General features: G+C 65.3%; 211 protein-coding genes and 1 riboswitch (2 of these 212 cut by a window edge). Of the genes, 114 read left to right on the plus strand and 97 right to left on the minus strand.

Features of this window, described 5'->3' with window-relative positions; translation table 11 throughout:
• The 5 genes from N5C91_RS05135 to N5C91_RS05155 all read left to right on the plus strand — a co-directional run.
• A protein-coding gene (locus N5C91_RS05135; protein WP_279828295.1) for an MBL fold metallo-hydrolase crosses the window boundary here: on the plus strand, positions 1–651 show its 3' portion. The gene continues 135 nt to the left of window position 1, outside the view; 651 of the gene's 786 nt are visible here — the last part of the coding sequence; the start codon falls outside the window, past its left edge; the stop codon is at positions 649–651.
• 101 nt (positions 652–752) lie between these two features.
• Complete coding sequence (locus N5C91_RS05140) at positions 753–1,880, plus strand: serine hydrolase (protein WP_279828296.1); 1,128 nt, start codon at positions 753–755, stop codon at positions 1,878–1,880.
• On the plus strand, positions 1,877–2,224 hold the full coding sequence (locus N5C91_RS05145) for an amidase (protein WP_236172942.1): 348 nt from the start codon (positions 1,877–1,879) through the stop codon (positions 2,222–2,224). Before N5C91_RS05140 ends, N5C91_RS05145 begins: the two co-directional genes overlap by 4 nt.
• Positions 2,225–2,267: 43 nt before the next feature.
• A complete protein-coding gene (locus tag N5C91_RS05150) occupies positions 2,268–2,867 on the plus strand; it encodes a YceI family protein (protein ID WP_236199330.1) in 600 nt (199 codons plus the stop codon).
• A 166-nt stretch (positions 2,868–3,033) separates the two neighbouring features.
• Positions 3,034–3,678 carry a hypothetical protein gene (locus N5C91_RS05155; protein WP_279828297.1) on the plus strand — a complete coding sequence of 215 codons (645 nt, stop codon included), beginning with the start codon at positions 3,034–3,036 and terminating at the stop codon, positions 3,676–3,678.
• Between the two features lie 78 nt (positions 3,679–3,756).
• On the opposite strand, the gene N5C91_RS05160 is transcribed toward N5C91_RS05155, so the two are convergent.
• Positions 3,757–5,256, minus strand: a complete 1,500-nt coding sequence (locus tag N5C91_RS05160) for an MFS transporter (protein ID WP_279828298.1) — start codon at positions 5,254–5,256, stop codon at positions 3,757–3,759.
• A 109-nt stretch (positions 5,257–5,365) separates the two neighbouring features.
• On the opposite strand from N5C91_RS05160, the gene N5C91_RS05165 reads away from it, so the two are divergent.
• The 10 genes from N5C91_RS05165 (at position 5,366) to N5C91_RS05210 (ending at position 15,747) form a co-directional block, all read left to right on the plus strand.
• Positions 5,366–6,271 carry a LysR family transcriptional regulator gene (locus tag N5C91_RS05165; protein WP_236172938.1) on the plus strand — a complete coding sequence of 302 codons (906 nt, stop codon included), beginning with the start codon at positions 5,366–5,368 and terminating at the stop codon, positions 6,269–6,271.
• A gap of 110 nt (positions 6,272–6,381) precedes the next feature.
• Positions 6,382–6,957, plus strand: a complete 576-nt coding sequence (locus tag N5C91_RS05170) for a YceI family protein (RefSeq protein ID WP_236172937.1) — start codon at positions 6,382–6,384, stop codon at positions 6,955–6,957.
• Positions 6,954–8,111 (plus strand): phospholipase D-like domain-containing protein, encoded by a 1,158-nt coding sequence (locus N5C91_RS05175; protein WP_279828299.1) that lies wholly within the window; start codon positions 6,954–6,956, stop codon positions 8,109–8,111. The genes N5C91_RS05170 and N5C91_RS05175 overlap by 4 nt, the downstream gene beginning before the upstream one ends.
• Before the next feature lie 50 nt (positions 8,112–8,161).
• Entirely contained in the window at positions 8,162–9,457 is a 1,296-nt protein-coding gene (locus N5C91_RS05180; protein WP_275094697.1) for an acyltransferase, read from the plus strand.
• Positions 9,458–9,648: 191 nt separating this feature from the next.
• Positions 9,649–10,242 (plus strand): GNAT family acetyltransferase, encoded by a 594-nt coding sequence (locus tag N5C91_RS05185; protein ID WP_279828300.1) that lies wholly within the window; start codon positions 9,649–9,651, stop codon positions 10,240–10,242.
• A gap of 148 nt (positions 10,243–10,390) precedes the next feature.
• Positions 10,391–10,969: a DUF2846 domain-containing protein gene (locus N5C91_RS05190; RefSeq protein ID WP_236172934.1), complete on the plus strand. Its 579-nt coding sequence runs from the start codon at positions 10,391–10,393 to the stop codon at positions 10,967–10,969.
• Positions 10,970–11,295: 326 nt separating this feature from the next.
• A complete protein-coding gene (gene fae / locus N5C91_RS05195; protein WP_279828301.1) occupies positions 11,296–11,808 on the plus strand; it encodes a formaldehyde-activating enzyme in 513 nt (170 codons plus the stop codon).
• Positions 11,809–11,818: 10 nt separating this feature from the next.
• Positions 11,819–12,853: an aldo/keto reductase gene (locus N5C91_RS05200; RefSeq protein WP_279828302.1), complete on the plus strand. Its 1,035-nt coding sequence runs from the start codon at positions 11,819–11,821 to the stop codon at positions 12,851–12,853.
• Positions 12,850–14,289, plus strand: a complete 1,440-nt coding sequence (locus tag N5C91_RS05205) for an NAD-dependent succinate-semialdehyde dehydrogenase (protein ID WP_279828303.1) — start codon at positions 12,850–12,852, stop codon at positions 14,287–14,289. The genes N5C91_RS05200 and N5C91_RS05205 overlap by 4 nt, the downstream gene beginning before the upstream one ends.
• A gap of 96 nt (positions 14,290–14,385) precedes the next feature.
• Positions 14,386–15,747: an MFS transporter gene (locus N5C91_RS05210; RefSeq protein ID WP_279828304.1), complete on the plus strand. Its 1,362-nt coding sequence runs from the start codon at positions 14,386–14,388 to the stop codon at positions 15,745–15,747.
• 34 nt (positions 15,748–15,781) lie between these two features.
• On the opposite strand, the gene N5C91_RS05215 is transcribed toward N5C91_RS05210, so the two are convergent.
• Positions 15,782–16,657, minus strand: coding sequence for a LysR substrate-binding domain-containing protein (locus tag N5C91_RS05215; protein ID WP_236172929.1), 876 nt, complete (start codon positions 16,655–16,657; stop codon positions 15,782–15,784).
• A 335-nt stretch (positions 16,658–16,992) separates the two neighbouring features.
• On the opposite strand from N5C91_RS05215, the gene N5C91_RS05220 reads away from it, so the two are divergent.
• Together N5C91_RS05220 and N5C91_RS05225 are read left to right on the plus strand one after the other, a co-directional pair.
• Positions 16,993–17,574: a DJ-1/PfpI family protein gene (locus N5C91_RS05220; protein WP_236172928.1), complete on the plus strand. Its 582-nt coding sequence runs from the start codon at positions 16,993–16,995 to the stop codon at positions 17,572–17,574.
• A 33-nt stretch (positions 17,575–17,607) separates the two neighbouring features.
• Positions 17,608–17,910, plus strand: a complete 303-nt coding sequence (locus N5C91_RS05225) for a ribbon-helix-helix domain-containing protein (RefSeq protein ID WP_017519692.1) — start codon at positions 17,608–17,610, stop codon at positions 17,908–17,910.
• A 240-nt stretch (positions 17,911–18,150) separates the two neighbouring features.
• On the opposite strand, the gene N5C91_RS05230 is transcribed toward N5C91_RS05225, so the two are convergent.
• The gene (locus N5C91_RS05230; protein ID WP_054908611.1) at positions 18,151–19,674 is read right to left on the minus strand and encodes a fumarate hydratase; all 1,524 of its coding nucleotides are present in this window, start codon (positions 19,672–19,674) and stop codon (positions 18,151–18,153) included.
• Positions 19,675–19,936: 262 nt separating this feature from the next.
• Between N5C91_RS05230 and N5C91_RS05235 the strand changes: the two genes are divergently transcribed.
• From N5C91_RS05235 to N5C91_RS05245, 3 genes are all read left to right on the plus strand, one after another.
• On the plus strand, positions 19,937–21,064 hold the full coding sequence (locus N5C91_RS05235; RefSeq protein WP_236172927.1) for a GGDEF domain-containing protein: 1,128 nt from the start codon (positions 19,937–19,939) through the stop codon (positions 21,062–21,064).
• On the plus strand, positions 21,057–21,995 hold the full coding sequence (locus N5C91_RS05240; RefSeq protein ID WP_279828305.1) for an iron-sulfur-binding ferredoxin reductase: 939 nt from the start codon (positions 21,057–21,059) through the stop codon (positions 21,993–21,995). The genes N5C91_RS05235 and N5C91_RS05240 overlap by 8 nt, the downstream gene beginning before the upstream one ends.
• A gap of 182 nt (positions 21,996–22,177) precedes the next feature.
• The gene (locus N5C91_RS05245; RefSeq protein ID WP_236172925.1) at positions 22,178–22,951 is read left to right on the plus strand and encodes an enoyl-CoA hydratase-related protein; all 774 of its coding nucleotides are present in this window, start codon (positions 22,178–22,180) and stop codon (positions 22,949–22,951) included.
• 662 nt (positions 22,952–23,613) lie between these two features.
• On the opposite strand, the gene pyk is transcribed toward N5C91_RS05245, so the two are convergent.
• The 3 genes from pyk to N5C91_RS05260 form a co-directional block, all read right to left on the minus strand.
• Complete coding sequence (gene pyk / locus N5C91_RS05250; protein WP_279828306.1) at positions 23,614–25,065, minus strand: pyruvate kinase; 1,452 nt, start codon at positions 25,063–25,065, stop codon at positions 23,614–23,616.
• Between the two features lie 106 nt (positions 25,066–25,171).
• Entirely contained in the window at positions 25,172–26,080 is a 909-nt protein-coding gene (locus tag N5C91_RS05255; protein ID WP_279828307.1) for a universal stress protein, read from the minus strand.
• Positions 26,081–26,182: 102 nt separating this feature from the next.
• Positions 26,183–26,995, minus strand: coding sequence for an outer membrane assembly lipoprotein YfiO (locus N5C91_RS05260; RefSeq protein ID WP_236172923.1), 813 nt, complete (start codon positions 26,993–26,995; stop codon positions 26,183–26,185).
• Between the two features lie 99 nt (positions 26,996–27,094).
• Between N5C91_RS05260 and N5C91_RS05265 the strand changes: the two genes are divergently transcribed.
• The 3 genes from N5C91_RS05265 to N5C91_RS05275 all read left to right on the plus strand — a co-directional run bounded on the left by N5C91_RS05265 (position 27,095) and on the right by N5C91_RS05275 (position 28,381).
• A complete protein-coding gene (locus tag N5C91_RS05265) occupies positions 27,095–27,463 on the plus strand; it encodes a hypothetical protein (RefSeq protein ID WP_236199343.1) in 369 nt (122 codons plus the stop codon).
• Positions 27,464–27,538: 75 nt separating this feature from the next.
• A complete protein-coding gene (locus N5C91_RS05270; protein ID WP_236172921.1) occupies positions 27,539–27,961 on the plus strand; it encodes a DUF4124 domain-containing protein in 423 nt (140 codons plus the stop codon).
• 60 nt (positions 27,962–28,021) lie between these two features.
• On the plus strand, positions 28,022–28,381 hold the full coding sequence (locus N5C91_RS05275) for a PilZ domain-containing protein (RefSeq protein ID WP_024762632.1): 360 nt from the start codon (positions 28,022–28,024) through the stop codon (positions 28,379–28,381).
• Between the two features lie 124 nt (positions 28,382–28,505).
• Here N5C91_RS05275 and N5C91_RS05280 read toward each other — a convergent pair whose 3' ends face one another.
• The 8 genes from N5C91_RS05280 to N5C91_RS05315 form a co-directional block, all read right to left on the minus strand.
• Positions 28,506–29,834, minus strand: coding sequence for a DUF58 domain-containing protein (locus N5C91_RS05280; protein WP_236172919.1), 1,329 nt, complete (start codon positions 29,832–29,834; stop codon positions 28,506–28,508).
• Complete coding sequence (locus tag N5C91_RS05285) at positions 29,831–30,841, minus strand: MoxR family ATPase (RefSeq protein WP_236199344.1); 1,011 nt, start codon at positions 30,839–30,841, stop codon at positions 29,831–29,833. Before N5C91_RS05285 ends, N5C91_RS05280 begins: the two co-directional genes overlap by 4 nt.
• Entirely contained in the window at positions 30,838–32,127 is a 1,290-nt protein-coding gene (locus tag N5C91_RS05290) for a DUF4350 domain-containing protein (RefSeq protein WP_236199345.1), read from the minus strand. The genes N5C91_RS05285 and N5C91_RS05290 overlap by 4 nt, the downstream gene beginning before the upstream one ends.
• Positions 32,124–33,719, minus strand: coding sequence for a DUF4129 domain-containing protein (locus N5C91_RS05295; protein WP_279828308.1), 1,596 nt, complete (start codon positions 33,717–33,719; stop codon positions 32,124–32,126). Before N5C91_RS05295 ends, N5C91_RS05290 begins: the two co-directional genes overlap by 4 nt.
• The gene (locus N5C91_RS05300; RefSeq protein ID WP_236172915.1) at positions 33,706–34,692 is read right to left on the minus strand and encodes a stage II sporulation protein M; all 987 of its coding nucleotides are present in this window, start codon (positions 34,690–34,692) and stop codon (positions 33,706–33,708) included. Before N5C91_RS05300 ends, N5C91_RS05295 begins: the two co-directional genes overlap by 14 nt.
• On the minus strand, positions 34,689–35,414 hold the full coding sequence (locus N5C91_RS05305; protein ID WP_279828309.1) for an RDD family protein: 726 nt from the start codon (positions 35,412–35,414) through the stop codon (positions 34,689–34,691). Before N5C91_RS05305 ends, N5C91_RS05300 begins: the two co-directional genes overlap by 4 nt.
• Before the next feature lie 87 nt (positions 35,415–35,501).
• Positions 35,502–36,269 (minus strand): hypothetical protein, encoded by a 768-nt coding sequence (locus N5C91_RS05310; protein WP_236199348.1) that lies wholly within the window; start codon positions 36,267–36,269, stop codon positions 35,502–35,504.
• A gap of 149 nt (positions 36,270–36,418) precedes the next feature.
• Positions 36,419–37,234 (minus strand): hypothetical protein, encoded by an 816-nt coding sequence (locus N5C91_RS05315; protein ID WP_279828310.1) that lies wholly within the window; start codon positions 37,232–37,234, stop codon positions 36,419–36,421.
• Between the two features lie 142 nt (positions 37,235–37,376).
• Between N5C91_RS05315 and sbcB the strand changes: the two genes are divergently transcribed.
• The gene (sbcB, locus tag N5C91_RS05320; protein WP_236199350.1) at positions 37,377–38,807 is read left to right on the plus strand and encodes an exodeoxyribonuclease I; all 1,431 of its coding nucleotides are present in this window, start codon (positions 37,377–37,379) and stop codon (positions 38,805–38,807) included.
• Between the two features lie 69 nt (positions 38,808–38,876).
• On the opposite strand, the gene mvaT is transcribed toward sbcB, so the two are convergent.
• The gene (mvaT, locus tag N5C91_RS05325) at positions 38,877–39,251 is read right to left on the minus strand and encodes a histone-like nucleoid-structuring protein MvaT (protein WP_236172910.1); all 375 of its coding nucleotides are present in this window, start codon (positions 39,249–39,251) and stop codon (positions 38,877–38,879) included.
• Positions 39,252–39,510: 259 nt separating this feature from the next.
• Here mvaT and purU point away from each other — a divergent pair, with 259 nt between their 5' ends.
• The gene (gene purU, locus N5C91_RS05330; RefSeq protein WP_017519713.1) at positions 39,511–40,362 is read left to right on the plus strand and encodes a formyltetrahydrofolate deformylase; all 852 of its coding nucleotides are present in this window, start codon (positions 39,511–39,513) and stop codon (positions 40,360–40,362) included.
• Between the two features lie 88 nt (positions 40,363–40,450).
• A complete protein-coding gene (locus tag N5C91_RS05335; RefSeq protein ID WP_236172909.1) occupies positions 40,451–40,630 on the plus strand; it encodes a hypothetical protein in 180 nt (59 codons plus the stop codon).
• Between the two features lie 3 nt (positions 40,631–40,633).
• Here N5C91_RS05335 and N5C91_RS05340 read toward each other — a convergent pair whose 3' ends face one another.
• The 3 genes from N5C91_RS05340 to upp form a co-directional block, all read right to left on the minus strand.
• Positions 40,634–41,632, minus strand: a complete 999-nt coding sequence (locus N5C91_RS05340) for a lysylphosphatidylglycerol synthase transmembrane domain-containing protein (protein WP_279828312.1) — start codon at positions 41,630–41,632, stop codon at positions 40,634–40,636.
• Positions 41,633–41,794: 162 nt separating this feature from the next.
• A complete protein-coding gene (locus tag N5C91_RS05345) occupies positions 41,795–43,087 on the minus strand; it encodes a uracil-xanthine permease family protein (RefSeq protein WP_236199353.1) in 1,293 nt (430 codons plus the stop codon).
• Between the two features lie 3 nt (positions 43,088–43,090).
• Positions 43,091–43,729 (minus strand): uracil phosphoribosyltransferase, encoded by a 639-nt coding sequence (gene upp, locus N5C91_RS05350; RefSeq protein ID WP_236172906.1) that lies wholly within the window; start codon positions 43,727–43,729, stop codon positions 43,091–43,093.
• Between the two features lie 155 nt (positions 43,730–43,884).
• Between upp and N5C91_RS05355 the strand changes: the two genes are divergently transcribed.
• The 3 genes from N5C91_RS05355 to N5C91_RS05365 all read left to right on the plus strand — a co-directional run bounded on the left by N5C91_RS05355 (position 43,885) and on the right by N5C91_RS05365 (position 46,561).
• Positions 43,885–44,442: a hypoxanthine-guanine phosphoribosyltransferase gene (locus N5C91_RS05355; RefSeq protein ID WP_279828315.1), complete on the plus strand. Its 558-nt coding sequence runs from the start codon at positions 43,885–43,887 to the stop codon at positions 44,440–44,442.
• A gap of 2 nt (positions 44,443–44,444) precedes the next feature.
• Complete coding sequence (locus N5C91_RS05360) at positions 44,445–44,921, plus strand: WbuC family cupin fold metalloprotein (RefSeq protein ID WP_279828316.1); 477 nt, start codon at positions 44,445–44,447, stop codon at positions 44,919–44,921.
• A gap of 215 nt (positions 44,922–45,136) precedes the next feature.
• Complete coding sequence (locus N5C91_RS05365) at positions 45,137–46,561, plus strand: aldehyde dehydrogenase family protein (protein ID WP_279828318.1); 1,425 nt, start codon at positions 45,137–45,139, stop codon at positions 46,559–46,561.
• Here N5C91_RS05365 and N5C91_RS05370 read toward each other — a convergent pair.
• Positions 46,545–47,462, minus strand: a complete 918-nt coding sequence (locus N5C91_RS05370) for a LysR family transcriptional regulator (protein ID WP_236199356.1) — start codon at positions 47,460–47,462, stop codon at positions 46,545–46,547. The two genes, N5C91_RS05365 and N5C91_RS05370, sit on opposite strands and share 17 nt — an antisense overlap.
• A 153-nt stretch (positions 47,463–47,615) precedes the next feature.
• Between N5C91_RS05370 and N5C91_RS05375 the strand changes: the two genes are divergently transcribed.
• From N5C91_RS05375 to N5C91_RS05385, 3 genes are all read left to right on the plus strand, one after another.
• Positions 47,616–48,086 (plus strand): hypothetical protein, encoded by a 471-nt coding sequence (locus tag N5C91_RS05375; RefSeq protein ID WP_236173006.1) that lies wholly within the window; start codon positions 47,616–47,618, stop codon positions 48,084–48,086.
• Positions 48,087–48,184: 98 nt separating this feature from the next.
• Positions 48,185–48,472 carry a PA4642 family protein gene (locus N5C91_RS05380; protein ID WP_236199357.1) on the plus strand — a complete coding sequence of 96 codons (288 nt, stop codon included), beginning with the start codon at positions 48,185–48,187 and terminating at the stop codon, positions 48,470–48,472.
• 233 nt (positions 48,473–48,705) lie between these two features.
• Positions 48,706–49,110: a glyoxalase/bleomycin resistance/extradiol dioxygenase family protein gene (locus N5C91_RS05385; RefSeq protein WP_236172900.1), complete on the plus strand. Its 405-nt coding sequence runs from the start codon at positions 48,706–48,708 to the stop codon at positions 49,108–49,110.
• Between the two features lie 54 nt (positions 49,111–49,164).
• Here N5C91_RS05385 and mqo read toward each other — a convergent pair whose 3' ends face one another.
• The gene (gene mqo, locus N5C91_RS05390; protein ID WP_279828321.1) at positions 49,165–50,658 is read right to left on the minus strand and encodes a malate dehydrogenase (quinone); all 1,494 of its coding nucleotides are present in this window, start codon (positions 50,656–50,658) and stop codon (positions 49,165–49,167) included.
• An 802-nt stretch (positions 50,659–51,460) separates the two neighbouring features.
• Between mqo and N5C91_RS05395 the strand changes: the two genes are divergently transcribed.
• Positions 51,461–52,048 (plus strand): YajG family lipoprotein, encoded by a 588-nt coding sequence (locus N5C91_RS05395; protein WP_054908637.1) that lies wholly within the window; start codon positions 51,461–51,463, stop codon positions 52,046–52,048.
• Positions 52,049–52,111: 63 nt separating this feature from the next.
• Here the strand turns inward: N5C91_RS05395 and N5C91_RS05400 are convergent, their stop codons facing one another.
• A complete protein-coding gene (locus N5C91_RS05400; RefSeq protein WP_279828325.1) occupies positions 52,112–52,318 on the minus strand; it encodes a hypothetical protein in 207 nt (68 codons plus the stop codon).
• 263 nt (positions 52,319–52,581) lie between these two features.
• On the opposite strand from N5C91_RS05400, the gene N5C91_RS05405 reads away from it, so the two are divergent.
• Positions 52,582–52,866 carry a hypothetical protein gene (locus N5C91_RS05405; protein ID WP_236172897.1) on the plus strand — a complete coding sequence of 95 codons (285 nt, stop codon included), beginning with the start codon at positions 52,582–52,584 and terminating at the stop codon, positions 52,864–52,866.
• A 37-nt stretch (positions 52,867–52,903) separates the two neighbouring features.
• Here the strand turns inward: N5C91_RS05405 and N5C91_RS05410 are convergent, their stop codons facing one another.
• On the minus strand, positions 52,904–54,064 hold the full coding sequence (locus tag N5C91_RS05410; RefSeq protein WP_236172896.1) for a 1-acyl-sn-glycerol-3-phosphate acyltransferase: 1,161 nt from the start codon (positions 54,062–54,064) through the stop codon (positions 52,904–52,906).
• A gap of 138 nt (positions 54,065–54,202) precedes the next feature.
• Here N5C91_RS05410 and N5C91_RS05415 point away from each other — a divergent pair, with 138 nt between their 5' ends.
• The 3 genes from N5C91_RS05415 to N5C91_RS05425 are packed head-to-tail and all read left to right on the plus strand — an operon-like array spanning position 54,203 to position 55,282.
• Entirely contained in the window at positions 54,203–54,385 is a 183-nt protein-coding gene (locus N5C91_RS05415) for a CPXCG motif-containing cysteine-rich protein (RefSeq protein WP_192292137.1), read from the plus strand.
• Complete coding sequence (locus tag N5C91_RS05420) at positions 54,385–54,651, plus strand: DUF2007 domain-containing protein (RefSeq protein WP_279828331.1); 267 nt, start codon at positions 54,385–54,387, stop codon at positions 54,649–54,651. Before N5C91_RS05415 ends, N5C91_RS05420 begins: the two co-directional genes overlap by 1 nt.
• Before the next feature lie 19 nt (positions 54,652–54,670).
• Positions 54,671–55,282 (plus strand): SOS response-associated peptidase, encoded by a 612-nt coding sequence (locus N5C91_RS05425; RefSeq protein ID WP_279828333.1) that lies wholly within the window; start codon positions 54,671–54,673, stop codon positions 55,280–55,282.
• A 314-nt stretch (positions 55,283–55,596) separates the two neighbouring features.
• Here N5C91_RS05425 and N5C91_RS05430 read toward each other — a convergent pair whose 3' ends face one another.
• Entirely contained in the window at positions 55,597–57,729 is a 2,133-nt protein-coding gene (locus tag N5C91_RS05430; protein WP_279828335.1) for a methyl-accepting chemotaxis protein, read from the minus strand.
• A gap of 428 nt (positions 57,730–58,157) precedes the next feature.
• Here N5C91_RS05430 and N5C91_RS05435 point away from each other — a divergent pair, with 428 nt between their 5' ends.
• Together N5C91_RS05435 and N5C91_RS05440 are read left to right on the plus strand one after the other, a co-directional pair.
• Positions 58,158–58,976 carry a M48 family metallopeptidase gene (locus tag N5C91_RS05435; protein WP_236172892.1) on the plus strand — a complete coding sequence of 273 codons (819 nt, stop codon included), beginning with the start codon at positions 58,158–58,160 and terminating at the stop codon, positions 58,974–58,976.
• 91 nt (positions 58,977–59,067) lie between these two features.
• Positions 59,068–60,051 carry an NAD-dependent epimerase/dehydratase family protein gene (locus tag N5C91_RS05440; protein ID WP_236199362.1) on the plus strand — a complete coding sequence of 328 codons (984 nt, stop codon included), beginning with the start codon at positions 59,068–59,070 and terminating at the stop codon, positions 60,049–60,051.
• Between the two features lie 166 nt (positions 60,052–60,217).
• On the opposite strand, the gene N5C91_RS05445 is transcribed toward N5C91_RS05440, so the two are convergent.
• From N5C91_RS05445 to N5C91_RS05470, 6 genes are all read right to left on the minus strand, one after another.
• The gene (locus tag N5C91_RS05445) at positions 60,218–60,661 is read right to left on the minus strand and encodes a ketosteroid isomerase-related protein (protein WP_138522167.1); all 444 of its coding nucleotides are present in this window, start codon (positions 60,659–60,661) and stop codon (positions 60,218–60,220) included.
• A 100-nt stretch (positions 60,662–60,761) separates the two neighbouring features.
• Positions 60,762–61,343 carry a TMEM165/GDT1 family protein gene (locus tag N5C91_RS05450; protein ID WP_236172890.1) on the minus strand — a complete coding sequence of 194 codons (582 nt, stop codon included), beginning with the start codon at positions 61,341–61,343 and terminating at the stop codon, positions 60,762–60,764.
• A 6-nt stretch (positions 61,344–61,349) separates the two neighbouring features.
• Positions 61,350–61,552: riboswitch (yybP-ykoY riboswitch) on the minus strand.
• 44 nt (positions 61,553–61,596) lie between these two features.
• A complete protein-coding gene (locus N5C91_RS05455; protein ID WP_279828679.1) occupies positions 61,597–63,054 on the minus strand; it encodes an amino acid permease in 1,458 nt (485 codons plus the stop codon).
• Between the two features lie 120 nt (positions 63,055–63,174).
• The gene (locus N5C91_RS05460; protein ID WP_236172889.1) at positions 63,175–64,176 is read right to left on the minus strand and encodes a class I SAM-dependent methyltransferase; all 1,002 of its coding nucleotides are present in this window, start codon (positions 64,174–64,176) and stop codon (positions 63,175–63,177) included.
• Positions 64,177–64,228: 52 nt separating this feature from the next.
• Complete coding sequence (locus N5C91_RS05465; RefSeq protein ID WP_279828341.1) at positions 64,229–64,993, minus strand: DUF1835 domain-containing protein; 765 nt, start codon at positions 64,991–64,993, stop codon at positions 64,229–64,231.
• On the minus strand, positions 64,990–65,955 hold the full coding sequence (locus N5C91_RS05470) for a 2-hydroxyacid dehydrogenase (RefSeq protein ID WP_279828343.1): 966 nt from the start codon (positions 65,953–65,955) through the stop codon (positions 64,990–64,992). The genes N5C91_RS05465 and N5C91_RS05470 overlap by 4 nt, the downstream gene beginning before the upstream one ends.
• Before the next feature lie 219 nt (positions 65,956–66,174).
• Here N5C91_RS05470 and N5C91_RS05475 point away from each other — a divergent pair, with 219 nt between their 5' ends.
• Complete coding sequence (locus N5C91_RS05475; protein ID WP_279828344.1) at positions 66,175–67,623, plus strand: DUF1266 domain-containing protein; 1,449 nt, start codon at positions 66,175–66,177, stop codon at positions 67,621–67,623.
• A gap of 28 nt (positions 67,624–67,651) precedes the next feature.
• A complete protein-coding gene (locus N5C91_RS05480; protein WP_279828346.1) occupies positions 67,652–68,281 on the plus strand; it encodes a LysE family transporter in 630 nt (209 codons plus the stop codon).
• Positions 68,282–68,434: 153 nt separating this feature from the next.
• On the opposite strand, the gene N5C91_RS05485 is transcribed toward N5C91_RS05480, so the two are convergent.
• Positions 68,435–69,610: an acetyl-CoA C-acyltransferase gene (locus N5C91_RS05485; protein ID WP_236172884.1), complete on the minus strand. Its 1,176-nt coding sequence runs from the start codon at positions 69,608–69,610 to the stop codon at positions 68,435–68,437.
• Positions 69,611–69,946: 336 nt separating this feature from the next.
• Here N5C91_RS05485 and N5C91_RS05490 point away from each other — a divergent pair, with 336 nt between their 5' ends.
• The 4 genes from N5C91_RS05490 (at position 69,947) to N5C91_RS05505 (ending at position 78,240) form a co-directional block, all read left to right on the plus strand.
• Complete coding sequence (locus N5C91_RS05490) at positions 69,947–71,629, plus strand: fatty acid--CoA ligase (protein ID WP_236199369.1); 1,683 nt, start codon at positions 69,947–69,949, stop codon at positions 71,627–71,629.
• A gap of 208 nt (positions 71,630–71,837) precedes the next feature.
• Positions 71,838–73,760, plus strand: a complete 1,923-nt coding sequence (locus tag N5C91_RS05495; RefSeq protein ID WP_279828349.1) for a DUF1302 domain-containing protein — start codon at positions 71,838–71,840, stop codon at positions 73,758–73,760.
• A gap of 153 nt (positions 73,761–73,913) precedes the next feature.
• Positions 73,914–75,281 (plus strand): DUF1329 domain-containing protein, encoded by a 1,368-nt coding sequence (locus N5C91_RS05500; RefSeq protein ID WP_236172881.1) that lies wholly within the window; start codon positions 73,914–73,916, stop codon positions 75,279–75,281.
• 232 nt (positions 75,282–75,513) lie between these two features.
• On the plus strand, positions 75,514–78,240 hold the full coding sequence (locus N5C91_RS05505) for a LuxR C-terminal-related transcriptional regulator (RefSeq protein WP_279828352.1): 2,727 nt from the start codon (positions 75,514–75,516) through the stop codon (positions 78,238–78,240).
• A gap of 322 nt (positions 78,241–78,562) precedes the next feature.
• Here N5C91_RS05505 and N5C91_RS05510 read toward each other — a convergent pair whose 3' ends face one another.
• Positions 78,563–79,435, minus strand: a complete 873-nt coding sequence (locus N5C91_RS05510; RefSeq protein ID WP_279828353.1) for a hypothetical protein — start codon at positions 79,433–79,435, stop codon at positions 78,563–78,565.
• Between the two features lie 162 nt (positions 79,436–79,597).
• Here N5C91_RS05510 and N5C91_RS05515 point away from each other — a divergent pair, with 162 nt between their 5' ends.
• Positions 79,598–80,536 (plus strand): alpha/beta hydrolase, encoded by a 939-nt coding sequence (locus tag N5C91_RS05515; protein WP_279828355.1) that lies wholly within the window; start codon positions 79,598–79,600, stop codon positions 80,534–80,536.
• Between the two features lie 319 nt (positions 80,537–80,855).
• Here the strand turns inward: N5C91_RS05515 and N5C91_RS05520 are convergent, their stop codons facing one another.
• A complete protein-coding gene (locus N5C91_RS05520) occupies positions 80,856–81,695 on the minus strand; it encodes a metal-dependent hydrolase (protein WP_236173004.1) in 840 nt (279 codons plus the stop codon).
• Positions 81,696–81,816: 121 nt separating this feature from the next.
• Here N5C91_RS05520 and N5C91_RS05525 point away from each other — a divergent pair, with 121 nt between their 5' ends.
• Positions 81,817–82,833: an AraC family transcriptional regulator gene (locus N5C91_RS05525; protein ID WP_236172877.1), complete on the plus strand. Its 1,017-nt coding sequence runs from the start codon at positions 81,817–81,819 to the stop codon at positions 82,831–82,833.
• A 61-nt stretch (positions 82,834–82,894) separates the two neighbouring features.
• Here the strand turns inward: N5C91_RS05525 and N5C91_RS05530 are convergent, their stop codons facing one another.
• The 4 genes from N5C91_RS05530 to N5C91_RS05545 all read right to left on the minus strand — a co-directional run bounded on the left by N5C91_RS05530 (position 82,895) and on the right by N5C91_RS05545 (position 87,626).
• Positions 82,895–84,217 (minus strand): alginate export family protein, encoded by a 1,323-nt coding sequence (locus tag N5C91_RS05530; protein WP_279828358.1) that lies wholly within the window; start codon positions 84,215–84,217, stop codon positions 82,895–82,897.
• A 109-nt stretch (positions 84,218–84,326) separates the two neighbouring features.
• The gene (locus tag N5C91_RS05535) at positions 84,327–85,505 is read right to left on the minus strand and encodes an MFS transporter (RefSeq protein WP_279828359.1); all 1,179 of its coding nucleotides are present in this window, start codon (positions 85,503–85,505) and stop codon (positions 84,327–84,329) included.
• Complete coding sequence (locus N5C91_RS05540; protein ID WP_279828361.1) at positions 85,502–86,632, minus strand: class II histone deacetylase; 1,131 nt, start codon at positions 86,630–86,632, stop codon at positions 85,502–85,504. The genes N5C91_RS05535 and N5C91_RS05540 overlap by 4 nt, the downstream gene beginning before the upstream one ends.
• Positions 86,633–86,813: 181 nt before the next feature.
• The gene (locus N5C91_RS05545; RefSeq protein WP_236172873.1) at positions 86,814–87,626 is read right to left on the minus strand and encodes a LuxR C-terminal-related transcriptional regulator; all 813 of its coding nucleotides are present in this window, start codon (positions 87,624–87,626) and stop codon (positions 86,814–86,816) included.
• 119 nt (positions 87,627–87,745) lie between these two features.
• Here N5C91_RS05545 and N5C91_RS05550 point away from each other — a divergent pair, with 119 nt between their 5' ends.
• Both N5C91_RS05550 and N5C91_RS05555 read left to right on the plus strand, forming a co-directional pair.
• Complete coding sequence (locus N5C91_RS05550; RefSeq protein ID WP_279828364.1) at positions 87,746–88,387, plus strand: MBL fold metallo-hydrolase; 642 nt, start codon at positions 87,746–87,748, stop codon at positions 88,385–88,387.
• An 85-nt stretch (positions 88,388–88,472) separates the two neighbouring features.
• Positions 88,473–89,183, plus strand: coding sequence for an OmpA family protein (locus N5C91_RS05555; protein WP_236172871.1), 711 nt, complete (start codon positions 88,473–88,475; stop codon positions 89,181–89,183).
• 142 nt (positions 89,184–89,325) lie between these two features.
• Here the strand turns inward: N5C91_RS05555 and N5C91_RS05560 are convergent, their stop codons facing one another.
• From N5C91_RS05560 to N5C91_RS05575, 4 genes are all read right to left on the minus strand, one after another.
• Complete coding sequence (locus N5C91_RS05560; RefSeq protein ID WP_236172870.1) at positions 89,326–90,234, minus strand: acyltransferase; 909 nt, start codon at positions 90,232–90,234, stop codon at positions 89,326–89,328.
• An 82-nt stretch (positions 90,235–90,316) separates the two neighbouring features.
• Entirely contained in the window at positions 90,317–92,443 is a 2,127-nt protein-coding gene (gene pta, locus N5C91_RS05565) for a phosphate acetyltransferase (RefSeq protein WP_236172869.1), read from the minus strand.
• Between the two features lie 61 nt (positions 92,444–92,504).
• Positions 92,505–93,695 carry an acetate kinase gene (locus tag N5C91_RS05570; RefSeq protein WP_236172868.1) on the minus strand — a complete coding sequence of 397 codons (1,191 nt, stop codon included), beginning with the start codon at positions 93,693–93,695 and terminating at the stop codon, positions 92,505–92,507.
• 2 nt (positions 93,696–93,697) lie between these two features.
• The gene (locus tag N5C91_RS05575; RefSeq protein ID WP_236199381.1) at positions 93,698–94,030 is read right to left on the minus strand and encodes a DUF3565 domain-containing protein; all 333 of its coding nucleotides are present in this window, start codon (positions 94,028–94,030) and stop codon (positions 93,698–93,700) included.
• Between N5C91_RS05575 and N5C91_RS05580 the strand changes: the two genes are divergently transcribed.
• From N5C91_RS05580 to N5C91_RS05590, 3 genes are all read left to right on the plus strand, one after another.
• Complete coding sequence (locus tag N5C91_RS05580) at positions 93,999–94,484, plus strand: peptidylprolyl isomerase (protein WP_236172866.1); 486 nt, start codon at positions 93,999–94,001, stop codon at positions 94,482–94,484. The two genes, N5C91_RS05575 and N5C91_RS05580, sit on opposite strands and share 32 nt — an antisense overlap.
• 218 nt (positions 94,485–94,702) lie before the next feature.
• Entirely contained in the window at positions 94,703–95,188 is a 486-nt protein-coding gene (locus N5C91_RS05585) for a glutathione peroxidase (RefSeq protein ID WP_236172865.1), read from the plus strand.
• 112 nt (positions 95,189–95,300) lie between these two features.
• Positions 95,301–96,041, plus strand: a complete 741-nt coding sequence (locus N5C91_RS05590; protein WP_279828369.1) for a nitroreductase family protein — start codon at positions 95,301–95,303, stop codon at positions 96,039–96,041.
• On the opposite strand, the gene N5C91_RS05595 is transcribed toward N5C91_RS05590, so the two are convergent.
• Positions 96,028–96,435 (minus strand): tautomerase family protein, encoded by a 408-nt coding sequence (locus N5C91_RS05595; RefSeq protein ID WP_279828371.1) that lies wholly within the window; start codon positions 96,433–96,435, stop codon positions 96,028–96,030. The two genes, N5C91_RS05590 and N5C91_RS05595, sit on opposite strands and share 14 nt — an antisense overlap.
• A 107-nt stretch (positions 96,436–96,542) precedes the next feature.
• Between N5C91_RS05595 and N5C91_RS05600 the strand changes: the two genes are divergently transcribed.
• From N5C91_RS05600 to N5C91_RS05615, 4 genes are all read left to right on the plus strand, one after another.
• Entirely contained in the window at positions 96,543–97,433 is an 891-nt protein-coding gene (locus N5C91_RS05600) for a LysR substrate-binding domain-containing protein (RefSeq protein ID WP_236199385.1), read from the plus strand.
• Positions 97,434–97,507: 74 nt separating this feature from the next.
• On the plus strand, positions 97,508–98,098 hold the full coding sequence (locus N5C91_RS05605) for a TetR/AcrR family transcriptional regulator (RefSeq protein WP_236199386.1): 591 nt from the start codon (positions 97,508–97,510) through the stop codon (positions 98,096–98,098).
• A gap of 79 nt (positions 98,099–98,177) precedes the next feature.
• Positions 98,178–99,290 (plus strand): NADH:flavin oxidoreductase, encoded by a 1,113-nt coding sequence (locus tag N5C91_RS05610; protein ID WP_279828373.1) that lies wholly within the window; start codon positions 98,178–98,180, stop codon positions 99,288–99,290.
• A gap of 311 nt (positions 99,291–99,601) precedes the next feature.
• A complete protein-coding gene (locus tag N5C91_RS05615; RefSeq protein WP_045210882.1) occupies positions 99,602–100,561 on the plus strand; it encodes a DegV family protein in 960 nt (319 codons plus the stop codon).
• A gap of 3 nt (positions 100,562–100,564) precedes the next feature.
• Here the strand turns inward: N5C91_RS05615 and N5C91_RS05620 are convergent, their stop codons facing one another.
• The 3 genes from N5C91_RS05620 to N5C91_RS05630 form a co-directional block, all read right to left on the minus strand.
• Positions 100,565–101,761: a glycosyltransferase family 1 protein gene (locus N5C91_RS05620; protein ID WP_279828377.1), complete on the minus strand. Its 1,197-nt coding sequence runs from the start codon at positions 101,759–101,761 to the stop codon at positions 100,565–100,567.
• A gap of 72 nt (positions 101,762–101,833) precedes the next feature.
• The gene (cysZ, locus tag N5C91_RS05625; protein ID WP_279828379.1) at positions 101,834–102,574 is read right to left on the minus strand and encodes a sulfate transporter CysZ; all 741 of its coding nucleotides are present in this window, start codon (positions 102,572–102,574) and stop codon (positions 101,834–101,836) included.
• Between the two features lie 98 nt (positions 102,575–102,672).
• A complete protein-coding gene (locus N5C91_RS05630; RefSeq protein WP_279828381.1) occupies positions 102,673–104,604 on the minus strand; it encodes a diguanylate cyclase in 1,932 nt (643 codons plus the stop codon).
• 422 nt (positions 104,605–105,026) lie between these two features.
• Here N5C91_RS05630 and trxB point away from each other — a divergent pair, with 422 nt between their 5' ends.
• Positions 105,027–105,971 (plus strand): thioredoxin-disulfide reductase, encoded by a 945-nt coding sequence (gene trxB / locus N5C91_RS05635; RefSeq protein WP_233298987.1) that lies wholly within the window; start codon positions 105,027–105,029, stop codon positions 105,969–105,971.
• A gap of 840 nt (positions 105,972–106,811) precedes the next feature.
• Positions 106,812–107,264 (plus strand): Bro-N domain-containing protein, encoded by a 453-nt coding sequence (locus N5C91_RS05640; protein ID WP_279828385.1) that lies wholly within the window; start codon positions 106,812–106,814, stop codon positions 107,262–107,264.
• Positions 107,265–107,548: 284 nt separating this feature from the next.
• On the opposite strand, the gene N5C91_RS05645 is transcribed toward N5C91_RS05640, so the two are convergent.
• From N5C91_RS05645 to folM, 5 genes are all read right to left on the minus strand, one after another.
• Entirely contained in the window at positions 107,549–107,887 is a 339-nt protein-coding gene (locus N5C91_RS05645; protein WP_236172854.1) for a HopJ type III effector protein, read from the minus strand.
• Between the two features lie 12 nt (positions 107,888–107,899).
• Positions 107,900–108,211: a DUF1244 domain-containing protein gene (locus N5C91_RS05650; protein WP_236172853.1), complete on the minus strand. Its 312-nt coding sequence runs from the start codon at positions 108,209–108,211 to the stop codon at positions 107,900–107,902.
• 135 nt (positions 108,212–108,346) lie between these two features.
• Positions 108,347–108,718 (minus strand): dihydroneopterin triphosphate 2'-epimerase, encoded by a 372-nt coding sequence (gene folX / locus N5C91_RS05655; protein WP_236172852.1) that lies wholly within the window; start codon positions 108,716–108,718, stop codon positions 108,347–108,349.
• A gap of 1 nt (position 108,719) precedes the next feature.
• Positions 108,720–109,280 (minus strand): GTP cyclohydrolase I FolE, encoded by a 561-nt coding sequence (gene folE / locus N5C91_RS05660; protein ID WP_236172851.1) that lies wholly within the window; start codon positions 109,278–109,280, stop codon positions 108,720–108,722.
• Between the two features lie 32 nt (positions 109,281–109,312).
• Entirely contained in the window at positions 109,313–110,038 is a 726-nt protein-coding gene (folM, locus tag N5C91_RS05665; protein ID WP_279828387.1) for a dihydromonapterin reductase, read from the minus strand.
• Between the two features lie 144 nt (positions 110,039–110,182).
• On the opposite strand from folM, the gene N5C91_RS05670 reads away from it, so the two are divergent.
• Positions 110,183–110,638, plus strand: a complete 456-nt coding sequence (locus N5C91_RS05670) for a flavodoxin (protein WP_279828389.1) — start codon at positions 110,183–110,185, stop codon at positions 110,636–110,638.
• Positions 110,638–111,108, plus strand: a complete 471-nt coding sequence (locus tag N5C91_RS05675; RefSeq protein ID WP_279828390.1) for a cupin domain-containing protein — start codon at positions 110,638–110,640, stop codon at positions 111,106–111,108. Before N5C91_RS05670 ends, N5C91_RS05675 begins: the two co-directional genes overlap by 1 nt.
• A 78-nt stretch (positions 111,109–111,186) precedes the next feature.
• Here N5C91_RS05675 and N5C91_RS05680 read toward each other — a convergent pair whose 3' ends face one another.
• Entirely contained in the window at positions 111,187–112,074 is an 888-nt protein-coding gene (locus N5C91_RS05680) for a LysR family transcriptional regulator (protein ID WP_279828392.1), read from the minus strand.
• Between the two features lie 113 nt (positions 112,075–112,187).
• Here N5C91_RS05680 and N5C91_RS05685 point away from each other — a divergent pair, with 113 nt between their 5' ends.
• Positions 112,188–112,565: a CidA/LrgA family protein gene (locus N5C91_RS05685; protein WP_236199395.1), complete on the plus strand. Its 378-nt coding sequence runs from the start codon at positions 112,188–112,190 to the stop codon at positions 112,563–112,565.
• Entirely contained in the window at positions 112,552–113,238 is a 687-nt protein-coding gene (locus N5C91_RS05690) for an LrgB family protein (RefSeq protein ID WP_279828394.1), read from the plus strand. The genes N5C91_RS05685 and N5C91_RS05690 overlap by 14 nt, the downstream gene beginning before the upstream one ends.
• Positions 113,239–113,244: 6 nt before the next feature.
• On the opposite strand, the gene N5C91_RS05695 is transcribed toward N5C91_RS05690, so the two are convergent.
• Positions 113,245–113,958, minus strand: a complete 714-nt coding sequence (locus N5C91_RS05695; RefSeq protein WP_236172845.1) for a WbqC family protein — start codon at positions 113,956–113,958, stop codon at positions 113,245–113,247.
• Between the two features lie 418 nt (positions 113,959–114,376).
• On the opposite strand from N5C91_RS05695, the gene N5C91_RS05700 reads away from it, so the two are divergent.
• The 5 genes from N5C91_RS05700 to N5C91_RS05720 all read left to right on the plus strand — a co-directional run bounded on the left by N5C91_RS05700 (position 114,377) and on the right by N5C91_RS05720 (position 118,346).
• The gene (locus N5C91_RS05700; protein ID WP_024762699.1) at positions 114,377–115,159 is read left to right on the plus strand and encodes a class II aldolase/adducin family protein; all 783 of its coding nucleotides are present in this window, start codon (positions 114,377–114,379) and stop codon (positions 115,157–115,159) included.
• On the plus strand, positions 115,159–116,037 hold the full coding sequence (locus N5C91_RS05705) for an alpha/beta hydrolase (RefSeq protein ID WP_279828397.1): 879 nt from the start codon (positions 115,159–115,161) through the stop codon (positions 116,035–116,037). The genes N5C91_RS05700 and N5C91_RS05705 overlap by 1 nt, the downstream gene beginning before the upstream one ends.
• Before the next feature lie 99 nt (positions 116,038–116,136).
• Complete coding sequence (locus N5C91_RS05710) at positions 116,137–116,430, plus strand: hypothetical protein (protein WP_236172843.1); 294 nt, start codon at positions 116,137–116,139, stop codon at positions 116,428–116,430.
• 112 nt (positions 116,431–116,542) lie between these two features.
• On the plus strand, positions 116,543–117,454 hold the full coding sequence (locus tag N5C91_RS05715; RefSeq protein WP_236172842.1) for an SDR family oxidoreductase: 912 nt from the start codon (positions 116,543–116,545) through the stop codon (positions 117,452–117,454).
• A gap of 124 nt (positions 117,455–117,578) precedes the next feature.
• On the plus strand, positions 117,579–118,346 hold the full coding sequence (locus N5C91_RS05720; RefSeq protein ID WP_236172841.1) for a crotonase/enoyl-CoA hydratase family protein: 768 nt from the start codon (positions 117,579–117,581) through the stop codon (positions 118,344–118,346).
• A gap of 135 nt (positions 118,347–118,481) precedes the next feature.
• On the opposite strand, the gene N5C91_RS05725 is transcribed toward N5C91_RS05720, so the two are convergent.
• The 3 genes from N5C91_RS05725 to N5C91_RS05735 form a co-directional block, all read right to left on the minus strand.
• A complete protein-coding gene (locus N5C91_RS05725) occupies positions 118,482–118,829 on the minus strand; it encodes a cupin domain-containing protein (protein WP_236172840.1) in 348 nt (115 codons plus the stop codon).
• Positions 118,830–118,874: 45 nt separating this feature from the next.
• On the minus strand, positions 118,875–120,296 hold the full coding sequence (locus N5C91_RS05730) for an FAD-binding oxidoreductase (RefSeq protein ID WP_236172839.1): 1,422 nt from the start codon (positions 120,294–120,296) through the stop codon (positions 118,875–118,877).
• A gap of 113 nt (positions 120,297–120,409) precedes the next feature.
• Positions 120,410–121,225, minus strand: a complete 816-nt coding sequence (locus N5C91_RS05735; protein WP_236172838.1) for a nuclear transport factor 2 family protein — start codon at positions 121,223–121,225, stop codon at positions 120,410–120,412.
• 241 nt (positions 121,226–121,466) lie between these two features.
• Here N5C91_RS05735 and N5C91_RS05740 point away from each other — a divergent pair, with 241 nt between their 5' ends.
• The 3 genes from N5C91_RS05740 (at position 121,467) to N5C91_RS05750 (ending at position 127,379) form a co-directional block, all read left to right on the plus strand.
• Positions 121,467–123,260, plus strand: coding sequence for a DUF1302 domain-containing protein (locus tag N5C91_RS05740; protein WP_236172837.1), 1,794 nt, complete (start codon positions 121,467–121,469; stop codon positions 123,258–123,260).
• Positions 123,261–123,282: 22 nt separating this feature from the next.
• Positions 123,283–124,653: a DUF1329 domain-containing protein gene (locus tag N5C91_RS05745; protein WP_279828401.1), complete on the plus strand. Its 1,371-nt coding sequence runs from the start codon at positions 123,283–123,285 to the stop codon at positions 124,651–124,653.
• Between the two features lie 182 nt (positions 124,654–124,835).
• Entirely contained in the window at positions 124,836–127,379 is a 2,544-nt protein-coding gene (locus N5C91_RS05750) for a LuxR C-terminal-related transcriptional regulator (RefSeq protein ID WP_279828403.1), read from the plus strand.
• Between the two features lie 9 nt (positions 127,380–127,388).
• Here N5C91_RS05750 and N5C91_RS05755 read toward each other — a convergent pair whose 3' ends face one another.
• The gene (locus N5C91_RS05755) at positions 127,389–128,198 is read right to left on the minus strand and encodes a transglutaminase family protein (protein ID WP_236172834.1); all 810 of its coding nucleotides are present in this window, start codon (positions 128,196–128,198) and stop codon (positions 127,389–127,391) included.
• A 155-nt stretch (positions 128,199–128,353) separates the two neighbouring features.
• Between N5C91_RS05755 and N5C91_RS05760 the strand changes: the two genes are divergently transcribed.
• Positions 128,354–129,388 (plus strand): Glu/Leu/Phe/Val dehydrogenase dimerization domain-containing protein, encoded by a 1,035-nt coding sequence (locus N5C91_RS05760; RefSeq protein WP_236199401.1) that lies wholly within the window; start codon positions 128,354–128,356, stop codon positions 129,386–129,388.
• A gap of 115 nt (positions 129,389–129,503) precedes the next feature.
• Here N5C91_RS05760 and N5C91_RS05765 read toward each other — a convergent pair whose 3' ends face one another.
• Positions 129,504–129,770: a YebG family protein gene (locus N5C91_RS05765; RefSeq protein ID WP_236172832.1), complete on the minus strand. Its 267-nt coding sequence runs from the start codon at positions 129,768–129,770 to the stop codon at positions 129,504–129,506.
• A 269-nt stretch (positions 129,771–130,039) separates the two neighbouring features.
• On the minus strand, positions 130,040–130,321 hold the full coding sequence (locus N5C91_RS05770; RefSeq protein ID WP_138216095.1) for a DUF3509 domain-containing protein: 282 nt from the start codon (positions 130,319–130,321) through the stop codon (positions 130,040–130,042).
• A 169-nt stretch (positions 130,322–130,490) separates the two neighbouring features.
• On the opposite strand from N5C91_RS05770, the gene N5C91_RS05775 reads away from it, so the two are divergent.
• From N5C91_RS05775 to N5C91_RS05800, 6 genes are all read left to right on the plus strand, one after another.
• Positions 130,491–130,973, plus strand: a complete 483-nt coding sequence (locus tag N5C91_RS05775) for a phosphate-starvation-inducible protein PsiE (protein ID WP_084358703.1) — start codon at positions 130,491–130,493, stop codon at positions 130,971–130,973.
• 85 nt (positions 130,974–131,058) lie between these two features.
• Positions 131,059–132,030 carry an efflux RND transporter periplasmic adaptor subunit gene (locus N5C91_RS05780; protein ID WP_279828413.1) on the plus strand — a complete coding sequence of 324 codons (972 nt, stop codon included), beginning with the start codon at positions 131,059–131,061 and terminating at the stop codon, positions 132,028–132,030.
• Positions 132,012–133,184, plus strand: a complete 1,173-nt coding sequence (locus tag N5C91_RS05785) for an ABC transporter permease (RefSeq protein ID WP_279828414.1) — start codon at positions 132,012–132,014, stop codon at positions 133,182–133,184. Before N5C91_RS05780 ends, N5C91_RS05785 begins: the two co-directional genes overlap by 19 nt.
• A gap of 9 nt (positions 133,185–133,193) precedes the next feature.
• Positions 133,194–134,327, plus strand: a complete 1,134-nt coding sequence (locus N5C91_RS05790) for an ABC transporter permease (RefSeq protein WP_236172828.1) — start codon at positions 133,194–133,196, stop codon at positions 134,325–134,327.
• A 34-nt stretch (positions 134,328–134,361) separates the two neighbouring features.
• A complete protein-coding gene (locus N5C91_RS05795) occupies positions 134,362–134,721 on the plus strand; it encodes a YceK/YidQ family lipoprotein (RefSeq protein WP_279828416.1) in 360 nt (119 codons plus the stop codon).
• A 43-nt stretch (positions 134,722–134,764) separates the two neighbouring features.
• Positions 134,765–135,550, plus strand: a complete 786-nt coding sequence (locus N5C91_RS05800) for a 3-hydroxybutyrate dehydrogenase (RefSeq protein WP_236172826.1) — start codon at positions 134,765–134,767, stop codon at positions 135,548–135,550.
• 311 nt (positions 135,551–135,861) lie between these two features.
• Here the strand turns inward: N5C91_RS05800 and N5C91_RS05805 are convergent, their stop codons facing one another.
• The gene (locus tag N5C91_RS05805; protein ID WP_279828680.1) at positions 135,862–137,892 is read right to left on the minus strand and encodes a DEAD/DEAH box helicase; all 2,031 of its coding nucleotides are present in this window, start codon (positions 137,890–137,892) and stop codon (positions 135,862–135,864) included.
• 585 nt (positions 137,893–138,477) lie between these two features.
• Complete coding sequence (locus tag N5C91_RS05810; RefSeq protein ID WP_279828419.1) at positions 138,478–139,365, minus strand: DMT family transporter; 888 nt, start codon at positions 139,363–139,365, stop codon at positions 138,478–138,480.
• Between the two features lie 150 nt (positions 139,366–139,515).
• Here N5C91_RS05810 and N5C91_RS05815 point away from each other — a divergent pair, with 150 nt between their 5' ends.
• The 5 genes from N5C91_RS05815 to N5C91_RS05835 all read left to right on the plus strand — a co-directional run bounded on the left by N5C91_RS05815 (position 139,516) and on the right by N5C91_RS05835 (position 144,020).
• Complete coding sequence (locus N5C91_RS05815) at positions 139,516–140,913, plus strand: PLP-dependent aminotransferase family protein (RefSeq protein ID WP_279828421.1); 1,398 nt, start codon at positions 139,516–139,518, stop codon at positions 140,911–140,913.
• A 257-nt stretch (positions 140,914–141,170) separates the two neighbouring features.
• The gene (locus N5C91_RS05820; RefSeq protein WP_279828423.1) at positions 141,171–141,758 is read left to right on the plus strand and encodes a hypothetical protein; all 588 of its coding nucleotides are present in this window, start codon (positions 141,171–141,173) and stop codon (positions 141,756–141,758) included.
• A gap of 131 nt (positions 141,759–141,889) precedes the next feature.
• Positions 141,890–142,177, plus strand: coding sequence for a DUF3649 domain-containing protein (locus tag N5C91_RS05825; protein WP_236199408.1), 288 nt, complete (start codon positions 141,890–141,892; stop codon positions 142,175–142,177).
• Positions 142,174–143,697: a PepSY-associated TM helix domain-containing protein gene (locus N5C91_RS05830; protein ID WP_279828426.1), complete on the plus strand. Its 1,524-nt coding sequence runs from the start codon at positions 142,174–142,176 to the stop codon at positions 143,695–143,697. The genes N5C91_RS05825 and N5C91_RS05830 overlap by 4 nt, the downstream gene beginning before the upstream one ends.
• Complete coding sequence (locus N5C91_RS05835; RefSeq protein WP_279828428.1) at positions 143,697–144,020, plus strand: DUF3325 domain-containing protein; 324 nt, start codon at positions 143,697–143,699, stop codon at positions 144,018–144,020. The genes N5C91_RS05830 and N5C91_RS05835 overlap by 1 nt, the downstream gene beginning before the upstream one ends.
• Positions 144,021–144,144: 124 nt before the next feature.
• On the opposite strand, the gene N5C91_RS05840 is transcribed toward N5C91_RS05835, so the two are convergent.
• A complete protein-coding gene (locus N5C91_RS05840) occupies positions 144,145–145,020 on the minus strand; it encodes an AraC family transcriptional regulator (RefSeq protein WP_279828430.1) in 876 nt (291 codons plus the stop codon).
• A gap of 136 nt (positions 145,021–145,156) precedes the next feature.
• On the opposite strand from N5C91_RS05840, the gene N5C91_RS05845 reads away from it, so the two are divergent.
• The gene (locus N5C91_RS05845; protein WP_279828432.1) at positions 145,157–146,050 is read left to right on the plus strand and encodes a DMT family transporter; all 894 of its coding nucleotides are present in this window, start codon (positions 145,157–145,159) and stop codon (positions 146,048–146,050) included.
• A gap of 131 nt (positions 146,051–146,181) precedes the next feature.
• On the opposite strand, the gene N5C91_RS05850 is transcribed toward N5C91_RS05845, so the two are convergent.
• Complete coding sequence (locus N5C91_RS05850) at positions 146,182–147,156, minus strand: D-glycerate dehydrogenase (protein WP_279828434.1); 975 nt, start codon at positions 147,154–147,156, stop codon at positions 146,182–146,184.
• A 526-nt stretch (positions 147,157–147,682) separates the two neighbouring features.
• Complete coding sequence (locus N5C91_RS05855) at positions 147,683–148,618, minus strand: LysR family transcriptional regulator (RefSeq protein ID WP_236172816.1); 936 nt, start codon at positions 148,616–148,618, stop codon at positions 147,683–147,685.
• A 309-nt stretch (positions 148,619–148,927) separates the two neighbouring features.
• Here N5C91_RS05855 and N5C91_RS05860 point away from each other — a divergent pair, with 309 nt between their 5' ends.
• From N5C91_RS05860 to N5C91_RS05875, 4 genes are read left to right on the plus strand one after another with little or no spacing between them, the layout of a single operon-like run.
• A complete protein-coding gene (locus N5C91_RS05860; RefSeq protein ID WP_236173002.1) occupies positions 148,928–150,427 on the plus strand; it encodes an efflux transporter outer membrane subunit in 1,500 nt (499 codons plus the stop codon).
• A 1-nt stretch (position 150,428) separates the two neighbouring features.
• Positions 150,429–152,615, plus strand: coding sequence for an FUSC family protein (locus N5C91_RS05865; RefSeq protein WP_279828436.1), 2,187 nt, complete (start codon positions 150,429–150,431; stop codon positions 152,613–152,615).
• Between the two features lies 1 nt (position 152,616).
• Positions 152,617–152,817, plus strand: coding sequence for a DUF1656 domain-containing protein (locus N5C91_RS05870; protein ID WP_045211321.1), 201 nt, complete (start codon positions 152,617–152,619; stop codon positions 152,815–152,817).
• 13 nt (positions 152,818–152,830) lie between these two features.
• Positions 152,831–153,736, plus strand: a complete 906-nt coding sequence (locus N5C91_RS05875; RefSeq protein WP_279828438.1) for an HlyD family secretion protein — start codon at positions 152,831–152,833, stop codon at positions 153,734–153,736.
• Between the two features lie 184 nt (positions 153,737–153,920).
• Here the strand turns inward: N5C91_RS05875 and N5C91_RS05880 are convergent, their stop codons facing one another.
• From N5C91_RS05880 to yaaA, 19 genes are all read right to left on the minus strand, one after another.
• Positions 153,921–154,163 carry a hypothetical protein gene (locus N5C91_RS05880; RefSeq protein ID WP_279828440.1) on the minus strand — a complete coding sequence of 81 codons (243 nt, stop codon included), beginning with the start codon at positions 154,161–154,163 and terminating at the stop codon, positions 153,921–153,923.
• A 31-nt stretch (positions 154,164–154,194) separates the two neighbouring features.
• Positions 154,195–155,082: a TIGR01459 family HAD-type hydrolase gene (locus N5C91_RS05885; RefSeq protein ID WP_236199417.1), complete on the minus strand. Its 888-nt coding sequence runs from the start codon at positions 155,080–155,082 to the stop codon at positions 154,195–154,197.
• 73 nt (positions 155,083–155,155) lie between these two features.
• Positions 155,156–155,827, minus strand: coding sequence for a dual specificity protein phosphatase family protein (locus N5C91_RS05890; RefSeq protein ID WP_279828442.1), 672 nt, complete (start codon positions 155,825–155,827; stop codon positions 155,156–155,158).
• Positions 155,828–155,912: 85 nt separating this feature from the next.
• Positions 155,913–156,299, minus strand: a complete 387-nt coding sequence (locus N5C91_RS05895) for a hypothetical protein (RefSeq protein WP_236199419.1) — start codon at positions 156,297–156,299, stop codon at positions 155,913–155,915.
• Entirely contained in the window at positions 156,299–157,129 is an 831-nt protein-coding gene (locus N5C91_RS05900; protein ID WP_279828444.1) for an SDR family oxidoreductase, read from the minus strand. The genes N5C91_RS05895 and N5C91_RS05900 overlap by 1 nt, the downstream gene beginning before the upstream one ends.
• A 61-nt stretch (positions 157,130–157,190) precedes the next feature.
• Complete coding sequence (locus tag N5C91_RS05905) at positions 157,191–157,655, minus strand: multidrug transporter (protein WP_236172808.1); 465 nt, start codon at positions 157,653–157,655, stop codon at positions 157,191–157,193.
• A gap of 581 nt (positions 157,656–158,236) precedes the next feature.
• Positions 158,237–159,679, minus strand: coding sequence for a mannose-1-phosphate guanylyltransferase/mannose-6-phosphate isomerase (locus tag N5C91_RS05910; protein ID WP_279828446.1), 1,443 nt, complete (start codon positions 159,677–159,679; stop codon positions 158,237–158,239).
• A 280-nt stretch (positions 159,680–159,959) separates the two neighbouring features.
• A complete protein-coding gene (locus tag N5C91_RS05915; protein WP_024765849.1) occupies positions 159,960–160,607 on the minus strand; it encodes an alginate O-acetyltransferase AlgF in 648 nt (215 codons plus the stop codon).
• 80 nt (positions 160,608–160,687) lie between these two features.
• A complete protein-coding gene (locus N5C91_RS05920; RefSeq protein ID WP_279828452.1) occupies positions 160,688–161,872 on the minus strand; it encodes an alginate O-acetyltransferase in 1,185 nt (394 codons plus the stop codon).
• Positions 161,873–161,885: 13 nt separating this feature from the next.
• On the minus strand, positions 161,886–163,448 hold the full coding sequence (locus N5C91_RS05925) for an MBOAT family protein (RefSeq protein ID WP_236172803.1): 1,563 nt from the start codon (positions 163,446–163,448) through the stop codon (positions 161,886–161,888).
• A gap of 387 nt (positions 163,449–163,835) precedes the next feature.
• Positions 163,836–164,948, minus strand: coding sequence for a mannuronate-specific alginate lyase (locus tag N5C91_RS05930; protein WP_236199642.1), 1,113 nt, complete (start codon positions 164,946–164,948; stop codon positions 163,836–163,838).
• Positions 164,949–164,983: 35 nt separating this feature from the next.
• The gene (locus N5C91_RS05935; RefSeq protein WP_236172802.1) at positions 164,984–166,396 is read right to left on the minus strand and encodes an alginate O-acetyltransferase; all 1,413 of its coding nucleotides are present in this window, start codon (positions 166,394–166,396) and stop codon (positions 164,984–164,986) included.
• A 9-nt stretch (positions 166,397–166,405) separates the two neighbouring features.
• Positions 166,406–168,067, minus strand: coding sequence for a mannuronan 5-epimerase AlgG (algG, locus tag N5C91_RS05940; protein WP_279828454.1), 1,662 nt, complete (start codon positions 168,065–168,067; stop codon positions 166,406–166,408).
• 155 nt (positions 168,068–168,222) lie between these two features.
• Positions 168,223–169,656, minus strand: coding sequence for an alginate export family protein (locus N5C91_RS05945; protein ID WP_279828681.1), 1,434 nt, complete (start codon positions 169,654–169,656; stop codon positions 168,223–168,225).
• Positions 169,657–169,757: 101 nt separating this feature from the next.
• Positions 169,758–171,167, minus strand: coding sequence for an alginate biosynthesis TPR repeat lipoprotein AlgK (gene algK / locus N5C91_RS05950; protein WP_279828455.1), 1,410 nt, complete (start codon positions 171,165–171,167; stop codon positions 169,758–169,760).
• Positions 171,168–171,180: 13 nt separating this feature from the next.
• Positions 171,181–172,353: an HlyD family efflux transporter periplasmic adaptor subunit gene (locus N5C91_RS05955; RefSeq protein WP_236172799.1), complete on the minus strand. Its 1,173-nt coding sequence runs from the start codon at positions 172,351–172,353 to the stop codon at positions 171,181–171,183.
• A gap of 36 nt (positions 172,354–172,389) precedes the next feature.
• The gene (gene alg8, locus N5C91_RS05960; RefSeq protein ID WP_236172798.1) at positions 172,390–173,871 is read right to left on the minus strand and encodes a mannuronan synthase; all 1,482 of its coding nucleotides are present in this window, start codon (positions 173,869–173,871) and stop codon (positions 172,390–172,392) included.
• Between the two features lie 212 nt (positions 173,872–174,083).
• Positions 174,084–175,394, minus strand: coding sequence for a GDP-mannose 6-dehydrogenase (gene algD, locus N5C91_RS05965; protein ID WP_236172797.1), 1,311 nt, complete (start codon positions 175,392–175,394; stop codon positions 174,084–174,086).
• 1,086 nt (positions 175,395–176,480) lie between these two features.
• Positions 176,481–177,260: a peroxide stress protein YaaA gene (gene yaaA, locus N5C91_RS05970; protein ID WP_279828458.1), complete on the minus strand. Its 780-nt coding sequence runs from the start codon at positions 177,258–177,260 to the stop codon at positions 176,481–176,483.
• A gap of 482 nt (positions 177,261–177,742) precedes the next feature.
• Here yaaA and N5C91_RS05975 point away from each other — a divergent pair, with 482 nt between their 5' ends.
• From N5C91_RS05975 to N5C91_RS06015, 9 genes are all read left to right on the plus strand, one after another.
• Positions 177,743–179,134, plus strand: a complete 1,392-nt coding sequence (locus tag N5C91_RS05975) for a PhoH family protein (protein ID WP_017519020.1) — start codon at positions 177,743–177,745, stop codon at positions 179,132–179,134.
• Positions 179,135–179,417: 283 nt separating this feature from the next.
• Complete coding sequence (moaC, locus tag N5C91_RS05980; protein ID WP_236174259.1) at positions 179,418–179,924, plus strand: cyclic pyranopterin monophosphate synthase MoaC; 507 nt, start codon at positions 179,418–179,420, stop codon at positions 179,922–179,924.
• Positions 179,921–180,169, plus strand: coding sequence for a MoaD/ThiS family protein (locus N5C91_RS05985; RefSeq protein ID WP_279828459.1), 249 nt, complete (start codon positions 179,921–179,923; stop codon positions 180,167–180,169). Before moaC ends, N5C91_RS05985 begins: the two co-directional genes overlap by 4 nt.
• Positions 180,170–180,173: 4 nt before the next feature.
• Positions 180,174–180,626 (plus strand): molybdopterin synthase catalytic subunit MoaE, encoded by a 453-nt coding sequence (gene moaE / locus N5C91_RS05990; RefSeq protein WP_236174257.1) that lies wholly within the window; start codon positions 180,174–180,176, stop codon positions 180,624–180,626.
• Positions 180,627–181,043: 417 nt separating this feature from the next.
• The gene (gene moaB / locus N5C91_RS05995; RefSeq protein ID WP_236174256.1) at positions 181,044–181,598 is read left to right on the plus strand and encodes a molybdenum cofactor biosynthesis protein B; all 555 of its coding nucleotides are present in this window, start codon (positions 181,044–181,046) and stop codon (positions 181,596–181,598) included.
• A complete protein-coding gene (glp, locus tag N5C91_RS06000; RefSeq protein ID WP_279828461.1) occupies positions 181,595–182,830 on the plus strand; it encodes a gephyrin-like molybdotransferase Glp in 1,236 nt (411 codons plus the stop codon). Before moaB ends, glp begins: the two co-directional genes overlap by 4 nt.
• 55 nt (positions 182,831–182,885) lie before the next feature.
• The gene (locus N5C91_RS06005) at positions 182,886–183,881 is read left to right on the plus strand and encodes a peptidase U32 family protein (RefSeq protein ID WP_236174254.1); all 996 of its coding nucleotides are present in this window, start codon (positions 182,886–182,888) and stop codon (positions 183,879–183,881) included.
• A gap of 10 nt (positions 183,882–183,891) precedes the next feature.
• Positions 183,892–184,782, plus strand: a complete 891-nt coding sequence (locus N5C91_RS06010; protein WP_236174253.1) for a U32 family peptidase — start codon at positions 183,892–183,894, stop codon at positions 184,780–184,782.
• 77 nt (positions 184,783–184,859) lie between these two features.
• A complete protein-coding gene (locus N5C91_RS06015; protein ID WP_236225476.1) occupies positions 184,860–185,249 on the plus strand; it encodes an SCP2 sterol-binding domain-containing protein in 390 nt (129 codons plus the stop codon).
• Between the two features lie 126 nt (positions 185,250–185,375).
• Here N5C91_RS06015 and N5C91_RS06020 read toward each other — a convergent pair whose 3' ends face one another.
• The 3 genes from N5C91_RS06020 to N5C91_RS06030 all read right to left on the minus strand — a co-directional run bounded on the left by N5C91_RS06020 (position 185,376) and on the right by N5C91_RS06030 (position 188,465).
• The gene (locus N5C91_RS06020) at positions 185,376–185,744 is read right to left on the minus strand and encodes a putative zinc-binding protein (RefSeq protein ID WP_236174252.1); all 369 of its coding nucleotides are present in this window, start codon (positions 185,742–185,744) and stop codon (positions 185,376–185,378) included.
• 208 nt (positions 185,745–185,952) lie between these two features.
• Positions 185,953–186,606 (minus strand): two-component system response regulator NarL, encoded by a 654-nt coding sequence (gene narL, locus N5C91_RS06025; RefSeq protein ID WP_236199432.1) that lies wholly within the window; start codon positions 186,604–186,606, stop codon positions 185,953–185,955.
• Positions 186,603–188,465 carry a histidine kinase gene (locus N5C91_RS06030; protein WP_279828465.1) on the minus strand — a complete coding sequence of 621 codons (1,863 nt, stop codon included), beginning with the start codon at positions 188,463–188,465 and terminating at the stop codon, positions 186,603–186,605. Before N5C91_RS06030 ends, narL begins: the two co-directional genes overlap by 4 nt.
• A 172-nt stretch (positions 188,466–188,637) precedes the next feature.
• On the opposite strand from N5C91_RS06030, the gene N5C91_RS06035 reads away from it, so the two are divergent.
• The 9 genes from N5C91_RS06035 (at position 188,638) to N5C91_RS06075 (ending at position 201,592) form a co-directional block, all read left to right on the plus strand.
• The gene (locus N5C91_RS06035) at positions 188,638–189,939 is read left to right on the plus strand and encodes a nitrate/nitrite transporter (RefSeq protein WP_236199434.1); all 1,302 of its coding nucleotides are present in this window, start codon (positions 188,638–188,640) and stop codon (positions 189,937–189,939) included.
• Positions 189,940–189,951: 12 nt separating this feature from the next.
• The gene (locus tag N5C91_RS06040; RefSeq protein WP_236174248.1) at positions 189,952–191,358 is read left to right on the plus strand and encodes a NarK family nitrate/nitrite MFS transporter; all 1,407 of its coding nucleotides are present in this window, start codon (positions 189,952–189,954) and stop codon (positions 191,356–191,358) included.
• 102 nt (positions 191,359–191,460) lie between these two features.
• Positions 191,461–195,240 (plus strand): nitrate reductase subunit alpha, encoded by a 3,780-nt coding sequence (locus tag N5C91_RS06045; RefSeq protein WP_279828467.1) that lies wholly within the window; start codon positions 191,461–191,463, stop codon positions 195,238–195,240.
• A gap of 11 nt (positions 195,241–195,251) precedes the next feature.
• Complete coding sequence (gene narH / locus N5C91_RS06050) at positions 195,252–196,787, plus strand: nitrate reductase subunit beta (protein WP_279828469.1); 1,536 nt, start codon at positions 195,252–195,254, stop codon at positions 196,785–196,787.
• Positions 196,788–196,804: 17 nt separating this feature from the next.
• On the plus strand, positions 196,805–197,536 hold the full coding sequence (gene narJ / locus N5C91_RS06055; RefSeq protein ID WP_279828682.1) for a nitrate reductase molybdenum cofactor assembly chaperone: 732 nt from the start codon (positions 196,805–196,807) through the stop codon (positions 197,534–197,536).
• An 11-nt stretch (positions 197,537–197,547) separates the two neighbouring features.
• On the plus strand, positions 197,548–198,234 hold the full coding sequence (gene narI, locus N5C91_RS06060) for a respiratory nitrate reductase subunit gamma (RefSeq protein WP_279828471.1): 687 nt from the start codon (positions 197,548–197,550) through the stop codon (positions 198,232–198,234).
• Between the two features lie 103 nt (positions 198,235–198,337).
• Positions 198,338–199,156 (plus strand): peptidylprolyl isomerase, encoded by an 819-nt coding sequence (locus N5C91_RS06065; RefSeq protein ID WP_279828473.1) that lies wholly within the window; start codon positions 198,338–198,340, stop codon positions 199,154–199,156.
• A gap of 115 nt (positions 199,157–199,271) precedes the next feature.
• On the plus strand, positions 199,272–200,258 hold the full coding sequence (gene moaA, locus N5C91_RS06070) for a GTP 3',8-cyclase MoaA (protein ID WP_279828475.1): 987 nt from the start codon (positions 199,272–199,274) through the stop codon (positions 200,256–200,258).
• A gap of 539 nt (positions 200,259–200,797) precedes the next feature.
• Positions 200,798–201,592, plus strand: coding sequence for an ABC transporter substrate-binding protein (locus N5C91_RS06075; RefSeq protein WP_236174264.1), 795 nt, complete (start codon positions 200,798–200,800; stop codon positions 201,590–201,592).
• Positions 201,593–202,177: 585 nt separating this feature from the next.
• Here N5C91_RS06075 and N5C91_RS06080 read toward each other — a convergent pair.
• From N5C91_RS06080 to N5C91_RS06120, 9 genes are all read right to left on the minus strand, one after another.
• A complete protein-coding gene (locus tag N5C91_RS06080; protein WP_236199437.1) occupies positions 202,178–202,801 on the minus strand; it encodes a transcriptional regulator in 624 nt (207 codons plus the stop codon).
• An 89-nt stretch (positions 202,802–202,890) separates the two neighbouring features.
• A complete protein-coding gene (locus N5C91_RS06085; protein WP_279828478.1) occupies positions 202,891–204,021 on the minus strand; it encodes an FAD-binding oxidoreductase in 1,131 nt (376 codons plus the stop codon).
• Between the two features lie 13 nt (positions 204,022–204,034).
• Entirely contained in the window at positions 204,035–204,982 is a 948-nt protein-coding gene (locus tag N5C91_RS06090) for an ornithine cyclodeaminase family protein (RefSeq protein WP_279828479.1), read from the minus strand.
• 173 nt (positions 204,983–205,155) lie between these two features.
• The gene (locus N5C91_RS06095) at positions 205,156–207,114 is read right to left on the minus strand and encodes a methyl-accepting chemotaxis protein (protein ID WP_279828480.1); all 1,959 of its coding nucleotides are present in this window, start codon (positions 207,112–207,114) and stop codon (positions 205,156–205,158) included.
• A 333-nt stretch (positions 207,115–207,447) separates the two neighbouring features.
• Positions 207,448–209,007 carry an ATP-dependent RNA helicase RhlB gene (rhlB, locus tag N5C91_RS06100; protein ID WP_236199441.1) on the minus strand — a complete coding sequence of 520 codons (1,560 nt, stop codon included), beginning with the start codon at positions 209,005–209,007 and terminating at the stop codon, positions 207,448–207,450.
• 96 nt (positions 209,008–209,103) lie between these two features.
• A complete protein-coding gene (locus tag N5C91_RS06105) occupies positions 209,104–210,261 on the minus strand; it encodes a dipeptidase (protein WP_279828482.1) in 1,158 nt (385 codons plus the stop codon).
• A gap of 74 nt (positions 210,262–210,335) precedes the next feature.
• A complete protein-coding gene (locus tag N5C91_RS06110; protein WP_236174236.1) occupies positions 210,336–211,274 on the minus strand; it encodes a GGDEF domain-containing protein in 939 nt (312 codons plus the stop codon).
• A 151-nt stretch (positions 211,275–211,425) separates the two neighbouring features.
• Positions 211,426–213,318 (minus strand): acyl-CoA synthetase, encoded by a 1,893-nt coding sequence (locus N5C91_RS06115; RefSeq protein WP_279828485.1) that lies wholly within the window; start codon positions 213,316–213,318, stop codon positions 211,426–211,428.
• A 31-nt stretch (positions 213,319–213,349) separates the two neighbouring features.
• Positions 213,350–214,003: an alpha/beta fold hydrolase gene (locus tag N5C91_RS06120; RefSeq protein WP_236199443.1), complete on the minus strand. Its 654-nt coding sequence runs from the start codon at positions 214,001–214,003 to the stop codon at positions 213,350–213,352.
• 513 nt (positions 214,004–214,516) lie between these two features.
• On the opposite strand from N5C91_RS06120, the gene N5C91_RS06125 reads away from it, so the two are divergent.
• The 5 genes from N5C91_RS06125 (at position 214,517) to pcsA (ending at position 219,784) form a co-directional block, all read left to right on the plus strand.
• A complete protein-coding gene (locus N5C91_RS06125) occupies positions 214,517–215,545 on the plus strand; it encodes an amino acid ABC transporter substrate-binding protein (protein ID WP_236174233.1) in 1,029 nt (342 codons plus the stop codon).
• A 117-nt stretch (positions 215,546–215,662) separates the two neighbouring features.
• Entirely contained in the window at positions 215,663–216,847 is a 1,185-nt protein-coding gene (locus tag N5C91_RS06130) for an amino acid ABC transporter permease (protein WP_279828514.1), read from the plus strand.
• A gap of 12 nt (positions 216,848–216,859) precedes the next feature.
• On the plus strand, positions 216,860–217,957 hold the full coding sequence (locus N5C91_RS06135) for an amino acid ABC transporter permease (protein WP_236174231.1): 1,098 nt from the start codon (positions 216,860–216,862) through the stop codon (positions 217,955–217,957).
• 12 nt (positions 217,958–217,969) lie between these two features.
• The gene (locus N5C91_RS06140) at positions 217,970–218,746 is read left to right on the plus strand and encodes an amino acid ABC transporter ATP-binding protein (protein ID WP_205337154.1); all 777 of its coding nucleotides are present in this window, start codon (positions 217,970–217,972) and stop codon (positions 218,744–218,746) included.
• Positions 218,747–219,088: 342 nt separating this feature from the next.
• Positions 219,089–219,784, plus strand: a complete 696-nt coding sequence (pcsA, locus tag N5C91_RS06145) for a phosphatidylcholine synthase (RefSeq protein ID WP_236174263.1) — start codon at positions 219,089–219,091, stop codon at positions 219,782–219,784.
• A 203-nt stretch (positions 219,785–219,987) separates the two neighbouring features.
• On the opposite strand, the gene N5C91_RS06150 is transcribed toward pcsA, so the two are convergent.
• Positions 219,988–220,944 carry a helix-turn-helix domain-containing protein gene (locus N5C91_RS06150; protein ID WP_236199444.1) on the minus strand — a complete coding sequence of 319 codons (957 nt, stop codon included), beginning with the start codon at positions 220,942–220,944 and terminating at the stop codon, positions 219,988–219,990.
• A 123-nt stretch (positions 220,945–221,067) separates the two neighbouring features.
• On the opposite strand from N5C91_RS06150, the gene N5C91_RS06155 reads away from it, so the two are divergent.
• The 4 genes from N5C91_RS06155 (at position 221,068) to N5C91_RS06170 (ending at position 223,626) form a co-directional block, all read left to right on the plus strand.
• Positions 221,068–221,550 (plus strand): nuclear transport factor 2 family protein, encoded by a 483-nt coding sequence (locus tag N5C91_RS06155; RefSeq protein ID WP_279828526.1) that lies wholly within the window; start codon positions 221,068–221,070, stop codon positions 221,548–221,550.
• A gap of 73 nt (positions 221,551–221,623) precedes the next feature.
• Positions 221,624–222,325: a glutathione S-transferase C-terminal domain-containing protein gene (locus tag N5C91_RS06160; protein WP_236199446.1), complete on the plus strand. Its 702-nt coding sequence runs from the start codon at positions 221,624–221,626 to the stop codon at positions 222,323–222,325.
• Positions 222,322–222,627, plus strand: a complete 306-nt coding sequence (locus N5C91_RS06165) for a GIY-YIG nuclease family protein (RefSeq protein ID WP_279828528.1) — start codon at positions 222,322–222,324, stop codon at positions 222,625–222,627. The genes N5C91_RS06160 and N5C91_RS06165 overlap by 4 nt, the downstream gene beginning before the upstream one ends.
• A gap of 63 nt (positions 222,628–222,690) precedes the next feature.
• Complete coding sequence (locus tag N5C91_RS06170; RefSeq protein ID WP_279828530.1) at positions 222,691–223,626, plus strand: glutathione S-transferase family protein; 936 nt, start codon at positions 222,691–222,693, stop codon at positions 223,624–223,626.
• Here the strand turns inward: N5C91_RS06170 and N5C91_RS06175 are convergent.
• The 3 genes from N5C91_RS06175 to N5C91_RS06185 form a co-directional block, all read right to left on the minus strand.
• Positions 223,607–224,527, minus strand: coding sequence for a DUF4344 domain-containing metallopeptidase (locus N5C91_RS06175; protein ID WP_279828532.1), 921 nt, complete (start codon positions 224,525–224,527; stop codon positions 223,607–223,609). The genes N5C91_RS06170 and N5C91_RS06175 overlap by 20 nt on opposite strands.
• Positions 224,528–224,801: 274 nt before the next feature.
• Entirely contained in the window at positions 224,802–225,809 is a 1,008-nt protein-coding gene (gene yejK / locus N5C91_RS06180; protein ID WP_236174223.1) for a nucleoid-associated protein YejK, read from the minus strand.
• A 115-nt stretch (positions 225,810–225,924) separates the two neighbouring features.
• On the minus strand, positions 225,925–225,999 hold the 3' end of the coding sequence (locus N5C91_RS06185) for a TAXI family TRAP transporter solute-binding subunit (RefSeq protein ID WP_279828535.1). It continues 1,290 nt past the right edge of the window; 75 of the gene's 1,365 nt are visible here — the last part of the coding sequence; its start codon lies off the right edge, out of view; the stop codon is at positions 225,925–225,927.

Raw genomic sequence — 225,999 nt, forward strand, 5'->3', positions numbered from 1 at the left:
CCGGGCGGCGACCTGACCTATACGCCGTTGTCCCTGGAACTCTCGAAACTGTTCTCGCTGCAGGACCTGGACTACATCTTCGCCTCGCACCAGGACCCGGACATCATCGCCGCGCTGGACAAATGGCTGCTGCACACTCGCGCCAAGGTCATCTGCTCCAAGCTCTGGGCGCGCTTCCTGCCGCACCTGACGGCCAACTACCTGGCGGTCAGCCATGGCATCTCCACCTATGACCGTGTCATTCCGCTGCCGGACCGTGGCGAATCGGTGCAACTGGGTCGCTGCCAGCTGAAGATGATCCCTGCGCACTTCCTGCACTCGGTGGGCAACTTCCAGATCTACGATCCGGTCAGCAAGATCCTCTTCTCCGGCGACATGGGCGCCTCCCTGGTGGACGATGCCAGCCCGGTGCAGGACTTCGCAGCGCACGTACCGCACATGGAAGGCTTCCACCGTCGCTACATGGCGTCGAACAAGGTCGCGCGCCTCTGGGCATCGATGGTGCGCGGCATGGACATCGAGATGATCGTCCCGCAGCACGGCCGGCCCTTCGTCGGCAAGGCCATGATCGCTGCCTTCCTCGACTGGATCAGCGAGCTGCAGTGCGGCATGGACCTCATGGGGCCGGAGGACTACCAGGTACCTCGTTGACCGATTGCGCCAATCGTCCTTGATTACGGCACGATCGGCGCTTAATTCGTCATCTTCACCGTGCTAGGGTGCGGGCCGACCTGATAACAAGAGGCCCGCCGATGCCCTTCACTTCCTACAGGCCAGCGCTGCGCGCACTGGCCCTGGCCACCTGCCTGCTCAGCAGCCATGCCCACGGTGCCGACACCTGGCCCGAGGCCGACTGGCCCCACGGCGCCACGCCCAGTGGCGCTGCTGTCGAAGCCTTCGAAAGCTACGCCTTCCCCAGCCGCGACGACGCGACCCGCAAGGGCGTGCGCACCGATGCGGTGGTGGTAATTCGCGACGGCCAACTGATCTACGAACGCTACGCCGGCCCGACCAGCGCGCAGACGCCGCACCTGGCCTGGTCGATGAGCAAGAGCGTGATGGCCAGCGTCCTCGGTGTGGCCTTCGGCGAGGGCAAGTTCCAGCTCGACGACCCGGTCGCCCGGCATTACCCGGCTTTCGCCGACCATCCCGATATCAAGATGCGCGACCTGCTGCACTGGGCCTCCGGCCTGGCCTGGCAGGAGGAGTACGAATACGCGCCGGTGCGCTCCTCGGTGGTGGCGATGCTCTACACCCGTGGCCGCGACGACATGGCGAAGTTCACCGCCGGCTTCGCTGCCGATGCCGAGCCGGGCAAGCGCTTCCGTTACTCCAGCGGCGACAGCAACGTGCTCTCGGCCACGCTCAAGCAGATGGTCGGCAAGGACTACGCGAACTATCCCTGGACCGCGCTGTTCGAGCCGCTGGGTATCCAGTCGGCCGTCTGGGAGCGTGATGCCAGTGGTACCTTCGTCGGTTCTTCCTACGCCTACATGACTGCTCGCGACATGGCGCGCATCGGCCTGCTGATGGAGCGCGACGGGCGCTGGAAGGATCGCCAGTTGTTGCCGCAGGACTGGATGAAATTCGTCCTCGCGCCGTTCCCCGAGTACCAGCCCGATCCGAAGAAGCCCAACGAGGCGGTACCCGGCGGCCAGTGGTGGCTCAACCGTCCGGTGGCCGGCGCGCCCGCGCCCTGGCCGGATGCCCCCGAGGACACCTTCGCGGCGCTCGGCCACTGGGGCCAGGCGCTCTACGTGATTCCCGAACAGAAGCTGGTGATCGTCCGCTATGCCGACGACCGTGACGGCAGCTACCAGCACGATACCTTCCTCAAGCTTGCCCAGGCGGCCTTCGCCCATGGGGAGGTGCAGCCATGATCCGCCGCCATCCGATCCTCACTGCTCTGGTCCTGCTGCTGCTCGCACTGGTGACCACGGCCTGGCAGAACCGCGTCCACCTCGCCGCCTTCCCCGGCATCATCGGCGCCTACACCGCCAAGGAGTACTGCTCCTGCCGCTACGTTATGGGGAACTCGGCGGACTATTGCCGGGCCTATACCAAGCAGTACGTGCCGACCAGCGGCTTCCTCGACGACGAAGCGCGCAAGCGGGTGACCGCCCGCGGCCTTGGCAGTACGCAGACAGCCGCCTGGCTCGGTGCGCGCGAAGGATGCCAACTGATGCCCCAGGCGGATGAATTGCCCGAATCGGGCAACCACTGACGGGCGCGTTCCACGGAGCGGGGCGACCCGCTTCGGAGGATCGATGCATTCTTTTGTAACAGGCGCTGTGTGCGCGTTGCTGGTACTGGCCAGCCCGCTGGCCCTGGCCGAATGGCAACTGGACGGTGACACCTCGCGGATCAGCTTTGTCTCGGTCAAGCGCGGCAAGATGGCGGAAGTGCAGCGCTTCGACCGCCTCTCCGGGCAGATCGACGATCAGGGCGCGGTGCGCGTCGTGGTGCCGCTGGAGTCCATCGACAGTGGCCTGGCGCTGCGCGACGAGCGCATGCGCAATTCCTTCTTCGAGATCGAGCGCTTCCCCGAGGCGATCGTCAGCAGCCAGCTGGACCTGAGCCGTTATGATGACCTGCAGGTCGGCCAGTCGCGCCAGGAAACCGTGGACTTCAACCTCGACCTGCACGGCCAGCAGCGCCGGCTCAAGTCCGAGGTACTGGTCAGCCGCCCCAGCGAGACGCGCATCGAAGTGACGACCCTGGAGCCGCTGGTACTCAAACTGATCGACTTCGACCTGGAGGAAAAGCTCGAGCCGCTCAAGGAAGTCGCCAACGTGCCTTCGATCACTCCCGAAGTGCCGGTGTTCGCGGTGCTGGGGTTCAGCCAGGTGATCAAGCAGAGCCCCTGATAGTACGGGAATGGGAACGGGCTGGCGCAGGGCTGCGGCGGGTATGACGTTGCGAGGCCAGTCGGCGCCAGCCAACAGCGGCTAGACTTCGGCGCTGACAGCTTGCCGATGCCCGACTTGGCGTGCCCGGCAACTCCGCAGCTCAATAACAAGGACAGTTGAGAATATGTGCAAGGCGACTGAACTCCAGACTTTCCGAGAATATGCGATCAAAAATGCCTTCAGGCTGGCATGGGAAATGAATTTCACCGGCGATAGTTCAATTGAGGAGGCTGGGCAGGTGGCCGCGCAGGAAATGAACTTCACGGTTCTATTGTCGATCATCGAGTCCTTGGGCCTGGCACATCTAACGCCGGAGGACGCGCTTGCTACGCTGAACGATGCAGTCAAGTCCCATGGCCAGTCATTCACTCTCTCGAAACCGGCTCATTTCGATCAGGCGGTACTGGATATAAAAGACCTCAGGGGTAGTGCGTCCCATGTAAGTCTCATGGAAGGCAACGTAACCGTTTACCTGGATAACGATCAGCTTAAGCATCAGCACAAGAGCCATCCGATTGGCACCCGGGTAACTCACGGCGGTAACAAGTTCAACAGCACCTGCGACGTGGCGTGGCACCGTGCGAACACGTTGCCGGAGATGCTGGAGTGGGCCAAGGGCCTCCCTTATGTTGAAGGGAGCAAGCAACCAACCGGTCAGGCGGAACCACGCAACGGTATTCACTACGAGGGGCATTGTCTGATGGCCAACAGCGGGAAGTATGTCCTTTTCCACTGTTACCCGAGTGATGGCTCCAAGTTGCTAGGTTGACGGAGAGTGCTTCCGATGCGGGTTCCCAGTCGGCGCGGATCACGATGAGCCCGGCCTGCCGGTTGGATTTCGGGCAGTTCAGGAGCGTGTAGTTTCCATTTCAGGCAGAGTCGTCCGGCCTGCTCCGAATGCCGTGAAGCTGCCCGCCGCGAACAGCCAGGCGCTGATGCCACCGTAGCCCAGCACCCAGCCGAAGCCCTGCACCAGTGCCGCGCGGGCGCCCTCCGGATCGTCCGCGCCCAGCCGGCCGCTGGCGATGCTCGCCGCCTGTTGCAGCTTCTCGCTGCCATCCACGCCGTGGAGTGCGGCGGCGACACCGGAAAGCAGGATCAGCCCCATCACCGCGATGTTGATTGCCAGGGAGATCATCCGCGCGCTCATGTCGATGCCCGAGGCCATGCCAGCGCGGGCAGCAGGCACGGCAGCGGTGGAGGTATTGGTCACCGTGGTGTTGGTCATGCCCAGGCCGATGCCGGCCAGCACGCAGCCGGGCAGCAGGGTCAGCCAGCTGGCGTGGTCCACGGCGCTGCCCCAGAGCATCAGAAAGAAGCCGGCGCCGATCACGAACATCCCGCCGGGGATCACCCAGCCGGGGTGGAAGCGGTGCGCCAGGCGCTCGGCGATCGGCGGGACCAGTAGTGTTGGCAGGGTGTAGGCGAGCAGCGACCAGCCGGCCTTCACGTCGTCGTAGCCGAGCACGCCGTGGTAGTAGACCGGCAGGTAGATCATCAGCGGCCAGAAGCTCGCGTTCATCCCCGCCGAGGCGAACATCGCTCCGGAGAATGCGCGGATGCGCAAGACCGAGAAGTCGAACAGCGGGTGGGCGACGTGGCGCTCGATCAGGATGAACGCCGCCAGGCAGGCGACGCTGAGCAGCAGGATCGCCAGCGCGGCCGGGCTGGCAAAGCCCAGGTCGGCACCCTGGGTGATGTAGAACACCGTGCCGAGGACGGCCAGCGACAGCGTCAGCATGCCGCCGATATCCAGCCGCTCGGCATCCGGATCGCGCGACTCCACCGCGCCGTACTGCGCCAGTGCCAGGGTGAGCAGGGCGAGCGGCCCGTGCACCAGGAACACCCATTGCCAACTGGCCAGGGCGACGATGGCACTGCCGATGATCGGCCCGAACCCCAGGCCGATGCCGAACACCACGCCCCAGGCGGCGAAGGCGCGTACGCGCTGCGCCGGGTCGCTGAACTGGCTGGTGAGGACCGCCACCTGGCAGATCAGCATGACCCCGCCGGCCGCGCCTTGCAGGAAGCGCCCGGCGATCATTGCCGGCATGCTGGTCGCCAGCCCGCAGAGCAGCGAAGTGACGCCGAACAGCGCGAGACTGATGACGAACAGGCGCTTGCGGCCGAAGCGGTCGGCCAGGGTGCCGGCGGCCATCAGTACGCTGGTGACGGCGATGGTGTAGGCGTTCATCACCCATTGCAGGTCCTGGAAGTCGCCGTGCAGTACCCGCTCCAGGGCTGGAAGGCTGGCCGGAATGCTGGAGATTTCCAGGCCGAACATCATCGAGGACAGGCACACCGCGGCCAGGGCGATGAGGTTTCTGGGGTTATGGAGGGCGGTCATGGGGATGGCTCCGGGGGACGAACCACTATTCTGAAAAAGAACAGAGTTCCCCATTGGCTCCATTTTGTCCCATCATTGGGTCTCTTGAGGATTCAAAAGAGGCTGCCTGATGGATGACCGACTCGATGGCATCGCCACCTTCGTTCAGGTGGTGGATGCCGGCAGCTTTGCCGTGGCCGCCGAGCGTCTGAACCTCACGCGCTCGGCGGTGGGCAAGGCCATCGCCCGGCTGGAGGCGCGCTTGGGTGTGCGCCTGCTGCAACGCACCACGCGCAGCCAGAACCTCACCGACGACGGCCAGGTGTTCTACGACAGCTGCGTGCGTGCCCTGGCCGAACTGGACGCCGCGCACACCGCGCTGGAAGGCGGGCGGATGGAGCCGCGCGGGCGCCTGCGGGTCAGCGTGCCGATCTCCTTTGGCCACCTCTGCGTGGTGCCGCTGATGCTGGCGCTGGCGCGGCAGTACCCGTCGCTGAAGATCGACCTGTCGTTCACCGACCGCCGCGTCGACCTGGTGGAAGAGGGCTTCGACCTCGCCGTGCGCATTGGCCCGCTGGGCGACAGTGCCACGCTCGCCGCGCGCAAGCTGGGTGTGCAGTACACCAGTATCGGCGCGGCACCCGCCTATATCGCCGAGCGCGGCATGCCCGAGGGCCTGGACGATCTCGCCGGTCACGCCGCCATCAGCTACTCGGTCGCCGGCGTCACCTCGCCCTGGGACCTGCGCGACGACGACGGCCACGCGCAACGCATCGACATCGATCCACAGCTGAGCATGGACGACCTGCAGGCCATCACCGCTGCCGCCGTGGCCGGTTTCGGCCTGGCGCGCCTGCCGTCCTGGCTGCTGGCGCGGCATGTGAAGCTGGGCGAGCTGGTGGTGGTGAAGGGCCGCTGCAACCTGCCGCCGCTGGAGATCCACGCGGTGTGGCCGAAGACCCGCTACATGCCATCGAAGATCCGTTGCGCGATCGATGCGCTGGTGGCCGGGATTCCCGCCCTGCTGGCGGACTGAACCAATGACCGCGATGCCTGCCCAATGGCTCGCCGGTCGGGCGGTTTGCAAGCCGACGGCGGGCCGCTATCGTTGGCCTTTGATCCATCCGTTTCCATGTAAGGGATTCCATGCGCTCGCTGTTCGCCTTCCTCTTCGCGGCCTGCTTCGCCGCATCCGCCCAGGCTGCCTGGTACCTCGACTACGAGTCCTCGCGGCTGACCTTCGTTACTACCAAGAATGCCGACATCGCCGAGGTGAATCGCTTCCTGGTGATGCATGGCAAGGTGGAGGAGCAGGGTCAGGTTGAGTTGCGCATCGAGATGGATTCGCTCAGTACGGGCATTCCGCTGCGCGACGAGCGCCTGCGCGAGCAACTCTTCGATACCGAAAAGCATCCGGATGCGCGCGTCACCGCGAAGCTCGACCTGCGCCCCATCACCGAACTGGCCAGTGGCGTGCAACTGGAGATGCGCCTGCCGCTGCGCCTGGAACTCAACGGCCAGGCGAAGGACTACCGTACCGACGTGCTGATCACCCGCCTGGACGAGCACCGCTTCCAGGTCGTGACCCTGCAGCCGCTGGTGATCAACGCCGCTGACTTCGGCCTCGCGCCGGGCGTGGCACAGCTGCGCAAACTGGCCGGGCTGAAGAGCATTGGCCTGTCGGTGCCGGTGGGCGCCGTGCTGATCTTCGCCTCGCGGTGAGCGGCCCGATCTTCCCCTGGCGGACGGGCAACCGTTTCGCCCTGCTCTGCGATGGCGAGCGCTTCTTCCCGCGCATGTTCGCCGCCATCGACAGCGCCGAGCGGCAGATCGAACTGGAACTCTACCTGGTGGAAAGCGGCAGCTGCGCCGAGGCGCTGCTCGACCGCCTGCTGGCCGCGCTCGGGCGTGGCGTGAAGGTGCGCTGCCTGTTCGATGCCTTCGGCAGCCTGAAGCTTTCCAGCGCCTGGTCACGGCAGTTGCTGGAAGCGGGTGGCGAGCTGCGCCAGTACAACCCGCTGAACTGGAAGGCCGGCCTGCGCAACCTGTACCGCGATCACCGCAAACTGCTGCTGGTGGACGAGCGCATCGCCTACGTCGGTGGCACCGGCGCCACCGATGAGTTCTGGTCCGCGCGAGAGAACCGCAGCGACTGGCACGAGGTCATGGTGGAGATGACCGGCCACATCGTCGCCGACTGGCAGCGCCTGTTCGAGCGGCAGTGGAATGCCTGCCTCGGCGTGCGCGCCTGGAAACCCCGCGAGGAAGTCCTGCTGACCCGCCTGCCGCCAATCCCCAACTATGGCGAGGGCCTGGCGCGGGTGGCCTACGCCGACGCCGGCCAGCACCGCGATATCCTCCAGGCGCTGGTGCGTTCGCTGCGTGGCGCGCACCAGCGCGTGTGGCTGGCGACGCCATACTTCCTGCCGACCTGGAAGGTCCGCCGCGCCCTGCGCAAGGCTGCGCAGCGCGGGGTCGACGTGCGCCTGCTGCTCACCGGCCGCCTCACCGACCATGCGCCCGTGCGCTACGCCGGCCAGCGCTACTATCCGAGCCTGTTGCGCGCCGGCGTGAAGATCTTCGAATACCAACCGCGTTTCCTTCATCTGAAGATGGTACTGGTCGATGACTGGGTCAGCGTCGGTTCATGCAACTTCGATCATTGGAACCTTCGGTTCAATCTGGAGGCCAATGTAGAAGCGTTCGATCCGTCATTTACCGCGACGGTGGCCGAGTGCCTGGGCGCCGACTTCGCCCAGAGCCGCGAGATCGACCTGAGTTTCTGGCGTGCGCGCCCCTGGTGGAAGCGCATGCGCGAGCGGCTGTGGGGTTCGCTGGACCGGCTGGTGGTGAACTTCCTTGACCGTCGCCGCTGACGTTGTTGCCATGCGTTCAGCTGTCGTTCGTCGAGTAGGAGGAGAGAGGCGTGGAAACAGTACAAAAAAAGGAACGCTTCATCGGTCTGGAATGGCTGCGCTTCCTGATGGGGCTTTACGTGGTGATCTACCACACCCTGCACAGCTACCCGGCGGAGCAGAAATTCGCCGGCCTGGATGACCTCACTGCCCTGGGCTTCTTCGCCACCAGTACCTTCTTCGTGCTCTCCGGCTTCCTTCTCTGCCACGTCTACGTCACCGACGGACAACTGCGCGAGAGCCCGCGCAGCTTCTTCACCAAGCGCCTGTCCAACCTCTACCCGCTGCACATCTTCTCGATCCTGCTGACCATCAGCGTGCTGCTGGTGGTGAGCGGGCTGGGCATCGGCCCGGACCTGGACCAGGCCACGCCGCGCTTCGTCATCTACGACACCAACGAGGCCATCGGCCGCTTGCAGCCGGAACTCTTCCACCACTGGATGAGCGACCGCGAGTTGCTGTTCAACAGCATCCTCCAGCTCACCATGCTGCAGGCCTGGAACCCTTACTACCTGACCTTCAACGCGCCGCTCTGGTCGCTCTCGACGCTGTTCTTCTTCTACCTCTGCTTCCCCTTTGTCGCGCCGCGCCTGGCGCGTCTGCAGAACAAGTGGAGATGGCTGCTGGCGCTGTGGCTGCTCTACCTGATTCCGCCGCTACTGGTGGTCGCCAGTGAGCAGTACGGCATGCCCTGGACCGGCCTGCTGCACCGCAATCCGCTGCTGCGTTTGCCGGAGTTTCTCAGTGGCATCCTCGCCTATGGGCTGTTCCGCGAATACAAGGACGCCGGACGCCTGCCGGGGCGCGGAGTGCTGGTGGCGATGGGGGCTTTCGTGCTGGGCAATTTCCTCGTCGCCGATTACCTCTACACCCACGGCGCCAAGTTCTGGTACTTCCTGCTGCACAACGGCCTGCTGTTGCCGGCGCAGTTGATGCTGGTCTACATGAGTGCGCTGCCGCGCGATCCGCAGAACAGCCTGATCCGCCACTGGTCACCACGCCTGGGCGCGGCCTCACTGTCGCTGTTCGCCCTGCATGTGCCGTTGTTCACGCTGTTCTCGCGCACCGAGAAACTGATCCGCGCGCCGGGCGATTGCCTGGCCGACTGGGCCTTCTGCGTCGAGTCGGCGACTCATCAGCAGCTATCGATCTGGCTGTATCCGCTGTTCCTGCTGTTCATGGTCACCAGTTGCGTGCTGGTGCAGGAGCGCTGTGTGGTGCCGGTGCGCAAATGGCTGGTGCGGCACCTGTTGCCGGCCCCGCCTGCACCACCGGGCGCGCGGCGGCGAGTGGTTACCGAGTCGTAATCCATCGTTGGTCTGTTCGCGAGCAAGGACTCGGCGTCCCCCTCGGTCCTACAGGTTGCGCTCTTCGTAGGAGCGAGCTTGCTCGCGAACCCGATACTGCGCCGTCCCTCCCCCGCTTCTGCCGACCTGCGCTGCCCGTGCTAGGTTTTCTGCAGCGCCGCCGCTGCGGCCCTTAGCGGAAGAAAACCACCATGCCCGTCGAGTTCCGCCTGCTCAGCGGCGAAGCCATCCGCCCGTTCATCGATGATCTGGCGCGTCTGCGGATCACGGTGTTCAAGGAGTACCCGTACCTCTACGACGGTAGTCCGGAGTACGAAGCCGGTTACCTCGACAGCCACGTGCGCTCGGCGTGGAGCCTGTGCGTCCTGTTGCTCGACGAAGGCCGGGTGGTGGGCGCTTCGACCGGGCTGCCGCTGCAGGACGAAGCCGAGGCACTTCAGCGACCGTTTCTGCAGCAGGGCTGGAACCCTGAGCGGATCTTCTATTTTGGCGAGTCGGTGGTGCTGCCCGAATATCGCAGCGCCGTTCTCGACCTGCGCTTTTTCGAGGAGCGCGAGCGCTTCACCCGTGACCTGAAGCGTTTTGACTGGTGTGCCTTCTGCGCACTGCAACGGTCGCCGGGGCATCCGGCCAAACCTGCCGGCTACCGAACCCACGATGCCTTCTGGCTGCAGCGTGGCTTCACGCCGCAACCGGGGCTGCGAGCCGAGTATCGTTGGCGTGACCTGGGAGAATCGTCGGAAACCGCCAAGTCGATGGTGTTCTGGCTCAAGCAACTGACCTGACGGACATCGCTGTGCGGGGGCTCGCTCAAGCGGCGGCTTGCTCCGCTGGCCTGGGCGTGGCCGAGAAGTACTCGCCCCGGACTTTCGACGGGTGGCAAGCCCGGGTACGGTGGTTATGCTCCGGGCATAACCATAAGAGGGACTGTCCATGCTCCGAGTGGCCCTGTGCGCCTTTCTCCTGATGCTTGCTGGTTGCAGTTCGCCCGGTGCGTTCTTCGGTGCGCTGGACGGGCCGCCGTTCGGCGCGTTGCCGGCGAATTCGCAGCAGGCCACGGTTTACCTCTACCGACCGCAGAACCAGTGGTCTGACGAGGAGCTGGAAGCGCCCGGTCTGTTCATCAACAACGAACTGATCGGCAGCCTGCCGAGCAACGGCTACTTAGCCCTGAGTTTTGCCCCCGGCAGTTATCCACTGCAGATGCGTCGTCCGCTGCTGGGCAGTTTCTGGACCTTCTTCGCCGGCGGCAGCCTGGACTTCACCCTGATTGCCGGGTTTACCCTGGAAGCTCGTGCCGGCGAGGTGTACTACCTGCGCTACGACGAGACCCACACGCCACCCAAGTACGAGCACACCGCCGGCCAGGGCGCCGGCCCGCTGCAACTGGTGGGCAAGGAGCTGGGCTCGCGGGAAATCCCCGCCACGCGCCAGGTGCAGGAGCCGGTGAGCATCGCCGCCAGCGGCAAGGAAGTCGAAGGGCCGGGCTTCTTCGAGCGTATCGGTCTGTGAGATTCACGCCCCTCTGGAGTTATGAGGGCAACTCATAGCTCCTTGAGTTTTTGTGGTTACCGGGCCGCGCGGGCCCGGTGCTAAAAATCGTCGCACCAGCTCATCGACAACAACAAAGAGCGACGCGACATGACTTCCTTCCTGCTTTCCCCGCCCTCGATCCGTCCGCTGCACTCCGGCCTGTCCGGTGCTTTCGCGCACCCGTCCGACACGCCCATCGATAGCTGATTCCACTCTTTTCCCCCCGGCGTCCTCCGCCGGTTTTGCCACGGGCCGCGAGAGCGCGCCCGGGCTTTCCTGCACCCCACGTTTGCATGAGGTACCCCATGAAAAAGCTCGACCTGTATATCGGTGAAGGTTTCGAAGGCCCCGGCGTCAACGCCGCGCACATCAATATCCTGCTCGGCCCGCGCAACGGCCCTGCCGGCCAGGCCTTCGCCAGCAGCCTGGCCTCGCCCAGCCAGGGGCATTGCCCGTTCATGGTGATCGCCCAGCCGAATATCCCGGTCAAGCCGATGACCCTCTACGTGAACAAGGCCGAGATCAACGGCGACCTGCATGCCAACGCCACCTGGGGCGCGTCCCAGGCCGGCATCGCCAAGGCCGTCACCGAGGCGCTGCTGGATGGCACCCTGCCGCCCGAAGCCGAGGACGAGTGGGCCATCGTCACTGCCAACTGGGTCAACCCGGGCTGCAACGACCTCGATGCCGTCTACCTGAACAACTACAACGCCTGCCGCACCGCGATCAGCGCGGCGCTGGCCTGCAAGCCCGAGCGGGCGCAGCTGGCCGACGTGGTCAATGCCATCGCCAACCCCTTCTACACCCCCAAGGCCTGAGGTAAGCGCCATGCAATACATCCGTCTCGGCAACTCCGGCCTGCAGGTTTCCAAGCTGTGCCTGGGCACCATGAACATGGGTACCCCGGACTGGAAGCCGTGGATCTTCGATGAACAGAAAAGCGAGCCGATCGTGAAGCACGCGCTGGATGCCGGCGTGAACTTCATCGACCTCGCCGACTTCTACTCCGCCGGCGTCGGCGAGGAAGTGGTCTGCCGCATCCTCAAGCGCCTGGTGCGCCGCGAGGACGTGGTGATCACCACCAAGGTCGGCTACGGCACCCGCCCCGGTATCAATGCCAGCGGCCATTCGCGCAAGCACATCATGGATGGCATCGACGCCTCCCTGAAGCGCATGGGCATGGATTACGTCGATATCTACATGCTGCACTTCTACGACGTGAACACCCCGGTGGAAGAGGTCATGGGCGCGCTGAACGATATCGTTCGCGCCGGCAAGGCGCGCTACATTGGCGTGTCCACCATGCTCACCGGGCAGTTGGCAAAAATCCTCATGGCCTGTGAGCGCAACGGTTGGGTCAAGCCGATCAACATGCAGCTGCAGCTCAACTGCGCCTACCGCGAGGAAGAGCGCGAGATGATCCCGTTCTGCCGTGACCAGGGCCTCGGCGTCTCGGTGTTCAGCCCGCTGGCGCGTGGCCTGCTGACCGGCGACGCGAGCTCGACGCGCAACCAGACCGACTTCTTCACCCAGCAGATGTACGCCGACGAGGCGTCCTTCGAGATCGCCCGCTCCGTGCAGCGCGTGGCGCAACGCCGTGGCGTGTCCAACGCGCAGATCGCCCAGGCCTGGGTCCTGCAGCATTCGGGGGTGGACTGCATGCTGGTGGGTGCCGACACCACCGCGCAGTTCGACAGCGCCCTGGCTGCGCTGGAAACCCGTCTGGATGACGAGGAAATCCACGAGCTGGAGCGCAACTACACGCCGTGTGACGTGATCAACGACTACACCGCCGGCAAGCGCATCCTGCGTGTCGCCCGGCCCATGCGTGAAGCCTTCGCGCTGACGGAGGCGGTGGCATGAGCGCGCTGCTGAAGACCGGTCACTACATCGATGGCCAGTGGGTGACAGGCGCTGTGACCTACCCGGTGCGCAACCCGGCCAGCGGCGCGCTGATCGTCGACGTGGCGCGTGGCGGCGCCGAGGAAACCGATGCCGCCATCGCCGCCGCCGAACGTGCGCTGCCAGCCTGGCGCGCGCTGACCGCCAAGGAGCGCAGTGCGCGCATCCGCCGCTGGGGCGAGCTGATGCTGCAGCGCCAGGACGACCTGGCGCGCCTGCTCAGCACCGAGCAGGGCAAACCGCTGGCGGAGGCCAAAGGTGAGGTCGCCTATGCGGCGAGCTTCCTCGAATGGTTCGCCGAGGAGGCCAAGCGGGTGTACGGCGACGTGATCCCCTCGCCCAGGGGCGATGCGCGCATCGTGGTGATCAAGCAGGCGATCGGCGTGGTCGCCGCGATCACGCCGTGGAACTTCCCGCTGGCGATGGTCACCCGCAAGGTCGGCCCGGCCCTGGCCGCCGGCTGCACCATGATCCTCAAGCCTTCGGAAGAAACCCCGCTGTCGGCCTTCGCTCTTGCGGTGCTGGCGGAAGAGGCGGGCATTCCGGCGGGCGTGTTCAACATCGTTTCCGGCGACGCTCCTGCCATTGGTGCTGCTATCCAGGCGTCCGCCGCGGTGCGCAAGCTGTCCTTCACCGGCTCGACCCGCACCGGCAAACTGCTGATGCGCCAGGCGGCGGAGACGCTGAAGAAGGTCTCGCTGGAACTGGGCGGCAACGCTCCCTTCATCGTCTTCGATGACGCCGACATCGACGCCGCCGTACGCGGTGCCATGGCCTCGAAGTTCCGCAACACCGGGCAGACTTGTGTGTGCGTCAACCGCTTCTATATCCAGGACGGCGTCTACGACACCTTCGTCTCGCGGCTGGCCGACGCCGTGCGCGCCATGCGCGTGGGCAACGCGCTGGAGGGCGAAACCGAGCAGGGGCCGCTGATCAACGCGGCGGCGCTGGCCAAGGTCGAGCAGCATGTCGGCGACGCCCTGGAGAACGGCGCGAAGCTGCTGTGCGGCGGCCGTCGTCATGCGCTGGGCGGCACCTTCTATGAGCCCACCGTGCTGGCCGAAGCGAACCCGCGGATGCTGATCGCCAGTGAAGAGACCTTCGGCCCGGTGGCCGCGTGCTTCCGCTTCCGCGATGAGGCTGAAGTCCTGAATCTGGCGAACGACACGCCCTACGGGCTCTCCGCCTATTTCTACAGCCGCGATATCGGCCGCGTCTGGCGCATGGCCGAAGGCCTGGAAGCGGGCATGGTCGGCATCAACGAAGGAATCATCTCCACCGAGGTCGCGCCCTTTGGCGGTATCAAGGAGTCGGGCCTGGGTCGCGAAGGCTCGAAGTACGGCATCGAGGATTACGTGGAGATCAAGTACCTGCTCATGGGCGGCCTGTCCGCCTGACGCCCCGCCAGGGAGTTCTGCCTCGGCCACCGCGCCTTCCCGGGCGCGGTGGCCCAACCTCGCTGTGTTTCCTATAACAACAAGTCGGAGACGATCATGTCGGGTCAAACAGTCAAAATCGATGACCTGCCCATCGGCAGGTTCCACATCAAGATCGCCGGACTCACTTTCGGCGCCCACTTCACCGATGGCTACATCCTCGGCCTCATCGGCATCGCCTTCACCCTGATCAACCCGCAGATGGCGCTGACGCCCTTCTGGCAAGGGCTGATCGGCAGCTCGGCACTGCTCGGCCTGTTCCTCGGCAGCCTGTTCTTCGGCTGGATTTCCGATCACCTCGGCCGGCAGAAGATCTTCCTCATCAGCTTCGTGCTGATCACCATAGCCTCGGTGATGCAGTTCTATGTCGAATCCGCGATGCAGCTGTTTCTCTGCCGGGTGCTGATCGGCATCGGGCTGGGCGGCGACTTCAGCGTCGGCCACGCGATGCTCGCGGAATTCGCACCGCGCAAGCATCGCGGTGTGCTGCTGGGCTCGTTCAGCGTGATCTGGACCTTCGGCTATGTCGCCGCCACCTTTGTCGGCACGGCCATGCTGCCGCTGGGTGACGATGCCTGGCGCTGGATGCTGGCGTCCTCGGCAATCCCGGCCGCGATGATCCTGATCGCCCGCATCGGCACGCCCGAGTCACCCCGCTGGCTGGTCTACAAGGGCCGCATCGAGGAAGCCCGCGCCATCGTGCACAAGCACCTGGGCGCCAACGTGGAGATCGACGAAGAGGTCATCAACCGCAAGCACAGCGGCTACAAGGCGCTGTTCAGCCGCGAGTACCGCAAGCGCACCGCGTTCAACTGCCTGTTCTTCATTTGCATTGTCATGCCGTATTTCGCCATCTACACCTTCCTGCCGTCGATCCTGCAGAAGATGGGGCTGGCCGAAGGCTTCGGCACCGAGATGATGCTCAACGCGCTGCTGATCGTCGGCGCAGTGCTGGGCATCTGGTGCACCGTCAAGTTCAGCCGCCGCGGCTTCCTGATCAACTCGTTCCTAATCCTCGCCGCCTCGCTGTTCCTGCTGGTGCTGCTGCCCGGCAGCCTGGCCTGGCTGATGGTGGCGTGCTTCGGCCTGTTCACCCTGGTGCTGTCGGCGGTGAGCAATCTGGTTGGTGTCTACCCGGCGGAAAGCTTCCCCACCGAAGTGCGCGCTGGCGGTATCGGCCTGGCCACGGCGGCCAGCCGCCTGGGCTCGGCGCTGAGCACCTTCCTGCTGCCGGTGAGCGTGGCGGGCATCGGGCTCAATCCGACCATGGCGATCCTCGCCGGGGTCCTGCTGTTCGGCGCGATCATCTCCATCGCCTGGGCACCGGAAACCAAGCACCTGACCCTCGCCGATTGCGGGCGCGGAGAGCCCGGTGGCGAACCATCGTCCGCACCGGTCAAGGTGGCCAGCGTCGCCTGAGATTGCCGACCCGGTCCCTGGGCGCGGGCTGCGCTCAGGGATTGCTGACCAGCCCCAGCCAGTCCTGGAAGCGCTGCACCTTCGACAGTCCCTTCTTCTCCGTTGCGATGTCCAGCCAGTAGCCATAGGGGCCGATCACCTCGACCGGGGTGATCGGCAGCAGGCTGCCGGCGGCCAGTTCGCGCTCGATCATCTGCCGGTCGATCACCGCCAGGCCGCCACCGGCCAGGGCGGTGTGGATCACCTGGTCGAGTGTGCTGAACTCGATCCCGCTGCTGGCGTCGACGTCCGTCCGATCCATCGCCGCCAGCCAGTTTTCCCAGACCCGCAGGCGCTTGCCTTCGTGGAGGATATGCAGCAACGGGAAGGCGTTGAGCTCCGGCGGCTGGCCGTCGTCGAACAACTCAGGGCTGGCGACGGCGATATGACGCTCCATGACCAGCAGTTCGCTGTGGCATTGCGTGGCCTGTTGCAGGCCGAAGCGAATGCGGCAGTCCAGTTCACCGGCATTCTCGGTTTCCAGGTGGTTGGTAACGCTGAGGCTGATATCCGGGTAGCGCCGCAGGAAGTCGCGCAACCGCGGCGACAGCCAGCGGGTACCCCAGGTGGGTGGCGCAAGGATGCGCAGGCGCTGGCGCAGGTTGGGCACGCGTACCGCTTGCAGCGCGCGTTCCATCTGGTCGAAGGCTTCGCCCAGGTGCGGGGCGAGGGCGCTGCCGGCTTCGGTCAGGGTCAGGCCTCGGGGCGTGCGCAGGAAAAGGCTGATTCCGAGGTATTCCTCCAGCTGCTTGATCTGCCGGCTGACAGCTCCCTGGGTGACGTTCAATGCATCGGCCGCACGATTGAAACTGCGATGGTGGGCCACTTCTTCAAAGACGCGGAGCATGGTCAGGGGCGGCAGGTTACGCATGGCGGGGCCATCCGAAAGTACGCTCGAGGCGCGGGCATTTTTCGCCGATTCTAGCGATGGCGGAGCCTATGGAATATGCGTTTTTCTCCGCTTCGGCCTGCGCTTTCGCAGATTGTCGGATGCCTTCGCCAGTGGCTGACACGGGCCTGCGGGCACACCGTGCGCAGGGAAGGTCAGCGCGACGACACCGCGCCCTTTACTTCTGCCCAGAACAGGCGGCCAACCTAGGGCGCGGTGGTGTAGTAGCGGCGTATTACCCTGCTGCCAGTACGACTGTCTAAGCTCTCCCGCATGCCCGGCCACTACGGCCGGGCCCTGCCGGGAGGACGCCCAAGATGGCCGCGAAGAAGATCCTGATGCTGGTCGGCGATTACGCCGAAGATTACGAAACCATGGTGCCGTTCCAGGCACTGCTGATGGTCGGGCATAGCGTCCATGCCGTCTGCCCGGACAAGAAGGCCGGCCAGAGCATCCGCACCGCCATCCACGATTTCGAAGGCGACCAGACCTACAGCGAAAAGCCGGGTCACAACTTCGCACTCAACGCTACCTTCGCCGATGTGCGCGCCGAGGATTACGACGCGCTGCTGATCCCCGGTGGCCGCGCGCCGGAATACCTGCGCCTGAACGCGAAGGTGATCGAGCTGGTGAAAGCCTTCGACGCCGCAAAGAAACCCATCGCCGCCGTCTGCCACGGTGCCCAGCTGCTGGCCGCCGCCGGGGTACTCAAGGGCCGCGCGTGCAGCGCCTACCCGGCCTGCGGCCCGGAAGTGACGCTGGCCGGTGGCGAGTACGTGGACATCCCGGTGGATGCCGCGCATGTCGACGGCAACCTGGTCACCGCGCCCGCGTGGCCGGCGCACCCGGCGTGGCTGGCGAAGTTCCTCGACGTGCTGGGTACGAAGATCAGCCTGTAAACTGGCCCGTCATCGAAGCTGGAGAAGCCGTCCATGTGCGAACTCTATGTAAAGGCCGACCCGATTCTCTATGAGTCGCGCTCCCGCTCGCTGCGCATCCGTGGCGTGGTCACCACGCTGCGCCTGGAGAACCAGTTCTGGGACATCCTGCGCGAGATCGCCGAGGTGGACGGCATGACCACCAACCAGCTGATCGCCAAGCTCTATGACGAGGTGATGGACTACCGCGGGGAGGTGGTGAATTTCGCCTCCTTCCTGCGGGTGAGCTGCACGCGCTTCCTCGCCCAGCGCCGTGACAACGTGGTGGAGCTGAACCGGGTGCCGCGCAGCGCCTGACTGCTTTGCGCAGGAGCGAGGGGGATGCCCAGTCCTTGCTCGCGAACAGATTTCCTGGCAGCACCTGAGCTGGGCGGTTCGCGAGCAAGCTCGCTCCTACAGGAGAACGCCGGTGCTGCCGGTTGTTGTAGGAGCGGATTCATCCGCGATTGGCCTGCCCCTGCGCCGAAGTCACAGACATTCACCCATGAAAAAGCCCGGCACATGGCCGGGCTTTTTCATGGGGCGGTCATGCAGTGATTACTGCACTTCCACCGCCAGGTTCTCGGCGATCTTTTTCTGCCAGATGGCCGGGCCGGTGATGTGCACCGACTCGCCATTGGTGTCGACCGCTACGGTCACCGGCATGTCCTTCACTTCGAACTCGTAGATCGCTTCCATGCCCAGTTCGGCGAAGGCCAGGACCTTGGACTTCTTGATCGCCTGGGCGACCAGGTAGGCGGCGCCGCCTACGGCCATCAGGTAGACGGCCTTGTTGTCCTTGATCGCCTCGATGGCGATGGGGCCGCGCTCGGACTTGCCGATCATGCCCAGCAGACCAGTCTGCTCGAGGATCTGGCGGGTGAACTTGTCCATCCGCGTCGCGGTGGTCGGGCCAGCCGGGCCAACCACTTCGTCACCGACCGGATCGACCGGGCCGACGTAGTAGATGAAGCGGCCTTTCAGGTCCACCGGCAGCTCTTCGCCCTTGTTCAGCATGTCGACCATGCGCTTGTGCGCGGCGTCGCGGCCGGTAAGCATCTTGCCGTTGAGCAGGATGGTCTCGCCCGGCTTCCAGCTCTGCACTTCTTCCGGGGTGATGCTGTCGAGGTTGACGCGGCGCGCGGACGGGCCGGCTTCCCAGACGATTTCCGGGTAGGCGTCCAGCGAAGGCGCTTCCAGTTCGGCCGGGCCGGAGCCGTCGAGCACGAAGTGCGCGTGGCGGGTGGCGGCGCAGTTGGGGATCATGCACACCGGCAGCGAGGCGGCGTGGGTCGGGTAGTCCATGATCTTCACGTCGAGCACGGTGGTCAGGCCGCCCAGGCCCTGGGCGCCGATGCCCAACTGGTTGACCTTCTCGAACAGCTCGAGGCGCATTTCCTCGATCTTGTTCTGCGGGCCACGGGCTTTCAGTTCATGGATGTCGATCTCGTCCATCAGGACTTCCTTCGCCATCACCGCGGCCTTCTCGGCGGTACCGCCGATGCCGATGCCGAGCATGCCCGGCGGGCACCAGCCGGCACCCATGGTCGGAACGGTCTTCAGCACCCAGTCGACGATGGAGTCGGACGGGTTGAGCATGGCCATCTTCGACTTGTTCTCGGAGCCGCCGCCCTTGGCCGCGACGTCCACTTCCACGGTGTTGCCCGGGACGATGGAGTAGTGGATCACCGCCGGGGTGTTGTCCTTGGTGTTCTTACGCGCACCGGCCGGGTCGGCCAGGATGGAGGCGCGCAGGACGTTCTCCGGCAGGTTGTAGGCGCGACGCACGCCTTCGTTGATCATGTCGTCGACGCTCATGGTGGCGCCGGCCCAGCTCACATCCATGCCGACGCGGACGAACACGGTGACGATACCGGTGTCCTGGCAGATCGGGCGGTGACCAGTGGCGCACATGCGCGAGTTGATCAGGATCTGCGCCATCGAGTCCCGGGCGGCCGGCGATTCTTCGCGCAGGTAGGCCTCATGCATGGCCTGGATGAAATCAACCGGGTGGTAGTAGGAGATGAACTGCAGGGCATCGGCGACGCTCTGGATCAGGTCGTCTTGCTTGATCACGGCCATGGAGCACGGTCCTCTTCAGGCGGGTAGTACAGGCTTGGGGCCTGTCACAACGGGAATTCGCCGACACGGCTGCGGCGAAAAAAGGCGCCGTAGTATACCGCTGCGGCCCCTTGCCGCGCACCCGCCAGCGATCCGACCTTGGTCCCAGATTACCCCCGCTCCTTATCAAGCAGCCCTTCGGTCGCCCACATTCCGATCGGCTAGGCACTGGGGCGCTTTGATAGTAGAGTGAAGGCCAGGTGCCATTACGGGACGGAGCCCCATGAGCACGCTGAAACCACCTCTGAAGCAGCACGCCTTACAAAAACTACTCATCAGGCGATTCGGCATGGCCCTCGGGACCTATGCGCTGGCGCTTCTTTTGTTGTGGTTGGCCGTGTTCGGCGAGTTCTACCGCGCGCCCGTCAGCTTCGCCCTGACCTGCACCCTGCTGGTTGCGGGTAGCCAACTGGTGTTTGCCTGGCTGTTCATCACCGGGCGCAACCAGCGTTTCACCGATCCGAGCATGACCGAGCCGCAGGTGCTGGTGGCAGTGGTCTGGAACACCCTGTTCCTGGCCAATGTCGACACCGCGCGTGGCACGCTGATGGTGCTCTACGTGCTGATCCTGCTGTTCGGCGTGTTCCAGTTGCAGCCCAGGGTGTTCGCTCGCTGCGCTGCGCTGGCCTTCATTGCCTTCGCCGGGCTCAACCTCCACGAAGCCTTCCAGCAACGCCTGCAACTGCCGGCGCAGGCCGTGCTGCAACTGTTGGTGCTGTTCATCGTGCTCACCTGGCTGAGCCTGTTTGCCAGCTATGTGCAGTCCTTGCGCCAGCGCATGCGCCAGCGCCGCTACGCTCTGCAGGCTCACCAGGACACGTTGCGCGGCATGATGCGCCAGCTCGAAGACCTGGTGGCCACCGATGAACTCACCGGGCTGTTCAACCGCCGCCACTTCCTCCGCCTGGCCGGCCGTGCGCTGGAGGAAATGCGCCCCGGCCAGCGTCATGGCCTGGCGCTGATCGACCTGGATCACTTCAAGCGGATCAACGATGTCCACGGGCATGCCGCCGGCGACCGCGTGCTGCAGACCTTCGCCGCTGTGGCGCGGGCCTGCCTGCGCGAGGGCGATGTGCTGGCGCGCTATGGTGGCGAGGAATTCGTCCTGCTGTTGCCCAACGCCGATGCCGACCGCCTGACCAGTTGCTGCGAACGCCTGCGGCTGGCCTATTCGGCGGCGGAGCCGGTGGGGGTGAATATCGAAACCCTGAGCCTGTCGGCGGGGATGACCCTGCTCGACGCCAACGATGATCTCGACGAGGCCTTGCAACGGGCCGACCAGGCGCTCTACCGTGCGAAACGCAGCGGACGCAACCGCTGCGATGCCGCATGGGAGTGGACGCGTGCCTGAGATACAGGCCGGATCGCAATGCTTTTCGGTAGCCCCCGGAGTCAACCTGCTCGATGCCCTGCGCGGCGCCGGTATCGCCGTGCCATACAGTTGCCGGGCCGGCAGCTGCCATGCCTGCCTGGTGCGCTGTACCCGCGGCGCGGTGCTGGATGCCTTGCCCGAGGCGCTGGATAGCGCACGACGCGACGAGGGCTGGTGCCTGTCCTGCCAGTGCCGGGTTATCGAAGACCTGACGGTGGAGGCGTTCGATCCGCAACGCGACGGCCTGCCCGCCACGGTGACTGAACTGGACTGGCCAGCGCCGGACGTGCTGCGCCTGCGCCTGGCACCCCAGCGGCCATTGCGTTACCGCGCCGGGCAGCACCTGATTCTCTGGAGCGCTGCTGGCGTCGCACGGCCATATTCCCTGGCCAGTGTGCCGGGGCTCGATGCCTGGCTGGAGTTCCACATCGACTGCCGCGAGCGCGGCGCCTTTGCCGATTTCGCCCGTGGCCTGAAGGTCGGCGACACCCTCCGCCTGGGCGAGCTGCGGGGCGGCGCACTGCACTACGATCCGGAGTGGCACGAACGACCCTTGCTGCTGATGGCCTCCGGCACCGGCCTGGCGCCGCTCTGGGGCGTGTTGCGCGAGGCGCTGCGGCAGCATCACAGCGGGCCGATCCGCGTCATTCACCAGGCCCATGATCGCGCAGGGCATTATCTGGCCGAGCCCCTGCAAACCCTGGCCGCCAGCCATCCGGAGCTGGACGTGACGCTGATGACCACGGCCGAGTCGGCCGAGGTTTTGGCGCAACTCCGGCTTGTTTCGCGGCGAACCCTCGCCTTACTCTGCGGCCATCCCGCCAGCGTCGATGCCTTCGCTCGACGCCTCTACCTCTGCGGTGTGCCTCGCGGCCAGACGCTGGCCGACTTGTACCTGCCCCACGCCTGAGAGCCAGTTCAACAGCTGCTGCGCGTCGGCATAACTGCGTTGGAATCAGGCTGAAAAATGCTCATTTACACGATGTAAACTCCGCTTTTTCAGCCTGCTCCCGCCTTGTTCTGCTCTAGCTCGCGAGGTGTTGAAAAGGCTCTGAACCGGTCCTCTCACTTCAATAAGAACAAGGAATTGCCATGAGTGAACAGATTCTCGTCGAGCGCGAAGAGGGCCTGCTGACCCTGCGCCTGAACCGTCCGGACAAGATGAACGCGCTGACCCGCACCATGTACGCGGGGCTGGCCGACGCCCTGGAAGCGGCGCAGGAGGATCGTTCGGTGCGCGTGGTGCTGATTACCGGCAACGCCGAGTGTTTCACCAGCGGCAACGATATCGTCGATTTCCTCCAGGAGCCGCCGAGCGGCCCGGACAGCGCGGTATTCCGCTTCATGCGCGCGCTGATGGAGTTCACCAAGCCGGTGGTCGCTGCCGTCGCCGGCCCGGCCGTGGGTATTGGCACCACGCTGCTGCTGCATTGCGACCAGGTGTTCATCGCCAGGGGCGCCAAACTGAAGATGCCCTTCGTCAACCTGGGCCTGTGCCCGGAATTCGGCTCCAGTTTCCTGGTGCCACGCCTGGTCGGCCCGGTGAAGGCTTCCAGCCTGTTGCTGCGCGGCGAAGGTTTTACCGGTGAGCAGGCCGTGGCCTACGGCATCGCCAACGAAGCGCTGGAAGATGGCGCGGCGGCGCTGCAGCGCGCCCGCGAGGTCTGCCAGGCCTTCCAGCAGCTGCCGCCGGCCGCTGTGGCGCTGAGCAAGCGCCTGCTGAAAGCGCCCTTCATCGAAGAGCTGCGCCGTGTCGTGGCGGAAGAGGGCCAGCATTTCGTCCAGCGCCTGCATTCGCCGGAAGCCCATGAAGCACTGAGTGCGTTCACCCAGCGCCGCCAGCCGGACTTCTCGAAGTTCCTGTAAGCGCTACCGGTCGGCGTACAACCGCGAACGGTTGTACGCCCTACGGATTGGCATCGGTGCCCCTGGGCAGGATGTTCGCGAGCAAGCTCGCTCTTACAGGGAACACCAAGCGGCTCATCGCTGGCGTAGGAGCGGACTTTGTCCGCGAGTGGCTGATCCACACGCCAAGGCCAACAACAGGGCGGCGATAAGTCATCGCGGACAGAGTCCGCTCCTGCACAAACCTCACGCCTTGCGTGGGGTGGGCTTTGTCCGCGACAGGTCTGCATCGCCGGAAAAGTTTGCCCACATAATCTGTGGAGCGTGCTGTGGATAAGCTCTGGGGCAACCCGGCCAGCCCGCGCCAGCTGTGGCTTGCAGGGGATTGAGCGGTATTTGAGCGATGCCCGGCAGGTTGCCCACATAAGGTGTGGAAGGCGCTGTGGATAAGCTCTGATGCAACCGCTGCAAGCCAGGCGCCACAGGGCTTGGCGTAGATTGAGCAGGAATTGAGCAGCGCGGGCTCCTGCTCTTTGTAGGACCGAGGGGCACGCCCAGTGCTTGCTCGCGAACCAGCTCCCGCCGCCTTCTTGGTTCGCGAGCAAGCTCGCTCCAACAAGGTCCCGGCAACGCAAATGAAAAGGCCGCCCCGAGGGGCGGCCTTTTTTGTTCCGAACGCGGGGTCAGGCCAGCAGGTCGCCCACGTGCAGCACCTTCATGGTGTTGGTGCCGCCCTGGGTGGTGTAGCTGTCGCCCTTGGTCAGGATCACCCAGTCACCCTTGGTCACCACGCCTCGCTGCAGCAGCGCGTCGACGGCTTCCTGGCTGACACGCTCCGGCGGCAGGGCCGCCGGGTCGAACGGAATGGTCTCCACGCCACGGAACAGCGCCACGCGGGCCTGGGTCTCGCGGTGCGGGGAGTAGGCGAAGATCGGCACCGAGGAACGGATGCGCGACATGATCAGCGGGGTGTAACCGCTTTCGGTCAGGCAGATGATCGCCTTGATGCCCGGGAAGTGGTTGGCGGTGTACATGGTGGCCAGGGCGATGCTCTCGTCGCAGCGCTCGAAGGTCTGGCCGATACGGTGGCTGGACTTCTTGGTGGTCGGGTGCTTCTCGGCGCCGGCGCAGATGCGCGCCATGGCCTTGACCGCTTCCACCGGGTATTCGCCGGCGGCGGACTCGGCGGAGAGCATCACGGCGTCGGTGTAGTCGAGCACGGCGTTGGCCACGTCGGAGACTTCCGCGCGGGTCGGCATCGGGTTGTGGATCATCGACTCCATCATCTGGGTCGCGGTGATCACGGCCTTGTTGTAGCGGCGTGCGTGCAGAATGATCTTCTTCTGGATGCCTACCAGCTCGGCGTCGCCGATTTCCACGCCGAGGTCGCCACGGGCCACCATCACCGCGTCGCTGGCGCGGATCAGGCCGTCCAGGGCTTCGTCGTCGGCAACCGCTTCGGCGCGCTCGATCTTGGCCACCAGCCAGGCGCTGCCGCCGGCTTCGGTGAGCAGGCTGCGGGCGTATTCCATATCCTTGGCGTCACGCGGGAAGGACACGGCGACGTAGTCCAGGTCCATGCTTGCGGCCAGCTTGATGTCGGCCTTGTCCTTCTCGGTCAGGGCCGGCGCGGTGAGGCCGCCGCCACGGCGGTTGATGCCCTTGTGGTCGGACAGCGGGCCGCCGATCAGCACTTCGCAGACCAGTTCGTCTGCCTTCACTTCCTTCACCACCATGACCACGCGGCCGTCGTCCAGCAGCAACTCGTCGCCGATGCCGCAGTCCTTCACCAGGTCCGGATAGTCGATGCCGACCACTTGCTGGTTGCCTTCGGTGCGCGGGTGGCTGGTGGAAAAGCGGAAGGTGTCGCCGACGGCCAGTTCGATGCGCTTGTTGGCGAACTTGGCGATGCGGATCTTCGGCCCCTGCAGGTCGCCCAGCAGTGCCACGAAGCGACCGTGCTTGGCGGCAATGTCGCGCACCAGTTGGGCGCGGGCGCGGTGTTCGTCGGGAGTACCGTGGGAGAAGTTCAGGCGGGCGACGTCGATCCCGGCGAGGATCAGCTGCTCCAGGACTTCGGGAGAGTTGCTGGCTGGGCCGAGGGTGGCGACGATCTTGGTGCGGCGAAGGGACATGCGGGACTCCTAGGGGAAAGCAGCGGTCAGGTTGCCCCGAGAGCGGGTCCGAGGCAGCCAGGGCGCCATCTTACTCTCTTTCAGATGACTCTTTCAGGTGGCTCTCTCAGACGCCGGGTCTGATCACCAGCAGATCGCATTCGACCTCCTCGAAGACCCGCTCGGCGGTCTGGCCGATCAGCGCGTTGTCCAGCTGCCCCCGGGCAACGGCGCCCATCAGCAGCAGGTCGATGCCGTGCTCCTTCACATAGGTGGGGATGACTTCCTCGGCAAACCCCTGGCCCAGATGAGTACGCGTGCGGTCGATCTGTGGATAACTCGCCAGCAGGGCGTCGAAGGCTTCACGGTGATGCGCCTCGGTGCGCAACACGTAGTTGTCGTAGTCGGCCAGCAGTTCGGCGTTGAACGCCAGGGTGTGCGGCAGCGCCATATAGGCGTGCAGGTAATGGGCGTCGAGCTGCAGGCGCTGTTCCAGTTCGCGGGCGACCGTGATCAGCCGGTGATCCAGCGCGGCCGGGGCGTCCCCGGCGTGCAGGGGATCGACGGCGGCGCACAGATTCTTCCCGGCCCATTCGCCATGCTGCACCAGCCAGAGCGGCTGCGGGCAATGGCGGATCAGTTGCCAGTCGTTGTTGGTGAGGAACAGGCGCTTGAGCAGACCGTGGTGGTGTGCCGACTTGAGGACCAGGTCGGGCCTGGTCTGCTCGCAGTGAAGGACGACCTGATGGTGCAGGGCCTTGCCCCAGCGCACCTGGCAGTGCACATCGAGGCCGCCCGCGCGCAGCGGCTCGGCCAGCGCCTGCAGCCAGGCCAGGCGTTCGTCCAGCAGGTTGCGCTGGGCGGCGTCCAGGTCGCCACGTTCCAGCAGCAGGGCATTGTCCAGCGCCGGGTTGTACTCGCAGGCCAACAGCTCCAGGCGCGCGCCGCAGCGCTGGGCGATCCAGCGGGCGCGGGTGAGGGCGGGCTGGTCCTTGCGGGTCGGGTCGATGATGACAAGCAGGTGCTGCAGCTTCATGGCGGAGTCCTCGCGTGCTCTGCGCTCATTGCAGAGCAAGCGTAGACATTGCCGCCGGCCGCGTGCCTTGACGTGGCTCAGCGGCGCGCGCCGGGCCTGCCGTCAGCTGCGCGGCGAGGTCTGGTTCAGCGCGCGGTCGAGATGGCGTGCACCCTTGTCGGCCAGTTCGCCGTTGGGGAATTCGGCGAGCTGGCGGCGCAGGTAGGCGATGGCTTTTTCGCGATCCGGGTGCGGGTTGTCCGGCGCCATGTACATCAGCCCCAACTGGTACAGCGCCTTCTCGCGGATGTCCGGCGGGATGGCCGGATCGTTGGCGCCCAGCAGGTAGAGCTGCGCGGCCTCGTCGACGCGGTCCTTGAGCACGGCGCGGCGCGACAGCAGGGTCATGTCCGGGTCGAGGGTCGGCTTGTTGAGGTCGAGGTTGTACTGCGGTTGCCAGTCGGCCAGCAGTTGCTTGGCGGTCTTCTGCACCGGGTCCTTGGCACGCTGCTGGATGACCAGCTCACGGGCATCGGCATGCTGCGCGGCCTGAGTGCCGGGGAATTCGCGGTCGATGCGCTGGAAGTAGTCCATCGCCTTCCGGTCATCGCGCTGGTCGTTGTAGCGGCTCATGTAGATCAGGCCGATCTGGTACAGCGCGATGGCGCGCACCTCCGGGCCGTAGCGAGTGTTGTCGTAGCCGGTGAGGTAGAGCTGCTCGGCTTCGCTGCTCTTGCCATCGCGGATGGCCTGGGCGCTGTAGGTGAGCAGATCGCCTTCCTCCTCGACGGCGGCAGTCATGCGCTTGTTCTTGAGCTGCTTGTACTCGGCCACTTCGCCGGTAGTGATCTGGGCGACGAACAGCGGCGTGGTGGGGGCGCAGGCGGCGAGCCAGGGCAGCAGCATGACGAGGGGTAGGGCATGGACGAAACGCATGGCAGCTCCTTTGCGCCAGGGCGAAGTCCACGTGAGTCTAGTGGCGGGCTACAGTACGGCCAAGACGGGCCGATACACTTCCCAACGGAGGATATGCCCATGCGAACCCTTTTCCTCGCGCTATTGGCGCTGAGTGTTACCGGCTGCACCAGCTGGTCGATGAACTATCACCTGAACAACGCCTACCGCGCCTACAAGAGCGGGGACTGCCAGCGGGTGCAACTGGAGCTCTCGGAAACCGAGCGCAAGGCCCGCGCCCGGCCGTGGATCCAGCCGGAAATCTCCATGCTGCGCGGGCAGTGCCTGGAGCGTGAGAAGTTCTACCTCGATGCGGCGCAGACCTACCAGTTCATCATCGCCCGCTACCCCACCAGCGAGTATGCTTACCGGGCCAAGGCGCGGCTGGAAACGCTGCGTCTGAATGGCCGGCTACCCGCCGATTCGCGCAGCTACCCCGTCACGCCCTGACCGGCGGTCGCGGGCCGACTTGAGCGGTGCCGATAGCTGGCTAATCTCTTGGGTGACTTCACGGAGGAGGTTCGAATGCGTGCCCTGTGGCTCTGCGCCTGGTGTTTCCCCCTGCTCGCCTCGGCGGATATCTACCGCTGGACCGACGCTCAGGGAAAGGTGCACTTCAGCGAAACACCACCGCCCGGGGCGCAACGTGTCGAGGTCAAGCCGCAGGTTGTCGAGCGTGACGCGGCTACCCGCGAGCGGGAGGAACGTACCCGCCGCTTCTACGACGCGCGTCGAGACGAAAGCAGCGCCGCCCAGAGCCGGGCGGCGGAGCAGCAGGCCAAGCTGGACCAGCAGTGCGCGAAGTGGCGCCATGACCTCGAGTCGATCAGTCATGGCGGGCGTTACTTCACGCAGGACGGCAGTGGTGAAAGGACTTACTACAGCGATGCACAGCTCGACGCCGCTCGTCAGGCGCTTGGCGCACGACTGGCGGAAGGTTGTCGTTAGGACTGGCCCTGCGGGGGCGGCATCGTCATACTGGACGATATTTCATAGCGAAACGCCATTATGCGTCATCAACGACATATCGAGCGCCATCAGCTGCCCTACTACCTGAAGGTGTTCAACAGCATCACCGACAAACCGATGGGTTACCTGGGCAACGTGTCGCTGGATGGGCTGCTCCTGATCAGCCAGCTGCCGATGCTGGTGGGTGGCCGCTTCGAAATGCGCCTGAAGATTCCCGGGCATGACGGCAAGTTGCAACTGATCGAGTTCGCCGCCACCTGCCAGTGGTGCCGCGAGGACGTCAATCCGGGCAACTACGACTCGGGCTTCAGCCTGGCGGCGGCGCCGACGGAGTACGTCGAACTGGTCGACGCGCTGCGCCGTTATTTCAGTTTTCGCCGGCAGGTGGAGTCGGTCTGAAGCGCAGGACGCGCTGACCGATCTGACCGGTAGAGCAGGACAGGATTCCCGCTGAAGCGACTGCAAGGCGTATACCGATGAGCCTGGCTTGCCACCTGCGCTGCGCGCGTGCGGCAGTGCCGGCTTACAGTGCGCCGGCCTTTTTCCAGCCCAGGTAGCGGCTTATCAGTTCCGGCCCCAGCTGGCTCGGCCGCGTATCGAGCACTGGCACGCCGTGGGCGGCGAGTTTCTCGTGGAGCCCGGCGCGGGCATTCAGGTAATCCACCGCGCCGCAGTAGGCCAGGGCGTCTTCGAAACCTTCCACCGGCGCCTGGCGCAGGCGATCGAGCACCTCCTCGCGCAGGCTCGCGACGAGTACCCGGTGCTGGCGTCCGAGGCGTTTCACCGCGGCCACCAGTTCCTCGTCATCCTCGTCGCGCAGGTTGGTCACTATCACCACCAGTGCGCGGCGGCGCTGACGCGTGAGTACGGCTTGCACGGCGGCGGGGAAGTCCGCTGGACGCTGGCTGCTGCGCAGGTCGTAGACGCTGTTGAGCAGGGCGGTGAGCTGGGCGCTGCCCTTGGCCGGTGGCAGGTGGCGTGGCTGGTCGCCGGCGAAGGTCATCAGGCCCACCGCGTCGCCCTGGCGCAGGGCGACATAGGCCAGCAGCAGGCTGGCGTTGAGCGAGTGGTCGAAGTGCGAGAGGTCGCCATCGTGGCTGCGCATGCGCCGGCCGCAGTCGAGCAGGAAGAGAATCTGCTGGTCGCGCTCGTCCTGGTATTCGCGGGCGATGGGCGTGCGCTTGCGCGCGGTGGCCTTCCAGTCGATCTGCCGCAGGGTGTCGCCATCGCGGAATTCACGCAGCTGGTGGAAATCCAGGCCCAGGCCTCGGCGCTGCCCGGAGCGCACGCCGATGCGGTTGAGCCAGTGGTCCACGGCCATCAGTTCGGCGCCGTAGATGCGCGCGAAGTCCGGATAGACCCGGGTTTCGTCACGCTGCTCCAGGTAACGCCGGCCCTTCCACAGGCGCAGCGGGCTGGATAGCTCGATCTCGCAGCGCGGGAAGACGAAATGCCCGCGGGACAGTGGGCGCACGCGATAACCCAGTTCGGTCTGTTCGCCCGGGTGCAGTTCGACGGTCTGCGGCAGGTATTCGAATGCCATGCCGGCGGGCAGGTGATCGAACACCGTGATGCGTTGCGGCTGGGCGTAGCGATGATGGAACTGCAGGCGCACTTCGCTCCAGCGGCCCAGCGGCAGGTTGCCGCTCAACTGGCGCTGCAGCTCCGGCGACGGCGTGCGGCGCAGCCAGAGGGCGTCGGCCAGCGCCAGCAGGATCAGCGCGCAGAGCGCCCCCCACCAGAGGCGGGCGAGCAGCTCCGACCCCGAGTCCAGAGCCGCGGCAGCGCCCAGGGCGATGGCGATCGCCAGCAGGACGCCGAGCAACGCGAGGAGCGCGCGCGATGGCTTCATACGCGCGGCGCCGGTACCTGGTCGAGCAGCTGTTGCAGCACCTGGTCCACCGACAGACCTTCGATCTCCAGTTCCGGCGACAGCCGCACGCGATGGCGCAGCACGGCCAGGGCGCTGCCCTTGACGTCATCCGGGATCACGAAGTCGCCGCTGCGCAGCAGCGCGCGTGCACGCGCGCAACGTACCAGGGCGATGGACGCACGCGGCCCAGCGCCCAGTGCCAGGCCCGGCCAGTTGCGGGTGGTGCGGGCAATGCGCACGGCATAGTCGAGCACCTGGTCGTCGATGGGCAGGTCGGCGGCGATCTTCTGCAGCGCCAGCACGTCCTTGTCCTTGAGCAGGGCGCGCATCGGCGCCACGTCTAGCATGTCGCTGCGCGCCGAGCGGGTGACCTGGCGCACCAGGGTCTGCTCCTCGGCCTCGAGCGGGTAGTCGATGCGCAGCTTGAGCATGAAGCGGTCGAGCTCGGCCTCGGGCAGCGGGTAGGTGCCTTCCTGCTCGATGGGGTTCTGCGTCGCCAGCACCATGAACGGCTGCGGCACCGGCAGGGCGCGGCCTTCGAGGGTGACCTGGCGCTCCTGCATCACCTCCAGCAGCGCGGCCTGGGTCTTGGCCGGGGCGCGGTTGATTTCGTCGGCCAGCAGCAGGTGGGTGAACACCGGGCCCTTGCGCAGCTTGAACTGCTCGGTGGCGAGGTCGTACACGGCGTGGCCGGTGACATCGCTGGGCATCAGGTCGGGAGTGAACTGGATGCGCGCGAAGCCACCGTCGAAGCAGCGGGCGAGGGCGCGCACCAGCAGGGTCTTGCCCAGGCCGGGCACACCTTCGATGAGTACGTGGCCGCCGGCGAGCAGGGCCGTCAGCACGTCGTCGATCACGCTCTGCTGGCCGATCAGGGCCTTCTGCAGTTCGTGGCGCAACGCCTGGGCCAACTGGCTGGCGCGCTGGCGCTGGGCGGCGGCATTGGGTGCGGTGGTGCTGGAGGGTTCAGGCGTCTGTTCGCTCATAGGGCATTCCTGAGGCTTTGCAGGTGCGCGACCTGGCGGGTGAATTCGGCGACGGCCATGCGCTGTTGCGGGTAAGGGCGCATGGCCTGGCTGATGGCGCTGACCGACATGCGCGTCATGCGGCCCAGAGCTTGCCATTGTTCGGCGACCGGCAGGCGGTCGAAGCCGGGCTGGCGCTGCCGCGCCCGGCGCATTACGTCACGTTGCAGGCCCTGCAACAGGGCGAGCTGGCCGCGCTGGCGGAGGATGAAGTCGGCGCCGGCGCGCAGGTGTTCTTCCAGCTGGCGGCGGCTGCGATCCGGGTTGGGCTGCAGCGGGCCCTGACGCAGGCCGTTGCGCCAGAGCACCAGCACCAGCAGCAGGACGGCGGCCAGCAAGGCCTGTGGGAAGTAGCGCAGCAACAGGGTCATCAGGCTGGTGCCGTCGGCCCGGTAGACCATCGTGACCGCGCTGTCCTGGGCCAGGTACCAGAGCAGCCAGGCATTGTCGTAGGCGTCGAGCTCGCCGTTCTGCCAGATCCAGTTGTCGGTGAGCACGGTGATCAAACCCTGGCCCTGCTGCAGTTGCAGCAGGTGGGTGGAGTCGCTGCTGTTGGCCCAGGCGTAGGCGAGGTTCTTCGAGTCGAACAGGTGGTAGTCGGTGTCGAAGTCGATGTAGGCGGGGGCCTTCTCGTTTTCCAGGTAGAGCTTGGTCAGGTTCGGGTAGGGATCTGCTTCCGCGGCCTCGTTGTCGTGGGCGCCGCCAGCCTGGTCCGGATGTTCTTCTTCCACTTCCGGCTTGGCGGTGTCGCCCTGCGGCTGGTCGGCGGACGAACCTGCCGACTGGCCGTCGGACGCAGCGGCTTTTTCCCCGTCCTTGTCCTTCAGGTCGGCGCTGAGGAACTGCTGCACGCCCAACTGATCCAGCAGCTGATCACCGCTCTTGCCTTCGTCCTCGTCCCACAGGCTTTCCGCGGTAACGATCAGGTGACCACCGCGATTGGCCCAGTCGAGCAGGCGGGCGTTCTGCGCTGGCGTGACGTTTTCGCGGGTGCCCAGCAGGATCAGGGTCTGGCCTTTGCTCGGCAACTGGTCCAGCACTTCCATGCCGCGGGCACTGCTGACGCGGATACCGCGGCCACGCAGGTACATCTCGGCGGCGAGATAGGGATTGGCGCGAGCCTCCGGGGCGGCACCGTGCTCGATGGTCTCGGTGTAGGGCTCGAGGTTGCGGTACAGGTAATAGCCGATGCCGCCGAGCACCAGCAGGACGAGCAGCACCAGCAGGGCAAGATTGCTGCGCTTCATGCCCGCACCTCGTGGCCGAACAGGTGGCGCCACTCATCGCACAACTGCTGCTTGAGCTCGGCTTGCGGTGTGCGGTGACCATAGGCGAGCGCCTGCCACTGCTGGGTCAGGCTGCGGGCAAAGTTGTCCAGCGGCGGGTCGTTGAGGTCGCTCACACGCTCGAGCACTTCGCCTTCGGTGGTCGATTCCCGCAGCGGCACGCGGAAGTCGTGCAGCAGGCGGCTGAGCAGGGCGCGATAGAGCAGGCCGAGCGCGGCGCGGGGCTGTTCGTCCCACAGGCGCTCGGCTTCGCTGGCGACATCGCTGGGCAGGGTTTCCGGCGCCAGTTCCAGCCCGAACAGCACGCTGGGCGCTTCGCGGCGCGGCTTCTGCGGCAGGCCGATGCGCCCGACGAACAGACGCAGCCATTCGCGGTAGCGCCAGATGACCAGGGCGATGACGGTGAACAGCAGGCCCCAGAGCAGCACTTCGATGCCTTGCGCGGCGAACTTGAAGGCCTTCCAGTTGCCCAGCGCCTCGAAGAAGCTCTTCAGGCGCCTGGCCTCGTCCGGGTCTGTCGGCTTCTGCTCTTTCTGGTCTTCGTGCAGGCGCCAACGGGTGACCTTCTCGCTGTTCGTGAAGGGCGGCGCGGCGAGGATCTTTTCCGCTGCGCTGCGTGAGTCCTCGCTGTTGAGCTTCTGCTGGGTCAGGCGTGCACCCTGCGGGCCGTCCGGGTTCTGATCGGGCAGTGGGCAGCTTTGGCTGGGCTTGCTCGCGGGGGCCGGCTCGGCTGCCAGCGCGTCGCTGCCGGGCAATAGGGCGAAGGCCCCGGCCACGACCAGCAGCAAGGCATAGGCGCTGCCGATCAGACGCTGGCGCAGGCGGCGGAACACCAGTTCGATGTCCCAGGCTTCCAGCTCGGTGCGGCGGTTGAGGTAGAGGGTGAAACCACAGGCGACGTACACCGGTTCCCAGACGATCAGCAGCAGCGCGTAGATCAGGTTGCTGACGTGCTCAAGCCAGGCCCAGTCGCCCTGGGCAACACTGATCAGCGACTGCCATTTCCAGTCGTCCACCCATTGTTGCGGCAGCATCAGGTACATCAGTGCAGAGAAGCCCAGCCACAGCGCCAGTTCGAAATGCATGCCGACGATGGTCAGCCAGGTGGCGCCGCCGGCATTGCGCTGGCCGAGCACCACCAGACGCTGGCTGCGCGCCTGGCCCTTGAGGCCTTCGAGCTGCAGCACCGGCAGGTCGAAGCTGCGCGTCGGGCTCAGGCGGCGCCACAGCAGGCTGGGCAGCAGTTGCGTCTTGAGCAGGCCGGGGAAGGCCCGGAGCGCTTCCTTGAGTGTCGGTGTATCGCCGAACAGCGAGCGCGACAGGATGTACAGCGGCAGTCGCTCGAAGGCGGGCTTGAACCACCAGAAGATCAGCACCGCCCAGCTGGAGTAGTTCCACAGCAGCACGGAGAGCAGCACGAACACCGGCAGGGTGACGATCGCCCAACTGGCCATCAGCACACCGGCGTGCCGGCGTGCGAGCAGGATGCCCAGGTCCAGCGCCTCCCAGGCGCTGCGCGGACGGATGGCGACGCTGGCGTCAGTCAGGCGCATGACGGCTCCGTCCGGCAAACAGGAAATAGCTGCCCACCAGCAGCCAAAGGCAAGCGCCGACAAGGTACTTCACGGTCGCCGAGAACTGCGTCATGGAGGACCAGTAGCCTTCGACGAAGGCGGCGATCAGCAGCATCAGGATCACCCCGCCAATCAGCTGTACGGCGCGGGCGGCGGCCTGGCGCAGGGCCTCGAGGCGGCTCAGGCGGCCGGGCGAGAGCAGCGCCCAGCCGAGCTTGAGGCCGGCGCCACCGGAGAAAGTGATGGCGGTCAGCTCGAAGGCACCGTGGCCGATGACGAAGGACCAGAACGTCTCGATGTAGCCAACCTGGGTCAGGTGGCCGGCGACGGTGCCGATCACTACGCCGTTGAACAGCAGGAAGAACAGGCTGCCGACGCACAGGAGCAGGCCGCTGGCGAAGGTCTGAAAGGCGATGCCGATGTTGTTCATGATGTAGTGGCCGAACATCTGCCAGTCGTCGCCGGCGTCGCGCGTGCTCATCGGGCCCAGCCGCGTGGTGTCCGGCGAGTACATCGATTCCATCTCGGCAACCCGCTCCGGTGCCATGACGCTGTAGACCAGGTCGGGGAAGTGGTAGACCAGCACGCCCATCAGCAGCAGGCTGCCATAGAACAGCAGGCTGGCGATGGCGATGCAGCGCCACTCCTCACGCACCAGGCGCGGGAAGCCGGCGACCAGGAAGCCGAGGATGCGTGCCCCCAGGTGGCTGCGATGGCGGTAGAACTGCTGGTGCCCGCGCATGGCGAGTTGCTGCAACTGGTCGATCAGGTGGCTGCTGTAGCCGCGTTCCTGGGCCAGGGCGAGCTGCTGGCAGATGCGCCGGTAGTCGGCAGCGAATTCCTCGGGCTTCTCGTTGGGTTCCTGGCGCTTGCCGCCTTCCAGTTGCTCCAGGCGCTTGGCGAAGCGTTTCCAGCTGCCCTGGTGGCGTTGTTCGAAGAAGGCCTGCTTCATGGGTGGCCCGTCCCGTTGCCCAGCAAACCGCTGGCGATCCGATTCAGGCGTGCCTCGGCTTGTTTAGGAGCGATGCCCAGTGGTTGCGCGAGGATTCCGGCCAATTCCTCTCGGCGTGCGGCGGAAAGCTGCGTGCCGCGTTCGGCGAAGCTCATCAGGGCGCGCTGTTCTTCCAGGCTCAAGGGCCAGGGCGCAAGCTCGGGCGTGGTCTCCGGCACCTGCGGACGGCTCGGCGGCGGATCACGGTAGATCACCAGGGTTCCCGCGGCGAGATCGCCCAGGCGCTTGAACCCGGAGTTGGAAAGGCAACTGAGCAGCCCCAGCGTGTAGCCGAACGGCAGGATGTCGGCGAAGCGCAGCAGGTTGCGCAGCAGCGAGGCGGACCAGCCGATTGGCGTGCCGTCATCGTGCACCACGCGCAGGCCCATCATCTGCTTGCCGGGCGAGCGGCCCTGGTTGAGCACTTCGAAGAGCACCATGTACCACCAGGTCATGATGAAGGTGAGGATCAGCCCAAGGCCCGTGCCCAACTCGCCAAGGAAGGCCAGCAGCATGAACAGCGCCACCATCAGCAGCACGCGAATACCCAGGTCGATCAGGTAGGCGAGGGCGCGGGGGACGACACCGGCGGGACGCAGCAGCAGGTCGATGCCTTCCGGGGTTTCCACGTGGTAGCGGGTATCCAGGACGGGCGCGTGGGAGGGGAAGTCTGCTGGGCTCAAGGGAAACCGCTGTCAATGGCTGAGGGCCAGATGCTAGCCAGCGCGGTGCGACGAGGCAACCGCGCTGGCAGGCTCAGGCCGATTTGATCATTTGGCCGGCGGCAGTACGCCGAAAATGCTGCGGTAGAGCACGCCGACGGAAATGATCGCCAGCGGCAGGGTCCAGACCATGCCGATGCCCAGCGGGATGGCACTTACCAGCATGATCAGAGCCAGCAGGAGGAACAGGCCGAAGATCTTGAACCAGTGCTGGGTGATGGCCTTGCGCGAGGCTTCCAGCGCCTGCCAGGGGCTCAGCTTGCGTTCCACCACCAGCGGAATCGCCAGGACGTAGGCGATGCTCAGATAGATGCCAGGCAATACCAGCAGCAACATGCCGATATAGATCAGGACGGTCATGAGCAGGCCGGTGATCAGCAGCGGAACGAACTGGCCGAAATGGCTGAACATCTCGTTGAAGGAGATCGGCTGGCCGGCTGCGCGGCGGATGCCAAGCATGTTGATACCGGCGAGGAAGGGATAGCCCACGGTGCCGGCGAGAATACCCACGACCATCTGCAGGGCGACAGCCCCGGTGCTGGGCTCGGCACCGGAAGTCGCATAGCCCACGCCAAACAGCATGCCCAGAACGAAGCTGACGGCCTGGACGACGACGCCATAGATGATGAAGCCGGCGATGATCAGGCCCTTGCTGCCGCTGACGCGCTGCCAGGCATCCTTGATCAGGCCATCGATGGAAAAGTCATAACCGCGGGCCAGGGCTTCCTCGATGCTTGGCACCGTGCCACTGGCAATTGGGTCCTGCAGGGAACTGGCAGGTGGTGCGAATGGATTGGGAGAGGTCTCGGTGCTCATCTGATTGCTCCAGTGGCGCTGGGTTGGGGCGCAGGAGTTTGCGGGGGCAGGCTAATGCTGCTTATAGGGACGCTTCTCGAATAATTCGTGGAAATTTCCGTAAAACCAGTCCTGGAGGCGGCGGTGCCTGGCCGCCTCCAGGCCCGTTCTCAGGCGTCGATGGGCAGCACGCCGAAAATGGTGCGGTAGAGCACGCCGATGGCGACGATCAGCCACGGCATCACCCAGATCAGCGCAATACCCAGGGTCAGAGTGCTGAGCATGAACAGCAGGCCGAACACCAGCAGCAGGCCGAAGACCTTGAACCAGTGCTGGGTGATGGCCTTGCGCGAGACTTCCAGGGCGGCCCACGGCGACAGGCCGCGCTCGACCACCAGCGGAATGGCGAGCATGTAGGCGATGCTCAGGTAGATGCCCGGCAGCACGAAGAGGAAATAGCCGATGCAGATCAGCACAGTGCTCAGCAGCACGCAGACCACTACCTGGAAGGTGCGGCCGAAGTGGCTGAAGACTTCGTTGAAGCGCAGCGGCTGGTCGGCCGCGCGGCGGATGCCGAGCATGTTCACCCCGGCCAGCAGCGGGTAGCACACGGCCGTGGCGACGAAGCTCAGGGCGATCGAGCCGATGAAGAACGCAACCAGCGCGCCCATCGCCATGCCGCCGGCGGCTTCGCTGTCACCGAGCAGGCCGATGCCGGCGATTCCGGCGACGCCGACCACGGTGAGGAACAGGCTGAGCACGTTGACCAGGGCGAAGATCGCCGCATAGAAGACTACGAAACCGCCGATGATCAGGCCCTTGGTGCCTTTGGTGCGGCGCCAGGATTCGCCCAGCAGGTCGCCGATGCTGAAGTTGTAGCCACGCGTCAGCGCCTCGGCGATGGAGGGCACCGAGCCCTGGGCCGCGCCGGGTTCGAGATTGCTCAGCGGAGCGCTGTAGGGATTTTGTGCAGCGATGTCTTGCATGAGGAAAGTCCTTTCCAGTGTGGGGTCCTTGCGACATCCATCATAAAGGCGGGGGCTGGCTAGGTGCCAGCGAGGCGTTTTGGAAGTGTGGTCGGCAGCACTGTTAGACTGCGACGCACTCGCTTGCAGGCAAGGAAAAACAATGAACGCCAGCATCTTCTGGTACGACTATGAAACCACCGGCATCGACCCGCGCCGTGACCGCCCACTGCAGGTGGCTGGCATTCGCACGGACGAAGCACTCAACGAGATCGGTGAGTCGCTGAACCTCTATTGCCGGCCCAGTGACGACATCCTGCCGCACCCGGCCGCCTGCCTGATCACCGGCATTACCCCGGGACGCCTGGAAGAGCACGGCCTGGGCGAAGCCGAATTCATGACCCGGCTGCACGCCGAACTGGCACAGCCGGGTACCTGCGTGGCGGGCTACAACACTCTGCGTTTCGACGACGAGGTCACGCGCTACAGCCTCTACCGCAACTTCTTCGATCCCTACGCCCGCGAGTGGCAGGGCGGCAACAGCCGCTGGGACCTCATCGACATGGTGCGCACCGCCTATGCCCTGCGCCCGGAAGGCATCGTCTGGCCCGAGCAGGAGGGCGTCGTCAGTCTCAAGCTCGAACGCCTCACTGCGGCCAACGGCATCGACCATGGGCAGGCGCACGATGCGCTGTCCGACGTGCGCGCCACCATCGCCCTGGCGCGGCTGGTGCGCGACCGCCAGCCCAAACTCTACGACTACCTGTATCGCCTGCGCGGCAAGCAGGGCGTGCTGGATCAGGTGCGCCTGCTGCAGCCGATGGTGCACATCTCCGGCATGTTTTCCGCTGCGCGACACTACCTGTCCGTGGTGCTGCCGCTGGCGTGGCATCCGCGCAATCGCAACGCCTTGATCGTCTGCGACCTGGGAGCCGATGTTTCGCCCTTGCTCGAACTGGATGCGGAAACCTTGCGCAAGCGCCTTTATACGCGTCGCGATGAGTTGGCCGAGGGTGAGTTGCCGGTGCCGCTGAAGCTGCTGCACATCAACAAGTGCCCGGTGGTGGCGCCGTTGTCCGTCTTGCGCCCGCAGGATCGTCAACGTACAGGCCTGGACCTCGACGCCTGCCTGGCGGCGGCGCGAAGACTGAATGAGGAGAAAGCGCTCTGGCAGGACAAACTCGCGCCCTTGTATGCCGAGGAAAGTTTCGCCGGCAGTGAAGATCCCGAGCAGCAGTTGTATGACGGATTTATCGGTGACCGTGATCGCAGATTGTGCGAACAGGTGCGCCAGGCTGATCCCGCACGTTTGGCGAAAGAGCAATGGCCATTCGATGATGTGCGACTTCCCGAACTGCTCTTCCGTTATCGGGCGCGCAATTTCCCGGAAACTTTGAGTGCCACGGAACAGCAACAATGGCTGGACTTTTGCCGTGCGCGCCTGAGTCAGGCCGAGTGCGGCGCGCCGAATACTCTGGATAACTTTGCCGCAGCAATGAGCGAGCAGCTGGTCAATGCCACGGCAGCCGGTCGTCTGGTGCTGCAAGAGTGGGATAAGTATGCGCAGGTGTTGCGCGCGCGCTATAGCCTGTAGCGCCGCGCGCTTTTCGCCAGGCAATAAAAAACGCCAGCGCGAAGCTGGCGTTTTTCATGTCCGCAAGGCTCAGCCCAGCAGTGTGGCCCAGCCTTCAACGGCCTCGGCGCCCCACTTGGCTTTCCATTCCTTGAGGGTCTTGTGGTTGCCGCCCTTGGTTTCGATGACTTCGCCAGTGTGCGGGTTCTTGTACTGCTTGACCTTGCGCGCGCGCTTGCTCCCGGTGGCTTTTGCGGCACGCGGCGATTTGCTCAGCTTCGCGTCCGGATCGAGCAGGGCGATAACGTCACGCAGGGACTTGCCATAGCTGGCCATCAGCGCGCGAAGTTTCTCTTCGAACTCAAGCTCTTTCTTCAGCTTGTCGTCCTGCTCCAAAGATTTCAGGCGCTCCTGAAGTTCCTTGATGGCTTCTTCGGTGGCGCGGTACTCGTTGATCAGCGACATGTTGGGTACCTTGTTCTGGGTCCAGCGGTGGCGGAAAGTTTGTAGCAGACATAATAGTCAGCGAAGTTGTTCAAGTAAATGCTCGGGTAAAGTTTTGTGAGTAATTGCCAAAGTATTTAAATAGTTCACTCGTCAGTATTAAACGGATGAACTCGCCAAGGTGCGCATCTGACTGTCGTCGGTGCCCCGCGGCAATGGCTGAACTTTTCCCCCCAAGCCGCTAGAATGGCGGCCTTCGCGATGTATCTGGAGTACACCCATGCGCACTTTCCGACTGGTGATCGCCTGCCCCGACGGGGTCGGCATCGTCGCCAAGGTGAGTAATTTCCTGGCCACTTACAACGGCTGGATCACCGAGGCCAGTCACCATTCCGACAACGACAACGGCTGGTTCTTCATGCGGCACGAGATTCGTGCCGATTCCCTGCCGTTCGACATCGACGGTTTCCGCCAGGCCTTCGCCCCGATTGCCCGCGAGTTCTCCATGGAGTGGCGGATCACCGACTCCTCGGTGAAGAAGCGCGTCGTGCTGATGGCCAGCCGCGAGTCGCACTGCCTGGCCGACCTGCTGCACCGCTGGCACAGTGGCGAGCTGGACTGCGAAATTCCCTGCGTGATCGCCAACCACGATGACCTGCGCAGCATGGTGGAGTGGCACGGCATCCCGTACTTCCATGTACCGGTGGACCCGAAGAACAAGCAGCCGGCCTTCGAGCAGGTCTCGCGCCTGATCGACGAGCACCAGGCCGACAACGTGGTGCTGGCGCGCTACATGCAGATCCTGCCACCGGACCTGTGCCAGAAGTATCGCCATCAGGTGATCAACATCCACCACAGCTTCCTGCCGTCCTTCGTCGGCGCCAAGCCCTACCACCAGGCCTCGCTGCGCGGTGTGAAGCTGATCGGCGCGACCTGCCACTACGTGACCGAGGAGCTGGACGCCGGCCCGATCATCGAGCAGGACGTGGTGCGCATCAGCCACCGCGACAACATCGAAGACCTGGTGCGCCTGGGCAAGGACGTGGAGAAGCTGGTGCTGGCCCGCGGTCTGCGCTACCACCTGGAAGACCGCGTGCTGGTGCACGACAACAAGACCGTGGTGTTCGACTGATCCACTGCGTCTGGTTCCAGACTGGGTACTCCGCATGCTCCCGCCGCCATTCCCGGCGGCGGGCGCTGCGCCCAACGGAGATACTGCCATGAGTGACCCGAAGACCCCCGGCACGGCCACCCCGCCGCCCACCCTGGGCGAAGGCTGTACCAGCCGCTACGATCCCGAAGCGCTGAGCGAAGAGGATGGCACCGAGTTTCCTGGCGCCGCCGAGCTCTGGGATTCGCTCAAGCCTGAGCAGAAAGAAGACAAGCCCGCCAGCGACTGAGCTTCAGGCGCGTTCGCGCATGCCTATCAGCTTGCGCAGCAGCGGGCGCCCCGCCATGAGGGCGAACACCGGCGCGCCCATCACCAGGTAGAAGTAATAGGTCACCACGCGCCAGATCAGGATGGCCGCGGCCGCCGTGGACTTGCCCACCAGCGGGGCGAGCAGCGCAGCGCTGGTCAGCTCGGTACCACCAGCGCCACCCGGCAGCAGCGTGGCGAGGCCCGCCGCCAGCGACAGCAACTGGATCAGGAAGGCCCAGGCCCAGTGCAGGTCCACGCCCAGCGCCTTGAGGGTGATGTAGAGCACCGAGAAGCGCAGGATCCAGTGGCAGCAAGTGAAGAAGAAAATCAATAGCAGCCGGCGCTTGGGTTGGCGCAGGCAACTGACCAGCGTGTCGCGGAAGTGCAGGCATTTGCGGGCCCAGTGCAGGCGCGTACGCGGTTTCATCCCCAGGCGTTTGAGCAGCCGGCCGTTGGCCTTGATCACCCGGCGCTGGAAGCGGGCCAGCAGGACTACGCCGAAGAGGATTCCGCCCAACAGCACACCGCTGGTGATCAGCGAGGTTTCCAGGTTCGGGCTGACGCTGTGCGACAGCGCCCAGACCAGTACGGCCGCCAAGGCGCAAAGAAAGAACAGCAGGTCGCTCAACTGGTCCACGGCGAATATCGCGCTGCTGTGCGCCGGGCGCATGCCGTGGCGTGCCAGCAGCGCCATCAGCGTCAGCGGGCCGCCGGTGCCGCCGGGGGTCGCATAGAAAGCGAACTCCGAGGCCATGATGATGCCCACCGAGCGCACCTTGCCGATCTCGCCGGCGCGGCCATTGAGCAGCACGCGCAACTTCTGCGCGTTGATCAGCCAGCACAGGCAGATCATGCCGAACATGATCAGCAGCTTGTCGAGGGGGAAGGCCAGGACGTGCTCGAGCATTTCCCGGCCACCAACGGCGAGCGGGATCAGCGAGGCGCCGATGAGGCCGAGCAACAGCCACCAGGCGCGACTCAAGAGTGCGCCTCAGGTGGGTGGAGCAGAGCGAGCGAGGCGCGGCGGATAACCAGGGCCTCCTGTGGGAATCGAACTGTCATGCTGAGTGGACCGTCATCGGCATGCTGCGTTCGCCGAACTTTGCGTGGGCAGGGGCGCCGCGCTAAAAACGGCGCCCCGGTCTCACTCGGCGGAGTTCTTGTCGCTGGCGCCTTCTTCCAGCGCCTTGTTTTCCCAGCCTTCCTCACCCGGCAGGATCAGGTTCAGCAGGATTGCAACGATCGCGCACAGGGCGATGCCCTTCAGGCCGAAGTCGTCGGGGCCGGTGCCGGTGCCGATCAGCACGCCACCGATGCCGAACACCAGCGTCACCGAGACGATGCACAGGTTGCGCGCCTGGGACAGGTCGACCTTGTGGCGGATCAGGGTGTTCATGCCCACCGAGGCGATGGTGCCGAACAGCAGGCAGAGGATGCCGCCCATTACTGGTACCGGGATGCTCTGCAGGATCGCACCGAACTTGCCGACGAAGGCCAGGCTGATGGCGAACACCGCAGCCCAGGTCATGATCTTCGGGTTGTAGTTCTTGGTCAGCATCACCGCGCCGGTCACTTCCGCGTAGGTGGTGTTCGGCGGGCCGCCGAACAGGCCGGCGGCGGAGGTGGCGATGCCGTCGCCCAGCAGGGTGCGGTGCAGGCCCGGCGTCTTCAGGTAGTTCTTGCCGGTCACGCCGCCCACGGCGATGACCCCGCCGATGTGCTCGATGGCCGGAGCCAGCGCCACGGGCACGATGAACAGGATGGCCTGCCAGTTGAATTCCGGCGCGGTGAACTTCGGCAGCTCCAGCCAGGGCGCGGCGACGATCTTGGCGACGTCGACCACGCCGAAGGCGAAGGACAGGCCGTAACCCACCAGCACACCGGCGATGATCGGCACCAGGCGCAGCATGCCCTTGCCGAATACCGCGACGATCAGCGTGGTCAGCAGCGCTGGCATGGAAATGAACATGGCAGTCTTGTAGGGGATCAGCTCGGTGCCGTCACCGGCCTTGCCCATCGCCATGTTGGCGGCGATCGGCGCCATCGCCAGGCCGATGGAAATGATGACCGGGCCGATGACTACCGGCGGCAGCAGACGGTCGATGAATCCAGTGCCCTTGATCTTCACGGCCAGGCCCAGGAAGGTGTAGACGAAGCCGGCCGCCACCACGCCGCCCATGGTCGCGGCCAGGCCGAACTGGCCCTTGGCGAGGATGATCGGGGTAATGAAGGCAAAGCTCGAGGCCAGGAACACCGGGACCTGGCGCCCAGTGACGATCTGGAACATCAGGGTGCCGAAACCGGCGGTGAACAGTGCCACGTTCGGGTCCAGCCCGGTGATCAGCGGCATCAGTACCAGCGCGCCGAAGGCCACGAAGAGCATCTGCGCGCCAGAGATGATCTGGCGCCACAGCGGTTCGTTGAATTCATCGGCCATCGATCAGGTGTCCTTCTGCTTGGTGCCGAAGATCTTGTCACCGGCATCGCCCAGGCCCGGCATGATGTACCCGTGCTCGTTCAGGCACTGGTCGATGGAGGCGGTATAGATGAGCACGTCCGGATGCGCATCGTTGACTGCCTTGATCCCTTCGGGCGCCGCGACCAGCACCATGGCGCGGATGTCCTTGCTGCCGGCCTTCTTCAGCAGGTTGATGGTGGCGACCATGGAGCCGCCGGTGGCGAGCATCGGGTCGATGATCAGCGAACGGCGTTCGGCGATGTCCGGCGCGAGCTTTTCCAGGTAGGTGTGCGCTTCGAGGGTTTCCTCGTTGCGGGCCACGCCCACGGCGCTGACCTTGGCGCCCGGAATCAGGCTGAGTACGCCTTCGAGCATGCCGATGCCGGCGCGCAGGATCGGCACCACGGTGATCTTCTTGCCGGCGATCTTCTCGACCTGCACGGGGCCGGCCCAACCTTCGATCTCGTAGTTCTCCAGCGGCAGGTCCTTGGTCGCCTCGTAGGTCAGCAGGGCGCCCACTTCCTGGGCCAGCTCGCGGAAATTCTTGGTACTAATATCGTGACGGCGCATCAGTCCGATCTTGTGGCGGATCAGGGGATGGCGAATCTCGAGGACGGGCATGGATGGGTTCTCCGGACGGGCTGGCAAAAAAATTGCGGTAGCGTAATGCATCCTAGCTACGTTGGGCCACGATTGTCGGCGACATTCGTCCGCTGACCCTTGCTCCATGGCACGCCGATAGGTACCTTTGCGCACTTTTTCACGGGAGAACCCCCATGTCCGTCGATCTCGCGCACATCCGCCAAGTCATGGCCGAAGCCGACTGCCTGTACACCAACGCCGAGGTAGAGGCCGCCATCGCCCGTGTGGCCGAGGCCATCAACGGCTCTCTGGCCGACACCAACCCGGTGGTGTTCTGCGTGATGAACGGTGGCCTGATCTTCTCCGGCAAGCTGCTCCCGCTGCTGAATTTCCCGTTGGAAGCCTCCTACCTGCATGCGACCCGTTACCGCAACGAGACCACCGGTGGCGAGCTGTTCTGGAAGGCCAAGCCGGAAATCTCCTTCATCGACCGTGAAGTGCTGATCATCGACGACATCCTCGACGAAGGGCACACCCTCTCGGCGATCATGGACTTCTGCAGGCATGCCGGCGCCAAGCGCGTGCATACCGCCGTGCTGATCGACAAGGACCACGACCGCAAGGCCCGTCCGGACCTGAAGGCCGACTATGTGGGGCTGTCCTGCATCGATCGCTACATCTTCGGCTACGGCATGGACTACAAGGGCTACTGGCGCAACGCCGCCGGCATCTTCGCCGTCAAGGGACTGTAACGATGAGCGGGCCGCGTTTCCTCGACAGCACGCTGTTCGACGAGGTCGCGGCCCTTGCCGCCGCCAGCCCCCGGCGTCGGCAGAATCACAACTTCCATGAGCAGAGCGAACCTTGCCACCGCCTGCTCAATGCGTTGCAGCCCGACAGCTACATTCCGCCGCACTGCCACCGCCATCCGGACAAGGCCGAAAGCCTGCTGGTGGTGAAGGGCGCGCTGGGGCTGCTGATCTTCTCGGATAGCGGCGAGCTGGTGGCCACTCGCGTTCTGCGCGCAGGCGGCGAATGCGTCGGCGCCGACCTGCCGCCGGGCACCTTCCACGCCATCGTCGCGCTGGAGCCGGACAGCATCATGTTCGAGGCCAAGGCCGGCCCCTTCGTCCCGCTGGGCGAGGACGAGCGCGGGCAGTGGGCGCCGCGTGAAGGTGAGCCCGGTGCCGCCGAATACCTGGCATGGATGCGCTCCCACTTCCCACGCTGAATTACGTTCCTGCGTAGGAGCGGACTTTGTCCGCGATCGATTTCCCGCCGCTCCGATCGGTCGGGGAGTCAGGCGAACCTATCGCGGACGGAGTCCGCTCCTACCCAGAATCATGCATCGAATGGCGTCAATGCATGCATGGTTAAGCGGGCATTTTTGCCGATGAATGCCCCGCCTATCCTGCGACCCTCACAAGACAACCGTCCGAGGTTCGCATGTCCCGTCTCCTTTATATCGATGGCCAATGGCAGGCCGCTGACAGCGGCGCCGTCCTGCGCCCGATCGCTCCCGCTACCCGTGCAGCGCTGCCGGAAGTCGCTTGCGCCGGTGTGTCCGACGTGGAGCGCGCCGTGGCTGCCGCCAAGCGTGCCTTCGCCGGCTGGCGCCAGACCACGGCCGCCCAGCGCGCCGGCTACCTGCGGGCTTTCGCCGAGCAGCTCGAAGCCCGCAGCGAAGCACTGATCACCCTGCAGATGCAGGCCAGCGGCAAGCCGCGCCTGGAAGCGGAAATCGATATCGGCGACGCCATCGCTACCTTCGCCTATTACGCCGAACTGGCCGAGCAGCTGGACGCCCGGCAGAACGCCGAAGTGGCCCTGCCGGACGCCGGCTACCGCTCGCAGACCCGCTTCGAGCCCATCGGCGTGGTCGGCCTGATCGTGCCGTGGAACTTCCCGCTGGTGACCAGCGCCTGGAAGGTCGCGCCGGCCCTGGCGGCAGGCTGCACCGTGGTGCTCAAACCCTCGGAAATCACCCCGCTGATCGAACTGGTGCTGGGCGAGATCGCCGACGCCATCGGCCTGCCGGCGGGTGTGCTGAACCTGGTGCCGGGCCTGGCCGATGCCGGCGCTGCGCTGTGCAGCCATCCGGGCGTCGCCAAGCTGTCCTTCACCGGCAGCAACGTCGTCGGCCGCAAGGTCATGGAAGCGGCCGCCGCGCGCACCCTGCCGGTGGGCCTGGAGCTGGGCGGCAAGTCGCCGATCCTGGTATTCGCGGACTGCGACCTGGACGAAGCGGTGCAGTGGATCATTGCCGGCGTCTACTGGAACGCCGGGCAGATGTGCTCCGCCACCTCGCGCCTGCTGGTGCAGGAATCCATTGCCGCGCCGCTGCTGGCGAAGTTGAAAGTGGCAGTGGAAGGCCTGCGCGTTGGCGACTCGCTGCTGGGCGAGACCGACATGGGGCCGATGACCAGCGAAGCGCAGTACCGCAAGGTGCTCGACTACTTCGCCGTGGCCCGCGACGAAGGCCTGGCCTGCCTGACCGGTGGCGAAGCGGCAGAGGGCTGGTTCATCCAGCCGACCGTGTACACCGACGTGCCGGCGGACAGTCGCCTGTGGCGCGAGGAAATCTTCGGTCCGGTACTCTGTGTGCGCACCTTCAGCGATGAAGCGGATGCCCTGCGTCAGGCCAACGACAGCGACTTCGCCCTGGCCGCCACCGTGTGCAGCGCCGATCTCGAGCGCGCCCAGCGCGTCGCCGAGAACCTGGAAGCCGGCAACGTCTGGCTGAACTCGCCGCAAGTCGTTTTCCCGCAGACTTCCTGGGGCGGCGGCAAGCGCAGCGGTATCGGTCGCGAGCTGGGGCCGTGGGGTCTGTCGGCGTTCTTCGACATCAAGCACATCACCGCGCCGCGCTGACCGGCGTCACGCCGTGCTCCAGACGCAGGTCCTCGACCAGCGCCTGGAGCGCTTCGTTGTGCCCCGGCTCGTCGCGCACCACCAGGCTGTGGGTGATGCCGTAGCCGAGGCTGTCCGGCAGCAGGGCGCGCATCTCGCCCTGTTCCACCCAGCGCTCGGCATAGTGGGTGGGCAGGTAGCCCAGGTGCGTGCCGGCGCGCACGGCATGGAGCACGGCTTCCATATGCTGGGCAAAGGCCGTGCTGCGCTGTGGATCGGCCGGCAGTTGCACGTCGGCCACCGCGTAGCCGTGCTGGATCCAGTCGCAGCTCTGCAGTTCTCCAGCGTCCTTCACCGGCTTGTCGAACAACGGGTGCTCGCGCCCGCAGAACACTGCCACGCGCTCGTGGTACAGCGGCTCATAGCGCAGGTTCGGCAGACGCCGGCTGAAGCAGGCGATGGCCAGGTGCAGACGGCCGCCGAGTACCAGGCGCTCCAGTTCGCTGGAAGACTCGATGAGGAAATGCAGTCGCACATCCTGGTCGCGGCGGTTGAAGCGCGCCAGGGTCTGGTGGATGCGCGCCTCGGCGAGGGTGGCGATATTGTCGGCCAGGCCCAGGTGCAGTTCGCCGACCAGGCGCCCGGCCAGGGATTGCACCTGGTCGCGGAAGTCGCCCAGCGCGGCGAACAGGCTCTGCGCGTAGTCCAGCACCCGTTCGCCCTTCTCGGTCAGGCGGAAGCCGCTCTTGCCGCGCTCGCACAGGCGGTAACCCAGGCGTGTTTCGAGGCTGGCGATGTGTGTGCTGATGGTCGACTGGCCCATGCCCAGTTCGCCCTGCGCGGCAGAGAATCCGCCGCAGCGCACCACACAGGCGAAGATGCGCAGCAGGCGCAGGTCGAGGTCGGAGACGTTGTGCAGCATGGCGGTTTCGATCTGTGGCCGGCGATGTATTGGGTTGATGACTTCGAAGGCTATCAATGTATCGCCAGGCTTGCCATGTGTGCCTGTCGTGGCGCTTCGGGCGCGTGCTAGAGTGCGTGGCCCTGTCCCGCGGAGGTGATGATGTCCGTTCGCATGCCGGGCGCCGTGCTGGCGCTGCTGTTCTGCCTACCTTTGGTCGCTGGTGCCGCGCCGATGCACAGCCAGTTCCTGCCGCCTGACGATGCCGGCTTGCGCCAGGGCGCTCCGGAGCAGCAGCAACTGCTGCAGGTCACCGAATACAGCGTGGTGCTGGGCAACCAGCGTCAGTCCAACCAGCAGCCGATCCCGATTACCACGCCGTCGCTGCTGCGCCTCAAGGGCAAGCCGCTGAACAAGGGCGCGCAGATCAGCCAGGTGGTCATCAGTTTCGATGCCGAAGGCAAGAGCCTGAAGAAACCGGCCTACGACGAGAAGACCCGCGTACTCAGCCTGTACTACCCGCAGGCGGCTTATCCACAGCTTCTCGACCTGCTGCGCAACGGTACCGTCTATGTGCAGTTCCTCACCTACGGCAACGGCCATATCTGGGCCGACCTGCATACCGGTGCGGTGCGTGCGCGTTGAGCCGCGCCCGGCGCAGGGGTAAACTGCCCGACCCCTGGTGCCCGGCCTGAACCGTTGCCGGCCGCGATCCCCGAGACAGCCGTAGAGAGAAGCGAGCGATGCGTAAAGACAAGAAGCAGGTGATTGGCGAAGAGATCAACGACGACGCCATCAAGCTGTTCCTCGACGTGGAACCGGCCGACGACACCCCGGCGTCCCTGCACAAGCTGGTCAAGGCCTACCGTGGCCTGCGCATCGATGACTTCGAGCGCTTCGTCGGCTTCTTCGTCGAAGCCGGTTACGACCTGTCTGCCAAGGACGCCCAGGGCCACGACTTCATCGCCCTGATCCAGGACCAGCGCCAGGCCGAGCCGTACATCGCAGTGATCAAGGCCGCTCGCGGCTGATCGCATCGAGTCGCAGAAAAGCCCGCCTTGCGCGGGCTTTTTCGTTTGAGGGCGAGCAGGAAGCATGCCTTGTAGGATGGCGTGGAGCGCAGCGATACCCATCGATCCCATGCCACGGACAGCATGGGTATCGCTGCGCTCCACCCATCCCACGAAGAGGCACGCCGGACACCTCGTCGAATCCCCGCCTAGACTTCTCCGAAGAACGATAACGACAAGGCGAGGACGAAGCCGTGCAAGTACAGCCCTATCTGTTTTTCCATGGTCGTGCCGATGAGGCCATTGCCTTCTACCAACGTGCGGTGGGTGCCCAGCTCGGCGCGCTGATGCGCTTTGAAGAGGCGCCGGGGCCCTCGCCGGTGCCCGACGGCTGGCTGGACAAGGTGATGCACGCCAGCCTGCAGATCGGCGAGACAGAAGTTTTCCTGTCCGACGGTCGCGGTGAGCACAACGCCGCGTTCAATGGCTTCTCCCTGCACCTGACGCTGCGCAGCGTGGTGGCGGCGGAGCAGGCATTCGCTGCCCTGGCGGAGGAGGGGCGGGTGGAGATGCCGCTGGAAAAGACCTTCTGGGCGCAACGCTTCGGCATGCTCACCGACCGCTTCGGGGTGGGCTGGATGGTCAGCTGCCACGGCTAGGCTGCGGAAACGAAAAAGCCCGCCGGATGGCGGGCTTTTTCATGAGCGCGAGGCTCAGGACGCGGCGACGATCTGCAGGCGGTCGGCGGTCATCTGGTTGACTTCGCGGTACACCGCGGCGTCGCTTTCCAGTTGCTTCTCGCGGGCCGGGAAGATCTCCTTGAGCTTCGCGGTCCACTCGGCCGACTGGTAGCGCTCGGGGAAGCAGCGCTCCAGCAGGCCCAGCATGATCGACACGGTCACCGAGGCGCCCGGGGAGGCGCCGAGCAGGGCGGCGATGCTGCCGTCCTGGGCCGCCACCAGTTCGGTGCCGAACTGCAGGATGCCGCCTTTCTTCGGGTCCTTCTTGATGATCTGCACGCGCTGGCCGGCGGTTTCGAGGCGCCAGTCGGCCGGGTTCAGTTCCGGGTAGAACTTGCGCAGGGCTTCGATGCGCTGGTCCATGGACTGCATGACTTCCTTCACCAGGTAGCGGGTGAGGTCCATGTTGTCGCGGGCCACGGCAAGCATCGGCAGCAGGTTGCTGGTGCGCACCGAGAGCGGCAGGTCGAGGAACGAGCCGTGGCGCAGGAACTTGGTGGAGAAGCCGGCGTACGGGCCGAACAGCAGGGAGGTCTTGCCCTCGACCACGCGGGTGTCCAGGTGCGGCACGGACATCGGCGGGGCGCCCACTTCGGCCTGGCTGTAGACCTTGGCCTGGTGCTGCTTGACCACTTCCGGGTTGTCGCAACGCAGCCACTGGCCGCTTACCGGGAAGCCGCCGAAGCCTTTGCTTTCCGGGATGCCGGACATCTGCAGCAGCGGCAGCGCGCCGCCGCCGGCGCCGAGGAAGACGAACTTCGCCTTGACCTTGCGGGCGTCGCCGGTCTGGGTGTTCTTGATGTCCACCAGCCAGCCGTCGCCGCTGCGCTCGAGGCCGACCACTTTCTGGAAGTAGCGGACGTCGCTGCCTTCGCGGCTGGAGAGATAGCCCAGCAGCTGGTTGGTCAGGGCGCCGAAGTTGACGTCGGTGCCGCTTTCCACACGGGTCATCGCGACCTGCTCGTCGGCCGGGCGGCCGGGAATGGTCAGCGGGGCCCAGTCGGCGATCTTCGCGCGGTCCTCGGTGTATTCCATCGAGGCGAAGGCATGGTGCTGGCTGAGCAGCTCATGGCGCTTCTTCAGGAAGGGAATGTCCTTGCCACGCACGAAGCTCATGTGCGGAACGGGATTGATGAAGTTGCGCGGCGCGCCGAAGGCGTCCTTCCCGGTCAGGTAGGCCCAGAATTGCTTGGACACCTCGAACTGGGCGTTGATGTTCACCGCCTTCTTGATGTCGATCGAGCCGTCGGCGGCCTGCGGGGTGTAGTTCAGCTCGCAGAGGCCGGCGTGACCGGTGCCGGCGTTGTTCCACGGGTTGGAACTCTCGATGGCTCCGGATTCCTGCAGTTCGACGATCTCGAGCTTGACGCCCGGGTCGACTTCCTTGAGCAGGACAGCCAGGGTTGCGCTCATGATGCCGGCGCCGACCAGCAGCACGTCCATCGATTCGATTTCGTTCTGCGCCATTAACGCGTCTCCAAAACTATCAGCAGCCAGTTGTGACAGGGGCCTTGCGCTCGTTGCGCGAAAGCCGCATGTCCGAATTCTTCTCAGGTCGCCAGGGACCTATCGCGGAATGTCTCGGGCCGGGATCGGAGGAGGGGAAAAGCGCACCTTCTCGGCAATCCACGGATAGACGAAGTCTCCGCAAGTGCATCCGGGAGTGGCGCTCAGGCGCGGCTTCCGGTGCCGAAAAAGCGATTCAGTGCTGCGGGGTCAGACGTCAATGGTGCTACCAACGCAAAACTCTTCATTGCTCGCCACACTCTCGTGAAGTAGTGAAAAACCTTCGATCACGCTCTTTTGGAGGCGTGAAGCTCAAAGGGGATCGTCGTCGCGGGCCGGTCCGGTCTCCGTGCGGAGGGGGCGGCTGCATCCTTGCCAAGTTCTGCGCAACGAACGTACAAAGCGCGACGGCCAGTGACCGAGGCGAGTGGCGACTCTCTTTGAGGGGTGGCAGAGGCGAGACACGGTGTGTCGGCATCGTGCGGGGCCCGACCAGGAGGCGTCCTTATAATCGGGGGGCGATTATAACGGCGAAACACAAAAAAAAGCTCTGCACCTTAGACTTTTTTCCTAGTGTGTACCCCTTGATTTGCCATTTGTGCCCCCTCCCGGTGCGTCTTGCCTGCAGACGGGTCAAGGCGGCCGATCGACGCGTGGCGAGGGAACCCTGAGAACGGGTTCCGCGTCCAATGGCCAAGCGCTATCTGCCCGCGCTGCCCGCCGGTATACTGCCGGCCATCGCTTACCCCATGGAGAGATGAGCATGCTGCCTCGCCTGTTGCTCGGCTTTATTGCTGCCGCCAGCCTGACCTTGACCGGCTGCGCCCTCAGCCCGCAACAACTCAACCCGACCCCTGAATTCAAGGGGCCGGTCGCTGCCGTTGGCCAGGGCCAGCCGGTAGTGGTGAAAGTCGTCGACGGTCGCCCGAGCACCGCGCTGGGTACCCGTGGTGGCCTGTATTCGGAAACCAGCCAGCTGACCGTGCGCAGCGAGGACGTGATTCCCAAGCTGCAGCTGCAGGCTGAAACCGCCGTGCGCCTGCTGGGCTTCACCCCGTCGGCCAATGCCTATAACGCGCCGCAACTGACCCTGACCCTGGCCGAGCTGAAGTACCAGTCGCCCAAGGAAGGCATGTACGTGACCGAGGCGGACATCGGCGCCACCTTCCGCGCTGACGTGCAGAGCGGCACCCGTCGCTACAGCGGTCGTTATGGCGCCTCGACCAACCAGCGCTTCGGCATGGCGCCCAACGAGGCAACCAATACCAAGCTGGTGAGCGAAGTGCTCAGCGATGCGCTGACCCGCGTGTTCAAGGACCCGACCATCGGCCAGACGCTGAACCAGCGCTGATCGAGGCGGCAATGAAAAAGCCCGGCATCTGCCGGGCTTTTTCGTGGGCGGCCGAGCGGCGGATCAGGCGGCCTGGTGGTACGGGTCGACCTCGACCAGGCGCATGCGCTCGTCGGCTTCCGGCAGGTCCAGGTGCTCGTGGCCACAGGCCTGGGTGTAGACCAGCCAATGGTCATCCTGGACGTTGAACGAGAGTTCGGTGACGACGGCTTCGATTTCTTCCAGGTGTTCGATCAGGTACGCGTTTTCGTGGGGGACGATTTCGAGCATGGCGAATCTCCTTGGCGAAAGACTTCGATTGGCAGAATTCGATAAAGCCAGCAACGTGCCAAAGCGCGGGAGAGGTCTTAGACCATTTCTCGATAACTTTTACGCTCGTCGTAAATAAGCGTTACGTGCTGGCTGCGATACGGGGCCAGCGGATAAAATGCGCGACGATTGTTTCTCATCCATGACGGGCCATGCCCGTTCGTCCAGACTGACCCCGCTTTGCTTCGAAGTCGTTGGCGTGCAGTTCTGAAGCGGAGGTTGTGATGTCGCTGCAGGCGCTCTGGAGTCTCTTCCAGGCCCATCCCGGTCGTATCGTGAACGACCTGGCCCTGTTCTTCGCCCTGGCCGGAGGCTGGCTGCTGCTGGCGACCCGTCGCCGTGAACGCCTCGCCCTGGCGCGCTTGGCCGCCGAGAGCGAAATTGCCCCGGTGCCGCTGGACAGTGTCGAGCCCACTGCGCGGATGAACCGTTTCTTCTACCGTTTCGGCTTTGCCTGCATGACCTTGGCGCTGGCCGTGAGCTGGTACAGCACGCAGCTCGGTCAGTAATGGCTGGAACGAAAAAGGCGCCCGAGGGCGCCTTTTTTCATGCCTGTTGCTTGAGCCGATACTGGTTCAGCACCGGGTTGGCGTATTGCAGGATCAGGTGGCCGCGCTGCTCCACGGGGCATTCGCCGAGGCGACGCTCCCATTCGGTGCGCGCACGCTGCAGTTCCTCGGCCTTGAACAGGGTCTCGGCACGCGGCACGTTCAGTGCGGCGTCGCGCAGCTCGGAGGCCTCATAGGCCAGGTAATGCACCGGGAACAACCGGTAGTTGCCGAGGATCTGCCGGTCCAGTTCGGCGGCCAGCTGCTTGGCGTCGGCGAAGTCGCCGCTGATCTCCTCGCCGAAGTTGATGTGCACCCGGCCCTTGTAGCCGGTGATGCCCTGCACGATGCTGCGGTCGTCCTCGCCTGGTGCCTTGCGGTACTCGCCGGTGGTGGCGCGAGTGAACAGCTCGCGGGCCTTGGCGGCGTCGCAGGGGTCGTATTCGTAGCTGATGGACACCGGGATCAGGTGCAACTGGCGGATCACCTCGGCGAACGGCTCATCCTTGCGGCTCATGTGGAACATCTTGAGGATCGCCGAATCGGTGCGGTCGTTACCGTCCTTGGCGCGGCCTTCGGCCTGGGCGATCCAGATCGACTGGACGTCCTGGCAGATCGAGTGATTGATGTAGGCCGAGAGGTTCTGGTACGCCGCCAGCTTCTCGCGTCGGCCGCTGATGGAGCGGTGCACGATGAAGCTCTTGTTCAGGCGCATCAGGTCGCTGACGAAGGGTTTCTGCAGCAGGTTATCGCCGATGGCGATGCGCGGCGTCGGCAGCTTTGCATGGAAGATCGCATAGTTGCAGAAGGCCGGGTCCATCACGATGTCGCGGTGGTTGGCGATGAACAGGTAGGCGCGGCCGGACTTCAGGCGCTCGACGCCCGAATAGGTGACGCCGTCGGTGGCGTGCTCGATGGTCCGGTCGACGTAGGGCTCGAACTTGTCCTGCAGCGCGACGACGCTGCGGATGCCGGTCACTTCGCGGGCCAGCCGATGGGCTATAAGTGGTCTGAGCAGCCAGCCGAACGGACCGGACAGACGCGGGAAACGGTAACGCGCCAGCGCGCCGAGGAAGGCGTCATCGCTCAGCAGGCGCTGCAGGACAGCCGGGACTTCGGCGTCGTTGTACGGTCGGATGGCTTCGAACTCGCCCATCATGCTCTCTATGAATGCTTGGGGTATCACGGGGCGGGCCGCGAAATAGACGGCCCGGAAGGGTATGCCGCCGACTCACCGGCCAGGCGGGCACCCAAAAAGACCGCGCGATTATAAACGGAAGTCACGGGGGAACCAGCGATGCTCGAAAGTCAGGCGTATTCCTGCCCCTATTGCGGCGAGCCGGCCGAGGCCGTGCTCGACCTCTCCGGGGGCGACCAGAGCTACTATGAAGATTGCCCGGTGTGTTGCCGGCCGATCCTGTTCCAGCTCCATACCGACGGTGTGGACTGGACCCTGGAAGTCCAGCGCGAGGACGATTGATGCAGCGAATCTACGAACCCGCCGACCTGATCGAAGCCGAATTGCTGGGCGGTATGCTGGCCAACGAGGGCATTTCGTCGCACCTGGGCGGACGCCACCTGGTCGGCGGCATCGGCGAGTTGCCGGGCATGGGCCTGCTGCACCTGTGGGTGGAGGACGAGATGGCCGAGCGGGCGCGCGAGCTGATCGCCGCGTACAATGCCGCGCAACCCCTGCCGGGTTCCTTCGACGATCACGAGGACGGCCCTGGCGTCCTGCTTTGCTGAATCCCGCCAACGAGTCCCGATGACCAGCCGCTACGCCCTGTTCCGCTGGAACCGCGAGCTTGCCGACAGCGCCGGCTTTCCGGCTGACCTGCAGCCAAACTGGAACCTCGCACCCGGTGCGCGGGTGCTGATGCTGCGCGAGGAGAACGGCACGCGCCATGCCGACCTCGCACGCTGGGGCCTGACGCCGGCCTGGCTGAAGGACCTGTCGCGCACTCCCGCCCATGCGCGTACCGAAACCATTGCTGAACAGCCGATGTTCCGCGACGCCTTCGCCCAGCGCCGCTGCCTGCTGCCGGCCAACGGCTTCTACGAGTGGCGCGGCGTGCGCAAGCGCCCGCATTGGGTTTCCGGTGGTGGGCTGATCTGCTTCGCGGGGGTGTGGGAGGCCTACCCGGTGGAGGGCCACACCTATTACAGCGTCGCGATGCTGACCCAGGAGGCTGGCGGGATGCGGCGTCCGCTGATCCTCGATGTCGCCGAGCAGGCGCAGTGGCTGTCGAACGAGACCGGGACGGCGCGGCTGATGGAATTGCTGTTGCTGCCCCAGGCGCGGTTGCGCGAGCAGGCGCTGGCGCACTTCGTCAACGACCCAACCTGCAATGGGCCGGAGTGCCTGACGCCCGCTTGAGAGCATTCCCGTAGGCGCGGATTCATCCGCGATGTTTCCGCGCGAACTGGGGGACATCGCGGACAGAGTCCGCTCCTGCGAGATGCTTCTGCGCTTGGGTCGGCCCTAACCTTCTCCCGCAAACGGGAGAGGGGACCCTTCGGTGCAGGATGAAACGTCGGCATCAGTCGGCACGGACGGCTCCCTCTCCCCCTGGGAGAGGGCAGGGGTGAGGGGCAAGCATCGGCACGGGCTTCCCGAGAAAGACAGTTGCTCCTACGAAACCCATGTCGCCACGGGTGACCGGCTGACACCGTGGCGTCAGCCGGCATCCCTCACACCTTGAACTGATTCACCAGCCTACGCTGCTGCTCGGCCAGCTTGGTCAGCTCGGCGCTGGCCTGGGAGGCTTCGTCGGCGCCGCCGGCCACCTGGTTGGCGACCATGCCGATGTTGCTGACGTTGCGGTTGATATCCTCGGCCACCGCGCTCTGCTCCTCGGCGGCGCTGGCGATCTGGGTGTTCATGTCGTTGATCACCGACACCGCCTGGGTGATCGACTCCAGCGCCTGGGCTGCTTCGCCGGCGTGGCGCACGCTGTCCTCGGTCTTGTCCTGGCTTTGCTGCATCACCTGCACCACTTCGCGGGTGCCGTTCTGCAACTGCTGGATCATCGACTGGATCTCCTCGGTGGCCTGCTGGGTCTTCTGCGCCAGGTTGCGCACCTCGTCGGCGACCACGGCAAAACCACGGCCCTGTTCGCCGGCACGTGCGGCCTCGATGGCGGCGTTGAGTGCCAGCAGGTTGGTCTGCTCGGCGATGCCGCGGATGGCCACCAGGATGGCGTTGATGTTCTCGCTGTCGCGGGCCAGCGACTGCACCACTCCTACTGCGCGGCCGATCTCGCTGGCCAGCGCCTGGATCGCCGTGGAGCTGCTCTCGACGATGCGCTTGCCATGGTGTGCGGCCTGGTCGGCGTGGTTGGCCGCTTCGGCGGCGTGGGTGGCGTTGCGCGCCACGTCCTGGGCGGTGGCGGTCATTTCATGGACTGCAGTGGCCACCAGTTCGATTTCCGCCAATTGCTTCTGCACGCCCTGGTTGGTGCGGATGGCGATGTCGGCGGTGTGCTCGGAGGAATCACTGACGTGCTGTACCGAGGTCACCACCTGGCCGATCATGCCCTGCAGCTTGCCGAGGAAGGTGTTGAAGCCCTTGGCGATGGAGCCCAGTTCGTCGGCGCGGTCGCTACTCAGGCGGCGGGTCAGGTCGCCTTCGCCCTGGGCGATGTCGTCGAGCATACCGACCAGTTGGCGCAGCGGGCGGGCGATGCCGTGGCCGACCAGCCAGATCACGGCCAGGCCGATGGCGGCGATCAGCAGGCCGACCAGGGTCATGCCCAGGGTATCGTTGTCGCGCTGGGACTTCAGGTCGTTCTGCAGCTGGTTCAGATCACCCAGCACGGCTTCCTGCGGCAGTTGCAGCATCAGGGTCCAGCGGGCGCCGGAGTCGGCGATGGTGAAGGGCAGGAACAGCTCGATGTGGCCGTGCTCCTTGTCCACGGAGGTCAGCGGCTGGTCGAGGGTGAGCTTGGCCAGGTTGGCCACTTCGTTGGCGTCCAGCACGCTGCTGGCGGACTCGCCGAGCTTGGACGGGTCCTTGGTATAGGCAACCAGGCGGCCATTGGTGGAAATCAGCGCCATCTCGCCGGCGCCATCGTACAACTGGCTGTCGGCGGTCTTGAGCAGGTCCTGGATGAAGTCCAGCGACAGGTCCACGCCGACGGTGCCCTTGAACTGGCCCTTAACCATGATCGGCGCGTTGAACGAGGACATCAGCACCATCTTGCCGGCCATCTCGTAGGGCGCCGGGTCAATGATGCACGGTTGGTGCTTCTCTTTCGGGCACAGGTAGTACTCGCCTTCGCGCACGCCGGTGGGCTGCATCTTCTGGCTTTCCAGGGTGTCGCCCATGGCTTCCACGGTCAGGCCGCCGTCCTTGCGGTACCACCAGGGCATGAAGCGGCCGCTGGCGTCGTAGCCGGGCAGGCCGGAGTACTGGCTGTCATTGCCGGCAAAGGCGTTGGGTTCCCAGCCGGCGAAAGCGTCGAGCAGCTTGGGGTTCTGCGCCACGGTCTGGCGCAGCAGGTTGGACATGCCGGCGCGGCCGATGCCCAGCAGCGGCTGGCCGTTGGCGTCGGTCTCGTCGAGCAGGGCGTTGGTATTGGCGAGGTCGCGGGCGACGGTGAGCGGATATTCCAGCTCGCGCTGGATCTGCGCGACCTGGCCGCGCGCCATGGCCACCAGGCGTTCGTTGATCACCTGCTCGAGCAACGCCTGGGTGCGCTCCTGCACCAGTGCCTGTGTCCGCGAGCCGGCGAACAGTGCGTACAGCACCAGCGCCGCGACCACTGCCAGAACGCTGGCACCAGCCAGCGCCACCACGGAAAACTGGATCGACTTGAATTTCATACGGGTACCCGGAATGCGCCAGAGGACTGCGTGTCTATCTGTATCGGCAGGGGCGGGGGAATTCCTTAGGCGGCCGTTGTAATGGCTTGTAACGCGGCTGTTCCGCGCTTGTCGCAGGATTGTCGGCATTGACCGGGAGGTCTAGCATGTGATGTCAAAATGAAATTATCTGCTCGCTGGCGAGTCCTCGATCGCCCTGTTCGCAGGGCTGGATCCGCCACTCGGGCGACTTTTTTCGCGGAGATGGGGCGCAGCGGCGACGCCGTGCACCGCGTACGCCACGACAGGCGCCCCGGCACCCGCCAATGAGCCGGTGCAGTTTCGTAAGTCACTGCTGTGCCGGCTGTTTCCTGCCAGTTGCCGGGCATCGGGGGTGGGCCTACCATGCGCGCTGTCCGTGGGAGATTGCATTGTTTCGGGAGAGCAACATGCCCAGAGTTTTCCGTATCGCCGGCCTGGCCGCCGCGCTGATGCTGACCGCCTGCCAGCAGGTGAATACCACCAGCGGCGGCGTCGTCGGCGTCGAACGCAAGCAGAGCATGTTCAGCATGTTGTCCAGTGCGCAGGTCGACCAGATGTATGCGCAGTCCTACCAGCAGACCCTCAGCGAGGCCTCCCAGGCCGGCAAGCTGGATGCCGGCAGCAGCGACGCCAAGCGCGTGAAGGCCATCGCCGACCGCCTGATTCCGCAGACCGGCGCCTTCCGCCCGGACGCGCCGTCGTGGAAGTGGGAAGTCAACGTGATCAAGAGCGACGAGCTCAACGCCAACTGCGGCCCGGGCGGCAAGATCATCGTCTACACCGGGCTGATCGATAAGCTCAAGCTGAGCGACGATGAACTCGCCGCGGTGATGGGCCACGAGATCGCCCACGCCCTGCGCGAGCACGGCCGCGAGGCCATGTCCCGCGCCTACGCCGAACAGGTCGGCCTGGGCCTGGGCGGCCAGTTGCTGGGGCTGGGCCAGAGCAGCGTCGACCTCGCCCACCAGGTGGTCGAGTACAGCCTGACGCTGCCTAACAGCCGGCAGAACGAGAACGAGGCCGATCTCATAGGCCTGGAATTGGCGGCGCGAGCCGGCTATAACCCCAACGCCGCGATCAGCTTGTGGCAGAAAATGGGCCAGGCCGGGGGCGATGCCCCGCCGGAAATCCTCAGCACCCACCCAGCGGACAGTACACGGATGGCCAACCTGCAGGCCGCCATCCCGAAGGTCATGCCGCTCTACGAGCAGGCCAAGACGCGCTGAGCGTGGTTCTGCAGCAGTGGTTCGTGATTCTCTCGAACGGCAAGGAGCGGCGTAGGGTTGCGCCGCTTTATCCAGTGAACAGGGAGCACCCGTGAAAATCGCTGTACTCGGAGCCACCGGGCTCCTGGGCCACCACGCCGCCCGCGCGATCAAGGCGGCCGGCCACCAACTGGTGCTGATCCACCGACCCTCGTCGCAGATTCAGCGCCTGGCCTACCTCGATCCTGAGTGCCGGGTAGCCGAACTGTTCGATCACCAGGGCATGGCCCGTGCGCTCGGCGGGCTCGATGCGGTGATCTTCAGCGCCGGTTACTACCCGGTGCGGCCGCGTCGCTGGCAGGAGGAAGTGGCCAGTGCGCTGGACTTGACCAACCACTTCTATGCCGCCTGCCTGCAGGCAAAAGTGCCGCGCATCCTCTACGTCGGCTCGGCCTTCGCCATGCCGTCGCACCCGCAAGGGCTGCCGGGGCATGAGGGGTTGTTCTACGAAGGGCTGCCCACCGGCAAGAGTGCCTACGTGATGTGCAAATGGGCGCTGGACGAACAGGCCCGCGAACAGGCTCGCGGCGGGCTGCCGGTGGTGATCGGGATTCCGGGCATGGTGCTGGGCGAGCTGGACATCGGCCCGACCACCGGGCGCCTGATCACCGCCATCGGCCGTGACGAAATGCTGCATTACGTGCCGGGACGGCGCAATGTCATCGATGCCTCCGAGGCCGGGCGCGGCTTGCTCAAGGCTCTGGAGCGTGGCCGGGTAGGCGAGCGTTACCTGCTCACCGGGCACAACATCGAAATGGGCGAGCTGACAGCCACCATTGCCAAACTGCTGGGCAAGCCGGCGCCAACGCCGATGCCGCTGCACCGCGCCCGCGCGCTGGCAACGCTGGGTCGCTGGCGCTACCGCCTGACCGGCAAGATGCCGCTGCTGGACGATACCGCCATCGAGGTGATGGCCGGCGGGCAGTTCCTCGACGGCCGCAAGGCGCGCGAGGAGCTGGGCTTCGAGTCGCACGTGCCGCTGGAGGACACGCTGGAGCGGGCCATTTCCTGGTTCCACGCCAACGATTACCTCTGATTGGCAACTCGTAGGATGGGTATCGCTGCGCTCCACCCATCCTACAAAGCTTGCTCGCGAACCGCATAACACCGAGCGGTTCCTGTTCGCGAGCAAGCTCGCTCCTACAAGGGCTGTACCGGGAGCGAGAAAAGCAAAAGCCCGGCGGATGCCGGGCTTTTCTCTGTCAGGGCAGCGCCTTCTCGGCAAACGGCCGGTTGGGCAAGCCCATCTGCGCGCGGAAGCTCTCCATGTCGAACAGCGTGCACAATTCCTGCACCTGGTCCTGGCTGTTGAACACCCAGAAGCCCATGGCCGAGATGCTGACGATGCGGTCGCTGACCGGGTAACCCAGCACCGGTCGGGCGATGCTGCCCATCAGGGTGCTCCAGGTGAAGACCTTGTTGCCCTCGCGGATGCATTCCTCCACGGCCACTTCCAGGTCCTCCATGCCACTGCGGATCTCCTCCACCAGAGCCCGGTAGCCGGCGTTGTCCAGCGGCTGGGCGGTAAAGGCGCTCTTGTAGATGAAGTCCGGGCTGTGCAGTTGCTCCACCAACGCCAGGTGTCCCTTGTTCCAGGCCAGGTCGATGTGGTGGCGGGCAACTTTCTTCAGGTCTTTTTCCGGCATGGCGACGTCCTTTGCCGTGGGAGGCGGAAGCGCCACTGTGTATCGCGGGCGATACACAGGCATTGGCCGGCGCGCCAGCCTCCCGACGAAAAGCGGCCGCTTAGAACATCCCGGAAAGCTTCAGCGCGTGATAGATGGCAGCCAGGCCGAGGATGGCGAAGGCCGCCGCGGCCAGGCGGCGGATCAGGTTCAGCGGCAGGCGTTCGGCGGCGAAGTTGCCAGCCAGTACCACCGGCACGTTGGCGATCAGCATGCCCAGCGTGGTGCCGATGACCACCAGCCAGAAGTGCGGGTACTGCGCGGCCAGCATCACCGTGGCGACCTGGGTCTTGTCGCCCATCTCGGCGAGGAAGAAGGCGATCAGGGTGGTGAGGAACGGGCCGAATTTCTTCAGCGAACCTTCTTCGTCGTCATCCAGCTTGTCCGGAATCAGGGTCCAGCCAGCGACGGCCAGGAAGGACACAGCCAGCACCCAGCTCAGCGTGGCTTCGGAGAAGAAGCTGGCGACCCAGCTGCCGACGGCGCCGGCGGCGAAGTGGTTGGCCAGGGTGGCGGCGATGATCCCGGCGATGATCGGCCAGGGCTTGCGGAAACGCGCGGCGAGGACGAGCGCGAGCAGTTGCGTCTTGTCGCCGATTTCCGCGAGGGCAACGATCAGGGTGGGGACGAAGAGGGATTCCATCAGGCTTCCTAAGGGGCGGGTCGACTAATCACCATGACACGCGCCACCTGCCCGCCCCGGGTCAGGTTGCTCGTGTCATAGGTCTTGTCAAACCCCGGCCTGATCGCTGCAGGCCTGGATCGTACGCGCCATGGTCTGCGGACCAAGTGTGTTGACGCGTACCGGGCGAGCGGAGCGCTCGCGGGAGACTACTCCCCTAGGACGGGGCGCATTCTGCCCAAGTCCTAGGACTTGGGCAAGCCTGCGCGTCGGATCATTCGCGGGTGGGGCGAATGTCCATGTCCTCGTAGCGGATGAAGCTGGTCTTGTTCTTGAAGCGGTAGCCCAGCCAGATCGCCAGGAACAGCGGGATGGTGATGTAGGTAGCGACCAGCCCGGCCCAGTCCACGTGTTCGCCGACGAAGGCCTGGTAGTTCTGCCCCAGGGTGATGATCAGGCAGAGGACGAAGGCGAACAGCGGGCCGAAGGGGAACCATTTGGCACGATAGGGCAGGTCGTCGAGGTTGCCGCCCTGCAGGACGAAGCCCTTGCGGAAGCGGTAGTGCGACACGGCGATGCCCAGCCAGACGATGAAGCCGCACATGCCCGAGGCGTTGAGCAGCCAGGTGTAAACGGTCTTGTCGCCGATGAAGCTGGTGAGGAAGCACAGCGCGCCGATCAGCGTGGTGGCGTAGAGGGCGTAGCGCGGCACGCCGCTCTCGGACACCTGGGTGAACAGGCGCGGCGCCTTGCCCTGGGTGGCCATGGTGTAGAGCATCCGGGTGGAGGCATACATGCCCGAGTTGCCAGCGGAGAGGATCGCCGAGAGGATCACCGCGTTCATCACGCCGGCCGCGGCGGCGAGCCCCGCGCGCTCGAACAGCAGGGTGAAGGGCGAGGTGCTGATGTCGCTGCTGTCGGTCTTGAGCAGGTTCGGATCGGTGTAGGGGATGAGCATGCCGATGACGAAGATCGACAGGATGTAGAACATCAGGATTCGCCAGAACACCTGGCGGATGGCAATCGGAATGGACTTCTGCGGATTCTCCGATTCACCGGCGGCAACGCCGATCAGCTCGGTGCCCTGGAACGAGAAGCCGGCGATCATCGCTACCCCGATCATCGCCTGCAGGCCGCCGACGAAGGGCGCGTCACCGGTGGTGAAGTTGCTGAAGCCGGGGCTGTCGATGCCGTGCATGATGCCGATGATGCTGGCCAGGCCGATGCCGATGAAGACCACCACGGCGACCACCTTGATCAGCGCGAACCAGAATTCGCTCTCGCCGAAGCCTTTCACCGAGAAGAAGTTGAGCATGAACATGATGCCGAGGAAGCCGGCGCTCCAGTACATGCCCGAGACTTCCGGGAACCAGAACTTCATCACCAGCTGCGCCGCCACCAGCTCGGCGGCAATGGTCACCGCCCAGTTGTACCAGTAGTTCCAGCCCATGGCGAAACCGAAGCCATCGTCGATGAAACGGCTGCCATAAGTGCAGAACGAGCCGGAATCGGGGATGTAGGCCGCCAGTTCGCCGAGGCTGGTCATGAGGAAGAACACCATCAGCCCGATCAGCGCGTAGGCCAGCAGCGCACCGCCAGGGCCGGCGGTGGCGATGGTGCTGCCGGAGGCGACGAACAACCCGGTGCCGATGGAGCCGCCGATGGCGATCATGTTCAAGTGGCGCGGTTTCAGAGAGCGCTTGAGGTGATGCGGCTTCTCTTTCGGCCCCATGGCGAAAGTCAGTTCGACGTCATCTTTGATTCTGCGATTCACGGGTGTCCTCGATAGTTCAGGGCGAGCGGCGGTGCGCCGATCCGGGCAGGCTCGGTGGAGTGTAGTGCGAGCCTGGGATCAGCGCCGGGCGCTGTAGATACGGAAGCCGTCGGCCTCCGCCAGGGTGCGGCAGGAGCCCAGGTGCTGTTCGATCAGCGGCGGGTATTTCAGGAAACTGTTGGCCACCAGGCGCAGCTCGCCGCCGGGCGCCAGATGGCGTGCCGACTGGCGCAGCAGGTGTTCAGTGGCGGCGTAGCTGGTGTGTACGCCCTGGTGGAAGGGCGGGTTGCTGACGATGGCGGCCAGGTTGTCCGGCGCTGCATCGATGCCATCGCCGGCGATTACCTCGCCTTCCAGGCCATTGGCGGCGAGGGTCAGGCGGCTGCTTTCGACGGCGAAGGCGTCGACGTCCAGCAGGGTCAGCCGGTTCTGTGGATAACGTCGCTGGAGCGTGGCGCCGAGCACCCCGGCGCCGCAGCCGAAGTCCAGCAGATGGCCGGCCGGCAGCTTGTCGAGGTGCTCCAGCAGCAGGGCGCTGCCGCGATCCAGGCGGCCGTGGCTGAACACGCCGGGCAGGGTGATGACCTGTAACGGGCCGTCGGCCAGCGGCAGCTCATAGCGTTGTGCGAGGGCGTGCAGGTCGGGCGCTGTTGGGGCGCCGTCGATGTGTGTGTGCCAAAGCTGGCAGTGGCGGGCGCTATCCAGCTTGCTGGCGCGGCCGAACTCGCCGAGCTGCTTGCTGGCGCGTTCGACGCCGGCGCGCTTCTCGCCGACCAGGTACAGCTCGCCATCCGGCACGCAGCTGGCCAGCGCGGCCAGCAGGTAGTCGGTCAGTTCGCGGGACTTGGGCAGGAACAGCACAGCGGCGTCGAACTGGCCCTCGGGCGGTGTCGCACCGAAGTGGCAACGGCCGGCAAAGCGGGCTTCGAGCTGCCGGGCCTCGCCGGCATGCCAGCTCCAGCCTTGCGCTTGCGGCAGGTCGCCGAGCAGGGCGTCGGCGGGCAGGCCGGCGAGCAGGACGCGGCCCTGGAAGCGCTCGATCTGGCGCAGCAGCACTTCACTGGTGGGGGCGTTGGACATGCGGCCTCCTCGAAAAAAGGGCGCGAGTTTAGCAGGGCTGCCGCAGCCGAGCCTAGGCGAGCCGCACCTCGCCATTGCTCCAGAAGTCGTCGCCACGCAGCTCCAGGGTGCCGGCCGCGACTTGTGCGCGCAGGCGCCAGACGGCGAGCAGGTCGCTGACGAACAGACCGTCGACATAGGCCATGGTCGGGCCGATCAATGACTGCACTGGACGCCAGGCTTCGCTGGCGCTGTCCAGCAGGATGCGGTCGATGTGCGCGTAGCCGGTGCCACTCAGTCGGCCGTCGAGCCACAGGCGCAGCTCGGTGTTCTCGGTCAGGGCGTGCTGCCAGTCCGCGCCCAGGCGCTGGCGCTCGGCGGCGTCCAGTTCGTGGCTGGCGGCCAGGGCGTTGGCCAGTTCTTCGGGTTTGAGCATGGCGATGGCGTGGCGATCTTCGCTGCGGCACTGACCGCTGCCAGCACCGACGCTGCGCAGCGTGACCTGCGCCGGCAGCAGCGCACAGACGCGGCGCAGCAGCAGTTGCTCGCTGGCGCTGTCGCCATGCCAGAGCGTGACGGAGCGGGCGTCCGGGCTGCGTAGCCAGTTCGCATCGGTGGCCAGCTCAACGGCGATTTCGCGTTCGCGCAGGGCGTCGCCACCCAGCTCATGCCAGAACGCGGCGCGCTGCTGGCAGGGTGGGTTATCCACATCGCTCAGCGGGCCGACCGCGAGGTCGTCCGGCATCACACGGATTTTTTTCTCGGTCAGCACGCCGGCTTCGACTGCCCGGCGCAGGGCATCGGCGGCGCCGTCGCCGCAAACCAGATGCAGGCTCATGCCGTCACCACGCGGCGAGCTTCGCCGGCGAAAAAGCCGGCGGCGTTCTCGCTCAACTGGCCGACGATGCGCTGCCGGGCCTCGCGACTGCCCCAGGCGCTGTGCGGGGTGAGGATGAAGCGTGGAAGGTCGCCGGCCAGCAGCGGATTGCCGTCTTTCGGTGGCTCGACGCTGAGTACGTCGAAGGCCGCACCGCCCAGGTGACCGCGACGCAGGGTATCGGCCAACGCCTGCTCGTCGACCAGCCCGCCGCGGGCGGTGTTGATCAGGAAGGCGTTGGGTTTCATCAGGTCCAGCTCGCGCTGGCCGATCAGGTTGCGCGTGGCGTCGGTCAGTGGGCAGTGCAGGGTGAGGGCGTCGACCTGCGGCAGCAGTTCCTCCAGCGCCAGTCGGTCAGCGCGCACGGGGCGGCCGGGCAGGGCGCCGAGCAGTACGCGCATGCCGAAGGCCTCGGCCAGTTTCGCCACCGCCCCGCCCAGCTCGCCGTGGCCGAGCAGGCCGAGGGTCTTGCCCTCCAGTTCGACGATGGGGAAGTCCAGCAGGCAGAACTGCGGCGCCTGCTGCCAGCGCCCAGCGCGGATCGCCGTCTGGTAATCCGGCAGGCGGGTGGCCAGGGCGAGCAGCAGCATCAGCGTGTGCTGCGCCACCGAGGGCGTGCCGTAGCCCTGGCAGTTGCTCACGGTTACGCCGTGCTGGCGCGCGGCTTCGAGGTCGACGTTGTTGGTACCGGTGGCGGCCACCAGGATCAGCTTGAGCTCCGGGCACTGCGCGAACACCTCGGCGCCGATGCGCACCTTGTTGCTGATTGCCACCTGCGCGCCTTGCAGGCGCTCGGCCACCTGCTGCGTGTCGCTGCGCCCGTGCAGGACAAGTTCGCCGAACGGTGCGCGCAGCGGCGCGAGATCGAGGTCACCGAGGTCGAGGGAGGCATGGTCGAGGAAGACGGCGCGAGCAGGATTCATGAGCGATGACACCTTGATCGAAGGGGCGGGATGAAGGGGATTCTCGGCACAACCGCCGCCGTGGACAACCCCGGCTTCCCGCGAGTGCAAGGCCAGATGGCCTCAGGCTGGATGGTAGTTGTCTGAGTGAAAAGTCTGACAGGTGTTTCGGTTTTCCCTCATCTGCCGCCCGCAGCCGGCCTTTTAGAGTGCACCCATCGAATCTCGAGGTGACTTGCGATGATGGCTTGGATTCTCTCCGGCCTTACGGCCATCCGCGCGCTTGGCGCGCGTGTTGGGCAGCGTGACGGCTCGACGACCTTGTATTCCCGTTGCCGGCGGAGAAAGACGCCACGTGGCACCGGGCATGAGTCCTTGCTGTGCTTCGGTGCGTTGCTGGAGTGCTGCGATGCGGCGGCAGATGTGGTGCAGGCCAGTGAGCAGGTCGAACTCTGGGGCGTCACTGATGCGGCATCGGCCCGCCGGACGCTGCAGGACCTGATGCTCGAGGCCCGGAGCCAGACGCTGGACGAGGAATTCCGTCGGCTGCAGCGCAACGAGTCGAGCGCCTTCGATGGTGAGCAGCGGCTGCGCTTCAAGCAGGCCCTGCGCGCCTGGCGCAAGGCGGGCCTGACGCTGCCTGTGGATATCTCCATGGCCGCGCATGATCTGGAAGGCATTGCCTGGTTGACCCGGCAATGCCATGCCTGTGGTTATCTCACCGAATCGGAGGCCTGGCTGAGCCTGGCCTGGGTAGCCGAGATCGCCATTCGAGCATTCTCCGACTGGCAGGCCTATGCCGCGTCGTTCGTGCTGGGGCGTGCGATTCTGTTGCATGACGGGGCGTCCGGCGCAATGGCGATCCGGACGTACAAGGAGCTGATGGGCAGCCGCGACGACAAGACACCACTGGCCGGCTTGTGGCGCGCCCATCCGCTGGCAGGTATCCGGGTGAGCAAGGTGGTGCTGCAGGAAGAGCACATCGTCGAGCCGCCAGCGCATCCTTCGCGCAGTGCACTCCTGGCCTTTGGCTGCGTGATTGCCGCTAGCGCGGGTGTGCGCGCCGATGATCTGGCCATCGCCCCGCAGGAGCGCGAGTATCAACGGCTGTGGCTGGCCGAGCATTGGCGGGCCGCGGCGCCGGACGAGGTTCTCGCACGCCTGAACTGGTTGCTGGAGGTCGGCAGCCGCGACAGGCTCGACCCGCTGTTGCAGCAGGAGACCGGCGGGCACACCGACTTGACGGAGCGCCGCGGAAATCCCCTGGCGCGCTTCGACCGGGCGCAACGGGCGCTGGTGAAGGCAGGTTTTGATCCGGCCCGGGTTGCGCACTGCCAGAGCGTGCTGGCCTACGATCTGGAACGCGCGGCGTTCGGTGCGCGCCTGGCGTTCACAGTCGGCCTGCTGGACGAGGAGCGCCTGTGGAATGCGTTGCGCCACATGGCCCGGCAGGCCCGCGCGGCTTTCGAAGACTGGGAGGACTATCTGGTTTCGGTCATCCTCGGCCATGCCCTGGCGAACGAGGACTGGCTGGCCGGCAAGCGCCTGATTCGCGGCGGGATGGCCTTGCTGGACGGCATCACCCCGTTCGCCGAGTACCCCTCACCATGGCAGGCCTGCCCGGTGGAGAGGTTGCCGGTTCTGCACAGTGTGGCTTGTCGGCGGCCCGGCGACTCGTATAGAACCTAGGACTTTCCTGGCGTTTTTCGGAGGCGCGATGTACTGGGCGGAGTTTCTCACGGTGGCGTTCATTCACCTGCTGGCGGTGGCCAGCCCTGGCCCGGATTTCGCCGTGGTGGTGCGCGAGAGCGTGGCCCACGGGCGCCGCGCGGGCACCTGGACGGCCCTGGGCGTGGGCAGCGCGATTTTCCTGCACGTGACCTATTCGCTGCTGGGGATCGGCCTGATCGTGTCGCAGTCCATCGTGCTGTTCAACGCGCTGAAATGGCTGGCGGCGGCCTACCTGCTGTACATCGGCTTCAAGGCTTTGCGGGCGCGCCCGGCTGATCCGGCGGCGGCAGAGACGATGGCCGCTCCGCTCGCCCGTACGGCTCGCGGTGCCTATGTCGCCGGTTTCGTCACCAATGGCCTGAACCCCAAGGCCACGCTGTTCTTCCTTTCGCTGTTCACCGTGGTGATCAACCCGCATACGCCATTGCTGGTCCAGGCTGGTTATGGTGTGTACCTGGCCTGCGCCACCGCCGCCTGGTTCTGCCTGGTGGCGCTGCTGTTCAGCCAGCAGCGGGTGCGTGCCGGCTTCGCCCGCATGGGCCACTGGTTCGACCGGATGATGGGCGTGGTGCTGATCGGCCTGGGGATCAAGCTGGCCTTCACCGAACTGCGCTGAGCCCGGCTTTTCGTAGGAGCGAGCTTGCTCGCGAATCTGTTGCCGACGGCTCAAGAGCTGGGCGGTTCGCGAGCAGGCTCGCTGCTACAGGAATGCTTTGTTCCGAATGAAAAAGGGGCGCCTTGGCGCCCCTTTTTCATTTCGCAGCGAAGATCAGACCAGCTCGATCGCCACCGCAGTGGCTTCGCCGCCGCCGATGCACAGCGAGGCTACCCCGCGCTTGCCGCCCTTCTTCTGCAGGGCGTTGATCAGGGTGATGATGATCCGCGAGCCGGTGGAGCCGACCGGGTGGCCCTGGGCGCAGGCACCGCCGTAGACGTTGACCTTGGCGTGGTCCAGGCCGTGTTCGCGCATGGCAAGCATGGTGACCATGGCGAAGGCTTCGTTGATCTCGAACAGATCGACGTCATCCTTGCTCCAGCCGGCTTTCTTCAACAGGTTGGTCATGGCGCCGATCGGGGCCAGGGTGAACTCGGCCGGGTCCTGGCTCTGGGTGGCGTGGGCGACGATCTTCGCCAGTGGCTTCAGGCCACGGCGCGCGGCTTCTTCGGCGGTCATCAGGACCAGCGCGGAGGCGCCGTCGGAGATCGAGCTGGCGTTGGCCGCGGTGATGGTGCCGTCCTTGCGGAAGGCTGGGCGCAGGCCGGGAATCTTCTCCAGGTTGGCGGTCAGCGGCTGCTCGTCGTCCTTCACCACGGTCTCGCCCTTGCGGGTGGTGACGGTGACCGGGACGATTTCCGAATCCAGCGAGCCGTCCTTGATGGCAGCCTGGGCGCGCTTCAGCGATTCGATGGCGTAGGCGTCCATTTCCTCGCGGGTGACGTTGTACTTGTCGGCGGTTTCCTGGGCAAAGGAGCCCATCAGGCGGCCGGTGCGGGCATCTTCCAGGCCGTCGAGGAACATGTGGTCCTTGATCTCGCCGTGGCCCATGCGCAGGCCGGTGCGGGCCTTCTCGATGACATAGGGGGCGTTGGACATGCTTTCCATGCCGCCGGCGACCATCACGCTGTTGCTGCCGGCCTTGAGCAGGTCGTGGGCCAGCATCACCGCCTTCATGCCCGAGCCGCAGAGCTTGTTTATGGTGGTGCAGCCGGTGGCGGCGGGCAGGCCGGCGTTGAGCGACGCCTGGCGGGCCGGGCCCTGTTTCAGGCCGGCGGGCAGCACGTTGCCCATGATCACTTCCTGCACGTCGGCGGGCTGGATGCCGGCACGGGAAATGGCTTCGCGGATGGCGATGGCGCCCAGGTCGACGGCGGAAACGCCGGACAGGCTGCCCTGGAAGCCGCCCATGGGAGTACGGGCGCCGCTGACGATGACGATCTCGGACATGACTCTTAACCTCTTCGCTCTTGTTGTAGGAGTCCGCGCATGGCCGGCTGCGGGTCGGCAGAACCGTGTTGGAAGCTGGCGTCGGAGGCTCATTTACAAGGCGTAAACTCCGCTCCCTCGCCTGCTTCCACCTGGCGCTGCTGCAACTCGCGGGCCTTTCGCGGACTCCGGGTAAAGGTACCGGGCGTGAACGACCGGGCGTCAGGATTCTACCGCGTGACCGGATGCGGCCATAGAGTCATCGGCAAATCACTCTTTTGACTGATGAATGGACACCCCGAGCGCTCTAGAGTCGGTCTCATCCTGATGAGATCCAGCCTTGAGAGTGCGCACGCCATGCTGAAAACCCGCGTCATCCCCGCTGCACAGAACGCCTACCAGTACCCGCTGTTGATCAAGAGCCTGCTGCTGTCGGGCAGCCGTTACGAGAAAGGCCGGGAAATCGTCTACCGCGACACCGTGCGTTACAGCTATGCCACCTTCAACGAGCGTGTTGCGCGATTGGCCAACGTGCTCACCGAGGCCGGCGTGAAGGCCGGTGACACCGTGGCGGTAATGGACTGGGACAGCCACCGTTACCTCGAGTGCATGTTCGCCATCCCGATGATCGGTGCGGTGCTGCACACCATCAACATCCGCCTTTCGCCGGACCAGATCCTCTACACCATGAACCACGCCGATGACCGCTTCGTGCTGGTCAACAGCGAGTTCGCCGCGCTCTACCAGGGCATCGCCGGGCAATTGACCACGGTGGAAAAGACCCTGCTGATCACCGACGGCGCGGACAAGACCAGCACGCTGCCCAACTGTGTCGGCGAGTACGAGACCCTGCTGGCGGCTGCCAGCCCGCGTTACGCCTTCCCCGATTTCGACGAGAACTCGGTGGCGACCACCTTCTACACCACCGGCACCACCGGTAACCCCAAGGGTGTGTACTTCACCCACCGGCAACTGGTGCTGCACACCCTGGCGATGGCCGCAACCATCGGCAGCCTGGACAGCATCCGCCTGATGGGCACCGACGATGTGTACATGCCGATCACCCCGATGTTCCACGTTCACGCCTGGGGCGTGCCCTACGTGGCGACCATGCTGGGGGTGAAGCAGGTGTACCCGGGCCGTTACGAGCCGGAGCTGCTGTGCAAGCTGATCCGTGAGGAGAAGGTGACCTTCTCCCACTGCGTGCCGACCATCCTGCAGATGATGCTCAATGCCGCGGGCGCCAAGGACCACGACTTCGGCGGGCTGAAGATCATCATTGGCGGCAGCGCCCTGAACCATGCCCTGTACGACGCCGCCAAGGCACGCGGCATCCAGCTTACCGCTGCGTACGGCATGTCCGAGACCTGCCCGCTGATTTCCTGTGGCTACCTCAACCAGGAACTGTGCGCCGGCAGCGAGGACGAGCGCACCACCTACCGCATCAAGGCCGGCGTGCCGGTGCCACTGGTGGAGGCGGCGATCATGGATGAGCACGGCGAGTTCCTCCCGGCGGACGGCGAGTCCCAGGGCGAGCTGGTGCTGCGCGCACCCTGGCTGACCCAGGGCTACTTCCGTGAGCCGGAAAAGGGCGAGGACCTCTGGGCTGGCGGCTGGATGCATACCGGCGACGTGGCGACCCTGGACGGCATGGGCTTCATCGACATCCGCGACCGTATCAAGGATGTCATCAAGACCGGCGGCGAGTGGCTGTCTTCCCTGGAGCTGGAGGACCTCATCAGCCGCCACCCGGCGGTGCGCGAGGTGGCGGTGGTCGGCGTGCCCGATCCGCAGTGGGGCGAGCGCCCGTTCGCCCTGCTGGTGCTGCGCGATGGCCAGGCGCTGGATGCCAGGGCGCTGCGCGAGCACCTCAAGCCTTTTGTCGAGCAGGGCAACATCAACAAGTGGGCAATTCCCTCGCAGATCGCCGTTGTTACTGAAGTTCCCAAGACCAGCGTCGGCAAGCTCGACAAGAAGCGTATCCGGGTAGACATCGCCCAATGGCAGGAGGCTGGCAGCGCCTTCCTCTCCACGGTGTGACCGACGACCGGCAAGTCACGGTTGGCGGGCGGTCGTGCCAAGCAAGCGCTTGGCACGGCGCAGCCCAGTGACCACGGCACCTCGGCACCTGCGCAAGCGTCTAGTCAGGGCCTTTCTAAGACAAATCACACTTTCGAGCGATCAAGCACCCTGGGGCGGTGGATATAGTCGCCACTACTCATAACAAAAAACACATGGAGTAGCGTCGATGAAAACCATGCAACATATCTGGCGCCTGGCGCGGTTGCCGCTGGCAGTCAGCCTGGCTTCCTCGCTGGCGGCTCCGGCTTCCGCCGTCAGCTTCAATATTGGGGAAATCGAAGGTTCGTTCGACTCGACGCTGTCCGTGGGGGCCAGCTGGTCGACGCAGAATCCGAACGACAACCTCATCGGCATCAACAACGGCGGCAAGGGCCTGTCCCAGACCTCCGACGATGGCCACCTGAACTACAAGGCCGGCAAGACCTTCTCGAAGATCTTCAAGGGCATCCACGACCTCGAGCTCAAGTACGGCGACACCGGCGTCTTCGTGCGCGGCAAGTACTGGTACGACTTCGAGCAGAAGGACGAGAACACCGAGTTCAAGCCCCTGTCCGACCACAACCGCAAGGAAGCCGCCCAGGCCTCCGGCGCTGAAATCCTCGACGCCTTCATCTACCACAACTACAACATCGCCGACCTGCCGGGCACCGTGCGCCTGGGCAAGCAGGTGGTGAACTGGGGCGAGAGCACCTTCATCCAGAACGGCATCAGCGTGATCAACCCGTTCGACGTCACTGCATTCCGCCGCCCGGGTTCCGAGATCAAGGAAGCCCTGGTGCCGGTGAACATGTTCTACCTGTCGCAGAACCTCACCGAGAACCTGTCCGCCGAAGGCTTCTACCAGCTGGAGTGGGACCAGACGGTGGTCGACAACTGCGGCACCTTCTTCTCCCAGCCGGACGTGGTGGCTGACGGCTGCACCCAGAACCTCGCGGTGCTGACCAACAACGCCGCTTCGATCCGCACCCTGAACGGCCTGCTCGGCCCGAACCTGGCGGTGACCCCGTCGCCGTGGAACGAAGGCCTGGTAGTGCAGCGCGGCCCGGACCGCGACGCCCGTGACAGCGGCCAGTACGGCTTCTCGATGAAGTACTTCGCCGACAGCCTGAACACCGAATTCGGCGGCTACTACATGAACTACCACAGCCGCCTGCCGATCTTCAGCGGCCGTGGCGCGGACGCCTCCAAGGTCGCGCAGATCAACCAGTTGATCACCAACATCGCGGCGATCAGCCCGTCCCTGGCGGCCCAGGCCGGCGCGGCGGCGATGGCGGGCAACTCCAGCTACTTCATCGAATACCCCGAAGACATCCGCCTGTACGGCCTGAGCTTCTCCACCACGCTGCCCACCGGCACCGCCTGGCAGGGCGAGATCAGCTACCGCCCGAATGCTCCGGTACAGCTGAACACCGCCGACATCCTGTATTCCGGCCTCGACCCGGTGTCCATTGGTGGCAACCACGTCTACGACAACGCTTCCGTGCTGACCGGCACCGCTGGCCAGGACCTGCATGGTTACACCCGCAAGGAAGTCACCCAGCTGCAGACTACCTTCACCCACTTCTTCGATCAGGTCATGGGCGCCGAGCGTCTGACCCTGGTGGGCGAGGTCGGCTGGACCCACGTCGGCGGCCTGGAAAGCCAGAACAAGGCGCGCTATGGCCGTGACCCGGTGTTCGGCCCCGGCCCGCTGAACGGCACCCTCAACGGCCTGGCTACCTGCGAGGCGCTGAACGCTTCCACCCTGGGCACCGCCAACGCCAACAACGTCAGCCGCAACTGTGAAAGCGATGGCTTCACCACGGCCGACTCCTGGGGCTACCGCGCTCGCGCGATCTGGGACTACAACGACGTCTTCGCCGGCGTGAACCTCAAGCCCAACGTGGCCTGGTCCCACGACGTCGACGGCTACTCCCCCGGCCCCGGCGGCAACTTCGAGGAAGGCCGCAAGGCGGTCAGCCTGGGTATCGACGCCGACTACCTGAACACCTACACCGCCAGCCTGGCCTATACCAACTACTTCGACGGCAAATACTCCACCGTCGACGACCGTGACTTCGTCAGCCTGAGCTTCGGTGTGACCTTCTAAGCCGGCTGTTCAACCGGCAAGCGGCCCGCCTTCGCGGCGGGCCATCCGTGCAGTCGGGTGACCGGCTGCACGGGGCAGCAGACAAGACCCGCGATTCGCTCCTGCAAAGGTGGCCAGCGCGGTGGGCAAAGACTCAACGAGGACGATAAACGAATGAGAACAACAAAGATCCTGCTGCACACGGGCGCGCTGGCGCTCAGCCTCATCGCCTCCCAGGTGATGGCGGCCGTCTCTGCCGATGAAGCGGCCAAGCTCGGCACCACCCTGACCCCGATGGGCGCGGAAAAGGCCGGCAACGCCGACGGCAGCATCCCGGCCTGGACCGGTGGCCTGCCGAAGAACGCCGGCACCGCCGACAGCAAGGGCTTCCTCAGCGATCCGTTCGCCAGCGAGAAGCCGTTGTTCACCATCACCGCGCAGAACATGGACCAGTACAAGGACAAGCTGACCCCTGGCCAGCAGGCCATGTTCAAGCGCTACCCCGACACCTACAAGATGCCGGTGTACCCGTCGCACCGTACCGCCACCGTGCCGGCCAACGTGCTCGAGGCGACCAAGAAGAACGCCACCAGCACCAAGCTGCTACAGGGCGGCAATGGCCTGGAGAACTTCCAGGTGGCCAACCCCTTCCCGATTCCGAAGGACGGCCTGGAAGTCATCTGGAACCACATCACCCGCTACCGCGGCGGCCATGTGCGTCGCCTGGTGACCCAGGCCACGCCGCAGGTCAACGGCTCCTACTCGCTGGTGTACTTCCAGGACGAATTCGTCTTCCGCACCGACCTGAAGGACTACGACGCCAGCAAGCCGAGCAACGTGCTGTTCTACTTCAAGCAACGCGTGACCGCGCCGGCACGTCTGGCCGGTAACGTGCTGCTGGTGCACGAGACCCTCGACCAAGTCAAGGAACCGCGTCTGGCCTGGCTCTACAACGCCGGCCAGCGCCGTGTGCGCCGTGCCCCGCAGGTCTCCTACGATGGCCCGGGTACCGCCGCCGACGGCCTGCGTACTTCCGACAACCTGGACATGTACAACGGTGCGCCGGACCGCTACGACTGGAAACTGGTGGGCAAGCAGGAACTGTACATCCCGTACAACAACTACAAGATGGACGATCCGAAGCTGAAGTATTCGGACATCATCAAGCCCGGCCACCTCAACCAGGACCTGTCCCGCTACGAGCTGCACCGTGTGTGGCACGTAGTCGCCACCCTGAAGCCGGGCGAGCGCCACATCTACGCCAAGCGTGACTTCTACATCGACGAGGACACCTGGCAGGCCGTGGCCATCGACCACTACGACGGTCGTGGCACCCTGTGGCGCGTTGCCGAGGCGTTCAACCAGTACTACTACAACTACCAGGTACCGTGGTACACCGCGGAAACCCTGTATGACCTGCTGTCCGGTCGTTACCTGGTGCTGGGCCTGAAGAACGAGGAGAAATCCGCCTACGACTTCAACTACAGCGCTTCGGAAAGCGACTTCACCCCGGCAGCGCTTCGCCAGGAAGGCGTGCGCTGATCCCCCGATCCCCACGGGTGGTTCCGCGGTGAGAAAAGACCGGCCTTCGGGCCGGTTTTTTTATGGGAAATCATCCATCGGCTGAATGGAGGGTGGAATGTCGGGTGCCTTCCAGTCACGTTGTGAGCAAAGGTAACAAAATCGACTTCAAATCCCGCCCGCAAGGGGCTAGGCTCCGTCCACAGTGTGACCTTCGTCGATAGCTATAAGAGCTAGAGCAAGAGCCAGGCCAATGACCGACTTCTCGACTCTGCCAAGACTGACCGATGTTCCCCCCAGTACGGCTGGCAGCCGCTTCTTCCGGCCGCCGCTGCCGCATGGCCACGTTGCCCGTTCGCGCCTCTGCGAGCGCATGGCCGCGGGCCTGGAGGGACGGCTGATACTGGTGTCTGCACCGGCGGGGTTCGGCAAGAGCTCCCTCGCCATCGAGTTCTGCCAGACGCTGGAAGGCCAATGGCGCAGTCTGTGGCTGGGGCTCAGTGCAAGGGACAGCGACCCCGGGCGTTTCCTCGAACGCCTGCTCGAAGGCCTGCGCCTGCATTTCCCCACGCTCGGCGAAGAAGCCCTGGCCCTGCTGAAGATGCGCCAGCGCCACCAGCCCTTCGCCTTCGAGGCCTGGCTCGACGACCTGCTCGATGAGCTGGTGGACAGCCTGTCGGTCGACCGCCCGTTGCTGCTGGTGCTGGACGACTACCACCTGGCCCAGGGCGCGGTGCTCGACCGCTGCCTGCAGTTCCTCCTCAATCACCAGCCCGCCGGTCTGGTCGTGCTGGTCACCAGCCGCCAACGGCCGGACTGGCACCTCGCACGCCTGCGTCTGTCGCGGCAGTTGCTGGAATTCACCGAGCAGGACCTGCGCCTGACCGTCGAGGAAACCGCGCAGCTGGTCAGCGCCAACGGCGCGCAACTCGACGACAACGCCCTCGATAATCTGGTCGAACGCAGCGAGGGCTGGATCGCCGGTCTGCGCCTGTGGCTGCTGGCCCATGGCGACGAACTGGCGGCCAACGTGCCGGATCTCTCCGTCCATGGCGCCGAGGAGCTGATTCGCGACTACCTGCTGGAAGAGGTGATCGACAAGCAGTCGCCGGAGGTCCAGGTATTCCTGGCCCAGACCGCGCGCTTCGAGCGCTTTTCTGCCGAGCTCTGCGATGCGCTGCGTGATTCCCACGACAGCGCCGCCATCCTGCGTCATCTGCAGCAGCACCAGGTGTTCCTGGTGCCGTTGGACGAGCAGGGGCAATGGTTCCGTTATCACCACCTGTTCTCCGACCTGCTGCTGGCGCGTCCGCTGCCTGGCTCCGGGCCTTCGGCCGCCGCGTTGCACCTGCGCGCGTGCCGCTGGTTCAGTGCCCTGGGGCTGTTCGACGATGCCGTGGAGCAGGCCTTGCGCGCCGGCCACCCGGAAGTCGCGGCGAGCCTGGTACAGAGTCTGTCCGAGGAGCAACTGCTGGCCGAGCAGAACGTCGCCACGCTGTTGCGTTGGAAGATGGACCTGCCCGACAGCCTGCTGGCCAGCACGCCGCGCCTCATCGTGCTGTACAGCTGGGCCCTGGCGCTGGCCTGCCAGCTGGATGCGGCGGAGGAGCTGGCAGCGCAGTTGGCGCGCTTCCTGCCGGCCGCCGATCACGCCACCCAGCGCGATCTGCTGGCGCAATGGCAGGCTCTGGCGGGCGTGATTGCCCGTGGCCGCGGCGAGATCGAAGCAGCCGAGCGGCACTGCGAAGAGGCCATGCTCGGGCTCGGCCCGGAGCGCTTCGGCCCGCGCCTGCTGTGCCTGTCGACCCTGAGCAACCTGGCCATCGTGCGTGACGACCTGTGGCGCGCCCGCGGGCTCAATCGGGAAGCCCTGGAGCTGGCGCAACGTTTCGGCAACCCGCTGTTCGAGGCCATGGTGCACTACGACCGTGCCCGCGTATTGCAGGCACGCGGCGAGGTGCTGCGGGCCGAGGAAGAGGTGCGTCAGGGCCTGGCGCGGCTATCCGGCCTGTCCTCCCAGCGCCGTTATGCGGTGCGTGGCCGGCTGATGCTGTACCAGGGGTACCTGAGCAGCCTTGCGCTGCAGCCGGACGAGGCGCGCAAATACCTCAAGGCCGGTATCGAGGAGGCCCGTGCCTGCCGCGATATCAGACTGGTGATCGGTTTCTGTGTGCTGGCCAGCCTGGAAGGGCGGCTGGGCAATTACACCCGCGCCTTCGGCCACCTCGCCGAGGTCGAGCGGATGATGCATGTGTGGGACGTGCCGCCGGTGTACTACCTGTCGGCCATCACCCTGATCAAGTGCGAGCTCTGGCTCGGCCAGGGCCAGATCGAGCTGGCCAGCGCCTGGCTGGAGCGCCTGCGCGACACCTACACCGGTGACGAACCGGCCACCCCGCCGGAATGCTCGCCGCAACTGCCGCGCAACGTGGAGATGCTCCAGGCCCAACTGGAGCGCCGCGAAGGCCGCATGGCCGATGCCCAAGCGCGACTGCGCGCCGTGGCCAGCGGCGCCCTGCAAGGCGGGGCGCAGTTGCAGGCGCGCTTCGCCCAGGGCCAGTTGGTCGCCCTGCTGCTGCAGGACGGCCGCGAGCGCGAGGCCTCCTTCGAACTGGGCGAATGCCTGAGCGGCCTGGCGGTCGGCTTGTTGATCCCCTTGCACGAAGTACTGCTGCAGCACCCGGAATGGTTGCGCGAACAACTGGCGGTAAGGGCTTCCGCGCCGGCGATCGATGCGCTGCGCGAGCGCCTGCCGGCCCTGCCGGAGCGTGGCGCGGTGCTCACCGACTGCCTGAGTGGTCGCGAGCTGGCGGTGCTGGAGCTGATCGCCCAGGGTTGTTCGAATCAGGAAATCAGCGAGCGCCTGTTCATCTCCCTGCACACCGTGAAGAGCCATGCCCGGCATATCAACGACAAGCTTGGCGTTGAGCGCCGCACCCAGGCGGTGGCGCGGGCGAAGGAGATGGGGCTGTTGCGCTAGGGCGCTGGCCAAACCTTCCGACGTCAACGGCTGGTGTAGGAGCGGACTCTGTCCGCGATTGGCCTGAGACGCCACAGCGGGTGGGAAGCGATCGCGGGCATGGCCCGCTCCTGCGAGATACATCTGCACTCGGGGCGGCCCTCACCCTAACCCTCTCCCAGGGGGAGAGGGGACCGTTCGGCGCAGAATCAAACCAAGGTGTCAGCCGGCACGGACGGCTCCCTCTCCCTCCGGGAGATGGCTGGGGTGAGGGTGCCGAGCCGTGGGCTCCGATGCTGGGCTGATCTTCAGCTATCTAAACAGCGATCTGCTGGCTCCAGGCTCACATCCCCTTCTTCTTCTCCACCTCTTCCGGCACACTCAGATCCAGCCCCTTGGGCACTGCCTGCCCCTTGGCCGGCGCAGCCAACTGTTTTTGCACATCCGCCTGGATCGCCTGCAGCACCGGCAGCAGGTCGCGCATGTTCTCGCGTACTTCCGGGTAGGCGTGTTTCTGTGCCAGTTCATCCACGCGCATCAGCAGTTGCACGCGCACTTCCGGCGGCAGGTGGATGAACAGCTCGGGCAGTTGCTTGGCCAGTTCGGCGCTGTAGAGCACCAGGTCCTGGCGATCGAACTGCGCGGTCAGGCCGAGGTAGTCCAGCGCGCTGCTGGTCAGCATCGAGGCGGCGGCCTTGGCTTCCTGCATGCCCTGCAGGCGCACCGGATTGCGCTGCTCGCTCTGCGCCAGGGTCATCCAGAACTCCACCGTCAGGTTGAACAGGATCGCCTGTTCGCGCAGCGAGTAGCTCATCAGGCCCAGCGCCTCGGCGCCGTAGGGCTGCTTGGCGGCGCGGAAGTTGAAGTACAGGCGCATCAGTTCCTTGAGCTTGAACAGCACCTCGCGCGCCTCGTTCTGCCGCAGCTCCAGCGGGGCATAGATGTTCAGCTGCGGGCGAAAGTTCTCCTCGCTGACCATGCGCTGGTAGATCGGCCCGGTGAACTCGCCGCTGCGCCGGGGCAGGCCGTTGACCTGGGTCTCGTCGATCTTCTTCAGCGCGTCGATCAGCGCCTGGTAGTCGGCGCTGGTCCAGGTGCGCTGGATGTCGGGAATCTTCTGGCCCAGGTAATAGAGGTCGGCGGACAGGGCAGGGCGGCACAGGAGCAGCAACAGGACGGCCAGCGGCCACAGCGAACGGCGAGTGAGGATCGGCACGAACGGGCTTTCCTTGCGCGAGGGCGGGTCGGGCTAGGTTAGCGGGGTGCAAGGCCTGCGTCATCCCGTGGCGTGCCTCGACACTACCTAGGTTGGGCGCGGTGGCATGGGCGCTGTGGTGTGATTGGGCTTTAGAACAACAAGCACGGGAGTCACTCGTCCATGACCGCCACATTGTCTGTGCAACCGCCGCTGGCTGAGGGCCTGGCCCGCTACGGTTTCGGCCCGCTGCCGCTGGCTGCGCTGAAGGCACGCTACGCCTCGCCCGAATCCGGTTCGAAGTTCATCCACGTCGACGGCTTCGACATCCATTACCGCGACGAAGGCCACCCGGACAAGCCGGTGCTGGTGATGGTCCACGGGGTGATGGCCTCGCTGCACACCTGGGACGGTTGGGTAGCCGAGCTGTCCGAGCACTTTCGCATCATCCGCCTCGACGTTCCCGGCTTCGGCCTCACCGGCGGCGGCCAGGACCGCGAGTACGACGGCGAGCGCCTGGTCAAGGTGTTCGGCCTGTTCCTCGACCGCCTGGACCTCAAGCAGGTGTCCATCGCCGGCAACTCGCTGGGCGGCTACATCGCCTGGAACTACGCGCTGGCCAATGCACACCGCGTCGAGCGGCTGATCCTCATCGACCCGGCCGGCTACTACATGCAGAAGGTCCCGCTGATGATCGCCAGCGCGGTGTTGCCCGGCGCCGGCATCATGATGCCGATGTGGATGCCGCGCGCCCTGGTGGCCCAGGGCATCAAGGAAGTCTACGGCGATGCGCGCAAGATCAAGCCGGGGGTGATCGACCGCTATTACGACATCAGCCGCCGGCCGGGCAACCGCCGCGCGATGATCGACATCTTCCGCGTGCTGGTGAAGGCCAACCGCGAGGAACTGCCCACCACTCCCAATCGCGTGGCTGCACTGAAGGTGCCGACCCTGCTGATGTGGGGCGAGCGCGACCGCTGGATCTCGCCGCGCCATGTACCGATGTGGCAGCGCGACGTGCCGGGCATCGAGGTGAAGGTCTATCCGGGCGTGGGGCATATCCCGATGGAGGAAATCCCCGAGGAATCGGCAGCGGATGCGCTGCGCTTCCTGCATGCCTGACTGTTGATCGCCCCAAGAAAAAGCCCGGCCAAGTGCCGGGCTTTTTGTTCTGCCGAATTGCTTTTCGAAGGGTGAATAACGCGTCAGCGTTATCCGCCATGCAACGGCCGGCGGATAACCTGTTCCAGGTTATGCGCCCTACGGTCCTGTCCAAGCGCTTTTCGTAGGATGGTGTGGAGCGAAGCGATACCCATCAGTTCCTGCGCGCCGACAGCATGGGTATCGCTACGCTCCACCCATCCTACGGGGAAGTCCGCAGTCAGTACTGGAAACAAAACCGCCCCGACAGGGCGGGGCGGTGTTCGAAGCGCGGCGCGGATCAGCCGGCGTGTGCCAGCGGCTGCGGGTCGTATTCCTTGCGCACCTCGTACAGCACGTCGAGGTTGTTGTGCTGCCAGGGGTGGAAGTCCGACTTGAAGAAGTCCAGGTACTCGCGCAGCAGCGGGCGGAACACGCCGTGCTTGCCCCAGGTCCACTTGATGCCGTCGCGCCAGACACGCCAGTTCCACAGCAGGCCGTCGACCTTGAGCATGTGCACCAGGCCACGGAAGGTATCCAGCACGAAGAAGAAGGTTGCCATGCGCATCGCCCGGCGCAGCAGCTTGCGGCTGCCACAGACCTGGTTGTAGACGTCGAAGGCCACCGCCTTGTGCTCGGTTTCCTCCAGGGCGTGCCAGCGCCACAGGCGCTGCATCACCGGGTCGGCGCCGTCCATGGTGCGCGGGTCGGTCAGCAGCCCGTTGGCCATGATCGCGGTGATGTGCTCCAGCGCGGCGGTCGCGGCCAGTTGGCGGCGTGCCGGGAACTTCTTCTGGGTGAAGCGGATACGTGCCTGGGCGCGTTTCTCGATGGCGGTGACGTCGTAGCCCAGGTCGCGCAGGCGCTGGCTGTAGGTCAGGTGCTCGCGGCTGTGATGGCCTTCCTGGCCGATAAAGCCGCGGATCTGCTCTTTCAGCACCGGGTCGGTGATCTGGTCACGGAACTGCCGCACCGAGTCGATGAAGAAGCGTTCGCCGTCGGGGAACAGCACCGACATGGCGTCGAACAGGTGGGACTTGAAGGCGTCTCCGCCGTGCCAGTGACGCGGCAGCGGATCAGGCAGATCGAAGTCCATGTGCCGGGGCTTGATCTCCAGTCCTGCGGGGGTGGTGCTGGCCATGGCGGCTCCAGTGTGGTGGTTGTCCATGGTCATTACTCTGGGCTTGTAGGGAAAGCGTCACAAGGTTATTGTCTGCCAACTTTCCGGTCATATCCGGCCAGCGGTCAACATAAGAAGAACGATGAAACAACCGCTCAATTTCACCGCCGAACTGGTGCCGGTCGCCTATGCGCAGGCGCTTCTCGATCTCGCCGAAGAGCTTGGCGTGCCGCGTGCGCGCCTGTTCGAGCTGGCCCGTGTGCGCCCCGAGGTACTCCAGAGCCCCAACGGTCGGTTGTCCTTCGTCGATTTCCACCAGCTGTCCAGCGCCGCCCTGGCGCACTGCAACGAACCCGCCTTCGGCCTGCTGCTGGGGCAGCGGCTGAACGTCTCCACCCACGGCATCCTCGGCTACGCGGTGCTGTCCAGCGCCAACCTCGAGCGCGCCATCGCCTTCGCCCTGAAGTACTACCGCGTTCTCGGCCTGGCCTACGATCTGGAGATGGTGGAAGACGGCGGCGTGTCCTACCTGCGTGCCAGCGAGTCGATCCCCCTCGGCCCGACGAGCCGCTTCGCCGCCGAGGGCCTGATGACCAGCCTGCACACCATCGCCCGCTTCCTGGTCGGCGAGCCGCTGCAGGGCGTCAGCGTTGGCTTTGCCTACGCCGAACCGGACTACGCTGAGCGCTACGCCGAGGTATTCGGCGGCGAGGTGCTGTTCGACCAGCCGTTTCACTTCATCGGCCTGCCCAGCGAGTACCTGGCGCGGCCCATGGCGCTGGCCAACCCGGCCACGGTGCAGATGTGCGAGCAGCAGTGCGAGGCGCTGCTGGCCACGCTGGACGTGCAGGAAGGCCTGCTGACGCGCATCCGCCGCCTGCTGCTGGCGCGCCCCGGCGAGTTTCCCGACCTGGAGGCCGTGGCCGCCGACCTGCACACCAGCGGCCGCAGCCTGCGTCGACATCTTTCCAACCTGGGCACCACCTACCAGGAAGTGCTCGACGACGTACGCAAGCGCCTGGCCCTGCAATACCTCACTACCACGCACCTGCCGCTCTACGAGATCGCCCTGCTGCTGGGCTTCAACGACCCGTCGAACTTCCGCCGGGCGTTCCGCAAATGGACCGGCAAGCTGCCCACCGACTACCGCGAAGACTGAGCCTGGGCCGGGTACGGCTGCCAAGGGGCCGCCGTGCTGATGGCTCGGCCTCGCGGCGATCTCAGAAGCGATAGCCGACGTAGAGTTGCAGTGCATCGAAGGTGTCGTTGCCAAACACTTCGCGCGCCGCGGCCTTGGGTTTCACCCAGTTGTACGAGAGCGTGGCGAACAGCTGGGTGCTCGCCGCCCAGTCCAGGTACAACGCGGCTTCATCGGCGAAGCGCCGGTCGCTGACGGGCTGACCGTAGTAGTTCTCTTCGTCCAGGGAGAACTGGTAGTACACCGTGCCCGCGCTCAGGCCTGGGGCGATCTGGCCGGCCAGGCGCCACATGTGCACGCGCTCGTTGCTGTCGTTGAGCAGGTAGTTGCCGACCACATCGCCGATCACCCAGGAGCCGCGCTCGGTGTAGGCCTTGCTCAGCGGGTCCCAGCTCTTGCGGCGATTGTCATTCGGGTCGTCGTCGCCGGAGAACAGCGCATAGCGGTAAGTCAGCTGCGGCTGCAGGGGCAGGCTGGCGAAGCCGTAGTCCAGGCGCACGTACCAGGCGTGGGCGGAAAAACTCACCTGTTCGCCCTCGCCGGTCTGCAGGCCGTATTCGGCGCTGATCGCCAGTTCAGGCAGGGCCTCGAAGCCGCCGTCGAGCCAGCGCAGGTTGTACACCTGCATGCCGTTGCGCGGGGCTATCTGGTTGGCCTGGCTGCTGACGTCGCTGACTTTCAGGGCCATCAGGCCGAGCTGGCCACGCAGGAAGTGGTAGTCGAGGTTGGCGCCGCTGAAGCGGGCTCCGCCCAGGTCATCGTCGTTGCGCAGGCTGAAGGCCTGGCCGGACAGCGCGCCGCCACGATAGGCAAGGATGGCGCCATCGCGAAAGGCGGTGCGTGGGCCGGACCAGTACGCTCCTTCGCCGAGCAGGTCAAGGTTGCCGTCGGCGAGGATGAAGCCGGTACCAACGCGGAAGTTCTGGTTACCCAGGGTCAGGCGCCAGGGGCCGCGCTCGATGCCGATATAGAGTTCTTCCAGCGACGTCTTGCCGTCCGAGTTGCGGGTGTAACCGCCGGCGTCGCCGTCGCCGAACGTGTGCGCGGCGACCAGTGAGGCGCCGCCGACCAGGCGCAGGTCCTGGTCCAGCGTGTAGCGGAAGCTCGCTTCGGGTTTGAGGAAGGCTTCCTGCCAGACGGCCCGTTCGCCCTTCACCTCGCCGCTGCGATAGTCGCGCTGGCCGGCGCCGAAGTTGACGTTGTGGCTGTCGATGAAGGTGGCGCCGCTGCTCAGGCCGAAGTCTGCCTGCAGGTCGCCATTCTCGTAGTGGCTATCGGCGTGGGCGAGGCTCGCCAGGGAGGCGAGCAGGAAGGTGGAGAAAGAACCCAGGTGTTGGTTGTTCATGAAGGAGCTCTGCGCTGTTGTTATTGGGATGGCAGGAGTTCAGGGCGCACTCGCTCGCGACGTGCCCGAAGGCACGCCGGAGACAGGTGCGAAGCTGTTATGCGGAGGGTCAGGCGCGGCGACGGGCCAGTGGCAGGATCGACAGGAACGACAGTGCGCAGATGGCCGCGGAGACCTGCAGCAACAGGCTGAAGTTCTCCGTCTCGCCCAACAGCCAGGCCGCCAGCGAGGGGCCCACGGCGAGGCCGCCGCAGATCGCCAGGTTGGCCAGCACCACCAGCTTGCCGCCCTGGCGGTCGTAGTCGCTGATGGCCGCGAGGAGGAAGGGCAGGGCGAAGGTCCAGGCGAACTTGAAGGCGCAGGCTGCCAGCACGTAGCGCAGCAGCGAGACGTCACCGAGCAGGCCGATCAGGCTCGACGCCATCGCCAGGTAGCCCAGTGCGAGCAGCCATTGGCGCTGGCCACGGATGCCGATCCAGCTGGCCAGCGAGGCGCCCACCACTCCCAGCAAGGAGGCGCTGGCCAGCGCGCTGGAGCTGTCGGCGGCACTGATGCCCTGCGTCCGCGCGAGCTCGCCGACGAAGGTCCAGATGCCGGCGAGGCTGAGGTAGAACAGGAAGATCGCAGTCATGCCCAGGGCGATTTTCCCCAGCGCAGCGCGTGCCTGGCTGGGCGGCAGGGCTTCGGCCTGATGGTCGCTGCCTGCCGGCAGGGAGCGGATCAATGGCAGGCAGGCGGCGGTGAACAGGGCGATCAGCAGGAAGAAGCTGGCTACCCGCCAATGGCTGAACAGCCACGGCATCAATTGCAGGCTCAGCGCTGCCAGTACCAGTTGGCCGGTGACCCACAGGCCGAAGGCCCGCGCCGCGTTTGGCAAGGTGCCGGCGGTGCCCAGGCAGACCAGCACCAGGGCCGCTTCGGAGAACGCGGTGAGGAAACGCAGTGCCACCAGCAGTGGATAGGATGGTGCCGGGGTATTCATCAGCACGGCGCTGAGCAGGTTGCCGAGGAGGAACAAGGCGGCAGCTACCGCAGCGATCCGGCGCCAGTTGTAGCGGCGCATCCAGAAGTAGGTGGGGATGGTGGAGATCGCCATGGCCCCCAGTTCCATGCTGAACAGGAAGCCGACCTGGCGATTGTCCAGGCCCAGTTCAGCGATGTACCGGCTGGCCAGGGCCGGTGCGGTGAGCAGAACCAGCGGGCCGATGGCGGAGAACAGCACCACCGCCAGCAGGCGCAGGCGCTGCTGCACCGGACTGAGCAGCAGGGGCGCGGTCAGGGTGCTCATGCTTGCACCTTTTGCTGGCGAGTGGGGAGCAGTGGGCTGTCGTAGCGAGCACGCAGGTTGGCGATCCACTGTCGCTGGTGCTCGGCCAGTGCCTGCCCGGGCAAGGCGCGCATCGCCGCCAGGTGCGGGTCCTGGATGTCGCTGGCAATACCGCTGAGCGTCTCGATCACGGCCAGGCCGAAGTAGGGCACCGAGTTGGGCTCGTAGCCGCCTTCGTGGCACAGCACCAGGCGTCCGTCGCAGAGCTCGTCGGCCAGCGCCATCAGCTTCGCGGTCATGGCCCGGTAGGCATCGCTGTGGAGCATCATGCGTCCCAGCGGGTCGTGGGCACCGGCGTCGAAGCCGCAGGGCACCAGAATCAGTTGTGGGCGATGGGCGCGCAGGGCGGGCAGCACGATCTCGTCGAAGGCATGCAGGTAGGCTCCTTCGCCGCAGCCGGGCGGCAGTGGCACGTTGAGGTTGAAGCCGGTCCCGGCGCCGCCGCCCTGCTCGTCGACGAAGCCCGAGTCCTGTGGGTAGTTGCCGTCCTGATGCAGGGAGAGGGTCAGGACCCGTGGGTCTTCCCAGAAAATACTCTGCGCGCCGTTGCCGTGGTGCACGTCCCAATCGACCACGGCGATGCGTTCCAGGCCGTGCTCGACCATCGCCACCTGAGCGGCCAGCGCGGCATTGGCCAGCAGGCAGAAGCCGCGGCCGCGATCCGCTTCGGCGTGGTGGCCCGGCGGGCGTACCAGTGCGTAGGCATTGCGCGCGTCGCCGCGCAGCACGTGTTTGACGGCCTGGATCACGCCACCGGCGGACAGTCGGGCGATGTCGTAGCTGCCGTGGCCAAAGGGCGTGTTGTCACCGGCGTCGCCGCCACGTCCTGCGCTGAGCTCCTGCAGGCGGGCGAGGTAGCGGGCGGTGTGCACCCGCAGCAGCTGCTCCTCGGTTGCGGCCACTGGCTTGACCGCCAGCAACTGTTCGGCCAGGCCGCTGACGTCCAGCAGGTTCCGCAGCCGGCGCTTGGTTTCCGCGTTTTCGAAATGCAGGCCGGGCTGGATGCCCAGGCCGGGGGCGAACAGGCCGGCATAATTGCCGGTGTCGTGCCACATGTAGTGTTCATGCCAGACGAATGCCGTGGTCATTGGCGTAATCCTTGTTGTTGTTCGGGATGCTGCTGAGTGCGCAGGCGGATTGGGCAAGGCACGGCGAGAGTAGGAAGGCGCCGGAGCAGGGTAAATACACCCGTGGGGGTAGAGCCCCGTCAGGCAACAGGCGGCCGTGTTCCCTGCGGGAACAGTGCTGAGGAAGGTGGGTAGGCGCGGATCAGCGCGGCAAGGGCAGCAGGCCGCTGGCGGAGTGGCGAAGGAACAGGTCGCAGAGTTGCAGCTCGGAGCGCACGCCGAGACGTGTATAGAGGTTGCGCCGATGCACCTTGACGGTTGCCTGGCTGATATTCAGCTGGCGAGCGATCAGCTTGCTGGAGTTGCCCTGCAACATCAGCCGGGCTATTTCCTGCTCGCGCGGCGTCAGCAGGCCGTCGGCGAAGGACGCCAAGGCCCGCGACAGACTGTCGTCGTCCGGCGGCTGGACGAGGTTATCGCAGTTCTGTGCAAAGCCGCCCAACAGGTGTTGAAGCAGCGGATAGAGGTTGCGCAGGGCGCGCAGCTCGGCGGTACTGGCCAGGTTGCGCTGGCGCCGGCCGATGGACATCACCAGCACGGTGTTGTCGCAGTCGTTGAAGAGAATGTCGATCTCATCGTCCAGGTGCAGTTCGCGGTAGTAGTGCTTGTAGTAATCGCTGCCGTGCAACTGGCTGGTGCGCTGGTTGACGCGCAGGATGCCGCTGCTCATGCCCTGGCGGATCGAGTTCGATACCGGGTCCAGGCGATACATGCCGTCGAGGTAGCGCTCGATGTATTCGGCATGGTGCTGGTCCGGGTAGTCCTCGTAGAGAATGCGCGGGCAGCCGTCACCGCGGTACGCCTTGATGATCACATTGTCATGGGCGAGGACGGGTTGCAGGCTGTGCGAGAGCAGCACGGGGAAGTCCGGATGGCCCTTGTGCTCCAGCAACCGCGCGAGGCTCTGGTTCCAGTCGGCGCTGGCCTGGGTTGCCAGCAGGTTGCTCAGTTGCATCGGCGTGTTCTCTGCATTCGATCTTGTTCTTTTTCAGGGGAGTTGCTGCAATATGGGTGCCATTCGGCCGCCGATAGCCATGCCGGCTTCGCTGGTCGCTCACCGCTCCGGAGTAATCGATGACCGATCAGCTTTCTCTCATCCGCGAAACCTTTCCCGTCGGCCCCTTGCAGTGCAACTGCACCATCATCGGCGATCCGCTGACGAAGAAGGCCATCGTCGTCGATCCGGGCGGCGACCACGAACTCATCCTGCAGCGTCTCGATGCGCTGGGGCTGAAAGTGGTCAGCATCATCCACACCCATGCGCACCTGGACCACTTCCTCGCCTCCGGGCAGATGAAGGAGAAGACCGGCGCGACCCTGCACCTGCACAAGGACGACCAGTTCCTCTGGGACAACCTGGAAATGCAGTGTCGCATGTTCGGCGTGCCCTACAAGCCGGTGCCTGCGCCGGACCAGTGGTTGGCCGATGACGAGGAGCTGGCCTGCGGCTGCGGTGTAGCGCTGCACACGCCGGGGCACACGCCCAGTTCGATGAGCTTCTGGTTCCCCAGGGACAAGCTGCTGATCGCCGGCGACACCCTGTTCCGCCGCAGCATCGGCCGCACCGACCTGTGGGGCGGCGACTACGCCACCATCGAGCGCTCCATCCGCGATCGCCTGTATTCGCTGGACGAAGAGGCGACCGTGGTCACGGGGCACGGTCCGGACACCTGCCTGGGTGACGAGATGCGGGAGAATCCCTTCATCCGTGCTTAAGGTTGCTACGGAATTATTTGCACGACCTAAGCTCTAATCTGCCGCCCGCTAATGGGTGTTTCGCTATTTCGAGGAGTCATCCGACATGTTCACCGCACGTAGTCTGTCCATGGTTGCGGCTGCCACCGCCTTTGCTCTCATGGCCGGTTGCGCCTCCCAGAATCCCTATGATCCCAATACCCAGGTTCCTGCCGAGGGCGGCGTGAGCAAGACCGCCAAGTATGGTGGCCTGGGCGCACTGGCGGGTGCCGTCGCTGGCGCCGCGATCAACCACAACAACCGTGGCAAGGGCGCGCTGATCGGCGCCGCCGCCGTGGGCGCCGCGGCTGCGGGCTATGGCTACTACGCCGACAAGCAGGAAGCCAAGCTGCGCCAGCAGATGCAGGGCACCGGTGTGCAGGTCGAGCGCCAGGGTGACGATATCAAGCTGATCATGCCGGGCAACATCACCTTCGCCACCGACTCGGCGAACATCGCGCCGTCCTTCTACACCCCGCTGAACAACCTGGCCAACTCCTTCAAGGAGTTCAATCAGAACAGCATCGAGATCGTCGGCTACACCGACAGCACCGGCAGCCGCCAGCACAACATGGACCTGTCCCAGCGTCGTGCGCAGTCGGTGGCCAGCTACCTGACCTCGCAGGGAGTCGATGCTTCCCGCGTCAGCACCCGTGGCATGGGGCCGGACCAGCCGGTTGCTTCCAACGCCGACGTCAACGGCCGCGCGCAGAACCGCCGCGTGGAAGTGAACCTGAAGGCGCTGCCGGGCGCGCAGACCCAGCAGTACCAGCAGTAAGCGCTGCCCATGAAAAAGCCCGCCGATTGGCGGGCTTTTTTGTGCCTGGCGGGAAGAGGGCGTAGGAGCGGACTTTGTCCGCGATCGGTTTCCGGCGCGATGCGGGGCCTATCGCGGACGGAGTCCGCTCCTACAATATCCGTCAGGCCTTGGCCGGGAACTCGCGGTGCAACTGGGCCAGCAACTGGTCCTTGCGCTCCCACAGCTGGTTCACCCACAGCTGGAATTCGGCGCGGTAACCCTCGTCCTGGTCATAGCTCTTGCCGATGAACTGGCGTGGGATTTCCAGCTCCTCGAAACGCACTACCACCGAGCGCAGCTTGCCCGAGAGCAGGCACCAGAAGGTCGGGCGACCATCGGGGTAGTGAATGGTGACATTCACCAGGGTGCGCAGTTGCTCGCCCATGGCGTCGAGAACGAAGGCGATGCCGCCGGCCTTGGGCTTGAGCAGGTGCTGGAAGGGCGAGGCCTGCTCGTCATGCTTCTCCTGGGTGAAGCGCGTGCCTTCGAGGAAGTTGAAGATCGCCACCGGAATACGGCTGAACTTGGCGCACGCCTTGCGCGTGGTTTCCAGGTCCTTGCCTTTCTTTTCCGGGTGCTTGGCCAGATACGCCTTGGTGTAGCGCTTCATGAAGGGGAAATCGAGCGCCCACCAGCACAGGCCGATCACCGGAACCCAGATCAGTTCCTGCTTGAGGAAGAAGCGCAGCAGCGGGAGGCGGCGATTGAGCTGGTACTGCAGGACCAGGATGTCCACCCAGCTCTGGTGATTACTGGTGACCAGGTACGAGTGGTCGTAGTGCAGCCCCTGCAGGCCTTCGACGTTCCAGCGCGTCTTGCCCACCAGGTTCATCCAGCCCTTGTTGCAGGTGATCCAGCTTTCGGCGATCACGCTCATGACTTTGCTCAGCAGCAACTGGGCGGCGTTGAATGGCAGCAGCAGCTTGATGATCGACATGCTCAGCAGCGGGATACACCAGCACAGCGTGCTGACCACCAGGATCAGGGTGGCGAGGATGCCGCGCAGAGTGTGCGGGAGGAAACTCAACATCGAGGAATGGTCCTTGTACGTAGGCGCCCGGTCGGCCGGGCGCGTGATGCGTTCGTGGGCACATCCCTCGTGCCTTGGGTTATCAGCCGTCCTTGCCGCTGTCCGCCTGGATCGCCGTCAGTGCGATGGTGTAGACGATGTCGTCCACCAGCGCGCCGCGCGACAGGTCGTTCACCGGTTTGCGCAAGCCCTGCAGCATCGGCCCGATGCTGACGCAGTCGGCACTGCGCTGGACCGCCTTGTAGGTGGTGTTCCCGGTGTTCAGATCGGGGAACACGTACACGTTGGCGCGTCCGGCCACCAGGCTGTCGGGCGCCTTCTGGCGGCCCACGCTGGCGATGGCGGCGGCATCATACTGCAAGGGACCGTCAATCAACAGATCGGGGCGTTTTTCCCGCGCGATGCGTGTAGCTTCGCGGACTTTCTCGACATCTGCGCCGGTTCCCGAGTCGCCGGTGGAGTAGCTGATCATCGCCACCCGCGGAGTGATGCCGAAAGCCTGCGCCGAGGCGGCACTCTGCAGGGCGATCTCTGCCAGGTCACTGGCCGAAGGATCGGGATTCACCGCGCAGTCGCCGTAGACCACCACCTGGTCGGGCAGCAGCATGAAGAACACCGAGGACACCAGGTTGTAGCCGGGAGCGGTCTTGATCAGTTGCAGCGCCGGGCGGATGGTGTTGGCGGTGGTGTGGATTGCGCCGGACACCAGCCCGTCCACCTCGTCCAGGGCGAGCATCATGGTGCCCAGCACCACGTTGTCTTCCAGCTGCTGCTCGGCCATCGGCGCATTCAGGCTCTTGCCCTTGCGCAGTTCGACCATCGGCTCGACGTAGCGACTGCGCACCAGGTCCGGGTCGACGATCTCCAGGTCCTCGGGCAACACGATGCCCAGCATCTGCGCCACGGCTTGTACGTCATCGGGTTTGGCCAGCAGCACGCAGCGGGCGATGCCGCGGGCGTGGCAGATGGCGGCAGCCTGCACGGTGCGCGGCTCGCTGCCTTCGGGCAGGACGATGCGCTTGCCGGCGCGGTTGGCGCGGCGGGTCAACTGGTAGCGGAACACCGGTGGCGACAGGCGCAGCTCGTGGGGCGCGCCGCAGCGGTCCCTGAGCCATTCGAAATCGATGTGCTCGGCGACGAACTCGGTCACACGCTCGGCGCGCTCGCGGTCGTCCACCGGGATTTCCTTGTTCATCCGCGACAGGTCGCCGGCGGTGTCGAAGGAGCCGGTCTTCACCGTCAGTACCGGCAGGCCGCTCTGCAGGGCGCTGCGGCACAGCTCCATGATCCGCGCGTCCGGCGCCAGGCCCGAGCACAGCAGCAGGCCGGCCAGCGGTACGCCGTTCATGGCGGCGAGGCAGGCGGCGAGGATGATGTCGTCACGGTCGCCCGGCACCACCACCAGCACGCCCGGCTTGAGCAGGTGCACGGTGTTGGGCGCCGAGGGAGCGCAGAGGATGATCTTCTGCACGCGGCGTTGTTCGTAGTCGCCGGCGTTGAGCACGCTGGCGTCCAGCAGGTCGGCCACGTCGCGGGTGCGCGGGGCGTTCATTTCATCTTGCCAGGGAATGCAGCCGAGCAGGCGCACGTCACCGTCGCGCAGCAACGGGGAGTGTTCCTTCAGGCGCTCACCGAACAGCCGCGCGGCTTCCACGGCGTCGCGGGGCATATCGTCGCTCTCGCCGCCGCGTACCTTGTTCACGATCAGGCCGGCCAGGTGCGGGTCGCGCGGGCCGCCGAACAGCTGGGCGAGGATCTCGATGCGGTCGGACAGTTCGCTCACTGTCTCGTTGTCCGGCGCGGAAACCAGGATCACCTCGGCATCCACGCTGCGCGCCAGATGGCCGTTGATGCGCGCGGCGTAGCTGGCGTGCTTGGTCGGCACCATGCCTTCGACGATCATCACGTCCTTGTCGACGGCGACGCTGTTGTACATGCCGACGATGTCTTCGAGCAGCTCGTCGAGCAGGCCGTCTCCGAGCATGCGCTCGACCTTCGACAGCGACAGCGGGGTGGGAGCGTTGAGGCCGTGGGTACGGGCGACCAGTTCGCTGGAGCGCTCCGGACCGTCGTCCCCGGCATGGGGCTGGGCAATCGGCTTGAAGAAGCCGACTTTCAGGCCGGCGCGTTGCAGGGCGCGAATCAGCCCCAGGCTGGTAGACGTCAGACCGACACCGAAACCGGTCGGTGCGAGGAAGAAGGTGTGCATCCGGGCTCCTTAAGCCGTGCGGGGGTGGGAGGCGCCCTTGTGGGGCGCAACCCATGGATCTTCAGTCGAGTACGGCCAGGGTGTCGAGAGCGATCTGGCGTTCCTCGTTGGTGGGGATCACCAGCACGCGGGGATGGCCGGGCAGGTGGATCGGCCCGCCGACGCCGCGCACGCAGCGGGCGTTGGCTTCGCCGTCGAGTTCGAGGTTGAGCACGTGCAGGTGCTTGACCGTGAGGTTGCGCACCAGCGCGGAGTTTTCGCCGATGCCGCCGGTGAAGATGATGCCGTCCAGGCGCGGTAGTGCACAGGTCAGCGAGGCCAGGGACTTGGCCAAGCGGTAACAGAATACTTCGATGGCCAGCGCCGCATTGGCGTGGCCCTGCTCGCGGGCATGCTCCAGGGTGCGCATGTCGTTGGACAGCCCCGACAGGCCGAGCAGGCCACTGTCGTGGTTGAGCATGTGGTCGATCTTCTCCAGGCTCCAGCCCAGGGTGCGCGCCAGATGACTGTGCAGGTTCGGATCGACGTCGCCGCTGCGCGTGCCCATCATCAGGCCTTCCAGCGGAGTCAGGCCCATGCTGGTGTCGCGGCTCTGGCCGTTGGCGATGGCGCAGGTGGAGCTGCCATTGCCCAGGTGCGCCGACAACCAGTAGCTGTCGCCCACCGCCAGCCCGCTCATCTCGGCTGCCTTGTGGCTGACGTAGCGGTGGCTGGTGCCGTGGAAGCCGTAGCGGCGCACGTGCTGCTCGCGGTACAGCGGCTCGGGGATGGCGTAGCGGAAGGCGCGCTCGGGCAGGCTCTGGTGGAAGGCCGTGTCGAACACGGCGATGTGCGGCAGGTTCGGGTAGAGCGCCATGGCGGCGTCGATCCCGACCAGGTTGGCCGGGTTGTGCAGCGGCGCCAGCGGTGAGGTTTCGCGGATGGCGCCGAGCACTTCGTCGGTCAGGCGCGAGGCCTGGGTGAAGCGTTCGCCGCCATGCACCACGCGGTGGCCGATGGCGTGCAGCTCGCCTTGCGCAGCCTGGGCCACCAGTGGCAGCAGGCGGGCGAGGGCGGCCTTGTGGTCGCCACCAGGCAACTCCAGGGTCTGCGGCTGCTCGTCGGTCTCGCCCTGCCAGCGCAGGCTGGCGCCATTGGACCCGAGGCGCTCGGCCAGGCCATGGAGGATGAAGTCTTCGCGGCCCTCTCGAACCAGAGCGAACTTGATCGAAGAACTGCCGCAGTTGATCACCAGGATATTGCGAGCCGGCATGCCTACTCCTTGCTGCTGTCGGATTGCCTGGCGCACCAGCCGCAGGGGAACCAGCGGCCGATCTGCGCCTTGCGTTGCTGCGGGTCCAGCACCCAGGGCCGCGACTGCCAGGGCGGCTGGTGGCGCAGATGCTGGGTATGGCCGCAGGACAAGACTGCCACCCAGTGGCCGTCTTCGTCCTGATGAAAGTCAAGCAGGCGCGGCGCGACCGCGTCATCCCGTCCGTCTGTCTTCGGGTCGCATTCGGGGGCGGCGCCGCGTAAACTTACGCGCTCATCTTCAATATCAGATAGGTTTCGAACCATGCAGATCGCGGCCAACAAGGCGGTTTCCATCGACTATACCCTGACCAACGACGCGGGTGAGGTCATCGACAGCTCCGCCGGCGGCGCTCCGCTGGTCTACCTGCACGGTGCCCACAACATCATTGGCGGCCTGGAAAAGGCCCTGGAAGGCAAGCAGGTCGGTGACGAGCTGGACGTGACCGTCGAGCCGGCAGACGCCTACGGCGAATACAGCGCCGAACTGGTCGCCACCCTGACCCGTGAGATGTTCGAGGGTGTGGACGAGCTGGAAGTCGGCATGCAGTTCCACGCTTCCGCTCCGGACGGCGGCATGCAGATCGTCACCATCCGCGATATCGAAGGCGACGACGTGATCGTCGACGGCAACCACCCGCTGGCCGGCCAGCGCCTGAACTTCAAGGTGAAAGTGGTCGACATCCGCGACGCTTCCGCCGAAGAAGTCGCCCATGGCCACATCCACGGCGAAGGTGGTCATCACCACTGATCGCTGCCACCCGGTCGCTCATCGGGATCGGGTGGAGCCATCATTGAGCTGCTAAGCTCAATCGGGAAAGGCGCCTTCGGGCGCCTTTCTCATGCAACCTGATCGACTGCAACAAGGCCAGGGCATTTTTCCCGCATCGACTGGGATTGCGCAGCACGCCGGACACATTTCCGCCCCCTGCGCGGGCACTTCGTGCCTATTTCTTCAAGGAGCAAGCAATGAGCGCTTTTCACGATCTGACGCTGCATGGTCTCGACGGCCAGGATCTGCCGCTGGCCCCGCTCAAGGGCAAGGTCGTGCTGGTGGTCAACGTCGCCTCGAAATGCGGCCTGACCCCGCAGTACGCCGCTCTGGAGAACCTCTACCAGCAATACAAGGACCAAGGGTTCGTGGTACTGGGCCTGCCGTGCAACCAGTTCGCCGGGCAGGAGCCGGGCAGCGAAGCCGAGATCCAGTCGTTCTGTGCACTGAACTACGGGGTCAGCTTCCCCATGTCGGGCAAGCTCGAGGTCAACGGCTCCGAGCGTCACCCGCTGTACCGTCTGCTGGCGGGCGAGGGCGCCGAGTTCCCCGGCGACATCACCTGGAACTTCGAGAAATTCCTCCTCGGCCCGGATGGCCGCGTGCTGGCCCGCTTCAGCCCGCGCACCACGCCGGATGATCCGGCGCTGATCCAGGCCATCGAGAAGGCGCTGGGCGCCTGATCCTCCCCGGCGGGAGAGGGCGCATGCGCCAATCCCGCCGGCATTTCTTCCCTTTCCTTGTTCTGCGCCGTGCGCGGCGGCTTAATCGGACGACCTGAACCGGGAGTCCGTCATGAGCCGTTTTGCCACCGAGTCGTCCTGCCTGCCCGTGACCCCCGATGCCCTGCGTGCGTTGATCGAGCAGCGTCGCTCGGTACGTCGTTTCCTCGACGAGCCCGTCCCCGATGCAGTACTGCGCGACTGCCTGGAACAGGCGGTACTCGCGCCCAACGCCTGCAATCTGCAGCCGTGGAGCTTCCAGGTGATCCGCGACGCCGAGCTGCGCCGCCGACTGGTGCCGGTCTGCCTCGGGCAGAACGCTGCGCGCAGCGCACCGGTGCTGATTGCGGTGCTGGCGCGGCCGGATACCTGGCGTGAGTCCTGCGCGGCGATCCTCGAGCAATGGCCCGAGCCGCAGGTGCCGGAGAAGGTGCGCGACTTCTACCGACGCACCGCGCCTTTCCAGTACAACCAGGGGACGCTCGGCGTGCGCGGGCTGTTCAAGCGCGTGCTGTATTCGCTGGTCGGGTTGCGCCGTGCGCTGATGCGCCAACCCAACAGCCATGCCGAGATGCGTCTGTGGGCGGTGAAGTCCACCGCGCTGGCGGCGCAGAACCTGATGCTTGCCGTGCAGAGCCACGGCTACGCCAGTTGCCCCATGGAGGGCTTCGACGAAGTGCGCCTGCGCAAGGTGCTGCAGATTCCCCGCCGCGCGGTGCCGATCATGCTGCTGGCGGTGGGGCGGGCTGCCGACAATGGCGTCTACAACCCGCGCCTGCGTTTCCCTTTGGAGCAGCGCGTCAGCTGGCACTGAGCGCATCAGGGCGCGTCAGTACGCCCATGCGCCCGCCACCAAAGGACCAGTCGTCCGCCTCGCTGGCGGTGATCTGCACCATCACGTCCTCGCTGGCGATTCCCAGGCGTTCGCCCAGCAGCGCGTTCAGTCGGCGATAGAACGCCTGCTTGGTCTGCGCGTCGCGGGGGCGGCCGATGGTGATGGCGATGAGGACGAAGTCGTCGCTGCGTGGACCGCCCAGGTAGCCGCGGTTGTAGATGAATTCTTCCGCCTCGTGCTGGTGGATCATCACGAACTGGTCCCCCTCCGGCACGTTGAAGGCCTCGTGCATGGCGTCGTAGACGGTGTTGGCGAGCTCGCGCAGGTAGCCGGGTTGTTTGCCCTTGTGCAGGGAGATGCGGACGGTAGGCATAGCGCCATTCCTCGGTGAGTGATTGACGAGTTCAGGCTAGCCCGGCAAGTTGATTCGGAATATCGGGAAATACTTGATCGATAGTTCGATTAATCAGGATGGTTGCCATGGCCCGCATCAACTTCGACCTGGACGTACTGCGCACCTTCGTCGCCGGCATCGAGCTGGGCAGCTTCGCCCGCGCGGCGGACCGCCTCGGGCGCTCCACGTCGGCGGTCAGCGCACAGTTGAAGAAACTGGAAGAGCAGGCCGGCACACCGGTATTGCGCCGCGAAGGGCGCGGTATGGCGCTGACCGAAGCGGGCGAGACGTTGCTGGCTTACGCGCGTCGGCTGCTGGAGCTGAACGACGAAGCGGCCAGCGCCTTGCGCGGTGGTTCGCTGGAGGGGCGGGTACGCCTCGGCCTGCAGGAAGACTTCGGCGAGACGCTGTTGCCCGCCGTGCTGGCGCGCTTTGCCCGCGCCCATCCCAAGGTCCGCATCGAGGTCCGCACGGCGCGCAATCAGCAACTCCTCGAAGGCGTGCGCAACGGCGAGCTGGACCTGGCGCTGGCCTGGGAAACCGGCGAGCGCACGCCACACATGGAGCGCATCGGCACGGTGGCGCAATGCTGGATCGGCGCGCCGGACACTGGTTTGCCTGTCAGCGCAGAACCGTTGCCGCTGGTGATGCTGGAAGCGCCATGCCTGCTGCGCAGTGCGGCAACGGCGGCGCTCGACCGTGCCGGCATCGCCTGGCGCGTGGCGTTCACCAGCGCCGGTTTGTCCGGCATCTGGGCGGCGGTCGGCGCCGGATTGGGGGTTGGCCTGCGTACGCCGATCGGTTTGCCGGCCAGCGTCGAGCGGCTGGATGCCGGGCGCGCCGGGCTGCCGCTGATGGCGCCGCTGGGCCTGTGTCTGCACCGCAGTGAAGCCGAGCCGGAAGCGCTGGTGGCGCGCCTGAAAGAGCTGCTGCAGGAGGGCGTGGCGGAGCTGCTGGAAAGCCCGTCGGTTCGTTGATTCGTTTCTGAGGGAAAATCACCGCGATCAATGGTGCTGGCAAAGGCGAGACGACCGGTCATATTCTTGCCGCCATGAACAGCATCCGACTCGACAAGCGTGACCTGATCCTCGCCAAGGGCTCCCTGGCGATGACCCGCAGCGGCTACCACGGCACCGGCGTGCAGGACATCGTCCAGGCCGCCGGCATCCCCAAGGGCTCCTTCTATCACTACTTCGAGAGCAAGGAAGACTTCGCCCTGCAGGCCCTGGAACACCTCTACGCCCCGCGCCTGGCGCGCTACGCCGAAGCGCTGGGGAATCCCGCGCTGGGGCCGCGGGCGCGCATCCTCACCTATTACCGCGAGTTGCTGGCGCACTTCGCCCGCCAGGAAAAGCTCGAATACCACTGCTTCATCGGCAGCCTGAGCTTCGAAATGGCCGAGCTCTCGCCGCCGATCGCCGAGCGCGTCGATGGCATTCTCCAGCAGTCCATCGACACCCTGCGCGACTGTCTGGCCGACGCCCAGCGCGCCGGGGAGTTGCCCACCTCGGAGAACGTCGAGCAACTGGCCGAGTTCATCGGCAATGCCTGGCAGGGCGTTCTGGCGCGCATGAAAGTCAGCGCATCGCTCAAGCCGGTGGAACGCTTTATCGAGCGCCTGGAGCACTTGCTGCAGGCCTGATCTGCCTGAGTCATCACTCAATTTTCCAGCCCAACTCAAAAACGAGACGACCGGTCGCCTGGCCGTCATGGAGACTTCAATGACTGCACCCGTAGATACCCTGTTCTCGCCCTTCCGCCTGGGCGATCTGGAACTGCCCACGCGCATCGTGATGGCACCGATGACCCGTAACTTCACGCCGGGCGGCGTACCGCACGCGCAGGTCGTCGAGTACTACCGCCGCCGTGCCGCTGCCGGTGTCGGCCTGATCGTCACCGAAGGCACCACCGTCAACCACAAGGCCGCCAACGGCTACCCGAACGTGCCGCGCTTCCATGGTGAAGACGCCCTGGCCGGCTGGAAGCAGGTGGTCGACGCCGTGCACGCCGAAGGCGGCAAGATCGTTCCGCAGCTGTGGCATGTCGGCGCCGTGCGCCGCCTGGGCACCGAGCCGGATGCCAGCGTTCCGGGCTACGGCCCCAGCGGCAAGGAAAAGGACGGCACCGTGCTGGTCCACGAGATGACCAAGGAAGATATCCAGGACGTCATCGCCGCCTTCGCCCAGGCTGCTCGCGACGCCCAGGCCATCGGCATGGATGGCGTGGAAATCCACGGCGCCCACGGCTACCTGATCGACCAGTTCTTCTGGGATGGCAGCAACAAGCGCACCGACGAGTACGGCGGCAGCCTGGCCAACCGTTCGCGCTTTGCCATCGAGCTGATCCAGGCCGTGCGCGCGGCCGTCGGCCCCGACTACCCGATCATCTTCCGCTTCTCCCAGTGGAAGCAGCAGGACTACAGCGCTCGCCTGGTGCAGACGCCCGAGGAGCTGGAAGCCTTCCTCAAGCCGCTGTCGGATGCCGGCGTGGACATCTTCCACTGCTCCACCCGCCGCTTCTGGATTCCGGAATTCGACGGCTCCGATCTCAACCTGGCCGGCTGGACCCGCCAGCTCACCGGCAAGCCGACCATCACCGTCGGCAACGTCGGCCTGGACGGCAGCGAGTTCCTGGCATTCTTCGGCAACACCGAAGAAGTCGCCCAGCCGTCGGGCATCGACGGCTTGCTGGAGCGTCTGAACAAGGAAGAGTTCGACCTGGTCGCCGTCGGCCGTGCCCTGCTGGTCGACCCGGACTGGGCGGTGAAAGTGCGTGACGGTCGCCTGGAGGACATCAAGCCGTTCAGCCGTGATGCGCTGATGTCGCTGGCCTGATTCGCCCGCGCCTGATGCAGGAAAGCCCCTGGCACCGTTGGTGTCAGGGGCTTTCGCATTTCTGTAGGAGCGAGCTTGCTCGCGAACAGGCCCCGTTGTGGACTCGGTTCGCGAGCAAGCTCGCTCCTACAAGTGATGCCGTTCTTATGATCGGTTATTGATTGCCTGAATGGTCTGAAAGCACCGTCCCAGGCGTTTACAAATCTTTTCCGAGACCCACCTTTCCGTATGCTGACTTCCCAGTCCGAAACGGGCAGAGTATGAACGCGTTCACACAACAATAGGCCGGGAGACGGCCATAGGAGTAAGTCATGCGGATCGGCTTGGTAGTCGATGCAACCTGCGACCTTCCCCCCGAATTCCTTGCTGCCCACAATATTCGCGTTCTGCCCATCGGTATCCGGGTGGGTGAGCGGCGTATCGTCGATGACCGCGATCCCGACACCACCCTCAAGTTCTATTCCCAGGACCTGCCCAAGGTCGGCCCCGAGGACGGCAGCGAACCGCTGACGCCGGCGCAGACCCACGACTGGTTCCTGGAAAAGCTGGTCACCGATTTCGACTACGTGATCTGCCTGACCGTCAGCAGCCAGCGCAGCCCGATCTTCGACAACGCCACCCAGGCCTCCTTCAGCCTCCTGCAGAGCTACAAGGAACGCCGTGCCGCCGCCGGTATCGCCGGGCCCTTCGCGCTGCGGGTGATCGACAGCCAGACCGTGTTCGCCGGCCTCGCCGTGCTGGCCGCCGAAGGCGTGCGCCTGCTCGGCGAAGATCAGCATCCCAATGCCGTGCGCACCCGCCTGGAGCAGCTCAGCCAGCAGATGAACACCTTCCTGGTCGCCAGCGACCTGGGGCACATCCGCCGCCGTGGCTTCCAGAAGGGTGACCGCAGCAGCATCGGTGATCGCCTGCGTGGCGCCTTCCTCGGCCTGGGCTCGATGCTCGACATGAAGCCGGTGCTGAGCCTGGTGCAGGGCGAAGACAAGCCCGTCTCGGTGTCGCCCAACTACGAGAAATCCGCCGAGCGCCTGCTCAACTTCGCCCGCGCGCGGGTCGAGGCGGGCGAGTTGCTGGCGCCGCAGATGAGCCTGAGTTACGCCGGCGATCCGTCCGCACTGCGTGACCTGCCGGGCTTCGCTGCGCTGGAGGCGGCCTGCCAGGCCAAGGGCGTGCAGGTACACCTGGCGATGCTCAGCCCCACCGGCGGTATCAACCTTGGCGCCGGCGCCATGAGCCTGTCCTTCGCCGCCGAGCCCAAGCCCTTCGCCTGACGGCTATTTGTGGGCTTCGGGATGTCCCAGGCCGCCGGGGTGCTTCCCCGGCAGGGCCGTGCGACAGGCTTCCTGCAGATACCCTTCGAAACGCTCGACCACCGTGTCCCACGCCTGATGGATGGCGTGGTGGCGCGCGTTGAGGCGCACCCGGCGCAGGCGTTCCGGGTCGGCCAGCAGCCAGCTCGCCGCATCGAAGAAACTCTGGTTCTCGCCCGGCACGCCGAGCACGCCGTTGTGCCCGTGGCGAATATGCTGGCCGGCCGCGGCCTGGTCGAAGGCCACCACCGCCAGCCCTGAGGCCAGTGCCTCCAGCACCACGTTGCCGAAGGTTTCCGACAGGCTGGGGAACAGGAACAGGTCGCCGCTGGCGTAGTGGCGGGCCAGTTCCTCGCCGCGCTGCAGGCCGCAGAACAGCGCTTCGGGCAGTTCCTTCTGCAAGTGCGCGCGTTGCGGGCCGTCGCCGACTATCACCAGGCGCAGTTTGAGCTGCGGATGCGCTGCGCACAGGGCGCGGAAGCTGCTGCCCAGCAGCGACAGGTTCTTCTCCGCCGCCAGCCGGCCGACGTGCAGCACCGCGATGTCGCGCTCGCCCAGGCCCCATTCGCGGCGCAGCGCTTCATCGCGGCGGGCGGGGTTGAAAAGTTGGCTGTCGACGCCGCGCGCAAGCTGCGCCAGGCGCTCGAAGCCGCGCCGTTGCAACTCCATGGACTGGCTGGCGCTGGGCACCAGGGTCTGCTGGGTGCGGTTGTGGAACCAGCGCAAGTACAGGGTCACCAGGCGCATCAGCGGGCCGAAGCCGTAGTGCGCGCTGTACTGCTGGAAATTGGTATGGAAGCCGCTGATCACCGGAATTCGCAGGCGCCGCGCAGCGCGCAGGGCGGCAAGCCCGAGCGGGCCTTCGGTGGCGATGTAGAGCACGTCCGGGCGGATGCGCTGCCAGTGGCGCAACAGCTTGTGCAGGCACGATTGGCCCCATTGCAGGCCAGGGTAGCCGGGCAGCGGCCAGCCACGGGTGAGGACCAGTTCGGCGTCGCTGTGACGGTCATCGTCGCCCTGCTGGCGCGGGCGAACTATCTGGATCTGGTGCCCGAGGCGCAACAGCCCCGAGGCCAGGCGCCCGAGGGTGTTGGCAACGCCGTTGATTTCCGGCGGAAAGGTTTCGCTGATCAGCGCAATGCGCAGGGGAGTCGTGGTCATGCTCGCAGTGTCCCGGCGCGCGGTGGCGCGCCGATGACAAAGCGATGATCGATAGGTGACAGCCGTCGTGCGTTACTTCACCAGCGCTTTTTCGCCGCCCTCGCGTACCCAGAACAGTACCGCGCCGGCCACGGCAGCGGGCATGGCGACCAGGTTGACCACCGGGATCAGCAGCGCCAGGTAAGTAATGCCGCCGAAGCCCATGCAGGCCCAGCGCTTGCTGCGCAGCCAGGCGAGCATCTCGTTCCAGCCGAGCTTGTGGTTGTCTGCCGGGTAGTCGATGTACTGCACGGCCATCATCCACACGCCGAAAATCAGCCACAGCGGTGCGGCGATCAGGTTCAGTCCGGGAATCAGGCTGAGGATGAACAGCGCAATGGCGCGCGGCAGGAAGTAGCCGAGCTTGCGCAACTCGCGGCCGATGGTGCGCGGCACCATGGCCATCAGCTCGCTCCAGCTGAATTCGGGGAAGTCGTCAGTGCCGCGCACCACGACTTCGACCTTCTCCGCGAGGAAGCCGTTGAAGGGCGCGGCGATGATGTTGGCGAGCATGGTGAAGGTGAAGAACACGATCAGCAGCACCAGCGCGACGAACAGCGGCCAGAGGATGAACTGCAGGAAGCTCAGCCACTCCGGCAGGGTCGGCATCAGCCAATCGACCCAGTGGCTGAACTGGTTGATGGCGAAGCCGATCAGGCCGACGAACAGCAGGATGTTGATGCTCAGGGGCAGCAGGACGAACAGCCGCAGGCCGGGGCGCATCATCAGTTTCAGGCCTTCGCTGAGGTATTGCGGGCCGCTCAGGGTGGACATCGGCATCTCCAGGGTTGAACCGTAGGCGACCTTAGCAGACCCGGCAAAGGCGCGGCGAGCCGTCTGTTTTGCCGGGTATGTGGAGCGCAGCCTGGCAATCAGCCAGGCGTATAGCGGTAACAGCGGTTGCGCTCCTGCTTGGCCTGGTACATGGCGACATCGGCGGCGCGGGTCAGGGCGTCGGCAGCGGCGGCATCCTGCGGGTAGAAGGCGATGCCGATGCTCGGGGTGACGAAGTCGATCAACTGGCCGCCCAGGTGATAGGCAGTTCCCAGTACCGACAGCAGGCGTGCGCCAAGGGCCTCGGCCTGCTCTGGCTCGGCGTTGTTCAGCAGCACGGCGAATTCGTCGCCGCCCAGGCGGAAGGCCTGGTCCGGTTGGCGCAGGCTGCTGCGCATGCGCTCGCCGACGGTACCGAGCAAGGCGTCGCCGATGGCATGGCCGAAGCGGTCATTGACCTGCTTGAAGCGGTCCAGGTCGATGTACAGCAGTGCCACGCGGCTGCAATGCGCCACGGCGTGCTGCAGTTGTTCGTTGAATGCCTTGCGGTTGCCCAGGCCGGTCAGGGCGTCGCGGTAGGCCAGGTCGATGAGCTGTTTCTGATAGGCCACCTGGTCGCTGATGTCGCGCAGGATGCCGCGCAATCCCTGGAGTTCGCCCTGGGCGTCACGGATCGCCGAGAGGCGCGTCTCGCAATTGACGAGGTGGCCATCGCCGTGCCTGAACGGCGCCGAGAAGGTGGTTTCCTGCTCATCGTTGCGCACCTTGTCGTAGAGGCCCTGGGCACGATGGTAGTCCTCCTCCTGCAGCAGGATGCTGAAGTGCCGGCCGTTGAGTTCCGCGCTTCCGCGGCCGAGCATTCGGCACAGCGCCGGGTTGACGGTGCCGATGCGGCCCGTTGTATCCATCTCGAAGTAGCCATCGCGGATTGCGTCGAGGATTGCCCGGTCGCGCGCCTCGCTTTGTTCCAGGCGGTCCAGGGTGCGGTTCATCTCACTGGCCAGTTGGCCCAGCTCGTCCGTGCCCTGGGGGCTCAGGCGCGAAGCGGTCCGGTCCTGGCCGATCACCGCCACTTCGCGATTCATCCGGGTGACCCGGCGGATGATGCGGAATTCCAGGGCCACATAGGCGAGCAGGATGGCGCCGCCGAGCAGGGCCAGGGTCAGGTAGAGGAACAGGCGCACCGATTGCTGGCCCTGCTGGTACAGCGGTCGGGGGCTGGTCAGTTCCAGACGCAGTTGCGGCCGGCCGCGGGAGTCGAGATAGAGCAGCGACATCTGCTGGCTGTTCTCGTCGAGCAGGTGCCGCGGGCTGAGCAGCGTGGCGCCGCGCCCGGTGGGGATGTTCAGGGTGCGCCAGTCCTTGCCCTGCACCGGGTCCTGGGCCAGGCGCAGGCTCGCGCCCATCTGCGTCTGCAGGTTGTACATGCGCGCGCTGTCGAGCAGTACGCCGGCGATGACCACCCCGGCCGGTTCGGCGGTGCCTGCGGTATTGCTGATGGGGTAGCTGAGCAGCAACTGCGGCACGCCTTCGATCTGCAGCAGTTGATCGAGGCTGTGGCGCGGGTCGCCATCGATATCCAGGGCGCCCAGCTCCAGTGCGGTGCGCAGGATGCCGTCGCGCAGGCGCTTGGTGTCCGGCACCTGCTGGCCGGGGAAGCGCGCGGCCAGCTCGTCGAGCTTCCATTGCTGGGCGACGATGTGCCCGTCGCGGTCGACGAACAGGACATAGTCGAAGCCGAGGATGCCCAGCAGGTCCTGGTCGAGATTGTCCTCGATGAAGCGCGCCTGCGGCAGGCGCATGAACTGGTAGCTGGCGTCCCACCAGGCGTAGCTGTGGACGATGTCGAGGTTGCGCTGTTTCTCGTAGGCGACGCGGTTGTGGACGATGCGCACCTCATCGGCGAGGTGCTGGCGGTCCCCGCGGTCGAAGCGGTCGAGCAGGATCATGTCCGACAGCAGCCAGACCCCTGTGAGGCTCGCGACGAACAGGGGCAGGCACAGCCAAAGCAGGCGGGCGCGAAGGTTCATGGTGGTCCGGGTGACCTCTGGTTTGCTTGAGTCTAGACACAGGTGCAGTGGCTGCCCGCTACATAGGGGCAGCCTATGGGGGGCATTGAGATTGGGCATTTCAGCAGGACGCGGCGGCGGCGGTAAGCTGCGCGCCATCTGGTATCGAACGAGTTCGAGGGTCGATCCGACACTCCCTGACTTATCTCAAGGAGCGCAGGACGACCGCGGAAATCCCTGACTTATCTCAAGGGTTTTCCGGAGTTCTGCGGGACAATGCGATCCGTGACTCAGGTCACACCGCATTGTCCTCAGTCTCCGGACCGTGCGGTCCGCGCAAGAAACCTTTCAGTGGAGCTGCCGCCCTCCCAACCTTCCCCCTGGTGCTTTGGCAGCTCCCTTTTCTTTTGCACCCGCTCTTCACCCGAGCACTGGAGGCTGTCATGTCCGATCGTCACGCGCGCGTCATCATTCTGGGTTCGGGGCCTGCGGGTTACAGCGCTGCGGTCTACGCCGCCCGCGCCAACCTCAAGCCGCTGCTGATCACCGGCATGCAGGCCGGCGGCCAACTGACCACCACCACCGAAGTCGACAACTGGCCGGGCGACCCCCATGGCCTGACCGGCCCGGCGCTGATGCAGCGCATGCAGGAACACGCTGAGCGCTTCGAGACCGAGATCGTCTTCGACCACATCCATGGCGTTGACCTGGCCGGCAAGCCGTTCGTGCTCAAGGGCGACAGCGGCACCTACACCGCGGATGCCCTGATCATCGCCACCGGCGCCAGTGCGCGTTATCTCGGCCTGCCGTCGGAAGAGGCGTTCATGGGCAAGGGCGTGTCCGCCTGCGCCACCTGCGACGGCTTCTTCTACCGCAACCGCGAAGTGGCGGTGGTGGGCGGCGGCAATACTGCCGTGGAAGAGGCGCTGTACCTGGCCAATATCGCCAGCAAGGTGACCCTGGTGCACCGCCGCGACAGCTTCCGTTCCGAGAAGATCCTGCAGGACAAGCTGCGTGCCCGCGTCGCCGAGGGCAAGATCGAACTGCGCCTGAATGCTCAGGTGGAAGAGGTGCTGGGCGATGCCATGGGCGTCACCGGCGTGCGCCTGCGCCATAACGATGGCCAGGCTTCGGAACTGAAGGTGGACGGCCTGTTCGTCGCCATCGGCCACACGCCGAACACCTCGTTGTTCGAGGGCCAGCTTGAGCTGAAGGACGGCTACCTGGTGGTCAACGGCGGCCGCGAAGGCAATGCCACGGCGACCAGCATCCCCGGCGTGTTCGCCGCCGGCGACGTGGCCGACCATGTCTACCGCCAGGCCATCACCTCGGCCGGCGCCGGCTGCATGGCCGCGCTGGATGTCGAGCGCTACCTGGACTCCCTGTAACGGCCCGAAGAGCCGGCGTGCAGGAAGGGGCCCCGCTTTGCGGGGCCTTTTTCTGTCCGGTGCTCTTCGTAGGAGCGAGCTTGCTCGCGAACCGCTTGGCACCCTGCCTTGCAGGTTCGCTGATAGCGGCATCGGCGGATAATCCGTTCCGGGTTATCCGCCCTGCGTACTGCCGGACTCTGGCCTTGCCGGCGGTTCGCGCGCATGGCGCGCTCCTGCGGGTTTGGCATTTCGTTCGGGGTTTCCACCCGCGCCGAGGCCAGGCAGAACCACGCAGGTAGGATGGGTGGAGCTTGCGATACCCATGCTGTCGGTGCATCGGAATCGATGGGTATCGCTGCGCTCCACGCCATCCTACGACAGCGTTTTCCGGGGAGCGGTGGCAGGGTGCGGTTCCCGAGCAAGCTTGCTCCTACAGATACCAGGAAGTGAGTTGCGAGGCTTTGCCGGCGTCCGAACCGCGTTCCTATGAACTAGTGCCGCAATTTTGCGTGCGACGTTTCCGTATCATCCCAAACCGCGTCGGTAGGGCTAACGGCTGCTGGGTCGACTCAGTACCTTGGCGGACGGTGCTGAACACACCCAGTAGGCGGTCTGCCGCCACCCGACAATGCGGTTGTTCTTGCTGCTGTAGCAATTGCTATGGCCGGGTGGCGCGCAGCCATAAAACACCCGAAAGGGGAAATCTGCGGGCGGTCCTACTGCCGTGTTCAAGCACCTGGTCGCCCCTCTGAACAGGGGGCGGAGCATGAACGAATGAGTAGGTATTTCGAATGCACAAACAGACCCAGTCCCAGGCCTTTGGGATTTCATCAAGGCGTGTCCAACATGAGGTCCGCCATGGATAACGAGATCCTCATTCCCACCACCTTCATCCGTCATCGCCGTCAGTTGCGCGCCTTCCTGCTCGACGATGAGCCCTGGTTCTGTGTGAGCGACCTGGGCCGCCTCATCAATCGCCCGCTCAACGAGCGCCTGCACAACAGCCTCGACGCCGACCAGTTGCAAACCTCTTGGGTGCGCAATGGCCATGGCGAACATGAAGAGGCATTGCTGGTCAGCGAGTCCGGCGCTTATGCGGCGTTGATCTTCCACTTTCATCCGGAAAACCGCTCTGTTCGGCACTGGCTCAACCGCCAGGTGGTGCCGGCGTTGCGCAGCGCGGAGCATCCGCAATTACGGCCGCGCGAACGGCAGTTGAGTTGGGCGGATCAGCACTTGGGCGTGCTGGAGTGGCACGGGCGGTTGTGGGTCCCGTTCGATGATGTGCCGGTGATTGGGCGGTTGGACTAGTTGCAAGGGCATCGCGAGCAAAACTCGCCCACTCAAGAGCCCCTAACCCTCTCCCGCACGCGGGAGAGGGGACCGTTGGGTGCAGGAGGGGGTTTTCGGGAAAGCCCGGCGCGAGGCGGGCATATCGCGGACGAAGTCCGCTCCTACGCGGAGGCAACCCGCCGGAGTTTCCCGGGAAGGGTGAACTTGGCCGCGGTGCATTCGCGGACAAGGTCCGCTCCTTCCAACTGTTCGCCCAAGAAAAAGCCCCGCATCGGCGGGGCTTTTTCATCGAGCAGGAAACCTCAGCCGCGGCGCGACAGGGGTTGGCGCTCGAAGTTGACGCCGGCCAGGCCGGTGCTCTGCAGGGCGCGGATGTTGGCGTGGTCGGTGCCTTCGGGGTTGTCACGCACGGCGCGGTAGTGCTCGCCGAACGCCAGCAGCGACTCTTCCTGGCTCAGACCTTCGAGAATGGCGAAGCCCAGGGTCTTGCAGGAACCTTCGTTCTGCCCGGCGGGGTTCTCCACGCTGCCGTTGCTGAAGGCACTGGGGGTGTAGCTGTAGTGCTCGGCGATATACGCCAGGGTATCGGTGAACAGGTGCTGCTCGCTGCGCAGGCGCGAGCGGAAATCGTTGAGGGTCATCAAGGCAAACTCTTAGTGTTTCTTCGCGTTATCGAAGGCCGACTGCTGGGCAGGGGTCGCTTCCGTCTGGTACTTGGCCTTCCATTCGGCGTAAGGCATGCCGTAGATCTCTTCGCGGGCCTGGTCCGGGCTGACCGCCAGGCCCATGTCGTCCGCGGCAGCCTTGTACCACTTGGACAGGCAGTTGCGGCAGAACCCGGCAAGATTCATCAGATCGATGTTCTGCACATCCTTGCGGGTACGCAGGTGCTGGACCAGGGTGCGGAACGCGGCGGCTTCAAGCTCCGTGCGCTGCTCGTCGGTCAGGTTCATCGGCTCGGTCATGGCAGGTCTCTCAACAAGGGCGCAGCGGAGGCGCATGGCGGGGCTGGCGAGATTCTAAGAGGCGGGCGATCTGCCAGCAACGCCCATTGGCCGGCTGGCACGCTCGTGCAGGCTGGCGGCAGGGCTGTTTCTCGCTCAGCGTCGGGCCGCCAGGGCGATCGATACCGACTCGGCGAAGCGCAGGGCGTGGGGCTTGTCCACTTCCACTTCGGCGTAGTGCACGGCCGGATTGGCCATCACCAGATCGAGCAGTTCCTGGGTCAGGCGCTCGAGCAGGGCGAAGCGGTTCTCCTCGACGTGGGCGATGATCGCCTTGGTGATGGTGCGGTAGTTCAGCGCGTGGTCGATGTCGTTGACCTGCACCGCATCGCCGGCGGGGTAGAGGATGGTGAGGTTGATCAACACATCCTGCTTGTTGAGGATTTCCTCCTCCTTGATGCCGATGTAGGTGCGCACGCGCAGATCCTTGACCCGGATTCGCGCCATGCCCGGCTGCAGTTGCGTCATTTCACTTGCTCCGTCCGATCAGTTGCAGGAATTCCTGGCGGGTATTGGTCGATTCGCGGAAGGCACCGAGCATCACCGAGGTGTTCATCACCGAGTTCTGCTTCTCCACGCCGCGCATCATCATGCACATGTGCTGCGCCTCGATCACCACCGCCACGCCGGCAGCGCTGGTGACCTGCTGGACCGCCTCGGCGATCTGCCGGGTCAGGCTCTCCTGGATCTGCAGGCGGCGCGCGAACATGTCGACGATACGCGCCACCTTCGACAGGCCCAGCACTTTGCCGGTGGGAATGTACGCCACATGGGCCTTGCCGATGAAGGGCAGCAGGTGATGTTCGCACAGCGAGTAGAGCTCGATGTCCTTGACGATGACCATCTCGTCGTTGTCCGAGGCGAACAGCGCGCCGTTGACGATCTCGTCCAGCGTCTGCCCGTAGCCGTGGCAGAGGTACTGCATGGCCTTGGCCGCGCGCTTGGGCGTGTCCAGCAGGCCTTCGCGGGTCGGGTCTTCGCCGAGCCCCAGGAGAATCTCACGGTAGTGGCGAGACAGGTCTTCGATCATGGTGGGAGTTCCTCGCGCCCGCGCCGGGCGGGTCATTTCAGGTGCCGGCCGCCGTTGACGGTGAGGGTGGTGCCGGTCACGTAGGGGCTGTCGAGCAGGTAGCGCACGCTCTGGTAGATCACGTCCGGGCCGGGCTCGATGCCCATGGCGGATTTCGCCAGGGTGCGGGCGCGGTACTCGGCGTCGTCGCCGGGATTGAACATGATCAGTGCCGGCGCGATGCCGTTGACCTTGATGCGCGGTGCGAGGCTCGCAGCGAAGGACAGGGTGAGGTTGTCCAGGCCGGCCTTGCTGGCGCAGTAGGCGATGCGGTTGGCGCTGCCCTTGCGGGCGACGTCGTCGGAGAGGTGGATGATGTCCGCCGGGGCGCCGCGCTCGGCGGCGTCGCGTTCAAGCAGTTCGCTGCAGCGCAGGTTGATCAGGTAGGGCGCGAGCATGTGCACGCGGAACAGTGCTTCGAAAGCCTGCGCATCGCCACCGGGCTGTTCGGCGATCCACGCCGAGGCGTTGTGGACGATCGCGCGCAGCCGGTCGGTGCGGGACTTCAGCGCGTCGATGAAGGCGAGGATGCCGGCTTCATCGGCCAGTTCGGCGTGCAGGCAGGTGGCGCCGAGTTCGCGCAGTTCGGCGATGCCGGGCTTTTCCTGGCGATAGGTCGCGATGACCGGCTGGCCTTCCTGCAGCAGGCGTTTCGCACAATGCAGGCCGATGCGCTGGCTGGCGCCGGTGATCAGGATGGGGGCTGGGGTCTGGCCCATGCGCGCCTCGCGAAGGTCCACTGGGGAAGTGCCGCGGCGGACAATGCCCTAGCGGCCGGGTAGGGCAAAACTATACCAGCCCCGGCGCGGCGCGACACGGATGGGGCATAATGGGCGGCCTTGTCTTGCCTTGTGGGAGTGAACATGAAAGTCGCCATCCTGTCCGGATCGGTCTATGGCACCGCCGAAGAAGTCGCGCGCCACGCCAAGCGCCTGCTCGAGGCCGCCGGCTTCGAAGCCTGGTATGACCCGCGCGCCACTCTGGACGCCATGCTCGAATTCGCTCCCGAGGCTCTGCTGGTGGTGACCGCGACGACTGGCATGGGCGACCTGCCCGACAGCTTCCAGCCACTGTTCCACGCCATCCGTGACCGCCTGCCCGCCGCCTGGCGCGGTCTGCCGGGTGCGGTGCTGGCGCTGGGTGACTCCAGCTACGGCGACACCTACTGCGGTGGTGGCGAGCAGGTGCGCGAGCTGTTCGCCGAACTGGGCGTGCAGGAAGTGCTGCCGATGCTGCGCCTGGACGGCAGCGAAACGGTGGACCAGGAGACCGACTCCGAGCCGTGGCTGGCCGACTTCATCGCCGCGCTGAAGGCCTGATGCACCCGCGCGCCCGCTTCCTGATCGACACGCTGCAGCTTGCCCCGCATCCCGAGGGTGGCTTTTACCGGCGTGTATTCGAGTCCGGGTTGAAGGGCGCCGATGGCCGGCCGCAATCGTCGGCCATCCTCTTCCTCCTGTCAGCCAGCACCGTCAGCCGCTGGCACCGGGTGGATGCCGACGAACTCTGGCACTTCCACGAGGGCTCGGCGCTGGAGTTACTGATCGCCGAGCGCGCGGATGTTGCCGTGCGCTGCGAAACCCTTGGCCCGGTGGGCGAGGGCAGCCTGCCGCAACGTGCCGTGCCGGCCCATGCCTGGCAGGCGGCACGCTGCCTGGGCGACTACGTGCTGGTGGGATGCACCGTGTCCCCCGCGTTCGAGTTCGCCGGGTTCAAGCTGCTGGCGGACGATGCAGAGGCGCAGCGGGATTGGCCGAAGCTGGCCGGCGATTTTCCCGAGCTGGTCTGAGCAGGTTCGCGAGCAAGCTCGCTCCTACAGGTATGTGCCGCGCGCTCTTCGTAGGAGCGAGCTTGCTCGCGAACCGCGTTATTGCGGATGCAGCGGCATCTCGACCATCAACGCCAACCAGGCTTTCGCCGCATTCGACAGGTAGGCGTCGCGCCGCCAGATGAAGCTGATATCCCAGCGCAGGTCCGGCTGGCTCAGCAGCACACGAACCAGCCCCGGCCGCTCCAGGTCCTTCGCCACCACGCGGGGCAGCAGCACCGCGCCTTGCCCGGCGGCTACCAGCGCACCCAGGAAGTCCGCCTGGCCACTGCGGCCGCCTTCCTTCGGCTCGAAGCCAGCCTCGCGGCAGGCGCGCAACAGGCGGTCGTTGAGGGTGAAACTCTGCTGGTAAAGCAGGAAGGGCGTGTCGGACAGCTCCACCAGTTCCAGGCTTTCCCGCGTTGCCAGCGGATGATCTGCCGGCAACAGGACGTCCAGGGGCTCGTTGCAGAAGGGCTGCCAGTCGAACCCGGGCTCGTCCGGTGTGAGGCCGCCGCCCAGTTCCAGTTCGCCGCTACGGACCATTTCCTCCATGGTCTTGCTGCCGCCCTCGATCAGGTGCACGTCGATGTTCGGGTAGCGCCGCCGGTATTCGGCGAAGCGCCCGGCGAACAGCGCGTCAGCGCCCAGCAGCGGCAGGCCCAGGCGCAGTTCGCCGCGGTGCAGGTGGGTGAGATCGTCCAGTTCGGTGTGCAGCTCGCGGCGCAGGCGCAGCATATCCTCGGCGCGGCGCAGCACCACTTCGCCAGCGGCGGTCAGGCGGATGTGCGGGCCGCTGCGCTCCAGCAGTTGCACGCGCAGACTCTGCTCCAGCTGGGCGACCTGCTTGCTCACGGCGGACTGGCTGGCGTTCAGGTGCACCGCCGCCTGGGTGAAACTGCCGTGGCGCACGACTTCGGCGAAGGTGCGCAATTGCTTGAATTCCATTCTGGAATGGCTCCGATTCGATCTATTCGCTTTGGGGATGATAGGCGCGGGAGTAGGCTTTGCGCCATTCCCAACCGATTTTTCATCCCGCTCAACGCCTCGAGATCGCCGCCATGTTCCGCCGCGCCGCCCGCCTGATTTTCGAACTCGCCGTCCTGGTCGCCTTCTGGTGGCTTGGCGGCTGGATCGCCACGCTCACCGGCCTGCCACTGCCGGGCGGGGTGATCGGCCTGGCGCTGCTGCTGGTGCTGTTTGCCGGCGGGGTGATCCGCCCGGCGCTGTTGCAGGGCGGCGCCGGCCTGCTGTTGGCGGAGATGCTGCTGTTCTTCATTCCCGCGCTGATGAGCCTGCTGGACTACGGCCCGCTGCTGCGCAGCGAGGGCTGGAAGATTCTGCTGGTGATCACCGCCAGCACCGTGCTGGTGATGCTGTCCACCGCCCTGGCGGTTGAATGGATGTGCCGCTGGAGATCGCGCCATGAGCCTCGATAAGCAAGCCCTGTTCTGGTTGGCCGTCACCCTGGACGGCTACCTGCTCAGCCGTACCCTCTACCGCCGTTTCCAGCAGTACTGGTTGTCGCCCATCGTCTTCGTGCCGGTGTTGCTGTTTGCCCTGGCGATCCCGATGCAGGCGCGCTACGCCGACTACGCCCGTGACACCAGCTGGCTGGTGGCGCTGCTCGGCCCGGCGACCGTGGCCTTCGCCATCCCGATCTGGCAGCAGCGTGCCTTGCTGGCGCGCCACTGGCCCGCGCTGCTGACCGGCATGCTGGCTGGCTCGACCATGGCCATCGGCAGTTCCTGGGCGCTGGCCCACGCGCTGGCGCTGGACGGCCAGGTGACCCTGTCGCTGATTCCGCGCTCGATCACCACGCCCTTCGCCATGGAAATGTCCCACGACCTGGGTGGTGTGCCGGCGCTGACCGCGGCCTTCGTGATGATCACCGGGGTGTTCGGCGCGCTGATCGGCGGTGTGCTGATGAAGATGCTGCACCTGCGCTCCGCCCTGGCCCGCGGCGCGCTGCTGGGCGTCGGCGCGCACGGCGCGGGCACCAGTCGGGCTTACGAGTTCGGCGGAGAGGAAGGTTCGGCTGCAGGGCTGCTGATGGTGCTGACCGGGCTGTTCAACCTGTTGATGGCCCCGGTCCTGGCCTGGTGCCTGTAACGGCGATCAGCTCAGCTCATAGGCATCGAGCATGCGCGAGGTGTCGGCGGGGGAGTTGAACATCATCACGTCGATGATCGAAAGCCCCGCCTCGAAGGTCGGGCGCTTCTGTTCGTAGGGCACCAGCTTGGGCTCCTGGAAACGTAGCGTGAGCCCGGCTGCCTCGTACTTGCCGCGGTCGAAGAAGCTCTGCCCGCCAGGCGGGTTCCAGTACTCCTCGACGCCGCCGAGTGCCTTGCAGATGTTCAGCGCCCATTCGTCCGGCGCGGTCGGCCGCTCCATCGGCAGCTGCATGCGCGAGAGCACCGGCATTTGCCGTGGAAAGCCAAGGTAGGCGCAGGTGGCTTCCAGGGTGGTCTTGTTCAGCGAAACGATGTCCTCGAAGGGATGATCCAGCGAGGCGGCGATCATCTCCCGCACGTCGCGATAGTACGGCGCGACCTTGCGGTACACGTCGAGCTGCGAGAACAGGCTGCGCCGCCAGTCCTGGCGGTTGTCCAGGCGCACGTCCTTGATCAGCGTCTCGCGATGGTGCTTGATCCGCGGCACGCGGATATACAGCCAGCCGTCCTGCTGCTTGAGGATGCGGTTGCGCTCGATCCAGCCGTGGTGGATGTATTGCACGGTGTCGAACAGGACAAACAGATCGGTGTGCTTGATCAGGCTGAAGTAGCCTAGGTAAGGAAAGAAGTAGGGCTGCATGATGGCGGTTCGTTTCACGTCGGCTGCCTCGTTGGCCGAACTGGAGTCTCCTCCCGACTCCCGGGTACTACTCCCGAATGGTGCGAAAGATATTGCGAAATGTTTCCAGGTGGGGCGGAAGCGCCCGGAAGGGCGCCGGGGGCAGGCTGAGAAATGGGCACGCTTCCGCCAGCCCTGACCTGCGAGCGGGCTGCCGCAGTGTCTGGATAGCGCCTTTGCAGGAGTCACCGCTGCGCCGGGCTGTGCCGGCGTCGAGGGAGGTGATTGCCCCCACTATAGGTCGCGCAAGGCGTCACGCAAGCGAGTTCAGCAGCTCTCGCTTATGGGGAAACATTCGCCAGACACTGCCAGAGGCAACTGTCAGTTCCGTGACAGTCGATATCCCGCCGCGCTGACTAGACTGCGCCATCGAACAACAACGAAGAGGCTACCGACCATGCACGCCGCTCATCCGCTGCCCACCGTGAACGTCAAGGACCAGGTCTCCGCCGCCGAATGGCAGACCCGCGTCGACCTCGCCGCCTGTTACCGACTGATCGCCCTGCAGGGCTGGGACGACCTGATCTTCACCCATATCTCGGCCAAGGTCCCCGGCACCGAGGACTTCCTGATCAACCCCTACGGCATGATGTTCCACGAGATCACCGCGTCGAGCCTGGTGAAGGTGGATGCCTCGGGCAAGAAGCTGATGGACAGCCCTTACGACATCAACCCGGCCGGCTACACCATCCACAGCGCCATCCACGATGTCCGTCACGACGTCGCCTGCGTCCTGCACACCCACACCGCCGCCGGTATCGCGGTGTCGGCGCAGAAGCAGGGCCTGCTGCCGATCTCCCAGCAGTCGTTGTTCGTCCTCTCCAGCCTGGCCTATCACGGCTACGAGGGCGTGGCGCTGAACCATGACGAGAAGGCGCGCCTGCAGGCTGACCTGGGCGAAGCCAACTTCATGATCCTGCCCAACCATGGCCTGCTGACCTGCTCCGCGACCATCGCCGACACCTTCCTGATGATGTTCACCCTGCAGCGCGCCTGTGAGATCCAGGTGCTGGCCCAGGGCGGCGGCGCTGAGCTGATCATGATTCCGCAGCAGATCCTCGATGGCGCCCGTGCCATGGCCGCTGCCGTGACCAAGAGCAAGCAGGGCATGGGCGGTGCGCTGGCGTGGCCGGCGCTGCTGCGCAAGCTTGACCTGCAGAACCCCGGCTACCGCGATTGATGGCGCAGGCCGGCATCGCCCTGCGCGACTGGCGCGCGCAGGGCAGCGACTTCACCTTCCGTGGGCACGCCATACGCTACTGGAGCGCCGGCAGCGGTGCTCCGCTGTTGTTGATCCACGGATTCCCCACGGCATCCTGGGACTGGCATTTGCTCTGGCAGCCACTGGCCGAGCGCTACCGGGTTATCGCCTGCGACATGCTCGGCTTCGGCGACTCTGCCAAACCCAGGGGCCACGATTACCGCATCCTCGAACAGGCCGACCTGCAGCAGGTGTTGCTGGAGCACCTGGGCGTGCGCGAGCCGGTCCACCTGCTGGTGCACGACTACGGCAACAGCGTCGGCCAGGAGCTGCTGGCGCGGCACGAGGAGGGCGCTTTCAAGCTGGCTTCGCTGGCCTTCCTCAATGGCGGGCTGTTCCCTGAGACCCATCGCGCGGTGCTCTCGCAGAAGCTGCTGCTCAGCCCGCTCGGTTCGCTGTTCGGCCGGTTGTTCGACCGCCGGCGCCTGGCGCAGAACTTCGCCAAGGTATTCGGTCCGCAGACCCAGCCCTCCGAAGCGGAGCTCGATGCGTTCTGGGAGCTGATCCGCCACAACGACGGGCCGCGCGTCATGCACCGGCTGATCCACTACATCCTCGACCGTCGCCAGCACCGTGAGCGCTGGGTCGCTGCGATGCAGCGCACGGCAGTGCCGCTGCGCCTGATCGATGGCCCGGAGGACCCCATCTCCGGCGCGCACATGGTGGTGCGCTACCGCGAGTTGATTCCGCGGCCGGACACCGTCGAACTGCCTGGCATCGGCCACTACCCGCAGGTCGAGGCACCGGAGCAGGTGCTACGGCACTACCTGGCATTCCGACAGGAACGAGCGCCATAGGTACGGACCGATCTGTCTGCAAATTAGGAACTGGCTGATAGATCGGCTCTGAGTGGCAGCGGTAGCTTCCCCGGTTTTGTTCTGCCAGAGGTCGCCGCCATGTCACTCAGAGCCGTCATTCCCGTCCGCCAGCCGCAGGGTTCGCTGCTGTATCGGGCGCTGCTGCACCTGCGCCGGGATTTCGTCTTCGTGGCCATTCCCGTGCTGCTGGTGCTGTTTGGCGCCTGCGGAGCCGGTGGCTACTACGCCTGGCTCACGCAGGACTGGGTGCCCGCCGCCCTGGGCGGTCTGGCACTGTTGCCGGCCTTCGGCCTCATGCTGTTCTGGAGCGAGTACGACTGGTGGCTGTTCAAGCTCGGCCCGCGCGATGACCTGAACATGCCGATGCGCTGACGGATCATCCCCTGGCCTTATCGAGCACCATTCAGCCTTGGTCGTCTTGGTTGTGACCGGATCGTGACTGCCGGACACTCCAGAAAAAATCATCCTGCCTGGAGCCCCAATCATGAGTGATGCCCTGCGTTTCGACGGAAAAGTCGTGATCGTAACCGGAGCCGGCGGCGGTATCGGCCGCGCCCATGCCCTGCTGTTCGCCAAGCACGGCGCCAAGGTAGTGGTGAACGACCTGGGTGGCAGCACTCACGGTGAAGGCGCCAACGCCTCGGCGGCCGACCGTGTGGTCGCCGAAATCCGCGAGGCCGGTGGCACCGCGATTGCCAACCACGACTCGGTGACCGACGGCGAGAAGATTGTCCGTCAGGCAGTCGAGGAATTCGGCCGTATCGATGTGGTGGTGAACAACGCCGGCATCCTGCGCGACAAGACCTTCCACAAGATGGACGATGCCGACTGGGACCTGGTCTACAAGGTCCACGTCGAAGGCGCCTACAAGGTGACCCGTGCGGCCTGGCCGTTCATGCGCGAGCAGGGCTACGGCCGGGTGATCTTCACCTCGTCCACCTCCGGCATCTACGGCAACTTCGGCCAGAGCAACTACGGCATGGCCAAGCTGGGCCTCTACGGCCTGACCCGCAACCTGGCCATCGAAGGGCGCAAGAACAATATCTTCGTCAACGCCATCGCCCCCACTGGCGGCACCCGCATGACCGAGGGCCTGATCCCGCCGCAGGTGTTCGAGGCGCTCAAGCCGGAACTGGTCAGCCCGCTGGTGGTGTACCTGGGCAGCGAGGCCTGTCAGGAAACCTCCGGCCTGTTCGAAGTGGGCGGTGGCTGGATCGGCAAGGTGCGCTGGGAGCGCAGCCTGGGCGTGGGCTTCGATCCGCGCGAGGGGTTCAGCGTCGAAGACGTGGCCGCCAACTTCGCGCAGATCTGCGACTTCGAGAATGCGGTGCATCCCAAGGACAACGTCGAGGCTCTGCGCGAGATGATGGCCAACCTGCAGAAATACGCCGGTTGATCCTGCCAGCCTGACCGGCGGAACGGCCAGCGGGGCTGTTCCACGGCGGTGAACGCAGTAAGGTGAAAGGGCCGGCTCAATGCCGGCCCTTCGCTTTTCAGCTTCCAGGCCCGAGGAGTTCGCGATGAGCGTGATAATCCAGAAGAACGGTGCGGTGACCACCCTGGTCATCGCCCGCCCTGCGGTGCGTAACGCCGTGGACCTGCCGACCGCCCAGGCGCTGGCCGATGCCCTGCGCGAATTCGAGCAGGACGAGGAGGCCCGTGTCGCGGTGTTGACCGGCGCCGGCGGGACTTTTTGCGCTGGCGCCGATCTCGCGGCGCTGGCCGAAGACGGCGAGCGGCGCAATCGCCTGGAAACCGAAGGCGACGCGCCGATGGGGCCGAGCCGGATGCAGTTGTCCAAGCCGCTGATCGCCGCCATCGAGGGCTACGCCGTGGCTGGGGGGCTGGAGCTGGCGTTGCTGGCGGACCTGCGGGTAATGGCCGAGGACGCGGTATGCGGAGTGTTCTGCCGGCGCTTCGGTGTGCCGCTGATTGACGGTGGCACCGTGCGTTTGCCGCGCATTGTCGGCCAGGGGCGGGCGCTGGACCTGATTCTTACCGGCCGCCCAGTGGGCGCCCAGGAAGCCTTCGCCATGGGCCTGGCCAACCGCGTGGTGGCCAGCGGCACGGCGCTGGAAGCGGCGGAAGAACTGGCGCGGGAGATTGCCGAGTTTCCTCAGCGCTGCATGCTCGCCGACCGGGCGAGCGTGTTCGCCCAGTGGGAACTGTCATTCGATGTGGCGCTGGCCAACGAGTTCCAGGGCGGGATGGCAGTGATCGAGAGTGGCGAGACGGTGAAAGGAGCGAAGCGTTTTGCCGGTGGGCAAGGGCGGCACGGGGAGTTCTGATACGGATGCTGACTGTAGGAGCGAGCTTGCTCGCGAACCCGGTCAGCGTTGGCGCTGCCGGTAAATCCGTTCGCGAGCAAGCTCGCTCCTACAGGTGGGGTGCAGGGCGGGGCGATCGCTCTCCCTGCTTCTCGATCAATCGCGCTCGATGATCACGTAGGTCTTGCGCGTGGTTTCCTGGATGTCCCAGATGCCCAGGCTGTTCTGCGGCAGCAGGAAGGCGTCGCCGGCCTGGAAGGCGATCGGCTCGCCGCCGTCCGGGGTGAAGGTGCCGCGGCCGGAGATGAAGTGGCAGAACTCCTGCTCGACGATCTGCCGGCGCCAGCGGCCGGGGGTGCATTCCCAGATGCCGGTCTCGACGCCGTCGGGACGCTCGATGGATTCCACGCGAGTCTCGGAAATCGGCTCGCCCAGGGGCACGGCCACCGGGTTGGCTTCACCGAGTTCGGCGTGCAGGGTGTTCTTCAGGTGGGTCAGTTTCATACGGGGCTCCAGTGGGGGCTCGTTGTTCAGAGGAAAATCGGCGCTTCAGCCGACCTTCCAGGTCATCAGGTTTTCCATGCTGGCGGCGACCTTCTCCGCCAAGCGGCGGCGCCAGGGCGCGCTGTTCGGGTTGGCCAGCACATCGTCCTCATGCACGAAGCTGCGGATGATGGCGTTGTAGCCCAGCCAGCGGCAGGGTTCCGGTTCCCAGCCGCGCAGGCCGTCCTGCACGCTGCGATCGTTGATGACCCAGGGCTGGCGGGTGAGGGCGCTGTCCTGGCCGAGGATCAGGTCGGCCAGCGTGCGGCCGCCCAGGTTGGTAGCGCCGACGCCTTCACCGCCGTAGCCGCCGGCGAGGGCGATGCCGTTGCGGCGGTCGACCAGCATGTGCGGGTGGAAGCGCCGCGACATGCCCAGGTTGCCGCCCCAGGTGTGGGTGATGCGCACGTCCTTCAATTGCGGGAACAGTTCGCTGAACAGGTAGCGGCGCAGCTCCACTTCATCATCGGTCAGGCTGAAGTCGTTGCGCAGCTTGCCGCCGAAGCGGTAGCCGCCACGGGCGCCGAACGCCAGGCGGTTATCCGGGGTGCGCTGGCCGTAGGTGACCTGGCGGCTGAATTCGCTGAACGCCTGGCCCTTGTCCAGGCCGATCTCCGCCCAGACCGATTCGGGCAGCGGCTCGGTGGCCACCAGCAGGCTCTGCACCGGTAGCTGGTAGTTGCCCAGCGGCGGCAGGTCGGCGGCATAGCCTTCGATGGCCGGCACCACCCATTGCGCTTTCAGTTCGCCCTGTTCGGTGCGCAGCAGACCCGGTGCCCAGTGGGTGACCCGGCTCTTTTCGAAGATCGGCGTGCCCTGGCGCTCGACCGCACGGGCCAGGCCGCGAACCAGCTTGGCCGGATCGATGGTGGCGCAGTGCGGGGTGTGGATGGCGCCCAGCGCACTGGGAATGCGCAGTTGTTCGGCCAGTTCGCTCTTGCTCAGCCAGCGGTAGTCGTCCTCGGTCAGGCCTTCGCTGTGCAGGTGCTTGAGGTAATCGCGCAGGCGGGTTTCCTGCTCCGGGTAGCGCGCGGCGGTGTAGAGCACGCCAGCCTTGCGGTAGTCGCAATCGATGCCTTCGCGATCGAGCACGCGGGCCACTTCATCGGGGATGTCGTGCAGCAGGTCGTAGGACGCGCGGCGCTGCTCGGGCGACAGGCCGGCAAGCAGGCGGTCTTCGCCGAGCATGTTGCCCATCAGCCAGCCGCCGTTGCGACCGGAGGCGCCGAAGCCGGCGGTTTCTGCCTCGACGATGGCGATCTTCAGCTGCGGTGCGCGCAGCTTCAGGTAGTAGGCGGTCCACAGGCCGGTGTAACCGGCGCCGGCGATGGCCACATCGACGTCCAGGGTGCCCTGCAGGGATGACCGCGGGACGAGATCATCGTCCAGTTGGTTCATCCACAGACTGATATGACGCCATGCCGACATAGACGACTCCAAAAGGAAGAAGGGGGAATGTCGGCAAGCCTAGATTTGGCGCGGGGTTCTGTCGTGCGCGCGGGTACGCGAGGATTGCTCGCGTACCCGCCGGCAGGGGCGGGTCAGGCCGGTTCCTGCTCTTCGCGCAGGCGCTTCAGGTACTCGCGGGGGGACTGGCCGGTCTGCTGGCGGAAGCAGCGGTAGAAGGCCGAGAGCGAGTTGAAGCCGGCGGAGAACGCCAGCTCGTCGATGCGTGAGGGCAGCGGCGGGCGCAGCTGGCTGAGCAGGTGGGTCAGGCGCGTCTGGTTGACGTACTGGTAGAAGCTCAGGCCCATCACCTGGTTGAGCAGGTAGGAAATCTGGTTGCGGGTGTAGCCCGTGGCGGTGGCCACCTGGGTCAGGTCCAGGTCCGGCGCCAGGTATGGCTGGCTCTTGCTGAAATAGTCTTCCAGGTCGCTGGCCAACTGGCTGAGCTGCCGCGGCGAGAGGCCCAGGCGGCTGGTGGCCGGTCGCGGGTCGATGGCCTGCGGGCGGTTTTCGCTGCCTTCGCGCACGACCGAGGCGTACTCGTTGATGCGCCAGATCAGCCCGTCGCGCACGGTGATCGCTTCGCTGGAGTGGAAGGTTGCCAGGCGGCCGCTGAGGGTTACCGCGATACGGTACTGGATGAACGCGGTGTCGCCGTCCACGCGGATGCGGTCGATGTGGTCGAGGAACTCTTCCGGGCGGCTGGGCATGGTGCCCTGCACGTAGTCGCGCAGGTCGGTATAGCCCAGCGTGCGGTTCTGGAAGAAGTCGTTGTACTGCACCTGCGGGTGATACAGCGCGAGCACCGCTTCGAGGTCGCGGTGCTTCCAGCACTGGTGGTAGCGCAACACGACCTCGCGGGTCTGCTCGGTCAGGTGGCTGTCGGTCGGGCGTTGGTCGATGGCATGCATAGGGGGCTAAGGATGCCCCAGACCGCGCTTCTCGGGTAGTGGCAAAGCAGTTGTCAGGCGCACGGCACTATCCATCGTCTCGATGATCCGTCATCGCCTGCACCAATATCGCCCGCCAGAGCCCATGGCAGAGGGGGGATTCACTCTTTCGGGCGACACGCCAAATACCACCTTGGAGCGCTTACTCCCCGTCAGGTCGCTCAGTAGGGTAAGGCCACCTAGACACCGTCAGGAGAGCCGCATGACAACAAAAACAAGGCGCGGATTCTTCCAACCGCAACTTCTCGCCACTGCTGTCGCCCTGGGATGCGCCACCCAGGCTCAGGCAATCAACTTCAACATCGGGGAGATCGAAGGGCAGTTCGATTCCAGTCTGTCCGTGGGGGCCAGCTGGAGTACCCAGAGTCCGAAGGAAGATCTGATCGGTGCCGCCAACGGCGGCCACGGCATGACCCAGACCAACGACGATGGCCGGCAGAACTTCCGCAAGGGCCACACCTTCTCGAAGATCTTCAAGGGTATTCACGACCTCGAGCTGAAGTACGGGGACTTCGGCGTATTCACCCGGGGCAAGTACTGGTATGACTTCCGCCTGAAGGACGAAAGCGTTGCCTTCAAGGACCTGTCCGACGACGGCCGCAAGGAAGGCGCCAAGTCTTCCGGCGCGCAACTGCTCGATGCCTTCGGCTACTACAACTACTCCATCGCCGACCTGCCGGGCACCGTGCGCCTGGGCAAGCAGGTGGTGAGCTGGGGTGAAAGTACCTTCATCGGCAACAGCATCAACACCATCAACCCCATCGACGTCTCCGCCTTCCGCCGCCCTGGTTCGGAAATCAAGGAAGGCCTGATCCCGGTGAACATGGTGTACCTGTCGCAGAGCGTCACCGACGCGCTCTCCGTCGAGGGCTTCTACCAGCTGGAGTGGGACCAGACGGTGCTCGACAACTGCGGCACGTTCTTCTCCACCACCGACGTCGCCGCCGATGGTTGCAACACCAACTACAACATCCTCGACCCGGCCACGATCAATACGCTGAACTCCCCGGGGATCCACTCGCTGCTCGACTCCATGGGCGTTACCGTCACCCAGGAGGGCCTGATGGTGCCGCGCGGCGCAGACCGCGACGCCCGTGATTCCGGCCAGTGGGGCCTGGCCCTGCGCTGGCTGGGCGACGATGTGGAATATGGCGCCTACGCCATGAACTACCACAGCCGCACGCCCATCGTGAGCATGCAGAACGCCGGCCGCTCCGACATCATCAATGCCCTGCGCGTGTCGGCGCTGGCGCAGCCGATCCTGCTGGGGCGCGGCAGCTACTTCCTCGAGTACCCCGAGGACATCCGCCTGTACGGCCTGAGCTTCTCCACCACCCTGCCCACCGGCACCGCGTGGAACGGCGAGATCAGCTACCGGCCGAACATGCCGCTGCAGCTCAACACCACCGACCTGACCCCGCTGCTCGCCACCACCGTGGCCGGTGGGTTCGCCAGCGGTGGCGTGGCCGGCGCGCTGGCCGAGGCCAACCAGGTCAGCCACGGCTATGTGCGCAAGGAAGTGACCCAGGCGCAGACCACCTTCACCCACTTCTTCGACCAGACCATGGGCGCGGACCGCGTCACCCTGGTGGGCGAAGTCGGCGTGACCTACGTCGGCGGCATGAGCAACGAAGTCGGCGAGCGCTACGGTCGCGACTCGGTCTATGGGGTGCCGGAGAACGCCACGGCGCGCAACGAATACGGCAGCGGCGGCTTCTACACCTCGTCGTCCTGGGGTTACCGCGCCCGCGCCATCTGGGACTACAACAACGTCTTCGCCGGGGTGAACCTCAAGCCGAACATCGCCTGGTCCCACGACGTGAACGGCTACGGCCCGGTCTTCAACGAAGGCAGCAAGGCCGCCAGCGTCGGTATCGATGCTGACTACCAGAACACCTACACCGCGAGCCTGAACTACACGAACTTCTTCGGCGGCGACTACAACACCATCGTCGACCGGGACTTCCTCTCGCTCAGCTTCGGCGTGAACTTCTGACCTGCCTGCTCAAGGAATCGACATGAGAACGACAAGAATCCTCCAATGCGGCGCGCTGGCCCTGAGCCTGCTGTCCTGCGGCGTGATGGCCGCGGTGTCCGCCGACGAAGTGGCCAAGCTGGGCACCAGCCTCACGCCCATGGGCTCGCAGAAGGAAGGCAACGCCGACGGCAGCATTCCGGCCTGGACCGGCGGCATTTCCCGCACCGCCGGCAAGCTCGACGCCAAGGGCTTCCTCTCCAACCCGTTCGCCGACGAGAAGCCGCTGTTCACCATCACCGCGCAGAACGCCGACCAGTACAAGGACAAGCTCTCCGCCGGCCAACTGGCGATGTTCAAGCGCTACCCGGATACCTACAGGATTCCGGTGTACAAGACCCACCGTACCTTCGCGCTGCCCGACGACATCTACGCCGCGATCAAGCGCAGCGCCGAATTCGTCCAGCCGATCAACGATGGCAATGGCCTGGAGAACTTCGAGAAGAGTCGCTACTACGCCTTCCCGCTGCCCAAGAACGGCGTGCAGGCGCTGTGGAACCACCTGACCCGCTACCACGGCGGCAACATTTCCCGCTCGGTGGTGCAGGTCGTGCCGCAGACCAACGGCAGCTACACGCCGATCCGTTTCGAGGAATCGATCGCGGTGCCGCAGAACATGGGTGACCAGGATGTCAGCAAGACCGGCAACATCCTCACCTACTTCAAGCAGCAGGTAACGGCCCCGGCGCGCCTCGCCGGTAACGTCCTGCTGGTGCACGAAACCCTGGACCAGGTGAAGGAGCCGCGCCTGGCGTGGATCTACAACGCCGGCCAGCGCCGCGTGCGCCGCGCCCCGCAGGTGGCCTACGACGGCCCGGGCACCGCCTCGGACGGCCTGCGCACCTCGGACAACTACGACATGTTCTCCGGTGCACCGGACCGTTACGACTGGAAACTGGTCGGCAAGCGCGAGATGTACATCCCGTACAACAGCTACCGCCTGAACTCGCCGGAGCTCAAGTACGACGACATCGTCAAACCGGGGCACATCAACCAGGACCTGACCCGTTACGAACTGCACCGCGTGTGGGAAGTGGTCGGTACCCTGAAGTCCGGTGAACGCAACATCTACGGCCAGCGTCACTTCTACCTCGACGAGGACAGCTGGCAGATCGCCGTGTCCGAGCTGTATGACGGCCGTGGCCAGCTGTGGCGCGTTGGCGAAGGCCACGAGATGACCTTCTACACCGAACTCGCCACCGGCTATGCCGCCGAATCGCTGTACGACATCCTCGCCGGCCGCTACGTGACCTTCGGCCTGAACAACGAGGAGAAGCGCGGCTACCAGTTCGGCCAGAAAGCCAGCATGGCCGATTTCACCCCGGCGGCACTGCGCAACACCGGCGTCCGCTGAAGCAACACCCCGCTCCTTGGCCCCGGCATCCCGCGTGGATGCCGGGTTTCTTTTTTTCTGCGCAGCCTCTATTTCGGGCCTGAGGGCGGCTTGCTCTATACCGCCCCATGAATCTGGCTGATGGTCCTTTGCCCACTCCGCCCAGGGGCATAGTCTGGCCCGCAAATGGCCGGAAGAAGCCCATGTCGACAATCGCCCTGCACAGTCTTACAGAGCACGGTGCGGCGCTGCCTCGCCTGCCCCGCCAGCACCTGCCCCGCGAGCGGCTGCATGCCAGCCTCAGCGCCACCGAATGTCGCCTGCGCCTGCTGGTGGCGCCGCCCGGTTGCGGCAAGACGGTGCTGATGAGCGAATGCGCGCGCTTGGCGCCGACCGGTACCCGCGTGGTCTGGCTGGGCCTGGGGGGGCGGCCGCTGGCCCCCGAACAATTCTGCGAACGGCTGGGCGAGGCGCTGGGTGTGCCCTGGTCCGGCGAAGCGGCGCTGGCGGCCTGGCTGGAAAACGCCAGCGAGCCAGTCTGGTTGATGCTCGACGACTATCCCCGTGCGCCCAGCCCGGCCCTCGACGACTGCTTCGACCGCCTGCTCGCCGTGGCCTCGCCGCAGATCGGCTGGTGGCTGGCCAGCCGCCGTCGCCCGGCCTGCAACCTCACCCGTCTGCTGCTCGAAGGCGAGCTGCTGGAACTGGGTGCCAGCAGCCTGGCGCTGAGCCAGTGCGAGCTGGACGTCTATCTGCAGATCGCCGGCCTGGAGTGGCCCCAGGCCCAGCGTCAGGCCCTGCAGGACGCCACCCATGGCTGGTTCGCCGGTGTGCGTCTGCGCCTGCTCAGCCTTGGCAGCGATCCCATTGCGCCCTGCGCCACCCAGGTGGCCGAGACCGGTAACGGCCTGCTGCAGGACTACTTGCAACGCGAAGTCCTGGCGAGCCTGCCGGCCGAACTGGCGGAAACCCTCTGCGGCCTGGCGCAGATCGCCCGCTTCAACCGCGAACTGTGCGATTACCTGTTCGATGAGCCCGGCCTGGGGCTGGATGGCCTGCAGTCCTGGGGCGTGCTGATCGAAGCGGTGGACAACACCCAGCACTGGTTCCAGGTGGCGCCCATGGTTGCCGCAGCGCTGGCGAGCCTGTCGCGCTGGCCGGCGGCGACCCTGCACCGGCGCGCCTGCCAGTGGTTCACCCAGTGCGGGGAAATCCATTCGGCGTTCGAACATTCCCTGTACGCCGAGCAGCCGGATGTTTCCGCCAGCCTGCTGCAACGCCTGACCGAGGAACAACTGCTGCACGGACGCAACGTCGAGCGCGTCTTGCAACTGCGCGAGTCGCTGCCCGCGGAGCTGCTGTGCAGCACCCCGCGCCTGCTCATCCTCAATGCCTGGACCCTGCTGTTCGTTGGCCGCCTGGACGATGTGGAAGCGCTGCTGACCGGCTTCGATCGCTTCCTGCCGATGCCTGGCGAGCACCGTCAGCGTGCCCTGATTGCCCAGTGGCAAGGGCTAAACGGCATGCTCACCCATGCGCGCGGCCTGCCCGGCTCCCGCGAGCAACTGCGCGAGGCGCTGGCGCACCTGCCCGAGGACGCCTGGGCGCAGACCCTGATCTGTCTCTCCGCGTTGACCCAGCAGGCCCAGGCCGAGGGCCGCCTGGCCGAGGCTCGGCTGATCAACCGCGAGGCGCTGCGCCGCGCGCGCCTGCAAGGCAGCACCACCTTCGAAGCGCTGCTGGAGCTGGACCGCGCCCAGTGGCTGGAGCAGCGCGGCGAACTGCAGCGTGCCGATGCATTGCTGGCGCGGGTGCAGGAATACCTCGACGAGATGCGCATTACCTGCAATGCCATGGCCGGCCGCGTCGCCCTGCGCCGGGGCTGGCTGTGCCTGCGCCAGGGGCGTGACGAGGAGGCCCGCGAACTGTTCATCGCCGGACTGAACGAAACCCGGCGCAGCCACGACCCGAGCTCGATCTACGGCTTCACCGGCATGGCCTGGCTCGACGCGCTGGACGGCGACACCGATGGCGCCTTCAGCCGCCTGCTGGAAGTCGAGCGGCTGATGCAGCTGCAACATGTGCCGGAACCGATCTACCGGGGCCCGCTGCTGCTCGCCAGCGGCGCGCTGAATCTGCGCCAGAACCGCGCGGGGCCGGCGCGGGAAGTCCTTCAGCGCGTGGCTTCGCGCTATCGCGCCGACTGCCTGAGCCCACCGGCGGCGGCGCCGGATCAGATCCTGCGGGTGGAACATCACCTGGCGCTGGCGGAGCTCTACGACGGCGACGTGGAGGCCGCCCTGCAGCGCTTGCAGGCGATGCTCCCGGACCTGCTGCGCCAGGGCCGCAACACCCTGGCCTGTGACGTCTGGCTGGCACTGGCCGAGGCACACTTCATCGCCGGCAGCCTGGACGAGGCGCGCTGCGCGCTGGACGAAGGCGTCGCGCTGGCGCAGCGCTTCGGGCTGCTTTCCACTCTGCGCGATACCCAGCGCCGCCAACCCGGCCTGTTCGGCCTGCGTCCGCATGCCGGGGAAATGGCTCCGCACAGCCTGCTGAGCCTGCGCGAACTCTCGGTGCTGGAGTTGATCGCCCGAGGCTGCTCCAACCTGGAGATCGGCGAGCGGCTGTACATCTCCCTGCACACGGTGAAGACCCACGCGCGGCGGATCAACGGCAAGCTTGGTGTGGAGCGGCGCACCCAGGCAGTGGCGCGGGCAAAGGAGCTTGGGCTGCTGAAGGTTTGAGTTGGCGCGCTAGTGCAGCGCCTTGGGCGGCACGCTGATCTCGGCCAGGCGCTGGGCCAGGCGCATCTGCTCGGCGGCATCGTCGCTGAGCAGCATGGCGCGTTCGAGGTCGTAGCGTTCCGCCTGCGGGCAATCCAGCACGTGGTAGAGATCGGCGCGGGCGAGGTGATCGCTGGCGCTGGGAGGCCCGAGTTCCAGTACACGCTGGGCATCCTTCAGGGCCGCCAGCGGCTCCCCGGCAGCCAGGTGCAATTGGCGCAGGTTGCGCGACAGGCGCTGCAGCATGTCGGCGGCGCTGGCGGTGCGCAGGTGCGCGGCGGACAGTTCGACGTTGGCGCCCATCTGGTGTGCCAGCAGGTCGCGGCAGTCGCGGGTGTAGAGGCGGCGGCCGGTGGCGGGGTCGAGCAGGTGGTCGGCGCCGGGCACGCGCAGCAGGAAGCGTCCGGGGAAATTCACCCCGACCAGGGTAATGCCGTTGCGCCGTGCCATTTCCAGGGCGATCAGCGCCAGTGACAGCGGCTGCCCGTGGCGCCGCTGCAGTACCTGCGGGAGCAGGGCGGCGCGGGGATGCAAGGGGTACTCGTCGTCCTCGGCGAAGCCCAGCTCGCTCAGCCGGCGCAGCAGGAACTGCGCGCGCTCCGCATCGCCGCTGCCCTGGGGCAGGGCCACCGCGACCTGGTGCGCGAGCGAGTCGAACAACCGCTGCGCCTGATCCGGAGACAGGTGCGGTTCGTGCTCGGCGGCGATCCACAGGGCCGCCTCGAACAGGGCGGGTGGGTCCTGGGCAAGACAGGCAAGGCAGGCTTGACGCGGGTCCATGGCGTTCTCCGGCTGACCCTGCGGTTGTAACCGGAGCGCCGGGCACTCGTCCAGTGGTGCGGTCGTCGCCCCTGAAGGTGAGATGACAGGCGCTGCCTATACTTGAGAGGGTTCGCTGACAGAACGCTGTCCACCCCCAGCAAGGGAGCGCCGCCATGTTCGACATGATGGAAGCCACCCGGCTCGAGTCGCTGCATCTCTTCCAGGACCCGGCCACGGGACTCAAGGCCATCATCGCCATCCACAATTCACGGCTCGGGCCAGCGCTGGGCGGCTGCCGCTACCTGCCTTACCCCAGCTACGACGCCGCGCTGCGCGATGCCGCCCGCCTGGCCCAGGGCATGAGCTACAAGGCGGCGCTGGCCGGCCTGCGCCAGGGCGGCGGCAAGGCGGTCATCCTGCGCGCACCGCACGTGAACAATCGCGGTGAGCTGTTCGAGGCCTTCGGCCGCTTCATCGACTCCCTCGGCGGCGCCTACATCACAGCGGTGGACAGCGGTACGTCCAGCGCCGATATGGACTGCATCGCCCAGTTCACCCGCCACGTCACCAGTACCACCAGTGGCGGCGATCCCTCTCCGCATACCGCTCTGGGTGTGTTCGCCGGCATCCGCGCCAGCGCCCAGGCGCGCCTGGGCAGCGATGACCTGGATGGTCTGCGTGTGGCGATCCAGGGGCTGGGTAACGTGGGATACGCGCTGGCCGAACATCTGTCGGCGGCGGGCGCGGAATTGCTGGTCAGCGATATCGATGCGGGAAAGGTGCAGCTGGCGGTGGAGCAACTGGGCGCGCGGCCGGTGCCCAACGAGGCACTGCTCACCACGCCGTGCGACATCCTCGCGCCCTGTGGCCTGGGTGGCGTGCTGACGTCACCGGTGGTCGGCCATCTGCGTTGTGCCGCGGTGGCGGGGGCGGCCAACAATCAACTGGCTCACCCCGAGGTGGCCGATGAGCTGGAGGGAAGGGGCATCCTCTATGCGCCGGATTACGTGATCAACTCGGGTGGGCTGATCTACGTCGCCTTGCAGCACCAGGGGCAAGCCCTGCCGATCATCACCGCACACCTGTCGCGCATTGCCGAACGCCTGACCGAAGTCTATGCCCACGCCCAGGCCGATCACCTGTCGCCAGCGCGGGTTGCCGACAAGCTGGCGGAGCGGATTCTCTACGGGGAATATTCGGGCCACTGAGGGCCATTGGAACCCCAGCGCAAAACCGAACCTGCAGGAGCGAGCTTGCTCGCGAACCGGGACTCGCCCGCGGCTCGCCGACGAGCAAGCTCGCTCCTACCGAAACGCTTGCCCATCACGCCTCGGCGGAGGACTCGCTGAAGATCTCGCTCAGCGCATCGGGCTGGTTCTTGAAGGCGCGGGCAAAGGCGTCGCGGTTCCTGGCCATGAAGATGCCGATCTCCTCGAGCTGATCCTCCTTCAGCGAAGGCACCGCCTTCTGCAGCACGTCGGCCAGCGTTTCCGCCAGCTCCAGCATCTTGTCGTGCCGGTCGGCTTCTGCCTTATCCATGAACAGGCGCTCCGGATCGCGGCTGCTGCGGTACACCACTTCGACGGCCATTCATCACCTCTGTGCCTTCTCTTTGATTGGGGAGTTCGAAATAACTGTTTATTTATACAGTAAAACGATTGCGCAGTGCTACTACCGCGGTGTGAATCATTGCCGCAAGCGTAGACGCAGGAGAAGGAGGTGCTTGCATCAGGCCACTATCGGGTGTGGCCCAAAGCAGTGCGCGCGCCCTGTTGGCGCGCGCGATGGAACCACGTGACTGACGCAATGAAACGTCAGTCAGATGGCTCTGTAGGAAGGAGTTCTTGCGAAGAGTGGCTTCAGGACGCGATCGGCAGGCCGTTTTCGCCGCGCGTCATCGCGGCGAGCAGCTGCGGCGCTGTGCCGCCTTGCTCGATGGCGATGCCGAAACGGATGCTCTGGATGAAGCGCTGCAACTGTTCCGGGTCCTGCAACTGGGTGTTGCGGATCAGGCGGCGCGCGGCCACACCGGCCTCGGTGGAGAGGGTCAGGACAATGCTGCCGTCGGGCCGTTCAAGGCTGAAATTGACGCGGTATTGGTCCTGGAAGGCGTCTGTCAGCTTCTGAAAGGGACTTTCCATCACTCATTCTTGCCTGTTTTGTGGCATGCCCCTGAATGGACTCGGGGCTGGCCGAAAAAGTTCGCAGTCATATTCGCGCAGTCGATCTGTGCCATGACTGCGCAAGATCAATGGCGTAGCACTTGCAGGCTTCACGCCAATCAAGCCTTGTGACGCGGAGAACCGACGAATGAAACAGAACTGGGCCGAGCGCCTGAGCGAGCGGATGCACGGCTGTGCCGAGTCTCTGGGCAACCTGCTGGTGGAAGGCTTCCACTACCTGGCGCTGTTCGCCATCGGCGGCACGGTGTTCTGGTCGGCGGCGGTGGCCTTCGGCGAGATGGTCGGCAAGGGACACGCGAGCATCGACGACATCCTGCTGCTGTTCATCTACCTCGAACTGGGCGCCATGGTCGGCATCTACTTCAAGACCAACCACATGCCGGTGCGCTTCCTGATCTATGTGGCGATGACCGCGCTGACCCGCCTGATGATCGCCGACATCCAGCACAACCATGTGCCCGACGACGGCATCATCCTGGTTTCGGTGGCGCTGTTGCTGCTGGCGCTGGCGATCCTGGTGGTGCGCTATGCGTCTTCGCGTTTTCCTTCGCCGAGCTCCACGCAACGGGGCGGCGGCGAACGCGACCTGATCAGCGACGACGAGCGCTGATCGCCCGCGAGCTTTGATCCAGAGCCGCCGTTCAGGCGATGGATGCACTACCATCGGTGCATCCGCCGCCTGAGAAGACGACTCCATGAAGGGATGGAAGCTGTTCGCACCCCTGCTGATCCTGGTGATCATCGCCGTTACCCTGTACCTGCGCCTGCACACCCAGCCGTTGCTGCTGCAGGGTGAAGCAGACGCCACCAATGTCATCGTCGCCTCCAAGGCCAAGGGCCGGGTCGAAGTACTGCATGTGCGGCGTGGCGACGACGTGAAGCAGGGCCAACTGCTGATCACCCTGAGCAGCCCGGAGCTGCAGGCCCAGCTGGACTCACTGCGCGCCGCACGCAACCAGGTGCAGGCCAATCTCGACGAATCTCTCCATGGAACCCGCGAGGAAACCCTGCGCGCCCTGCAGGCCAGCCTGTCCCAGGCCCAGGCTGAATTGCGCAATGCCGAGCTGGAGTACCAGCGCAACGAGGAACTGGCCGGCCGTGGCTTCGTTTCCCAGGCGCAGATGGACCTGTCCCGTCGCGGTCGCGACGTGGCGCGCAACCGCGTCGCCGAGGCCCAGGCCAATCTCGACCAGGGCAACCAGGGCGACCGTGAGGAGCGCCGGCAGGCGCTGCAAGCTGCCGTGCGCCGGGCCGACGCGCAGATTCTCGAACTGCAGGCGCAGACGGATGACCTCAACGTGGTGGCACCGGTGGACGGCGAGGTCGGGCCGATCCCGGCGGAGCAGGGCGAGCTGGTCAACGCCTATAGCCCGTTGCTCACGCTGGTGCGCCTGTCCGACAGTTATTTCGTCTTCAACCTGCGCGAAGACATCCTTGCCGATGTGAAGAAGGGCGATGAAGTAGCGATCCAGGTGCCGGCACTCAAGGGTATCGATGTGCCGGCCATGGTCGCCTACATCGCACCGCTCGGCGACTTCGCCACCAAGCGTGCGACCCGCGCCACCGGTGACTTCGACCTGAAGACCTTCGAGGTGCGCCTGTATCCGGAGCAACCGGTGCCAGGCCTGCGCCCCGGCATGAGCGCGCTGTGGCAGTGGAAGCAATAAGGAGCAATCTGCGGCGTTTCGCCCAGGCCTTCGGCAGCGAAACGCGGGTTGCCCTGCGCAGCTGGACCATTCACTGGCTCGGCTGGCTCTGGCCGCTGCTGCTGTTCGTGGTGATCAGCGGCGTGTACCAGGCAGGAACCTTGCTGGATATGCCGGTGGCCGTGGTCGATGCCGATCACAGCAGCCTGTCGCGGCGCATCGTCCGCGAGCTGGATGCCGGCTCCCACGCCAAGGTCGAGGTGCTTGGCGGTGGCCTGCAGGAAGGCTTGCGCCGCCTGCGCATGGCCGACGACTACGCGCTGCTGTATATCCCCCGCGATTTCGAGGCGGACGCATTGTCCGGCCGCCAGCCGGTTGCCGAGCTCTACTACAACTCGCTGTTCTACTCCGCCGGCTTCTACTCGACCCAGGATTTCAGCGGGCTGATGAGTACGCTCAACGCCGAGCTGCGCCCGCGCCTGGCCGCCGGCATGGACCGGCCCATGCCGGCGCTGGCCAGCGTCGCGGTGTCCTATGAAAGCCTGTTCAATGCCAGTGGCAACTACATCTATTTCCAGCAGTTCGCCGCCATCGTCCACCTGCTGCAGTTGTTCGTGATCGTCGCCACCGTCCATGTGCTGGCGCGCGAGGCTCCTGAGCTGCGCGCCTCCTCGCCGCATATCCTGCGGGCCAAGGCCCTGGGCGCGCGGCTGCTGGGCAAGATGGCGCCCTACACGCTGTTGTTCAGCGCCTTGCTGATGGTCGAGTTGTTCCTGCTGGTGGAGCTCAACGGCGCGCGGATCAATGGCAATCCCTGGTGGATGCTGGCGATCACCGTCTGCTACGTGGCGGCGGCGCAGAGCGTCGGGCTGATGCTGTTCATCTTCACCGCCAACCGCTTCAGCGCCTACTCGCTGATCGGCCTGCTGATCGGTGTGGCGCAGACCTATTCCGGCGTGCTGTTGCCGGAGCTGGCGATGCCGCAGATCGCCCGGATCATTTCCGAGGCCGAGCCGCTGACGCACACGCTGCATGGTCTGTTCGACCAGTTCCTGCGCAGGGCGCCGGCGGAGTCCGGCCTGTACACCTGCTGCAAGCTGCTGCTCTACCCGCTGATCGCCTACATGATCGCCAAGATGCGCCTGCGCCGGCGCCTCGACCTGAGCCCGGGGTAAGGAGCCAGCATGGAGAATTTCTACAACGTTTTTCGCCAGTCCCTGGGCAACATGCTTGGCAAGCCCCTGTGGCTGCTGATGGTGCTGTCGGTGGCGCTGACCACCTTGCCCTACGCGCACCGCACCATGGATGACCTGCCGGTGGCGGTGATCGACATGGATCACAGCGCCGTCTCGCGCGAGCTGATCCGCCTGCTCGACGCCGCACCGAAGATCGCCACGCGCGCCTACGACCAGTTGCCCGCGGCCCAGCACGATCTCGCCTGGCGCGAGCTGTTCGGCATCGTGGTGATTCCCGTGGACTTCGAGAAACGCGTGCTGCGCGGCGAGTCGGTGACCGTGCCGATCTTCGGCGATGCCACCAACCGCATGGCCAACGGGCAGATCCAGCAGGACATCAGCGCCACCTACAGTGAGCTGACGCTGCGCTACAACCGCGAACGGCTGATGCGCGGCGGCTTCTCCGAGGGTCAGTCGAACGTGCTGCTGCAGCCGGCGATCGGCCAACTGACCGACCTGTTCAACCCCGGCACCAGCTTCGCCGCCATCGTCCTGCCGGGGCTGGTGACGCTGATCCTGCAGCACAGCCTGCTGCTCTCCTGCACGCGGGTGAACCTCAACCTGCGTGGCGGCACCCCGCGTTCGCTGCGCCAGCCGGCCTCGACGCGCTTTGGCCGCTATGCCGCGCAATTGCTCATCTGGATGGTGCTGGCGATGCTCTTCTACGTGATCTGGCCGTGGATGATGGGGTACCGGCAGACGGCATCGTTCTTCATGCTGATGGGCCTGGTGCTGCCATTCCTGCTGGCGGTGATCGCCATGAGCGAGTTCATCGCCGAACTGCTGCCCTCCGAGGAGGCGGTCTACCTGACCATGACCTTCATCACCCTGCCGCTGTTCTACATGGCCGGCTTCACCTGGCCGCCACAGGCCATGCCGCAGTGGGTTCAATGGCTGGCCGACGCCATCCCGTCCACCTGGGCGATCCGCGCCGTGGTGGAGATGAACCAGATGAACCTGCCGCTTTCCGCCGTTGCCGACAGGATTCTCATCCTCTTCGCCATGGCGGCGGCCTATGGATTGCTGGGCACACTGATCTACCAGTACCGCAACTGGCGCTGGGACCAGCTCAAGGGCTGGTGAGTCGTTACCTTTGCGATTGAGATGGGATTTCGATATGACGATGTGTCGTTCCTGGCTGCTGTTCAGCGCCGCGTTGCTCAGTGGTTGCGGCTCTTACCACACCCTGCACAGCGATGATGTGGTGAGTGCCAGCGAGCTGAACCTCAAGGGAACCTATTGCGGGGCAATTCCGCGCGTCTACGGCGGAGTGGTCTGGGATGCCTGCCAGCTGTACGGCGAACCACCGGCCGATACCGGCTACACTCCGCCCTCCGCACCAGCCAATCACACCTTTGGCCCGCAGATCCTGCCCTTGCTGGACATGGCCTTTTCTGGCGTTGTCGATACTTTCGCATTGCCCTACACCCTGTACCGGCAGAACCGCGACGGCAGTATCCAGTTGACCCACGACTGACCCGTCTAGAGTAAGAGTTCCAACTTCCCCGGGAGCTCTTTCGATGAATGTATTGAACGGCAAGGTCGCAGTGGTTACCGGCGCGGCCAGCGGCATCGGCAGGCAGATTGCCCTGACCCTGGCGCAAGCTGGCGCGGCCGTGGCTATCGCCGACCTGCAGGAGGACGCCGCCCAACGCGTGGTGGCGGAGATCGAAGCCGTTGGTGGCAAGGCCCTGGCGGTCGCGATGGATGTGACCGACGAGCAGGCGGTGGACAGCGGCATCGATCGCGTCGTCGCCACCTTGGGCAGCGTCGACATCCTTGTCTCCAACGCCGGCATCCAGATCGTCAATCCGATTCAGGATTTCGCCTTCGCCGACTGGAAGAAGATGCTCGCGATCCACCTCGACGGCGCCTTCCTCACTACCCGCGCGGTGCTGCGTCATCTGTACCCGGCTGGGCGTGGTGGCGTGGTGATCTACATGGGCTCGGTGCACTCCCATGAAGCCTCGCCACTGAAGTCCGCCTATGTCACCGCCAAGCACGGCCTGCTCGGCTTGGCGCGCACCCTGGCAAAGGAGGGCGGGCCGCACGGCGTGCGTTCTCACGTGGTGTGCCCAGGTTTCGTGCGCACGCCTCTGGTGGAAAAGCAGATTCCCGAACAGGCCAAGGAGTTGGGCATCAGCGAGGAAGCCGTAGTGAAGCAGGTCATGCTCGGTGGGACGGTGGATGGCGAATTCACCACCGTGGAGGACGTGGCGCAGACGGTGCTGTTCCTGGCCAGTTTCCCTTCAGCGGCGCTCACCGGCCAGTCGGTGCTGGTCAGCCACGGCTGGGGGATGCGCTGAGGACTGCAGAAGGACAATGACCCCGTCTCGTGAGGGGACGAGCGGGGTCATTGGGTCGACTTGCTTGCGCCTGCTGGAGCCCTGGTTCACCCGGGGCGTCTGCCTCTTCCGGGGCCGGGCTCGTTGCGTCGGCGCAGGTGTAGATTCCTACATTCGGGCGACTGGTTATGTAGTGGATTTCCCCGTCATGGTGTCAGGAGGTTCTTCAGTATGTAGGGCGGACAACCCGGAGCGGGTTATCCGCCGATAGCATGACGGCGTATAACGCTGGCGCGTTAACGCCCTACGGTCTGGACTCCAGGAGCGGGAGGTCAGACTGCCTTGGGCAGCGGCGCGAACAGCGCGTCGATATCCGCGTCGTCCAACTGCCAGTCGGCGCCGGAACCCTCGAGGATGCCGGCGGCCAGTGCGGCCTTGTCGCGTTGCAGCAACTGGATCTTCTCTTCCACCGTCCCGCGGGCGATCAGCTTGTAGACGAACACCGGCTTGTCCTGACCGATACGGTAGGCGCGGTCGCTGGCCTGGTTCTCCGCGGCCGGGTTCCACCAGGGGTCGTAGTGGATCACGGTATCGGCGGCGGTCAGGTTCAGGCCTACGCCACCGGCCTTCAGGCTGATCAGAAACAGCGGTACGCGGCCTTCCTGGAAATCCTTCACGGGGGCGCGGCGGTCGCGGGTGTCGCCGGTCAACAGGGCATATTCCAGATTGCGCTCGGCCAGTGCTTCGCCGATCAGTGCGAGCATCGAGGTGAACTGTGAGAACACCAGTACGCGGCGGCCCTCGGCCAGCAGCTCCTCGAGCATGTCCAGCAGATAGACCAGCTTGCCGGATGTGACCGCGCGGGCGGACTTGCCCGTGGCCGGCGGGGCTTCCTTGTTGACCAGGCGGATGTCGCAGCAGACCTGGCGCAGCTTGAGCAGCGCCTCGAGGATGATGATGCGGCTGCGCGCCAGGCCGCGGCGGGCGATCTCTTCGCGCACCTTGCGATCCAGCGCCAGGCGCACGGTCTCGTAGAGGTCGCGTTGCGCCTCGCTGAGTTCTATGTGCTGGATGAATTCGCTCTTGGGCGGCAGCTCCGAGGCCACCTGTTCCTTGGTGCGGCGCAGCAGGAAGGGGCGGATGCGCGCGGCCAGGTGCGCCAGGCGGCCCTGGTCGCCATGGCGCTCGATGGGCGTGCGGTAGTCCACGGCGAATTGCCGGGCGTCGCCCAGCCAGCCGGGCAGCAGGAAATGGAACAGCGACCACAGCTCGCCCAGGTGATTCTCCAGCGGCGTGCCGGTCAGGCACAGGCGGTTGCGTGCGCGCAGGTGGCGCGCGGCCTGGGCTGCCTTGGTGGTGGCGTTCTTGATGTTCTGTGCCTCGTCGAGGATCAGCAGGTGGTATTCGTGCTGCCCGAGCTTCTCGGCATCGCGCGGCAGCAGGGCATAGGTGGTGAGGATCAGGTCGTGTTCGGCGATCTTCGCGAACGCCTTGCGCCGGCCCGCGCCGTGCAGCGCGAGCACGCGCAGGTCGGGGGTGAAGCGTTCGGCCTCGTCCAGCCAGTTGGGGATCAGGCTGGTCGGCATGATCACCAGTGCCGGGCTGGTCAGGCGCCCGGCCTGCTTCTCCAGCAGCACGTGGGCGAGGGACTGCAGCGTCTTGCCCAGACCCATGTCGTCGGCGAGGATGCCGCTGGCGCCGACTTCGCGCAGCGTCTGCATCCAGCTCAGGCCCTCGTGCTGGTAGGCGCGCAGCTCGGCGTTGAGGCCGGCGGGAATCTCTGCCGGCTGGGCACGGTAGTCGCGCAGGCGATGGGCGATTTCGCGCAATTGCTCGCCGCCCTGCCAGGTCAGCGGCAGTTCCTCCAGCTCGGTAAGGCGTGCGGCGTCCGGTGCGCCCATGCGCAGACGGCGCACGGGTAACTGCTCGCCGATGTAGAACTCGGACAGCGTGCCGAGCATCGGCTTGAGCTTGCCGAACGGCAGCGAGACGCGCAGCGGTCGGTCGGAGGCGGTCTGCCAGGTATGGATCGGATTGCGCCCGGCATCCAGGCGCAGCACCAGTTGTTCATCGTCGGCGTGGCGGGCGAGGGCGATCGGGTCGAGCAGTGCCGGCATGCGCCGGATCAGCTCGATCAGCGCCGGCAGCAGGCTGATGCGCCGGCCCTCCACCTCGATCCCCAGTTCCAGGTCGAACCACTGGCGGTCGTCGGTTTCCTCGATCTCGGCGTACCAGTTCTCCACCGGCGTGAGGTCGAAGACGAATTCCGGGCGGATGTCGATTTCCCAGCCTTGCTCACGCAGTTGCGGCAGGCCCACTCGCATGAATTCCTGCCAGGCGGAATCGTCGGGCAGCTCGAACATTTCCCCGGCGCTGTCTTCCAGCGCATCGCTGCGGCGCATCGCCGGCTTGAAGCCGAGCTCGCGTAACTCCAGGCGCCAGGCGTGCTCCAGCTCCAGCGCGCGGCTGACGCGGACGATCTGGTCGTCGCGGAACACCCGGATCTCGCGGCCCGAGCGCGCGGTGACGCTGCCGGAAACCGGCATCTCGCCATACAGGAAGGCCAGCGCGGCGCGGTGCCGGGAAATATTCTGCATGCGCCCGCTGCGCAGGTCGAAGCCGCTGTGCACGTGGCTGCCCAGGGTCAGCCGTGGCCGGGGCGCGAGTTCGTCGCGCTCCACGTCGAGCTGTGGAGATTCGGCGGGTGGCTTCATCCGAGTGTCCTTCCGGCAGTCCAGCCGAGTACGCAAACGCCCGATGATACCGCGATTGTTCTCGGGCGTGACGCGCAAGAACCCGCCCACGACCAGCTGCGCGTCGGTAAAAACGGCGTTAAAAACAGGCTCAGAATGCTCATTTACTATTCGTAAACTGCGCTTCTTCGCCTGTTTTTGCCTTGTTTTACTCTAGCTCGCTTGGTCGCGGACGTGCTCTGAGGAAACCGGCGGTCAGCGGGCGAAGCGTTTCGCCCCCGCCACGCACAGCACGACGGCGACGGTCGCGCCGGCCATCAGCGGGCTGATCTGTTCGTGCAGCAGCAGGCCGGCCAGCGCCAGGCCGAAGAATGGCTGCAGCAGTTGCAGTTGGCCGACCGCGGCGATGCCGCCGGTGGCCAGGCCGTGATACCAGAAGAAGAAGCCGATCAGCATGCTGAACAGCGACACGTAGCCCAGGCTCAGCCAGGCCGGCCAACTGGCGCCGGTGAAGGTTGCCGGCTGGGTGTACCAGGCCAGCGGCAGCATCAGCGGCAGGGACAGCACCAGCACCCAGCAGATCACCTGCCAGCTGCCCAGGTGACGGGCGATGCGCCCTCCCTCGGCATAGCCCAGGCCACAGACCGCCACGGCCGCCAGCATCAGCAGGTCACCGGTGACATTGCCCGCGCCGCTCTGTGACAGGGCAAAACCCGCCACCACGGCGCTGCCCAGCAGCGAACAGATCCAGAACGCCGGGCGCGGTTGCTCACCGGCGCGGATCACGCCGAACAGCGCGGTAGCCAGCGGCAGCAGGCCGACGAAGACGATGGCGTGGGCCGAGTTGACGTGCTTGAGCGCCAGCGCGGTGAGCAACGGGAAGCCCACCACCACGCCGCCGGCGACTACCAGCAGGGGGATCAGGTCCTTGCGTGCCGGCAGCTTCTGCCGCAGCACCAGCAGGATCGCCGCCGCCAGCAGCCCGGCGATGCTGGCGCGGGCGAGGGTGAGGAAGGTCGGGTCGAAGTCGGCCACCGCTACCCGCGTCGCCGGCAGTGAGCCGCTGAAGATGATCACGCCAAGGAAGCCGCTGAGCCAGCCGTCAAGGTTGCTGTTGCTGGCGAGTGTGTGGGGGTTGTTCATGGTGGGTGTTCCGACAGGAGAGCGAGCCTGGAGGATGCGCGCCGGGCTGCCGGGCGGCCAGTGACAGAAAGGTACAATTTGAGCAAACTGTCCGTAAATTATCCCGGTACAAATTGCCCCGGAAGTGATCCGGGGACAGGCGAGGACGACATGGGCAGACCCAAGGGCACGCGAGTCGATTCGGTGATCCACCACGTGCGCGAGCGCTTGGCAGCGCGGGCGCTGGTGCCAGGCGAGCGATTGCCGTCCATCCGCCAGCTCGCCGAGCAACTGGAGGTGTCCAAGACCACCGTGGTGGAGGCCTACGACCGCCTGGCGGCTGACGGCGTGATCGCCGCCCGCCGCGGCTCCGGCTTCTATGTCAGTGGCCACGCGCCGCCGCTGTCCCTGGCGGACGTCGGCCCAGCGCTGGACCGCAGCATCGACCCGTTGTGGATATCCCGGCAGTCGCTGGAAGCCGCCGACACCTCGCTCAAGCCCGGTTGCGGCTGGCTGCCGCCGTCCTGGCTGCCGGAGGAGGAGCTGCGCCGTGCGCTACGGCAGATCGCCCGCGCGCCGCAATCCAGCCTGCTGGAGTACGGTCGCCCTTATGGCCACTCCGGGCTGCGCGAGCAACTGGCGAGGCGGCTGGCTGATTACGGCGTGCCCGTTGGTCCGCAGCAGGTGGTGCTGACGGACAACGGCACCCAGGCCATCGACCTGGTCTGCCGCTTCCTGCTGGAACCGGGCGACTGCGTGCTGGTGGACGACCCCGGCTATTTCAACTTCCAGGCCCTGCTGAGGGCGCACCGCGTGCAGGTGGTGGGGGGGCCCTACACCCCGAACGGGCCGGATGTCGCGGCCATGGCCAAGCTGCTGGAGCAGCATCGCCCGCGTCTGTACATCACCAACTCGGCCTTCCACAACCCCACTGGCGCGGTGTTGTCGCCTCTGGTCGCCCATCGCCTGCTGAAGCTGGCCGAGGCCCATGACCTGCTGATCGTCGAGGACGACATATTCGGAGACTTCGAGCACGACAGCGCGCCACGCCTGTCGGCCTTCGACGGGCTGGAGCGGGTGATCCAGGTCGGCAGTTTCTCCAAGACGCTGTCGGCCTCGGTGCGTTGCGGCTACATCGCCACCAAGCCGGAGTGGTGCGAGCGCCTGGTGGACCTGAAACTGGCGACCAGTTTCGGCAACAGCCCGTTCAGCGCCGAGATGCTCTACGAGCTGCTGCGCAAAGGCAGCTATCGCCGTCACCTCGATCATCTGCGCGGCCGCCTGGCCGACGCCATGGGCGAGACGCTGCTGCGCCTGCGCGCGCTGGATATCCAGCCATGGCTGGAGCCGCGTGGCGGGGTCTTCGTCTGGGCCCGCCTGCCGGACGGGCTGGATGCCGCGCAGGTGTCGCGTGCTGCCCTGGCCGACAACCTGGTGCTGGCGCCGGGCAACGTCTTCAGCCTCAGCCAGAGCGCTGCCGGTTACCTGCGTTTCAACGTTGCGCAGTGCCAGTCGCCCCGCGTGTTCGAGGGCCTGGAGCGGGCCATGGGACAAGTGCGCGGGCGTTGATGAAGGACAATTCGTCAACCACCGCGGTGAAGTCTGTAGCGGGAGTCGGAACGCCGGAGGCTATGAGTGACCCTGGCGAGGCCGAAAGGTCGGCGGAAAATTGAACGGTTGTACAAGCGAATCTGAAAAGACTGACTTCACAGTCGAAAAGGTTGCGCTAACTCAACAGCGGGCGAGCCTCTAGCATTATCGATTCAGCAAACGGGCAGTACAGGCTTCCCGTGATCAATCGATTAATCACAAGAGGAGCATTTCCCATGGCCGAGCCCTGTCAGTTGTACCTCAAGGTCCGCATCAGTCGTTCCAGGCTCGATGACTACCTGCGCCACGAAGCAGGCTCGGCGGCCTGCTTCAAGGACCTCGAGCATTGGCTGGATGGCAATCGCCATCGGCGCGGCGGGCTGACCTGGAGCGAGCTCTGCGAACTGGGTCAGGGCACCACCGCGGCGGCCTGGGTCTCAGGCTGGGGGCGGCACCAGCGCTCACCGGCGTGGAACCACTATGACGACGCAACCCAGACCTGGAGCCTGGGCGTGCTGGAGTTCCCTGAAAGCCGGGACTGGATCATCGGTGCGATCAACGTGTTTCGACGAGTCGCCGAATACAAGGACCTGCCGGGCACCGACTACCTGCTGATCTACGAATACCTGTTCGGCAAGGGCACGGTGGTCGCCGCCGTCGAACTCACTCCCGGTGCTTCGCGCATCCTCGAAGAACCGCCGCCCCTGCGTCTCACGGCCGAGGCCGATCGCACGATGAACAGCCTGTTGCGTGCCATGGATGTCAGCGCGCCGTACGCCGTACAGCGGAATTCGGACACAGATACTCACAAACAGCGTTTCTGAGTTCTTTTAATTGAGAATCAGTATCATATAATTGCGCCTTTCCATCGCCCGCCCAGGAGTGCCCTGGGCGGCCCAGCAGGATTCACCTCGATGTGCGTTTCCCCGCGCCCGACCCAACCGAGAGCCGACGCATGAGCGGAACCCGATTCGGTGCCGTTGCCGCCCGTATCCTCAGCGCCGTGGTTGGCGGTTATGCCCTGGCCTACACCGCCACGGCCTTCTTCAGCGTCTACCTGCCGATGTCGCGTTCGGACCGCGTATCCCTCGCCAGCCTGGCCTGCTTCATTGTCTGGGTCGCCGCAATCATCTACGCCTTTGGTGCGAAGAGCCCGTGGCGCGCCGTCTGGGCGCCCGCTGCGCTGAGCATCGTGCTGGGCCTGGCGGCTTTCCTGCCGACGGCTTACGGGGTGCGCCCATGAGCCTGCGCCAATCGATGTCCGGCCTGCACACCTGGAGTGGGCTGCTGGTCAGCTGGATTCTCTTCGTCGTGCTGTTCTCGGGCACCGTTGCGGTGTTCGACAAGGAACTCACCCGCTGGATGACTCCGCAGCTGCACAAGCTGGAGCAGGTGAGGGTTGGCGCCGACCAGGTGCGTGAGTTGATCGTCGAGCGCGCGCCCAAGGCCCACGGCTACTGGATGCACCCGCCCACCGAGCGCATGCCCTACTGGACCGCGGGATGGGAGCCGGCGGACTTCAGCGAGTTCCAGTCCTTCCTGGTGGACGCGCAAAGCGGCGAAGTGCTGCCCAGGACCGTCGGCGGCAACTTCTTCCTCGAGCTGCACTACGAACTGCACGGCGGGATGATCGGCCTCTACGTGGTCGGCGTGGCCGGCGTGTTCATGCTGGTGGCGCTGGTCAGCGGGGTGATCGTCCACCGGCGCATCTTCAAGGACTTCTTCACCCTGCGCCCGAAGGCGGCGAAGCAGCGCGCCTGGCTGGATGCGCACAACGTGCTCGGCGTGCTCGGCCTGCCGTTCCACCTGCTGATGGCGTACACCGGGCTGGCGATCTTCATCACCTTCTACATGACCGCCGGCATCAAGGTGGCCTACAAGAACGACATGGAGCATTTCTTCCATGACGTGCAGGGCGCCTTCGACCGCGAAGCGCTGGGCAAGCCGGCCAAGGCGACCAAGTCCATCGACAACATGATCCTCAAGGCCCGCGAAGCCTGGGGCGACGACAGCCAGGTCGGCTGGATCAACATCGAGAATCCCGGCGACGCGGCAGCGATGGTGCAGGTCCGCAAGGCGGTGGACAAGGGCATGGTCAACGACCAGCGCACCGTGTCCTTCGATTCCGGCAGCGGCGCGCTGCTGCACGTGCAGAAGCCCTACAAGCCGGGCTACAAGACCTACGCCTGGCTGACCGGCCTGCACATGGCGCAGTTCGGCAACGACCTGCTGCGGGTGATGTATTTCGCCCTTGGCCTGGTGGGCTGCGTGATGGTCTTCGGCGGCCTGCAGGTCTGGGTGAGCAAGCGTGAAACCCGTGGCCACCGCGGCGTGGGGCTGGTACGCACGCTTAATGGCGCGGTCTGTGGCGGCCTGCCGATTGCCTCCCTTGGGCTGCTGGCGGCGTCGCGCCTGCTGCCGGCCGATCTGCCTCAGCGAACCCGCTGGGAAGCGACTGCCTTCGTGGTGATCTGGTTGCTGGCGCTGGCCCACGCACTGTTGCGCCGTGGCAGCCGCGCCATGGCCCGCGAGCAGTTTGTCGCCCTGGCGGCGTTGGCCTTGCTGCTGCCGCTGCTGAGCCTGTTCGGCTCCGAGCCGGGACGGATCACGACCCACATCGCCAACGGCGACTGGATGATGGTCGGTATCGATCTCGGCCTGCTGCTGATTGGCGGCCTCTGTGCGTTCCTCGCCTGGCGTCTGGGGCAGGAGCGCGCGCAATCCACGCGCGCGCGGCGTGCCCGCCATGAGGAGTACGCCTGATGCTGCTGGTGTTCGGTCTCAACCTGCTGGCGCTGGCAGCGGCCTGCCTGTCGCTTTCCCGTCACCACCGTGACCTGTTCGGCAGTGCGCCGTCCGCGTTCCGTGTGCGCCTGCTGCGTATCGTGGCGCTGGTGGACGGCGCGCTGGCGCTGGCCTATGCGATCCATGTCATCGGCGTCGAACTGGGCATCGTCTACTGGGCGTGCCTGCTGATGATCGCCTGTGCCATGCTCGTCCTGCTGCTGGCCTGGCGGCCGCGCTGGGCGTTGCCGACGGCAGCAGCGATGCCGGTGATCGGTGGGGTGCTGGCCGTACTCGGCTGACGCTTCAGGCTTTTGCAGGAGCGAGCTTGCTCGCGAACAGATTTCTTGATTGATCCGCTGGTGTGCGGTTCGCGAGCAAACTCGCTTCTACAGGTCGGGTGTTCGCGCAGGATCGGCCAGCGGCCTACTCCTCGAACGCCTGCCGATATTCCCCTGGCGTGCCGCCCACCACCGAACGAAATCGATTGGCGAAGTGGCTGGCGCTGGAGAATCCGCAGGCCAGCGCTACCTGGCTGAGCGGCTGGCGGGTATCGCGCAACAGACGCTGCGCCAGGGCCACCCGGCGGGCCAGCACGTATTGGTGCGGGGGCATGCCGAAGCTCTCGCGGAACATCCGCGCGAAGTGGTATTCCGACAGCGCCGTCTGCATCGCCAGTTCGCCCAGTGACAGCGGCTGGTCCAGGCGCTGCTCGATGTACTCGGCAACGCGCCGGCGCATGGTCGGTGCCAGGCCGCCCTTGAGCTTCAAGCCCTCGCGCAGGCCGACCTGGTTCAGCAGCAGATGGTCGATCAGGTCATGGGCCAGCGTGCTGGTGCGGATGCGTTCGCCCGGCTCGTGCCAGTCCAGCTTCACCAGTTGGCGAAAGCGCGCGGCCTGCTGCGGGTCGTCGAGGAAGGTCCGTTCTTGCAATTGCAGTTCACGCGGCTCGCGGTCCAGCAGGCGGATGCAGCCGAGGGCGAACTGCTCCTGGCCGATATAGAGGTGTGCCAGGCGGATGTCGCCGTTGACGATCCACGCCGACTCGGCGCCGGCCGGCATCACGCAGAGCTTGTCCGGCGCGCCCTTGCTGCCCGGCGCACCACGGCGGAAGGTGCCGGTGCCGTCGTTCAGGTAGCAGGACAGCGTGTGGTGGCTCGGCGCGTGGTAATCGCGGGCGTCGTGGCTGTTGCTCCAGATCGCCGCGGACAGCCCGTCGCCCAGCTCCGCGCAACGCTCCAGGCGGGCGTTGGGCGAGGCGTTCATCGACTGGAAGACTTCGAGCTGCGAAATGGCTGACATGGGTGTTCCTCTAATGCCTTCACTCTACCCGCGCGGGCGCGCCTTGCCAGCCCGGTTGTCGCAATAAGCGCAAGAATCTGCAAGCCGGCGCCGGGGCGCGGCGGGAGACTGTTTTTCCAGTCATCCGGAGATCGCCATGAATCTCTCGCTCTACCTGCTCACGGTGCTCATCTGGGGCACCACCTGGATCGCCATCAAGCTGCAGGTCGGCGTGGTCGCCATTCCGCTGTCCATTGCCTACCGCTTCAGCCTGGCGGCACTGGTGCTGTTCGCCTTGCTGCTGGTCTCCCGGAAACTGCAGCCGTTGGGCCGGCGCGGGCAGGCGATCTGCCTGGCCCAGGGGCTGTGCCTGTTCTGCGTGAACTTCCTGTGCTTCTACACCGCCAGCCAGTGGATCCCCAGTGGCCTGGTCGCCGTGGTGTTCTCCACTGCCACCCTGTGGAACGCGCTGAATGCGCGAATCTTCTTCGGCCAGCGCATCGCCCCCAACGTACTGGGTGGCGGGGCGTTCGGCCTGGCGGGGCTGGCGCTGTTGTTCTGGCCGGAGCTGTCCGGGCACCAGGCGACGCGGGAGACCTTCTACGGCCTGGGCCTGGCGCTGTTGGGCACGCTGTGCTTCTCGGCGGGCAACCTGCTTTCCAGCCTGCAGCAGAAAGCCGGGCTGCGGCCGTTGTCGACCAATGCCTGGGGCATGCTCTACGGCTCGCTGATCCTGCTGGCGATCTGCCTGGTGCAAGGCGTGCCGCTGACTTTTGATAGCAGTGCGCAGTACGTCTGGTCGTTGCTGTACCTGGCCATTCCCGGCTCGGTGATCGGCTTCACCGCCTACCTGACACTGGTCGGGCGCATGGGCCCGGAGCGTGCGGCCTATTGCACGGTATTGTTCCCGGTGGTGGCGCTGAACGTCTCGGCCTTCGCCGAAGGCTACCAGTGGAGCCTGCCAGCGCTGGCCGGGCTGGGGCTGGTGATGGCCGGCAACGTACTGGTGTTCCGCAAGCCCAGGCCGGTGCTGCAGCCGGCACGGGCGTGATTGATCGTCGGACCGTTAACGGGAAACCCTGACGTAGGATGGGTGGAGCTTGCGATACCCATCAACGGTGTCCGCACATAGATCGATGGGTATCGCTTCGCTCCACCCATCCTACGAAGAGCTTCGCTCGATCAGGCCTTCCAGGCCTGCGGATTGACCAGGTTCTTCGGACGCTCGCCACGCAGGGCGGCTTCGAAGTTGCCCAGCGCGCATTCCGCCATGGCGCGGCGCGTTTCGTGGGTCGCCGAGCCGATGTGCGGCAGGGTCACGGCGTTGGGCAGGGCGAACAGCGGCGACTCGGCCAGCGGTTCTTTCTCGTAGACGTCGAGGCCGGCGGCAAGGATGCGCTTCTCCTGCAGCGCTTCCACCAGCGCTGCTTCGTCGATCACCTGGCCGCGGGCAATGTTGACCAGGATGCCGCTGGGCTTCATCAGCTCCAGTTCGCGCTTGCCGATCAGCTTGCGGGTCTTGTCCGACAGCGGCACCACCACGCAGACGAAATCCGCCTCGCCCAACAGTTCATCGAAGCCGCAGAAACGCGCGCCCAGTTCCTGCTCCAGCTCCGGCTTGCGGCTGTTGCCGTGGTAGAGGATGTCCATGTTGAAGCCGAAGTGGCCGCGGCGGGCGATGGCTGCGCCGATGCGGCCCAGGCCGAGGATGCCGAGCTTCTTGCCGTGCACGTCGACGCCGAAATGCTGGGCGTCCACGGTGCGTTTCCATTCGCCGGCCTTGGTCCAGGCGTCCAACTCGGCAGTGCGCCGGGCGGCGGCCATAATCAGGGCGAAGCCGAGGTCCGCAGTGGTTTCGGTGAGCACGTCCGGCGTGTTGGTCAGCGGGATGCCGCGCTGGTTCAGGTAGTCCAGGTCGTAGTTGTCGTAGCCCACCGAGACGCTGGAGATCACCTCCAGCTGCGTGGCCTGGGCCAGTTGCTTCTCGCCCAGCGGACGGCCGACGCCGATCATGCCGTGGGTGGTCGGCAGGGCGGCCGCCAGCTGTGCGTCGACGTCGCCCTGCTTGGGATCGAGCACGGTGACGTTGAACTGGCTGCGCAGGCGGTCGAGGTGTTCCGCGGCAAGGCGGCTGAAGACGAAGACGTTCTTTTTCATGGCGCTCGGAAGGCTGAGGGAATCAAGGGCCTAACCCTACCATCGGCGGGCCGGAGCGTTGCAAGGGCTGCTTGCGTGGCGGGCGATTATCGAACGTGAGTAGTTCCTAGAGGACTGTTCTAATTAACTTGCAAACGGTATTCCGGGTGGGTTCCTCAAGCAAATCACGGGATGTGCTCGAAGCCGCATCGACATTAGCGGCGCATGAGCTCTGAAATGCCAGATACGCAGATAACCCCACCACACACACGATAAAGCCCAACACAGTCCACAGTTTCATTTCCAACTCCCATTTTGATTAGAGAGTTGAATTTGCTAGCTAACACTAATCGGCCGCTAGACGGGAGGTCCTGCATTCTCGAACGTCATGGATGTAAACGGTGTAGGACGTGGCTGGCTGCGGAAAATGTAAGAGTCCAAGCGTCAAAGCTCAGCATACAAAGATGGGTTCGCGGGCAAGCTCACTGAACACCGGGGTAGGGAGTTACACAGTGAGCTTGCCCGCGAAACACGACGAAAAGGCTGGTCAGGGTCCCACATCGGCGAGGCCGGCGCCATCGGCCTGGAGTACGCCAGGGAGGTTCTCGCGCAGGTAGGCTACCCAGGTCTTGATCTTCGCGTCCAGGTACTGCCGCGACGGATACAGCGCGTAGACGTTGAGAATCTGCAGCTTGTAGTGCGGCAGCACGCGCACCAGCGAGCCATCGCGCAGGCCGTCGATCGCCGAGTAGACGGGCAGGGCGCTGATGCCCATGCCCGAGCCGATGGCCTCGGTCATGGCGTCGCCGACGTTGACCTGAAACGGCGAGGGACCGAGGGTGATCATTTCCTGGCCGTTGGGGCCGTCGAACAGCCATTTGTCCAGTGGCAGCACCGGGCTGATCAGGCGCAGGCAGTCGTGCTCCATCAGTTCGGTGGGCGTCTTGGGTGTGCCGCGTCGGGCCAGGTAGTCGGGCGAGGCACAGAGAATGCTGTAGGTCTCGCCGATGCGCTGCGACACCAGGCCCGAATCGGGCAGTTCCGAGGCGACCACGATGGCCACGTCGAAGCCTTCGTCGAGCAGGTCCGGCACGCGGTTGGCCATGGTCAGCTCGAAGGTCACGTCCGGGTGCTGCTGGCGGTAGTTGGCGATGGCGCGGATCACATAATGCTGGCCGATGCCGGTCATCGAGTGCACGCGCAGGCGGCCGGCGGGACGGGCGTGGGCATCGCTGGCCTCGGCCTCGGCTTCCTCGACGTAGGCGAGGATCTGCTCGCAGCGCAGCAGGTAGCGCTGGCCGGCCTCGGTCAGGGCGATGCGCCGGGTGGTGCGGTTGAGCAGGCGGGTCCGCAGGTGCGATTCCAGATTGGCGACCGCGCGGGATACGTAGGCGGTGGTGGTGTTCAGCTGCTGCGCGGCGGCGGTGAAACTGCCGGTTTCCGCGACACAGGCGAACGCACGCATGGTCTGCAGTGTGTCCATTGGGGCCTCGTCGGTGGGGCGTCTGTCCCGGGTGGCGACGCCAATGAAGCGATACGTCGCCGCCGCCGGCATGTCCTTGATGAGTGGCAATGCGCGGAGCAGAGCGGGGGCGGCCTATTGTCACATGGATGGCGACACACATTGTTTCATTATCGGTAATAAACAATCACAAAACAGCCGGCTTATCCGTTCCCTTTCCCGTCCCTAGAATTCAATCGCCGCAACTGGCTTTGCCGGCTCTCCACGCGTAAAAGCCCTACTCTGAATAGCTAGACCACTTCCAGGACCTCCACCGTGTCGCGTCACCTCGTGAAAGGACTGACGTTCGTCGGCTCCTTTGTCATTTTTTCAACAATCGCCGGATGTATCAGCACCAACGGCATCGCCCCGCAGGAACAGCGCCTGGGCGATACCGAGCTGGCCACCGACGCCGCCATCGCGCACGCCAACCAGGAAGCTGGCTGGCCCGCCGAGCAGTGGTGGCGCGCCTATGGTGATCCGCAGTTGAATAGCTGGGTGCAGACTGCGCTGGACGGCAGCCCGACCCTGGCCCAGGCCGAGGCACGGGTGCGCATGGCCATGGCCATGGCTGGCGTCGCCGAGTCCGCCGAGTCGCCGCAGATCAGCGGCGATGCCTCGCTGACCCGCCACCGCTGGCCGACCGACTATTTCTACGGCCCGGGCGAGCTTGCCGACACCACCACCTGGAACAACAACGCTGCCCTGGGCCTGAGTTATTCGCTCGACCTCTGGGGCCGCGAGCGCAGCAACACCGAGCGCTACGTCGACATCGCCAAGATGACTGCCGCCGAGGCGCGCGTGGCCCAGCTGGAGCTGGAGAGCAATATCGTCCGCGCCTACATCCAGCTGTCGCTGCAATACGCCGAGCTGGACATCGGCAAGGCCATGCTGGCTCAGCAACAGGGCATCCTCGCCCTGGCCCAGCGCCGCCTCGATGGCGGCATCGGCACGCATTTCGAAGTCAGCCAGGCGGAAGTCCCGCTGCCGGAAACCGAACGCAAGATCGAAGCGGTAGACGAGGAAATCCAGCTGACCCGCAACCAGATCGCCGCCCTGGCCGGCAAAGGCCCCGGCGCCGGCGCCTCGATCCGGCGCCCGAGCCTCAAGCTCGCCGAGGGCCCCGGCCTGCCCAGCAAGCTGCCGATGGAACTGCTCGGCCATCGCCCGGACGTGGTCGCCAGCCGCTGGAAAGTTGCCGCGCAAGCCAAGGGCGTGGACGTCGCCCGCGCCGAGTTCTACCCCAACGTCGACCTGGTCGCGAGCATCGGCTACAGCGCGGTCGGCGGCGGCATGCTGGAATTCCTCAATGCCGAGAAATTCACCTACGGCGTCGGCCCGGCCATCTCCCTGCCGATCTTCGACGGCGGTCGCCGTCGCTCGCAGCTGAGCCAGGAATCGGCGGGCTACGACGCCGCCGTGGCGCAGTACAACCAGACGCTGATCAACGCGCTCAAGGGCATTTCCGATCACCTGATCCGCATGCACTCCATGGAGCTGCAGCAGGGCTTCGCCGAGAAGTCCGTGGCGTCGGCCCAGCGCACCTACGACATCGCCACCAAGGCGTACCGGGGCGGTCTGACCGACTACCTCAACGTGCTCAACGCGCAGACCCGCCTGTTTCAGCAGCAACTGGTGGAACAGCAGGTTCGCGCCGCACGCCTGGCCACCCATGCCGGCCTCGTCGTTGCCCTCGGCGGCGGCCTGATGGACAAGCAGGAAGGCCCGAAGGAGCACAAGATGGTCCCGGAAACCGTCGACGTCCGTGCGGCCCAGGGAGCCGAGCGCTGATATGGCGGCGAACGACTTCAGCGCCCATCCGACACCGCTCGACGCCCTGCGTCGCGCGCTGCTGGAGTGGGGCCGCAGCGACGGGGTCACCTGGGTGTACATCGCCAAGGTGCTGCTCGCCGCGCTGCTGACGCTGTGGCTGGCGATGCGCCTGGAGCTGCCGCAGCCAAGCACGGCGACCATCACCGTGTTCATCGTCATGCAGCCGCAGAGCGGCCAGGTGTTCGCCAAGAGCTTCTACCGGATTCTCGGCAGTGTCGTCGGCTTGACCGTGATGGTCGCGCTGATCGCCATCTTCGCCCAGCAGCGCGAGCTGTTCCTGCTGGTCTCGGCTCTGTGGATCGGCCTGTGCACCGTCGGCGCCGCGCGCTACCGCGACTTCCGCTCCTACGCCTGTGTGCTCGCCGGCTACACCGCCACGCTGATCGGCCTGCCCGCCACGCTGCATCCGGAAGCCGCGTTCATGTCGGCGATCTGGCGCGTGCTGGAAATCAGCCTGGGGATTCTCTGCTCCATGGTGGTCAGCGCCACGCTGTTCCCGCAGACCTCCAGCACCGCCATGCGCAGCGCGCTGTACCAGCGTTTCGGCGCCTTCGCCGGCTTTGTCCTGGACAACCTCGGCGGTGGCGACCGCGGCAAGTTCGAGGCGTCCAACGTGGCCTTCGCTTCCCAGGCCGTTGGCCTGGAAGCGCTGCGCAGCGTCACCCGTTTCGAAGACCCGCACATGCGCCTGCGTTCCGGCCGCCTGTCGCGCCTGAACAACGAGTTCATGGTCCTCACCACCCGCTATCACGCGCTGCACCAGTTGCTGGCGCGTCTGCGCGCGCAGGAAGCCGACGCCGTGCTGCGCGCCCTGCAGCCGTGCCTGGACGAACTGGCCCAGGTGCTCGCCCCATGGCGCGGCCAGTCGGTCACTGACCGCGATGCCGAGCGCCTCGCCGCGCAGCTGGAAAGCCACCGCACGCGGATGATGCAACGCATCCGTTCCGGCCGCGCGCAGTTGCTGGAGGAGCAGGATGAGCCTGCCGCGCTGCTGGACTACAACACCGCCGGCGAGCTGCTCTACCGCCTGGCCGACGACCTCTACAACTACGCCCTGACCCACGCCTCCCTGGCCGCGCACAAGCACGAGCGGGAGAACTGGAAGCACGGCTTCTCGCCCAAGGCCAACCTGGTCGCCTCGCTGGTGGCGGGCGGCCGTACCGCGCTGATGGTGCTGGTGTTCGGCCTGTTCTGGATCGAGACCGCCTGGCCCAGCGGCAGCACCTTCGTGCTCAACGCCGCCGCCGTCGCTGCGTTGGTATCGGCCGCGCCGGACCCGGCGAAGATGGCCATGCAGATGGCCGTGGGTACCTTCTTCGCGGCGATCCTCGGCTTCTCCGAGACCTTCTTCGTGTTCCCGCACCTGGACGGCTTCGCCCTGCTGGCGTTCGCCCTGGCACCGGTGTTCGCGCTGGGCGCGTTCTTCTCGATCAAGCCCAAGTACGCCGGCTACGGCCTGGGCCTGCTGGTGTTCTTCAGCTTCGGCGCGATCCCGGCGAACCTCACCGTCTACGATCCGGGCCGCATGCTCAACGAGTACATCGCCCTGGTGCTGTCGCAGAGCCTGGCCGCGGTCGTCGCCGCGGTGATCATGCCGCCGACCAGCGCCTGGCTCTGGCGGCGCCTGGAGAAGGACCTGCGCCTGCGCGTGGTGGAAGCCATCAGCGGCAGGCTCGACGGCCTCGTCTCGTCCTTCGAGAGCGGCACCCGCGACCTGCTCAACCAGGCCTACGGCGTAGCCGCGCGCAGCCCGCAGATGCAGCGCCGTCTGCTGCGCTGGACCTTCGTGGTGCTGGAAATCGGCCACTCGATCATCGAACTGCGCGTCGAGCAGGAGAACCTGCCGGCCGAGCCCTGCTATGCCGAGTCGACGCCCTGGCGGCAGTCGATCCGTACCATGGGCCGTGCGCTGATCCGCCTGTTCGTCAAACCCTGCGAGGCCAACCGCGAGCGTGCCCTGGCCGCCGTGGAGCAGGCCATCGATTGCGTGAAGACCACCGACGAGCCGCGCGCCCCGGACTTCGAAAGCTCGCCGCTGCGCCGCGTGCTCAGCTACCTGCACTTCATCCGCAGCAGCCTGCTCGACCCACAGTCGCCGCTGCGCGACGGTGAAACCTCTTCAGGAAAGATCACCCATGTTGCCTGACCTGCCCCGCGAGATCGCGTTCCACGGGGTCTACATGCCGACCCTGACCCTGATGTTCCTCGTTGCCGCCGTGATCTGCTGGGGCATCGACCGCATCCTCGCTTCCGTCGGCCTGTACCGCTACACCTGGCACCCGGCGCTGTTCCGCGTGTGCCTGTTCGCCTGCCTGTTCGGCGGGCTGTCCCTCACTATCTATAAGTAACGAGCGTGCACCCATGACTCTCAAATCCATCATCAGCCTGCTGGCGACCCTGATCATCCTGGCGGTCGCCGCGTTGATCGGCCGCGCCCTCTGGGTGAACTACATGGATACGCCCTGGACCCGCGACGGCCGGGTGCGCGCCGACATCATCAACGTCGCCGCCGACGTCTCCGGCGTGGTGGTCGACGTACCGGTACGCGACAACCAGCAGGTGAAGAAAGGCGACCTGCTGATGCAGATCGACCCGGATCACTACCAGATCGCCGTGAAGCAGGCCGAAGCCCTGGTCGCCTCGCGCAAGGCCACCCTGCAGATGCGCCAGCTCAACGCCAAGCGCCGCCGCGCCATGGACGAGGAAGTGGTCTCCCGCGAGAGCCTCGACGACGCCAGCAACACCGCCGCCGCCTCCGAGGCCGACTACCAGCAGGCCCTGGCCGCGCTGGACGCTGCCAAGCTGAACCTGGAACGTACCCAGGTGCGCGCCTCGGTGGACGGCTACGTGACCAACCTCAACGTGCACCGTGGCGACTACGCCCGCGTCGGTGAGGCGAAGATGGCCGTGGTCGACGAGAACTCCTACTGGATCTACGGCTACTTCGAAGAGACCAAGCTGCCGCACATCCGCGTTGGCGACCCGGCGGAGCTGCAACTGATGAGCGGCGAGCGCCTGAAGGGCCACGTCGAAAGCATCGCCCGCGCCATCTACGACCGCGACAACCCCGAGAGCCGCGAGCTGGTGGCCGACGTCAACCCGACCTTCAACTGGGTACGCCTGGCCCAGCGCGTGCCGGTGCGCATCCACATCGACGAAGTGCCAGCCGGCGTGCTGCTGGCGGCGGGGATCACCGCCACCGTGATCGTCAATCCGCAGAGCGACAACGCCGAGCATTCCGACGGCGCGGCTGCGACGGCGCAGTGAGTTGATCGCTAAGAAAACGGGAGCTTCGGCTCCCGTTATTGTTTCCGTCCATGAAGTGCCCGGTGCCGGCACGGAAAGTTGAAGTTGCCTCGTCGTAGGATGGTGTGGAGCGCAGCGATACCCATCACCAGCCTCGCGCGGAGCAGCATGGGTATCGCTTCGCTCCACCCATCCTACGTGTTGCTCATTGCTCGCCCTGGCGGTTCTTGTAGCTGCCGCGAATATTCATCGCCGCCAGGCACAGCTGCAGGATCACCAGCGCGTATGCCTGGGCCGGGATGCCCCAGGCGATCCACAGGGCGTTGCTGGCGAGGAAGACCCAGAAGCCGATCTTGCGGCGTTTGCGGTCGCGGGAGCCGACCAGCCAGGCGGCGAGGACGGTGACCAGCATGGCGGGCCATTGCAGCAGGTCGATCAATTCGTTCATGGGCGGTCGGGCTCAGGCGATTGTCCTGAACTCAGACCAGCCCCGGCGCGGCAAAGTGCGGACGAACTGGGTAACCATCGAGCAGCGCATTGGTTTTTTCCGCGTCCAGCTCGCCATTGAACGGCACGCCCAGCGCCTGGCGGTGGATGCCGGTGGCGGCCAGCCAGAGTGTGTCGATGCGGGCGGCCAGCGCGCCGGGAACGTCGGTCACCAGCGAGTCGCCGACGAACAGGATGTGCTTCGCGCCGCGCGCTTCCAACTGTCGCTGGGCGATGCGGAAGGCGGAGGGATCGGGCTTGCCGTACCAGTGAACCTTGCCGCCTTCCTCGGCGAAGGCTTCGGCCAGGCGACCGGCGCCGAACACCGTCTGGCCGCCGGAGACCACTACACGGTCCGGGTTCGCGCACAGGAACGGTTTTTCGGTGGCGCCACGCAGCGGGGCGAAGCGCTCTTCCAGTTCGTCCTGCGGGAAGCTGCCGACGCCAAGGATCATCGACGCGGCATGGATGTCGTCGCAGAAGCGCTCGCGGATTTCCGCCGGCCAGGTGGTCAGCGCATCGCCGACGCCGACGGTGTAGATACCGCCGCGCTGGAATTCGCGTTCATGGGTAAAGGCGTCGATGGCCAACTGGCCGGAAGTGGTGATGCCGGCGAACAGCTCGCGGGAGACGCCCAGCCGCACCAGGGTGTCGGCCATTTCCGGGACGCTGCGCGAGGCGTTGCTGAGGAACCACACCGGCTTGCCTTCGGCGGCGCGGCGGGCGAGCCAGTCGAGGGCGCCGGGGAAGACGTCGACGCCGTCGATCAGTACACCCCAGAGGTCGAGCAGGAAGCCGTCGTAGTCAGCGCAGAAGGCATCCAGGCCGGCGTGGTCGATATAGCGGGTGTGGGTGACGGCGCTGAAGCGGGAAGAGGTCATGGCGTGCCTGTGAAACGGTGAAGGTGCGGATAAGCTACCGCACTCTCGCCGATTCGGTGTGACAGGCCGCCGATCAGTGCGACGGATGCGGCGCGCGCTCCTCGCCGAAGGTATCCGCCAGCCAACCCTTGAGCTGGCAGCCAGCAAAGGCCGAGGTGCTGCACTCGCCACTTGCCAGGGCCTGCTGCAGCTGACCGATGTCGGCCTTCTGCACATAGGCGATGGCGTCGGTCATGTCATCTTCGCTGCCATAGCCGCCCTGGGTCATTTCCTTGAGCGCGTCCTCCTTGCTCCAGCCCTGGATCACCGTGCGGTACATGGCGGCGAACAGGCCGGTGCGGTCGCGCCCGTGCTTGCAGTGCATCAGCACCGGACCGTTCTGTTCAGCGCTTTGCAGGATGCGCAGGACCTTCAGGACGTCGGCGTCGTCGACGCGGTCGGCATGGGTTGGGAAGCTCACTGCCTCGATGTTCTGCTGGCCGATCCATTCGCGGTCGTCGTCCTTGATGAAACTCACCACGGTCTTTACCTGCAGGCGCTGCAGCTCGGGCAGGTCGGCGCTGCCGGGCAGCGCGCTGCGGTAGAGGGTCGGCGACATCTGGTAGAGGTTGAACGACTGGTCCACGGGCTTGGCCCAGTCGGACGGCGTTGTGCCGGCGGCCAGGGCAAGCGGGCTAATGCTCTGCAGGGCAGTGCTCAGCAGGGCGGCGGCGATGGCGCCGCGGAGAATCTGGGGCAGGGACATGGGGACTCCTCCAAGGTCTGCGTCACCTTAGGCGGGGTCGGGTCGTGCCCGGATGAAATGCAGGTGAAGAAAGCGTGAAGCCCGCTCAGCGCCTGTCGGCCGGCAGGAAGCGCACCAGCACGCCGGGGCGGAAGAACCACCAGACGCACAGCGGATAGCACAGGTAATTGAGGAAATAGAGCAGCAGGGCTGCCGGGCTGGGCGTGTTCTTCCATGCCGCCATGCCGACCAGGATGGCGTAGAGCAGGGCCAGGCCGCCGCCGTACAGGGCGGTCAGCCGCCAGCGTTCAGCGGTCTCTGCCAGTCGCTTGTGCCGGCGGGCGAACCAGAAGGCCATGGCGGCGGCGATCACGGCTGCCACCAGCAAGGTCGCCGGCACACCGCCGACCCGCAGCAGCCCGCGTGCCACCACGTTGAGGAAGAAGGCGGCGAGGATGCCGGCAAGGGCGAGGTAGCGGACCTGGTAATGCATCAGAGTTGCCCGTCGAGACCGAAGCGTTTCTTCAGCACCTTGTCCAGCAGGCCGGCGGGCACCCAGCGCGAGAGCAGGGGCAGGGCCCGGCTGCCGTTGCCGATGCGCACCAGGCGCGGGCGCGGGGATTTCTGCACAGCGGCCAACAGCTCGCGGGCGAAGTCAGTGGCCGGGGTGGGTTTGTCCTGGGACGCGGCAGCGCGCGCCTGGATGAATTGGCGCAGCGGCCACCAGGCGGATTCCTCGCTGACCACCGCGGCCATCTCACGGCTGGCGTTGGCGCCGAAATTGGAGGCAATGGCGCCCGGCTGCACTTCCATCACCTCGATGCCGAAGGGGGCAAGCTCCAGGCGCAGTGCGTCGTTCAGGGCATGCACCGCGGCTTTCGATGCGCAGTACGCGCCGGCGAAGGGCGTGACCAGTACCCCGGACACGCTGCCGATGTTCACCACCAGCCCGCGCCGGGCGCGCAGGGCGGGGAACAGCGCGCGGGTGACACCGACCACGGCGAACACGTTGGTCTCGAATTGTTTGCGGATTGCCTGGCTGCCGCCGTCGAGCAACGGGCCCATGGCGCCGTAGCCGGCGTTGTTGATCAGCACATCGAGGCCGCCGGCTTCGTGCAGTAACTGCTCGGCAAGGCGCTCCACGGCGGGTTCGTCGTTGACATCCAGCAGCACGCCGCGAAAGCCCGCCTGGCCAAGGGCGGCGACGTCTTCATCGCGGCGGGCGGTGGCCCAGACCTGGTATCCGGCGGCCTGGAAGGCATCGGCAAGGGCGCGGCCGATACCGCTGGAGCAACCGGTGATGAGGGCGACGGGCTGGGGCATGGTCTGGCAGTCCTTGGGCTGTGGGCGGGACTACCGTACCGGATTGTGCGGGGCAGGTGAATCAGTTGCCGAAGCGACCGTTCACTCGTTCGGCGCGGAACTCCAGGGTGCTGGCGCGATAACCGGGGCGCAGCGGCGGCAGCGGCAGGCAGTCGTTCCAGCTGTCACCGGCGAGCAGCGCGCCGGGGCCGCGATAGCGCGGAGCCTCGTAGAGGTTTTCGGCAAGGTCGGTGGTGTCGCCAGGGCGGTAGGCGGCGACTTTCCAGCGCAGTTCCAGCAATGGGCGGTGCGAACCGTTTTTCAGGCTAATGGCCAATGGGCGGTCGGCGGGGCACTGCTCCGGCTGGTAGGCGATGCGCAGCTCCAGATGCTGGAGTTGGCGCGCGTCGCTGTTGTCCTGCCAGATGGCGATGGCGATCACACAGGCCAATCCAACCAGCCCGGCGCCGGAGATCGGCAGGGCGCGGGAGGGGTAGCGGATCAGCAGGACGATCCAGGTGACGATCAGCAGGATGCCGTACAGCATGGAGCGCTCCGTGGGGGATGTGTGGATACCTTAGCAGGAGCATCGCGGCGGTGGGTTGATGCTGCTCCATGATACCGCTCGATGTAGGAGCGAGCTTGCTCGCGAACCCGCCCAGCGCCGACGCTGAGCTGTAGGAGCATCTGTCTTTCTCGGGAAGCCCGTGCCGATCCTTTCCCCTCACCCCAGCCCTCTCCCGGGGGAGAGGGAGCAGTCCGTACCGGCTGACACCCAGGATTCATCCTGCACCTAACGGTCCCCTCTCGCCTTGGGAGAGGGCTAGGGTGAGGGACGGCCCAAGCGCAGAGGTAACTCGTAGAAGCGGACTCCGTCCGCGATCAGGGCTGCTCTTTACGCCAGAGCAACGCGGGATCGTGTGGAGCGCAGCGATATCCATCAATGGCGGTGCACAGGGCAGCATGGGTATCGCTGCGCTCCACCCATCCTACGAAGGCTTTCGTTTGCGGTTCGCGAGCAAGCTCGCTCCTACGAAAAGCGGGCCGGCGCGCGGGCATAAAAAAGCCCCCGCACCGCAAGGTGCGAGGGCATTGGCGCCGATGGGGGGAAGCGCCAGGTCCCGGGGCTTAGCGGACCACAGCCTGCAGTTCCACGTTCTCGGTGGTACGGCCGTAGACGTCTTCCAGACGCTCGATGTCGTCTTCGCCCAGGTAGCTGCCCGATTGCACTTCGATGATCTCCAGCGGGATCTTGCCCGGGTTGGCCAGGCGGTGGACCGAGGCGATCGGGATGTAGGTGGACTGGTTTTCGGTCAGCAGGAAGGTCTTGTCGTCACAGGTCACCTGGGCGGTGCCGGATACGACGATCCAGTGCTCGGCGCGGTGGTGGTGCATCTGCAGCGACAGGCGTGCACCCGGCTTGACGGTGATGTGCTTGACCTGGAAGCGCCCGCCCATGTCCACCGAGTCGTAGGAGCCCCACGGACGGTAGACCTGGCAGTGGTTCTGGGTCTCGCTGCGGCCGGCGGCGTCGAGCTGGTTGACGACCTTCTTGACGTCCTGCACGCGGTCCTTGTGGGCGATCATCATGGCGTCCTTGGTCTCGACGACCACGATGTCTTCCAGGCCGATCACCGACACCAGCTTGCCGTTGCCGTGCACCAGGCAGTTGTGGCTGTCGTGGACCATCACGTCGCCCATGGTGACGTTGCCGTCGTCGTCCTTGTCATGCACTTCCCAGATCGACGACCAGCTGCCGACGTCGTTCCAGCCGGCGGACAGCGGCACCACGCAGGCGCGGCGGGTCTTTTCCATCACGGCGTAGTCGATAGAGTTGTCCGGGCAGCATTCGAAGGTGGCGGCGTCGATGCTGATCAGTTCGCCGTCGTGCTGGCTGCGCTCCAAGGCCAGCAGGCAGGTGTCGTAGATGTCGGCGTCGTGCTTCTTCAGTTCCTCGAGGAAGCGGCTGGCGCGGAACAGGAACATGCCGCTGTTCCAGAAGTAGCCGCCGTCCTCGACGAACTGCTGGGCGCGGGTTTCGTCGGGTTTCTCGATGAAGCGCTCGACACGGATCACGCCGTCCGGCAGGCCGCGCTCGTCGCCGGCCTTGATGTAGCCGTAGCCGGTTTCAGGGCGGTTGGCGGGGACGCCGAAGAGCACCATCTCGCCCTTTTCGGCGGCGTTGGTGGCAAGCGCCAGGGCGCGCTGGAAGGCGCGCTGGTCTTCGATCACGTGGTCGGCGGGGAGGATCAGCAGCAGTTCGTCGCGGCCCTCGGCCATCAGCTTCATGGCGGCGATGGCGACGGCGGGCGCGGTGTTGCGACCGAAGGGCTCGAGCAGGATCGATTGGGTTTTCAGGCTCAGCTCTTCGAGCTGTTCCTGGACGATGAAGCGGTGCTCCTGGTTGCTCACCACCACCGGCGGCTCCATGCCTTCGAACACCAGGCGCGAGAGGGTCTGCTGGAACAGGGTGTGTTCGCCGGTCAGGGCCAGGAACTGCTTGGGATACTGTTTGCGCGAAAGAGGCCAGAGTCGCGAGCCGCTGCCACCGGAAAGAATTACTGGAATCATCGGGTTTCTCCTTAAGCGTTTGCGTTCTGTCTGCCGGGCCACGTCGTGTGGGCCGGCTTGCGGTTTGGGTGACCTCTCCAGTGCTGGCCGTCGCTGCGGTGCACGGGTCTTGCTGCCGGTGTGGGGCCGGTCTTGTTGTTCTGCTCGGGAACCAGGCGTGATGCCGCTCCCGTAGGGCGAATAACGCGAAGCGTTACCCGCCGTCTTTCTCGGTCATTCCGTCGGCGGATAAGCGCAAGCGGTTATTCGCCCTACGTGTTGCAGCCATCAGCGGCGCAGATCAGTCCGCCTTGACCGGGCGCTTGACCCACACCGGGTTCAGCTTGCTGTCGCCGGTGACGTAGAGGCAGACCACTTCGCCGCGCTCGAGGGTGACGGGCTTGAGGTCGCTGACTTTCTTGGCGCCGTCGAACAGGGCGAGGTTGACCTTCACCGGGTTGATCTCGCGGTCGCCGTGGCTTTGCGGGGCGACGTTGCTGACCACTTCGGTCTTGCCATCGGCGGTCTTCAGGGTGAGGGCCTTGCCGCTGAGGTTCTGCACGCGGACCAGGGCCTTCTGCTTGTTCTTGAACGGCGGCTCGGGCACCAGGCGCGGCTGGCCGCCGGGTTGGCTGACGAGGGTGTAGTAGGCGTCCGGATCGAGCTTCACCGGCAGGCTCTGGGAGCCGACCTTGGCGGTGTAGTTGCCCGGCGGGAGGAACTTGAAGTCGCTGGAGCCCAGCGGCGAGATGTCGTTGAGGGTGGCGTTGCCGACGCTGACGGACAGCTCCGAGCTGCCGGCGTTGTAAGCCCGCACGAAGGTGGAGCCCTTGGGCGCCTGCGGGCCGTAGAGCGCGCCTTCGCCGCCGGCGAAGGCGCCGAAGGAAGCGGCGCCCAGGGCGAGGGCGAGGGCGGACGACTTCAGGGTGCGAATGCTCAGTCGGTTCATGGGGTGTACCTCCGTCTTTCTCTCTTGGGGGGCACAAGAGGTGCCCAGTTCCAGCGCTTGATGCGCCGTGGGTGTTCGGGTCAGTGAGCGGCCTGGTTGGAAGCCAGGCGTTCGTCGCGGTTACCGTCCGCACGCAGTTGCGCCAGCCAGTCCTGGTTGAACTGGCTGAGGTCGCTGTGCATCGGCAGGTAGCGTTCGGGGAATTCCCAGACCAGCAGCTTGGCCGGGGCTTTCTTGAAACCTTCGTCCTGCAGCAGTTCGAGCATCGGTTCCAGGGGGCCCTTGCCCTCCTTGGCGTAGTTGATGACGTCCGCCGACAGCGCCTGCTTCAGCGCGCCGGCGAAGTTCCAGCGCGGGTTGGCGCTGTAGCTGGTGCCGACCAGGGCGATCTGCGGCTGGGCGCTGTCGCCGAACAGGTCGCCGCCGCCTTCGGATGTCGCCGTGGCGTCGTCGGCCGGGTGGGTCTGGCGCTGTTCCAGCTGGTCTTCGGCCGGCAGCAGGTCGGTGAACAGCGGGTCCAGCGGCAGGAAGGTGAGCAGGTCGCCCTTGTGCGCGCCGCTCTTGCCGGCCTCGGTGACGAAAGTCTGGCTCGGCAGGTCGGCGCCCTGGCCCTGGCGGATGCTTTCGCCCAGGCGCTGGGCCACGGCTTCGGCGCCCAGCGGGGTCCAGTGGGTGTCGGTGCGCAGGAACACCTGGCCGTTGTCCTTGGCTTTCTCCAGCGTCCCCAGCAGCTCGGGCGCGGCCATGCCGGCCTGGCGGGCACGCTGCAGGAAGTCGGTGTAGAGCGAGGCGTGCAGGGCAGCGGGTTGCTCCTTGCCGACGAACTCGGGGTAGAGGCGGGTCTTGGCCGGAATAATCGCCAGCACCAGCTTCACGCCGCGGCGTTCCAGCTCCTGCTGCACACCGCGCACCAGCGCCCAGTTGTCGTCCAGCTGCTGCTGGGTCGGCGCGGGCTTGAACTCTTCATCGGTGAACAGCCAGCCGTCCTTGCCGATCACCACGCCGGGGCGGCCCTCGTCAAAGACGGTGTAGTCCAGCGCGGCCCAGAGGTTGGTGCCCAGGCGCTTGATGGGGAATTCGTCGTCGTAGTGGCCTTCGAAAGCGTGGGCCAGCTTGCCGTTGAGCACGGTGGTGCCTTCGGCGGCGGAGAAGCTCGGGAAAGCCTTCAGCGACCAGCCGGCCAGGCCCAGCAGCATGCCGCCGAAAGCGGCGATGTAGGCGTACTGCAGGGGTTTGCTGATCTTGGGTTGAGTGGTCGATTGCATGATCCGGCCTCGCTCAGAACTGGAAGTAAAGGAACGGCGAGTAGCTCTGCGCCGACAGCTTGAGCACCGAAGCGGCGAACAGCAGGAGCAGGGCAAGTCGGGTAGCCAGCACCGGCAGCTGGGTCATCCAGTGCGGCTGGTAGACGGCGGCGCCGCTGGGCGAATAGGCGATGGCGGCCGGGTCCTGCCGGGCCATGGCCGGGGTGCGCGGCTGCGCGCTGGCGGGTCCGTCGGCGTTGACCTGTTCAGTCTTCGCGGCGGCCTTGGGTGCCTTGTCCTGCATCGGCTGGTTGTAGAACTGGCGGATGCCGAAGAAGGCGAGCACGAGGTAGGCGATCACCAGGGTGCCGACCTGCAGGCCGGTGAGGCTGGCGCGGTTGAGCTCGGAGAGCTTCCAGTCGCCGAAGCTGAACATGGCTTCGTACATGCGCCAGGCCACGTGCAGGTTCTCGGCGCGGAAGATCACCCAGCCGACGATCACCAGCAGGAAGGTGAAGGCCCACTTCAGCGGATTGAGCACGCGCGGCGCGGCGTTCACGCCCAGGGCGCGCTCAATGGCCAGCCACACGCCGTGCCAGGCGCCCCAGATGATGTAGGTGACGTTGGCGCCATGCCACAGGCCGCCCAGCAGCATGGTGAGGATCAGGTTGCGGTAGGTCTGGAAGGTGGTGCCGCGGTTGCCGCCCAGGCTGATGTACAGGTAGTCGCGCAGCCAGGTGGACAGGCTGATGTGCCAGCGCCGCCAGAACTCGGTGATCGACTGGCTGATGTAGGGCTGGTTGAAGTTCTCCATGAAGCGGAAGCCCATCATCAGGCCGAGGCCGATGGCCATGTCGCTGTAGCCGGAGAAGTCGAAGTACAGCTGCGCGGTGTAGGCCAGCGCGCCGAGCCAGGCGTCACCGGTGGTGGGGTTCTGCAGGGCGAAGCAGTGGTCGGCCACCGCGGCCAGGGTGTCGGCGATGAACACCTTCTTGACGAAGCCCTGCATGAAGCGGGTGCAGCCTTCGGCGAACTTGTCGACGGTGTGGGTGCGGTGGTTGAACTGGTCGACCAGATCCTTGAAGCGCAGCACCGGGCCGGCGATCAGGTGCGGGAAGATCGCCACGAAGGCCGCGAAGTCGATCAGGTTGTGCGTGGCCGGAGTGTCGCCGCGGTACACGTCGATGATGTAGCTGATCGATTCGAAGGTGTAGAAGCTGATGCCGATGGGCAGCAGGATATGGGTCAGCACGAAGGGCTGCATGCCGAACGAGGTGATGATCTCGTTGAGGCTCTCCACGCCGAAGTTGGCGTACTTGAAGTAGCCCAGCACGCAGAGGTCGACCACCACGCCGAGCAGCAGCCAGCGCTGGGCAGCCTTGGTGCGTACGCCGGCGGCGCCGATGCGCAGGCCGATCCAGTAGTTGAATACGGTGACGCCGGCGAACAGCAGGAGGAAGTCCACCCGCCACCAGGCGTAGAAGATGTAGCTGGCGACCAGCAGCAGGAGGTTCCGGTAGCGGTTCCCGCTCAGGTAGTACAAGCCGAGGAAGACCGGCAGGAACAGGAACAGGAACACGTTGGAAGAAAAGACCATTCCGCGTCTCTCTCTGGAGCTTCAAACCTTGAGTCGCTCCGGACCTTCCGGCGTCTGTTCGACGCCTTGAGGAAAGGCCGGGGCAACCCGCCAATTCCTCCCCATGTGGTGCTCAATCTGCTGCGCCCGCCCGCGTCTTTGATTGCGTGGGTCGGGGGTGTTGCCGTACTCCGCGTGTGCGGGATGGATAGCTCTTTGTAGGAGCGAGCTTGCTCGCGAACCGCCCTGAGCCGGAGCTCTCGGAGACGCTGTTCGCGAGCAAGCTCGCTCCTACAGGTCCCTGGGCGAATTACGCGAAGCGTTATCCGCCGTGGTTTCGTGCCATGCCGGCGGATAACCGCAAGCGGTTATGCGCCCTACGGGTCAGTCAGGGAGACGGGCGCTGCCTCAGCTCCCCGCCCCCTGACGGTTGAAAACCTTGGTCACTTCGCCCCCCAGGCGGAAGCTGTTGAACGGCTCCATCTTCTTCTTCCAGTCCTGGGTCTTCGGTGCGCAGCTGTAGAGTGCGCAGTAGGGTTCCAGCCAGGCGAACTTGCTGTTCTCCTTCAGGTCGGCCATGTCCTGGTCGTTGCCGGTTTTCTGGTCGAATGCGTTCTGGTCATCCACGCCTTGCATCACGCGGTTGGCCAGGCGCTGCAGGGCGCCGTTGTTTTCCTGGCGCAGGTCGACGCCGTTCACCTGGGCGAAGGCGGCGATCATGGTCAGCGGCGGCAGCGAGTAGTTGTGGTACGACAGCGCACGCTGGCGGCGCTTGAGTTCGTTGGGCAGGTAGCCGTCGTTGTCCACCTGGTTGGCGGCAACCTTGAACTCCTGCACCGACCAGTCGAACAGGTCGCGGCGGTTGGTCACCACGGCGGTGGACATCACCGACCAGGCGGCCCAGTAGGAGTGGTTGTTGATCTTCTTCAGCGGCAGGTCGCTCCAGTCGCGCACTACCTGGCTGCCCAGGGTGCTGAACCAGTTCTCGATCTCCTTGGATTGCTCGGAGTAGGCCGCCAGTGGGCGGCTGCTGGAGAACTTCAGGCGCATGTAGGACGACGACAGGCTGCCGAGGGCCCATTTGCGCATGGACTTGCCGGTGTGGTTGTAGTCACTGCTTTCCAACGCGCCGGCCTTCGCCCAGGCATCCAGCCAGCTCATCGCGCAGTCCAGGTCGCCCTTGTTGCCGCTGCGCATGTACTGGGTGATGAGCTTGGTGGCGCCGCGCTCCATGTCGGTGATGTCCTTGATCTGAGTGCGGAACTCCTTGTCCGCATCCGCGTTGAAGGTGGCACGTGCCGAGTCCGAACCCTTGTACTTGCTGGTGAACTGCAGGCTGCCGGTGTAGGGCGTCGGGGCGGTGGGGCAACTGTCCGCGTCTTTCTTGCTGCCCTTGTCGCCGACGGCGGAGAAGTAGCCCGGCGGTGGCATCAGGTCGGCGGCATAGGTGGTGCTCTCGCCGAACAGCGCGCCGAGTACCGCAATGGTCAGGCCGATGCGGGCGACGACGGGTGTCTTGATCTTGTGGAGGCTGGGCATGGTGCTTGTCCCTCGCTTCAGTTGGCGGCCACGTCGGCCGACTTGGCTTTGGGCGTCTGACAGAGCTTGGCCTCGACTTCCAGGCCCGCCGGCATGTCGTCCGGCGCCTCGATCTCCAGGGAGAGGAACTGCTGGTTCGACCAGTCTTCGTCGTTGCGCAGCTCGAAGACGTAGCGTCCGCCGGTATCCACGGCCTTGGACTGCTCGATCTTCAGCTGCTCGCGACGACCGTTCATGTACCAGATGGTGTTCTTCAGTTCGTGCACGCCGGGGTCGGAGTAGGTGACGTCGGCGGTGTAGCTGCCCGAGCGGATCGGCAGGGCGCCGCTGTTGAGCAGCACCTCGTTGCTGCCCGCGTGCAGCTTGACCTTGCGGCTGATGGCCGGCTTGCCGTCGGCGCAGCCGTTGTCCACCAGCGGCATGGCCTGGCGGTAGAAGCTCTTCTGCGCCATGTCGTAGTGGGTGGCGAATTCCCAGATGAGGATCTTCGGCGGCTTGTCGTGGAATTCCTTGCTGGTCATGTAGGCCAGCAGGGAGCTGTCGAAGCCGCCGCCCGACACGGCGTTGTTGAGGATGTCGACCTTGCCGTACTGCTCCAGGAAACCGGCGAAGTTGTAGGCCGGGCCGCTGTTGGACGTACCCACCAGCGCAACCTGGGCATCGCCGCCCTCACCGAACAGGTCACCGCCGCCCGAATCGCCCACCGGCTCGGTCTCGAAGCGGTCGACGTACTGCGGTGCGTAACTGCTGCCGCACAGCTGCGCGGCGGCCTTGTGGAAGGTGCCCAGCTTGGACAGCAGGCCCACGCGCTTGCTCTCGAATTCCTTCTTGGGAATGTCGTTGTAGGCGGGGATTTCCTTCAGGGTGTCGGCGACGATCTTCGCGCTGCGCATCGCGCCATACGGCGTCCAGTGGTGGTCGCCCTTGAAGTAGTACGGGTGCTCCTGCTTCTCGTCGAACAGCGGCGAGAAGTCCGGGGTGTAGATGCCGGCCTTGCGGAACTGGGCGATGGCCGCCTGGTAGTTCTTTTTCGCCAGGTCGTAGTTGAAGCTGGCCTTCTCCTGCGGGTTGAGCTTCTCGCGGTTCACCAGGCCACGGGTGGGCTGGTACACCACGACCAGATCGATACCCTTGCGCTTGAGTTCGTCGCGCAACTGCTTGAGTTCGCGCCAGCCTTCGGCGCTGGTGCCGAAGTCGGTGCGCAGGTCATAGGTGGTGCGGAACAGCCAGTCTTCCTGGGCCGGTACCAGGTGGGTGAAGAAGCCCAGGTACTTGGTGTTGTACGCCGCGTCGTTGGACGCGGTGGGGCACAGGCCGGCGGCCGGTTGTGCGGTGTAGCTCGGTGCGTCGGCGGCACCGGCCTGGTGGGCAAACAGCAGGGCGGCGGATAGGCCCGACAGGCGCAGCAGGTTGATGGTCATGTTGTTCATGGTCGGTCCTCAGTTCTGCAGTTCGGCCTGGCTTTCGACGGGGTCGATCAGCACCGCGCGTTGCTGGCGCACCAGCAGGTCCAGGATCTGGTCCTGCTTCTCGCCGAGCACGCCGTTGAAGCTGATGCCGGAAGATTTGGTCGGGCCGAGCATGGCCACCTTGTAGAGCTCCAGCGACAGCGGCGAATCCACCGACAGCGGGCCCGAGCCATTGCCGGCCAGCTTGCCGCCGACCACGATCAGCGAGACCTTGGTGTCGAAGGGGTCGAGGTCGATGTTGCGGTCGGTGTCGGTCAGGTCCTTGATGTGGCCGTAGACGCCGATGAGCTTGTTGCCGGCGGCGAGGTTCTCGTACAGGCGGATGTTCACGCTGTTACGGATGCGGATGCCGTGGCGCAGGTTGGCCAGCACCTGGTTGCCGTAGATGAGGTTGTCGCCCGACTCGTAGAGCGTGATGCCGTCGGAGTGGTTGCGGTACACCTCGTTGTAGGCCACCAGGTTGCGCTCGGAATTACGGTCGAGGACGATTCCGGAGAGGTGGTTGTCGTAGGTCTTGTTGTGGATGATCCAGCTGTCGTTGACCTCACGGGAGACGATGATGCCGTGCTTCTTCTTGGTCCCGTAGACGGTGTTCTCGGCGATGACCAGGCGATGCGAGCGGTCGTGGGGGTCGATGCCGTAGACGATGTTGTTCTTGTAGGTGTTGCCGCGCACTACAAGATCGTCCGCTTCGTAGCAGTAGAAGCCGTACCAGGCGTCCTCGAAGGTCGAGCCGATCACCCAGCCTTTGGGGCGCGGGCGCTTCATGGTCTTGTCCATGCCCGGGCTGTACTGCGAGATGGAGATGCCGTAGGCCTTGGAGGCGTTGTAACCAAAGCTGGTGAAGTGGCTGTTCACCAGGTAGGCCTCGGCGCCGCCCCAGGAGATCAGGAAGGGGCGGAATTCGTTGGGCGTCTTGTACCAGGCAGGTTCCTTCTGCGCTTCGTTCCAGGCGGTGACCTTGGTGTCGCGCACGAACAGCTTGCCATCGTTGACCAGGAATGAGCCGCGGTCCTGGGACAGGCGCAGTTCCTTGACCTTGCCGTCGATCTCCAGGGTCGCGCCCTGGCTGACGACGATCGGCAGGCGGGCGATGTAGACGCCTGGTTCGACCTGCTCCAGGGCGGTCTTCGGCAGCTTGCCGGCCAGCTCCGCGAGGTTGACGTAGCCACCGTCGATGAAGATCGCCTGGGGCATCTGGCGCTGGCGCTTCACCCACTCGGCGAGGCGGTTCTTGCCGCCGGTGAATTCCTTCAGCGGCTGCTGCTGGACCATCCGCTCGATGTGGGCGCGGCCGGCCTTCTTGCGCTCGATCTTCTTCTCCACCGCTTCGGCGGTGTAGCCGGTGAGGTCGGGCAGCTTGGGCGGTTCCAGGTGCAGCGGTTCGCTGGGCGCAGCGGTCACGGTGTAGTTGCCGGACTCCTTCAGCGTCTGGGTCTTGCCCGGCTCGCTGCCGGGATGTTCCTCGGCGGTTTTCTCTTCGCTGCCTTTCGCGGCGGCCTTGGTACTGCTCTCGGCCTTGGCCGCGGGCTGCGCCGCCCAGGCCGGAGACGTGGCCAGCAGGACGCTACCCAGCAGCAGGCTCGCCCAGGGCGCGGTGGCTAGCTTGCGCTGGCCTTGCGGCCCCCTCACCCCATCCCTGGCTGCGCGCCCCGCTCGGAGGGAGAGGGAGCACCCCGGCATTGGGCGGTGTGCCGAACAAGCCGGCGACTCCGAACAGCCCCCTCTCCCTCTGGGAGAGGGTTGGGGTGAGGGTAATAGAGTGAGAATGTTCATCGCCATACTCCTCAGAAGCGCCAGATCACATCGACGAAGGCGTGGTGCATGGTCGAGTCGACGTGGCTGCCGTACGCATCGCCGGGCTTGAACACGCCGCCACGGAAGCGGATCAGCGCCGACGGCTCGTCGATCGCCTGGCTCATCGACGCTGGCAGCAGGCCCTGCTTGAAGTACTTGGTGACGACCAGGTCGACTTCCTGGCCAACGTCTTTCGAGTCGTTGACCATGGGTGCGGTGATGCCGCTGTTGCCGATGTCCGAGTCGCCGTCCACGCGGCGGAACTTGTTGTAGATGACGCTGGCGTCATAGTCGTCGCGCAGTTGCCAGGAACCGAACAGCGTGGCGGCCTCAAGGTTCGACAGCTCACCCCGGAAGGCTTCGCCGAAGCGGTGCGCGCGGGCCCGGGTGCCGGTGAAGTTGGAGCGGTTACTCTCCAGGCCGGTCTGTTCGAACTGGTCTTCGCCGTTCTTGCCGCCGCCGCTGCCACGGGCGTAGGCGCCACCGACGCGCCACTGCTCGTCGATGTTCCAGCGCAGGCCCAGGTCCGCGCCGTAGGCATCCACATCGCCACTCTGCTTGCCGGCGGCGACACGCTCGCCGTTTACCGGGACGGTGGTCAGGCGGTCGCGGTTACCGGTGAGCCAGGTGGCGCTGGCCCAATAGTTGATGGGCATCTGCGAGCGCCAGTTGTAGCCGTCGCCGTTGGCCTCGATGCCAACCCAGGTGAGGTCGCCGGTGGAGCGCTTGTCCAACGAGTCGACGGTTTCACCCGGGTCCGGCAGGCTGCCGCTGTCGTCGGCGTGGTGCACGCGCAGACCGACCCAGTGCTGGGGCATCCACTGCGTGGAGATGTCGCCGAAGACGTGGGTGCGGTCCTTGTCGTCCGGCGCCAGGTCAGTGATGTCGGTACGGTAGTCGGAGAAGCGCTGGGCGGCGCCAAGGTGGGCGCGTAGCAGGGTGGTGTCGAAGGTCCAGTTCAGCGCCTCGATGTTGGTGTCCTGCCACATGCCGCTGTCTTCGCGCAGGCGCTGGCGTCCGAAGCGCAGGTGCTCGCCGGGGTACTGAGTGAGGCCGGCATAGTCCACCCAGAATTCGCGCAGGGCGAGGTAGGCGTCGTCGGGCTCGCGCTTGTTGTCGCTGCGACCGCTGCTGTCGTTGTTGACGTCATCGTTCTGCAGGGTGTCGGTCTGAATGGTGTCGGTGGCGGCAACGGCCTGGCCCATCACATAGGCGCTCCAGTTGCCCCACTGGCCGAAGGCCCAGGGGCGCAGGTCCAGGCCGATGCCGTTGAGGTCGCCGCCATGGGCGGTGCCCAGGTCGCGATCATCCTCGGATTCGGCGGTGACCTTGATGTCGATGCCGAAGTTCTTCGGCGGTTCTTCCGCCGCATGGGCGAGGCTGCCGAACAGGGTACCGGCGAGGCTCAGGCCGACGCCGAACATGGCAGGGAACAGGCGGGCGCGGCGGACAGCGGTAGCCAGAGCTCGCGGCTTAATCCCTTCGATAAGAGCAAACGGCGGGGTGGTCATCGGGTCGATGCGCTTCATAGGTTTTCTTGTTCCTGGTTGTTCTGCAGAAGGCTGACGGTGGCTTGCCAGTTGGCGCCGCGAGCCTGTTCTTCACGCTTGAGCAGTTGCTGCGCGGCGCTGCGGTCGGCCGGCTGGATCTGCGGTTCGATCTGCGCCATCAGGTCGCTGGCGGTGGGTACCTGCTGGCGCTGGGCGAGTTCGCCGAAGACGTAGGCGTTGACCAGGTTCGGGCGCACGCCACGGCCCTGCGAATACAGCTGGGCGAGGGCCATGTCGGCGCTGGCCTGGCCGGCGCGGGCGGCGATCAGCAGGTGATCCACGGCCTTCTGCGGGTAGACCTGGCCGAGGAAGCCGCGGCGGTAGATCTGGCCCAGGTAGTAGTGCGCCTGGGGTTCGCTGGCGGCCGCCTTGAGCAGGTGCTGCTCGGCTTTCTGCGGCTCCTGCGGGGCCCACTTGCCGTCGTAGTAGAGGCGCCCGAGGAGCAGCTCGGCGCGGGGCTGGGCGGCGTCCTGGGCTTTCTTCAGGTAGTCGAGCATCTGGTCGAGGTCGCCCAGGTCGGGGTTGTCGTATTGCAGCTTGGCCAGGCTGACCCAGGCGGCCGGGTAGGTCGGCGCGATCTCGGTGAGCAACGCCTGCGCGGCCTGCGGATCGGCGGTGCCGATGTTCGGATCGGCCAGTACGCCGGCCACCGATTCGACGCGCTCGGACGGCACGCGGCCGGCCTTCCAGCCCGCCTTGAGTGCTTCGATGTGGGCCTTCTGCTTATCCGCGTTGCCCTGTTTCTGGTACACGGTGGCCAGCTCCATCCAGCACACGTCCATGCGGTTCAGCCAGCGCTGGCAGACCTGCTCGACTTCGGTGAGGTGCTGGTCGTAGGTGCCCTGGGTGCGGTACAGGATGATCTGCGCCAGGTCTGCCTGCGGCAGTCCCTGGGCGCGCCACTGGTCGATGCGCTGCTGCGGGTTCACGTTCGGCCAGGCCTGCGGGTATTGCAGGTAGAGGACGATCAGCGGCACCAGTGCGCTGTCCTCGCCTTCGTCGAAGGCACGGGTCAGCAGTTGCTCGGCTTCGCGGTGCTCGGCGTCGCTGCCGCCGGGCTTGGCTGCCAGCCACTTGCCCAGGCGGGCGCGGGCACGCGGCGAGCTTTCGGCGGCTTCGCGGTAGAGCTTCTCGGCGCGGGCCTGCTCGTCGGGGTCGCCGGTGGCGGCCTGCATGTCGGCCAGTCCGACCTGTGCGTCGGCGTAACCCATGGTCGCCAGGGCCTGGAAGTTGGCCTGGGCGGTGGCGATGTCGCCGCGCTCCAGGGCTTCCTGGGCCAGTCGCTGGTCGGGCAGGCCGGCGCAACCGGCAGCTGCGGCAATGGCCAGCGCCAATCCAAGGTGTCGGGCCAGGTCCGGGGCGTGTCGCAAGACAGGTCGATTCATGCGGGCAGTCCTCTTAGCGAGCGGTGGCCAGGGCCATCGCCTTGTTCAGCAGGGTGCGGCCCGGCAGGCCGCCGATGCTGACTTCAGTCGGGCGGCCAGCCATCTGGCTGTCGAGCGGCTGGTCGGGGGTGATCTGCACGCGGATTTCCGAGGACAGGTCACCGTCCACCGGTGCGGTGCGCAGGATGCGGCCGCCGCGGACTTCGCTGTCGCCGGCGACCTGGAAGTTCACGTGGGTGCCCGGCGAGAGTTCGGCGGCGTTGCGGTAGGGGAAGCGCGCCTCGACGGTGGCGGTGCTGTCGCGCGGGGTCAGGGTGAAGATCACGTCGCCCTTGTTGGCGAACTGGCCGTTGGCGACGCGCTGCTCGACCACGCGGCAATCGCACGGGCTGGTCAGGGTGCCTTTCATCTGGTGGCCGAAGAGCTTCTCGATATTGCTCGGGTTGAGCTGTTCTTCGGTCAGGTTGCCCTTGAGCAGGTCCAGCAGGTTGGCGGAGAAGGAGGCGATCGGCGCGCCCTTGGCGACTTCCGCGCCGGGCTCCACCAGGCTTTCCACGGTGCCCTCGCGGGGCATGGTGATCTGCTGGTTGGCCACGCTGACCACGCCCGAATCGGCATGGGTGACGAAGTACAGGTTGTAGATCTGGTTGAGGATCACCGCGAAGGCGCCGACGCCGACCACGAAGATCGCGGTGCTCACGGTGACGGCGCGGAAGCGCCCGAAGAAGCCCATGCCGCCGGAGCCTGCGCCGTGCTTGCGGGCCTTGGTGAAGTTCTCGCGCTGCAGGGTGTTGAGCATGTCGCCGACGCTGATCACCTCGCCTGCCAGGTAGGAGGTGATCAGGTAGCGCAGGGCAGCGATCTCGCGTGGCTTCAGGTGCTGGAATTCGCAACCGACGCGGCCGCTGTCGCGGTCGTAGGAGCGCACCTGGAATTCCACTTCCAGGGAGAAGCTGATGCTGTCGATCTGGAACAGCAGCTTGCCCTTGTGCAGGTCGCCGACCTGGACCGGGGTGTTGTTCGCCGAGGCGAACGCGAAGCCACCGGCGGACAGGTCCAGCAGGCGCGCATCGACACCTTCGCGGTTGCCCCCGATGTAGCGGATGCGCGCGGGCAGCTTGACCCTGGCGTGCTGGCGCTGGGCTTCGGATTCATGCACGACATTGACGTTGACGGCGGTATTCATGAGGTCGAGTCCTGTTCGTAGCTAATAGGAAGTCGGTCAGACGATGGTCAGCAGTACGGCGACGAAAACGCTGGCCGCGGAAAAGGTCATGGCGCGCGAGGACCAGGTGTTGAACCAGCGCTGGAAGCTGGCCAGGCCGCGATCGAGCTTGGTGTTCTGGCGGGTCCAGGACTGCTGGTCGAGGCGGAAGAACACGTAGATCTTCACCAGGGCGCCGACGATCTGGTTGTAATAGAGGATCGCCGGGTAGGCCGGCCCGATGTGGTGGCCCGACAGCGACAGCAGCAGGGTCAGCACGAAGCGGGTGATGCCGATCCACAGCAGGTAGATGAGCAGGAAGGCGATGCTGTACTTGATGCTGGCGATGATCGCGGCGACCAGGCCGAGCAGGCAGGTCCACATCGACAGGCGCTGGTCGAACAGCACCACGCTGGTGAACCAGCCCAGGCGCTGCGGGCCCAGGGCCAGGGCGCGGGAGTTCTGCCGCAGGTTGTTGCCGTACCAGCGGAACATCAGTTTGCGGCTGGCCTTGATGAAACTCTTCTCCGGCGGGTGCTCGACCGTGTTGATCGCCGCGTCCGGCACGTAGAAGGTGTCGTAGCCCAGGCGCATCAGGCTGTACCAGCTGGACTTGTCGTCGCCGGTGAGGAACTGGAAGCGGCCCAGGCGCCAGTGGTCCAGGTGGTCGCTTTCGACGTCGGTGATGAAGTCCGGGTCGGTGACCACGGCAGCGCGGAATACCGACATGCGCCCGGTCATGGTCAGCACGCGCTTGGACAGGGCCATGGAGCACATGTTGATGTGGCGCTGAGCGAAGCGCAGCTTGTGCCACTCGCTCATCACGTAGCTGCCGCGTACTTCGCAGAATTCGTTGGTGGTCAGGCCGCCGACGTTGGGGAAGAGCTTGAACCAGGGCACGGTCTTCTTCACCACGCCGGGTTCGAGCACGGTGTCGCCGTCGATCACCGCGACTACCGCGTGTTCGTCCGGCAGGTGGCGGGAGATGGCACGGAAGCCGTGGGCCAGGCCGTCGCGCTTGCCGGTTCCGGGGATGCGCACGAAGTCGAGCTTGACGTGGTCCGGCGGGTTGAGCTTCTGCCACTGCTGCTTGATCAGCACCTCGTCGGACATCTCGACGATGGAACACACCACGGTGGTGGGGTAGCCGCAGGCAATGGCTTCTTCGATGACCGAGCGATAGACCATGGAGGTGGTCAGCGCGTCGATGCGGAAACTGGTGACCATCAGGTACACGTGGGACGGGTCGGCCGCTTCGCCGAGCTTGCGCACCTTGCGCCGGTAGTGCGGGTAGACCAGGTAGAGGAACAGCATGCCGCGCAGGAAGTGCAGGCCACCCATGGAATAGCGCCAGATACCGACCGCGCCGATCAGCAGCAGGAAGTCCTTGGACTCGGCGTCGAATACGGTCGGTGGCACCAGCAGCGCCAGCAGCATCAGCAGGCTGAGAAAGACCAGCCAGCCGGTGGCTTCACCGATCACTCGTTTGTAGGTTTCCATCGTCGTCTGTCCGTCTGGTGGGGCTTGGTTACCGGCCCGCTGGGCGGGTCGGTAACCGGCGCTTTTGGTTTCTGAAGGCATGGACTCGATTGAGCGAGCTAGAGTCCGGTTAGGCGGAGAGGGACGAGGAAGCGGAGTTCACTGAAGTGAATGAGCATTTCCGAGTTCCTCTCCAACGACACCGGGCCGACGCGCAGCCAATCGAAACCCAATTACCAGCAGATGCCTTCGGCGCGGTCGTCTGTGACACTCGGCATGAAGCCGATCAGGTCGACGACCTTCTTGCCCGCGGGTGCCTTGTTCACCACGTCGACGAACAGCTCGTCGCCGTTGCCCAGTACCAGCACGTCGGAGGTCTTCACCACGGCGTCCAGGTCCGAGACCAGCAGCGAGGAGACATGCGGGATCTTCGCTTCGATGTACTCCTTGTTCGCGCCATGGACGCGGGCGTACTCGACGTTGCGGTCGAAGATCTGCAGCTCGTAGCCCTTGCCGATGAGCATCTCGGCCAGCTCCACCAGCGGGCTTTCGCGCAGGTCGTCGGTGCCGGACTTGAATGACAGGCCGAGCAGGCCGACCTTGCGGCTGCCATGGGCGGCGATGATGTCGAAGGCTTTCTGCACCTGATGCTGGTTGCTGCGCATGATCGAGCCGAGCATCGGGTGTTCGATGTCCAGCTGGCTGGCGCGGTAGGTGAGGGCGCGTACGTCCTTGGGCAGGCAGGAGCCGCCGAAGGCGAAGCCGGGCTTCATGTAGTAGCGCGAGAGGTTCAGCTTGCGGTCCTGGCAGATCACGTCCATCACCTCGCGGCCGTCGACGCCGACTGCCTTGGCGATGTTGCCGATCTCGTTGGCGAAGGTGACCTTGGCGGCGTGCCAGACGTTGCAGGTGTACTTGATCATCTCCGCGACCTCGATGGTCTTGCGGATGATCGGCGCGTCCAGTTCGCGGTAGATTTCTTCCAGCAGGTCGCCGGTCTGGGCGTCCAGTTCACCGATGACGGTCATGGGCGGGAAGTCGTAGTCCTTGATCGCGGTGGATTCGCGGAGGAACTCCGGGTTGGTGCCCACGCCGAAGTCGGCGCCGGCCTTCTTGCCCGAGCAGTCCTCGATGATCGGGATCACCACGTTGTTCACGGTGCCCGGCAGCACGGTGCTGCGCACGACCACGGTGTGGCGCTCTTTCTTCTCGCGGATGGCGTAGCCGATCTCGCGGCACACGGACTCGATGTAGCCCAGGTCGAGGTCGCCGTTCTTCTTGCTCGGGGTGCCGACGCAGATGAACGACACGTCGGTATCCAGTACGGCCTTCTTGAAGTCGGTGGTGCCGGACAGGCGACCGGTGCGGATGCCCTGTTGCAGCAGCGGCTCCAGACCCGGTTCGACGATAGGCGACTTCCCGTTGTTGATCAGATCGATCTTGGTGGTGGACACATCCACCCCAACGACTTCATGGCCTCGTGCGGACAGGCAGCCGGCACATACTGCGCCAACATACCCAAGACCAAAGATGCTGATACGCATCGCATTCACCTCTTCAATGGTCGAACTGTTTAAAGTTGCCCGGTAGGGCGATTTATTCAGGTTGAGCGAACCCCCGGAGTTCACTGAAAAGTGCTCTCCGTACTTCCTTCCAGGCAGGCATGGGAATCGAGTGCTAAACTTCAGAGCACAGTCTGGGTGCAAACTTTTGATGTTTGCCCTGTTATGTTTCAGGCAGGTTGCAAAGTTGGTGCGGCGTCTGCCTGGCGTGCTCCAGTTTGGTTAGATGATTGCCTCTTCATCTGAAAAGTTCAGTGATTTCATTGAGTTGTGGTTTTTCTGGAAGGTCGGCAAGAACTTGTCGAAATATCCTCAGAACCAAACTCCAATTTCCATCGAGGCATTTTTGTTTTGCCAACGATGGTCGTTGCGCAAATAGGATTTATCCGAAATGCGGTTAGTTCCTTCCGCCCATCTCGCCTTTGAAATCATTTGAAATATCCATTTGATATCACTTGATGCTGCACTAATGGCAAAACACGGATTGTCTTTGTCAGTGCAAAGTGCAATGTCTGGGAAAGTTCCATTGAAATTTTCGTTAAAAACGACCGTGTATCGTCGTCAAGACATTCGTTCAGCTGCCGTTCAGCTTTCTCTCTTGCAAAGTGCAATCGTGAAATGCATGTCATGGCCAAAGGCTGTTAATGGCCAATGGATTACAAGGCAGGGAGCGAATCAGGACGATTTCCATCCTTCCGACGGGTTCGGGCGGGCGAAAAAATTTCTCACGATTAATCCTGAAGCGGACGAACGGTCATTGAGCCCCTTCCTGCTGTGTGGACATTCGGGGGTTTTTTGAGCAGGAAACGTACAGTTCAGCCCCGTGTGACCGGGCAGTCCCATGGTCAATGGCTTACAGGCCACTTGGAATCAGCCGTCCTCGCCGCCCTTTTCTTGTAGGAGCGAGCTTGCTCGCGAACCTCCTGCGATCGATGAAGCGAAAGCGGTTCGCGAGCAAGCTCGCTCCTAGATAAAGCAGGGCGGCTGCCGAGGACAGAGGGGGGTGAAACGAGAACGGGAGCCCATCCACGACTGGAAAGGCTCCCGTTTGGTGCAGCAGAAGGTGGGTCAGTCTTCAGCGTGGTCGCGCAGGAATACCAGCTGGTCGGCCTTGGAGTGCTCGGCACTGTAGGCGTAGCCCGCGTAGTTGAAGTCCTTCAGGCCTTCGGGGTTGCTCAGGCGCTCCTTGATCACGTAGCGCGCCATCATCCCGCGGGCCTTCTTGGCGTAGAAGCTGATGATCTTGTACTGGCCGTTCTTCAGGTCCTTGAACTCGGTGCCGATCACCCGCGCGTTCAGGGCCTTGCGTTTCACCGCGCCGAAGTACTCGTTGGAGGCCAGGTTCAGCAGTACGTCGTCGCCCTGTTCGGCCAGGGACTCGTTCAGCCAGCCGCTGATGCGCTCGCCCCAGAAGGCATAGAGGTCCTTGCCGCGGGCGTTGGCCAGCTTGGTGCCCATCTCCAGGCGGTAGGGTTGCATCAGGTCCAGCGGCCGCAGCACGCCATAAAGGCCGGAAAGCATGCGCAAGTGCTGCTGGGCGAAATCGAAGTCGCCTTCGCTGAAGTCCTCGGCCTGCATGCCGGTGTAGACGTCGCCCTTGAAGGCCAGCAGCGCCTGCTTGGCGTTGGCCTGGGTGAACTCCGGGTGCCAGCTGCCGAAGCGCGCGGCGTTCAGGCCGGCCAGCTTGTCCGACAGGTGCATCAGCTCGGCGATCTGCGCCGGGGCCAGTTCCCGCAGGATGCCGATCAGTTCCTGGGCATCGTCCAGGTGCTCGGGCAGGGTGAAGCGCTGCGTCACCGGCGCGGTGTCGTAGTCCAGGGTCTTGGCGGGGGAAATCACCATCAGCATCGTGCGGTCTCCTACAAGCGAGCGGCGATTGTAAGGAGTCGCGGGCGTTGGCTCCACCTATGGGGACGATTAGCTTCTCGATTGAGGCTGACGCAGGACGCAAAGGCCTGGCCTGGTGCGGCTCATGCTGTCGGGGCGGCGGGCTAAGGGACTGATCCAGCGAGGGAAAGGCGGAGAATTGCGGGAGGTTGGACTCCTAAAACTAGCGCTGTCCGAGGCCCTCGCCAAGGTATTTCGTCGTACGACGAAAAAAACTTTCTTAGGAAGGAAAAAGACTTTTTATCGTCATGTTTTTTCCTGTATTTGTTGAGACGTAGACCGCCGAACCCTGCAGACAGGTGGCGGCCCCGGCCCGGCCCGTCCTCTTATGCAGTTCTCTCGAACCCTGCCCTGATCCCAGGCTTCGAGAGCCGGTGGTTCGCAGCACGGCGGAGCGCTGTAGCGGCATTCCGTCGAACGCCCCCACAAGAGGTGACCCGCGTATGGATGACCACGGACGCTCCCGCCCCACCCAGCCCACCTTGTACGTCCTCGACACCAACGTCCTGATCCACGATCCCAACGCCTTGCTGAATTTCCAGGAGCACCACGTCGCCATCCCGATGACGGTGCTGGAGGAACTGGACAAGCTCAAGACCGGCAAACACACCGTAGCCGCGGAATGCCGCCAGGCGATCCGCCTGATCGACTCGGTGCTGGGCGAAGCCTCGCCCGAGCAGGTAGAGGATGGCGTACCCATCCAGCGCGGCAAGAGCGGCCCCTGTGGCAGCCTGTCGATCCTCATGAGCAAGCGCGCGGAGCCGATCACCTGGCTGCCCGAACACCTCAACGACAACAAGATCATCAATCAGCTGGTGGAACTGAAGAGCCGCCATAGCAGCAAGCGGGTGGTGCTGGTCACCAAGGACATCAACATGCGCCTGAAGGCGCGTGCCTGCGGGGTGTTCGCCGAGGATTACCACACCGACCAGCTGGTCGATGACATCAACCTGCTGTCGCGCGGCTACCACTCGCTCAGTGGGTCGTTCTGGGACCGCGTCAGCAAGGTGGAGACGCGCCAGGATCGCGGGCGGACCTGGCACCGCGTGCAACTCACCGACAACCTGCCGGCGGTGCACATCAACGAGTTCATCGTCGATGAGCAGGGCTTCGTCGGCTGGATCAAGGGCATCGACCAGGACGAGCTGACCATCCTCGACCTGCACCAGGAGCCGCTGCTGCACCAGGAAGCCTGGGGGCTGCGCCCGCGCGATGTTTACCAGTCGCTGGCGCTTTATGCGCTGCTGGACCCGGACATCCACCTGGTCAACCTGTCCGGCGCTGCCGGCTCGGGCAAGACCATCCTCGCCCTGGCGGCTGCCATCGAGCAGACCATGGTCACCAAACGCTACAAGCGCATCATCGCGACGCGCAGCGTGCAGGGGCTGGACGAGGACATCGGCTTCCTGCCCGGTACCGAAGCCGAAAAGATGGAGCCCTGGCTCGGCGCGATTACCGACAACCTCGAAGCGCTGCATTCGGATGATGAGTGCACCCACGGCAGCGTCGACTACATCCTCAGCAAGGTGCCACTGCAGTTCAAATCGCTGAACTACATCCGCGGCCGCAGCTTCCAGCAGAGCCTGATCCTCATCGACGAGTGCCAGAACCTCACCCCGCACCAGATGAAGACCATCATCACTCGCGCGGGCAACGGTTCGAAGGTGGTCTGCCTGGGCAACCTGGCGCAGATCGATACCCCCTACCTGTCGGCCACCAGCTCCGGCCTGACTTACCTGACCGAGCGTTTCAAGGACTTCCCCCACGGCGTGCACGTGACCCTGCAAGGGGTGCCGCGCTCGGTGCTGGCAGAGTTCGCCGAAGCGCACATGTAAGCCACCTTCACTCACTCAGCAGGGCCCGCCATCTGGCGGGCCTCTTTATTCCTGCTTCCAGGCTGTTCGCGAGCAAGCTCGCTCCTACAAGAGCCTGTCGGGGCGGACCTAGAGGAACGAGGGGGACGCCCAGTTCTTGCTCGCGAACCTCGGCGACGCAGGAGCTAACCCGCGCATACCTCTTCTTGTATACAATCCTCCCTCCAACGCGCCGCTCGCCGGTCTGCCAGCCCCGCGAGTCGGGGTTAAACTGTTCCCCTGATTCTCCGGAGATTTCCCACTCGTGCTGACCCATCTCGATTCCCAGGGCCGCGCCAACATGGTCGATGTCACCGAAAAAGCCGTGACCTCCCGTGAAGCCGTGGCCGAAGCCCGGGTGCGCATGCTCCCGGATACCCTCAAGCTGATCCAGGATGGCGGCCACCCCAAGGGCGATGTGTTCGCCGTGGCGCGCATCGCCGGCATCCAGGCCGCGAAGAGGACCCATGAACTGATCCCGCTGTGCCATCCGTTGCTGCTCACCAGTGTCAAGGTCGAGCTTTCCGCCGAGGGCACGGACACTGTGCACATCGTCGCCCGCTGCAAGCTGGCCGGGCAGACCGGCGTGGAGATGGAGGCGCTGACCGCTGCCAGTGTCGCCGCCCTGACCATCTACGACATGTGCAAGGCAGTGGACCGCGGCATGACCATCGAAAGCGTGCGTCTGCTGGAGAAACTCGGCGGCAAGAGCGGGCATTACGTGGCGAACGATAGCGTCGCTGACCAGAGCAGCGCAGGAGACACCCCATGATCCGCGTGCAGTACTTCGCCCGCTACCGCGAAGCCCTCGGCCTGGATGGCGAGCAATTGAGCTGGAGCGACTCCCTGAGCAGCCTCGACGACCTGCGACGGCTGCTGCTGGAGCGCGGGGGCGCCTGGGGTGTGCTTGGCGAGCAGAACCTGATGTGCGCGCGCAACCAGGAGCTGTGCTCCCTGGACGAGCCCCTCGTCGATGGCGACGAGGTGGCGTTCTTCCCCACCGTCACTGGAGGCTGAGGCCATGGCGATTCGCGTCCAGCCGGCGGCGTTCGATCCGGGCGCCGAGCTTAATGCGATGCACGCCGCCAATGTCGGCGTCGGCGCGGTGGTCGGCTTCGTCGGCTACGTGCGCGATTTCAATGATGGTCGCGAAGTCGGCGGCATGTTTCTCGAACATTACGCCGGGATGACCGAGAAGGCGCTGGCGAAGATCGAGCTCGAAGCCAGTCAGCGCTGGCCGCTGCTGCGCCTGGAAATTCTCCACCGCATCGGTCGGCTGGAGCCGGGCGAGCCCATCGTCTTCGTCGGCGCCGCCAGTGCCCACCGCCAGGCAGCGTTCGATGCCTGCAACTTCGTCATGGACTACCTCAAGACCCGCGCGCCGTTCTGGAAGAAGGAAGACACCAGCGACGGCCCGCGCTGGGTCGAAGGCCGTTGCAGCGATCAGGCTGCTGCCGAGCGCTGGAAGAGCTGAGCCGGCTGGCAACGGCGTCACGGCTCTCGCAGAAGCAGCCGTCATGCAGCGGGAAATCCGCGCGTGTGGATGCGCTCTCGCTCCCCTGGCTGCGCGCCCCTCTGCTTGGAAAAGGGGGGCAAACTGTTCCTCCTGACGCAGTTGTTTCACCCTGCAGCGAACAGTCCCCTCTCCCTTTGGGAGAGGGCTTGGGTGAGGGCTGATCCGAGCGCAGGACTATCTCGCAGGGCGCTCCTGCAGATTCACAGCGAATTTTCTGCTCTGCATGTCGTGGATAGGGTCCACTCCTACACATTCGCACGGTGGATTACTGCCCCGCACGCGCCGGGGTAGTACCTCCTAGGAGGAATGGGCGGTAGGGGAGAAGGGGCGCAGGCTGGCGCCAGCCCTTTTTTGCTCCGAATCGGAGAGCCCCTCATGAGCCATCTCAGCACCCCGGAATTCCAACCGCTGGAGATCGCTGTCCTCACCGTCAGCGATACCCGCAGCCTGCACAACGATACCTCGGGCCAGGCCCTGGTCACCTCGCTGCAGCGCGCCGGTCACGCACTCGCCGAGCGCCGTCTGGTGATCGACGACATCTACCAGATTCGCGCCGTCGTCTCCGCCTGGATCGCCGATCCCAAGGTCCAGGTCGGCCTGATCACCGGCGGCACCGGTTTCACCCTGCGCGACAACACTCCACAAGCCGTGGCGCCCTTGCTGGAACGCACCGTGGACGGCTTCGGCGAACTGTTCCGGCAGATTTCCCGCGAGGAAATCGGCACCTCGACCATCCAGTCCAGGGCCATCGCCGGCATCAGCAACGGCACGCTGATCTGCTGCCTGCCGGGCTCCACCGGCGCCTGTCTGACCGCCTGGGAAAAGATTCTCGTGCAGCAACTCGACAGTCGCACCAAACCGTGCAATTTCGTCCCCCATCTCAAGCGCCTGCCCGAGCGCCCGGTGCTTGCCTGCGGTACCCGCTCGTGAGCGGCTGCGGCTGTTCCGGCTCCGGTCTGCGCCCGGTGGACGAGGCCATTGCCGCACTCATGGACTTCGTTCCCCCGGCGCCGCCAATCGTGCGCGTGGACCTGGAAAGTGCGCTGGGCCGCGTCCTCGCCGAGGACATTCACTCACCCATCGACCTGCCTCTGTGGGACAACAGTGCGATGGACGGTTATGCCCTGCGCTGCGCCGACACGGGCCCATCCGGCGCGCGACTGAAGCTTGCCGGGTACATCGCTGCTGGCGATGCAGCGGAGGTCAAGCTGCAGTCGGGGCAGGCCATGCGCATCTTCACCGGCGCACCTCTGCCGCCAGGCGCGGACAGCGTGATAGCCCAGGAAGACTGCGAGGCCGATGGCGACTGGTTGCAGGTTCCGGTCGTCGAGCACGGCAGCCACGTTCGCCGTCGCGGGGAAGAGCTTCGCGTTGGCGATGCGCTGCTTGGCGCCGGCAAGAAATTGCGCGCCCAGGACCTTGGCCTGCTGGCCAGCGTTGGCCTGGACCGGGTCCCGGTATACCGGCCGTTGCGCGTTTGCCTGCTCAGCAGTGGTGACGAACTGCGCGAGCCCGGTGAGCCACTGGCGCCGGGGCAGATCTACAACGCCAACCGCTTCAGCATCGCCAGCCTCCTGCGTGGCTGGGGCATCGAAGTGCATGACTATGGCGTGCTCGCCGACACCTTGGCGGCCAGCCGCGATGCGCTGAGCCTTGCTGCGGCCGAGTGGGACGTGCTGATCACCAGCGGAGGCGTCTCCGTGGGGGATCGGGACTACCTCAAGCAGGCAATCCGCGAACTGGGCGAGTTGCATCTATGGAAGCTGAAAATGCAGCCGGGCAAGCCACTGGCATTCGGCAGCATCGCCGGCAAACCGTGGATCGGCCTGCCGGGTAACCCGGCCGCCGCGCTGGTCACTGCTCTGGTGGTGGCGCGGCCGTTCCTCTGGCGTGCCCAGGGACGCAGCACAGCCGATACCTTGCCGGTGATGTTGCCGGCGGGCTTCGATTGGCCCACGGCCAATCCGCGTCGCCAATACCTGCGCGCGCGACTGGAGCTGGATAGCACCGGTGTGGCACGCATCTGCCTGCATCCGCAACAGGGTTCGGCCATGTTGCGCGCGGCGAGCTGGGCCGATGGCCTGGCGGTAGTGGAGGCCGGGCGCATTCTGCACGCCGGCGAGCCGCTGCCATTCCTGTCTTTCAGCGAACTCGGCGCCTGACGCCGTTCCCGGCCGCCGGCGGGGGCCGGCGGCCTCCGCATTGCCCGGGGGAAGCATGCAACTGGTCTGTCCGGCGGGAAGTCTGCCCGCCTTGAAATCGGCCCTGCGCGAAGGCGCCGACGCCATCTACGTCGGCTTTCGCGACGATACCAATGCCCGGCACTTCGCCGGCCTCAACCTCGACGATCGCCAACTGCGCCAAGGCGTGGAGCTTATCCACAATGCCGGCAAGCAGATGTACGTGGCGGTCAACACCTACCCTGGTGCGGCCGGCTGGGCACGCTGGCAACGCGCCGTGGACCACGCCGCCGACCTGGGCGTGGATGCACTGATCGCAGCTGACTGCGCGGTACTTGGCTACGCTGCCAAGCGCCATCCGAACCTCGCGCTGCATCTTTCGGTACAGGGCTCGGCCACCAACGTGGCGGCGCTGGCGTTTTACCACGAGCGCTACGGTATCCGCCGCGCCGTACTGCCGCGTGTGCTCTCGCTGGCGCAGGTGCGCCAGGTGGCGGCAAACAGTCCGGTACCCATCGAAGTCTTCGCTTTCGGCAGCCTGTGCATCATGGCTGAGGGACGCTGCCACCTGTCGTCTTACGTTACCGGCGAGTCGCCCAACCTCTGTGGCGTCTGTTCGCCGGCCAAGGCGGTGCGCTGGAGCGAGGAGCCCGAAGGGCTGACCTCGCGCCTCAACGACGTGCTGATCGACCGTTACGCGCCGGACGAGCCGGCGGGCTACCCGACCCTGTGCAAGGGCCGCTTCGTGGTCAACGGCGAGCGCTTTCATGCCCTGGAAGAACCTACCAGCCTGAACACCATCGACCTGATCCCGCAGCTGGCGGAGATCGGCGTGGCGGCGGTGAAGATCGAAGGCCGGCAACGCAGCCCGGCCTACGTCGAGCAGGTCACCCGCGTCTGGCGCCAGGCGCTGGATGCGTGGCAGCGCGCGCCCGAGAACTACCGTGCGCTGACGCAGTGGCAGGACGCCCTGGACAAGCTTTCAGAAGGCCACCAGACAACCCTGGGCGCCTACCATCGTTCCTGGCAGTGAGGACCTCGTGATGAAACTCAGCCTGGGACCGGTGCTGTTCTACTGGGACCGCCGGACACTCCTGGATTTTTATGCGCAGATGGCCGAGCAGCCGCTGGACACCATCTACATCGGTGAAACGGTCTGCTCCAAACGTCGCGCGCTGTCGCTGGACGATTGGCTGGGGCTGGGGCGCGAGCTGCAGCAGCAGAGTGGCGCGGAAGTCGTCATTTCCGGCCTGGCGCTGATCGAGGCCGCTTCGGAGCTGTCGTCACTGCGCCGGCTGTGTGCGAACGGCGAGTTGCGGGTCGAGGCGAGCGACATGGGCGCGGTGCAGATTCTGAGCACCCTTGGCGTCGAGTTTGTCGGCGGCCCTGCGCTCAACGTCTACAACGGCCATACGCTGGCGGAGCTGCACGCCGCAGGTCTGCGCCGTTGGGTGCCGCCGGTGGAATGTTCGGGTGAGCAGATCCAGGCGGTGATTGAGCAGTTGCGCGAGTTGGGCGTCAGCGATGTGGAAACCGAGGTGTTCGCCTACGGCCATCTGCCCCTGGCCTACTCGGCTCGCTGCTTCACCGCGCGGGCGGAGAACCGGCCCAAGGACGACTGCCAGTTCTGCTGCCTGAACTATCCGGAGGGTATGTCGATGTTCAGCCAGGAAGGTGTGCCGCTATTCACTCTCAATGGAATCCAGACGATGTCCGGCGAGGTCAGCAACCTGTTGGCGGACTATGCCGCGCTGCATGACTGTGGCGTCGATCTGCTGCGTCTGAGCCCTCGCGCCGAGGGCATGGTGGAGGTAGTGCAGGCGTTCGACCGAGTGCGCCACGGAGCCACGCCGCCGCTGGCAGTGGCGGGTTGCAACGGCTACTGGCACGGCCGACCGGGCATGTTGCGTAGTGATGAGGTGAATCTGTGCTGACTCTGCAAACCGGCGCCCTGCGCGCCGCCGACCGCCTGTTGCCGCTGGCTGTGCATATTCCCTCCAGGCTGCAACGCATGGTGTTGCAGCGTGCCGCCAACCGGCTGTTCGCCGATGCGCTGGCCGATGGTGCCTTCGATATCCTCGAAGGGCATTGGCTGCGCCTGGAGGTGAGCGATCTCGGCCTGGCCTGGAGCTTCACCCATGACCGCAATGGTCTGCGTTTTGCCGAGGCTTGTGCGCCAAGCGTGACCATCCGCGGTAGCTGGCGCGACTTCCTGCTGTTGGCAGGGCGACAGGAAGACCCGGATACGCTGTTCTTCCGTCGTCGCCTGGTGATCGAGGGTGATACCGAACTGGGCCTGGCCGTGAAGAACCTGATCGACAGCCTCGATCCGGACAGCCTGCCTCCCTGGCTGTGGAGCGCCATGCGCCGTGCCAGCCAGGTGGTGCAGGAAAACCCCTGACCGGCATTTCGTAGGATGGGTGGAGCTTGCGATACCCATGCTGTCCTGGCACGCCAATCGATGGGTATCGCTTCGCTCCACCCATCCTACGTCGGTGTCTGTTCTTTCGCCTTGTGCAGTGGTGGTTCAGGCCGGGGTGCGCACGAGGAACTGCAGCTCCTCGTAGAGCATCTCGAAGTCCTGAACGGGAGCGTCCTGACCGTAGCGCTTCTTCAGCCCATATTCGGTCAGGGTGATCTCGTGCTCGGCCTTCACCCCGTGGCGCGCCAAGCAGTTCTGCACGCAGTGCAGGTGGCAGCCGTCCACGGCGATGATCGGCCGGCCGGAGCAGGCCTTCTTCACCAGCGCCGGTACGTCGCCGCCCACTCCTGCGATGCAGGACATTTCCGCCAGGCCGTCACGGTCCAGACGCAGAGCTAGGTCGTTGGCCAACTGCGCGAGGTTGGAGCAGCCGGAGCAGGAATAAACGAGGGGCAGGCGTGGCGAGGGCGACATGGGGGCCTCCAGGGTGAGCCCCGCAGTTTCCTGCCGCCATGGGCTGGCGCGACATGATCTGAATCAAGTCGACGATGGGACTATGACCATTGAGGTAGGTCGGGCTGGGCTTTCGCAGGACCGAAGGGGGACGCCCAGTCCTTGCTAATTTCCGCTGTGGGGCATTCGCGAGCAAGCTCGCTCCTGCAGGGCATGTTGGGCGTGGTGATCAGACCAGGTGGTTCTCCACCGCCCACACCGCCGCTTCCACGCGCGAGCGCATGCCCAGCTTGTGCAGCACGCGCTTCACGTGGACCTTCACCGTACCTTCGGTGATGTCGAGTTTGCGCGCGATCATCTTGTTGCTGTAGCCGTGGGCGAGCTGGCGGAGAATCTGCCGTTCGCGATCGGTGAGTTCCTCGATCCCCTTGGGGCGGTCATCGCCACGCAACGCCTGGGCCAGAACCTGGGTCAGCTGCGGGCTGATGGTCAACTGGCCGGTGGCGGCCTGGCGGATGTGCTCCAGCAGGCGCTCGGGGTCCATGTCCTTGAGCAGGTAGCCGTCGGCGCCGGCTCGCAGCACATTGATCACGTCGTTGCGGTCATCGGAGACGGTAAACACGACGATGCGCGCGTCCTCGCCGTTCTCGCGCATGGCGCGCAGGGTGTCGAGGCCGGTCATGCCCTTCATGTTGAGGTCCAGCAGGATCATGTCCGGCTGCAGTTCCGCAGCCATGCGCAGCGCTTCCTCGCCGCTGCCGGCTTCGCCCACGACTTCCAGGCCGTCCTCGAACTCGAGCAGTTGGACCACGCCCTTGCGCATCATCGGATGGTCGTCGACGAGCAGGATGCGTGCGCGGTCATCGGTGGGGGTGGCCGTCATGGGTGGGTCTCCGGGTACTGCGACTGGGATTTGTGGGCGAAACGAACGCTGACACGAGTGCCCTGCGGCGTGCGCGGGGCGATGCTGAAGCTGGCCTCCAGGGTCTGGCTGCGCTCACGCATGATGCTAAGCCCATAGTGCCCATTGCGGCTCTGCGCCAGGTCAAATCCCACTCCGTCATCGTCCACCGTGATGCAGACGTGGTCCTCTGCGTCTTCGGCAAGACTGACTCTAGCCTGGCTGGCGTGGGCATGGCGCACGACGTTGGAGAGTGCCTCGCGGACGATCTGCAGGATATGGATTTCCTCGTTGGGATTGAGCGGGATGTGCGCCAGGCGGTTGTCCAGTTCGATGGCCAGGTTGCCACGCTCGGCGAACTCTTCCACGGTCTTAACCAGCGCCGCTTCCAGGCTCGACTGTTCCAGGCTCAGGCGGAAGGTGGTGAGCAGCTCCCGCAGTTGCCGGTAGGCGCTGTTGAGGCCTTCGCGCAGCTCGTCGAGGGTCTCGTCGATCTTCTCCGGCGGGACGTCGCGCTTGAGCAGGGTGGCCAGGCGGCTGACCTGGATCTTCAGGTAGGACAGCGATTGCGCCAGCGAGTCGTGCAGTTCTCGGGCGATGGTGCTGCGCTCGGCGAACAGGGCCAGGCGATTTTCCTGTTCCTGCTGCAGGGACAGCGTGAAGGTGCGCGCGATGTTGTCGCAAAAACCCTCGACGAACTGCCGCTGCCAGTCTTCCAGGTGTCCGTTGGTCGTCTCGATGAACAGTTCGCCGAAGCGGTGTTCGCCAATCGATAGCGGTTGCATCAGCAGCGGGTTGATGCCCTGGCTGGGCTCGCTGCAATGGTTGGCCTGGGCACGGCAGTCGGAGCAATTGCCCTGCAGGCAGAAACTGCCGGTGACGCCGTCGGTGGTGAGGGAGGAATAGGCTCGCTCGACGCCGTCCTTGTTCAGGCACAGGGTCACCTTGCCGGCCTGCAGCACGCGTTCGAGCTGGTTCAGCAGTGGTTGCAGCGAGCGCTCGTCGTATGGGTCCTGGCCCAGGCGGCGGGCGCTGTCGTAGAGCAACTCAAGGCGTTGGTGGCTATTGGTCAGCGCGCGGGTCTTGTCTTCTACCCGGGCTTCCAGTTCGCGGTAACTGGCCTGCAGTTCCTCGGCCATCTGGTTGAAGCGCTCGCCCAACTGGCTCAGTTCGTCCTCGCCGCTGCTGCTGACTCGTGCGTCGAGGTCGCGCTGGCCGAGCCGGCGCGCCGTGCTGGTGAGTTCTCGCAGGGGGCCAACCACGTGGAAGCTCAGGTCGTAGAGGCTGATGAAGACCACCAGCAGGCTGAGAAACAGGCACAGACCCTGCACCGTGCTGAGCATCTGCGAACGCTGCTCGGCGTTGCGCTGCAGGGTGCTGACGAACCTGTCGATGTGCCCGACGAAGGTATCCAGCGACCCCAGCTCCGGCGCCTCGGAAAGGTCCAGGTTCTGCAGCTCCCGGCGCAGTTGCTCGTGTTGCTGGCGGATCGGTGCGTCGGCATCGGAGCGACGCAGCAGGCGGGTGATTTCTTCGTTGTCCAGGCGCGCGGCGAGCGTTGATTGCAGGGCCTGGCGGTTGATTGGCGATGGGTCCAGCGCCAGGCGGTAGGTGAGCATGCGCAGCGAACCGGCCTGGTTGATGACTGCGGCGTCCTGGTGCGAGTAGTCGGCGAACAGCAGGGCACTGAACATCCCGGCCAGCGCCAGGGAAACCAGCAGGCTGAGGTAGCAGCCGAAACGTACGACGATGGATTTGCGCAGGGAAGTGCGTCCGGCAGGCGGACTACCTACTAAGAGTCGGTCGCCGGAGGAGGGCTCAGTCCTGGACGCTGTACTCATGATTAATTCCTTAAAAAACAACGTCTTATAGGTTCATCTTGGAGATACCCCCTAAGGGGTAGCGGCGCGCATCTGCTCACGAATCACCCCTTGGGTCATTGATGAGGGTCAAGAGAGGTCAACTAGACCTTACCTAACGTGCGGGAAAAGGCTTTCAGAAGTGAGCTTAGCCATGTTATCCCACCGTCAGAAACAGTACTCCGTGCTCGGCATGAGCACACTGGCGTTCGCCGTGAACTTCGCGGTCTGGACGATGTTTTCGATCATCGGTATCCGCATCAAGGAGGAGCTGGGGCTGTCTGAAGCCCAATTCGGCCTGATGGTGGCGTTGCCGATCCTCACCGGTTCGCTGGTGCGCCTGCCGCTGGGGCTGATCACCGACCGCTTCGGCGGGCGCATCGTGTTCTTCATCCACATGCTGCTGGTGGCCATCCCGATCTACGGGCTGGCATTTGCCACGCTCTACTGGCATTACCTGGTGCTGGGCCTGTTCGTCGGCCTGGCCGGCGGCTCCTTCGCCGTGGGCATTGCCTACACCTCCTCGTGGTTCGAGAAAGAGCGCCAGGGTACCGCCATGGGTATCTTCGGCGCCGGTAACGCCGGTGCCGCGATCACCAACCTGGTGGCGCCGATGATCGTGGTCGCCTTCGGCTGGCGCATGGTCCCGCAGATCTACTCGGTGGCCATGCTGGTAACCGCACTGCTGTTCTGGTTCTGCACCTGGACCGACCCCGCCCACGTCAAGGGCGGCGAGGCCGACCCGAGCCGTCCGCGCCCGACCCTGGCCAAGCAGCTGGCGCCGCTGGGCGAACTGCGCGTCTGGCGCTTCGGCCTGTACTACTTCTTCGTCTTCGGCGGCTTCGTCGCCCTGGCCCTGTGGTTGCCCAAGTACTACATCGCCGAGTACGGCCTGGACCTGCGCACCGCTTCCTTCATCACCATGCTGTTCACCCTGCCGTCGGGCCTGATCCGCGCCCTGGGTGGCTGGTTCAGCGACCACTACGGCGCTCGTGCGGTGAACTGGGGCGTGTTCTGGATCTGCCTGGTCTGCCTGTTCTTCCTGTCCTATCCGCCGACCACCATGACCATCCACGGCATCAAGGGGGACGTCAGCCTGGGCATCGGCCTGAACGTCTGGCTGTTCACCTTCCTGGTGTTCGTCGTGGGCATTGCCCAGGGCTTCGGCAAGGCCAGCGTGTACCGGATCATCCACGACTACTACCCGCAGAACATGGGCACCGTCGGCGGCATGGTCGGGGTCATCGGCGGCCTCGGCGGCTTCTGCCTGCCCATCCTGTTCGGCTACGCCGCTGACCACATCGGCGTGCGCTCCTCCTGCTTCATGTTGCTGTTCGGCCTGACCGTGATCTGCATGATCTGGATGCACTACGCGATCAAGCAACAGCAACGCCTCGATGGCCAGGTCCGTGTGGCCGACGTCGACGCCACTCCCATTCCTTCCAGCCACTCCTGAGGTAATGCCGTCATGGGCATGATCGCCAACCCCCAACTGAAAGCCGCCAGAGGCCCGTTACTGGTCGACTGGCGCCCCGAGGACCCCGAGTTCTGGGCGCACACCGGCAAGCGTATCGCTGCGCGCAACCTGTGGATCTCGATCCCCGCGCTGCTGCTGGCCTTCTCCGTGTGGATGATCTGGAGCACCGTAACCGTGCGCCTGAACGCCGCCGGTTTCAACTTCAGCAACGACCAACTGTTCCTGCTCGCCGCGCTGCCGTCGATTTCCGGCGCCACCCTGCGAGTGTTCTACTCCTTCATGGTGCCGGTGTTCGGTGGCCGTCGCTGGACCGCCCTGTCCACTGCATCGATGCTGATCCCCTGCATCTGGCTGGGATTCGCCGTGCAAGACCCGAACACCCCGTATTGGATGTTCGCGACCATCGCGCTCCTGTGCGGCTTCGGTGGCGGCAACTTCGCTTCCAGCATGTCCAACATCAGCTTCTTCTACCCGAAGAGCCAGCAGGGCACTGCCCTGGGCCTGAACGCCGGCCTGGGTAACCTGGGTGTCTCGGTGATGCAGTTCGCCGTGCCCCTGGCCGTCGCCAGCGGCCTGTTCGGTGCCTTTGGCGGCGAACCGGAAACCCTCTCCGACGGCAGCCGCCTGTGGCTGCAGAACGCTGGTTGGATCTGGGTGCCGTTCATCGCCGTGGTGTCCGTCGCCGCCTGGTTCGGCATGAACGACATCGCCGATGCCAAGGCCTCGTTCCGCGAGCAATCAGTGATCTTCAAGCGCAAGCACAACTGGCTGATGTGCTGGCTGTACGTGGCCACCTTCGGCTCGTTCATCGGCTTCTCCGCTGGCTTCGCGATGCTCAGCAAGACCCAGTTCCCGGACATCAACCCGCTGCAGTACGCCTTCCTCGGCCCGCTGGTAGGTGCCCTGAGCCGGCCGCTCGGTGGCTGGCTGGCCGACAAGTTCGGCGGTGCGCGCATCACCCTGTGGAACTACGGGGCAATGATCGCCGGCGTATTCGCGGTGATCAGCTTCCTGCCTGGCGCCAACGGGGCCGGCAGCTTCTTCGGTTTCCTTGGCTCATTCATCGCGCTGTTCTTCTTCGCCGGCATCGGCAACGGCAGCACCTTCCGGATGATCCCGGTGATCTTCCGCAACGAGTGGGCCGCACGCCTGAAACGCGGTGGCTTCAGCGAAGCCCAGGCAGCCAAGGGCGCGAGCATGGAGTCCGCCGCGGTAATCGGCTTCTCCGCCGCCATCGGCGCCTACGGCGGCTTCTTCATTCCCAAGGCTTTCGGCACCTCGCTGGCCATGACCGGCAGCGCCGAGGGCGCCCTGTACCTGTTCGTCGCGTACTACCTGAGCTGCATCGTCGCCACCTGGTGGTGGTACGCACGCAAGGGCGCAGAGAGCCCTTGCTGACCCCCCCCTTCGGCGAATAACGCGCAGCGTTGTTCGCCGACCTGATTTGCAAGTCCTGATTTGAGTTTGAACGCCCGGCGCAGACCGGGTGAGGAGATACAGATGAGTTACCTACTCGACCGCCTGCAATTCTTCAAGAAGAAGCAAGGTGAATTCGCCGATGGTCATGGCGAAGTCAGCAACGAAAGCCGTGCCTGGGAAAACAGTTATCGGCAGCGCTGGCAGCACGACAAGATCGTGCGCTCCACCCACGGGGTGAACTGCACAGGATCGTGCTCCTGGAAAATCTACGTGAAGAACGGCCTGATCACCTGGGAGACCCAGCAGACCGACTATCCGCGTACCCGTCCTGATCTGCCCAACCACGAGCCGCGCGGCTGCCCCCGTGGCGCCAGCTACTCCTGGTACATGTACAGCGCCAACCGCCTGAAGTATCCCAAGGTGCGCAAGCCGCTGCTCAAGCTCTGGCGCGAAGCCCGTGCGACGCACAACGATCCGGTGGACGCCTGGGCCAGCATCGTCGAAGACTCGGCCAAGGCCAAAAGCTACAAAAGCGAGCGCGGCCTGGGTGGTTTCATCCGTTCCAGCTGGAGCGAAGTCACCGAAATCATCGCCGCCGCCAACGTCTATACCGCCAAGACCTACGGTCCGGACCGGGTGATCGGCTTCTCGCCGATCCCGGCCATGTCCATGGTCAGCTACGCAGCCGGCGCCCGTTATCTGTCGCTGATCGGCGGCGTGTGCCTGAGCTTCTATGACTGGTACTGCGACCTTCCTCCCGCATCGCCACAAATCTGGGGCGAGCAGACCGACGTGCCGGAATCGGCCGACTGGTACAACTCCAGCTACATCATCGCCTGGGGTTCCAACGTTCCGCAGACCCGCACCCCCGACGCGCACTTCTTCACCGAAGTCCGCTACAAGGGCACCAAGACCGTGGCCGTCACTCCGGACTACTCGGAAGTGGCCAAGCTCACTGACCTCTGGCTCAATCCCAAGCAGGGCACTGACGCCGCACTGGGCATGGCCTTCGGTCACGTCATCCTCAAGGAATTCCACCTCGAGAAGCCCAGCGCCTACTTCGTCGACTATTGCCGCCAGTACACCGACATGCCAATGCTGGTGCTGCTCGAGCCGCATACCGAAGGTGTGCTCAAGCCTACCCGCTACCTGCGCGCGGCGGACCTGGCGAACAATCTCGGCCAGGACAACAACCCCGAGTGGAAGACCATCGGCCTGGACGAAATCTCCGGCGAACTGGTTTCTCCCACTGGCACCATCGGCTACCGCTGGGGCGAGTCGGGCAAATGGAATATCGAGGAGAAGGAAGGCGGCGCGAAGCGCGACACTCGCCTGGCCCTGACCCTGATCAACGGTGCGGAAAACGCCTGTGACGTCGGCTTCCCGTACTTCGCCGGACAAGAGCACCCGCACTTCAAGGGCGTGGACAACGACGAGGTGCTGGTGCGACGCGTACCGTTCCGTGAAGTGATCGGTGCCGACGGCCAGACCCTGCGCGTCGCCACCGTGTACGACCTGCAGATGGCCAACTACAGCGTCGATCGTGGCCTGGGTGGCCGCAACGTCGCTGCTTCCTACACTGACGCCGACGTGCCCTACACCCCGGCCTGGCAGGCACGCATCACTGGTGTACCGGCTGCCCGCGCCATCCAGGTGGCACGCGAGTTTGCCGAAAGCGCCGACAAGACCCATGGCAAGGCCATGGTCATCATCGGCGCCGCGATGAACCACTGGTACCACATGGACATGAACTACCGCGCGGTCATCAACATGCTGATGATGTGCGGCTGTATCGGCCAGAGCGGCGGCGGCTGGGCACACTACGTGGGCCAGGAAAAACTCCGCCCGCAGACCGGCTGGGTCCCGCTGGCGTTCGGCACCGACTGGAGCCGCCCGCCGCGGCAGATGAACGGCACCTCCTTCTTCTACCTGCACAGTTCGCAGTGGCGTCACGAGAAGATCTCGATGCACGAGGTTCTCTCGCCGCTCGCCGACACCAAGCAGTTCCCCGAGCACGCGCTGGACTACAACATCCGTGCCGAGCGCATGGGCTGGCTGCCGTCCGCCCCGCAGCTCAATCGCAACCCGCTGCACATCGCTGCCGACGCCGAGCGCGCTGGCATCTCGGTGCAGGACTACGTGGTGCGCGAGCTCAAGGCCGGCAACCTGCGCGTGGCCAGCGAGCAACCGGATGATCCGCAGAACTTCCCGCGCAACATGTTCATCTGGCGCTCCAACCTGCTCGGTTCCTCGGGCAAGGGCCACGAGTACATGCTCAAGTACCTGCTGGGCGCGAAGAACGGCGTGATGAACGACGACCTCGGCAAGGAAGGTGGTCCGTGCCCGGGCGAAGTGGATTGGGTCGACCAGGGTGCCGAAGGCAAGCTGGACCTGGTTACTACCCTGGACTTCCGCATGTCCTCCACCTGCATGTATTCGGACATCGTTCTGCCGACCGCGACCTGGTACGAGAAGGACGACCTCAACACCTCCGACATGCACCCCTTCATCCACCCGCTGTCGGCCGCCACCGACCCTGCCTGGGAAGCCAAGAGCGACTGGGAGATCTACAAGGCGATCGCCAAGAAGTTCTCCGAGGTCTCCATCGGCCACCTGGGTGTGGAGAAGGATCTGGTCACCGTGCCGCTGTTGCACGACACCGCCAACGAGCTCGCGCAGCCCTTCGGCGGCAGCGACTGGAAGAAGGGCGAGTGCGAACCGGTTCCCGGCCGCAGCATGCCGACCCTGCACGTGGTCGAGCGTGATTACCCGAACACCTACAAGAAGTTCACCTCTCTCGGCCCACTGCTGGACAAGCTGGGCAACGGCGGCAAGGGCATCGGCTGGAACACCGACAAGGAAATCAAGCTGCTCGGCGAGCTGAACCATCGCGTGACCGAGCCGGGTGTCAGCGAAGGTCGTCCGCGCATTGAGAGCGCCATCGACGCCGCCGAGGTGATCCTCGCCCTGGCGCCGGAAACCAACGGCCAGGTCGCAGTGAAGGCCTGGGAAGCGCTGTCGAAGTTCACCGGTCGCGAACATGCTCACCTGGCGCTGCCCAAGGAAGAAGAGAAGATCCGCTTCCGCGACGTCCAGGCACAGCCGCGCAAGATCATTTCCAGCCCCACCTGGTCGGGCCTGGAAGATGAACACGTGAGCTATAACGCCGGCTACACCAACGTTCACGAGATGATCCCGTGGCGAACCCTTACCGGTCGCCAGCAGTTCTACCAGGATCACCCCTGGATGCAGGCCTTCGGCGAGGGCTTCGTCAGCTACCGGCCGCCGGTCAACACCCGCAGCACCGACAAGCTGTTCAACAAGAAGCCCAACGGCCACACCGAGATCACCCTCAACTGGATCACCCCGCACCAGAAGTGGGGCATCCACTCCACCTACAGCGACAACCTGCTGATGCTCACCCTGTCGCGTGGTGGCCCGATCATCTGGATGAGCGAGAACGACGCGAAACGCGCCGGCATCGAGGACAACGACTGGGTCGAGGTCTTCAACGCCAACGGCGCCGCAACTTGCCGCGCGGTAGTCAGCCAGCGTGTGAAGGACGGCATGGTGATGATGTACCACGCCCAGGAACGCATCGTGAACCTGCCGGGCAGCGAGACCACCGGAACCCGCGGCGGTCACCACAACTCGGTGACCCGCGTGGTGCTCAAGCCAACCCACATGATTGGTGGCTACGCCCAGCAGGCCTGGGGCTTCAACTACTACGGCACCGTCGGCTGCAACCGCGACGAATTCGTCGTGGTGCGCAAGATGAACAAGGTCGACTGGCTCGACGAGCCGGAGCACGGCGGACTGGGCGGTGACGCTCTGCCGCAACCGTTGCCCCAGGATATTTGAGGATTACTGCCATGAAAATTCGTTCGCAAGTCGGCATGGTGCTGAACCTCGACAAATGCATCGGTTGCCACACCTGCTCCATCACCTGCAAGAACGTCTGGACCAGTCGTGAAGGCGTCGAATACGCCTGGTTCAACAACGTCGAAACCAAGCCCGGCATCGGTTACCCGAAAGAGTGGGAAAACCAGGAGAAGTGGAAGGGCGGCTGGAAGCGTAACGCCGACGGCTCCATCGTTCCGCGCATCGGTGGCAAGTTCCGCGTGCTGGCGAACATCTTCGCCAACCCGGACCTGCCGGAAATCGATGACTACTACGAGCCCTTCGACTTCGACTACCAGCACCTGCACACCGCGCCCAAGGCCCAGCACCAGCCGGTCGCCCGTCCGCGTTCGCTGGTCTCCGGCCAGCGCATGGACAAGATCGAGTGGGGCCCGAACTGGGAGGAAATCCTCGGCACCGAGTTCGCCAAGCGCCGCAAGGACAAGAACTTCGACAAGGTCCAGGCGGACATCTACGGTGAGTACGAAAACACCTTCATGATGTACCTGCCGCGCCTGTGTGAGCACTGCCTTAACCCGGCGTGCGTGGCGTCGTGCCCGAGCGGCGCGATCTACAAACGCGAGGAAGACGGCATCGTCCTCATTGACCAGGACAAGTGCCGCGGCTGGCGCATGTGCATCAGCGGCTGCCCGTACAAGAAGATCTACTTCAACTGGAAGAGCGGCAAATCCGAGAAGTGCATCTTCTGCTACCCGCGCATCGAGGCCGGTCAGCCGACCGTCTGCTCGGAAACCTGCGTAGGCCGCATCCGCTACCTCGGCGTGCTGCTGTATGACGCCGACCGCATCCACGAAGTGGCTACCTGCGAGAACGAGCGCGAGCTGTACCAGAAGCAACTGGAAATCTTCCTCGACCCGTTCGACCCGAAAGTGATCGAGCAGGCTCGCAAGGACGGCGTACCGGACAGCGTCATCGAGTCCGCGCAGAAGTCCCCGGTGTACAAGCTGGCCATGGACTGGAAACTGGCCCTGCCGCTGCACCCGGAATACCGCACGCTGCCGATGGTCTGGTACGTACCGCCGCTGTCGCCGATCCAGAACGCCGCATCGGAAGGCCACATCGGCAGCGACGGGGTGATCCCGGATGTCGAGTCCCTGCGCATTCCCGTGCAGTACCTGGCCAACCTGCTGACCGCTGGCGATACCGCTCCGGTACTGCTGGCCCTCAAGCGCCTGCTGGCCATGCGTGCCTACAAGCGCTCCGAGCATGTGGAAGGCAAGCAGGACCTGGACGTGCTCGCCAAGGTCGGTCTCACCGTGAACCAGGTGGAAGAGATGTATCGCTACCTGGCGATTGCCAACTACGAAGACCGCTTTGTCATTCCCAGCGCGCACCGCGAGGAAGCGCTGTCGGATGCCTTCGCCGAACGTTCGGGCTGCGGCTTCAGCTTTGGCAATGGTTGCTCCAGCAACTCCGGCGTCAACCTGTTCGGTGGCAAGGCAACGGACAAGCGCAACGTCATCCAGACCGTGCAGATACAGGAGTGACGACCATGCCCATCTCAATGGAAAGTCACAGCCAACTGCTCAAGCTCAGCGCGCTGATGCTCGACTACCCGCGCGTCGAACTGCGCGAGGAAAGCCTGGCGTTGCATGCACTGATTCGCACCTGCGACCTCCCTGAGGCGCAGCGCGACGGTCTTGCCTTACTGCTCAACGAGCTCTGCAAGGGCGACATCCTCGACGTGCAGGCTCGTTACGACGGTCTGTTCGAGCGCGGTCGCTCGGTCTCGCTGCTGCTCTTCGAACACGTGCACGGCGAAAGTCGTGACCGTGGCCAGGCGATGGTCGACCTGATGGACCGCTATACCCAGGCGGGCCTGGTCATCGACGTCAACGAGCTGCCGGACTATCTGCCGCTGTACCTGGAGTTCCTCGCTCTGCAGGACGCCGAGGCGGCTCGCACCGGCCTGGCCGAAGTCGCGCACATCCTCGCGCTGATCGCCTTGCGCCTGGAAGAGCGTGGGAGCAGCTATGCAGCGGTGTTCCACAGCCTGCTGTCGTTGTCCGGCGAGCAACCGGACCTTGGCGCGCTCAAGCGCGACCGCGAGCAGGAAGTGCGCGACGACAGCCTGGAAGCCATTGACAAGGCCTGGGAGGAAACCCCGGTGAGCTTTACCGAGCCCGCCGTTGGTTGCCCGTCTTCCAGCGCCCGGCGGATTTCCTCCGCCGCAGAACAACCCATGCAGTGGGTCGCCCAGCCGGTGCCGCAGATGCAGTACCGGGCGACCAGATAAGGAGTCTGAACATGTCCCTCGATCTTCTAGCGTTCGGGATCTATCCCTACGTTGCGCTTGCCATCTGCCTGATCGGCAGCTGGGCGCGCTTCGACCTGTCGCAATACACCTGGAAAGCCGGCTCCAGCCAGATGCTGAGCAAGAAGGGTATGCGGGTCTACAGCAACCTGTTCCACATCGGTGTGCTGTTCATCCTCGCCGGCCACTTCGTCGGCCTGCTGACCCCGCATGCCGTCTACGAGCACCTGATCAGCACCGAGCAGAAGCAACTGCTGGCAATGGTTTCCGGCGGTTTCTTCGGCATTCTCTGCTTCATCGGCCTGACCGGGCTGATCCTGCGCCGCCTGACCAACGAACGCGTGCGCGCCACCGGCAACGCGTCGGACCTGATGATCCTGCTGGTGCTCTATGCCCAACTGATCCTCGGCCTGTCCACCATCGTCGCGTCGACCCATCACCTGGATGGTTCGGTGATGGTCATGCTCGCCAACTGGGCGCAGTCCATCGTCACCTTCCAACCGATGGCCGCTGCCGAAGCGATCGCGCCGGTATCGTTGGTCTACAAGCTGCACGTGACCCTCGGCCTGACCCTCTTCGTGCTGTTCCCCTTCACCCGCCTGGTGCACATCGTCAGCGCCCCTGTGTGGTACTTCGGCCGCCGCTACCAGGTGGTCCGTACCAAGCGTCGCGCCGTGTGATGAAGCGGCGGATAACGCTCGCGCGTTATTCGCCCTACCAAACCTCGAACCCGTAGGGCGGATAACGCCACCGGCGTTATCCGCCATCCGGAGGTAAGCGAAAATGAGTTGCTCCCACTACGAAGCCAAGGTCGAACACGTCGAGCTGCCGAAGATCGAAGTCAACGGCGTCGCCATCGCCGAGGACGAACTGGCCCGCGAGCTGCAATACCATCCCGCTTCCAGCCACGCCGAGGCGCTGTACTCCGCCTGCCGTGCGCTGGTCGTGCGCCAGTTGCTGGTGCAACGCGCCGACGCGCTGGGGCTTGTGGCCGACGCGGAGGAGGGCGAGGCCCCGGAAGAGGCGCGCATCCGCGCCCTGATCGACCGTGAGGTCGGCGTGCCCGAAGCTGACGAAGCCAGCTGCCGCCAATGGTACGAAGCCAACCCCAGCCGCCTGACTGCGCCCTGGCGCATGCGCCTGCGCCACGTGTTGCTGGGTTGCGCGCCGGACGACCTGGAAGGCCGCGCCAAGGCCCGCGAACAGGCCGAGGAACTGCTCGCCGAACTGCGTGCACATCCCGAGCGTTTCGCCGAGAAAGCCATGCGCTTCTCCGATTGCCCATCCAAGGAGGACGGCGGTGATCTGGGCTGGATCGAGCCGGGGCAGACCGTCCCCGAGTTCGAGAAACGCCTGCTGCAACAACAACCCGGCCTGCTCGCTCATCCGCTGGAGAGTCGCTACGGCCTGCACGTGGTCGAGCTGATCGAGCGCGATGGTGGCGAGCCACTGGAGTTTGCCGAGGCGCGCCCGCGCATCGCCGCCTACTTGCGCGCCCAGGTGCTGCAGCGCGCAGTCAGCCAGTACATCAGCGTGCTGGCCGGCGAGGCGAAGATCGAGGGCTTTCTCTTCGATAGCGCAGAGTCGCCGCTGGTGCAGTGAACCGGTTCCGGACCCCTCTCTCCCGATTCCTCCCCCGGAGGAGAGAGGGGCTTCGGAAACGGCCATGAATATCGGCCCTCGTCGTGGATGACGAAGGCCGGCCGGAGTGAACACCATGTCCGAATGGATCGACGGCCAGGGTCGCAAGATCGACTATCTGCGCTTGTCCGTAACCGATCGCTGCGATTTCCGCTGCGTCTACTGCATGTCGGAGAACATGCGCTTCCTGCCGCGCCAGCAGGTGCTCACCCTGGAAGAGATCGAAAGGGTGGCGCGCCTCTTCGTCGAGCGCGGGGTCAAGAAGCTGCGCCTCACCGGCGGCGAGCCGCTGGTGCGCCCCGGCATCGTCCATCTCTGCGAGCGCCTTGCCGCACTGCCAGGGTTGCGTGAACTGTGCATGACCAGCAACGGCTCCCAGCTGGTTCGGTTGGCTGGTGATCTGCGCGCCGCCGGTCTGACACGCCTGAACATCAGTCTCGACACCCTTGATGCCGAGCGTTTTGCCGCTATCACCCGCACCGGGCGCCTGGAACAGGTACTGCGCGGTATCGACGCCGCGCAGAATGCCGGTTTCGAGCACATCAAGCTCAACTGCGTGGTGATGAAAGGCCGCAACGCCGACGAGGTCCCAGCGTTGGTGGACTATGCCATCGCCCATGGGCTGGACATCAGCTTCATCGAAGAAATGCCCCTGGGCCAGGTGGGACGTGAGCGCGAAGAAAGCTTCTGCTCCAGCGACGAAGTCCGCGCACTGATTGCCGGGCGTCACGAACTGCTCGACAGTGCCGAGCACAGCGGTGGTCCGGCGCGCTACGTGCGCCTGGCGCAACATCCGAATACGCGCATCGGCTTCATCTCGCCGCACTCGCATAATTTCTGCTCGACCTGCAATCGCCTGCGCCTGACTGCCGAAGGGCGCCTGCTGCTGTGTCTGGGCCATGAGAACTCCCTGGATCTGCGCGGTCTCCTGCGTCGTCACCCTGTGCATGACGAACCGATCCTGGAAGCCCTCCGTAGCGCCCTGCAACGCAAGCCTGCCCGCCATGAGTTCAGCGTCGGCGATGTGCAGGTTCTGCGCTTCATGAACCTCAGCGGCGGCTGAAGCCAACCTCCCTCGGCGGGCACCTTGCCCGCCTTTTGCCTTGCCTGCCTATCTCGCAGAAACGGCGGATGACGATGTGGTCATCCGCCGTTTCTGTATCTTTTCGCCGGACAAAAGAAAAGCCCCTGCGACATGAGCGTATCGCGGGGGCTTCGGGCATTTGCCTAAGGTATAACCGTGGAAGCTACGGTAAATCATGCGAAAGAATCGTTTCGAATCCTCCTCGGATCGCTTCAGAACGCTTCCAGACTAAGGCGGGAGCCTGGCGCGCGACATTCCTCCGAAGGAGTAGCGAGTGGTGCGCAAAGGGGAGTGCGCTGTGCGGTCGCAGGACGATTGACGTTGTGTACTTTTTAGTCCAGATTGGATTTTAAGTTTACGCGCCAGCGCGCGTGGACGAACGATAACAAGCTGGTCGCCTGGGTCAGGGCAAGGCAATGCCGCTGCGACGTGTCACGTTGCGCCCCTGGACGAATCACAAGATGCCGATACTTCTCTGCCAAGACGCAGCGGCCGGCCGCCCGGCCCTGCCACCGAACATGCCACGGAGTTCATCGATGAATCGCAAAGCCCTGCTGGGCGGCCTGATGCTGGCCGCTTTCGCCACCCTCTCCCATGCCGACGACAAGCCGCTGCGCATCGGCATCGAAGCGGCATACCCGCCCTTCGCCTACAAGACTCCCGAAGGCGGCATCGCCGGCTTCGACTACGACATCGGCAATGCGCTGTGTGAAGAAATGAAGCGCAAGTGCCAGTGGGTCGAGCAGGAATACGATGGCCTGATTCCCTCGCTGAAGGTGCGCAAGATCGATGCCGCGCTGTCCTCGATCACCATCACCGAGGAGCGCAAGCATTCGGTGGACTTCACCCACAAGTACTACTTCACCCCAGGCCGCCTGGTGATGAAGGAAGGCTCGCAGCTGGACGAGCAGTTCAGCCAGCTCAAGGGCAAGAACATCGGCGTGCAGCGCGGCTCCACTGCTGACCGCTTCGCCACCGAGGTACTTGGCAAGGCCGGCGCCAACGTGGTGCGCTACACCAGCCAGGACGAGATCTACCTGGATCTGCTGGCCGGTCGCCTGGACGGTACTTTCGCAGACTCCATCCCGCTGGAGATCGGCTTCCTGGAAACCCCGCGCGGCAAGGGCTTCGCCTTCATCGGTCCGGAATTCAAGGACCCGAAATACTTCGGCGAAGGCGCCGGCATCGCGGTGCGCAAGGGCAACACCGAACTGGTCGGCCAACTCAACGCCGCCATCGACGCGCTGCGTGCCAATGGCAAGTACAAGGAAATCGAAGGCAAGTACTTCAAGAGCGATATCTACGGGGACTGATCTTTTCGTCGAGTCCTGGAAAAGGCCGCCTTCGGGCGGCCTTCTTGCTTTTCGTAGGAGCGAGTTTGCTCGCGAACCTCACTCTGCCGCCGCTTCAGAGCCGCTTTCGTAGGACGGGTGGAGCGAAGCGATACCCATGCTGTCCCGCACTCTGGCTCTTGCCGGGGATGGTGTTTCGCGCCGCTTCGGCGTGTTCGGAGATTTCTTGTTTCGCCCCTCGGGCGAGTCCCTTTTGTCAAACGCCACAAAAGGAACCAAAAAGTCTTGCCCCGGACATCCGGTTTTTCGCTTGGGGCGAAAAATACCCTCGCTGAAGCGAAGTTTCAGGGGCACGCGGCGAAGGGCCATCCCTGGCCCATCGCCGCTCTCGCGACATCCATGTCGCTCAACCACTGAAACTCCGCTTCAACGATGCCTCCTGAACGGGGCATTCGGCGCGTGCGGACGTTTCTCTGGAAGATTTTTAAAAGCCAAAGTGAGGTTCGCGAGCAAGCTCGCTCCTACGAAGAGCGCACCGCGCATTACGGAGGACTGTAGGAGCGAGCTTGCTCGCGAACCGGAGCGAAAAGCGCGGAAGAAGTCGGCTCACACCTCCTCCTTCAACTCCTTCAGGTGCTTGTACACCGTCGCCCGGCCCATGTTCAGCACGTTGGCCACATAGTTCGCCGCGCTCTTGCCCTTGAATGCACCTTCGGCGTGCAGGGCCAGGACCAGTTCGCGCTTATGGTCGCGGCTGAGGGTGGACAGGCTCAGCTGGCGCTGCTGCAGCCAACCATGCAGGAAGGTATTGATGCGCTCCTGCCAGTCGTCGCGGAACAGCGCGTCCGGCTGCGGGATGACCTTGCTGGAGGAGAGGAACAGGTCCAGCGCCGCCTTGGCGGTCTCGAACAGCGTGATGTTGAGGTTGATGCACAGCACCGCCAGCGGCTCGCCCCTGGCATCGCGCAGCACGCTGCTGATGGAGCGGATCTTCTGGCCGTCCCAGTTGAGCTTCTCGTAGGGGCCGATGTTGCGCTCCTCACTGCCGCCTTCGAGCATGTCCTCCAGCGCGGAATCATCGCCGATCTCGCGCTTGGAAATGTTGTTCGCCAGGTAGGCCACGCGCTGGTTACGCAGGTCGTGGATGACCACTTCGGCGTGGGGGAAGAACAGCGCGGCGATGGCATCGGCGATGGCCTTGTAGTTGTCCAGCGGATCAGCAGCGGTCATGGGCAAGGCTCTCGGGGCGATGAGACGGGCGATGGAGCGGGCGCTGGCGAGTGTGCCGCAAGCGCCCGCGGGCTGTCACGGGCGGCGGCTCACTTGGCCAGCAGGCGTGCCGGGGAGAGCATCTCGGCAGTCAGGCCGTGGCGAGTCAGGTGCTCGGGCAGCGCTGCATGGCGGATCAGCGCGGCGCTGGCTTCACCCATCGCCGCCGAGGTCTGGATGCCGTAGCCGCCCTGGCCGGCGACCCAATAGAGGCCCGGCGTGGCCGGGTCGTAGCCGGATACCAGGTCGCCGTCGGCGAAGAACGAGCGCAGGCCGGCCCAGGTGTGGCTCGGACGGCGGATGCTGAGGGTGGTGTGTTCCTCGATCTGGTAGATGCCCATTGCGATATCCAGCTCTTCGGGCTGCACGTCGTGGGGTTCCACCGGGTCGGCGTTGGCCGGCGAGCCGAGCAGCATGCCGGCATCGGGCTTGAAGTAGAAGGATTCGTCCAGGCTCACCAGCACCGGCCAGGCGTGGCTGTCCACGCCCTCCGGCGGGCTGAACAGGAAGGCAGCGCGGCGCTTGGGGATCAGGCCCAGTGGGGCGGCACCGGCCAGCTCGGCGATCTTGTCGGACCAGCTGCCAGCAGCGTTGACCAGTACGGGGGCGCGGTAGGTCTGCTGCGCGCAGCGCACTTCCCAGGCACCATCGATGCGGCTGATTTCCAGTGCTTCGCTGTCCAGTTGCACGCTGCCGCCATTGCGGCGTATGCCGCGTAGGTAGCCTTGCAGCAGGCCGTCGGTGTCAATGTCGGCGGCGCTGGGGTCGAGCATTGCGCCGTGGACTTTCTCGCGGCGCAGCACGGGGACGATGGCGCAGGCTTCGTCGGCATCCAGCAGGCGCATTTCCGGCACACTGTCGCGGGCGCTGTCGTACTGGCGCTGGAGCTCTTCCGGGTTGCCTTCGAAGTCCACGGTCATCTCGCCGCGCGGGGTGAGGATCGGGTGCTCGACGAAGCCCTCCGGCGGATTGTCGAAGAAGGCACGGCTGGCGGCGGTCAGCGCACGGACCTGCGGCGTGCCGTAGGCAACGGTGTAGAGCGCCGCCGAGCGACCGGTGGAGTGGTAGCCGGCGTGGGACTCGCGCTCCAGCACGGCGACCTTGCCTTGGCGGGAGAGGAAGTAGCCGGTGGAGGCGCCGGCGATACCGCCGCCGATGATGAGGAAGTCGACTTCGATCATGTTCGTCTCCGCCTCAGGCGTGCTTGGTCTGGAGATGGTAGAGCGCATTGGCCAGGGCGACGTCTTCCAGGCCCAGGCCGATGGAGCGGAAGAAGGCGTGGCGCTGGTAGTCCGGCTTGGCCGCCTGGCCGCTGACCAGCTCCGGCAGGTCGCCGCGGATGTTGCCATCCCAGCCGTGCTCGTCGTGGGCCAGACGCATTTCGCCAGCGGAGGCCGGGGTGGTGGCGCGGTAGTCGCAGTACACGTCCATCTGCGACAGCGACTGTGGCGGCAATTCGTGGGCACGGGCGACGTTGGTGCTGATGGAGGTGATCAGCGCGGGTTTGCTGAGGATCGCCGGGTCGAGCACTGGGGTTCCGGAGGAGGTGCACAGCAGCACCACATCGGCATCGGCCACCGCGGCTTCGACACTGGTAGCGGGTTCCGCGCGGCAATCGATAGCGCCGAACTGGGCCAGCACGCTGGCGTTCAGGTTCGGCGAGTAGACGCGGATGCTCTGCCAGTCACGCAGGCCGGCGACGTAGCGCAGATGCGCACGAGCGACCGGGCCGCTGCCGATGATGGCCAGGCGTTTGGCGTCCGGGCGGGCCAGTTCCTGCACCGCCAGGGCGGTGGTGGCAGCGGTGCGCGCGGTGGTCAGGCTGCCGGCGTTGTACAGCAGCAGCGGCTGGCCGCTCTCCATGGACATCAGCAGGCTCCACGCGGTGACCAGCGACTTGGGCTGGCGCACGATGTACGGCGAGGTCTTCACGCCGTAGACCTTCTGCGAGGCCAGCACGCCCAGGTAGTTGATGAAGTCGCCGCCGCCGTTGGGGAATTCCACCAGTTGCTGCGCGGGCTGCACGGCGCTGCCAGCGGCCAGTTCGACGAACATCTCGCGCATGGCCTGGAGCACATCGACCTGTTCGAGCAGGCGTTCGGCGTCGGCCTGGTTGAGGGTGAAGGGCGTGGCGGCGGACATGGCGAAGCTCCAGATGTGGATTTATTTTTCCATTCTGGACTCTATTGTCTTTATCGACAAGCGCGGGTGGTCGGATGGGCTACCCCTGTAGGAGCGAGCGTGCTCGCGAACCGCGCGGCACCGGAACCTCCGGCAAAATGCGATCGCGAGCAAGCTCGCTCCTACAGGGGGCGTTACAGCTTGAACTGCGCTACCAGCTCTTCCTGGCTGCCGGCCACGCGGCGCAGGTGCTCGCCGCAGTCGCGAGTGTGCGCGGCGGTCTTGCGGTTTTCCACGGTCATGTCGCTCAGGCGGTGCATGTGCTGGTTCACTTCCTGGGTCGTCGCGGCCTGCTGTTCGGCGGCGGCGGCAATCTGGAAGGCCATGGCGTGCACGCCCTGCAGGGACTCATCGAGCGCGCCGAGGGCTTCCAGCACGGCCTGGGTGTCGTGCTCCAGGGTGTGGGCCTGTTCGCTGGCACCGTGCATGCTCGACTGTGCCTGGACGGACGAATCGCCCAGGCTGCCGACGATGGCGACGATCTCGTCGGTGGCGCTGCGGGTGCGCTGGGCGAGGCTGCGTACCTCGTCGGCGACCACGGCGAAACCACGGCCCGCTTCGCCGGCACGGGCGGCCTCGATAGCGGCATTGAGGGCGAGCAGGTTGGTCTGTTCGGCGATCGAGCGGATCACGTCCAGCACGGAGCCGATCTGCTGGCTTTCGCCGGCCAGGGTCTGCACCACGCCGTCAGCCTGGCGCAGGCCGACCAGCAGTTGGTCCTGACGGCCGATCATGTGCTGCAGGGTGCTCTGCATGGCGACGAAGGCCTGGCGCGCGGCGGCGCTGCCGTCGGCACTGCGGCTGGCGCTGCCGGCGATTTCCTGCACGGTGGCGGCCATCTGGTCGACGGCGCTGACCACCATTTCCAGTGCTTCCTGCTGTTGGTCGAGGTGATTGCTGGTGCGTCCGGCGGCGTCGAGGATGTCGCCGCTGGCGTCGCCTACCGCTTCGCTGGCCTGGCGCAGGCGCTCGACGACCTGGCGCCAGGCGCTGGTCATCTCGCGCAGCGCCTGCATCAGGCCACTGCTGGCGCTGGCGTCATCGCTCAGGCGCAGCTCGCCGCTGGCCAGGCGCTGGGCCAGCGCCGCCATGCTGGCCGGTTCACCGCCCAGCGGGCGCATTACGCTGCGGCTGACCAGCCAGGTGCCGGCGGCCACCCCCACCAGGGTCAGCAGGCCGAGCACGAGGATCTGCCACATCAGCTTGCGCACCGGGGCGAAGGCCTGGGCCTGATCCATCTCCGCCACCAGCGCCCAGTGCAGGCCGTCGAGGTTCAGCGGGACGAAGGACTTCAGCGCCGGTTCGTTGCTCAGGCCGGCCTCGGTGAGCCGGCCCTGTTCACCGGCCAGGGCTTTGGCGATGGCCTCGCCGGGCATGGGAGCGGGGCTTTCCTTGTCGCGGCGCACGTGGTGATCAGCGAAGCGCACCGAATCCGAGCGCAGGCTGCCGTCGCCGCCCACCAGGTAGGTTTCCCCGGCTTCGCCCAGGCCCTGGCGGTTCTGCATCACTTCGTTGATCGCCGCCAGCGGCAGTTCCAGCACCAGCAGCAGTTGCAGCTTGCCGTTGTCCTTGATCGGTGCGGCCAGCCATTGCACCGGCTGCTGGTCGTTGGGCGCCTGCTCCAGGTCGCTGATGCTGGCCTTGCCGCTGTCCAGCGCGGTGCGGATGAATTTGCCGAAAGCGGTGTCGCGCCATTGCGGATCACCGATGTTCTGCTGGTAGTCGACGCCGCGGCCGAGGCTGAACACCACCTTGCCGTCACCGGCCACCAGGCGCAGCTCGCGGTAGCCGAAGGTCTTGATGAAGTTCTCGAACACCGGGCGGTCGTAGTTGGCGGTGGTGACCAGGGATTCGCTGTCCAGCCCGGCGTAGTTGCTGCCCAGGTTGGTGGCGAGGCTGCTGAGCTGGTCGTTGCGGGCCTTCCAGGCGTCCATCAACTGCCGCTGCTTGATGCTGGCGACCGCCTCCAGGGCATTCAGGCTTTGTTCTTCGAGGGCTCGGCTGGCCTGGAGATAGACCACGATGGCCATCACCAGTACGGGGATCAGGCCGACCGAGAGGAAACTCAGAGCAAGTTTGGCGCGCAAGGGCATGGGAGGATTCCGACGAGTTCTTGGAATTGTTCTCGCGTGCTTTGCAAGAAGCGTGCGAATTTTTTTACGTCTGTAAATAAAACTGAGCAGAAATGGCCGGGGCGGGGCTGATTTCGTGACAGGGATGGCGCGGTGCCATTGTTTGCGGGGAATCCCGTACGGTCGTCCCAGCGGGTCCGGCGGGAAAAACGCGAGGCTCTGGCGCGGGGACCGGCGTGTGTTTCAGCGGAGGAGAGGAGGAGGCGTCACCGGACGTAACGCCGATGGAAACAAAAAAGGCGAAGCCGGGTGGCTTCGCCTTGTTTTGGAGCAGAAAGCTGGTGCAGTACTCGATCAGTGCTTGCGCGGAACCGGCTTGAGCAGCTCGGTGGGCGGCATTTCGCAGTTGATCTTGCGGCCCAGCAGCTCCTCGATCGGCGGCAGGGCGAAGGCATCGTCCTCGCCGGCGAAGCTGATCGAGGTACCGGTGCTGCCGGCGCGGCCGGTACGGCCGATGCGGTGCACGTAGTCGTCCGGGTCTTCGGGCAGGGTGAAGTTGATCACGTGGCTGATGCCGTCGACGTGGATGCCGCGGCCGGCGACGTCGGTGGCCACCAGGACGCGGATCTTGCCCTCGCGGAAGCCTTCCAGGACCTTGATGCGCTTGTGCTGCGGCACGTCGCCGGACATCTGGGCGGCGCTGATGCCGTCCTTGGTCAGGCGTTCCTCGATGCGGCGCACCTCGTCCTTGCGGTTGGCGAAGACCATCACGCGGGTCCAGTCGTTCTGCGCGATCAGGTTGTACAGCAGCTTGTACTTGTCGCTGCCGGCAACGGCATAGACGTGCTGCTCGACGGTATCGCTGGCGACGTTCTCCGGCTCGATCTCGACGATGGCCGGGTCGACGGTCCACTGCTTGGCCAGGTTCATCACGTCGTCGGTGAAGGTGGCGGAGAACAGCAGGGTCTGGCGTTCGCCCTTGTACGGAGTCTGGCGGATGATCTGGCGGACCTGCGGGATGAAGCCCATGTCGAGCATGCGGTCGGCTTCGTCGAGCACCATCACCTCGACCATGTCCAGGTGCACTTCGCCGCGCTGGTTGAAGTCCAGCAGGCGGCCCGGAGTAGCGACCAGGATGTCGCAGAAGCGCGATTCCAGGGTCTTGAGCTGTTTGTCGAAGTCCATGCCACCGACGAAGCTCATCACGTTCAGGCCGGTGTACTTGGCCAGGCCGAGCGCGTCGTTGGCGATCTGCACCACCAGCTCGCGGGTCGGCGCGATGATCAGCGCGCGGGGCTCGCCCATGTAGCGCTCTTTCGGCGGCGGGGTCTGCAGCAACTGGGTGATGATCGAGATGAGGAACGCAGCGGTCTTGCCGGTGCCGGTTTGGGCGCGACCGATGGCATCCTGGCCGCGCAGGGTGAAGCCCAGTACCTGCGCCTGGATCGGTGTGCAGTAGGGGAAGCCCAGGTCATGGATGGCGTGCATCAGACGCGGGTCGAGGTTGAAGTCGTGGAAACGGGTCTTGCCTTCGGCTGGCTCGACCACGAAGTCTTCCAGCTTCCAGTTGTCGACCACCGGCGGGCGCGGCTTGCGTTCACGGCGGGGGCGGTCGGCCCTGGGCTCGCGGGGCTTGTCGGCGCCTTCAGTCTTTGCCGGCTCGGCCTTGGCTGCCTGGTCGCGTTTTTCGCCACGTTCACCTTTGTCGGAACGCTCGGCGCGGGGTTTGTCGCTCTTCGGGCCGCGGGCCGGTTTCTCGGCGGAGTCGCCTTCGGGGCGCGGGTTGCGGGGTTTGCGCGGACGTTTCTCACCGCTCTGGGCGGGCTTTTCTGCGGCGGGAGCGGGGGCCGCTGGCGTGGCTACGGGTTGCTCGCCGTCGCCCTTGCTGAAGATTTTCTTGAGTGCTTTAAGCACGGCTGTCTCGTGTTGGTTAAGGAATGAACGGCCGCCAGTGTAATGCAAGATGCCCGCAGGGCGAAGTGCCAGGGGCATCTTGCCTATTGACTTGGCTTACGGAAGGCTCTCCAGCAGCAGCCGGCGGACGTTGCCGCCCATGATTGCGGCGATGTCCTGGTCGCTGAAACCGGCCTTCGCCAGGCCTTGGGTCAGCTGTGCCAGGCCGGTGGTGTCGAAGGGCGCGTTCACCGCGCCGTCAAAATCAGAGCCCAGCGCGACGTGCTCGACACCTACTTTATCGGCCGCGTAGCGCATCGCCTTGACGATGGCCTCCACGGACGTCTCGCAGACCGCGCCATCCCAATAGCCGATGCCGATTACCCCGCCGGTGTTGGCGATGCCGCGCAGGTGCGCGTCGGTCAGGTTGCGCGGGCCGGGACAGGTGCCTGCGACACCGGTGTGGGAGACGATCAGCGGGCGCTTGGCGATTGCCAGCACGTCGTCGATCAGCGGACGCGAGGCGTGGGCCAGGTCGATCAGCATTTTCTTTTCTTCCAGACGCGGGATGACCTGGCGGCCGAACTCGGTCAGCCCGCCTTTCTTCAGGCCGTGGGCGGAGCCGCCGACTTCGTTATCGAAGAAGTGGGTCAGGCCCATGATGCGGAAACCCGCGTCGTACATGCGGTCGATGTTCTCCAGCTTGCCTTCCAACGGGTGCAGGCCTTCGGTGGCGAGCACGCCGGCGACGCGCTTGGGGTCCTGCTGCCAGGCAGCGAGGTAGCGGGTCAGGTCATCGCGGCTGCGGATCAGGGTGAGCTTGCCCTGGCTGTCGGCGGCGGCCTTGTCGAGAAGTTCGCCCTGATACAGGGCGCGCTCGAGCAGGCTGTTCCAGGTGCGCGCCGGCCAGCGCTGGGCGATGACCAGCGGGGTTATGTTGTCGCTGTCGGCGCTGTTGCTCTCGTAGTTCAGGCCGCGCGGGGTCTTGGTGACGGTGGAGAATACCTGCAGGCCGACATGGCCTTCGAGCAGGCGCGGCAGGTCGGTATGGCCGTGGTCGTGGCGGTCGAGCAGGTTGCGGTCCCAGAGCAGGGCATCGTCGTGCAGGTCGGCGACGAACAGCGTCTGGTGCAGCGCCTGGGCCTGCGGCGAAGCGGGGTAGGGCGGCGGGCTGGCCACGGTGTTCATCTTCCGGTCCATGTAGCCCGGCAGGTTGAAGAAGATCCCGAGGCCAACGGCCAGCAGGATGAGCAGGACGATCAGCAGTTTGCGCATGTCAGCTTCCCAGCTTTGTTGTTATTGGTGTTTTCGCTGGGGGAATCTAACAGACGGGCCAGTGCGGTGGGAGGTCAGCCGCAGAGGCAGTTGCGGCCCTTCTGCTTGGCCTGGTAGAGGGCGCCGTCGGCGCGCAGGATCAGGCTCGGCAGGTTTTCCTGGATGTCCATCTCGGCCAGGCCCAGGGACACGGTGACGCCCGGCAGGATGCCGACGGGTGAATAGAAGGAGGCGACGTGCTCCAGGCTCTGGCGCAGGCGGTTGCCGATGCGCCGGGCTTCGTCGATGGCGATTTCCGGCAGGAGGATGACGAACTCCTCGCCGCCATAGCGCGCCATGCTGTCCTTGGGCCGCAACTGGCTGCGCAGGGTGTGGGCGACCAGGCAGAGCGCATAGTCGCCAGCCAGGTGGCCGTGTTCGTCGTTGTAATTCTTGAAGTGGTCGACATCGAGCATGAGCATGCACATGGGCTGTTCGTTGAACGCGCAGCGCGTGCTTTCGCGGTCGTAGATGTGCTCCAGCCAGCGCCGGTTGAACAGCCCGGTGAGGGTGTCGATGTTGGCGTTCTGCTCGGTGTCGAGAATGATCCGGTTGCCTTCGCGAACGCGCTCGCAGAGTACCGAGAGGAGGTTCTGCATGACCTGCGGGGAGTGCTCGAACAGGCCGATCAGCGCCTCGCGATGCAGGCGCAGCACGGTGGTCGGTTCGCTGGCGACGACGTAGGCCGAAGGGTGGTCGCTGTCGATGAAGCTGATCTCGCCGGCACAGTCGCCCGGATGCAGGGTGCTCACCGGCTGGTTGTCCAGAGAGCCCAGGTACACCGTCAGGTGCCCGGAGAGAACCATATAGAGGAAGTGATTGCGGTTGAATGGCGACAGCAGGATTTCGCCGCGCTCCAGTTCACAGGCGCGGAAATCCTTCAGCAATTGCTGCAGGTGACCCGCGGCCACATTCTGGAACAGGCGCAGGTGCTGGAGTTGGCGTATGTCCTCGTTCCACTGCGCGGCTTTCATGGCGCAGCGGAAGTCGGATGGCGGCTGATGATGTGCACGACTGACTCTCCCTGTAGTCCTCTTCGCACATTGAGCCATCAGTATTAGTCAGATTTGAGTACTGGCAATTCGCAGCCAGACCCGGCCGACCGGCGGTCGGCCGGGTGTTTCATCAGCTTTCCAGCAGCTCCACGTGCACGGCATAACCCCCCAGGCGGTCGGCCAGTGCGGCGCGTGAGTCTAGGTCGAGGCCGCCAACGAAGACACGTGCTTTCTGCCCATGACGGTCATCGGCGACCACCTCGACGCGCGGGGGCGGGGCGAGGTGCCGGGTTTCGTCCTCGAGCACGCGACGAATGGCATCCAGGCGCAGAGCCGGCTTGAAGGTCTTGCCCACCGCGGTGACCGGGATGGCGTCCAGCAGCCAGGCGTCCTTGGGGACCGCCGCGCGCTCGGGAATGTGCCGGGCGGCGTGTTCCAGCAGCTCCGCCTCGCTCGCCCGCATGCCCGGCTTGAGCTGGATGTACACCACGGGCAGCTCGCCGGCTTTCGGGCAGGGTTTGCCCACGGCGGCGGCCATGGCCACGGCGGGATGGCAGTGCAGGGCTTCCTCGATCATCTGCGGATCGATGTTGTGGCCGCCACGGATGATCAGGTCCTTGCTGCGGCCGGTGAGCCAGATGTAGCCGTCGGCGTCGATGCGGCCCAGGTCGCCGGTGTTGAACCAGTCGCCGTCGACCCAGATGTCCTTGTTCTTGCTGGCTTGCAGGTAGCCCTTGAATACGGTGGGGCCGCGCAGGCAGATGTTGCCGATTTCATCCACGGCGGCGTCGCGCAGGTACTGGCCGTCGCCGTCGAGGATCACCGATTTCAGCTCGCAGTAGGGCAGGCGCAGGCCGATGGAGCCGGGCCGGCGTTCACCGCCGCGCGGGTTGCAACTGGTGCCGCAGGTGCCTTCGGTCATGCCATAGCCTTCGATGACTTTCAGGCCCGTCTTCGCCTCGAACTGGCGAATCAGCTCCACCGGCATGGGCGCGGCGCCGCACAGGGCGAAGCGCAGGCTGGAGAGGTCACGGCCTTCGCTGGGTACCTGCAGCAGGGCGGCATAGATGGTCGGCACGCCGCTGAAACTGGTGACCTTGTAGCGCTCCACCAGCTTCCAGAAGTCCTGGATCAGGGTGGGATTGCGGTAGCCCTGGGGGCCGGCCAGCAGCACTTCGCCACCGCGCATGAACGGTGCCAGGCCGCTGACCATCACGCCGTTGACGTGGAACAGTGGCAGGCCGCAGAGCAGCACGTCGTGGCCGTCATAATCGGAATTCAGGCCCATGATCTCGGCCATTGCCACTTCGTTGAAATGGCTGTGCGGTGCGAGCTTGGGCGTGCCGGTGGTGCCGCCGGTGTGGAAATACGAGGCAACGTCGTCCGGGGCGATCACGCGGCCGCTTTCCAGGTGATCGTCCGGGCACTGGGCGAGCAGTTCGTCGAAGTCCAGCACGCCGTCCGGCAGGGCACCGCGCGCTGATCTGATCGCCGAACGCTGTGGCTCGGGCAGCAGGTTGGCGATATCGACGGTGACGATGGCGTTGAGCTCGGGCAGGTGGTCGCGCAGGGCGGCCACCTTGTCCCAGAGGTCGGTGCCGGGGAAGGGTGCCAGGGTAACCAGCACGCGGGAGTTGGCGGCGCGCACCAGTTCGGCGATGTGTTCGGGGTCGAGCAGCGGGTTGATCGCGTTGACGATCCCCGCTGCCTCGCCACCCCAGATCACGTAGTGGGTCTGCGGCAGGTTGGGCAGCAGGAACGACACCGAGGTGTCCGGCCGCACGCCGAGGCGATGGAAGGCGTTCGCCGCCTGGGTAACGCGGGCGAACAACTGCTCGTAGCTGACCTTGAGCGGCTCTTCGGCCGCCGAGCCCTGCAGCAGGAAGGTCAGGGCGGTGGACGGGCCGAACTGCCGGGCGGAACGGCGCAGCAGTTCATAGGTGTTGGGCGGCAGGTCGCGGTCTTGCAACGGGACCTGTTCCAGGGCTTCGACATCACGCAGGCTGCTGATCGGGGCGTTCATGCTTCTTCTTGTTCTCCGCAGGGTCAGGGGATCACAGGCGCTCCCGCAGCCAGGCGCCGATATCGCCGAGTTCCTCGTTGCTCACTTCGTGGCTCATCGGGTAGGTGCGCCACTGCGCGGGCACCTCGTTGGCCTGCAGGAAATCGTAGGCGGCGCGGCCCATGGCGGGCAGCACCACGTCATCGAAAGTGCCATGCAGGCAAAGCGCGGACAGTTGTCTTTTTGTAGCCGGCAGGCTTATGCCTTCGCTGAATGTCGGGCCATAGGTGGAGAGGGCCATGACCCCGCCCAGTTCGCCGTCCCAGCGCAGGTAGCCGGTATGCAGCACCACCGCGCCGCCCTGGGAGAAACCGGCGAGGATGATGCGCTTGGCGACGATGCCCTGGTCGATCTGCCCCTGGATCAGCGCGATCACGCTGTCGGCCGAGGCTTCCAGCTGGGCTTCGTCGATGGCGCGCGCCGGGGCCATGGCGAGGATGTCGTACCAGCTCGGCGCGGGCATGCCGTTGAACACGGTGACCGGGCGGGTCGGCGCTTGCGGAAGGATGAAGCGCGTCGAGGTGAAGCTGCGTTGCAGCATCTGTGCTACCGGCTCGAAGTCGTAACGGTCGGCGCCCAGGCCGTGCAACCAAATGACGCAGGAGTCGGCGCTTTGGGCGGGTTCGAGGATCAGGGGCTGGGTCATGGAGGCTCCAGGATGGGGCAGGCGCTCTAGGAAGGGGCGCCGCGCTTGGGAAAGGGCAGAGGGGCGATGCAAGAAGATGTCGCATGGCCATAACTTGTGGGACTTGACTGCACGAAATTGCACGGATGTTCCCGGGCTGGTACGTCCCTTGCTATCGCTACTGGCAGGCCGTGCGGCCCCACTTCCGGTAACACTCTACCGACCCCATCCGGAAAGCTGTACCGGAAGTGGCGCCACGAAAGCCTTGGGCTGCTTCAGGGCCCGTCGTGCCGGCTGCGGTCAACAGTCGGTGCGGCGGGCCTTCGCCTTCACGCAATGATCCCTTGATGACCCGTTCCAGCGCGCAAGACCTGCGCGCTCGAAGGTGTGTTCGCGGCTCGGCGAAGGATTTTTCGCAGGCCGTCTAGACTCACTTTCAGGTCTCCATCCCGTTTGTTGTCTTGCTGGTGCCTCACGAGGGTACGGCGGTGGAACCGGGACTCCAAAACACTAAAAAAGCAACGGAGAAGATCGATGAAGATGGTGAAATCCACCCTGGCAGTGCTGACCACCGCCGCCGTGTTCGGCATCAGTGGGCTCGCCCATGCCGGCGCGACCCTGGATGCTGTGAAGAAGAAAGGCTACGTGCAGTGCGGTATCAGTGACGGTCTTCCCGGCTTCTCGTATGCCGACGCCAAGGGCCAGTACAAGGGCATCGACGTGGATGTCTGCCGCGCCGTGGCGGCGGCCGTGTTCGGCGACGCCAGCAAGGTCAAGTACAGCCCGCTGACCGCCAAGGAGCGCTTCACCGCGTTGCAGTCCGGCGAGATCGACATTCTTTCGCGCAACACCACCTGGACCAGTTCCCGCGACAGCGCCATGGGCCTGAACTTCGTCGGCGTGACCTACTACGACGGCCAGGGCTTCCTGGTGAACAAGAAGCTTGGCGTTTCCAGCGCCAAGGAACTCGACGGCGCCACCGTCTGCATCCAGGCCGGCACCACCACCGAGCTCAACCTGTCCGACTACTTCCGCTCCAACAATCTCAAGTACACCCCCATCACCTACGACACCTCCGACGAGAGCGCCAAGTCGCTGGAGTCCGGCCGATGCGACGTGCTGACCTCCGACCAGTCGCAGCTCTACGCCCAGCGCATCAAGCTGGCAGCGCCGGATGACTACGTGGTGCTGCCCGAAGTGATCTCCAAGGAGCCCCTCGGCCCGGCCGTGCGTCAGGGTGACGAGGAATGGTTCGACATCGCCCGCTGGACGCTCTTCGCAATGCTCAACGCCGAGGAACTGGGCATCAACTCGAAGAACGTCGAGGAACAGGCCAAGAGCACCAAGAACCCGGACGTCGCGCGTCTGCTCGGCGCCGAAGGTGACTACGGCAAGGACCTCAAGCTGCCCAAGGACTGGGCGGTGCAGATCGTCAAGCAAGTGGGTAACTACGGCGAGATCTTCGACCGCAACGTCGGCGACGGCAGCGAGCTGAAGATCAAGCGTGGCCTCAACGCCCAGTGGAACAAGGGTGGTCTGCAGTACGCACCGCCGGTGCGCTGACCTGACCCGTTCCGGCGCCCGGAGTCTGGGCGCCGGACTGTTTCGAACGACGTGAAGCCCAGTGGGCGGTCGCGGGCGTAGCCCGTGCCCGGCCGCCGGGTTTGCGAGAGGGCTTACATGCAGAATTCCGTCAAGGCCCAGCGTCCACGGGGGATATCGCTCAACGATCCCGTCGTGCGCGGCTGGGCATTCCAGATCCTCGCCGTCATCTTCGTCGTGGCGGTTGGCTGGTTCCTCTTCGACAATACCCAGACCAACCTCGCCCATCGCGGCATTCAGTCCGGCTTCGGCTTCCTCGACCACAGCGCCGGCTTCGGCATCTCCCAGCACCTGATCGACTACAGCGAAAGCGACACCTACGGACGGGTGTTCATGGTCGGCCTGCTGAACACGCTGCTGGTCACGGTGGTGGGCATCTTCTTCGCCACCATCCTCGGCTTCATCCTCGGCGTGGCGCGGCTGTCGCCCAACTGGCTGATCCGCAAGCTGGCGACCCTGTACATCGAGACCTTCCGCAACATCCCGCCGCTGCTGCAGATCTTCTTCTGGTACTTCGCCGTGCTCGGCCCGCTGCCGAACCCGCGGCAGAGCATCAGCTTCGGCGGCCTGTTCTTCGTCAACAATCGCGGCCTGCAGATGCCCGCGCCGATCGCCGCAGACGGCCTCGGCCCGTTCATCGTTGCGGTGGTCCTGGCGCTGGTCGGCTGGGCAGTGCTCTGGCGGTGGGCCAGGGCCCGCCGCCATGCCACCGGCAAGGCCTTCCCGGTGTTCGTCAGTGGCCTGGCGCTACTGATCGTGCTGCCAGGCCTGGTGTCGCTGGTGGCCGGTGCGCCGTTCCACTGGGACGTGCCGGTGCTGCAGGGCTTCAACTTCCGTGGCGGCTGGGTGGTGATCCCGGAACTGGTGTCGATCGTTCTGGCGTTGTCGGTCTACACCGCCGCCTTCATCGGCGAAACGGTGCGTGCCGGCATTCAGGCGGTCAGCCACGGCCAGACCGAAGCCGCCGGTTCCCTCGGCTTGCGCCCGGGGCAGACGCTGCGCCTGGTGATCATCCCGCAGGCGTTGCGGGTGATCATTCCACCGCTCACCAGCCAGTACCTGAACCTGGCGAAGAACTCCTCGCTGGCCGCCGCCATCGGCTATCCGGACATGGTCTCGCTGTTCGCCGGCACGGTGCTCAACCAGACCGGCCAGGCCATCGAGACCATGGCCATCACCATGAGCGTGTACCTGGCCATCAGCATCAGCATTTCGCTGTTGATGAACTGGTACAACAAGCACATCGCGCTGGTCGAGCGGTAGGGGAAGCAGATCATGACAACTCATACCTTCAAGCCCGACCTGCCGCCACCGGCGATGAGCGTCGGTGTACTTGCCTGGTTGCGCGCCAACCTGTTCTCCAGCTGGTTCAACACGCTGCTGACGCTGGTCGGTATCTACCTGGTCTGGCTGATCCTGCCGCCGCTGCTGGAGTGGGCGATCATCAAGGCCGACTGGACCGGCAGCACCCGCGCCGATTGCTCCCGCGAGGGCGCCTGCTGGGTGTTCATCGGCTCGCGTTTCGGCCAATTCATGTACGGCTTCTACCCCGAGGAACTGCGCTGGCGCGTGGACCTCACCGTGCTGTTCGTGGTGTTCGGCGCGGCGCCGCTGTTCCTCAAGCGCTTCGCCTACAAGGTGAAGTACGGCCTGGGCTTCCTCGTGGCGCTGCCGATCGTGGCCTACTGGCTGCTGCATGGTGGCTTCCTCGGCCTGGAAACCGTGCCGACCAGCGCCTGGGGCGGCCTGATGCTCACCGTGGTGATCGCCGCGGTCGGCATCTGCGGGGCGATGCCGCTGGGTATCCTGCTGGCGCTGGGGCGGCGCTCGAAGATGCCGGCGATCAAGGTCATCTGCGTCACCACCATCGAGTTCTGGCGCGGTGTGCCGCTGATCACCGTGCTGTTCATGTCCTCGGTGATGCTGCCGCTGTTCCTGCCCGAAGGCATGAACCTCGACAAGCTGCTGCGCGCGATGGTGATGGTGGTGCTGTTCGAGGCCGCGTATATCGCCGAGGTGGTGCGCGGCGGCATGCAGGCCATCCCGAAAGGACAGTACGAAGCCGCGGCCGCCATGGGCCTGGGCTACTGGCGGACCATGGGCCTGGTGATCCTGCCGCAGGCGCTCAAGCTGGTGATCCCCGGCATCGTCAACACCTTCATTGCGCTGTTCAAGGACACCAGCCTGGTGATCATCATCGGCCTGTTCGACTTCCTGAATAGCATCAAGCGCGCCACCGCGGACCCGGCCTGGCTGGGCATGGCCACCGAGGGCTATGTGTTCGCCGCGGTCGTCTACTGGGTTTTCTGTTTCGGCATGTCCCGCTACTCCATGCATCTGGAGCACAAGCTGGACACGGGCCATAAGCGTTAGGAGCGATTCATCATGTCTGAAGCCACCAACAAGACCGCGCAGCCGGCCATCGGCGATCACGTGATGATCACCATGAAGGGCGTGAACAAGTGGTACGGCCAGTTCCACGTGCTCAAGGACATCAACCTGGAGGTCAAGCAGGGCGAGCGCATCGTGCTCTGCGGGCCGTCCGGCTCGGGCAAGTCGACCACCATTCGCTGCATCAACCGCCTGGAGGAGCACCAGCAGGGCAGCATCGTGGTTGACGGTACCGAACTGACCAACGACCTCAAGCAGATCGAGGCAATCCGCAGCGAAGTTGGCATGGTGTTCCAGCATTTCAATCTGTTCCCGCACCTGACCGTGCTGCAGAACTGCACCCTGGCGCCGATGTGGGTGCGCAAGATGCCCAAGCGCCAGGCCGAGGAAGTCGCCATGCATTATCTTGAGCGCGTACGCATCCCGGAGCAGGCCCACAAGTTCCCCGGCCAGCTGTCCGGCGGCCAGCAGCAGCGCGTGGCGATCGCCCGTGCGCTGTGCATGAAGCCGAAGATCATGCTGTTCGACGAACCCACCTCGGCGCTCGACCCGGAGATGGTCAAGGAAGTGCTCGACACCATGATCGGGCTGGCGCAGAGCGGCATGACCATGCTCTGCGTGACCCACGAGATGGGGTTCGCGCGTACCGTGGCGAACCGGGTGATCTTCATGGACAAGGGCGAGATCGTCGAGCAGGCGCCGCCGGACCAGTTCTTCGACAACCCGCAGTCGGACCGCACCAAGCTGTTCCTCAGCCAGATCCTGCATTGATAAAGCTCTTCGTAGGAGCGAGCTTGCTCGCGAACGGATTTCCCGGCTACTTGGATGCCAGGCTGTTCGCGAGCAAGCTCGCTCCTACAGAGTCATGATGCCGCACCGCAAATCTTCATCCCCTCACGCTCGTCTCCCGCGATGGCGAGCCCCCGGCGCAACGGCGTATGCTGCCGACACCACCGCAACAAGGTGCGCATCGCCAAAAGCCGGCTGAACTCGGCCGTCGGATCGGTGTTCCCATGTGCAGTGGTTTGTCAGGGATGGGCTAACGTTTGAAGTAGCTCCCCTGCACCCGCCGTCCAAAGGAAGAGAGCCGACGTGAACCTGATCCTATCGCCAATGAACCTCAGCAAAGCCAAGGCCTGGGGCGCCCACGCGGTGACCTCCAGCGGTGTCATCCTCGCGCTGCTTGCGCTTCTCGCGCTGGTCGACAACAGGCCGCAAGCCTGCCTGCTGTGGCTGGGCGTGGCGCTGCTGGTGGACGGCCTGGACGGCACCCTGGCACGCAAGTTCGACGTCAAGGCGGTGCTGCCGCACTTCGATGGCTCGACCCTGGATCTGGTGATCGACTACCTCACCTACGTCTTCATCCCGGCGATCTTCATCTATCGCTACGTTCCGCTGCCGGTGCACACCGAACTGCTGGCGGTGGGGGTGATCCTGGTGTCCTCGCTGTTCTGCTTCTGCAACGTCAACATGAAGAGCAAGGACAACTACTTCGTTGGCTTCCCGGCTGCCTGGAACGTCGTGGCGGTGTACTTCTTCGTGCTCGACCTGCATCCCTGGGTCAGCTTTGTCACCGTGCTGGTACTGGCCGCGCTGACCCTGACCCGGATGAAGTTCCTGCACCCGTTCCGCGTGCGCCAGTTCATGCCGCTGAACATCGCCGTGACCTTCGTCTGGCTGCTCAGCAGCGCCTTGCTGATCCTCCAGCATCCGGTGGACCAGCCCTGGCTGCTCGGCCTGTGGTTCGTGGCGTCGGCCTATTTCGTCGGCGTCTGCGTGTGGCGCACGGCGATGGAGTGGTTCCACTGATCGCGGAATCACAATTGCCTTACGTAGGATGGTGTGAAGCGAAGCGATACCCATCGATTGCTCTGCAATGACCCGCACGGGTTACGGTCCTGAGGCTCTTGAATGTAGGAGCGAGCTAGCTCGCGAACCTCCCAGCGCTGGAGTGGCCGGGAAATACTTCGCGAGCAAGAACTGGGCGTCCCCCTCGCTCCTACAAATCCCTCCTAGAGTTGCCGCCCCAGCACTCGCTGCCGGAAAGCCCCCGGCGTCTCCCCGCACACCTGCTTGAACAACCGCGCGAAGCTTGCCCGGTCGGCGTAGCCGACATCACTGGCGATGCGTTCCAGCGAGCGCCCCGGATCGCCCAGCGCTTCCTGTGCCGAAGCGATACGCAGGCGCTGCACGTAGTCATTCGGCGACATCCCAACCTGCTCGCGAAAGCGCCGCAACAGCGTGCGCGTGGAGCAATGCACACGTTGCGCCAACGTGGTGAGGTCAAAGGGCTGAGCGTAGTTCTCCTCCAGCCAGGCCAGCAGCGGTTGCAGCGGCGAGCCGGCGGGCAGCGGCTCCGGCAGCAGCGGCGTGAAGCGCCGCTGGCGGCCGCGCCCGTGCTCGAACACCAGGGTTGCCGCCGCGCGCCGTGCCAGCGCCGCACCGGCATGCCGCTCGATCAGGTACAGGCACAGGTCCAGCCCGGCCTGGGCGCCGCCGGAGCAGAGCCGGCCGTTGTCGTCGGTACACAGGGCGTCGATGTCCAGGCGCACCTGGGGATAGCGTGCGCGGAACGCCGCCTCCAGCGCCCAGTGCGTGGTGGCGCGGCGCCCGTCCAGCACGCCGGCTTCCGCCAGCAGGAACGCGCTGCTGCACAGGCTGCCCAGTTGCACGCCGGCGGGCGCACGGCGCAGCCAGGAAAGCAGCGGCTGGTTGGCCTTGACGGTGCTGTCGATGTCCGCGCCGGTGGCGGGAATCAGCAGCAGGTCGCAGTGCGCAGCCAGATCCAGGCCGCCTTCCACTTCCACGCGGCCGAAAGGCAACTCTACCGGTGCGCCATCGCTGCTGATCCGCAGCACTTCGAAGTGCCGCTCACCGGCCAGGCGGTTGGCGAGATGGAAGCTGTCCATGGCCAGGCCAAGGCTGGAACACAGGGTTTGCGGGCAGACGAACAGGGCTATCCTGAACATGGCGTCTCGCTTTGCTCTGGCGATGGAAATGGCGCTATTGATCATAATGTTGTCGATATTGCCAATCGTGTCCAGTCGAAGCGGCTCCGATACTGCACACATCCTCCCAGACACGAGCCCACCATGGCCCACGCCAACGCCCAGCTGATCGAACGTTTCTACCAGGCCTTCCAGCGCCGCGACGGCGAGGCCATGGCCGCCTGCTACAGTGCCGACGTGCGGTTCCGCGACCCGGTCTTCAGCGACCTGCGCGGCGCCGAGGCCGGCGATATGTGGCGCATGCTCACCGCCCGGGCGCAGGATTTCGCGCTGACCTATGACGGCGTCGAGGCTGACGATACTCGTGGGTCGGCGCGCTGGCTGGCGTCCTACACCTTTACCCAGACTGGTCGGAAAGTGACCAATCACATCCAGGCACATTTCCATTTTCGCGATGGATTGATCTGTCAGCACGAGGACCGTTTCGACCTCTGGAAATGGTCGCGCCAGGCCCTTGGGGCCAAGGGCGCGCTGCTGGGTTGGGCGCCCCCGGTGCAGCGGGCGATTCGTGCGCAGGCCGCCAAAGGGCTCGCGGCATACCGCGCACAACGAGCAGGGAAGGCCTGATAGCGGGCTTTCGGGCTCGCCCGCGGCGGCTGGATAGGCTTAAATGACAGGCGACTGAGAGCCGGACGCCGCCATGATCACACTTTTCCAGTTCCCGCCCGCCTTCAACGTACCCAACGTCAGCCCGTTCTGCCTGAAGCTGGAGACCTTCCTGCGCCTCGCCGGGCTGGAATACCAGGTCAAGCCTGTGATGGACCCGCGCAAGGGGCCCAAGGGCAAGCTGCCGTTCATTACGCTGGACGGCAAACCCATCGCCGACACGGCGATCATCATGCGCACCCTGCAGCAGTACTACGAATTCGACCTCGACGCCGGCCTCGACGCCCGTGGCCGAGGCTGGGCTGTGTCGATCACTCGCCTGTGCGACGAGCACCTGGTGCCGCTGCTGGTGTATTTCCGCTGGCTCGACGAACAAGGCTTCCGCCAGGTGAAGGACGTGATGTTCCGTGGCGTTCCCGCCCCCCTGCGGCCGGTGGTCGGTGCGATGCTGCAGCGCAAGATCCGCGGCGATCTGAAGGGTCGCGGCCTGCTGCGCCACAGCCGCGAGGAACTGCTGAGCTTCGCCCGCGATGATCTCGAAGCCCTCGACGGCATGCTCGGTGACCTGCCGTACTTCGGTGGTGCCCAGCCCTGCAGCGCCGATGCCGCCACCTACGGCGTGCTGGCCAACCTGATCCTGAGCACCCTGGAAACCCCGCTCAACGACATGGCGCGCAGCTACGAGCGCCTGGTCGCCTACTGCGATCGCATGCAGGCGCGGGTCTGGGCGTCGTGACCGCCGCCGAGCCAAAACCCTGGTTCGTCTACCTGGTGCGCGCCGAGAACGGCGCGCTCTACTGCGGTATCAGCGACGACGCGCAACGGCGCTTCGAAGCCCATCGGACCGGCAAGGGCGCGCGCTTTTTCCATTCCAGCCCGGCCCAGGCGCTGGTCTACGTCGAAGCCTGCCCCGGCAAGGGCGACGCGCTGCGCCGTGAGCGGGCGATCAAGGCGCTGAGCAAAAAGGCCAAGGAGCACCTGGTGCTCGCCAGACCTTTCACCATCAGTGCCGTGGATGTCATGCCATCCGAGGGATGAGGTAGGACTCGCCTGCTGCTCGGGTTAAGCTGCCGGACCACTTTCCGACCGCTGGAGCGCCCCATGTCCGAGCTGATCCTGCACCACTACCCGACTTCGCCCTTCGCCGAGAAGGCGCGTCTGATGCTGGGCTTCAAGCAGTTGCCCTGGCGCTCGGTGACCATCCCGCCGCTGATGCCCAAGCCGGACCTGATGCCGCTTACCGGTGGCTACCGGAAGACGCCGGTGCTGCAGGTGGGCGCCGATATCTACTGCGACACCGCGTTGATCGCGCGCCGCCTGGAGCAGGAAAAGGCCGTGCCGGCGTTGTTCCCCGAGGGCTATGAGTTCACCGTCGCGAGCTTTTCCTCGTGGGTTGATTCGGTGATCTTCCAGCATGCGGTCAGCCTGGTGTTCCAGCCCGAGTCGATTGCCATGCGTTTCGGCAAGCTGCCGCCGGAGTTCCTCAAGGCGTTCGTCGCCGACCGCAGCCAACTGTTCAGCGGCGGCACCGCCAGCAAGCTGTCGGCCGAGCAGGCCAAGCACCAGTGGCCGAGCTTCATGGCGCGCGTCGAGGAGCAACTGTCCCGCGAAGAAGGCGATTTCCTGTTCGGCGAACCCTCGGTAGCCGACCTGTCACTCGCCCACTGCCTGTGGTTCGTCAAGGCCACGCCGGTCACCTCGCCACTGGTGGACGCCTACCCGGCAGTCAGTGCCTGGCTCGCTCGCGTGCTGGGTTTTGGTCATGGTGCGCCCAGCGAAATGAGCAGCGAAGAAGCCATCGCCGTGGCGCGCGACAGCCAGCCCGCCGCCTTGCCCCAGGAAGACTTTGTCGATCCCAACGGCTTCACGCCCGGCCAGCGCGTGGTGATCGCCGCCACTGACTACGGTTGCGATCCGGTGGAGGGCGAACTGCTGCATGCCGGGCTGGAGAGCCTGATCCTGCGCCGTGAGGACCCGCGTGCCGGCATCGTCCACGTGCATTTCCCGCGTATCGGCTTCAGCATCCGCCCGGCCTGAGCCCGGTCGGGCCAGGGCATTGCCGCGTGACCGGCGTGCGCAGGCGCGGCAGGCTCTCGGCCATTTCACGGAAGTGTTGCAGGCGCTCGTAGCAGAGCGCCATTTCCCCGCTGTTGCTGTTGTACCAGGCGTCCGGTGCGCCGCAGCTGACCAGTTGGATGATCAGCGGGCGCGGTGGCCGGAACAGACGGAACACCTCGTCCACCATCGCCTGCAGATGGTCGCCGTCGCGTAGCAGGGCGATCAGCGGCTGCATGGCATCGCGGTCCACCGCTGGCGTGTCGTAGTTCAGGTGCAGCGCGGCACGGTGCTGGATCGATGGATGCCGCCGGGCGTGGCGAATCCACTCGAACGCCTTGCTGGCCTGCTGGAATTCCTGGTCACAGTAAACGGCGCGCTCGTAAGGCAGCCCGGTGAGCGGCGGCAGCCAGTCCAGCCGCGTCATGTCGCTGCCATAGAGCAGGCAGGCGATGTTGTAGTAGCGCTGCTCGTCCAGCGGGTGGCTGTCCCAGGCCAGCACCTGGTCCGGTGGGGGCTTGGGCGTCTGCCATTCCAGCCGCCAGTAGTCGGCGATATCCAGCAGGCGCGCGTCCACCTCGTCCCGCGGCAGCCTGGCATAGAGGCGGAACAGCAGGATGAAGCCAAGCTGGTCTGCTGCATCTTCCTCGCGGCCCAGCACCGGCAGGTCGTACTCGGCGATCAGCATGTGTCCCATTTCGTGCATCACGCTGAACTCGGCGTTGGCCAGCACGAAGCGCGCGACGTTGGGCGGGAGCGGCGTCGGGTCGGCGAAAAGCAGGCGGGTGCAGAGCAGCAACAGCAACGCGAAATACGAGGAATTCGACCGGGGATGCCCGGAGAGCGGGGACGCAGCGACAGTGAAAGCGTGCAAGGCGGGCATGGCGGCCACCGCGAGCGAGAGGCGCCTGATCTGACTCTAGCAGCCGCACCATGCGGGCTGCGGGGCGTTTTGTCGGAACTCTGTGCAGCGGTCTTATGAGCCCTCTGCCCTGCAGGTTCGCGAGCAAGAACTGGGCGTCCCCCTCGCTCCTGCAGTTCGCCGGAATGCTCAGTGGGCTTTTTGCAGGAGCGAGCTTGCTCGCGAACCGCACGGCGCCAAATCGTCAGCCACAAAAAAGCCCATCGCGAGATGGGCTTTTCGTTTCAGCCGGGGCTCAATCCTTGCGGCGCTTGAGCTGGTCCTGCAGTTGGGTCGGCAGGCCGCGGATGATCAGCATGTCGCGCGCCTCGTCGTATTCCACCTTGCTGCCCAGCAGGTGCGCCTCGAAGCTGATCGACAGGCCTTCGGCGCGGCCGGTGAAGCGGCGGAATTGATTGAGTGTGCGCTTGTCCGCCGGGATCTCCGGCGACAGGCCGTAGTCCTTGTTGCGGATGTAGTCATAGAAGGCGCGCGGCGCCTGGTCGTCCATCAGCTCGGAGAGCGCGTCCAGGGCCATCGGCTCGCCGATCTTGGCCTGGCTGGTGGCGTAGTCCACCAGCACGTCGGTCTTCTCGCGGGCCTGCTCTTCAGGCAGGTCTTCGCTTTCGACGAAGTCGCTGAAGGCCTTGAGCAGGGTGCGGGTCTCGCTGGGGCCGTCGACGCCTTCGGTGCAACCGATGAAGTCGCGGAAGTAGTCCGAGACCTTCTTGCCGCCCTTGCCCTTGATGAACGAGATGTACTGCTTGGAGGTCTTGTTGTTGCGCCACTCGGAGATATTGATCCGCGCAGCCATGTGCAACTGGCCCAGGTCCAGGTGACGCGACGGGGTGACTTCCAGCGCCTCGGTGACCGCCACGCCTTCGCTGTGGTGCAGCAGGGCGATGGACAGGTAATCGGTCATGCCCTGCTGGTAATGGCAGAACAGCACGTGACCGCCGGTGGACAGGTTGGACTCCTCCATCAGCGTCTTCAGGTGTTCCACCGCCTGCTTGGAGAAGGCGACGAAATCCTTGCCATCCTCCAGGTACTCGCCCAGCCAACCGCTGAACGGGTAGGCGCCGGACTCGCTCTGGAACAGGCCCCAGGCCTTGTTCGGCTTGGCGTTGTAGCTTTCGTTGAGGTCGGCCATCAGGTTCTCGATGGCCTGGGAGTCGCCCAGCTCGGCATCGCGCGCATGCAGCGTCGCGGGGTTGCCGTCGGGCTTCTTGTCGATCAGGTGGACGATGGCGTGGCGAATCGGCATGGCGGACCCGGATGTTCAGTGCCGGCACCGCCGCACGCAGCAAAGCGGCGGCGGGGCGGGCGGATTGGAAAACGCCAGAGTTTACCCGACAAGGCGCCGGGATGCGCGACGCCGATCAGTCCGCCGCCGATGCCAGCCCCTCGTCACGCTCGCGGCGGTTGCGGCGCAGCTGGCGCAGGCGACGGATCAC

Source organism: Pseudomonas sp. GD03903 (assembly GCF_029840045.1).
Lineage (GTDB): Bacteria > Pseudomonadota > Gammaproteobacteria > Pseudomonadales > Pseudomonadaceae > Pseudomonas > Pseudomonas pseudonitroreducens.

Coding starts and splice junctions, on each gene's coding strand:
- N5C91_RS05575 (WP_236199381.1), bottom strand. CDS start 94,030: ATGGAAACCGCCTTGTTGGCCGCGATCTGCATGGTTCGAAACCTATCT.
- N5C91_RS06105 (WP_279828482.1), bottom strand. CDS start 210,261: ATGCGCAAACTGCTGATCGTCCTGCTCATCCTGCTGGCCGTTGGCCTC.
- N5C91_RS06035 (WP_236199434.1), top strand. CDS start 188,638: ATGTTATCCCACCGTCAGAAACAGTACTCCGTGCTCGGCATGAGCACA.
- folX (WP_236172852.1), bottom strand. CDS start 108,718: ATGACGCAACTGCAGCCGGGCATGGCGCGAATCCGGGTCAAGGATCTG.
- N5C91_RS05335 (WP_236172909.1), top strand. CDS start 40,451: ATGAGTGACCCGAAGACCCCCGGCACGGCCACCCCGCCGCCCACCCTG.
- N5C91_RS06095 (WP_279828480.1), bottom strand. CDS start 207,114: ATGCCCTTGCGCGCCAAACTTGCTCTGAGTTTCCTCTCGGTCGGCCTG.
- N5C91_RS05830 (WP_279828426.1), top strand. CDS start 142,174: ATGAGCCTGCGCCAATCGATGTCCGGCCTGCACACCTGGAGTGGGCTG.
- N5C91_RS05825 (WP_236199408.1), top strand. CDS start 141,890: ATGAGCGGAACCCGATTCGGTGCCGTTGCCGCCCGTATCCTCAGCGCC.
- N5C91_RS05465 (WP_279828341.1), bottom strand. CDS start 64,993: ATGAGCCTGCATCTGGTTTGCGGCGACGGCGCCGCCGATGCCCTGCGC.
- moaA (WP_279828475.1), top strand. CDS start 199,272: ATGTCCGAATGGATCGACGGCCAGGGTCGCAAGATCGACTATCTGCGC.
- N5C91_RS05485 (WP_236172884.1), bottom strand. CDS start 69,610: ATGTCCGAGATCGTCATCGTCAGCGGCGCCCGTACTCCCATGGGCGGC.
- sbcB (WP_236199350.1), top strand. CDS start 37,377: ATGAACGCCAGCATCTTCTGGTACGACTATGAAACCACCGGCATCGAC.
- N5C91_RS05505 (WP_279828352.1), top strand. CDS start 75,514: ATGACCGACTTCTCGACTCTGCCAAGACTGACCGATGTTCCCCCCAGT.
- N5C91_RS05710 (WP_236172843.1), top strand. CDS start 116,137: ATGTCACTCAGAGCCGTCATTCCCGTCCGCCAGCCGCAGGGTTCGCTG.
- N5C91_RS05610 (WP_279828373.1), top strand. CDS start 98,178: ATGACTGCACCCGTAGATACCCTGTTCTCGCCCTTCCGCCTGGGCGAT.
- N5C91_RS05530 (WP_279828358.1), bottom strand. CDS start 84,217: ATGAACAACCAACACCTGGGTTCTTTCTCCACCTTCCTGCTCGCCTCC.
- N5C91_RS05550 (WP_279828364.1), top strand. CDS start 87,746: ATGACCGATCAGCTTTCTCTCATCCGCGAAACCTTTCCCGTCGGCCCC.
- N5C91_RS05225 (WP_017519692.1), top strand. CDS start 17,608: ATGTGCGAACTCTATGTAAAGGCCGACCCGATTCTCTATGAGTCGCGC.
- N5C91_RS05205 (WP_279828303.1), top strand. CDS start 12,850: ATGAGCGCGCTGCTGAAGACCGGTCACTACATCGATGGCCAGTGGGTG.
- narH (WP_279828469.1), top strand. CDS start 195,252: ATGAAAATTCGTTCGCAAGTCGGCATGGTGCTGAACCTCGACAAATGC.
- N5C91_RS05750 (WP_279828403.1), top strand. CDS start 124,836: ATGTCGACAATCGCCCTGCACAGTCTTACAGAGCACGGTGCGGCGCTG.
- N5C91_RS05355 (WP_279828315.1), top strand. CDS start 43,885: ATGTCCGTCGATCTCGCGCACATCCGCCAAGTCATGGCCGAAGCCGAC.
- N5C91_RS05925 (WP_236172803.1), bottom strand. CDS start 163,448: ATGGTCTTTTCTTCCAACGTGTTCCTGTTCCTGTTCCTGCCGGTCTTC.
- N5C91_RS05885 (WP_236199417.1), bottom strand. CDS start 155,082: ATGACCTCTTCCCGCTTCAGCGCCGTCACCCACACCCGCTATATCGAC.
- N5C91_RS06030 (WP_279828465.1), bottom strand. CDS start 188,465: ATGAGTACAGCGTCCAGGACTGAGCCCTCCTCCGGCGACCGACTCTTA.
- N5C91_RS05955 (WP_236172799.1), bottom strand. CDS start 172,353: ATGAATACCGCCGTCAACGTCAATGTCGTGCATGAATCCGAAGCCCAG.
- N5C91_RS05245 (WP_236172925.1), top strand. CDS start 22,178: ATGAGTGAACAGATTCTCGTCGAGCGCGAAGAGGGCCTGCTGACCCTG.
- N5C91_RS05975 (WP_017519020.1), top strand. CDS start 177,743: ATGGATGACCACGGACGCTCCCGCCCCACCCAGCCCACCTTGTACGTC.
- N5C91_RS05450 (WP_236172890.1), bottom strand. CDS start 61,343: ATGGAATCCCTCTTCGTCCCCACCCTGATCGTTGCCCTCGCGGAAATC.
- N5C91_RS06040 (WP_236174248.1), top strand. CDS start 189,952: ATGGGCATGATCGCCAACCCCCAACTGAAAGCCGCCAGAGGCCCGTTA.
- N5C91_RS05705 (WP_279828397.1), top strand. CDS start 115,159: ATGGCGCAGGCCGGCATCGCCCTGCGCGACTGGCGCGCGCAGGGCAGC.
- N5C91_RS05845 (WP_279828432.1), top strand. CDS start 145,157: ATGAATCTCTCGCTCTACCTGCTCACGGTGCTCATCTGGGGCACCACC.
- N5C91_RS06150 (WP_236199444.1), bottom strand. CDS start 220,944: ATGTTCAGGATAGCCCTGTTCGTCTGCCCGCAAACCCTGTGTTCCAGC.
- N5C91_RS05790 (WP_236172828.1), top strand. CDS start 133,194: ATGGAGAATTTCTACAACGTTTTTCGCCAGTCCCTGGGCAACATGCTT.
- N5C91_RS05880 (WP_279828440.1), bottom strand. CDS start 154,163: ATGAACGAATTGATCGACCTGCTGCAATGGCCCGCCATGCTGGTCACC.
- N5C91_RS05915 (WP_024765849.1), bottom strand. CDS start 160,607: ATGAACCGACTGAGCATTCGCACCCTGAAGTCGTCCGCCCTCGCCCTC.
- N5C91_RS05580 (WP_236172866.1), top strand. CDS start 93,999: ATGCAGATCGCGGCCAACAAGGCGGTTTCCATCGACTATACCCTGACC.
- N5C91_RS05730 (WP_236172839.1), bottom strand. CDS start 120,296: ATGTCGGCATGGCGTCATATCAGTCTGTGGATGAACCAACTGGACGAT.
- alg8 (WP_236172798.1), bottom strand. CDS start 173,871: ATGGAAACCTACAAACGAGTGATCGGTGAAGCCACCGGCTGGCTGGTC.
- N5C91_RS06160 (WP_236199446.1), top strand. CDS start 221,624: ATGATCACACTTTTCCAGTTCCCGCCCGCCTTCAACGTACCCAACGTC.
- N5C91_RS05615 (WP_045210882.1), top strand. CDS start 99,602: ATGCGGATCGGCTTGGTAGTCGATGCAACCTGCGACCTTCCCCCCGAA.
- N5C91_RS05380 (WP_236199357.1), top strand. CDS start 48,185: ATGCGTAAAGACAAGAAGCAGGTGATTGGCGAAGAGATCAACGACGAC.
- N5C91_RS05370 (WP_236199356.1), bottom strand. CDS start 47,462: ATGCTGCACAACGTCTCCGACCTCGACCTGCGCCTGCTGCGCATCTTC.
- trxB (WP_233298987.1), top strand. CDS start 105,027: ATGTCCGATCGTCACGCGCGCGTCATCATTCTGGGTTCGGGGCCTGCG.
- N5C91_RS05555 (WP_236172871.1), top strand. CDS start 88,473: ATGTTCACCGCACGTAGTCTGTCCATGGTTGCGGCTGCCACCGCCTTT.
- N5C91_RS05525 (WP_236172877.1), top strand. CDS start 81,817: ATGAAACAACCGCTCAATTTCACCGCCGAACTGGTGCCGGTCGCCTAT.
- mvaT (WP_236172910.1), bottom strand. CDS start 39,251: ATGTCGCTGATCAACGAGTACCGCGCCACCGAAGAAGCCATCAAGGAA.
- N5C91_RS05680 (WP_279828392.1), bottom strand. CDS start 112,074: ATGGAATTCAAGCAATTGCGCACCTTCGCCGAAGTCGTGCGCCACGGC.
- N5C91_RS05910 (WP_279828446.1), bottom strand. CDS start 159,679: ATGATTCCAGTAATTCTTTCCGGTGGCAGCGGCTCGCGACTCTGGCCT.
- N5C91_RS05855 (WP_236172816.1), bottom strand. CDS start 148,618: ATGGACACACTGCAGACCATGCGTGCGTTCGCCTGTGTCGCGGAAACC.
- N5C91_RS05865 (WP_279828436.1), top strand. CDS start 150,429: ATGGCGGCGAACGACTTCAGCGCCCATCCGACACCGCTCGACGCCCTG.
- N5C91_RS06085 (WP_279828478.1), bottom strand. CDS start 204,021: ATGATCGAAGTCGACTTCCTCATCATCGGCGGCGGTATCGCCGGCGCC.
- N5C91_RS05895 (WP_236199419.1), bottom strand. CDS start 156,299: ATGCATTACCAGGTCCGCTACCTCGCCCTTGCCGGCATCCTCGCCGCC.
- N5C91_RS05595 (WP_279828371.1), bottom strand. CDS start 96,435: ATGCCTACCGTCCGCATCTCCCTGCACAAGGGCAAACAACCCGGCTAC.
- N5C91_RS05715 (WP_236172842.1), top strand. CDS start 116,543: ATGAGTGATGCCCTGCGTTTCGACGGAAAAGTCGTGATCGTAACCGGA.
- N5C91_RS05570 (WP_236172868.1), bottom strand. CDS start 93,695: ATGCCGGCTCGCAATATCCTGGTGATCAACTGCGGCAGTTCTTCGATC.
- N5C91_RS05160 (WP_279828298.1), bottom strand. CDS start 5,256: ATGACCGCCCTCCATAACCCCAGAAACCTCATCGCCCTGGCCGCGGTG.
- N5C91_RS05820 (WP_279828423.1), top strand. CDS start 141,171: ATGGCCGAGCCCTGTCAGTTGTACCTCAAGGTCCGCATCAGTCGTTCC.
- fae (WP_279828301.1), top strand. CDS start 11,296: ATGAAAAAGCTCGACCTGTATATCGGTGAAGGTTTCGAAGGCCCCGGC.
- N5C91_RS05740 (WP_236172837.1), top strand. CDS start 121,467: ATGACAACAAAAACAAGGCGCGGATTCTTCCAACCGCAACTTCTCGCC.
- N5C91_RS06130 (WP_279828514.1), top strand. CDS start 215,663: ATGCAGAATTCCGTCAAGGCCCAGCGTCCACGGGGGATATCGCTCAAC.
- N5C91_RS05875 (WP_279828438.1), top strand. CDS start 152,831: ATGACTCTCAAATCCATCATCAGCCTGCTGGCGACCCTGATCATCCTG.
- N5C91_RS05365 (WP_279828318.1), top strand. CDS start 45,137: ATGTCCCGTCTCCTTTATATCGATGGCCAATGGCAGGCCGCTGACAGC.
- N5C91_RS06155 (WP_279828526.1), top strand. CDS start 221,068: ATGGCCCACGCCAACGCCCAGCTGATCGAACGTTTCTACCAGGCCTTC.
- N5C91_RS05435 (WP_236172892.1), top strand. CDS start 58,158: ATGCCCAGAGTTTTCCGTATCGCCGGCCTGGCCGCCGCGCTGATGCTG.
- mqo (WP_279828321.1), bottom strand. CDS start 50,658: ATGGCGCAGAACGAAATCGAATCGATGGACGTGCTGCTGGTCGGCGCC.
- N5C91_RS05945 (WP_279828681.1), bottom strand. CDS start 169,656: ATGTTCGGCGTCGGCCTGAGCCTCGCCGGTACCCTGTTCGGCAGCCTC.
- N5C91_RS06125 (WP_236174233.1), top strand. CDS start 214,517: ATGAAGATGGTGAAATCCACCCTGGCAGTGCTGACCACCGCCGCCGTG.
- N5C91_RS05765 (WP_236172832.1), bottom strand. CDS start 129,770: ATGGCCGTCGAAGTGGTGTACCGCAGCAGCCGCGATCCGGAGCGCCTG.
- N5C91_RS06090 (WP_279828479.1), bottom strand. CDS start 204,982: ATGTCCGCCGCCACGCCCTTCACCCTCAACCAGGCCGACGCCGAACGC.
- N5C91_RS05670 (WP_279828389.1), top strand. CDS start 110,183: ATGAAAGTCGCCATCCTGTCCGGATCGGTCTATGGCACCGCCGAAGAA.
- N5C91_RS06120 (WP_236199443.1), bottom strand. CDS start 214,003: ATGACCCAGCCCCTGATCCTCGAACCCGCCCAAAGCGCCGACTCCTGC.
- N5C91_RS05805 (WP_279828680.1), bottom strand. CDS start 137,892: ATGTTCGAGCTGCCCGACGATTCCGCCTGGCAGGAATTCATGCGAGTG.
- yejK (WP_236174223.1), bottom strand. CDS start 225,809: ATGCCGATTCGCCACGCCATCGTCCACCTGATCGACAAGAAGCCCGAC.
- N5C91_RS05260 (WP_236172923.1), bottom strand. CDS start 26,995: ATGCGTTTCGTCCATGCCCTACCCCTCGTCATGCTGCTGCCCTGGCTC.
- N5C91_RS06075 (WP_236174264.1), top strand. CDS start 200,798: ATGCCACGGAGTTCATCGATGAATCGCAAAGCCCTGCTGGGCGGCCTG.
- N5C91_RS05585 (WP_236172865.1), top strand. CDS start 94,703: ATGAGCGCTTTTCACGATCTGACGCTGCATGGTCTCGACGGCCAGGAT.
- N5C91_RS06005 (WP_236174254.1), top strand. CDS start 182,886: ATGCAACTGGTCTGTCCGGCGGGAAGTCTGCCCGCCTTGAAATCGGCC.
- N5C91_RS05310 (WP_236199348.1), bottom strand. CDS start 36,269: ATGAGCACCGAGACCTCTCCCAATCCATTCGCACCACCTGCCAGTTCC.
- N5C91_RS05190 (WP_236172934.1), top strand. CDS start 10,391: ATGCTCCGAGTGGCCCTGTGCGCCTTTCTCCTGATGCTTGCTGGTTGC.
- N5C91_RS05685 (WP_236199395.1), top strand. CDS start 112,188: ATGTTCCGCCGCGCCGCCCGCCTGATTTTCGAACTCGCCGTCCTGGTC.
- N5C91_RS05815 (WP_279828421.1), top strand. CDS start 139,516: ATGGGCAGACCCAAGGGCACGCGAGTCGATTCGGTGATCCACCACGTG.
- N5C91_RS05315 (WP_279828310.1), bottom strand. CDS start 37,234: ATGCAAGACATCGCTGCACAAAATCCCTACAGCGCTCCGCTGAGCAAT.
- N5C91_RS05145 (WP_236172942.1), top strand. CDS start 1,877: ATGATCCGCCGCCATCCGATCCTCACTGCTCTGGTCCTGCTGCTGCTC.
- N5C91_RS05620 (WP_279828377.1), bottom strand. CDS start 101,761: ATGACCACGACTCCCCTGCGCATTGCGCTGATCAGCGAAACCTTTCCG.
- N5C91_RS06175 (WP_279828532.1), bottom strand. CDS start 224,527: ATGCCCGCCTTGCACGCTTTCACTGTCGCTGCGTCCCCGCTCTCCGGG.
- N5C91_RS05470 (WP_279828343.1), bottom strand. CDS start 65,955: ATGAATCCTGCTCGCGCCGTCTTCCTCGACCATGCCTCCCTCGACCTC.
- N5C91_RS05265 (WP_236199343.1), top strand. CDS start 27,095: ATGCGAACCCTTTTCCTCGCGCTATTGGCGCTGAGTGTTACCGGCTGC.
- N5C91_RS05275 (WP_024762632.1), top strand. CDS start 28,022: ATGCGTCATCAACGACATATCGAGCGCCATCAGCTGCCCTACTACCTG.
- N5C91_RS06010 (WP_236174253.1), top strand. CDS start 183,892: ATGAAACTCAGCCTGGGACCGGTGCTGTTCTACTGGGACCGCCGGACA.
- N5C91_RS05475 (WP_279828344.1), top strand. CDS start 66,175: ATGATGGCTTGGATTCTCTCCGGCCTTACGGCCATCCGCGCGCTTGGC.
- N5C91_RS05840 (WP_279828430.1), bottom strand. CDS start 145,020: ATGTCAGCCATTTCGCAGCTCGAAGTCTTCCAGTCGATGAACGCCTCG.
- N5C91_RS05495 (WP_279828349.1), top strand. CDS start 71,838: ATGAAAACCATGCAACATATCTGGCGCCTGGCGCGGTTGCCGCTGGCA.
- folE (WP_236172851.1), bottom strand. CDS start 109,280: ATGATCGAAGACCTGTCTCGCCACTACCGTGAGATTCTCCTGGGGCTC.
- N5C91_RS05770 (WP_138216095.1), bottom strand. CDS start 130,321: ATGGAAAGTCCCTTTCAGAAGCTGACAGACGCCTTCCAGGACCAATAC.
- N5C91_RS05290 (WP_236199345.1), bottom strand. CDS start 32,127: ATGAAGCGCAGCAATCTTGCCCTGCTGGTGCTGCTCGTCCTGCTGGTG.
- N5C91_RS05935 (WP_236172802.1), bottom strand. CDS start 166,396: ATGAACAACATGACCATCAACCTGCTGCGCCTGTCGGGCCTATCCGCC.
- N5C91_RS05890 (WP_279828442.1), bottom strand. CDS start 155,827: ATGTCCCTGCCCCAGATTCTCCGCGGCGCCATCGCCGCCGCCCTGCTG.
- N5C91_RS05690 (WP_279828394.1), top strand. CDS start 112,552: ATGAGCCTCGATAAGCAAGCCCTGTTCTGGTTGGCCGTCACCCTGGAC.
- N5C91_RS05270 (WP_236172921.1), top strand. CDS start 27,539: ATGCGTGCCCTGTGGCTCTGCGCCTGGTGTTTCCCCCTGCTCGCCTCG.
- N5C91_RS05590 (WP_279828369.1), top strand. CDS start 95,301: ATGAGCCGTTTTGCCACCGAGTCGTCCTGCCTGCCCGTGACCCCCGAT.
- N5C91_RS05795 (WP_279828416.1), top strand. CDS start 134,362: ATGACGATGTGTCGTTCCTGGCTGCTGTTCAGCGCCGCGTTGCTCAGT.
- N5C91_RS05535 (WP_279828359.1), bottom strand. CDS start 85,505: ATGAGCACCCTGACCGCGCCCCTGCTGCTCAGTCCGGTGCAGCAGCGC.
- N5C91_RS05405 (WP_236172897.1), top strand. CDS start 52,582: ATGTCGCTGCAGGCGCTCTGGAGTCTCTTCCAGGCCCATCCCGGTCGT.
- N5C91_RS05760 (WP_236199401.1), top strand. CDS start 128,354: ATGTTCGACATGATGGAAGCCACCCGGCTCGAGTCGCTGCATCTCTTC.
- N5C91_RS05430 (WP_279828335.1), bottom strand. CDS start 57,729: ATGAAATTCAAGTCGATCCAGTTTTCCGTGGTGGCGCTGGCTGGTGCC.
- N5C91_RS05780 (WP_279828413.1), top strand. CDS start 131,059: ATGAAGGGATGGAAGCTGTTCGCACCCCTGCTGATCCTGGTGATCATC.
- N5C91_RS05285 (WP_236199344.1), bottom strand. CDS start 30,841: ATGAGCGAACAGACGCCTGAACCCTCCAGCACCACCGCACCCAATGCC.
- N5C91_RS05445 (WP_138522167.1), bottom strand. CDS start 60,661: ATGCCGGAAAAAGACCTGAAGAAAGTTGCCCGCCACCACATCGACCTG.
- N5C91_RS05295 (WP_279828308.1), bottom strand. CDS start 33,719: ATGCGCCTGACTGACGCCAGCGTCGCCATCCGTCCGCGCAGCGCCTGG.
- yaaA (WP_279828458.1), bottom strand. CDS start 177,260: ATGCTGATGGTGATTTCCCCCGCCAAGACCCTGGACTACGACACCGCG.
- N5C91_RS05280 (WP_236172919.1), bottom strand. CDS start 29,834: ATGAAGCCATCGCGCGCGCTCCTCGCGTTGCTCGGCGTCCTGCTGGCG.
- N5C91_RS06020 (WP_236174252.1), bottom strand. CDS start 185,744: ATGTCGCCCTCGCCACGCCTGCCCCTCGTTTATTCCTGCTCCGGCTGC.
- N5C91_RS06045 (WP_279828467.1), top strand. CDS start 191,461: ATGAGTTACCTACTCGACCGCCTGCAATTCTTCAAGAAGAAGCAAGGT.
- N5C91_RS06065 (WP_279828473.1), top strand. CDS start 198,338: ATGAGTTGCTCCCACTACGAAGCCAAGGTCGAACACGTCGAGCTGCCG.
- upp (WP_236172906.1), bottom strand. CDS start 43,729: ATGCCCGTCCTCGAGATTCGCCATCCCCTGATCCGCCACAAGATCGGA.
- N5C91_RS05360 (WP_279828316.1), top strand. CDS start 44,445: ATGAGCGGGCCGCGTTTCCTCGACAGCACGCTGTTCGACGAGGTCGCG.
- N5C91_RS05545 (WP_236172873.1), bottom strand. CDS start 87,626: ATGCAACTGAGCAACCTGCTGGCAACCCAGGCCAGCGCCGACTGGAAC.
- N5C91_RS05675 (WP_279828390.1), top strand. CDS start 110,638: ATGCACCCGCGCGCCCGCTTCCTGATCGACACGCTGCAGCTTGCCCCG.
- N5C91_RS05900 (WP_279828444.1), bottom strand. CDS start 157,129: ATGCCCCAGCCCGTCGCCCTCATCACCGGTTGCTCCAGCGGTATCGGC.
- N5C91_RS05905 (WP_236172808.1), bottom strand. CDS start 157,655: ATGCTGTACGGCATCCTGCTGATCGTCACCTGGATCGTCCTGCTGATC.
- N5C91_RS05640 (WP_279828385.1), top strand. CDS start 106,812: ATGGATAACGAGATCCTCATTCCCACCACCTTCATCCGTCATCGCCGT.
- N5C91_RS05850 (WP_279828434.1), bottom strand. CDS start 147,156: ATGAAAAAGAACGTCTTCGTCTTCAGCCGCCTTGCCGCGGAACACCTC.
- N5C91_RS05480 (WP_279828346.1), top strand. CDS start 67,652: ATGTACTGGGCGGAGTTTCTCACGGTGGCGTTCATTCACCTGCTGGCG.
- N5C91_RS05745 (WP_279828401.1), top strand. CDS start 123,283: ATGAGAACGACAAGAATCCTCCAATGCGGCGCGCTGGCCCTGAGCCTG.
- cysZ (WP_279828379.1), bottom strand. CDS start 102,574: ATGTCCACCCTGAGCGGCCCGCAATACCTCAGCGAAGGCCTGAAACTG.
- N5C91_RS05520 (WP_236173004.1), bottom strand. CDS start 81,695: ATGGCCAGCACCACCCCCGCAGGACTGGAGATCAAGCCCCGGCACATG.
- N5C91_RS05300 (WP_236172915.1), bottom strand. CDS start 34,692: ATGAAGCAGGCCTTCTTCGAACAACGCCACCAGGGCAGCTGGAAACGC.
- N5C91_RS05920 (WP_279828452.1), bottom strand. CDS start 161,872: ATGCAATCGACCACTCAACCCAAGATCAGCAAACCCCTGCAGTACGCC.
- N5C91_RS05410 (WP_236172896.1), bottom strand. CDS start 54,064: ATGATGGGCGAGTTCGAAGCCATCCGACCGTACAACGACGCCGAAGTC.
- pta (WP_236172869.1), bottom strand. CDS start 92,443: ATGCACACCTTCTTCCTCGCACCGACCGGTTTCGGTGTCGGTCTGACG.
- N5C91_RS06110 (WP_236174236.1), bottom strand. CDS start 211,274: ATGAAAGCCGCGCAGTGGAACGAGGACATACGCCAACTCCAGCACCTG.
- N5C91_RS05165 (WP_236172938.1), top strand. CDS start 5,366: ATGGATGACCGACTCGATGGCATCGCCACCTTCGTTCAGGTGGTGGAT.
- N5C91_RS05720 (WP_236172841.1), top strand. CDS start 117,579: ATGAGCGTGATAATCCAGAAGAACGGTGCGGTGACCACCCTGGTCATC.
- folM (WP_279828387.1), bottom strand. CDS start 110,038: ATGGGCCAGACCCCAGCCCCCATCCTGATCACCGGCGCCAGCCAGCGC.
- N5C91_RS06170 (WP_279828530.1), top strand. CDS start 222,691: ATGTCCGAGCTGATCCTGCACCACTACCCGACTTCGCCCTTCGCCGAG.
- N5C91_RS05170 (WP_236172937.1), top strand. CDS start 6,382: ATGCGCTCGCTGTTCGCCTTCCTCTTCGCGGCCTGCTTCGCCGCATCC.
- N5C91_RS05985 (WP_279828459.1), top strand. CDS start 179,921: ATGATCCGCGTGCAGTACTTCGCCCGCTACCGCGAAGCCCTCGGCCTG.
- N5C91_RS05755 (WP_236172834.1), bottom strand. CDS start 128,198: ATGGACCCGCGTCAAGCCTGCCTTGCCTGTCTTGCCCAGGACCCACCC.
- N5C91_RS05515 (WP_279828355.1), top strand. CDS start 79,598: ATGACCGCCACATTGTCTGTGCAACCGCCGCTGGCTGAGGGCCTGGCC.
- N5C91_RS05600 (WP_236199385.1), top strand. CDS start 96,543: ATGGCCCGCATCAACTTCGACCTGGACGTACTGCGCACCTTCGTCGCC.
- N5C91_RS05395 (WP_054908637.1), top strand. CDS start 51,461: ATGCTGCCTCGCCTGTTGCTCGGCTTTATTGCTGCCGCCAGCCTGACC.
- N5C91_RS05540 (WP_279828361.1), bottom strand. CDS start 86,632: ATGACCACGGCATTCGTCTGGCATGAACACTACATGTGGCACGACACC.
- N5C91_RS05215 (WP_236172929.1), bottom strand. CDS start 16,657: ATGCGTAACCTGCCGCCCCTGACCATGCTCCGCGTCTTTGAAGAAGTG.
- N5C91_RS05605 (WP_236199386.1), top strand. CDS start 97,508: ATGAACAGCATCCGACTCGACAAGCGTGACCTGATCCTCGCCAAGGGC.
- N5C91_RS05810 (WP_279828419.1), bottom strand. CDS start 139,365: ATGAACAACCCCCACACACTCGCCAGCAACAGCAACCTTGACGGCTGG.
- N5C91_RS05235 (WP_236172927.1), top strand. CDS start 19,937: ATGAGCACGCTGAAACCACCTCTGAAGCAGCACGCCTTACAAAAACTA.
- N5C91_RS05220 (WP_236172928.1), top strand. CDS start 16,993: ATGGCCGCGAAGAAGATCCTGATGCTGGTCGGCGATTACGCCGAAGAT.
- N5C91_RS06015 (WP_236225476.1), top strand. CDS start 184,860: ATGGTGTTGCAGCGTGCCGCCAACCGGCTGTTCGCCGATGCGCTGGCC.
- N5C91_RS05560 (WP_236172870.1), bottom strand. CDS start 90,234: ATGTTGAGTTTCCTCCCGCACACTCTGCGCGGCATCCTCGCCACCCTG.
- N5C91_RS05490 (WP_236199369.1), top strand. CDS start 69,947: ATGCTGAAAACCCGCGTCATCCCCGCTGCACAGAACGCCTACCAGTAC.
- N5C91_RS05700 (WP_024762699.1), top strand. CDS start 114,377: ATGCACGCCGCTCATCCGCTGCCCACCGTGAACGTCAAGGACCAGGTC.
- pcsA (WP_236174263.1), top strand. CDS start 219,089: ATGAACCTCAGCAAAGCCAAGGCCTGGGGCGCCCACGCGGTGACCTCC.
- moaB (WP_236174256.1), top strand. CDS start 181,044: ATGAGCCATCTCAGCACCCCGGAATTCCAACCGCTGGAGATCGCTGTC.
- N5C91_RS06140 (WP_205337154.1), top strand. CDS start 217,970: ATGTCTGAAGCCACCAACAAGACCGCGCAGCCGGCCATCGGCGATCAC.
- N5C91_RS05255 (WP_279828307.1), bottom strand. CDS start 26,080: ATGAAGCTGCAGCACCTGCTTGTCATCATCGACCCGACCCGCAAGGAC.
- N5C91_RS05415 (WP_192292137.1), top strand. CDS start 54,203: ATGCTCGAAAGTCAGGCGTATTCCTGCCCCTATTGCGGCGAGCCGGCC.
- N5C91_RS05645 (WP_236172854.1), bottom strand. CDS start 107,887: ATGACCCTCAACGATTTCCGCTCGCGCCTGCGCAGCGAGCAGCACCTG.
- N5C91_RS05185 (WP_279828300.1), top strand. CDS start 9,649: ATGCCCGTCGAGTTCCGCCTGCTCAGCGGCGAAGCCATCCGCCCGTTC.
- N5C91_RS05425 (WP_279828333.1), top strand. CDS start 54,671: ATGACCAGCCGCTACGCCCTGTTCCGCTGGAACCGCGAGCTTGCCGAC.
- N5C91_RS05210 (WP_279828304.1), top strand. CDS start 14,386: ATGTCGGGTCAAACAGTCAAAATCGATGACCTGCCCATCGGCAGGTTC.
- N5C91_RS05650 (WP_236172853.1), bottom strand. CDS start 108,211: ATGACCGAGCCGATGAACCTGACCGACGAGCAGCGCACGGAGCTTGAA.
- N5C91_RS05775 (WP_084358703.1), top strand. CDS start 130,491: ATGAAACAGAACTGGGCCGAGCGCCTGAGCGAGCGGATGCACGGCTGT.
- algD (WP_236172797.1), bottom strand. CDS start 175,394: ATGCGTATCAGCATCTTTGGTCTTGGGTATGTTGGCGCAGTATGTGCC.
- narI (WP_279828471.1), top strand. CDS start 197,548: ATGTCCCTCGATCTTCTAGCGTTCGGGATCTATCCCTACGTTGCGCTT.
- N5C91_RS05140 (WP_279828296.1), top strand. CDS start 753: ATGCCCTTCACTTCCTACAGGCCAGCGCTGCGCGCACTGGCCCTGGCC.
- N5C91_RS05420 (WP_279828331.1), top strand. CDS start 54,385: ATGCAGCGAATCTACGAACCCGCCGACCTGATCGAAGCCGAATTGCTG.
- narL (WP_236199432.1), bottom strand. CDS start 186,606: ATGACGGCCACCCCCACCGATGACCGCGCACGCATCCTGCTCGTCGAC.
- N5C91_RS05835 (WP_279828428.1), top strand. CDS start 143,697: ATGCTGCTGGTGTTCGGTCTCAACCTGCTGGCGCTGGCAGCGGCCTGC.
- N5C91_RS05150 (WP_236199330.1), top strand. CDS start 2,268: ATGCATTCTTTTGTAACAGGCGCTGTGTGCGCGTTGCTGGTACTGGCC.
- N5C91_RS06080 (WP_236199437.1), bottom strand. CDS start 202,801: ATGACCGCTGCTGATCCGCTGGACAACTACAAGGCCATCGCCGATGCC.
- purU (WP_017519713.1), top strand. CDS start 39,511: ATGCGCACTTTCCGACTGGTGATCGCCTGCCCCGACGGGGTCGGCATC.
- N5C91_RS05735 (WP_236172838.1), bottom strand. CDS start 121,225: ATGCATGCCATCGACCAACGCCCGACCGACAGCCACCTGACCGAGCAG.
- N5C91_RS05155 (WP_279828297.1), top strand. CDS start 3,034: ATGTGCAAGGCGACTGAACTCCAGACTTTCCGAGAATATGCGATCAAA.
- N5C91_RS05400 (WP_279828325.1), bottom strand. CDS start 52,318: ATGCTCGAAATCGTCCCCCACGAAAACGCGTACCTGATCGAACACCTG.
- N5C91_RS05455 (WP_279828679.1), bottom strand. CDS start 63,054: ATGGGGCCGAAAGAGAAGCCGCATCACCTCAAGCGCTCTCTGAAACCG.
- N5C91_RS05725 (WP_236172840.1), bottom strand. CDS start 118,829: ATGAAACTGACCCACCTGAAGAACACCCTGCACGCCGAACTCGGTGAA.
- N5C91_RS06115 (WP_279828485.1), bottom strand. CDS start 213,318: ATGAACGCCCCGATCAGCAGCCTGCGTGATGTCGAAGCCCTGGAACAG.
- N5C91_RS05375 (WP_236173006.1), top strand. CDS start 47,616: ATGCCGGGCGCCGTGCTGGCGCTGCTGTTCTGCCTACCTTTGGTCGCT.
- N5C91_RS05230 (WP_054908611.1), bottom strand. CDS start 19,674: ATGGCCGTGATCAAGCAAGACGACCTGATCCAGAGCGTCGCCGATGCC.
- algK (WP_279828455.1), bottom strand. CDS start 171,167: ATGAATCGACCTGTCTTGCGACACGCCCCGGACCTGGCCCGACACCTT.
- moaE (WP_236174257.1), top strand. CDS start 180,174: ATGGCGATTCGCGTCCAGCCGGCGGCGTTCGATCCGGGCGCCGAGCTT.
- N5C91_RS05200 (WP_279828302.1), top strand. CDS start 11,819: ATGCAATACATCCGTCTCGGCAACTCCGGCCTGCAGGTTTCCAAGCTG.
- pyk (WP_279828306.1), bottom strand. CDS start 25,065: ATGTCCCTTCGCCGCACCAAGATCGTCGCCACCCTCGGCCCAGCCAGC.
- narJ (WP_279828682.1), top strand. CDS start 196,805: ATGGAAAGTCACAGCCAACTGCTCAAGCTCAGCGCGCTGATGCTCGAC.
- N5C91_RS05800 (WP_236172826.1), top strand. CDS start 134,765: ATGAATGTATTGAACGGCAAGGTCGCAGTGGTTACCGGCGCGGCCAGC.
- N5C91_RS05345 (WP_236199353.1), bottom strand. CDS start 43,087: ATGGCCGATGAATTCAACGAACCGCTGTGGCGCCAGATCATCTCTGGC.
- N5C91_RS05460 (WP_236172889.1), bottom strand. CDS start 64,176: ATGTCCAACGCCCCCACCAGTGAAGTGCTGCTGCGCCAGATCGAGCGC.
- N5C91_RS05500 (WP_236172881.1), top strand. CDS start 73,914: ATGAGAACAACAAAGATCCTGCTGCACACGGGCGCGCTGGCGCTCAGC.
- N5C91_RS06135 (WP_236174231.1), top strand. CDS start 216,860: ATGACAACTCATACCTTCAAGCCCGACCTGCCGCCACCGGCGATGAGC.
- N5C91_RS05630 (WP_279828381.1), bottom strand. CDS start 104,604: ATGAACCTTCGCGCCCGCCTGCTTTGGCTGTGCCTGCCCCTGTTCGTC.